This window comes from Curtobacterium sp. L6-1, from assembly GCF_018885305.1.
GTDB classification, from domain to species: domain Bacteria; phylum Actinomycetota; class Actinomycetes; order Actinomycetales; family Microbacteriaceae; genus Curtobacterium; species Curtobacterium aetherium.
Genome location: NZ_CP076544.1, coordinates 3,040,695 through 3,268,552, shown reverse-complemented (window position 1 = coordinate 3,268,552; position 227,858 = coordinate 3,040,695). Strand labels below are relative to the sequence as shown.

215 protein-coding genes, 1 tRNA gene and 1 riboswitch (2 of these 217 cut by a window edge) are annotated in these 227,858 nt (G+C 72.1%); of the genes, 66 read left to right on the top strand and 150 right to left on the bottom strand.

The annotated features are described in order from the left end of the window. Together KM842_RS15165 and KM842_RS15160 are read right to left on the bottom strand one after the other, a co-directional pair. Positions 1–489 carry the 5' portion of a sigma-70 family RNA polymerase sigma factor gene (locus tag KM842_RS15165; protein WP_216259645.1) on the bottom strand. It extends 111 nt beyond the left edge of the window, so only the first 489 of its 600 coding nucleotides appear in the window; it begins with the start codon at positions 487–489; the stop codon falls past the left edge of the window. A gap of 566 nt (positions 490–1,055) precedes the next feature. Continuing rightward, on the bottom strand, positions 1,056–1,685 hold the full coding sequence (locus tag KM842_RS15160) for a DNA-directed RNA polymerase subunit beta (RefSeq protein WP_216259644.1): 630 nt from the start codon (positions 1,683–1,685) through the stop codon (positions 1,056–1,058). Between the two features lie 43 nt (positions 1,686–1,728). Here KM842_RS15160 and KM842_RS15155 point away from each other — a divergent pair. The 3 genes from KM842_RS15155 to KM842_RS15145 all read left to right on the top strand — a co-directional run bounded on the left by KM842_RS15155 (position 1,729) and on the right by KM842_RS15145 (position 3,099). After that, positions 1,729–1,801 (top strand) — tRNA-Lys (locus KM842_RS15155). Between the two features lie 177 nt (positions 1,802–1,978). Then, a complete protein-coding gene (locus tag KM842_RS15150; protein WP_216259643.1) occupies positions 1,979–2,617 on the top strand; it encodes a TetR/AcrR family transcriptional regulator in 639 nt (212 codons plus the stop codon). Between the two features lie 161 nt (positions 2,618–2,778). After that, positions 2,779–3,099, top strand: coding sequence for a hypothetical protein (locus tag KM842_RS15145; protein ID WP_216259642.1), 321 nt, complete (start codon positions 2,779–2,781; stop codon positions 3,097–3,099). 186 nt (positions 3,100–3,285) lie between these two features. Here the strand turns inward: KM842_RS15145 and KM842_RS15140 are convergent, their stop codons facing one another. Together KM842_RS15140 and KM842_RS15135 are read right to left on the bottom strand one after the other, a co-directional pair. Beyond that, positions 3,286–4,221 (bottom strand): aldose 1-epimerase family protein, encoded by a 936-nt coding sequence (locus tag KM842_RS15140; RefSeq protein WP_216259641.1) that lies wholly within the window; start codon positions 4,219–4,221, stop codon positions 3,286–3,288. Then, positions 4,218–5,063, bottom strand: a complete 846-nt coding sequence (locus tag KM842_RS15135; RefSeq protein WP_216259640.1) for a DeoR/GlpR family DNA-binding transcription regulator — start codon at positions 5,061–5,063, stop codon at positions 4,218–4,220. The genes KM842_RS15140 and KM842_RS15135 overlap by 4 nt, the downstream gene beginning before the upstream one ends. Positions 5,064–5,126: 63 nt before the next feature. Between KM842_RS15135 and galT the strand changes: the two genes are divergently transcribed. Both galT and galK read left to right on the top strand, forming a co-directional pair. Continuing rightward, a complete protein-coding gene (gene galT, locus KM842_RS15130; protein ID WP_216259638.1) occupies positions 5,127–6,224 on the top strand; it encodes a galactose-1-phosphate uridylyltransferase in 1,098 nt (365 codons plus the stop codon). Continuing rightward, positions 6,221–7,357, top strand: a complete 1,137-nt coding sequence (galK, locus tag KM842_RS15125; RefSeq protein WP_216259636.1) for a galactokinase — start codon at positions 6,221–6,223, stop codon at positions 7,355–7,357. Before galT ends, galK begins: the two co-directional genes overlap by 4 nt. A 240-nt stretch (positions 7,358–7,597) precedes the next feature. Here galK and KM842_RS15120 read toward each other — a convergent pair whose 3' ends face one another. Then, on the bottom strand, positions 7,598–8,509 hold the full coding sequence (locus KM842_RS15120) for a tetrahydrofolate dehydrogenase/cyclohydrolase catalytic domain-containing protein (protein ID WP_253206389.1): 912 nt from the start codon (positions 8,507–8,509) through the stop codon (positions 7,598–7,600). Between the two features lie 17 nt (positions 8,510–8,526). Next, positions 8,527–9,831: a serine hydroxymethyltransferase gene (gene glyA / locus KM842_RS15115; protein ID WP_301183806.1), complete on the bottom strand. Its 1,305-nt coding sequence runs from the start codon at positions 9,829–9,831 to the stop codon at positions 8,527–8,529. A gap of 54 nt (positions 9,832–9,885) precedes the next feature. Further along, positions 9,886–9,971: riboswitch (ZMP/ZTP riboswitch) on the bottom strand. 38 nt (positions 9,972–10,009) lie between these two features. On the opposite strand from glyA, the gene clpS reads away from it, so the two are divergent. Then, positions 10,010–10,297, top strand: coding sequence for an ATP-dependent Clp protease adapter ClpS (gene clpS / locus KM842_RS15110; protein WP_216259632.1), 288 nt, complete (start codon positions 10,010–10,012; stop codon positions 10,295–10,297). A 13-nt stretch (positions 10,298–10,310) separates the two neighbouring features. After that, positions 10,311–10,787, top strand: a complete 477-nt coding sequence (locus KM842_RS15105; RefSeq protein ID WP_216259630.1) for a DUF2017 family protein — start codon at positions 10,311–10,313, stop codon at positions 10,785–10,787. A 95-nt stretch (positions 10,788–10,882) separates the two neighbouring features. Here the strand turns inward: KM842_RS15105 and KM842_RS15100 are convergent, their stop codons facing one another. Beyond that, positions 10,883–11,758, bottom strand: a complete 876-nt coding sequence (locus KM842_RS15100) for an NmrA family NAD(P)-binding protein (protein WP_216259629.1) — start codon at positions 11,756–11,758, stop codon at positions 10,883–10,885. A gap of 78 nt (positions 11,759–11,836) precedes the next feature. Between KM842_RS15100 and KM842_RS15095 the strand changes: the two genes are divergently transcribed. The 4 genes from KM842_RS15095 to nagA all read left to right on the top strand — a co-directional run bounded on the left by KM842_RS15095 (position 11,837) and on the right by nagA (position 14,869). After that, positions 11,837–12,298: a MarR family winged helix-turn-helix transcriptional regulator gene (locus KM842_RS15095; RefSeq protein ID WP_216259627.1), complete on the top strand. Its 462-nt coding sequence runs from the start codon at positions 11,837–11,839 to the stop codon at positions 12,296–12,298. Positions 12,299–12,393: 95 nt separating this feature from the next. Continuing rightward, the gene (gene purU / locus KM842_RS15090) at positions 12,394–13,293 is read left to right on the top strand and encodes a formyltetrahydrofolate deformylase (RefSeq protein ID WP_253206157.1); all 900 of its coding nucleotides are present in this window, start codon (positions 12,394–12,396) and stop codon (positions 13,291–13,293) included. A gap of 8 nt (positions 13,294–13,301) precedes the next feature. Further along, positions 13,302–13,709 carry a YrdB family protein gene (locus tag KM842_RS15085; protein WP_216259624.1) on the top strand — a complete coding sequence of 136 codons (408 nt, stop codon included), beginning with the start codon at positions 13,302–13,304 and terminating at the stop codon, positions 13,707–13,709. Continuing rightward, complete coding sequence (nagA, locus tag KM842_RS15080; protein WP_216259622.1) at positions 13,706–14,869, top strand: N-acetylglucosamine-6-phosphate deacetylase; 1,164 nt, start codon at positions 13,706–13,708, stop codon at positions 14,867–14,869. The genes KM842_RS15085 and nagA overlap by 4 nt, the downstream gene beginning before the upstream one ends. A 14-nt stretch (positions 14,870–14,883) precedes the next feature. Here the strand turns inward: nagA and KM842_RS15075 are convergent, their stop codons facing one another. Beyond that, positions 14,884–15,729, bottom strand: coding sequence for a helix-turn-helix transcriptional regulator (locus tag KM842_RS15075; protein WP_216259620.1), 846 nt, complete (start codon positions 15,727–15,729; stop codon positions 14,884–14,886). Between the two features lie 101 nt (positions 15,730–15,830). On the opposite strand from KM842_RS15075, the gene KM842_RS15070 reads away from it, so the two are divergent. Together KM842_RS15070 and KM842_RS15065 are read left to right on the top strand one after the other, a co-directional pair. Then, positions 15,831–16,799 (top strand): SDR family NAD(P)-dependent oxidoreductase, encoded by a 969-nt coding sequence (locus KM842_RS15070; protein ID WP_216259618.1) that lies wholly within the window; start codon positions 15,831–15,833, stop codon positions 16,797–16,799. A gap of 131 nt (positions 16,800–16,930) precedes the next feature. Then, complete coding sequence (locus tag KM842_RS15065; protein WP_216259616.1) at positions 16,931–17,593, top strand: peroxiredoxin-like family protein; 663 nt, start codon at positions 16,931–16,933, stop codon at positions 17,591–17,593. Positions 17,594–17,639: 46 nt separating this feature from the next. On the opposite strand, the gene KM842_RS15060 is transcribed toward KM842_RS15065, so the two are convergent. After that, entirely contained in the window at positions 17,640–20,096 is a 2,457-nt protein-coding gene (locus KM842_RS15060; protein ID WP_253206156.1) for a GH92 family glycosyl hydrolase, read from the bottom strand. A 157-nt stretch (positions 20,097–20,253) separates the two neighbouring features. Between KM842_RS15060 and KM842_RS15055 the strand changes: the two genes are divergently transcribed. Beyond that, on the top strand, positions 20,254–21,423 hold the full coding sequence (locus tag KM842_RS15055) for a MalY/PatB family protein (RefSeq protein WP_216259614.1): 1,170 nt from the start codon (positions 20,254–20,256) through the stop codon (positions 21,421–21,423). Between the two features lie 184 nt (positions 21,424–21,607). Here the strand turns inward: KM842_RS15055 and nagB are convergent, their stop codons facing one another. Further along, a complete protein-coding gene (gene nagB / locus KM842_RS15050; RefSeq protein ID WP_216259610.1) occupies positions 21,608–22,393 on the bottom strand; it encodes a glucosamine-6-phosphate deaminase in 786 nt (261 codons plus the stop codon). A 75-nt stretch (positions 22,394–22,468) separates the two neighbouring features. Between nagB and KM842_RS15045 the strand changes: the two genes are divergently transcribed. Continuing rightward, positions 22,469–22,948, top strand: a complete 480-nt coding sequence (locus KM842_RS15045) for an NUDIX hydrolase (RefSeq protein WP_216259608.1) — start codon at positions 22,469–22,471, stop codon at positions 22,946–22,948. A 15-nt stretch (positions 22,949–22,963) separates the two neighbouring features. On the opposite strand, the gene KM842_RS15040 is transcribed toward KM842_RS15045, so the two are convergent. The 13 genes from KM842_RS15040 to KM842_RS14980 all read right to left on the bottom strand — a co-directional run bounded on the left by KM842_RS15040 (position 22,964) and on the right by KM842_RS14980 (position 39,514). Further along, positions 22,964–24,034: an ABC transporter ATP-binding protein gene (locus KM842_RS15040; RefSeq protein WP_216259606.1), complete on the bottom strand. Its 1,071-nt coding sequence runs from the start codon at positions 24,032–24,034 to the stop codon at positions 22,964–22,966. After that, the gene (locus KM842_RS15035) at positions 24,031–24,906 is read right to left on the bottom strand and encodes an ABC transporter permease (RefSeq protein WP_367397697.1); all 876 of its coding nucleotides are present in this window, start codon (positions 24,904–24,906) and stop codon (positions 24,031–24,033) included. Before KM842_RS15035 ends, KM842_RS15040 begins: the two co-directional genes overlap by 4 nt. Further along, on the bottom strand, positions 24,903–25,799 hold the full coding sequence (locus KM842_RS15030) for an ABC transporter permease (protein ID WP_216262477.1): 897 nt from the start codon (positions 25,797–25,799) through the stop codon (positions 24,903–24,905). Before KM842_RS15030 ends, KM842_RS15035 begins: the two co-directional genes overlap by 4 nt. Before the next feature lie 121 nt (positions 25,800–25,920). Further along, positions 25,921–27,063 (bottom strand): ABC transporter substrate-binding protein, encoded by a 1,143-nt coding sequence (locus KM842_RS15025; protein WP_216259604.1) that lies wholly within the window; start codon positions 27,061–27,063, stop codon positions 25,921–25,923. 211 nt (positions 27,064–27,274) lie between these two features. Then, the gene (locus KM842_RS15020; RefSeq protein ID WP_216259602.1) at positions 27,275–28,138 is read right to left on the bottom strand and encodes an NAD(P)H-hydrate dehydratase; all 864 of its coding nucleotides are present in this window, start codon (positions 28,136–28,138) and stop codon (positions 27,275–27,277) included. Next, positions 28,131–28,877 carry a histidine phosphatase family protein gene (locus tag KM842_RS15015; protein WP_216259600.1) on the bottom strand — a complete coding sequence of 249 codons (747 nt, stop codon included), beginning with the start codon at positions 28,875–28,877 and terminating at the stop codon, positions 28,131–28,133. The genes KM842_RS15020 and KM842_RS15015 overlap by 8 nt, the downstream gene beginning before the upstream one ends. 166 nt (positions 28,878–29,043) lie before the next feature. Then, positions 29,044–30,384 (bottom strand): ice-binding family protein, encoded by a 1,341-nt coding sequence (locus KM842_RS15010; RefSeq protein WP_216259598.1) that lies wholly within the window; start codon positions 30,382–30,384, stop codon positions 29,044–29,046. 236 nt (positions 30,385–30,620) lie between these two features. After that, on the bottom strand, positions 30,621–33,665 hold the full coding sequence (locus KM842_RS15005; RefSeq protein WP_216259596.1) for an alpha-mannosidase: 3,045 nt from the start codon (positions 33,663–33,665) through the stop codon (positions 30,621–30,623). Between the two features lie 38 nt (positions 33,666–33,703). Further along, positions 33,704–34,603: a carbohydrate ABC transporter permease gene (locus KM842_RS15000; RefSeq protein WP_420363040.1), complete on the bottom strand. Its 900-nt coding sequence runs from the start codon at positions 34,601–34,603 to the stop codon at positions 33,704–33,706. 1 nt (position 34,604) lies between these two features. Further along, the gene (locus KM842_RS14995) at positions 34,605–35,555 is read right to left on the bottom strand and encodes a carbohydrate ABC transporter permease (RefSeq protein ID WP_216259594.1); all 951 of its coding nucleotides are present in this window, start codon (positions 35,553–35,555) and stop codon (positions 34,605–34,607) included. A gap of 132 nt (positions 35,556–35,687) precedes the next feature. Continuing rightward, positions 35,688–37,046 (bottom strand): extracellular solute-binding protein, encoded by a 1,359-nt coding sequence (locus KM842_RS14990; RefSeq protein ID WP_216259592.1) that lies wholly within the window; start codon positions 37,044–37,046, stop codon positions 35,688–35,690. A 306-nt stretch (positions 37,047–37,352) separates the two neighbouring features. Then, positions 37,353–38,201, bottom strand: a complete 849-nt coding sequence (locus KM842_RS14985) for a PhzF family phenazine biosynthesis protein (protein WP_216259590.1) — start codon at positions 38,199–38,201, stop codon at positions 37,353–37,355. A 41-nt stretch (positions 38,202–38,242) separates the two neighbouring features. Then, complete coding sequence (locus tag KM842_RS14980) at positions 38,243–39,514, bottom strand: ROK family transcriptional regulator (protein ID WP_216259588.1); 1,272 nt, start codon at positions 39,512–39,514, stop codon at positions 38,243–38,245. A gap of 81 nt (positions 39,515–39,595) precedes the next feature. On the opposite strand from KM842_RS14980, the gene KM842_RS14975 reads away from it, so the two are divergent. Further along, a complete protein-coding gene (locus KM842_RS14975) occupies positions 39,596–40,048 on the top strand; it encodes a GNAT family N-acetyltransferase (protein WP_216259587.1) in 453 nt (150 codons plus the stop codon). Between the two features lie 8 nt (positions 40,049–40,056). Further along, complete coding sequence (locus KM842_RS14970) at positions 40,057–40,416, top strand: MGMT family protein (RefSeq protein ID WP_216259585.1); 360 nt, start codon at positions 40,057–40,059, stop codon at positions 40,414–40,416. Here KM842_RS14970 and KM842_RS14965 read toward each other — a convergent pair. From KM842_RS14965 to sucC, 8 genes are all read right to left on the bottom strand, one after another. Continuing rightward, positions 40,413–40,883, bottom strand: a complete 471-nt coding sequence (locus KM842_RS14965) for a DUF805 domain-containing protein (RefSeq protein WP_216259581.1) — start codon at positions 40,881–40,883, stop codon at positions 40,413–40,415. The two genes, KM842_RS14970 and KM842_RS14965, sit on opposite strands and share 4 nt — an antisense overlap. A 131-nt stretch (positions 40,884–41,014) precedes the next feature. Then, positions 41,015–42,823: an ABC transporter ATP-binding protein gene (locus KM842_RS14960; protein ID WP_253206386.1), complete on the bottom strand. Its 1,809-nt coding sequence runs from the start codon at positions 42,821–42,823 to the stop codon at positions 41,015–41,017. A gap of 119 nt (positions 42,824–42,942) precedes the next feature. Then, positions 42,943–44,769 carry an ABC transporter ATP-binding protein gene (locus KM842_RS14955; RefSeq protein ID WP_216259578.1) on the bottom strand — a complete coding sequence of 609 codons (1,827 nt, stop codon included), beginning with the start codon at positions 44,767–44,769 and terminating at the stop codon, positions 42,943–42,945. A 584-nt stretch (positions 44,770–45,353) separates the two neighbouring features. Continuing rightward, positions 45,354–46,991 carry a bifunctional phosphoribosylaminoimidazolecarboxamide formyltransferase/IMP cyclohydrolase gene (gene purH, locus KM842_RS14950; protein ID WP_216259576.1) on the bottom strand — a complete coding sequence of 546 codons (1,638 nt, stop codon included), beginning with the start codon at positions 46,989–46,991 and terminating at the stop codon, positions 45,354–45,356. Continuing rightward, positions 46,988–47,581: a phosphoribosylglycinamide formyltransferase gene (purN, locus tag KM842_RS14945; protein WP_216259574.1), complete on the bottom strand. Its 594-nt coding sequence runs from the start codon at positions 47,579–47,581 to the stop codon at positions 46,988–46,990. The genes purH and purN overlap by 4 nt, the downstream gene beginning before the upstream one ends. A 29-nt stretch (positions 47,582–47,610) precedes the next feature. Beyond that, the gene (locus tag KM842_RS14940; RefSeq protein WP_216259572.1) at positions 47,611–49,650 is read right to left on the bottom strand and encodes a cell division protein PerM; all 2,040 of its coding nucleotides are present in this window, start codon (positions 49,648–49,650) and stop codon (positions 47,611–47,613) included. A 208-nt stretch (positions 49,651–49,858) separates the two neighbouring features. Then, the gene (gene sucD, locus KM842_RS14935) at positions 49,859–50,746 is read right to left on the bottom strand and encodes a succinate--CoA ligase subunit alpha (RefSeq protein ID WP_216259570.1); all 888 of its coding nucleotides are present in this window, start codon (positions 50,744–50,746) and stop codon (positions 49,859–49,861) included. Positions 50,747–50,757: 11 nt separating this feature from the next. After that, positions 50,758–51,927: an ADP-forming succinate--CoA ligase subunit beta gene (gene sucC, locus KM842_RS14930; RefSeq protein ID WP_216259568.1), complete on the bottom strand. Its 1,170-nt coding sequence runs from the start codon at positions 51,925–51,927 to the stop codon at positions 50,758–50,760. Positions 51,928–52,158: 231 nt separating this feature from the next. Here sucC and KM842_RS14925 point away from each other — a divergent pair, with 231 nt between their 5' ends. From KM842_RS14925 to KM842_RS14890, 8 genes are all read left to right on the top strand, one after another. After that, positions 52,159–53,790: a RecQ family ATP-dependent DNA helicase gene (locus tag KM842_RS14925; protein ID WP_216259567.1), complete on the top strand. Its 1,632-nt coding sequence runs from the start codon at positions 52,159–52,161 to the stop codon at positions 53,788–53,790. 295 nt (positions 53,791–54,085) lie between these two features. After that, entirely contained in the window at positions 54,086–54,511 is a 426-nt protein-coding gene (locus KM842_RS14920; protein ID WP_216259566.1) for an ester cyclase, read from the top strand. A 35-nt stretch (positions 54,512–54,546) separates the two neighbouring features. Then, positions 54,547–54,846 carry a hypothetical protein gene (locus KM842_RS14915; RefSeq protein ID WP_216259565.1) on the top strand — a complete coding sequence of 100 codons (300 nt, stop codon included), beginning with the start codon at positions 54,547–54,549 and terminating at the stop codon, positions 54,844–54,846. A 5-nt stretch (positions 54,847–54,851) separates the two neighbouring features. Then, a complete protein-coding gene (locus tag KM842_RS14910; RefSeq protein ID WP_216259564.1) occupies positions 54,852–55,697 on the top strand; it encodes an oxygenase MpaB family protein in 846 nt (281 codons plus the stop codon). Positions 55,698–55,771: 74 nt separating this feature from the next. Then, positions 55,772–56,632: a ribose-phosphate pyrophosphokinase gene (locus KM842_RS14905; protein WP_216259563.1), complete on the top strand. Its 861-nt coding sequence runs from the start codon at positions 55,772–55,774 to the stop codon at positions 56,630–56,632. Further along, on the top strand, positions 56,629–58,200 hold the full coding sequence (locus KM842_RS14900; protein ID WP_216259562.1) for a nicotinate phosphoribosyltransferase: 1,572 nt from the start codon (positions 56,629–56,631) through the stop codon (positions 58,198–58,200). Before KM842_RS14905 ends, KM842_RS14900 begins: the two co-directional genes overlap by 4 nt. Then, entirely contained in the window at positions 58,197–58,889 is a 693-nt protein-coding gene (locus KM842_RS14895; protein WP_216259560.1) for an NUDIX hydrolase, read from the top strand. Before KM842_RS14900 ends, KM842_RS14895 begins: the two co-directional genes overlap by 4 nt. Positions 58,890–58,907: 18 nt before the next feature. Continuing rightward, positions 58,908–59,543 carry a pyridoxal 5'-phosphate synthase gene (locus tag KM842_RS14890; RefSeq protein ID WP_216259558.1) on the top strand — a complete coding sequence of 212 codons (636 nt, stop codon included), beginning with the start codon at positions 58,908–58,910 and terminating at the stop codon, positions 59,541–59,543. On the opposite strand, the gene KM842_RS14885 is transcribed toward KM842_RS14890, so the two are convergent. Genes KM842_RS14885 through KM842_RS14875 form a run of 3 tightly spaced genes read right to left on the bottom strand, consistent with a single transcriptional unit; the run spans position 59,540 to position 65,210 of the window. Beyond that, complete coding sequence (locus tag KM842_RS14885; RefSeq protein WP_253206154.1) at positions 59,540–62,107, bottom strand: GNAT family N-acetyltransferase; 2,568 nt, start codon at positions 62,105–62,107, stop codon at positions 59,540–59,542. The two genes, KM842_RS14890 and KM842_RS14885, sit on opposite strands and share 4 nt — an antisense overlap. After that, positions 62,104–63,477, bottom strand: coding sequence for a lysine N(6)-hydroxylase/L-ornithine N(5)-oxygenase family protein (locus KM842_RS14880; protein ID WP_216259557.1), 1,374 nt, complete (start codon positions 63,475–63,477; stop codon positions 62,104–62,106). Before KM842_RS14880 ends, KM842_RS14885 begins: the two co-directional genes overlap by 4 nt. Continuing rightward, positions 63,474–65,210, bottom strand: a complete 1,737-nt coding sequence (locus KM842_RS14875) for a pyridoxal phosphate-dependent decarboxylase family protein (RefSeq protein WP_253206153.1) — start codon at positions 65,208–65,210, stop codon at positions 63,474–63,476. The genes KM842_RS14880 and KM842_RS14875 overlap by 4 nt, the downstream gene beginning before the upstream one ends. 128 nt (positions 65,211–65,338) lie before the next feature. On the opposite strand from KM842_RS14875, the gene KM842_RS14870 reads away from it, so the two are divergent. Further along, the gene (locus KM842_RS14870; RefSeq protein ID WP_216259556.1) at positions 65,339–65,833 is read left to right on the top strand and encodes a GNAT family N-acetyltransferase; all 495 of its coding nucleotides are present in this window, start codon (positions 65,339–65,341) and stop codon (positions 65,831–65,833) included. A 9-nt stretch (positions 65,834–65,842) separates the two neighbouring features. Here KM842_RS14870 and KM842_RS14865 read toward each other — a convergent pair whose 3' ends face one another. Both KM842_RS14865 and KM842_RS14860 read right to left on the bottom strand, forming a co-directional pair. Next, a complete protein-coding gene (locus KM842_RS14865) occupies positions 65,843–68,302 on the bottom strand; it encodes an ATP-dependent helicase (protein WP_216259555.1) in 2,460 nt (819 codons plus the stop codon). Between the two features lie 35 nt (positions 68,303–68,337). After that, positions 68,338–69,360 carry a glycerophosphodiester phosphodiesterase family protein gene (locus KM842_RS14860; RefSeq protein ID WP_216259554.1) on the bottom strand — a complete coding sequence of 341 codons (1,023 nt, stop codon included), beginning with the start codon at positions 69,358–69,360 and terminating at the stop codon, positions 68,338–68,340. A gap of 274 nt (positions 69,361–69,634) precedes the next feature. On the opposite strand from KM842_RS14860, the gene KM842_RS14855 reads away from it, so the two are divergent. Continuing rightward, positions 69,635–70,552 (top strand): Bax inhibitor-1/YccA family protein, encoded by a 918-nt coding sequence (locus tag KM842_RS14855; RefSeq protein WP_216259553.1) that lies wholly within the window; start codon positions 69,635–69,637, stop codon positions 70,550–70,552. Between the two features lie 504 nt (positions 70,553–71,056). On the opposite strand, the gene guaA is transcribed toward KM842_RS14855, so the two are convergent. From guaA to KM842_RS14830, 5 genes are read right to left on the bottom strand one after another with little or no spacing between them, the layout of a single operon-like run. Beyond that, positions 71,057–72,637, bottom strand: coding sequence for a glutamine-hydrolyzing GMP synthase (gene guaA / locus KM842_RS14850; RefSeq protein WP_216259552.1), 1,581 nt, complete (start codon positions 72,635–72,637; stop codon positions 71,057–71,059). Then, positions 72,634–73,080 carry a DUF3817 domain-containing protein gene (locus KM842_RS14845; protein ID WP_111052383.1) on the bottom strand — a complete coding sequence of 149 codons (447 nt, stop codon included), beginning with the start codon at positions 73,078–73,080 and terminating at the stop codon, positions 72,634–72,636. Before KM842_RS14845 ends, guaA begins: the two co-directional genes overlap by 4 nt. 10 nt (positions 73,081–73,090) lie before the next feature. Next, positions 73,091–73,957 (bottom strand): SURF1 family cytochrome oxidase biogenesis protein, encoded by an 867-nt coding sequence (locus KM842_RS14840; protein WP_216259550.1) that lies wholly within the window; start codon positions 73,955–73,957, stop codon positions 73,091–73,093. Positions 73,958–73,962: 5 nt separating this feature from the next. Next, a complete protein-coding gene (locus KM842_RS14835; protein ID WP_216259548.1) occupies positions 73,963–75,390 on the bottom strand; it encodes a cation:proton antiporter in 1,428 nt (475 codons plus the stop codon). Positions 75,391–75,393: 3 nt separating this feature from the next. Beyond that, complete coding sequence (locus KM842_RS14830; protein WP_216259546.1) at positions 75,394–75,924, bottom strand: cation:proton antiporter regulatory subunit; 531 nt, start codon at positions 75,922–75,924, stop codon at positions 75,394–75,396. Positions 75,925–76,043: 119 nt separating this feature from the next. Between KM842_RS14830 and KM842_RS14825 the strand changes: the two genes are divergently transcribed. Then, positions 76,044–76,547, top strand: a complete 504-nt coding sequence (locus KM842_RS14825) for a hypothetical protein (protein WP_216259544.1) — start codon at positions 76,044–76,046, stop codon at positions 76,545–76,547. A gap of 91 nt (positions 76,548–76,638) precedes the next feature. Continuing rightward, positions 76,639–77,154: a hypothetical protein gene (locus KM842_RS14820; protein WP_216259541.1), complete on the top strand. Its 516-nt coding sequence runs from the start codon at positions 76,639–76,641 to the stop codon at positions 77,152–77,154. A 19-nt stretch (positions 77,155–77,173) separates the two neighbouring features. Here the strand turns inward: KM842_RS14820 and KM842_RS14815 are convergent, their stop codons facing one another. From KM842_RS14815 to KM842_RS14785, 7 genes are all read right to left on the bottom strand, one after another. Then, positions 77,174–79,030, bottom strand: coding sequence for a glycerol-3-phosphate dehydrogenase/oxidase (locus KM842_RS14815; RefSeq protein ID WP_216259539.1), 1,857 nt, complete (start codon positions 79,028–79,030; stop codon positions 77,174–77,176). Positions 79,031–79,093: 63 nt separating this feature from the next. Next, a complete protein-coding gene (locus KM842_RS14810) occupies positions 79,094–80,212 on the bottom strand; it encodes a GuaB3 family IMP dehydrogenase-related protein (RefSeq protein ID WP_216259536.1) in 1,119 nt (372 codons plus the stop codon). Between the two features lie 80 nt (positions 80,213–80,292). Beyond that, the gene (locus tag KM842_RS14805) at positions 80,293–80,487 is read right to left on the bottom strand and encodes a hypothetical protein (protein ID WP_216259534.1); all 195 of its coding nucleotides are present in this window, start codon (positions 80,485–80,487) and stop codon (positions 80,293–80,295) included. Positions 80,488–80,934: 447 nt separating this feature from the next. Then, on the bottom strand, positions 80,935–81,660 hold the full coding sequence (locus KM842_RS14800; RefSeq protein WP_253206385.1) for an ABC transporter ATP-binding protein: 726 nt from the start codon (positions 81,658–81,660) through the stop codon (positions 80,935–80,937). A 134-nt stretch (positions 81,661–81,794) separates the two neighbouring features. Further along, the gene (locus KM842_RS14795; RefSeq protein WP_216259529.1) at positions 81,795–82,763 is read right to left on the bottom strand and encodes an ABC transporter ATP-binding protein; all 969 of its coding nucleotides are present in this window, start codon (positions 82,761–82,763) and stop codon (positions 81,795–81,797) included. Next, positions 82,756–83,742, bottom strand: coding sequence for a branched-chain amino acid ABC transporter permease (locus tag KM842_RS14790; RefSeq protein ID WP_216259527.1), 987 nt, complete (start codon positions 83,740–83,742; stop codon positions 82,756–82,758). The genes KM842_RS14795 and KM842_RS14790 overlap by 8 nt, the downstream gene beginning before the upstream one ends. Positions 83,743–83,753: 11 nt before the next feature. Then, the gene (locus tag KM842_RS14785; protein WP_216262472.1) at positions 83,754–85,082 is read right to left on the bottom strand and encodes a branched-chain amino acid ABC transporter permease; all 1,329 of its coding nucleotides are present in this window, start codon (positions 85,080–85,082) and stop codon (positions 83,754–83,756) included. A 405-nt stretch (positions 85,083–85,487) separates the two neighbouring features. On the opposite strand from KM842_RS14785, the gene guaB reads away from it, so the two are divergent. Next, positions 85,488–86,990: an IMP dehydrogenase gene (guaB, locus tag KM842_RS14780; RefSeq protein ID WP_216259526.1), complete on the top strand. Its 1,503-nt coding sequence runs from the start codon at positions 85,488–85,490 to the stop codon at positions 86,988–86,990. Positions 86,991–87,200: 210 nt separating this feature from the next. Next, a complete protein-coding gene (locus KM842_RS14775) occupies positions 87,201–88,076 on the top strand; it encodes a hypothetical protein (RefSeq protein ID WP_216259524.1) in 876 nt (291 codons plus the stop codon). Between the two features lie 184 nt (positions 88,077–88,260). Here the strand turns inward: KM842_RS14775 and KM842_RS14770 are convergent, their stop codons facing one another. Next, a complete protein-coding gene (locus tag KM842_RS14770) occupies positions 88,261–89,079 on the bottom strand; it encodes an SDR family oxidoreductase (protein WP_216259522.1) in 819 nt (272 codons plus the stop codon). Between the two features lie 249 nt (positions 89,080–89,328). On the opposite strand from KM842_RS14770, the gene KM842_RS14765 reads away from it, so the two are divergent. After that, a complete protein-coding gene (locus tag KM842_RS14765) occupies positions 89,329–90,666 on the top strand; it encodes an ABC transporter substrate-binding protein (RefSeq protein ID WP_216259520.1) in 1,338 nt (445 codons plus the stop codon). Between the two features lie 353 nt (positions 90,667–91,019). Here the strand turns inward: KM842_RS14765 and rarD are convergent, their stop codons facing one another. Both rarD and groES read right to left on the bottom strand, forming a co-directional pair. Then, the gene (rarD, locus tag KM842_RS14760) at positions 91,020–91,973 is read right to left on the bottom strand and encodes an EamA family transporter RarD (protein ID WP_216259518.1); all 954 of its coding nucleotides are present in this window, start codon (positions 91,971–91,973) and stop codon (positions 91,020–91,022) included. 214 nt (positions 91,974–92,187) lie between these two features. After that, complete coding sequence (groES, locus tag KM842_RS14755) at positions 92,188–92,484, bottom strand: co-chaperone GroES (RefSeq protein ID WP_071292506.1); 297 nt, start codon at positions 92,482–92,484, stop codon at positions 92,188–92,190. Between the two features lie 159 nt (positions 92,485–92,643). Between groES and KM842_RS14750 the strand changes: the two genes are divergently transcribed. Then, positions 92,644–93,846, top strand: coding sequence for a class I SAM-dependent methyltransferase (locus tag KM842_RS14750; protein WP_216259517.1), 1,203 nt, complete (start codon positions 92,644–92,646; stop codon positions 93,844–93,846). Positions 93,847–93,942: 96 nt separating this feature from the next. Here the strand turns inward: KM842_RS14750 and KM842_RS14745 are convergent, their stop codons facing one another. The 4 genes from KM842_RS14745 to tsaB form a co-directional block, all read right to left on the bottom strand. Beyond that, positions 93,943–94,899: a DUF4190 domain-containing protein gene (locus tag KM842_RS14745; protein WP_216259515.1), complete on the bottom strand. Its 957-nt coding sequence runs from the start codon at positions 94,897–94,899 to the stop codon at positions 93,943–93,945. Positions 94,900–95,197: 298 nt separating this feature from the next. Next, a complete protein-coding gene (tsaD, locus tag KM842_RS14740) occupies positions 95,198–96,253 on the bottom strand; it encodes a tRNA (adenosine(37)-N6)-threonylcarbamoyltransferase complex transferase subunit TsaD (protein ID WP_216259513.1) in 1,056 nt (351 codons plus the stop codon). Further along, on the bottom strand, positions 96,240–96,812 hold the full coding sequence (rimI, locus tag KM842_RS14735; RefSeq protein WP_253206151.1) for a ribosomal protein S18-alanine N-acetyltransferase: 573 nt from the start codon (positions 96,810–96,812) through the stop codon (positions 96,240–96,242). The genes tsaD and rimI overlap by 14 nt, the downstream gene beginning before the upstream one ends. Beyond that, positions 96,809–97,429, bottom strand: coding sequence for a tRNA (adenosine(37)-N6)-threonylcarbamoyltransferase complex dimerization subunit type 1 TsaB (gene tsaB, locus KM842_RS14730; RefSeq protein WP_216259510.1), 621 nt, complete (start codon positions 97,427–97,429; stop codon positions 96,809–96,811). The genes rimI and tsaB overlap by 4 nt, the downstream gene beginning before the upstream one ends. 109 nt (positions 97,430–97,538) lie before the next feature. Between tsaB and KM842_RS14725 the strand changes: the two genes are divergently transcribed. Next, positions 97,539–98,084, top strand: coding sequence for an RNA polymerase sigma factor (locus KM842_RS14725; protein WP_216259508.1), 546 nt, complete (start codon positions 97,539–97,541; stop codon positions 98,082–98,084). Then, positions 98,077–99,132, top strand: a complete 1,056-nt coding sequence (locus tag KM842_RS14720) for a CU044_5270 family protein (protein WP_216259507.1) — start codon at positions 98,077–98,079, stop codon at positions 99,130–99,132. Before KM842_RS14725 ends, KM842_RS14720 begins: the two co-directional genes overlap by 8 nt. Positions 99,133–99,162: 30 nt before the next feature. Here KM842_RS14720 and KM842_RS14715 read toward each other — a convergent pair whose 3' ends face one another. Both KM842_RS14715 and KM842_RS14710 read right to left on the bottom strand, forming a co-directional pair. Beyond that, positions 99,163–101,781, bottom strand: a complete 2,619-nt coding sequence (locus KM842_RS14715; RefSeq protein WP_216259506.1) for a polynucleotide kinase-phosphatase — start codon at positions 101,779–101,781, stop codon at positions 99,163–99,165. Then, complete coding sequence (locus tag KM842_RS14710; protein ID WP_216259505.1) at positions 101,778–103,286, bottom strand: 3' terminal RNA ribose 2'-O-methyltransferase Hen1; 1,509 nt, start codon at positions 103,284–103,286, stop codon at positions 101,778–101,780. The genes KM842_RS14715 and KM842_RS14710 overlap by 4 nt, the downstream gene beginning before the upstream one ends. A 162-nt stretch (positions 103,287–103,448) precedes the next feature. Here KM842_RS14710 and KM842_RS14705 point away from each other — a divergent pair, with 162 nt between their 5' ends. Together KM842_RS14705 and KM842_RS14700 are read left to right on the top strand one after the other, a co-directional pair. Further along, a complete protein-coding gene (locus KM842_RS14705; protein WP_216259504.1) occupies positions 103,449–104,057 on the top strand; it encodes a hypothetical protein in 609 nt (202 codons plus the stop codon). Between the two features lie 198 nt (positions 104,058–104,255). Further along, a complete protein-coding gene (locus KM842_RS14700) occupies positions 104,256–104,420 on the top strand; it encodes a hypothetical protein (RefSeq protein ID WP_216259503.1) in 165 nt (54 codons plus the stop codon). A 354-nt stretch (positions 104,421–104,774) separates the two neighbouring features. On the opposite strand, the gene tsaE is transcribed toward KM842_RS14700, so the two are convergent. From tsaE to glmS, 5 genes are read right to left on the bottom strand one after another with little or no spacing between them, the layout of a single operon-like run. Beyond that, the gene (gene tsaE / locus KM842_RS14695; RefSeq protein ID WP_216259502.1) at positions 104,775–105,269 is read right to left on the bottom strand and encodes a tRNA (adenosine(37)-N6)-threonylcarbamoyltransferase complex ATPase subunit type 1 TsaE; all 495 of its coding nucleotides are present in this window, start codon (positions 105,267–105,269) and stop codon (positions 104,775–104,777) included. Then, positions 105,266–106,429 carry an alanine racemase gene (alr, locus tag KM842_RS14690; RefSeq protein WP_216259501.1) on the bottom strand — a complete coding sequence of 388 codons (1,164 nt, stop codon included), beginning with the start codon at positions 106,427–106,429 and terminating at the stop codon, positions 105,266–105,268. Before alr (KM842_RS14690) ends, tsaE begins: the two co-directional genes overlap by 4 nt. Further along, positions 106,426–107,529 carry an alanine racemase gene (gene alr / locus KM842_RS14685; RefSeq protein ID WP_216259500.1) on the bottom strand — a complete coding sequence of 368 codons (1,104 nt, stop codon included), beginning with the start codon at positions 107,527–107,529 and terminating at the stop codon, positions 106,426–106,428. Before alr (KM842_RS14685) ends, alr (KM842_RS14690) begins: the two co-directional genes overlap by 4 nt. Next, the gene (locus tag KM842_RS14680; RefSeq protein WP_216259499.1) at positions 107,526–107,906 is read right to left on the bottom strand and encodes a holo-ACP synthase; all 381 of its coding nucleotides are present in this window, start codon (positions 107,904–107,906) and stop codon (positions 107,526–107,528) included. The genes alr (KM842_RS14685) and KM842_RS14680 overlap by 4 nt, the downstream gene beginning before the upstream one ends. Before the next feature lie 6 nt (positions 107,907–107,912). Beyond that, a complete protein-coding gene (gene glmS, locus KM842_RS14675; RefSeq protein ID WP_216259498.1) occupies positions 107,913–109,760 on the bottom strand; it encodes a glutamine--fructose-6-phosphate transaminase (isomerizing) in 1,848 nt (615 codons plus the stop codon). Between the two features lie 104 nt (positions 109,761–109,864). Here glmS and KM842_RS14670 point away from each other — a divergent pair, with 104 nt between their 5' ends. Further along, positions 109,865–110,359 (top strand): glutathione peroxidase, encoded by a 495-nt coding sequence (locus KM842_RS14670; RefSeq protein ID WP_216259497.1) that lies wholly within the window; start codon positions 109,865–109,867, stop codon positions 110,357–110,359. 97 nt (positions 110,360–110,456) lie between these two features. Further along, entirely contained in the window at positions 110,457–111,401 is a 945-nt protein-coding gene (gene coaA / locus KM842_RS14665; protein ID WP_216259496.1) for a type I pantothenate kinase, read from the top strand. Positions 111,402–111,590: 189 nt separating this feature from the next. On the opposite strand, the gene glmM is transcribed toward coaA, so the two are convergent. From glmM to truA, 6 genes are all read right to left on the bottom strand, one after another. After that, positions 111,591–112,964 carry a phosphoglucosamine mutase gene (gene glmM, locus KM842_RS14660; protein ID WP_216259495.1) on the bottom strand — a complete coding sequence of 458 codons (1,374 nt, stop codon included), beginning with the start codon at positions 112,962–112,964 and terminating at the stop codon, positions 111,591–111,593. A gap of 22 nt (positions 112,965–112,986) precedes the next feature. Continuing rightward, positions 112,987–113,472 carry a 30S ribosomal protein S9 gene (gene rpsI / locus KM842_RS14655; protein WP_216259494.1) on the bottom strand — a complete coding sequence of 162 codons (486 nt, stop codon included), beginning with the start codon at positions 113,470–113,472 and terminating at the stop codon, positions 112,987–112,989. A 38-nt stretch (positions 113,473–113,510) separates the two neighbouring features. Continuing rightward, positions 113,511–113,957 carry a 50S ribosomal protein L13 gene (gene rplM / locus KM842_RS14650; protein WP_110824221.1) on the bottom strand — a complete coding sequence of 149 codons (447 nt, stop codon included), beginning with the start codon at positions 113,955–113,957 and terminating at the stop codon, positions 113,511–113,513. Between the two features lie 273 nt (positions 113,958–114,230). After that, positions 114,231–116,924 (bottom strand): ExeM/NucH family extracellular endonuclease, encoded by a 2,694-nt coding sequence (locus KM842_RS14645; protein ID WP_216259493.1) that lies wholly within the window; start codon positions 116,922–116,924, stop codon positions 114,231–114,233. A gap of 92 nt (positions 116,925–117,016) precedes the next feature. Beyond that, positions 117,017–117,763, bottom strand: coding sequence for an MBL fold metallo-hydrolase (locus KM842_RS14640; protein WP_216259492.1), 747 nt, complete (start codon positions 117,761–117,763; stop codon positions 117,017–117,019). A 35-nt stretch (positions 117,764–117,798) separates the two neighbouring features. Then, positions 117,799–118,770, bottom strand: a complete 972-nt coding sequence (truA, locus tag KM842_RS14635; protein WP_253206150.1) for a tRNA pseudouridine(38-40) synthase TruA — start codon at positions 118,768–118,770, stop codon at positions 117,799–117,801. A 96-nt stretch (positions 118,771–118,866) separates the two neighbouring features. Here truA and KM842_RS14630 point away from each other — a divergent pair, with 96 nt between their 5' ends. Next, entirely contained in the window at positions 118,867–119,862 is a 996-nt protein-coding gene (locus tag KM842_RS14630; protein WP_216259490.1) for an ATP-binding cassette domain-containing protein, read from the top strand. After that, on the top strand, positions 119,859–120,692 hold the full coding sequence (locus tag KM842_RS14625) for an ABC transporter permease (RefSeq protein ID WP_216259488.1): 834 nt from the start codon (positions 119,859–119,861) through the stop codon (positions 120,690–120,692). Before KM842_RS14630 ends, KM842_RS14625 begins: the two co-directional genes overlap by 4 nt. On the opposite strand, the gene KM842_RS14620 is transcribed toward KM842_RS14625, so the two are convergent. Then, positions 120,661–124,017 carry an AfsR/SARP family transcriptional regulator gene (locus tag KM842_RS14620; protein ID WP_216259486.1) on the bottom strand — a complete coding sequence of 1,119 codons (3,357 nt, stop codon included), beginning with the start codon at positions 124,015–124,017 and terminating at the stop codon, positions 120,661–120,663. The genes KM842_RS14625 and KM842_RS14620 overlap by 32 nt on opposite strands. 82 nt (positions 124,018–124,099) lie before the next feature. Here KM842_RS14620 and KM842_RS14615 point away from each other — a divergent pair, with 82 nt between their 5' ends. Continuing rightward, entirely contained in the window at positions 124,100–125,269 is a 1,170-nt protein-coding gene (locus KM842_RS14615; RefSeq protein ID WP_216259484.1) for a hypothetical protein, read from the top strand. Between the two features lie 133 nt (positions 125,270–125,402). Here the strand turns inward: KM842_RS14615 and KM842_RS14610 are convergent, their stop codons facing one another. From KM842_RS14610 to infA, 7 genes are all read right to left on the bottom strand, one after another. Beyond that, entirely contained in the window at positions 125,403–126,560 is a 1,158-nt protein-coding gene (locus KM842_RS14610) for an aromatic acid exporter family protein (RefSeq protein WP_216259483.1), read from the bottom strand. A 198-nt stretch (positions 126,561–126,758) separates the two neighbouring features. Continuing rightward, positions 126,759–127,331, bottom strand: a complete 573-nt coding sequence (rplQ, locus tag KM842_RS14605; RefSeq protein WP_216259481.1) for a 50S ribosomal protein L17 — start codon at positions 127,329–127,331, stop codon at positions 126,759–126,761. A 64-nt stretch (positions 127,332–127,395) separates the two neighbouring features. Then, the gene (locus tag KM842_RS14600) at positions 127,396–128,391 is read right to left on the bottom strand and encodes a DNA-directed RNA polymerase subunit alpha (RefSeq protein WP_110824226.1); all 996 of its coding nucleotides are present in this window, start codon (positions 128,389–128,391) and stop codon (positions 127,396–127,398) included. A 188-nt stretch (positions 128,392–128,579) separates the two neighbouring features. Next, the gene (gene rpsK, locus KM842_RS14595) at positions 128,580–128,978 is read right to left on the bottom strand and encodes a 30S ribosomal protein S11 (RefSeq protein ID WP_110824227.1); all 399 of its coding nucleotides are present in this window, start codon (positions 128,976–128,978) and stop codon (positions 128,580–128,582) included. A gap of 9 nt (positions 128,979–128,987) precedes the next feature. Continuing rightward, on the bottom strand, positions 128,988–129,362 hold the full coding sequence (gene rpsM / locus KM842_RS14590) for a 30S ribosomal protein S13 (RefSeq protein ID WP_110824228.1): 375 nt from the start codon (positions 129,360–129,362) through the stop codon (positions 128,988–128,990). 200 nt (positions 129,363–129,562) lie between these two features. Continuing rightward, on the bottom strand, positions 129,563–129,679 hold the full coding sequence (gene rpmJ, locus KM842_RS14585; RefSeq protein WP_022903266.1) for a 50S ribosomal protein L36: 117 nt from the start codon (positions 129,677–129,679) through the stop codon (positions 129,563–129,565). A gap of 70 nt (positions 129,680–129,749) precedes the next feature. Continuing rightward, positions 129,750–129,971 carry a translation initiation factor IF-1 gene (gene infA / locus KM842_RS14580; RefSeq protein ID WP_017885509.1) on the bottom strand — a complete coding sequence of 74 codons (222 nt, stop codon included), beginning with the start codon at positions 129,969–129,971 and terminating at the stop codon, positions 129,750–129,752. Between the two features lie 286 nt (positions 129,972–130,257). Between infA and KM842_RS14575 the strand changes: the two genes are divergently transcribed. Next, positions 130,258–131,580 (top strand): LCP family protein, encoded by a 1,323-nt coding sequence (locus tag KM842_RS14575; protein WP_216259479.1) that lies wholly within the window; start codon positions 130,258–130,260, stop codon positions 131,578–131,580. A gap of 351 nt (positions 131,581–131,931) precedes the next feature. On the opposite strand, the gene map is transcribed toward KM842_RS14575, so the two are convergent. From map to rpsJ, 23 genes are all read right to left on the bottom strand, one after another. Beyond that, positions 131,932–132,711: a type I methionyl aminopeptidase gene (map, locus tag KM842_RS14570; protein WP_216262461.1), complete on the bottom strand. Its 780-nt coding sequence runs from the start codon at positions 132,709–132,711 to the stop codon at positions 131,932–131,934. A 65-nt stretch (positions 132,712–132,776) separates the two neighbouring features. After that, positions 132,777–133,367 carry an adenylate kinase gene (locus KM842_RS14565; RefSeq protein ID WP_216259478.1) on the bottom strand — a complete coding sequence of 197 codons (591 nt, stop codon included), beginning with the start codon at positions 133,365–133,367 and terminating at the stop codon, positions 132,777–132,779. Continuing rightward, positions 133,364–134,686, bottom strand: coding sequence for a preprotein translocase subunit SecY (gene secY / locus KM842_RS14560; protein WP_110824231.1), 1,323 nt, complete (start codon positions 134,684–134,686; stop codon positions 133,364–133,366). Before secY ends, KM842_RS14565 begins: the two co-directional genes overlap by 4 nt. 179 nt (positions 134,687–134,865) lie before the next feature. After that, positions 134,866–135,330 (bottom strand): 50S ribosomal protein L15, encoded by a 465-nt coding sequence (gene rplO, locus KM842_RS14555; protein ID WP_110903556.1) that lies wholly within the window; start codon positions 135,328–135,330, stop codon positions 134,866–134,868. Beyond that, entirely contained in the window at positions 135,327–135,512 is a 186-nt protein-coding gene (rpmD, locus tag KM842_RS14550) for a 50S ribosomal protein L30 (protein ID WP_022906355.1), read from the bottom strand. The genes rplO and rpmD overlap by 4 nt, the downstream gene beginning before the upstream one ends. Then, a complete protein-coding gene (rpsE, locus tag KM842_RS14545; RefSeq protein WP_216262459.1) occupies positions 135,512–136,198 on the bottom strand; it encodes a 30S ribosomal protein S5 in 687 nt (228 codons plus the stop codon). Before rpsE ends, rpmD begins: the two co-directional genes overlap by 1 nt. A 143-nt stretch (positions 136,199–136,341) precedes the next feature. Next, positions 136,342–136,719 (bottom strand): 50S ribosomal protein L18, encoded by a 378-nt coding sequence (gene rplR, locus KM842_RS14540; RefSeq protein WP_110824233.1) that lies wholly within the window; start codon positions 136,717–136,719, stop codon positions 136,342–136,344. Between the two features lie 2 nt (positions 136,720–136,721). Continuing rightward, positions 136,722–137,258, bottom strand: a complete 537-nt coding sequence (gene rplF / locus KM842_RS14535) for a 50S ribosomal protein L6 (protein WP_111050814.1) — start codon at positions 137,256–137,258, stop codon at positions 136,722–136,724. Positions 137,259–137,264: 6 nt separating this feature from the next. Further along, positions 137,265–137,663, bottom strand: a complete 399-nt coding sequence (rpsH, locus tag KM842_RS14530) for a 30S ribosomal protein S8 (protein ID WP_216259476.1) — start codon at positions 137,661–137,663, stop codon at positions 137,265–137,267. A 158-nt stretch (positions 137,664–137,821) separates the two neighbouring features. Further along, positions 137,822–138,412 (bottom strand): 50S ribosomal protein L5, encoded by a 591-nt coding sequence (gene rplE, locus KM842_RS14525; protein ID WP_216259474.1) that lies wholly within the window; start codon positions 138,410–138,412, stop codon positions 137,822–137,824. After that, positions 138,412–138,765, bottom strand: coding sequence for a 50S ribosomal protein L24 (gene rplX / locus KM842_RS14520; RefSeq protein WP_216259472.1), 354 nt, complete (start codon positions 138,763–138,765; stop codon positions 138,412–138,414). The genes rplE and rplX overlap by 1 nt, the downstream gene beginning before the upstream one ends. A 3-nt stretch (positions 138,766–138,768) precedes the next feature. After that, complete coding sequence (gene rplN / locus KM842_RS14515) at positions 138,769–139,137, bottom strand: 50S ribosomal protein L14 (RefSeq protein ID WP_110824238.1); 369 nt, start codon at positions 139,135–139,137, stop codon at positions 138,769–138,771. A 31-nt stretch (positions 139,138–139,168) separates the two neighbouring features. Continuing rightward, positions 139,169–139,453 carry a 30S ribosomal protein S17 gene (gene rpsQ, locus KM842_RS14510; RefSeq protein ID WP_216259469.1) on the bottom strand — a complete coding sequence of 95 codons (285 nt, stop codon included), beginning with the start codon at positions 139,451–139,453 and terminating at the stop codon, positions 139,169–139,171. Then, positions 139,453–139,773: a 50S ribosomal protein L29 gene (gene rpmC / locus KM842_RS15995; protein ID WP_110903564.1), complete on the bottom strand. Its 321-nt coding sequence runs from the start codon at positions 139,771–139,773 to the stop codon at positions 139,453–139,455. Before rpmC ends, rpsQ begins: the two co-directional genes overlap by 1 nt. Next, positions 139,773–140,192, bottom strand: coding sequence for a 50S ribosomal protein L16 (gene rplP / locus KM842_RS14500; RefSeq protein WP_216259467.1), 420 nt, complete (start codon positions 140,190–140,192; stop codon positions 139,773–139,775). Before rplP ends, rpmC begins: the two co-directional genes overlap by 1 nt. A gap of 2 nt (positions 140,193–140,194) precedes the next feature. Further along, entirely contained in the window at positions 140,195–141,001 is an 807-nt protein-coding gene (gene rpsC / locus KM842_RS14495; protein ID WP_110824242.1) for a 30S ribosomal protein S3, read from the bottom strand. Then, on the bottom strand, positions 141,001–141,393 hold the full coding sequence (gene rplV, locus KM842_RS14490) for a 50S ribosomal protein L22 (RefSeq protein ID WP_110903567.1): 393 nt from the start codon (positions 141,391–141,393) through the stop codon (positions 141,001–141,003). The genes rpsC and rplV overlap by 1 nt, the downstream gene beginning before the upstream one ends. Positions 141,394–141,418: 25 nt before the next feature. Beyond that, the gene (gene rpsS, locus KM842_RS14485; RefSeq protein ID WP_017885529.1) at positions 141,419–141,700 is read right to left on the bottom strand and encodes a 30S ribosomal protein S19; all 282 of its coding nucleotides are present in this window, start codon (positions 141,698–141,700) and stop codon (positions 141,419–141,421) included. 11 nt (positions 141,701–141,711) lie between these two features. After that, a complete protein-coding gene (gene rplB / locus KM842_RS14480) occupies positions 141,712–142,551 on the bottom strand; it encodes a 50S ribosomal protein L2 (protein WP_216259465.1) in 840 nt (279 codons plus the stop codon). 18 nt (positions 142,552–142,569) lie between these two features. Further along, positions 142,570–142,869, bottom strand: coding sequence for a 50S ribosomal protein L23 (gene rplW / locus KM842_RS14475; RefSeq protein ID WP_216259463.1), 300 nt, complete (start codon positions 142,867–142,869; stop codon positions 142,570–142,572). Further along, the gene (gene rplD, locus KM842_RS14470; protein WP_216259461.1) at positions 142,866–143,525 is read right to left on the bottom strand and encodes a 50S ribosomal protein L4; all 660 of its coding nucleotides are present in this window, start codon (positions 143,523–143,525) and stop codon (positions 142,866–142,868) included. The genes rplW and rplD overlap by 4 nt, the downstream gene beginning before the upstream one ends. Before the next feature lie 2 nt (positions 143,526–143,527). After that, on the bottom strand, positions 143,528–144,181 hold the full coding sequence (rplC, locus tag KM842_RS14465) for a 50S ribosomal protein L3 (RefSeq protein WP_216259459.1): 654 nt from the start codon (positions 144,179–144,181) through the stop codon (positions 143,528–143,530). 14 nt (positions 144,182–144,195) lie between these two features. Continuing rightward, positions 144,196–144,504, bottom strand: a complete 309-nt coding sequence (rpsJ, locus tag KM842_RS14460) for a 30S ribosomal protein S10 (RefSeq protein WP_110824248.1) — start codon at positions 144,502–144,504, stop codon at positions 144,196–144,198. 586 nt (positions 144,505–145,090) lie between these two features. Here rpsJ and KM842_RS14455 point away from each other — a divergent pair. Further along, positions 145,091–145,888, top strand: a complete 798-nt coding sequence (locus KM842_RS14455; RefSeq protein ID WP_216259457.1) for a TrmH family RNA methyltransferase — start codon at positions 145,091–145,093, stop codon at positions 145,886–145,888. Between the two features lie 67 nt (positions 145,889–145,955). On the opposite strand, the gene KM842_RS14450 is transcribed toward KM842_RS14455, so the two are convergent. The 21 genes from KM842_RS14450 to KM842_RS14350 all read right to left on the bottom strand — a co-directional run bounded on the left by KM842_RS14450 (position 145,956) and on the right by KM842_RS14350 (position 169,392). Further along, positions 145,956–146,753, bottom strand: a complete 798-nt coding sequence (locus KM842_RS14450) for a DarT ssDNA thymidine ADP-ribosyltransferase family protein (protein ID WP_216259455.1) — start codon at positions 146,751–146,753, stop codon at positions 145,956–145,958. An 87-nt stretch (positions 146,754–146,840) separates the two neighbouring features. Beyond that, positions 146,841–147,818 carry a DNA topoisomerase IB gene (locus KM842_RS14445; RefSeq protein WP_216259453.1) on the bottom strand — a complete coding sequence of 326 codons (978 nt, stop codon included), beginning with the start codon at positions 147,816–147,818 and terminating at the stop codon, positions 146,841–146,843. A gap of 124 nt (positions 147,819–147,942) precedes the next feature. Then, a complete protein-coding gene (tuf, locus tag KM842_RS14440; protein ID WP_216259451.1) occupies positions 147,943–149,130 on the bottom strand; it encodes an elongation factor Tu in 1,188 nt (395 codons plus the stop codon). A gap of 149 nt (positions 149,131–149,279) precedes the next feature. Then, the gene (fusA, locus tag KM842_RS14435) at positions 149,280–151,394 is read right to left on the bottom strand and encodes an elongation factor G (protein ID WP_216259449.1); all 2,115 of its coding nucleotides are present in this window, start codon (positions 151,392–151,394) and stop codon (positions 149,280–149,282) included. An 87-nt stretch (positions 151,395–151,481) separates the two neighbouring features. Further along, positions 151,482–151,952 carry a 30S ribosomal protein S7 gene (rpsG, locus tag KM842_RS14430; protein ID WP_110824254.1) on the bottom strand — a complete coding sequence of 157 codons (471 nt, stop codon included), beginning with the start codon at positions 151,950–151,952 and terminating at the stop codon, positions 151,482–151,484. Between the two features lie 5 nt (positions 151,953–151,957). Further along, the gene (gene rpsL, locus KM842_RS14425) at positions 151,958–152,326 is read right to left on the bottom strand and encodes a 30S ribosomal protein S12 (RefSeq protein WP_058728453.1); all 369 of its coding nucleotides are present in this window, start codon (positions 152,324–152,326) and stop codon (positions 151,958–151,960) included. 261 nt (positions 152,327–152,587) lie between these two features. Next, positions 152,588–153,925 carry a hypothetical protein gene (locus KM842_RS14420; protein ID WP_216259447.1) on the bottom strand — a complete coding sequence of 446 codons (1,338 nt, stop codon included), beginning with the start codon at positions 153,923–153,925 and terminating at the stop codon, positions 152,588–152,590. Positions 153,926–154,184: 259 nt separating this feature from the next. Next, a complete protein-coding gene (locus tag KM842_RS14415; protein ID WP_216259445.1) occupies positions 154,185–154,640 on the bottom strand; it encodes a DUF6121 family protein in 456 nt (151 codons plus the stop codon). Positions 154,641–154,682: 42 nt separating this feature from the next. Beyond that, on the bottom strand, positions 154,683–155,255 hold the full coding sequence (locus tag KM842_RS14410) for a CBU_0592 family membrane protein (protein WP_216259443.1): 573 nt from the start codon (positions 155,253–155,255) through the stop codon (positions 154,683–154,685). 206 nt (positions 155,256–155,461) lie between these two features. Next, positions 155,462–156,214: a hypothetical protein gene (locus tag KM842_RS14405; protein ID WP_216259441.1), complete on the bottom strand. Its 753-nt coding sequence runs from the start codon at positions 156,212–156,214 to the stop codon at positions 155,462–155,464. After that, the gene (locus KM842_RS14400) at positions 156,211–156,975 is read right to left on the bottom strand and encodes a hypothetical protein (RefSeq protein ID WP_216259439.1); all 765 of its coding nucleotides are present in this window, start codon (positions 156,973–156,975) and stop codon (positions 156,211–156,213) included. Before KM842_RS14400 ends, KM842_RS14405 begins: the two co-directional genes overlap by 4 nt. Beyond that, the gene (gene pilM, locus KM842_RS14395) at positions 156,972–158,024 is read right to left on the bottom strand and encodes a type IV pilus assembly protein PilM (RefSeq protein WP_216259437.1); all 1,053 of its coding nucleotides are present in this window, start codon (positions 158,022–158,024) and stop codon (positions 156,972–156,974) included. The genes KM842_RS14400 and pilM overlap by 4 nt, the downstream gene beginning before the upstream one ends. Before the next feature lie 15 nt (positions 158,025–158,039). Continuing rightward, entirely contained in the window at positions 158,040–158,867 is an 828-nt protein-coding gene (locus KM842_RS14390) for a prepilin peptidase (RefSeq protein WP_216259435.1), read from the bottom strand. After that, a complete protein-coding gene (locus KM842_RS14385; RefSeq protein WP_216259433.1) occupies positions 158,864–160,693 on the bottom strand; it encodes a hypothetical protein in 1,830 nt (609 codons plus the stop codon). Before KM842_RS14385 ends, KM842_RS14390 begins: the two co-directional genes overlap by 4 nt. 1 nt (position 160,694) lies before the next feature. After that, positions 160,695–161,387, bottom strand: coding sequence for a hypothetical protein (locus KM842_RS14380; RefSeq protein WP_216259431.1), 693 nt, complete (start codon positions 161,385–161,387; stop codon positions 160,695–160,697). Between the two features lie 5 nt (positions 161,388–161,392). Beyond that, positions 161,393–162,778 (bottom strand): type IV pilus modification PilV family protein, encoded by a 1,386-nt coding sequence (locus KM842_RS14375; protein ID WP_216259428.1) that lies wholly within the window; start codon positions 162,776–162,778, stop codon positions 161,393–161,395. An 82-nt stretch (positions 162,779–162,860) separates the two neighbouring features. Then, entirely contained in the window at positions 162,861–163,286 is a 426-nt protein-coding gene (locus KM842_RS16090; RefSeq protein ID WP_367397696.1) for a type IV pilin protein, read from the bottom strand. 185 nt (positions 163,287–163,471) lie between these two features. Then, entirely contained in the window at positions 163,472–164,695 is a 1,224-nt protein-coding gene (locus tag KM842_RS14365) for a type II secretion system F family protein (protein ID WP_216259426.1), read from the bottom strand. After that, entirely contained in the window at positions 164,695–166,485 is a 1,791-nt protein-coding gene (locus KM842_RS15990) for a type IV pilus twitching motility protein PilT (protein WP_216259424.1), read from the bottom strand. Before KM842_RS15990 ends, KM842_RS14365 begins: the two co-directional genes overlap by 1 nt. 17 nt (positions 166,486–166,502) lie before the next feature. Continuing rightward, a complete protein-coding gene (locus tag KM842_RS14355; RefSeq protein WP_216259422.1) occupies positions 166,503–168,173 on the bottom strand; it encodes a GspE/PulE family protein in 1,671 nt (556 codons plus the stop codon). Between the two features lie 193 nt (positions 168,174–168,366). After that, a complete protein-coding gene (locus KM842_RS14350; protein ID WP_216259420.1) occupies positions 168,367–169,392 on the bottom strand; it encodes a GNAT family N-acetyltransferase in 1,026 nt (341 codons plus the stop codon). A 55-nt stretch (positions 169,393–169,447) separates the two neighbouring features. Here KM842_RS14350 and KM842_RS14345 point away from each other — a divergent pair, with 55 nt between their 5' ends. After that, on the top strand, positions 169,448–169,846 hold the full coding sequence (locus KM842_RS14345) for a VOC family protein (RefSeq protein WP_216259418.1): 399 nt from the start codon (positions 169,448–169,450) through the stop codon (positions 169,844–169,846). Positions 169,847–170,008: 162 nt separating this feature from the next. Here KM842_RS14345 and KM842_RS14340 read toward each other — a convergent pair whose 3' ends face one another. The 3 genes from KM842_RS14340 to KM842_RS14330 all read right to left on the bottom strand — a co-directional run bounded on the left by KM842_RS14340 (position 170,009) and on the right by KM842_RS14330 (position 178,373). Beyond that, on the bottom strand, positions 170,009–173,890 hold the full coding sequence (locus KM842_RS14340) for a DNA-directed RNA polymerase subunit beta' (protein ID WP_216259416.1): 3,882 nt from the start codon (positions 173,888–173,890) through the stop codon (positions 170,009–170,011). A gap of 46 nt (positions 173,891–173,936) precedes the next feature. After that, positions 173,937–177,425 carry a DNA-directed RNA polymerase subunit beta gene (rpoB, locus tag KM842_RS14335; protein WP_216259413.1) on the bottom strand — a complete coding sequence of 1,163 codons (3,489 nt, stop codon included), beginning with the start codon at positions 177,423–177,425 and terminating at the stop codon, positions 173,937–173,939. Positions 177,426–177,785: 360 nt separating this feature from the next. Continuing rightward, positions 177,786–178,373 (bottom strand): hypothetical protein, encoded by a 588-nt coding sequence (locus KM842_RS14330; protein WP_216259411.1) that lies wholly within the window; start codon positions 178,371–178,373, stop codon positions 177,786–177,788. Positions 178,374–178,757: 384 nt separating this feature from the next. Here KM842_RS14330 and KM842_RS14325 point away from each other — a divergent pair, with 384 nt between their 5' ends. From KM842_RS14325 to KM842_RS14300, 6 genes are all read left to right on the top strand, one after another. Continuing rightward, positions 178,758–179,600: a spermidine synthase gene (locus tag KM842_RS14325; protein WP_216259409.1), complete on the top strand. Its 843-nt coding sequence runs from the start codon at positions 178,758–178,760 to the stop codon at positions 179,598–179,600. Positions 179,601–179,705: 105 nt separating this feature from the next. After that, positions 179,706–180,455: a DUF4064 domain-containing protein gene (locus KM842_RS14320; RefSeq protein ID WP_216259407.1), complete on the top strand. Its 750-nt coding sequence runs from the start codon at positions 179,706–179,708 to the stop codon at positions 180,453–180,455. Positions 180,456–180,639: 184 nt separating this feature from the next. Further along, on the top strand, positions 180,640–181,488 hold the full coding sequence (locus KM842_RS14315; protein ID WP_216259405.1) for a hypothetical protein: 849 nt from the start codon (positions 180,640–180,642) through the stop codon (positions 181,486–181,488). After that, positions 181,485–182,003: a SprT-like domain-containing protein gene (locus KM842_RS14310; protein ID WP_216259403.1), complete on the top strand. Its 519-nt coding sequence runs from the start codon at positions 181,485–181,487 to the stop codon at positions 182,001–182,003. Before KM842_RS14315 ends, KM842_RS14310 begins: the two co-directional genes overlap by 4 nt. A gap of 9 nt (positions 182,004–182,012) precedes the next feature. Further along, the gene (locus KM842_RS14305) at positions 182,013–182,708 is read left to right on the top strand and encodes a CGNR zinc finger domain-containing protein (RefSeq protein WP_216259401.1); all 696 of its coding nucleotides are present in this window, start codon (positions 182,013–182,015) and stop codon (positions 182,706–182,708) included. A gap of 97 nt (positions 182,709–182,805) precedes the next feature. Then, entirely contained in the window at positions 182,806–184,056 is a 1,251-nt protein-coding gene (locus tag KM842_RS14300) for an Nramp family divalent metal transporter (RefSeq protein WP_216259399.1), read from the top strand. 12 nt (positions 184,057–184,068) lie between these two features. Here KM842_RS14300 and KM842_RS14295 read toward each other — a convergent pair whose 3' ends face one another. Together KM842_RS14295 and KM842_RS14290 are read right to left on the bottom strand one after the other, a co-directional pair. After that, complete coding sequence (locus KM842_RS14295) at positions 184,069–184,368, bottom strand: DUF427 domain-containing protein (RefSeq protein ID WP_216259397.1); 300 nt, start codon at positions 184,366–184,368, stop codon at positions 184,069–184,071. 49 nt (positions 184,369–184,417) lie between these two features. Further along, on the bottom strand, positions 184,418–185,011 hold the full coding sequence (locus tag KM842_RS14290; protein WP_216259395.1) for a hypothetical protein: 594 nt from the start codon (positions 185,009–185,011) through the stop codon (positions 184,418–184,420). Positions 185,012–185,129: 118 nt separating this feature from the next. Between KM842_RS14290 and KM842_RS14285 the strand changes: the two genes are divergently transcribed. The 4 genes from KM842_RS14285 (at position 185,130) to KM842_RS14270 (ending at position 187,356) form a co-directional block, all read left to right on the top strand. Next, complete coding sequence (locus KM842_RS14285) at positions 185,130–185,762, top strand: GNAT family N-acetyltransferase (protein ID WP_216259393.1); 633 nt, start codon at positions 185,130–185,132, stop codon at positions 185,760–185,762. Positions 185,763–186,097: 335 nt separating this feature from the next. Then, the gene (locus tag KM842_RS14280) at positions 186,098–186,280 is read left to right on the top strand and encodes a hypothetical protein (protein ID WP_216259392.1); all 183 of its coding nucleotides are present in this window, start codon (positions 186,098–186,100) and stop codon (positions 186,278–186,280) included. A 73-nt stretch (positions 186,281–186,353) separates the two neighbouring features. After that, positions 186,354–186,986: a DUF1684 domain-containing protein gene (locus tag KM842_RS14275; protein ID WP_216259391.1), complete on the top strand. Its 633-nt coding sequence runs from the start codon at positions 186,354–186,356 to the stop codon at positions 186,984–186,986. Positions 186,987–186,996: 10 nt separating this feature from the next. Then, positions 186,997–187,356, top strand: a complete 360-nt coding sequence (locus tag KM842_RS14270) for a GntR family transcriptional regulator (RefSeq protein ID WP_253206149.1) — start codon at positions 186,997–186,999, stop codon at positions 187,354–187,356. A 154-nt stretch (positions 187,357–187,510) separates the two neighbouring features. Here KM842_RS14270 and KM842_RS14265 read toward each other — a convergent pair whose 3' ends face one another. Further along, positions 187,511–188,416: an endo alpha-1,4 polygalactosaminidase gene (locus tag KM842_RS14265; protein ID WP_253206148.1), complete on the bottom strand. Its 906-nt coding sequence runs from the start codon at positions 188,414–188,416 to the stop codon at positions 187,511–187,513. A gap of 374 nt (positions 188,417–188,790) precedes the next feature. Between KM842_RS14265 and KM842_RS14260 the strand changes: the two genes are divergently transcribed. Continuing rightward, positions 188,791–190,443: a DEAD/DEAH box helicase gene (locus KM842_RS14260; protein WP_216259388.1), complete on the top strand. Its 1,653-nt coding sequence runs from the start codon at positions 188,791–188,793 to the stop codon at positions 190,441–190,443. Between the two features lie 149 nt (positions 190,444–190,592). Further along, positions 190,593–190,793, top strand: coding sequence for a CsbD family protein (locus KM842_RS14255; protein WP_110824283.1), 201 nt, complete (start codon positions 190,593–190,595; stop codon positions 190,791–190,793). Between the two features lie 78 nt (positions 190,794–190,871). Here the strand turns inward: KM842_RS14255 and KM842_RS14250 are convergent, their stop codons facing one another. Then, positions 190,872–191,426 (bottom strand): NUDIX hydrolase family protein, encoded by a 555-nt coding sequence (locus tag KM842_RS14250; protein WP_216259386.1) that lies wholly within the window; start codon positions 191,424–191,426, stop codon positions 190,872–190,874. 74 nt (positions 191,427–191,500) lie between these two features. Between KM842_RS14250 and KM842_RS14245 the strand changes: the two genes are divergently transcribed. Then, the gene (locus tag KM842_RS14245; protein ID WP_216259384.1) at positions 191,501–192,118 is read left to right on the top strand and encodes an alpha/beta hydrolase; all 618 of its coding nucleotides are present in this window, start codon (positions 191,501–191,503) and stop codon (positions 192,116–192,118) included. A 15-nt stretch (positions 192,119–192,133) separates the two neighbouring features. Here KM842_RS14245 and KM842_RS14240 read toward each other — a convergent pair whose 3' ends face one another. Further along, a complete protein-coding gene (locus KM842_RS14240) occupies positions 192,134–192,829 on the bottom strand; it encodes a PadR family transcriptional regulator (protein ID WP_216259382.1) in 696 nt (231 codons plus the stop codon). 143 nt (positions 192,830–192,972) lie between these two features. Between KM842_RS14240 and KM842_RS14235 the strand changes: the two genes are divergently transcribed. Together KM842_RS14235 and KM842_RS14230 are read left to right on the top strand one after the other, a co-directional pair. Further along, a complete protein-coding gene (locus KM842_RS14235) occupies positions 192,973–197,706 on the top strand; it encodes an ATP-dependent helicase (RefSeq protein WP_216259381.1) in 4,734 nt (1,577 codons plus the stop codon). Next, complete coding sequence (locus tag KM842_RS14230) at positions 197,699–198,478, top strand: DNA-formamidopyrimidine glycosylase family protein (protein ID WP_216259379.1); 780 nt, start codon at positions 197,699–197,701, stop codon at positions 198,476–198,478. Before KM842_RS14235 ends, KM842_RS14230 begins: the two co-directional genes overlap by 8 nt. Positions 198,479–198,524: 46 nt before the next feature. Here KM842_RS14230 and KM842_RS14225 read toward each other — a convergent pair whose 3' ends face one another. The 5 genes from KM842_RS14225 to KM842_RS14205 form a co-directional block, all read right to left on the bottom strand. Continuing rightward, positions 198,525–199,046: a hypothetical protein gene (locus tag KM842_RS14225; protein ID WP_216259377.1), complete on the bottom strand. Its 522-nt coding sequence runs from the start codon at positions 199,044–199,046 to the stop codon at positions 198,525–198,527. A 95-nt stretch (positions 199,047–199,141) separates the two neighbouring features. Beyond that, positions 199,142–201,214 (bottom strand): glycosyl hydrolase, encoded by a 2,073-nt coding sequence (locus tag KM842_RS14220; RefSeq protein ID WP_216259375.1) that lies wholly within the window; start codon positions 201,212–201,214, stop codon positions 199,142–199,144. Beyond that, positions 201,211–201,951 carry an efflux RND transporter periplasmic adaptor subunit gene (locus KM842_RS14215; protein ID WP_216259373.1) on the bottom strand — a complete coding sequence of 247 codons (741 nt, stop codon included), beginning with the start codon at positions 201,949–201,951 and terminating at the stop codon, positions 201,211–201,213. Before KM842_RS14215 ends, KM842_RS14220 begins: the two co-directional genes overlap by 4 nt. Next, positions 201,948–203,927 carry a glycosyltransferase family 2 protein gene (locus KM842_RS14210; protein ID WP_253206147.1) on the bottom strand — a complete coding sequence of 660 codons (1,980 nt, stop codon included), beginning with the start codon at positions 203,925–203,927 and terminating at the stop codon, positions 201,948–201,950. The genes KM842_RS14215 and KM842_RS14210 overlap by 4 nt, the downstream gene beginning before the upstream one ends. Before the next feature lie 388 nt (positions 203,928–204,315). Continuing rightward, on the bottom strand, positions 204,316–205,236 hold the full coding sequence (locus tag KM842_RS14205) for a LysR family transcriptional regulator ArgP (RefSeq protein ID WP_216259371.1): 921 nt from the start codon (positions 205,234–205,236) through the stop codon (positions 204,316–204,318). Between the two features lie 68 nt (positions 205,237–205,304). Here KM842_RS14205 and KM842_RS14200 point away from each other — a divergent pair, with 68 nt between their 5' ends. Then, positions 205,305–206,171 carry a LysE/ArgO family amino acid transporter gene (locus KM842_RS14200; RefSeq protein WP_216259370.1) on the top strand — a complete coding sequence of 289 codons (867 nt, stop codon included), beginning with the start codon at positions 205,305–205,307 and terminating at the stop codon, positions 206,169–206,171. A gap of 27 nt (positions 206,172–206,198) precedes the next feature. Here KM842_RS14200 and KM842_RS14195 read toward each other — a convergent pair whose 3' ends face one another. The 5 genes from KM842_RS14195 to KM842_RS14175 form a co-directional block, all read right to left on the bottom strand. Then, positions 206,199–207,671: an APC family permease gene (locus tag KM842_RS14195; protein WP_216259367.1), complete on the bottom strand. Its 1,473-nt coding sequence runs from the start codon at positions 207,669–207,671 to the stop codon at positions 206,199–206,201. A 73-nt stretch (positions 207,672–207,744) separates the two neighbouring features. Next, positions 207,745–208,623 carry an HAD family hydrolase gene (locus KM842_RS14190; RefSeq protein ID WP_216259365.1) on the bottom strand — a complete coding sequence of 293 codons (879 nt, stop codon included), beginning with the start codon at positions 208,621–208,623 and terminating at the stop codon, positions 207,745–207,747. A gap of 19 nt (positions 208,624–208,642) precedes the next feature. Beyond that, entirely contained in the window at positions 208,643–209,467 is an 825-nt protein-coding gene (locus KM842_RS14185) for an alpha/beta fold hydrolase (protein ID WP_216259363.1), read from the bottom strand. A 219-nt stretch (positions 209,468–209,686) separates the two neighbouring features. Further along, entirely contained in the window at positions 209,687–210,199 is a 513-nt protein-coding gene (locus KM842_RS14180) for a methylated-DNA--[protein]-cysteine S-methyltransferase (protein ID WP_216259362.1), read from the bottom strand. Continuing rightward, a complete protein-coding gene (locus KM842_RS14175; protein ID WP_216259360.1) occupies positions 210,196–211,806 on the bottom strand; it encodes a DNA-3-methyladenine glycosylase 2 family protein in 1,611 nt (536 codons plus the stop codon). Before KM842_RS14175 ends, KM842_RS14180 begins: the two co-directional genes overlap by 4 nt. A gap of 107 nt (positions 211,807–211,913) precedes the next feature. Between KM842_RS14175 and KM842_RS14170 the strand changes: the two genes are divergently transcribed. After that, the gene (locus KM842_RS14170) at positions 211,914–212,474 is read left to right on the top strand and encodes a molybdenum cofactor biosysynthesis protein (RefSeq protein ID WP_216259358.1); all 561 of its coding nucleotides are present in this window, start codon (positions 211,914–211,916) and stop codon (positions 212,472–212,474) included. 88 nt (positions 212,475–212,562) lie between these two features. Here the strand turns inward: KM842_RS14170 and KM842_RS14165 are convergent, their stop codons facing one another. The 5 genes from KM842_RS14165 to folE all read right to left on the bottom strand — a co-directional run bounded on the left by KM842_RS14165 (position 212,563) and on the right by folE (position 216,264). Next, positions 212,563–213,111, bottom strand: a complete 549-nt coding sequence (locus tag KM842_RS14165) for a type 1 glutamine amidotransferase domain-containing protein (protein WP_216259357.1) — start codon at positions 213,109–213,111, stop codon at positions 212,563–212,565. Between the two features lie 121 nt (positions 213,112–213,232). Further along, positions 213,233–213,886 (bottom strand): HAD-IA family hydrolase, encoded by a 654-nt coding sequence (locus tag KM842_RS14160; RefSeq protein WP_253206146.1) that lies wholly within the window; start codon positions 213,884–213,886, stop codon positions 213,233–213,235. A 46-nt stretch (positions 213,887–213,932) separates the two neighbouring features. Further along, positions 213,933–214,679 carry a pyrimidine reductase family protein gene (locus tag KM842_RS14155; protein WP_216259355.1) on the bottom strand — a complete coding sequence of 249 codons (747 nt, stop codon included), beginning with the start codon at positions 214,677–214,679 and terminating at the stop codon, positions 213,933–213,935. After that, entirely contained in the window at positions 214,676–215,602 is a 927-nt protein-coding gene (gene folP / locus KM842_RS14150; RefSeq protein ID WP_216259353.1) for a dihydropteroate synthase, read from the bottom strand. The genes KM842_RS14155 and folP overlap by 4 nt, the downstream gene beginning before the upstream one ends. After that, positions 215,602–216,264: a GTP cyclohydrolase I gene (gene folE / locus KM842_RS14145; protein ID WP_216262451.1), complete on the bottom strand. Its 663-nt coding sequence runs from the start codon at positions 216,262–216,264 to the stop codon at positions 215,602–215,604. The genes folP and folE overlap by 1 nt, the downstream gene beginning before the upstream one ends. 156 nt (positions 216,265–216,420) lie before the next feature. Between folE and KM842_RS14140 the strand changes: the two genes are divergently transcribed. Beyond that, positions 216,421–217,890 carry an NCS2 family permease gene (locus KM842_RS14140; RefSeq protein ID WP_216259351.1) on the top strand — a complete coding sequence of 490 codons (1,470 nt, stop codon included), beginning with the start codon at positions 216,421–216,423 and terminating at the stop codon, positions 217,888–217,890. A gap of 133 nt (positions 217,891–218,023) precedes the next feature. Here KM842_RS14140 and KM842_RS14135 read toward each other — a convergent pair whose 3' ends face one another. After that, complete coding sequence (locus KM842_RS14135; protein ID WP_216259348.1) at positions 218,024–218,479, bottom strand: hypothetical protein; 456 nt, start codon at positions 218,477–218,479, stop codon at positions 218,024–218,026. A 136-nt stretch (positions 218,480–218,615) separates the two neighbouring features. Here KM842_RS14135 and KM842_RS14130 point away from each other — a divergent pair, with 136 nt between their 5' ends. Together KM842_RS14130 and KM842_RS14125 are read left to right on the top strand one after the other, a co-directional pair. Then, positions 218,616–218,879: a hypothetical protein gene (locus tag KM842_RS14130; protein WP_216259346.1), complete on the top strand. Its 264-nt coding sequence runs from the start codon at positions 218,616–218,618 to the stop codon at positions 218,877–218,879. 41 nt (positions 218,880–218,920) lie between these two features. Continuing rightward, complete coding sequence (locus tag KM842_RS14125) at positions 218,921–219,448, top strand: DUF1697 domain-containing protein (protein ID WP_216259344.1); 528 nt, start codon at positions 218,921–218,923, stop codon at positions 219,446–219,448. Between the two features lie 56 nt (positions 219,449–219,504). On the opposite strand, the gene KM842_RS14120 is transcribed toward KM842_RS14125, so the two are convergent. The 5 genes from KM842_RS14120 to KM842_RS14100 all read right to left on the bottom strand — a co-directional run bounded on the left by KM842_RS14120 (position 219,505) and on the right by KM842_RS14100 (position 225,725). Next, on the bottom strand, positions 219,505–220,779 hold the full coding sequence (locus KM842_RS14120) for an MFS transporter (RefSeq protein ID WP_253206145.1): 1,275 nt from the start codon (positions 220,777–220,779) through the stop codon (positions 219,505–219,507). Then, a complete protein-coding gene (locus tag KM842_RS14115; protein WP_216259342.1) occupies positions 220,776–221,420 on the bottom strand; it encodes a winged helix-turn-helix domain-containing protein in 645 nt (214 codons plus the stop codon). Before KM842_RS14115 ends, KM842_RS14120 begins: the two co-directional genes overlap by 4 nt. Before the next feature lie 61 nt (positions 221,421–221,481). Then, positions 221,482–222,249: a meso-2,3-butanediol dehydrogenase gene (budC, locus tag KM842_RS14110; protein WP_216259340.1), complete on the bottom strand. Its 768-nt coding sequence runs from the start codon at positions 222,247–222,249 to the stop codon at positions 221,482–221,484. Positions 222,250–222,414: 165 nt separating this feature from the next. Next, on the bottom strand, positions 222,415–224,922 hold the full coding sequence (locus KM842_RS14105; protein ID WP_216259338.1) for a glycoside hydrolase family 65 protein: 2,508 nt from the start codon (positions 224,920–224,922) through the stop codon (positions 222,415–222,417). Further along, positions 224,919–225,725: an HAD family hydrolase gene (locus KM842_RS14100; protein WP_216259336.1), complete on the bottom strand. Its 807-nt coding sequence runs from the start codon at positions 225,723–225,725 to the stop codon at positions 224,919–224,921. The genes KM842_RS14105 and KM842_RS14100 overlap by 4 nt, the downstream gene beginning before the upstream one ends. Positions 225,726–225,885: 160 nt before the next feature. On the opposite strand from KM842_RS14100, the gene KM842_RS14095 reads away from it, so the two are divergent. Continuing rightward, positions 225,886–227,238 carry an APC family permease gene (locus tag KM842_RS14095; RefSeq protein WP_216259334.1) on the top strand — a complete coding sequence of 451 codons (1,353 nt, stop codon included), beginning with the start codon at positions 225,886–225,888 and terminating at the stop codon, positions 227,236–227,238. Between the two features lie 173 nt (positions 227,239–227,411). Here KM842_RS14095 and KM842_RS14090 read toward each other — a convergent pair whose 3' ends face one another. Next, positions 227,412–227,858, bottom strand: the 3' portion of a protein-coding gene (locus KM842_RS14090; protein WP_253206144.1) for an alpha/beta hydrolase. It continues 312 nt past the right edge of the window; only the last 447 of its 759 coding nucleotides appear in the window; its start codon lies off the right edge, out of view; it ends in the stop codon at positions 227,412–227,414.

The following is a 227,858-nucleotide window of genomic DNA, read 5'->3' as shown; positions in this document are numbered from 1 at the left end:
GCCGCCGTAGTAGGCGAGCTGCACAGCCTGGCGCTGGAACTCGGTGAGACGGGACAGTGCCCGGCTGACGCGTTCGTGTTCGAGTCGGATCTCGACCGACTCGGAGACGGAGTCGAAGTCCGTCTCGAAGTCGCGGATGCCGATCTTCGTGTCGCGGTCGCGGGAGGACTGCGATGCCCGCACCCGGTCGACGGCCCGGCGGTGTGCCATGGTCAGCACCCAGCTGGCGGCGCTGCCGCGGGCCTGGTCGAAGCGGGCGGCCTGCTGCCAGACCTCGAGGAACACCTCTTGTGTGACCTCTTCCGACTGCGCCCGGTCCTTGAGGAGCCGCGTCACGAGTCCGAGGACCCGGCCGGAGAGCTCGTCGTACAGGTCGGAGAACGCAGCCTGGTCGCCGTTCGCGACCCGGGTGAGCAGGTCGTCCGCCGACACCGGTTCCGGGGCGGCGGGAGTCCAACCATCCATGTCGCCTTCCACGAGAGTGAGCATTGCAGGTTTTCCTCCTTCCCGTGTGTACGGCGTCCTCCGCGCGCTGTGGACAGCGCGCTCGGCGACGGCGGTCGCGGTGGTCATCAGGGTGTCCCGTTCAGGTCGGGCCGCAGCGACGGTCGCTGCGCTGGTGGTGCAGAAGTACTGGTGACGAGGCCCCGTGCGACCCGCAGGGAATTGACCCGGGAGCGGGCCCGGGTCGTCCGGGGCCTCGTGTGACCGCCTCGCGACGGCCACAGTGATGATTCGGCACCCTCGCCCGGACGGATTGGGTGAGGATCGCTCCTGCTTCTCGACCGCGGTCACCGGGCCACGCCCGGTCACGGATCTGTCCACCGAGAGTGAACACCTGGGTACGAGCACGGATGCGTCTCGTACACTTGATCGTGCCGGGCCGCAGCAAGCCCCGGGCTCCAATATTCGCCGCTCCGAGCGGCCTCGCGCCGAGAGGCGCTTCTGCGGCCCGGTCTTTTCGTGTCCGGACGCGGCGCACGTCCCGCCGTGGGACATCCCGTGGCGGACGGCCTGGGATCAGTCCAGGCTCTCGTGGCGGGCAGTCCGCGGGATCAGTCCAGGCTCTCGCGGCGCCAGAGCGCCGCAGCGGCCGACAGGTCCTCCGCCAACTCCGCCAACCGGTAGGCACGGGTCGTCAGGGCGGAGGCCCGCTCCGCCGCCGTCAGGTCGGCGTCGTCCGCCACCGAGGTCGCGCCCGCAGCCGTGAGGCGCGCGAACGCGGCACCACGCTCGAGCGCCACCGCGAAGTCACCCGTGTACAAGCCGTGCAGGATCCGGTCGGACAGCGTGAGGATCTCTGCCGGTCCGGTCGGCTCCTCGGCACCCGCGACCGCCTGGTCGATCGTCCCGATGAGCGCCGTCCCGCGCTCGAACAGGTACGCGATCTCCTCCGGGTTCTGCCGGATGACCGTGCGAACCAGGTAGATGCGCCAGAGCGCTCCCGGCAGGGTGTGCGGACCGACCCGCGCCCAGAGCTCGGCGATCGCCTCGATGCCGTGCACGTCCGTGTAGGTGACCAGACGCTCGACGACCTGAGGGTCCGGGTCCTGGCGCACGCGGTGGAGCAGGGCGTTCGCGGTGTCGTGCGCGACGCGGTTCACCAGGGCCGGGTCCTCACCGCCCTGGAGCGCGGCGAACTCGGCATCGGTGAACTGGACGGGACGGTGGTGTTCGCGAGGCACCGCGACAGTGTAGGCGCTGCTCTCCCGATACCCTTGGTCGCGAGGGCCTCTAGCTCAGTTGGTAGAGCACCGGACTTTTAATCCGAGGGTCGTGGGTTCGAGCCCCACGGGGCCCACCCCGGTCACACCACCCACCCGACTCGTCATCCGAGGGCCGCGGGTTCGAGCCCCACGGGCCCCTACTCCCGTCAGCCCCCGTCACGCCCCACGTCCGGGGCACACCGCTGCGCGCACCGGACACCAGGCTCGGAGTGGGGGTACCCCGCGCATCCACCGTGTGATGTGGTGCTGACATGCCCAGCGCCACCATGGACTCCGCACAGCACGACGACGTCTCCACCCGCCTGCAGATCGTCGATGCGATGATCCGCGTGCTCCACGAACTGCCCCTGCACGAAGTCACGCCAGCCCGCGTCGCCGAGGAGGCGAACCTGGACCTCGGCACGATGACGTCCTCGTTCCCGAGCTGGGACGGTCTGCTCCTCGCCAGCATCGACCGCTGGAACGACGAGCGAACGACGCCCCTCATGCCGATCGCCCCCGAGCAGGGCACGATCCGCTTCCTCCGCGCCATCGTCATGAAGAACATCGAGAACCCGTCGCTGATGCGGTTCCTCACGGCGACGCTGAACATCGCCGCTTCGCCGAACCACCCCCTCGCGCCGATGCTGCACAGCCGCTGGCGTCGGTTCCAGGGCTTCGTGCAGCAGTCGCTCGCGCAGGACGTCGCCGTCGGCCGTGAACCGCACACGATGGAGCCGGCCCGCGGCGCCGAGCAGCTGATCGCCACGTACGAGGGCCTGCAGTTGCAGTCGATGGTCCGACCGGAGATGGACCTGCTCGAGTCGTTCGACCGCGCCGTCACCCGCCTGCGCGAGGGCTGGTCCCGCGCGTACGTGCCGCCGGTGTGGGACCTGTCGCACGCGAGCTAGCGCGCGGGGTACAAGTCCTCCCCACCTGATCCTCGGCCGCCGCACTGTCCACATGAGCACTTCGTTCAGCGGTCTGTTGGATTCACCTCGATATGGTCGTTCCTGGTTCCGCCCCCTGCGGGGCCACAGCACTGAACGCACCACACCGAACGGGGTACATCGTGATCGAGCCCATCGACGCCACGCAGACCAGCTCCACCGGTGACGCGCGCCGCCTCGTCGAGCTCGCCGCCGCCACCGGGACGACCATGAGCGACGAGCTCCTGCTCGACACGCTCCGCCGGAACGCGGCGGTCACCACGCGGCACATCCGCAACGACTTCGCCGAGGTCGCCACCGGCACCGCCGTGCTCGGGTACGTCGTCCGTCAGCGCAAGGACTTCCTCGCGCTGCGCGGTGACGACCCGGCGTGGGCGCAGGAGATCGGGCGCTACCCGAGTGAGTCGCTCGCGGTCGAGGCGCTGCGCATGCGCCGCGGCTGACACCCGTCACGCCCCGAGGCGCGACGGACGACGCGCACGGCACGACGACCCGCGGGGCACGACGCACGAGGCCCGACCCGAGGAACGCGACGCACGACGCAGCGTCACCCGCCCGGAGTGCGACTCCGGGTGGCCCTCACGGGACTCGACCCAGCGCTCCGGTGAGGCGCCTCCCGCGGCAGCTGGTCACGACCAGACGCGGCGGATCCCCCACGAGCCGGTCCAGGTCTCGTCGGCCTCGAGCCAGCGCAGACCCTCCCCGGAGTTGAGCGCGTCCGCCGGAGCGGTCATCGGCTCGACGGCGACCGCCAGCCCCTTGCCGTCCCCGCGGGGGAACTCGCGTGACGTGAAGACCTGCACGTACGGGAACGACTCGTCCTGCCACAGCTCGACCCCGTCGCCCTCCGGCCCGTGCAGCGTCGTGCGGCGGATGCCCTCGGCGTCCGGCGCGACGTCCGTGTAGGCCGTGTCGAGGTCCGCGTCGCCGGCCCGCCGTCCCTGGCGCAGGTCGACGTCGGTGCCCTCGACCGGCCGCGTGCCGTCGGGGATCTTCCGGTCGTCGACGGTGAACGCGGTGGCGGCGTCGAGCCGGATCGTCAGGTCCTCGGCCGGGGTGTCGCCGGCCCGCAGGTACGGGTGCGCCCCGACGGCGAACGGTGCCGGTCGGCCCGAGCGGTTCGTGATGGTGTGGGTGATCCGGATGCCGTCGTCGACGAGCTCGTGGTGCACCCGCGTCTCGAGGGTGAACGGCCAGCCGTGCTGCGGGTGGATCGTCGCCTGCTGCTCGACCGCTGACTCCGTCTGGCCGACGACACGGTAGGGCGCGAACCGCAGCAGCCCGTGCGAGGCGTTGCCGTACTTCGGCTCCGAGACGTCGAGCTGCTGCGTCTTCCCGTCGAGCTGCCAGGCACCTCCGGCGACGCGGTTCGGCCACGGCGCGAGCACGATGCCGTTCGCCCCAGCGGGTGCCTCGCTGGCCGGGAAGGGCTCGGTGAGGTCGAAGCCCGCGACCCGGAGCTCCCGGATGCCGGCCGCCACCTCGGTGACGACGGCCTCGACGACGCCGTCGGGTCCCGCGTGCCGCAGGTGGTACTGGCCGCCGGTGGGTGCCGCTGTGCTCATGGGTGCTGGTTCCTCTCCGATGTGCGGGTCGTGCCCGCTGGTCCGTCCGCGACGACGACCTGGACCCCGGCGGCCCGGATCGGGTCGACCGCGTCCGGGCTGACGCCCGCGGTGACGACGACGTCGACGTCCTGCAGCGTGCTCACCACGCCGATGTCGGCCCGGCCGAACTTCGACCCGTCCGCGACCACGACGGTACGCCTGCCCGCCGCCGCGAGGACCCGCTTGGCCTCGGTCTCGGGCAGGTTCACGTTCGTCAGTCCGTGGTCGACGTCCAGGCCGGTGCCGCCGAGGAACACCAGGTCGGCGGAGAGCATCGGCAGCACAGTGGCGTTGAACGGCGCCACGAGCGAGTGCTGCAGCGGCCGGAGCGTGCCCCCGGTGACGACGACCGTGAAGCGCGGGACGGCGCGTTCGAGGGCGAGCGCGGTCGTCAGGGAGTTCGTGACGACGGTGACGTCGACCAGGTCCTCGCGGGCGACGAGCGCCTCGGCGACGGCGGCAGGGGTGGTCCCGACGTCGAGCACGATGCACTGGCCGGAGCGCACGAGGTCGGCCGCGGCCCGGCCGATCGCAGCCTTGGCGGTGCTGTTCTCGACGGCGGTCTCCTCGAGCGGACGTTCGCGCGACCCGACCCCGAGGCGGACCGCGCCGCCGTGCACCCGACGGATGCGGGCCTCCCGGTCGAGGGCGGCGAGGTCCTGACGGACCGTCACCTCGCTCGTGCCGACGGCGGCGGCCAGGGCCGCCGTGCGGACCATGCCGGGCGCCCCGTCGACGAGCGCGACGATGCGGTCCTGCCGCAGCAGGGCCGGCAGGACGGGAGGCTCGTCATCGGTCACAGCCCGAGTTTCGTCTGCTTCCACTTGCTTTCGCAACCCTTCGTACCGGAGTACAGTGAGCCGGTGATCACGAAACGTGCGACGACGCTCGCGGACGGCCGCGACCTCTTCTACTTCGACGACGCGGACTCCACGCTCCCCGCCGAGCGGAGCATCGACGAGCGGGTGCTCGACCCCCGGCCGGAGACGGCGCGGATGCGGCAGGACGTCCTGACCGGTGAGTGGGTGTCCATCGCCAGCTCGCGGCAGAACCGTGTGTTCCTGCCGCCCGCCGACCAGGACCCGCTCGCGCCGCAGACGGCCGCGAACCCCTCTGAGATCCCGAGCCGCTACGACGTCGCCGTGTTCGAGAACCGGTCCCCGTCGTTCGGCCCGGTGCTCGAGGCCGACGACGCCCCCGAGTCGCTCGCGTCCCTGTCCGACGTCGGGCTGAACCGCCAGCTCCGGAGCGTCGGCCGCTGCGAGGTCGTGTGCTTCTCCCCCGAGACGAGCGGCTCCTTCGCGTCGATCTCCGAGTCGCGCGCCCGCACCGTCGTCGAGGCGTGGGCCGACCGGACCGCCGCGCTCTCCGCGATGCCCGGCATCCAGCAGGTGTTCCCCTTCGAGAACCGCGGCGAGGCCATCGGCGTCACGCTGCACCACCCACACGGGCAGATCTACGCCTACCCGTACGTCACGCCCCGGACGCAGCGCCTGCTCGCGTCGATCGAGCGCTTCGGCCCGGACCTGTTCGAGCAGCACCTCGCGAACGAGCGCGCGTCGGAGCGGGTCGTCCTCGCCGGCGAGCACTTCACCGCCTTCGTGCCGTTCGCCGCGCGCTGGCCGATCGAGGTCCACATGCTGCCGCACCGCCACGTACCGGACTTCGCGGGCCTGACCGACGCCGAGAAGGACGAACTCGCGCACATGCACCTGCGGCTGACGCGTGGCCTCGACGCGCTCTACGGCGACCCGACGCCCTACATCGCGGCGTGGCACCAGGCCCCCGTGCACACCGCGCGGGACACCGTGCGGCTGATGCTGCAGATCACCTCGCCGCGTCGTGCGGCGGACAAGTTGAAGTTCCTGGCCGGCAGTGAGGCCGCGATGGGCGCGTGGATCGGGGACCTGGTCCCCGAGAAGGCGGCCGAGTTCATCCGAGGAGGGATCGAACGAGCATGACGTTCCAGCAGGTCTACGGGTACGAGCCGGCGGTGCGGTACTCCGCCCCCGGTCGCGTCAACCTGATCGGCGAGCACACCGACTACAACGACGGGTACGTGCTGCCCTTCGCGATCGACCGGCGCACGACGGCCTCGATCGCTCCGCGCGAGGACCGCCTCCTCCGGGTCGCGTCCGCCTTCGAGCCGGACGCCGTCCACGAGCTCTCGCTCGACGCGCTGTCGCCCGAGGGCATGGACGGCTGGTCGTCGTACGTCTTCGGCATCGCCTGGGCACTCCGCGAGCAAGCCGGCGTCTCGCTCGACGGCCGGACCGGGTTCGACGTGTTCATCGACTCCGACGTCCCCGTCGGTGCCGGGCTCTCCTCGAGCGCGGCGATCGAGTGCGGCATCGCGCTCGCGCTGAGCGACCTGTGGGACCTCGGACTCGACCGCAAGGCGCTGGCCCGGGTCGGCCAGTACTCCGAGAACCACGCCGTCGGCGCACCGACCGGGATCATGGACCAGTCCGCCTCACTGCTCGGCGAGCAGGACGCGGTCGTGTTCCTCGACTGCCGCACGCTCGACACCGCCGTCGTCGACCTGGCGCTCGAGGCGAACGGCCTCGAGGTCCTCGTCATCGACACCCGCGTCGAACACGCCCACGCGACCGGCGGGTACAAGGCCCGCCGTGACTCGTGCGAGCGCGGCGCGCAGGTGCTGGGCGTCTCCGCCCTCCGCGACGTCACGGTCGAGGACCTGCCCCGCGCCCAGGAGCTGCTCGACGACGAGACCTTCCGTCGCGTCCGGCACATCGTGACCGAGGACCAGCGCGTCCTCGACACCGTCCGCACGCTCCGCGAACAGGGACCGCGCGCGATCGGCGACCTGCTCGTCGCCTCCCACGCGTCGATGCGCGACGACTTCGAGATCTCGGTGCCGGAGCTCGACCTCGCCGTCGAGACCGCGATGCAGCACGGCGCCGTGGGCGCCCGCATGACCGGTGGCGGCTTCGGCGGTGCCGCGATCGCGCTGGTCGACCTGGAGGCACGTGACACGATCGCCGCGGCCGTCACCGCCGCCTTCGCCGAGGCCGGGTACCGCGAGCCCACCGTGTTCACGGTGCACGCGGCGCAGGGCGCCCGGCGCGACTGACGCGCTGCGCGGTGCCCGGGGCCGGAGCCGATCCGTGCCTCCGGTCCGGGTGGACGGCGAGTGGCGTGCGAAAGCGACAGATCACCGTGCGCCGTCCACGGTGATCTGTCGCTTCCGCGCGGATGACAGGCGGCCAGCCCGCCAGCGGCTGCCGGCCGGGCGGCGGCCAGCCCGCCAGCGGTTGCCGACCGGGCGGCGGCCGGCCCGCTGGCATCCAGCCGGCTGCACCCGGCGCGACCGCTACCGCAGGTGCCGCTCGGCGGCCTCGACGACGTTCTTCATGAGCATCGCCCGGGTCATGGGCCCGACGCCTCCGGGCGTGGGCGACAGGAACCCGGCGACGGACGCGACCGCGGGGTCGACGTCCCCGCGGAGCTTCGCCTTGCCGGTCGACTCGTCGACGATGCGGCTGATGCCCACGTCGATGACCGCGGCACCCGGCTTGACCCAGTCCGGCTGCACGAGCCCGGCGACCCCCGCGGCAGCGACGATGATGTCGGCGCGACGGCACTCGGCCGCGACGTCCTCGGTCAGGGAGTGCGTCAGGGTGGCGGTGGCCTCGAGGCGGGTGAGCAGCAGGCCGAGCGGACGCCCGACCGTCAGACCCTGCCCGATGATCGTGACGTGCTGGCCCCGGATCGGGACGTCGTACGCCTCGAGCATCGCGACGATGCCGCGCGGGGTGCACGGCAGCGGGGCGTCGATCGTGCCGGCTCCACCGGGCACGGCGAGCACGAGCTCCCCGAGGTTCGTCGGGTGCAGACCGTCGGCGTCCTTCGCGGGGTTCATCAGCTCGAGCATCGGGATGGGGTCGATGCCCTGCGGCAGCGGGAGCTGCACGATGAACGCGGTAACCCGGGGGTCGTCGTTCATCTGCAGGATCGCGCCCCGGATGTCCGCGGCGCTGGCGGTCTCGGGCAGGTCGATGCGGACCGAGTCGAGCCCGATCTGCGCCGAGTCCTTGTGCTTGCCGGCGACGTACGACACGGAGCCCGCGTTCTGCCCGACCATGATCGTGCCGAGCCCGGGGCGGAACCCGTGGTCGTGCAGGCGGTCGATGCGGACCTTCAGGTCGTCGAGCGTGCGGGCGGCGAGGGCGGTGCCGTCGATGCGGACGGCACTGCCCTCACCCGCCCAGCGCGCGCGCGGCAGATCAGCCACGGCGCCGCTCACGCGTAGAGCGGGAACGCGTCGGTCAGGGCCTTCACCCGGGCCGAGAGCGCTGCGATGTCGGGGTTCGGCATGAGCGCCAGCGCGATGACGTCCGCCACCTCGGTGAACTCGGCGTCGCCGAACCCGCGGGTGGCGAGCGCCGACGTACCGATGCGGACACCCGAGGTGACCATCGGCGGCCGCGGGTCGAACGGCACGCTGTTGCGGTTCACGGTGATGCCGACCTCGTGCAGGAGGTCCTCGGCCTGCTTGCCGTCGACCTCGGACTCGCGCAGGTCGACGAGGACCAGGTGCACGTCGGTGCCACCGGTCAGGACGTCGATGCCGGCGGCCTTGGCGTCCGCCTGCGTCAGACGCGACGCGAGGGCCTTCGCGCCGCGGATGGTGCGCTCCTGGCGGTCCTTGAACTCCGGGGTGCCGGCGAGCAGGAACGCGGTGGCCTTCGCCGCGATGACGTGCATGAGCGGGCCGCCCTGCTGCCCCGGGAACACGGCCGAGTTCAGCTTCTTGAACAGCGTCTCGTCGTTGGACAGGATGATGCCCGAGCGGGGACCGGCGAGCGTCTTGTGCACCGTCGACGACACGACGTGCGCGTGCGGGACCGGCGACGGGTGCAGACCCGCGGCGACGAGACCGGCGAAGTGCGCCATGTCGACCCAGAGCTTCGCGCCGACCTCGTCCGCGATCTCGCGGAACTTCGCGAAGTCGAGCTGGCGGGGGTAGGCGGACCAGCCGGCGATGAGGACCTTCGGCTGGTGCTCGATCGCCTTGGCGCGGATGTCGTCGTAGTCGACCTCGAAGGTCTCCGGGTCGACGCCGTAGGAGACCGCGTTGTAGATGCGGCCGGAGAAGTTGAGCTTCATGCCGTGGGTCAGGTGCCCGCCGTGCGCGAGCTCGAGGCCGAGGATCGTGTCCCCGGCGGAGGCGATGGCGTGCAGGACCGCGGCGTTCGCCGTGGCGCCGGAGTGCGGCTGGACGTTCGCGTAGGCGGCACCGAACAGGGCCTTGGCGCGGTCGATGGCGAGCTGCTCGGCGACGTCGACGTACTCGCAGCCGCCGTAGTAGCGCTTGCCCGGGTAGCCCTCGGCGTACTTGTTCGTCAGGACGGAGCCCTGCGACTCGAGCACGGCACGCGGGACGAAGTTCTCGGACGCGATCATCTCGAGGTAGTCGCGCTGCCGTCCGAGCTCCTGCTGCAGGACGGCGGCGATCTCCGGGTCGACCTCGGAGAGCGGGGCGTTGAAGGTGTTCCGGGCGGTGTCGGACTGGACCGCGGCGGGGCTGAGATCGGTGATGGACACGGGACTCCTCGTTGTCTGGCCGCCGCGCACGCGAGCACGACGGGGTGGACGGGTGGGCGCGGCCCAGGCGTACGGCTGCGCTCCGTGTCAGGTGTCGCTCCCCGATGGTGACCCATCCAACGCCAGTCGCGACCCGTCGATCGTACCGAGGCCGCCGGTTCGTGTCACCCTTGTGTGCATGACCATGCTGAGTCCGGACGTCGACGAGCGGACCTCGGTGCGCGCCGACGTGCCGTGGACCACCGTGGTGTGGGACGACCCGGTCAACCTGATGTCGTACGTCACCTACGTCTTCGAGTCGTACTTCGGCTTCCCGCGTGCGAAGGCCGAGCGTCTCATGCACCAGGTCGACGCGGACGGTCGGGCGGTCGTCGCCACCGGCCACCGAGAGGAGATGGAGCGCCACGTCGAGGCGATGCACGGCTACGGCCTGCAGGCCACCGTCGACCGGGCGCCGGCAGCATGACCGGCGGCGTCGCGTGATCCCGTTCGTCCGCCGCGCGGACGGCGTGCACCTCGGGCTGGCCTCCGGCGAGCGCGCGGTCCTGACGTCCCTGGTCGAGCAGCTGCGCCAGGTCCTCGACCACGACCTGGCGACCGACCCGGTGGCGGTCCGCATGTTCCCGGACGCCTACCCCGAGGACGACGCGGCGAGCGCCGAGTTCCGCCGCTACACGCAGGACGACCTGCGCACGGCGAAGTCCGCGAACGCGACGGTCGTGCACGAGTGGCTCACCGGCACCCGCGAGGGTGCCCTGGCGGCGTCGGACCAGCAGGCGTGGCTCCGCAGCCTGACGGACCTGCGGCTCACGATCGCCGACCGCCTGGGGATCGTCGACCGCGAGACGGCCGACAACGGGCTGGACGGCGACGACGGCAGCGTCGGCCTGCGCGACGTCTACGACTGGCTCGGGTACGTGCAGGAGCACCTGGTCGTCACGATCTCGTCGCGCTGACGGCCGGGAGGCACGCCCCGCGTCCGCCCCGCGGCCCCGGCCCGCCGACTCCCCGTCCAGCCGGTGCCCCGTCCGCCGGTCCTCGGCCCGCCCGCTCAGCGCCCGAGCAGCTCCCGCCGGTGGGCCCGCGCCCAGTCGGCAAGCGACGTCGCCGGCGTACCGGCGATCCGCTCGACCTCGTCGGTGTGCTGGTCCACGCCGTCGAGGCCCCGCCGGGCGACGCGGCCGAACTGCTGCCGGAGCCCCTCGGCCTGCCACGCGGACATCCCGGTGAGCCGGAGCGCGCCGCCGAACACCCGGCTCGGCAGGTGCAGGTACCGCACGGTCCGCCCGAGACCGGTCGTGAGCTCCCGGGCCACCCCGCGGCCGTCGAGCAGCTCGGGCCCGGTCAGCACGGGCTCCGCGCCGTGGTGGACGCCGTCCCGCAGCACGGCGCTCGCGACCCGGGCGATGTCGGCGGTGTCGATCCACCCGATCACCCCGTCGCCCATCGTCTGCGGGAACACCCCGCGGCGGATCGCCGGGCCGGAGGACACCAGGTTCGTCATGAACCCGGACGGGTGCAGGATCGTCCACTCGAGGCCGCTGGCACGGACGGCGCGGTCGATGCGCCAGACGGCGGCGGCCCAGGGCATCGGCGAGTGCTCGGCCGCGTCCCCGCCGGACAGGTGCACGACCGCGCGGACACCGGCGGCCCGTGCGGCGTGGACCGCGACGATGCCGTGCTCGGCCTGGCGTTCGGTGGCGGCGGTCACGACGAACAGCTGGTCGACGCCGTCGAGCGCGGCGGTGAGCGCTGCCCCGTCGCCCAGGTCGGCGAGGCGGGCGTCGATGCCCCGGTCGCGGAACGCCCGGACCTGGTCGGGGCGGCGGACGACCGCGCGGACGTCCGCTCCCGCCGCGTGCAGCATCTCGACGGTCTTGCCGCCGACGTCGCCGGTCGCACCGGTCACGGCGATGGTGTCGGTCATGGTTCCTCCTGCTCGTCTCCGACCACCGGTCGGAGTATCAGTCTCCTGATACTCGACCGTACGCCCTACGATCGGACCGTGCCCCGGGAGTTCGCAGCGACGCGAGACGACGTCGACGCCATCGCCGCGTGGACCGTCATCCGGGCGGCCCGTGCACTCGCCCGACGCCTGGCGACGGAACTGGAACCCCTCGACCTCACCCCGGTGGAGTTCGGGGTCCTCGTGCAGCTCGCCGCGGCGGACGGCCTGAGCCAGGCGGAGCTCGCGCGCGCGGTCGGCGTCCGCCCCCAGAGCATGACGTCCCTCGTGACCGGGCTGCACGACCGCGGGCTCCTCGACCGCGGGACGGAACGCGGGCGCGGCCGTCAGTCGCGGATCCACCTCACCGGTGCCGGTCGCGACCTGCTCGGCCGCGCGTACCCGCTCGTCCACGCGAGCAACCGGTGGTTCGGCGACGACCCGGCGCAGAGCGACGCCCTCGTCGCGACCCTCCGGCCCCTGCTCGGCGACACCGCGGGGTCGGCGGACACCGTCCCCTGACCCGGCGGACCGGAGCGGACCGCGGATCGGACCACCTGCGTGATGCGCGGCGACCCGCCGGAACCGCACCGTGCCTCCCGTCCGGCCACGCGCGGATGCGCGCACGCCCCCGGTACCCTGATCCGGTGACCGACCCGACGCCCGAGAACCCCACGCACTGGACCCTCACGCTGGTCTGCGACGACCAGCCCGGGATCGTGCACGCCGTGTCCGGAGCGGTCGTCGCGGCCGAGGGGAACATCACCGAGTCGCAGCAGTTCTCGAGCGACGACACGAACACCTTCTTCATGCGCCTGCAGGTGATGGCGCCGGTCGACCGACAGACCTTCCAGGAGGCACTGGCCCCCGTCGTCGAGCGCTACCGGATGCGCGTGCAGCTCGACGTCGTCGGCCGCCCGATGCGCACGCTCGTGCTCGTGTCGAAGGCCGGGCACTGCCTCAACGACCTGCTCTACCGGCAGCGCGGCGGACAGCTGCCGATCGACGTGCCGCTCGTCCTCGCGAACCACCCCGACCTGGCCGAGCTGGCGTCGTTCTACTCGGTGCCGTTCGAACACCGACCGGTGTCCGACGCAGGGTCGAAGGCCGCGATGGAGCGCCGGATCCTCGAGGCCGTCGAGGAGCACGACATCGAGCTCGTCGTCCTCGCCCGGTACATGCAGATCCTCTCCCCCGAGCTCTGCGCGGCCCTCGCCGGTCGTGCCGTGAACATCCACCACTCGTTCCTGCCCGGCTTCAAGGGCGCGAACCCGTACCGGCAGGCGCACGCCCGCGGGGTGAAGCTCATCGGTGCGACGGCGCACTTCGTCACGAGCGACCTCGACGAGGGCCCGATCATCGAGCAGAACGTCGTCCGCGTCGACCACACGAAGGGCCCCGCCGAGCTGGTGTCGATCGGGCAGGACGAGGAGTCCCGCACCCTGACCCAGGCCGTCCGCTGGATCGCCGAGGACCGCGTGCTCCTCGACGGCGCCCGCACGATCATCTTCAAGTAGGCCCGGCGATGCGCGACGCTCCCCGCAGCCCGGTCGACCCGGGCGACGACCCCGTGCCCGCGTCGGCGTCCACGCCCCGTCGTCCAGCGGACGTCTGGACGGTCATCCGCTTCCTGGTGTGCGCGTTCGGCCTGCTGTCCCTGGCGTACTGGGGCTACCTGGCGTGGCCGTACCCGTTCCCGGCGGTGTTCTTCATCGTCGGCGCCCCGCTCTTCGCGGCCGTCGTCTGGTACCTCTTCCGGTCACCGCGCTCCCCGATCGAGACCGACGTCGTCGGGAAGACCGTCGTCGAGACCGCCCTCGTCGTCGCCGCTGGTGCCACCTGGATCTCGCTCGGCCACCCCGTCGTCGGGCTCGTCTTCGTCGTGGTCGCGGCGGTCAGCGGCGTGGTCGCGTTCCGGCGGGAGACCGCATGACCGACACGGGCCACGGGGCCGGTCGGGAGGCCCGGACCACGCTGGTGCGCGCCGCCCACCTGGTCGACGCGGCCGGGTCCGTCGAGGACGGGTGGGTGCTCGTCGGAGGCGACACGATCCTCCAGGTCGGGTCCGGAGCCGCACCCGCGGCGGAGGAGGTCGTCGACCTCGGCGACGCGATCCTGACGCCCGGGTTCGTCGACCTGCACGGGCACGGCGGCGCGACCGAGGCGTACGAGGACGCGTCCTTCGCCCGCGCCCTGGCCGTGCACCGCGCGCACGGCACCACCCGGTCGGTGCTGTCGCTCGTCGCGAACCCCGTCCCCGCACTCGTCGCGTCGCTGGCGCAGGTGCGGGCCGTCATGGCGACGGACCCGCTCGTGCTCGGCGTCCACCTAGAGGGGCCGTTCCTGTCCCCGCACAACAAGGGCGCCCACAACGAGGACCACCTCCTCGCGCCGACCCCGGCGGACGTCGACACCCTGCTCGAAGCCGGCGGGGGTGTCCTCCGGCAGATCACCATCGCGCCCGAGCTGCCGGGAGCGATCGACGCCGTCCGCCGGTTCGTCGCCGCCGGCGTCACGGTCGCGGTCGGGCACACCGTCGGGACCCTCGACCAGGCGCGTGCCGCGTTCGACGCCGGCGCCGCCGTCCTGACGCACGCGTTCAACGCGATGCCCGGGCTGCACCACCGTGCTCCGGGTCCGATCGGAGCGGCGGTCGGGGACGACCGGGTCACGCTCGAGCTCATCCTCGACGCCGTGCACGTGCACCCCCTCGTCGCCGAGACGCTGTTCCGCGCCGCCCCGGGTCGGGTCGCGCTCATCACCGACGCGATGGGTGCAGCGGGAGCAGCCGACGGCGAGTACCGCCTCGGCTCGCTCGACGTCACCGTGACCGACGGGGTAGCGCGCGTCGCCGGGACGGACACCATCGCGGGATCGACCCTGACGCAGGACGTCGCACTCCGGAACGCCGTGGCCCTCGCCGGGCGGACGCTGCCCGAGGCCGTGGCGGCGCTCACGAGCATCCCGGCTGCGGCGCTCGGGCTCGGGGACCGGCTCGGCCGACTCGCGCCGGGGTACGCGGCGGACCTCGTGGCGCTGTCGCTGGCGCTCGAGGTGCGGCGGGTGTGGGGCGGCGGGCGCGAGCTGCGCTGACGGCCGGCGGGACGCTACCGCCCTGCCGGGGTCCTCGCCGTCATGCCCACGGAGAGCAGCGGGACGACCCGTGCCGTCGCCGACCCCGGTTCGACCCCGTAGACGACGAGCTGCAGACCCGGCGCACCCTGGACGGCGAAGGAGTGTGCGTCGAACTCCAACCGTCCGACCTCGTCGTGCAGGAACTGCTTGAGGGTCGCGGTCTTCCGCTGGACGCGCTGTGCTCGCCACCGCTCCTCGAACTCCGGACTCCGCTCGCGCACCGACTCCACCACGCTCAACAGCCGGGGGTCGGCCTCGAACCCCGTCGTCGCCGCCCGGAGACTCGCCACGGTCGAGTCGGCGGTCCGTGCCCAGTCGACGTGGAAGCGCCGGGCCGCCGGCTCGAGGAAGGTCATCCGCACGAGGTTGTCGAGCTCACCGAACGGCGCGTACACCGCGCGGGCGAGCGCGTTCGCGGCGAGGACGTCGTGCGCCGGGTTGATGACGAACGCGGGCTGCGCGGACCAGGAGTCGAGGAGTTGCGCGAGCGCCGGTGTCACGGACGTCGCCGCAGCGTGCACCCGTGGCGGCGCGGTCAACCCGGCCAGGGTGAACAGGTGGTCGCGCTCGTCCCCCTCGAGCTCCAGCCCGGCTGCGATGCCCTCGAGCACCGCCGCACCCGGGCTGACCTCCCGTCCCTGCTCGAGACGCGTGTAGTAGTCGACGCTGAGGCCACCGAGCACGGCCACCTCCTCGCGCCGGAGCCCCGCCACGCGGCGGACGCCGCCAGCGGGCAACCCGAGCGCCTCCGGGGAGCAGCGCGCACGGACAGCACGGAGGTAGGCGGCGAGGCTGCGGTCGTGATCGGGCGGGGACACACGTCCACGGTAGGCGCAGATCGCCGCGTCTCCCTGGCCCTCGCGCACCCCGGGAGGACGCAGCCTGGGTCGGGGTCCGCGACGGCTCCAGGGTGGTGGACATGGACGAGGACACGACCACCACCACACATCCGTACGTCGGGCTCTGGGTCACGGCGGACGGCCGGATCCGCCACGAACTCCGTGCCGACGGGCGGTACGTCGAGGCCCGCGGCGACCGCGAAGCGGCGTACGTCGGGCGCTACGAGGTGTCCGGCGACCACGTCGATTACGTCGACGACACCGGTTTCACCGCGGACGGCGACTTCCGTGACGACGTCCTGCACCACGCCGGCATGGTGCTGCGCCGCCGCCGGGTCGTCCTGGTCACCGGTGCCTCGAGCGGGATCGGGCGGGCCACGGCGCTCCGCCTCGCCGCCGCCGGGCACCCCGTCGTGCTGGGCGCCCGACGGATCGACCGCCTCGACACCCTCGTGGCCGAGGTCGAGGCAGGCGGAGGGCAGGCGCTCGCGGTCCCCCTCGACGTGACCGACGCCGCCTCGGCCCGCCACTTCGCCGATGCCGCACTCGCGCGGTTCGGACGCATCGACGTGCTGGTCGCCAACGCCGGCGTCATGCCCCTGTCGCCCTTGGCAGCCGGCCTGGTCGACGAATGGGACCGGATGATCGACGTCAACGTGCGCGGTCTCCTGCACAGCATCGCCGCGACCCTGCCCACCATGCTCGCCCAGGGCACCGGTCACGTCGTGACCATCGCGTCCGTCGGCGCGTTCGAGGTCTCGCCGACGGCAGCCGTCTACTGCGGCACGAAGTACGCTGCCCGGGCCATCACGGAGGGCCTCCGGCAGGAGTCCCCGCGCTCCGTCCGCGTGACCACCGTGTCCCCCGGGGTGACGGACTCGGAACTCGCTTCGACGATCACCGACGCATCTGCCGCCGCCGCGATGGTGGCGTACCGCGCCGAGTCCGTCCCGGCCGACGCGATCGCCCGTGCGGTCGCCTACGCGGTGGACGAGCGGCCCGACGTCGACGTGAACGAGATCGTCGTACGTCCGGTGGGGCAGCGCTGAGCCTCCCGTCCCGGCGGGTGGTCGGTGCGCGGTTCCGTGACGGTTCGTGACGCGCGACCACGACGTGGCCGATGGCGGTGCATAGGCTCCCTGCACCGGCGGACCCACCGCCGCCACCCGGAGGAGCCCCGATGCCCGAGCAGTCCATCGCCGAACAGGTCGACACGTTCAACGAGGGGTTCACCGCCCAGATCGGTCCGGAGTTGAGCGCGGTGTTCGACCGGGAGCAGGCGGCCCTCCGTGCAGCGGGTGTGCCGAGCACCGCCGCCGGCGTGGGCGACACCGTCCCCGACACCGCGCTGCTGACGGCGACCGGCACCGACACGTCACTGGCCGCCGCGCTCGACGGCTCCCCCGCCGTCGTGGTGTTCTACCGCGGCACCTGGTGCCCGTACTGCAACCTGACGCTCCGCACCTACCAGCAGGACCTCCTGCCGGGGCTCACCGCCCGCGGGGTGCGACTCATCGCGATCTCACCGCAGACGCCCGAGGGCTCGGAGCAGGCGATCGCGAACGGCGAGCTGGCGTTCCCCGTCCTGTCGGACCCGGCGAACGCGCTTGCCGCACAGCTCGGCATCGTCACCGAGCCGGACGGGCCCGCACGGGAGGCCCACACGCAACTCGGCTTCGACGTCGCCGACAGCAACGCCGACCACACGGCGCAGATCCCGTTCCCGTCGGTGTTCGTCGTCGACGGCGACCGGGTGATCCGGTTCGCCGACGTGCACGTCGACTACACGACCCGCACCGAGGTCACGACGGTCCTCGACGCCGTCGACCGCGCGGCGCAGTAGCGGGGCGCACCGTCGGCGTCGACGGCGGACCCGCGGTCAGCCGACCTCAGCGGTCGATGGGGCGCCCGCGCTCGCCCGCGGCCCACGAGGTGTCCGCCGTGTCCCCGACCCGCAGCGAGAGCGTCCCGCCCCGGTTCACGAACGAGGCCGGCACCCACGAGCGGTCGAGCGCCCGCCCGTCGAGCCGGGCACCCTGCACGTACGGGTCGGTGCCCGAGGACCGGATGACGATCCGCTCCCCGCTCGCCCGACGGATGTCGACCGTGCGGAAGGTCGGGCTCCCGACGAGCATCTCGGCCCGTCCGGGCGTCTGCGGGAACAGCCCGACGGACGCGAAGACGTACCAGGCGCTCATCGTGCCGAGGTCGTCGTTGCCCGGCAGCCCGTCCGGACCGGTGCCGTACGCGTCGTCGACGACCCGGCGCACGGTCTCCTGCGTCTTCCACGGCTGCCCGAGCGCGTTGTACATCCACGGCGTGTGGATGTCGGGCTCGTTCGTCGGGTCGAACTTCGTCGCGTCGCCGCCGGTCACCGCCCAGTCCCCGGCGGCGTCGTGGAAGAACGCGTCGAGCCGGGCGACCGCCGCCGCGTCGCCACCGAGGGCGTCGGACAGTCCGTGCACGTCCTGCGGCACGAGCCACGTGTACTGCGCGCTGGTCCCCTGGGCGAAGCCGGTGCCGGTCGACGGCGTCCATCCGGGCGTCCACGACCCGTCGGCCTGCCGTGCGGCCTGGTACCCGACGGCAGCGTTGAACGTGTTCTTCCAGTACGCACCGCGGGCGGCGAACATCCGGGCGTCGGAGCGCAGGCCCATCGCACCGGCCCAGTACCCGAGGGCGCTGTCCGAGATCGAGTCCTCGAGGGTCTCCGCGGCACCGCCCCAGCACGAGCAGTCGTCGTTCGCCGCGAAGTGCCGCTGCAGGTACTCGTCGAGCGCCGGTCGCTGCGCCAGGCACTGCCCCGGGCAGCCGATGTCGCTCTCGGCGTCGGCGTTCTCGACCGTCGCCTGCTTCCGCAGCGACTGGTACGCGGCCCGCACGTCGAAGTTCCGGACCCCCATGGCGTACCAGGTGGCGAGGGTCGCGGCCGAGGGGTCGCCGGTCATCACGTGGGTGGGTGCGCCGAGGTGCAGCCACCGGTCCCACACGCCGCCGTTCTGCTCGGCGAACCGCAGCATCGACTGGGCCATGTCCCCGGCGACGTCCGGCCGGAGCAGTGCGAGCAACTGGATCTGCGCCCGGTACTGGTCCCATCCCGAGTACGTGCCGTAGACCGCCCGGTGCCCGCGGTCCATCCGGTGCACGCGCAGGTCCGGCCCGAGGTAGCGGCCGTCGCGGTCGTTCAGCGTGTTCGGCTGCATGAGCGCGTGGTACACCGACGTGTACAGCTGCGTGGTCCGGTCGGCGGTGCCGCCACCCACGCGGATCCGCGAGAGCTCGCGGTTCCAGGAGGCCCGTGTCGCCGCCGCCACGCTGGCGACGGTCGCGCGCTTCGTCACCTCCGCGTCGCGGTTCGCGACGGCGCCCGCGGCGCTGACGTACGAGATGCCGATCTTCGCGTGGACGGTCGCACCGCGACGCGCGTCGAACCCGATCCACGCGCCGGAGCCGCGTCCGGCACGGTCGGCGCCGGTCAGGTACCCCTCCCCACCAGAGGCGCGCGTGCCTCCCGGCTGGACGGTCCCGTCCTTCCAGGTGCCGGTGCTCGTGAACGGCTTGTCGAAGGTGGCCGTGAAGAACAGGCGGTAGTAGCTGCGGCGGTCGGGGTTCGTGGCGCCGCCGCCGTTGGCGCGGCGGCTGCAGAAACCACCGGTCAGCACGCTGCCGCTGACGGTGCGGGTGCGGGCGTCGACACGGGTGTCGGCGGCCTCGCTGCCGTTGATCGAGTTCGACGTGCGGAACAGCAGGTTCGCGTCCGCGCCCGCCGGGAAGGCGAAGGACCCGATGCCGGCGCGGGTGGTGACGGCGAGGTCGGTGCGGACGCCGTTGTCGAGCGTGACGCCGTAGCGGCCGGGGCTCGCGGACTCCTGGTCGTGCGAGTAGCCGGCAGCGTAGACGGCGTCGGTGCTGTCCGCCGACGGCGAGGTCGTGACCGGCGTCGTGACCGGCATGATCGGCACGTCGCCGGCGGCCCCGGGAGCACAGCCGGCGCCGTTGAGGTGCGTCAGGCTGAACCCGCGCAACCGGTCCACGTCGTACGAGTAGCCGTTCGCGACCGGGGTCGAGGTCTGGTCGCCCTTCGTCCCGGTGGGGCTCCACTGCAGCATCCCGAACGGGGCCGTGGCGCCGGGCCACGTGTTGCCGTCGCCGCTCGTGCCGATGAACGGGTCGACGGAGGCCGCCGGGTCCGACACGGTGCGGGAGGCCCGGGTCGCGCTGGCCTCGACGGCTGCGGACGCGGGGGTGGTCACCGCCACCGAGCCGAGCAGCGCGGCGATCGTGGCCACCGCGGCGAGCGGGACCGGACGGAGGAGCGGGCGACGGTGCACGCGAGATCGGTTCACGTTCGTGACGCTAGCCCCCTCGGACGGGGGACGTGCGGTCGGCCACCGAGCGGTCGGGCGCTGTTCACCGCTCGGTCGTCCCGCGGGTGGCCGGGGACCGCCGTCGGGCCGGTCCGGGGCCCTGGCCGCCCGGGCGTCCTCCTGCGAGGATGACGGCATGAGCGTCATGGTCTCCGTGTTCGATGCCCGCCGGACCCGCACGAGCGAGAAGTACACCGCGTTCCCCGCGGACGTGCTGCCGATGTTCGTCGCGGAGATGGACTGCGCGCTCGCCGAACCGGTGCGCGAGGCCCTGGTCCGGGCGGTGACCGACGGCGACACCGGCTACGTCGGGCACGGCCGGGCGCTGCCCGAGGCCTTCGCCGACTTCGCGGCCGGTCGGTGGGCCTGGGCGGTCGACCCCGACCTCGTCCGGACCACCACGGACGTGTCGGTGGCCGCGGTCGAGACGCTCCGCCGGGTGATCGAGCCCGGGGACCAGGTGGTCGTCATGCCGCCGGTCTACCCGCCGTTCTGGGAGTACGTGACCGAGGCCGGCGGCTCCGTGACCGAGGTGCCGCTGCTCGCACCCGAGGGCCCCGCCGACCCGTACGACACGACGAGCGGGTGGCGGATGGACCTGGACGGCGTCCGGCGGGCCTTCGCCGAGGGCGCGCGCACGGTGCTGCTCTGCAACCCGCACAACCCCCTCGGGCTCGTGCACGACCGCGAGGCCCTGGCTGCCCTCGCCCGGCTCGCCGCCGAGTGGGACGCGGTCGTGGTGTCGGACGAGATCCACGCACCGCTCGTGCACGCCGACGCGGTGTTCACGCCGTTCCTCGACTCCTGCCCGGAGGCCGCGGCCCTCGGTGTCGCCCTCACCAGCGCGAGCAAGGCGTGGAACCTGGCCGGGACGAAGTGCGCGCTCATGGTCGGGGCGTCCGACCGCGCCCGGGCGTGGTTCGACGGGATGCCGACCGAGGTCGTCGAGCGCACCGGCATCCTCGGGTACACCGCGAGCGTCGCCGCGTTCGCCGAGGGCGGCCCGTGGCTGGCGTCCCTGCTCGCCGAGCTCGCCGCCAACCGGCGGATCCTGGCCGAGGAGCTCGGGACCGCGCTGCCCGGGGCGGGCTACCGGCAGCCGCAGGCCTCGTACCTGGCGTGGCTCGACCTGCGCGCGCTGCCGTGGGGCGACGACCCGGCACCGCTCCTGGTCGACCGGGCGAAGGTGGCCCTGTCGAACGGGCGGGACTTCGGCCGGCAGGGCGTCGGGCACGCCCGGCTCAACTTCGGCTGCTCCGAGGAGACGTTGCGCGAGGGGCTCGCGCGCCTGGCCGCCGCCCGCTGACCGGACTCCGCGCGCCGGGGCCGGGCCGGGCCTCCCGTCAGTGTGAGACGTCCTGCGCTCGGCGAGACGGCCCCGTGAGTGCGAGACGCCCTGCGCTCGGCGAGACGCCGCCGTATCCGGCGGCGTCTCGGGCACATGGCGGCGTCTCGGGCAACGGGGGCGTCCCGCGGGAACGGGCGGGCCGCTACTCGAACCGCTGCCAGGACGGCTTGTTCGCGTACGTGTAGCGGTAGTAGTCGGCCAGTCGGAGACCGGCGGCCGCCTCCTCGTCGACGACGACCGTCGCGTGTTCGTGCAGCTGCAGCGCGGAGCCGGGGACGAAGGAGCTGAGCGGCCCCTCGACGGCGGCGGCGATCGCGTCGGCCTTCGCGGACCCCTGGGCGACGAGGACGAGCTCGCGGGCCTCGAGGATGGTGCCGAGCCCCTGGGTCATGCAGTGCGTCGGCACCTGGTCGGGCGAGTCGAAGAACCGGGCGTTCGCCTCGCGCGTCGACGGCGCGAGGGTCTTGATCCGGGTGCGGGACGCGAACGAGGACGTCGGCTCGTTGAACCCGATGTGCCCGTTCGCCCCGATGCCGAGGATCTGCACGTCGACCCCGCCGGCTGCCCGGATCGCGGCGTCGTACTCCTTGGCGGCGAACGCCAGGTCGCCCGCACGGCCGTCCGGCACTCTGACCCGCGAGGGGTCGAACCCGAGCGGCCCGACGACGTCGCGGGCGATGACGCTCGCGTACGACTCCGGGTGCTCGAGCGGGATGCCGACGTACTCGTCGAGGGCGAAGCCGCGCGCCTGCGCGAACGACAGCTCGCCGGCCTCGACGCGGCGGCGCAGGTCGGCGTAGATGCCCTCGGGGCTGGACCCCGTGGCGAGTCCGACCACCGCGGCGGGCTTCGTGGTGACGACCGACGCGATCTTGGCCGCGGCGACGCGACCGACCTCCGCCGGCGTGGGCAGGATGATGATCTCCACGTCGCCAGCCTACTGGTCATGACCAGTCGTGGACAGGGGTGCTCCCCCGCTGGTCGGGGCCGGTAGCGTGGCGGCATGCCCACCCCCGACTTCGTCCTGTCCCTGCGCGAGAAGGTCGGCACCGAACTGCTCTGGCTCACCGGTGTCACCGCGGTCGTCACGCGCGGCGAGGGTGACGACCGCGAGCTCCTCGTCGTCCGTCGCGCCGACAACGGTGCCCTGACCCCGGTCACCGGCATCGTCGACCCGGGCGAGGAACCGGCCGTCGCCGCCGAGCGCGAGGTCCTCGAGGAGGCCGACGTCGTCGCCGTCGCCGAGCGCCTGGCCTGGGTGCAGACGCTCGAGCCGATGACCTACCCGAACGGCGACCGCGCCCAGTACATGGACCTCGTCTTCGCCTGCCGCTGGGTGTCGGGCGACCCGTACCCGGCCGACGGCGAGAACACGGAGGCGTTCTGGGCCCCGGTCACGGACCTCCCGGACATGCCCGAGAACATGCGCCGACGGGTCGACGCGGCACTCGCCGACGAGGTCGCCGCGCGCTTCGAGCGCTGACCGACCGCCGCCGAATCAGGCCAGCGGAGCGGTCGCGACCGGGGCGCCGAGCAGGCGGAGCGCGACCGGTTCGCCCGCGGTCCGGCGGTCCCCGACCTCGTGCTGGACGGTCACGACGGTGTCGTCGTCGAGCCGGACCGTCGTGCGGCGGATCGACCCGAGGAAGCTCGACGCGACGACGGCACCGGTGACGCCCTCGGCGGCGAAGGCGACGTCCTCCGGGCGGACGTACGCGAGCACCGGGCCGTCCGCGGTGTCGGGGTCCAGCGCCGGGATCCGGAACCCGTAGACGAAGACGTCCCCGCCGCGGAGGTCCCCACGGAGCTTGTTCGACTGGCCGACGAAGTCCGCGGCGAAGGCGGACACCGGGTGCCGGTAGAGCTCCTCGGGCGTGCCGACCTGCTCGACGTCGCCGGCGTGCATCACGGCGATGCGGTCCGAGACGGCCAGCGCTTCCTCCTGGTCGTGGGTGACGAACACGGTCGTGATGCCGAGGTCGCTCTGGATCCGGCGGATCTCGTCGCGCAGGGACACCCGCACCTTGGCGTCGAGCGCCGACAGCGGCTCGTCGAGCAGCAGCACCCGGGGGCGGGTGACGAGCGCGCGGGCGAGGGCGACCCGCTGCTGCTGGCCGCCGGAGAGCTGGTGCGGCCAGCGGTCGGCGAACTCGGCGAGGTGCACCATGTCGAGCGCCTCGATGACCCGCTCCCGGCGCGCGGCAGCGAGCACCTTGCGCATCTCGAGGCCGAAGGCGACGTTCTGCCGCACGGTCATGTGCGGGAACAGCGAGTACTGCTGGAACACCATGCCGATGTCCCGCTTCTCGACGGGCACCGCGGCGACGTCGGCGCCGTCGATGCGGATCGAGCCGGAGTCGACGGCCTCGAGCCCGGCGAGCGCCCGGAGCGCGGTGGTCTTGCCGCAGCCGGACGGACCGAGCAGCGAGACGAACTCCCCCGGCTCGACGCGGAGCGACAGCCCGGCGAGCGCGCGGTGCGTGCCGTAGCGCTTCTCGACGGCCTCGAGCTCGACGGTCGCGCCCGCGGTGGACAGCGACGCGGGGGCAGCGGGAGCGGTGACGGTCATGCGGACTCCTCCGGGGTGCGCCGGCGGGAGGCCCCGACCCGGCCGATGACGACGAGCAGCAGGAACCCGAACAGGAGCGCGGCGAGCGAGAAGATCGCCGCCACGTACGGGTCGGTCTGCTGCACGAGCACGAGCGCGGTCTGGAACGTCGTGCGGGACAGGAACGCGGCGAGCGTGTACTCACCGAGGACGACCGTGACCGTCAGGAAGCACGCTGCGGTGATGCCGCGACGGAGGTTCGGAAGCAGGATCCGCCACGTGACCGTCCACCACGAGGCGCCGAGGGACCGGGCGGCCTCGGCCAGCACCGTGACGTCGACCGCGGTGAGAGCGGTGGCGATCGGCCGGAAGGCGAAGGGCAGGGACACGATGCCGATCGCGAACGCCAGGGTCCAGGCGTCCGAGCCGAGGACCTGCGCCACGACCTGGTACACGGGGACGAACCCGACGACGAGCACCACCACGGGGACGGTGATCGGGACGAGGCAGACGAACTCGAGCACGCGGCGCAGGCGGCGGTGGCGGAGCGCGGTGACGATCTGTGCGGGCAGCAGCACGAGCAGCACGATCGCCACGGTGATGACGGCGATGAGCAGGGACGCGCCCAGCCCGTCGAACACGGGCTGGTACGTGGCGGCGTTCGCGGGGTCGACGATCGCCGCGTAGTGGTCGAGGGTGAGCCCGCCGTCGGGGCCCTGCCGGAAGGTGAACTGCGCCAGGGCGACCAGCGGCACGGCGAAGACGAGCCCGACCACGGTGAGCACGACGACGGCGGTGGGCCGTGACGGGGCGACGCCGAAGCGGCCGACGCGGGTCGGGCCTCCCGGCCGGGGTGCCGCGGCCACGGGCCGCACCGACGTCACGGCGGTCACCGCTGCCACCGGGCGGCGCGACGCTGGAGCAGCGAGTAGGCGCCCATCACGACCGCCATGACCACGACCATGCCGAGGGCGAGGACCCCGGCGACGTGCTGCAGGCCGATGATCGTCTCGCTCGTGAGCTGCGTGCGGATCGTGAGCGGGACGATGCCGCCCTGCGCGATGAGGGCCGCGGCGGTCGCGAACGACGAGAACGCGTTCGCGAACAGGAGGAGCAGCGAGCCCCAGAACGCCGGCGCGAGCACGGGGAGGGCGATGCGCCGCCAGTAGGTCGCGCGTGAGGCACCGAGGGTCGCGGCGGCCTCACCCCACTGGGCCTTGACGCCCTCGAGGGCCGGCATGAAGGTGAGGACCATCAGGGGCACCTGGAAGGAGACGTACGGGATGACGAGTCCGGGCACGGTGTACAGGAACGCGCCCTCCGCGTTGAGGTCGAGGCCGAAGGCGGACACCAGCCAGGTGGTGACGAGGCCCTGGGCACCGATCGTGGCGATGAACGCGAACGCGAGCATCACGCCGCCGAACTGGGCGAGCACACCGGCTGCCGCGTCGACCCCCGAGCGGACGAGGCCGTCCGGGCGGAGCGCCGCGAGCGCCCAGCAGACCAGCGCCCCGAGCACGGCGCCGACGACGGCCGAGACCGCGGACAGCCCGAACGAGCCACCGAAGGCCCGGAGCACGGACGGGTCGGTGAACGCGGCGAGGTTCGCGAGGGTGAACGCCCCGTCACCGGTCGTGAACCCGCTGCCGACCGCGATCACGGCCGGCACCGCCAGGAACAGCAGGACGTAGGCGGCGAACGGGGTGAGGCCGAGCCAGGCCAGGTCCGGACGGCGTCGGGCGCGGGGTCCGGGGGTGCGGTCGGTGGTCGCACCGGCACCCGCCATGGCGACGGTGGGCGCCACCGCCACCGGTGCGGGTGCCGGCCCGGGTGCCGGTACGGGTGCCGGCCCGGGTGCCGGTACGGGCGCCGGTGCGGGGGCGGGTGCCGGTGCGGTGGTCACGTGCTCAGGACCCCATCGTGGCGGACCACTTCGCCGCGAGCACCTTCGCGGCGGCGGTCACCTGCTCGTCGGTGAGCTCGACCGCGTCCTTCGGGGCGCCGCCGGCCGCGTCGAGTGCCTTCTCGTCGACCGTGCCCGCCTGCTGCATGGCGTCGAGGGTCGCGGGGAAGGCGCCGGCCTGCAGGTACAGGTTCTGCGCCTCCGGGCTGGCGATGTACTCCTGCCACAGCCGGGCGGCGGCGGGGTGCGGGGCGTCCTTGCTGATCGCCTGCGCGTAGTACGAGGCGAGGGCCTGCCCCTCCGGCACGACCGTCTTCCAGTGCTGGTTCCCGCTCGCTCCCGCGGCCGGCCCCCAGGCGAGGTTGTTGTACGACCACTGGATGACGACGGGCGTCTCACCCGAGGCGACCGTGGCCTGCGTCGGCAGCACGTTCTGGAAGTTGCCGGCCTGCTTCAGCTCGCCGAAGTAGTCGACGCCCTTGGTGACGTCGTCCGCCGAGCCGCCGTTCTCCAGCGCCGCGAGGTAGACGGCGCTCGCGGCCTGGTTCGCCTGCGTCGGGTCGCCTGCGATCGAGACCTTGCCCTTGTAGGCCGAGCCGAGCAGGTCGTCCAGGTCCTCCGGGGCGGTGGAGACCCTCGTCGAGTCGTAGCCGATCGACATCAGCCCGGTGTAGTCGCGGGTCCAGAGCCCGTCGGCGTCCTTGAGGTGGTCCGGGATGTCCTGCCAGTTCGCGACCTTGTAGTCCGTGAACAGGTCGGTGTTCGCCTGCAGGACCGCGTTGCCGAGGTCGAGGACGTCGGGTGCCGTCGCCTGCCCCTCCTGCGACTTCACCGCGGCCACCTCGTCGGCGCTCGAACCGTTCGGGTTCGCCGAGCTCACCGTGATGCCGGGGTACTTCGCCTTGAAGCCGTCGATGATCTTGCCGTAGTTCGCCCACGTCGGCGGGAGCGCGATGACGTTGAGCTTGCCCTCCGCCTCCGCCGCCTTCACCAGCGCGTCCATGCCGCCGCCGCGCTCCGCACTCGTGGCGGTCCTCCAGGCGGTGTCGTCGGCGGTCGAGGCGGAGCTCGTCGCCGAGCAGCCGGCCAGGGTGACGATCGCGGTGGCGGCGAGCGCCAGTCCGGTGAGGGGACGCTTGCGCTGCACGGGGAGGCCTTCCGTCGTCGGGTGCGGCCCTGTCGGGCCGGTCCGGCGGGGAGCGCCGGTCGGGACGATCGTGGACGCGGCCGGTATCCGGGTCGTGCTGGGTCGGTGAACGGAGGCGGAACAGCGCGTGCGCCTGTACGGTTCCGCGGGTGCCGTGGCGGATGGGCTCAGGAGCGCGTCGGCCCGGTACCGCAGGCCTCCCCGGGCGGTCCTACGCGCCGAACTCGACCAGGACGCGCGGGATCTCGCCGAGCAGCTCGCTCGCCAGGTAGCCCATCGGCCCGACCTGCACGGCCAGCCGGTCCCCCGCGGCGGCGTGCACCTGGGTCGCCCACACCGTCGCCTGCGCCACGTCGGCACCGCGGGCGAGCAGTCCGGTGATCGCGCCCGAGAGCACGTCGCCGCTGCCGCTGGTGCCGAGCCCGCCGGCGCCGGTGCCCTTCGCCCAGGACCGTCCGTCCGGCGCCGCGACGACGCCACCGAGGGACACGACGGCACCGAAGCGCTCGGCGATCTCGGCCGCGTCCGTGTGGTCGTCGGTGGTGTCGTGACCGAGGAGCCGTTCGGCCTCGCCGCTGTTCGGTGTCATCACGAGTCGTCCGCGCAGGGGTGCGAGTTCCTCGACCAGGTCGGCTGCGACGCCGAGCGCGAAGGCGTCGAGCACGACGACGGTCTCGTCGCCCACGCGGCTGGCGAGGCCGGCGACGAGCGAGCGGCTGCCCTCGGGTTCGTCGAGGCCGGGGCCGACGAGCACCGCGTCCGCGCTGCCGAGGTCGTCCGTGAGGCCCTCGACCGCACCGACGGCGACGTGGCCGTCCTCGTCCTCGTCGAGCGGCTGCACGCCGGACTCGGGCAGGGCGACCGCGACGTGCAGGGCGACGCTCTCGGCCACCGCCAGGGTCAGGCGTCCGCCCCCGACGCGCAGGGCGGCGATCGCGGCGAGCATCGCGGCTCCTGGGGTCTTCGCGGCACCGCCCACGACGAGCACCTGGCCCCGGCCGTACTTGCTGCCGCCGGCGTCGGGGAGCGCCCACTCGCGGAGCAGGTTCGGGGTGACGGGGACTGGTTCAGACACGGGCGTCGTCCTTCCGGCCTTCGTGTTCGGTGACGTCGGCGTCCGGGTCCTCGTCGAGGTGTCCGGTGCCGGAGAACTCCTCGAGCGTCCACGGTCCGCCGGCGCGCTCGCGGCGGAGGCGGGTCAGCGAGGCGTTCGCGACGGTGTGGGTCGCGGCGAAGTCCATCAGCGCGGGTTCGTCGAGGTCGAGGCAGACGGCGATGACGAGCATGACGACGGCGTCGTGCGCGGCCACGAGCAGGCGGTCGGCGTCCTCGATGCGGTCCACGTCGGCGAGCAGGGAGCGGAGGCGCAACATGACGTCGACCCATGACTCGCCGCCCGCGGGCCGGTGGTAGTACTTGCCGAGCCACTGTCGGCGCTGCTCCTCGTCGGGGTGCAGGTTCGCCGAGCCGGTGCGGGTCAGGCGGTCGAGGACGCCGAGCTCCCGGTCGCGCAGCCGTTCGTCGACGCGGCGCGGTGGTTCGGCGAGCCCGCCCGCCTCGAGTGCGAGGCCGATCGTCTGCTGCGCGCGGCGGTACGGCGACACCCACAACGCGACGGGGACGTCGTCCACCCCGCGGTCGGCGAGCTCGGTGCCGAGCGCCCGCGACTGCTCCTCGCCCAGGGGGCTGAGCGGGACGTCGGCGTCGCGGTGGTCGACCTCGACCACGTCGGCCCCCTCGGCCTCGGCCCGGGCTGCTGCGACGTTCGCGGTGGACTCGCCGTGGCGGACGAGCCAGATCTCGGTGACGGACATGGGGGCGAGGCTAGCCGGGAGGCGCTGCACCGGTTCACGGGCGGGTGCGGCTCCGGCGGGCGGGACGCCGGTGCAGTGCGCAGACGCACAGACGCACAGACGCACAGACGCACAGCGCAGAGGCACCGCCCGTCCGAGGACGAGCGGTGCCCGGTGCGGTGACGGCTCAGCCGCGTGCTGCCCGACGACGACGGGCGACGACCGTCGTGCCGATGCCCGCGGCCAGCAGCACGCCGGCGATCCCGAGCGGGAGCGCCGGGTCGGTACCGGTGAACGCCAGCGTCCCGGGGGTGCGCCCACCGCCCACCACGGCGCCCGCGGTCGGGCTGTCGGACGGGGTCGGGCTGTCGGACGGGGTCGGGCCGGCCGGCGTCGTGCTCGGACCGGAGGGGGTGTCGGACGGCACGCCGGGCGTCGGGGTGTCGGTCGGGGCCGGCGGCGTCGGGGTGTCGGTGGGCGTCGGGGTCGGCGTCGGTGTCGGCGTGGGCGTCGGGGCGACGACGCGGATCGTGACCTCCGTGGTGTCGGCCGGACCGGTGCCGTTCGACGCGGTGATCGTCACCGTCGAGGTGCCCGGCGTGGTCGGGGTGCCCGAGACGACACCGGTCGTGCCGTCCAGCGTCAGGCCGTCCGGCAGCCCGCTCGCGGTGAAGGTCGGCGTGGGCGACCCGGTCGCGGTCACGGTGTAGCGGTAGGGCTCACCGGCGGTCGCCTCCGTCGGCGTCCCGGACGTGATGCTCGGTGCGACCTCCGGTGCGGGGGTCGGCGCCGGCGGGCACTCCTGGGCGGGGGTGATCGTGTTCGTGTCGAGCGTGACCGCTCCGGTGCGTGCGAGCAGGCGACCGGCGACCGTGGCGCTCGTGGTCGCGGTGACGGAGGCCTGGGCGAGGACCGTGCCCTGGAACTGTGCGCCGGTGCCGATGGTGGCGGAGCTGCCGACCTGCCAGAACACGTTGCACGAGCTCGCTCCACCGGTGATCGTGATCCGGGTACCGGACCCGATCGTCAGCGTCGAGGCCGCCTGGAACACCCACGTCGAGTCCGCGTCACCGGCGAGGGTCAGTGCGCCGTTGTCCGCGAGCTGGAGTGCGCCACCGCGGTAGACGCCGGGGCTGAGCGACAGCCCGTCCAGCTCGGTGTACCGGGTGGTCGTCGTCGGGGTGAGTGCCGCCGCCACGTCGTAGGCCGTCGTGGTGTCGCGTTGCGCCTGCGCGGCGTCGGCCGGCGTCCGGACACTGCCGGTGACCGACCCGTTCGGCGCTCCGCCGAAGCCGGTGATCGAGGTGCCGGGCGCGACGCCGAGGTCCCCGCGGACGACCGTGGGCCCGGTGTTCGTGACCGCGCTGGCACCGAGCACACCGTAGGTCGCGGCGGTGCCGAGCTTGACCGGACCGTCGATCTCGGTGGCGGCGGAGGCACCGGAGGACGACACGAGCAGGAGCGACGCGGCGAGCCCGAGTCCGACGCCTCCCGTCAGGACGGAACGGAGGAGCGGGGACGTGGCCATGGCGGCACCTGTCTGCGAGGGAGAGGCACTGGCGCTCGTCGACGACGTCCGCATGATCTCCGGTCTTCGGAGTATGCGCCACCTGAGGGCGGCTCAGTGGAATGTGCGCGAAACGCAGTGCCGCACCGACGGACTCCCAGCCGGAACGCCACAGGACGGGGGACAGACGCACGGGAGCGGCGCCGGACGGGTGCACCCAGAGCCCCGTCCGGCGCCGCGGTCAGCGCCCTCCCCCGCTACGCCCGACGGACCCGCAGGGTGGTGAGCTCGAACGGCCGCAGGGTCAGGACGACGGGCTCGCCGTCCTCCCACGAACCGTCGTCGAGCGGACGTTCGAGCAGGTCGACCCGGGTCACGCCGGCGACGTCGAACCCGAAGTCGACGCCGACGTCGGTGGCCCGCCCGCCGAGTGCCTCGTACAACCGCACGACCACGTCGCCGGACCGGTCCTCGGCGAGCTTGACGGCCTCGACGAACACCTGCGGCGACGACACCGTCACGAGCGGCTCGACGGCGGTGTCGCCCGGCACGGCCCGCACCGGCAGGTTGAGCCGGTACCCGGAGTCCGCCGCGTCGAGCACCGTGGCGCCGACCCGCAGCACCGTGCGGAAGACGTGGTGCCCCTGGTCGGCCGCGGGGTCGGGGAACATCGGCCCGCGCACGAGCGACTCGCGCACCTGCGTGGTCGTGCCGCCGTCGGCTCGGGTGCTCCGGGTGACGTCGTGCCCGTAGGTGGAGTCGTTGGCGATCGCGACCCCGAAGCCCGGCTCGGCGACGTGCACCCACCGGTGCGCGCTCGTCTCGAAGCGCGCGAAGTCCCACGAGGTGTTCTGGTGCGTCGGCCGGTCGATGTGCCCGAACTGGATCTCGCTCGAGGCCTGGTCGGCCTTGAGGTCGAGCGGGAACGCCAGCTTGAGGAGCTTCTGCTGTTCGTGCCAGTCCGCCTCGGTCTCGACGACGAGCTCCGGCTGGCCCGCGGTCGCCGTGTACCGGGTCGTGACGGTCGAGCTGCCGAAGGGGCGGACGACGACGAGCGCGTCCCCCTCGACCGTGACGCTCGTCGCGGCGAGCACCGACCCGTGCCGCTGGTAGGCGCGGTCGATGTCCCACGCCTCCCACTGGTTCGGGGTGTCGCGGAACACCGTGTACTCGGCCGCCGCAGCGCCCGGGGCGATCGCGTCGCGCCCGCTCGCGCGGTCGACGAACGAGACGACGTGCCCGGCCGCGTCGATCGTGGCGACGACCACGCCGGTGTCGATGACGAACCGGTCGCCGTCCCGGACGGGAGGCACGGCCCGCGCCGCGTCGACCGGCTCGGCCCCCAGCGCGGTGACGCCGTCGGCTGCCACCGGGGACGCGTTGAACCGCACCAGCGAGGCGGGGGCGGCCGGGCCTCCCGGACCGTCGGTCGGCTGCTGCGCGCCGGCGGCGAGCGCCGTCGTCGCGGTGCCGATGAGGTCCTCGAGGACCCCGGCGACGCGAGCGTACTCGGCCTCGGCGTTCTCGTAGACCCACGCGATGGACGACCCGGGCAGGATGTCGTGGAACTGCTGGAGCAGGACCGTGTGCCAGGCGGACTCGAGTGCGTCGTACGGGTACGCCTGCCCGAGCCGGACCGCTGCCGTGGACGCCCAGAGCTCGGCCTCGCGGAGCAGGTGCTCGGAGCGGCGGTTGCCCTGCTTCGTGCGGATCTGCGACGTGTACGTGCCGCGGTGGAACTCGAGGTACATCTCGCCGGACCACACACCGGGCGTGGGCAGGGCGCGCTCGAGCTCCTCGAAGACCTGCGCCGGGGTGCCGAGCTCGACGCGGGGCGAGCCGTCGAGGTCGTGCTGGCGTCGGGCGGCCGCGACCATCTCGCGGGTGGGACCGCCGCCGCCGTCACCGAAGCCGTAGAGCAGCATCGAGGTGTTCGCGACGCCGCGCTCCTTGTTGTTCCGCTCGCCGCGGTGCAGGTCGGCGGGTGAGACGTCGGAGTTGTAGGTGTCCGCCGGGGGCAGGTGGGTGAGGACCCGGGAGCCGTCGATCCCCTCCCACAGGAACGAGGTGTGCGGGATGACGTTCGTCTCGTTCCACGACGGCTTCTGCGTGACGAACCACTTCGAGCCCGCGGCACGGACGATCTGCGGCAGGGCGCCGGTGTAGCCGAACGAGTCGGGGAGCCAGGCCTCGGGGGTGTCGACGCCGAACTCCTCGAGGAAGAAGCGCTTGCCGGCGACGAACTGGCGGGCCAGGGCTTCGCCGCCGGGCAGGTTCGTGTCGGACTCGACCCACATGCCGCCGACCGGGATCCACCGGCCCTCGGCGACGCGCTCGGTGATGCGGGCGAACACCTTCGGGTACTCGTCCCGCATCCACGCGTACTGCTGCGCCGACGAGCACGCGAAGGTGAAGTCGGGGTCGCGGTCCATCAGGTCGAGCACGTTCGAGAACGTCCGGGCGCACTTGCGCTTCGTCTCGCGCACCGGCCAGAGCCACGCCGAGTCGATGTGCGCGTGCCCGACGGCGATCGCCCGGTGTGCCGAGCCGCTGGCGGGGACGCTGAGCGCCTCGGCCAGGACCGCGCGGGCGTCGGCGGCGGTCCCGGCGACGTCGTCGGGGTCGAGCGCGTCGGCGGCCCGTTCGAGCACGCGCAGGACGTCGGCGCCGCGGGTGCCGTCGGTGGGCAGCTCGGCCATGAGCCCGCGGAGCACCCAGAGGTCCTGCTGCAGCTCCCACACGGTGTCGTCGCGTTCGACGACCTCGAGCGCCCGGAGCCGGTAGATCGGGGTGTCGCCGGCGGTGTGCTTCGAGCCGAGCGGGGTGGCGCCCTGGAAGTCGTCGCCGCCGATGTCCGGGTTCGCGCCCGCCTCGACGTAGAGCTCGAACGACTCCCCCGGTCCGACCTGCAGCGGCACGCTGTCGTTGAGCGGCTCGATGGCCTTGATGGTGGAGCCGTCCGGACGCCAGGCGAGCCCCTCCGCCTGGAACCCGGCCTGGCGCTTGCTGAAGCCGAGGTCGACGTGGAGCTCGGCGGTCGTGCCGTCCGCGGTGCCGAAGTCGGCGGGGACGGTGCCGGTGACCCGGAACCAGGTCGTGCCCCACGGCCGGGCGCCCCACGGGTCGCCGACGGTGAACGGGGTGTAGGTCTGCTGCACGGCCTCGGCGAAGGGGACGGGTTCGTCGGGGACCTGCCAGGCCTCGATCGTCACCGGCGACGCCCGGCGGTGGACGTTCGGGTCGACGCGGTCCCGGACGAGTCGTGCGATCCGGGCCTCGACGAGCGGTTCGTCCTGGTGCATGTGGTGGTTCCTTTCGAGTGGCGTGCGGAGGTGCGGTGTCAGCCCTTGATGCCGCCGGCGAGGGCGTTGCCGCCGCCCAACCCGCGGGACACGATGACGTAGAGGGCGATGACGGGCACGGAGTAGATGATCGAGAACGCGGCGAGCTGCCCGTAGGCCACGGCCCCGTACTGCCCGAAGAAGTTGAAGATGCTCACCGCGGCGGGCACCTTGTCGGGCGAGAGGAGCAGGACGAAGGGGACGAAGAAGTTCCCCCAGGCCTGGATGAACACGAAGATGAACACGACCGCGATGCCGGGGCGCATGAGCGGGATGACGATCCGGGTCAGCGTGGTGAACATCGAGGCGCCGTCGGTCCAGGCTGCTTCCTCGAGCGAGATCGGCACCGAGTCCATGAAGTTCTTCGCCATCCAGATCGCCATCGGCAGGCTCGTGGCGGCGAGGAAGAAGATGCAGCCCCAGACGTTGTCGATGATGTTCAGCGACACGAACAGGCTGTAGACGGGCACCATCATCGCGGTGATCGGCAGGCCGGTGCCGAACAGCACGCTGTACAGGAACGGCTTGTTGACCCGCATCTTGTAGCGGGACAGCGGGTACGCGGCGAGGATCGCGACGACGACGGTCAGGACCGCGGTGCCGCCGGACAGCAGCAGGCTGTTGCCGAGCGGGATGAACGACAGTTCGGGCGTCAGCACGGTCGTGAAGTTGTCGAGCGTGAACCGCGACGGCAGCTTCACCGACAGGGACGCCTGCGGGTCGAGCGAGGCGAACACGAGCCAGAGCAGCGGCACGGCGAAGCACAGCGCGATCACGAGCAGCACGGTGTTCGAGACCCAGCGCATCACCCGGCCGCGGGGCGACGTCATGTGCATCGATCCGGGCGCGGTGAGCGTGCGGGTCGAGGTCGTGTCGGGGCGAGCGGTCGTCGTGGCCATCTCAGTCCACCTCCGGCTTGAGTGCCCGGATGTAGATGATCGAGAAGACCGCCCCCACCACGAGCAGGATGGTCGCGATCGCGGTGCCGAACCCGAGCTGCGAGAACTTGAACGCCTCCTGGTACGCCAGGATCGGCAGGGTCGACGAGTTCGTGCCGGGGCCGCCGGCCGTCATCACGTAGATGAGCGTGAAGACCGACAGGGTCTGCAGCGTCGTCAGCATGAGGTTCGTCGAGATGCTCCGTCGGATGACGGGGAGCGTGATGTAGACGAGGCGCTGCCACCCGGTCGCGCCGTCGACCTCGGCGGACTCGGTGATCTCCTCGGGGACCTCCTGCACGGCGGCGGAGTACACGAGCATCGAGAACGCGGTGCCGCGCCAGATGTTCGCGAGGATGACGGCGAGCATCGGGTACGCGTACAGCCAGTTCGGTCCGCTGATCCCCACCGCGGCGAGGATCGTGTTGAGCGTCCCCTCGTCGTTGAAGAAGGCGTAGGCGGCGAACGAGGCCACGATCTCGGGCAGGACCCACGCGGCGACGACGAACGTGCCGACGACCGCCCGGACCGCCTTGTTCGCGCTGCGCATGAGGAGCGCCAGCCCGAGCCCGAGCACGTTCTGCCCGACGACGGCCGAGGCCAGCAGGAAGACGATGGTCAGGACGACGGACTTCGGGAAGTCCTTGTCCTGGAACAGGTCGACGTAGTTCTGCAGGCCGATGAACTGCTGGTCGGCAGCGCCGGCGCCGGTCAGGGCCGAGTTCGTGAACGACCCGTAGAACGACGAGATGACGGGGCCGAGCAGGAACACCACGAGGAGGACGACGGCCGGCAGGAGCGGGGCGGCCCGGCCGACGTTCCGCAGCGGCTTCCGCTTGCGGGGGACGGGTGGGTCGGTGCGCTTCGGCGCACCGGGCGCCGGGACCACCGGCGCGAGGGGAGTGCTGGTCATGCTGGGTGCCTTCCAGAGCAGCTCACGGGTGACGTGCGGGTGGACGGGAGGCGCGGTGCGGTCCGGCACCGCGCCTCCCGTCCGTCAGCGGGACCCGTCGACGGGCCCCGCCGGCGGGGACGGGGAGACCCGTCAGCCGACGTCGACCGTCTTGTCCTCGCCGACGATGCCGACCACGGCGTCGTCGTAGGTGGCGGCCGCCTCCTCCGGCGTCTGCTGCCCGGTCATCACCGACTCCATGGCGACCTGGATCGCGTTCGAGATCTGCGAGTAGTCGCTCGTCGCGGGGCGGAAGTGGGTGTTCTCGACCAGGCCGGAGAAGAACTCGAACGTCGGGTTCGCGCCGGTGTACTCCGGGTCCTCGGCGACGTCCTTGCGCACGGCGATCTGGCTGTTCTCCGAGTCGTACTTCAGCGAGCCCTCCTTGTCGAGGAACATCGAGATGAAGTCGAACGCGGCCTGCGGGTTCTTCGACTTCGACCCGACCGCGAGCGTCCAACCGCCCGACATGCTGTTGTAGCCCGGCGCCTGCCCGTTCTGGGTCGGCATGGGTGCCTGGCCCATCACGTCGTTCCACTCGGCCCACGGCGCGGTGCCGGTCTCGAGCCAGGTGCCGGACTGCCACGACCCGTCGAGGTCGATGGCGAGCTTGCCCTCCGGCAGCCACGTCTGCGTGATCGTGGTGCCGATGTTCGTGTCGAGTGCCTGCTGCGGGGTCGGGCCGAGGTCACCCTGGTACACGTCCTGCACGAACTGCAGCGAGTCCCGGAACTGCTCCGACCCGGTGACCCACTTCTTGTCCTTGTAGAGCGTGTTGCCCTCGCCGTCGGCGCCGTACAGGAGCATCTCGAAGCCCTGCATGGTCGCGGCCTCGCCCTGCGGCTTGCCGGAGTAGATGTTGAACGGGATGACGTCGGGCTTCTCGGCCTTGATCGTCTTCGCCGCGTCGAGCACGTCGTCCCAGGTCTTCGGCTTCCACGGGACCGGGAGGCCGACCTCCTCGAAGAGGTCCTTGTTGTACCAGAGGGCGCGGGTGTCGGTGCCCATCGGGATGCCGTAGACCTTGCCGTCCTCGCCCTGGCCCGCCTGCTTGGCGTTGTCGAAGAACTGGTCCCACTCGTCCCACTTCGCCGTGTACTCGTCGAGGGGCAGCAGGTACCCGGCCTGGGCGTCGGCCTTCACGAGGAACGTGTCCTCGTACATGACGTCGGGGGCGGTGGCGGGCGCCTTGTTCATGAGCGCGAGCTTGGTGGCGTAGTCGTTCTCCTGCGCCTGGATCGGGACGAGCTCGACCGTCTTGCCCGGGTTGGCCTTCTCGTACTCCTTCTTGACGACCTTCATCTGGGCGTCGAGCTGCTGGAAGGCGCCGAACTTCTGGTAGGCGATCTTGATCGTGTCGCTCGAGGCGGACCCCGAGCTCGAGCAGCCGGCGAGTCCGACCGCGGCGACGGCCACGGCGGCGAGTCCGGCGATGATGCGGGTGCGTTTCATCGGTGCTCCTTTGCACGGGTGAAGGTCGCGGACTCCGTTGCCCGCGTTGCGTGATTAGTCCATCGTGTGGACTTAACAGTTGTCAAGCGGCTGGCGCGAAGCGCACCCGGTTCCTGACCTGCGGGCGCGGCGGCGCGGGCGGGCGCGGGCGGGAGCGGGCGGGCGCGGGCGCGCGCGGGCGCGCTGGCATTCGCGCTGATCGACACCGTTCGGCCGCGCGGGCGCGAACGTCGTCGCGCAGCGCGAACGGTCGCCCCGGTCGGCTGCGACGAGCCGGCCCGACAGCCGCGACTCGGCCGCGGTCGGCTACCGGATCGGCGTGGCGCCGCCGGTCACCGTGACGCCGCCCGCGGCGGGCACGTCGACGAGCAGCAGGCTCGGCCGCCCGACGTGCCGCCCCTGTCGGATCACGACCCGGTCGCCCGCGGAGGCCCGCCCCACCGCCCGCAGGTAGGCCCCGACCGACGCCGCAGCCGATCCGGTGGCCGGGTCCTCGGTGATCCGTCCGACCGGGAACAGGTTGCGCGCCTCGTACTCCCCCGCCCCGGTCCGGTGCAGGACGGTCACCGTCGCCGGCCACCCGCTCCGCCGCATGCGGTCCGCGAGCACGTCCGGCGCGAAGCGGAACTGGTGGAACAGGTCCGCCTCGGCGAGGACGAGCACGGGGTGCCAGTTGCCGGCGAACGACTCCAGCGGCGGGTGCTCCGGGTCGAGGTCGGCGGGCACGAGTCCGAGCACCTCGAGCAGCGGGAGGAGCCGCTCCGCCGGGATCGGCCTGGCCGCCGGCTCGACGCTCGTCATCGCGACCTGCACCCCGGCGTCGGTCGTCGTCGCGGTCAGGGCCACGTCGCCCGCGGCCGTCACGAACACCCGCGCGCCGACGCCCTGCCGTTCCGCGATGGCCACCGCGAGGGCGACGGTCGCGTGGCCGCAGAAGGGCACCTCGGCGGCCGGCGAGAAGTACCGCACGTGCACCCGGCCGCTGTCGGCAGCCGTGACGAAGGCGGTCTCGGAGTAGCCGACCCGTGCGGCGATCGCGAGCATGTCGGTGTCCGTCAGGCCCGCCGCCTCGAGGACGACGCCCGCGGGGTTCCCGCCGCCGGGCGCCTGCGGGTCGGCGAACGCGGTGTACCGGAGGACCTCGACGGACTGCACCGCCCGAGCGTACCGAGCAGGCGCGGCCACCGCGGCCGCGCTCAGTGCGCGATGAGCATCGTGCTCGCCCGCGGGGACAGCGCCGCGTCGAGGACCAGGCACGCGGCCCCGACCGCGGCCACGTCGGCACCGCGCGGGCTCTCGACCACCGTCACCGGGTGCTTCGGCACCAGGATCGGCGACCCGGCGATCGCCGCCGTCGCCGCCGGGAGGGCCGCCGCTGCGATCCGGGCCCAGAACGGCCCGCCGAAGACCACCCGGTCGACGTCGAGCAGGTTCACGATGACGACCACTGCGCGCCCCATGACGGCACCGACCTCGGCGGCGAACGCCGTCGCGAGCGGATCCCCCGCGTCGACCGCTGCGCCGAGCCCGTCCCACGCCCGGTCGACCGCGGCGAGGTCCACGTCGCCGTCCGCCCCGACGCCGGCACCACCGCCGTCGCCGAGTGGCACGCCCCGCTCCGCCGCGATCCGCACGAGCCGGTCGGGTGTCACGGTCGCCCCGACCTCGCCCCGACCGCCGCTCCCGTCGGGGGTCCCGGCGAGCGACCCCTGGTCGACCATGATGTGTCCGGCGTCCCCGGCGTTCGACCCCGAGCCGCGCACGGGTTCGTGGTCGAGGACGAGCCCGACGCCGAACCCCGTGCCGAAGTACACGAACGCGAAGTCCCGCGCCGCCGTCTCCCGCGCCAGGAACACCTCGCCGACCGCGGCCGCGGTCACGTCCTTCTCGAGGAGCACCGGGTAGCCGGTGGCGTCGCCGAGCGCGTCGCGGAGCGGCACGTCGCGCCACCGCGGCAGGAACGGCGGGTCGAGCACGATGCCGGCCGCCGCGTCGATCGGTCCGGGCGAGGCGATGCCCACGCCGAGCACGCTGTCGGGGGCGACGCCGGCCCCGCCGACGAGTCCGTCGACGGCGGCCGCCATCGTCCGGACCACCTGGTCCGGGTCCTCGGCGCTCGGCGTCGAGGTGGTCGACTCGGCGACCACGGACCCGGCGAGGTCGAGCAGGACGTACGTGACGACCGCGGGGTCGACGTGGACCCCGATGGCGAACCGGCTGCGCGCCTCCAGTCGGAGGATCGTGCGCGGCTTGCCGCGCCCGGACACGACCGTGCCGGACTCGACGATCATGCCGGCGTCGATGAGGAACCGGGTGACGTTCGAGACGGTCTGCGGGCTCAAGCCGGTGCCGGCGGCGAGCTCGACGCGGCTCAGGCCGCCCGGGGACCGGCGGATCGCGTCGAGCACGACCGTGCGGTTGAATCCACCCAACGACGGCAGGTTCGCCCCACGCCGATGCTCCGCCACCCGAGTGACGATACCGCCGGAGCGCGGATCCGCCGTCGCACCGCTGGCATCACCCCCGCTCGCACCGTTAGCCTGACCGACATGACGGACCTCCGCCTCGAAGAACTCTCCGCAGCGACCGCCGCAGCGGCCAACTCGCTGACGCTGAAGCCCGGGCAGGAGCAGTTCGTCCAGCCGACCTCGTACGCGCAGGCCGAGTCGGACGTGAAGCCGACCGCCTCGTGGCCCCGCGTCGTGCTCGACGGGGACGAGGTCGTCGGCCTCATCATCGGCAGCTTCGACGCCGAGAACGTACAGGAGGAGCTCCGCAGCTGCATCTGGCGCGTCAACGTCGCCGCGAACGCGCAGGGCCGTGGTGTCGGTCGCTTCGCGGTGCACGGTCTGGCGGACGAGGCCCGCAAGCGCGGGTTCGAGCGCCTGACCGTGGTCTACGAGCCCGGTGCCGGCAGCCCGGCGGCGTTCTTCGAGGCGCTCGGCTTCCAGGTCGTCGGCGAGACGCAGTACGGCGACCACTTCGCGACGCTGACGCTCTAGGCGTCGTCGTGTCGGCACCGCCGTCCGACGGGGACCCCGACGACTTCGGTGCCGCCGTCGCGGAGGTCGTCCGCGCCATCCCGCCGGGCCGCGTGATGACGTACGGCGACGTCGCCGCCGTACTCGGCTCCCGCGCGTCCCGTGCCGTCGGGAAGGTGATGGCCCACGAGGGTGCGCACCTGCCCTGGTGGCGGGTCGTCCGGGCCGGCGGGCTGCCCCCGGTCCACCACGAAGCGCGTGCCCTCGAGCACTACCGCGCGGAGGGCACCCCGCTGCGACCGACCCGTGCGGTCGACGACGCGACGGCCTGGAGGCTCGACATGCGCCGTGCGCGCTGGTCGCCGACCGCGCCCGGCCGGCCGGACTAGCGCCGCGTGGACGTCCCCGGGCCGGGTGTGACCGGGCCGGGCTGCAGGTCGAACCGCGTGCCCTTCGAGTTCGACGGCAGCAGGAAGAACACGGACAGCACGAGCGACCCGATGCCCGGGAGCACGTGCAGGAACTGCCAGAAGCCGGACAGGTTCACGTCGTGCAGCCGCCGGGCGCCGAGGGCCAGTCCGCCGACGAGCGTCACGAGGGCCCAGAGCACGAACAGGTAGGACCCGACGGGGTTCTCGAGCAGCGGGGCGTCCGGGGTGAACGCCTGCGGCACGAGTTGCAGCACCAGGCCGATCGCGAACGACGTCAGCCACCACCACCAGAACTCGGAGCGGGACGCCCGACCGGTGAACACCGTGTACTTCCGCCAGAACCGCCGGACGGCCTCGGCGAAGGGGGCACCGACGAAGGGGTCGCGCAGGGCGACGCCTCCCGGCTGGACGTCGTTGCTGCTCATCCCCCCAGCCAACCACGGTCACCCGCCCCGGCCCGGGCGGGACGCACCCCCGGACGCACATCGCGCCCCGTCGGGACGGGGCGCGATGTGCGTGGCGGGGCGCAAGAGGGCCGTCGGGGCGATGGACGCGGTCAGACCAGCGAGTCCCGCCAGGCCGCGTGCAGCTGGGCGAAGCGTCCCGTGCCCGCGATGAGGTCGGCGGGCGTGCCGTCCTCGACGATCCGGCCGTACTCCATCACGAGCACCCGGTGGGCGATCGCGACGGTCGACAGCCGGTGGGCGATGATGACCGCGGTCCGGTCGGCGAGCAGGGTCTCGAGACCCTCCTGCACCAGTCGCTCCGACGGGATGTCCAGCGACGCCGTGGCCTCGTCGAGGATGAGCACCTTCGGGTCCGCCAGGAACGCCCGGGCGAAGGACAGCAGCTGGCGCTGCCCCGCCGACACACGGCCGCCGCGCTTGTTCACGTCGGTGTCGTACCCGTCGGGCAGCGCCGTGATGAACTCGTGGGCACCGACCGCCTTCGCCGCAGCCTCGATCTCGCGCCGCGAGGCACCCGGGCGTCCGAGCTCGATGTTGTCCGCCACCGAGCCGGAGAACAGGTACGCCTCCTGCGTCACCATGACGACCGCACGCCGCATGTCCTTCGGGTCCAGGTCGCGCAGGTCCACGCCGTCCAGGGTCACGCTGCCCGCGGTCGGGTCGTAGAACCGCGCCATGAGCTTCGCGAGCGTCGACTTGCCGGCACCGGTCGACCCGACGAGCGCGATGGTCTGCCCCGCCGGGATGTGCAGGTCGAACTCCGGCAGCACGACCCGGTCCTCCTTGTAGGCGAACTCGACGTGCTCGAAGTCGACCCGGCCCACGGCGTTCGGCAGCGTGACCGGCTTCGCGGGGTCGGGGACGCTCGGCTGTTCCTCGAGGACGCCGGAGATCTTCTCCATCGCCGCCGAGGCCGACTGGTAGCTGTTGTAGAACATCGCGAGCTCCTGCGCCGGGTCGAAGAACCGCTTGGCGTAGAGCGCGACGGCCAGCAGCGCGCCGATCTCGAGCGACCCGCCGACGACCCGGAAGCCGCCGATGATGACGACCGCCGCGAGCGTGGCGTTCCCGATGAGCACCAGGCCCGGGTCGAAGATCCCGAACAGGTTGAACACACGCGCGTTCGCCTGCCGGTTCTGCTCGACCTGGTCCCCGTACTCGGTCTCGTTGCGGGACTCCTTGCGGAAGGCCTGCACCGCCCGGATGCCGGTCATCGTCTCGACGAAGTGCACGATCACGCGCGCGCTCGTCGTGCGGGTCGACCGGAACAGCTGCTGCGAGCGCTGCTGGAACCACCGGGTCAGGAACCACAGCGGCACGAGGGCGATCGCGAGCACCAGGCCCGAGGTCGGATCGAGCAGCACGAGCGCCACCGCGGTGAACAGCATGTACAGCACACCCTGGATGAGCTGGTTCAACCCGGAGTCGAGCAGTTCGCGGATCGAGTCGAGGTCGCTCGTCTGGCGCGAGATGATCCGGCCCGACGTGTACGTCTCGTGGAACTCGAGCGACAACCGCTGCGTGTGCAGGAACACCCGCTTCCGCAGGTCGAACAGGATCGCCTGGCTGATGCGCGCGGAGAGCACGGTGTACCAGGCGGTGAGGACCGCGCCGACGACCGCGATCGTGACGTACGACCCGACGACGAGGAAGGCCGGGGCCCAGTCCTCGCGGTCGAGCACGGCGGGGAGCGCGTGGTCGATGCCCCACGCGATGAGGGACGGCCCCGCGACCTGGCCGGCGGTCGCGAGCACGACGACGACCGCGATCCCCCACAGCCGCGCCCGGAGCGGTGCCGCGAGGGAGCCGAGCAGGGACAGCGACCGGCGCCGCAGGCGACGGCTCTCGGACTTCGTGAAGTCCTCGCGCTCCTCGCCGCGGACACCGCGCACCGTGATCGACGCGGTGACCGGGGCTGCTCCCTCGGCCGCCTGCGTGCCGGTGCCGACCTGCGCGACCGGCTCCGCGCCTGACTGCGGTCCCTGGTCGACGGTCACCCGTGCGTCCTGGTCGTCGCTCATGCCATCGCCTCCTGTCGGTCCTTCGCGTCGTCGTCGTCGAGCGACGAGATGACGGATCGGTAGTGCTCGTTGGTGGCCATCAGCTCGGCGTGCGTGCCGACGGCGGTGACGCGCCCGTCCTCCATGAGCGCCACCCGGTCGGCGAGCGTCACGGTCGACGGACGGTGGGCGACGATGAGCGACGTCGTCTCCGCGAGGACCCGACGCAGGCCGGCCTCGACCCGCGCCTCGGTGTCGACGTCGAGCGCCGACAGCGGGTCGTCGAGGACGAGCACGCTCGGCCGGGCCGCGATCGCCCGCGCCAGGGCGAGTCGCTGCCGCTGCCCGCCGGAGAGGGACAGGCCCTCCTCGCCGACCATGGTGTCGACGCCCTCGGGCAGGTCGTCGACGAACGACGCCTGCGCGATGTCGAGCGCCTCGCGCATGACCCGCTCGGCCTCGTCCCCGGACAGGTCCGGACGCCCGAGCAGCACGTTGTCGCGGACGCTCGACGAGAACAGCGTGGCGTCCTCGAACGCGACCGCCACGTGCCGACGCAGGTCCGCCCGTGTCAGGTCGCGGACGTCGACGCCGTCGATCGTGACCGAGCCGCCGGTGACGTCGTACAGCCGCGGCACGAGCGCCAGCAGCGTGGTCTTGCCGGAGCCGGTGAGCCCGACCAGGGCCATCGTCTCGCCCGGCTGCAGGTGCAGCTCGACGCCGTCCACCAGGTCGGGGAACTGCGCCGGGGAGTCCTGGTAGCGGAAGTGCGTGGCGTTGAACGACAGCGCACCGTGCGGTTCGGCGATCGTCCTGGGCTCCGCGGGGTCGGTGATGGTGTTCTCGGAGTCCATCACCTCGAAGTAGCGGTCGACGGCGGTCCGGGTGTCGAAGGTCATCGACAGGAAGAAGCCGATCGACTCGATCGGGAAGCGCAGCACCGTGGCGGTCGCGAAGAACGCGAACAGCTGGCCGACGCTGAGGTCCCCTTGGCTGGCGAGCCAGATGCCCGCGAGCAGGCAGAGCGCGAACGCCACGTCCGGCACGAGCAGGAGCCACAGCCAGATCGCCGCGATGGCCTTGGCCTTCTCGATCTCGGTGCCCCGCAGCTGTTCGGCCTGCTCGGCGAACTCGTCGAGCTTGTACCGACCGCGCCCGAACGCCTTGAGCACGCGGATGCCGTGCACCGACTGCTCGACGCTCGTCGCGAGGTCGCCGACCTGGTCCTGGCTGCGGCGGGCGACGATCGAGTACTTCCGCTCGAACAGCACGCTGTTCACCCACACCGGGATCGACGCGAGGAGGAAGATCAGGCCGAGCTGCCACCCGAAGGTGAAGAGCACCGCGAACCCGATGACGATCGTCACGACGTTCACGACGAGCAGCACGATGCCGAAGGCCAACCAGCGGCGGATGAGCGACAGGTCGGACACCGAGCGGGACAGCAGCTGCCCGGACTCCCAGCGGTCGTGGAACGCGACCGGCAGGTCCTGCAGCTTGGCGTACAGGGCGTTCCGCATGCTCGCCTCGATGCGGGTCGACGGCCGCATGACCATCTTCCGGCGGGAGGCGATGAAGAACGCCTCGAGCACGCCGAGTGCGAGGACGCCGAGGCCGGCGGGCCAGATGAGGCCGCCGTCGCCGGACGCGAGCGGTCCGTCGACGAGCGCCTGCAGGACGTAGGGGATGGCGAGCGCGACGACGGAGGCGCCGAGCGCCGCCAGCATCCCGCCGAGCAGCCGCCATCGGTAGGGCCTGACGTAGGGCCACAGCCGCGCGAGTGCGCGGGCGGTGGAGGGGCGCGCCGGTGTCGGCGCCGGTTCCCGGTGGGGTACCTGGGACATGCTTCTGCGTCCTCGTGCTTCGTGCCGGGTCACGCCGGTCGGTCGGGTCTCGTCCTGACCGGCCGGGAGGCCCGGGGTGCGTTGCGTGGTCTGGTCGCCCAGGCGTCCACCCGCGTCGGCGACCGCCGCCGCTGGTCCGGCGTCGGTCGGTGGACGGGTGGTCCCCTGGTCGGGAGCGACAGGGACACGTGTCCCTCGCGCTCGGTCCTGCTGGGCCCGCTGCGGCCCGGTGGCTGCGGGGGCAGCCCTACGCGGTGTGCGGCGCCGGGACGACGGGCGTCCCCGCGGACGGGTACGGCGCGGCGGCCCGCAGGGCGGGCCGGGCGTCGGGAGTGGTCCCGCCGGTGGACGTCCGTTCCGTCCGGGCAGCCGTTGCCGTGGTGCCGGTCGTCGTGTCCATCGTCACTCCAGTCGTCGTCTTCGTCACCGTCGTGTCCGTGGTGCCGCCGACCCGTGGAGCGGTCGTCGGCGAAGGCCGCGGAGCCTTGCAGACTATCGGCCGAGACTCTCAGCGCGCAACCAGCACCTCGTGCTGGCTGCTCGCTCGTCGACGCACGCCGAACGGCGTGCCGGTCGGACCGGACTCAGTGGAAGAAGTGGCGCTCGCCCGTGAAGTACATCGTCACGCCGGCTGCCGTCGCGGCCGCGATGACCTCCTCGTCGCGGACGCTGCCGCCGGGCTGGGCGACGGCACGGACACCGGCGTCGAGCAGCACCTGCAGGCCGTCGGCGAACGGGAAGAACGCGTCGGAGGCGGCGACCGATCCGGCAGCGCGGTCCCCGGCGCGGTTCACCGCGAGGTGGCACGAGTCGACCCGGTTGACCTGGCCCATGCCGACCCCGACGCTCGCGCCCTGGTCCGCCAGGAGGATCGCGTTCGACTTCACCGCACGGCACGCCTTCCACGCGAAGGCCAGGTCGGCGAGGGTCTGCTCGTCGGCGGGCTCGCCGGAGACGAGGGTCCACGTGGACTGGTCGAAGCCGGTGAAGCGGTCGGCGTCCTGCACGAGGAAGCCACCGGAGACCTGCTTGACCTCACGGTCGTCGAGTGCGAAGTCCGACGGCAGGGTGAGCAGCCGGATGTTCTTCTTCCGCGAGAGCACCTCGAGCGCCTCGGGGTCGAACGCGGGCGCGACGACGACCTCGGTGAAGATGTCCGCCACGGTCTCGGCCATCGCGAGCGTGACCGGACGGTTCGCCGCGATGACCCCGCCGAACGCCGAGAGTGGGTCGCAGGCGTGGGCGGCGGCGTGCGCGGAGGCGATCGGGTCGACCGCGTCCGGGGCACCCACCGCGATGCCGCACGGGTTGGCGTGCTTGATGATCGCGACGGCCGGCTCGCTGAAGTCGTACGCGGCACGGACTGCGGCGTCGGCGTCGACGTAGTTGTTGTACGACATCGCCTTGCCGTGCAGCAGCGTCGCCTGGGCGATGCCGGTGCCGGCCGTGCTCGTGTACAGCGCCGCCGCCTGGTGCGCGTTCTCGCCGTAGCGGAGCGTGTCGGCGAGCTCGGCGGACAGCGTGAGCGACGTCGGGAACGCGGCACGGGCCTCCTGGCCGGCGGCGTCCACCGCAGCGGACCCGTCGGCCGCGACGACGTCGGAGGCGAAGTACGCCGCGACCGCGGTGTCGTAGGCGGCGGTGTGCCCGAAGGCGTGCGCGGCGAGGCGCTTCCGGAGCTCGAGCGTGGTGCCGCCGGCGCGGACGGCCTCGACGACCTCGGCGTACGAGGACGGGGAGACGACGATCGCGACGTTCGGGTGGTTCTTCGCCGAGGCGCGGACCATGGCCGGGCCGCCGATGTCGACGTTCTCGACGACGGTCGCGGTGTCGGCGCCCGAGGCCACGGTCTCGACGAACGGGTACAGGTTGACGACCACCAGCTCGAACGGCGCGATGCCGAGGTCGGCGAGCTGCTGCTCGTGCGACGCCAGGCGCAGGTCCGCGAGGAGCCCGGCGTGCACGGCCGGGTGCAGGGTCTTCACGCGGCCGTCGAGCGACTCCGGGAAGCCCGTGACGCTCGCCACGTCGGTGACGGCGTACCCGGCGTCACGGATGGTCTGCGCGGTGGACCCCGTCGACACGAGCTCGACCCCGGCGTCGGCGAGGGCACCGGCCAGCTCGAGGAGACCGGACTTGTCGCTCACCGAGATGAGGGCGCGGCGCACGGGCACGACGTCCCGGTCGCGGTACAGGCTGGGGTCGGCGGCGTGCACGCTCATGCGGGGGTGGTGCCCTTCAGGTCGATGTGTCCGGTGGCGATGTCGAGGACGGTCTGGATGAGCAGCCGGCGCTCGACGGGCTTGATGCGGTCGTGCAGGGTCGACTCGGTGTCGTGCGGCAGGACGGGGACCCGCTCCTGCGCCAGGACCGGTCCGCTGTCGACGCCGTCGTCCACCGCGATGACGCTCGCCCCGGTCTCGGTCACGCCGGCGGCCAGGGCGTCGCGCACCCCGTGGGCTCCGGGGAACTCGGGGAGGTACGCGGGGTGCGTGTTGATGACCGAGGGCCCGAACTCGGCCACGACCGCGGGCGGCAGCAGGCGCATGAGGCCGGAGAGCACCAGGAGGTCGGGCGTCCACGGGCGGATCTGCTCGGCGAGCGCTTCGCCCCACTCGGCGCGGGTCGCGTAGCGGGTGAAGGGGACCGTGAAGGTCGGGATCGAGTACTCCTCGCCGAGCTGCAGGCCCTCGGCGTCACGGTCCGCCCCGATCGCGACGACGCGGGCGGGGTACTCGGCATCACGGGTCGCCTCGAGCAGGGCTCGGAGGTTCGACCCGGTACCGGAGATCAGGACGACCAGTTCGAGCACGGCACAACCCTAGCGGGAGCGCGTCGGGCTCACGCGTCCGGGTCGTCCTTCGGGCGCCGCCACCACGGCAGCTCGTCGTCCGGGATCTGGTCCGTGGTGTCCCAGCCCGCCGGGCGTGCGCTGCCCGACCAGGCGGTGGGGCCGGGCGACGCGGCGGGGCGCGCGGGAGCCGGGTCGTCGATGCCGTCCAGGTCGGCGTCGTCACGGCCGGCGACGAACTCCTCGGTGCTCCACGGGAAGGCGGGCTGCTCGTCGGAGTGCGTCGGGACCGGCGGCGTGGGCGTCCCACCGGAGCCCGCGTCCGCCGTGCCGGCGGCAGCGCCGTCGCCGCGATCACCATCGGTGGGCCGGCCGTCCGCCCCGCCGTGGTGGCGCAGGTCGCCGACGCGGTCGCGCAGGCTGCCGGCCCGGTCGCGGAGGCTGCCGGCCCGGTCGCGGACGTCGGCTGCCCGGTCGCGCGCTCCGGACGCAGCCGACCGCAGCTTGTCGCGGAGGCCGCTCGCGGGGGCGCCGTCGGCCGGAGGCGCGGTGAGGCGGTCACCGGCGACGGCGTCGGTCCGTGCCCAGTCGGGCAGCGGGACGTCGGTCGTCGGCTCGATCACGTGGTCGGCGTCGCGCTCGGTCGCGCGTGCGGTCTCGGTCGGACGAGCAGCGTCGGCCGCCGCGGGCTCGGACGCGTGGGTCACCGGCTCGTGCACCTCGTCCACGACGAAGCGGTGCACGTCCGTGGTCCGCCCGGCGCCGGCTGCGTCGAGCGCGGCGATGAGGGAGCCGTGCTCCGGGGTGGCGTCCGCGGTGGCGGCGTCGTCCTCGGCCTCGTGCCAGCGCTCGCCGATCCAGGACCGCTCGGGCAACCGGACGAGGTCGCTGCCGATCGCGAGGGCGACCACCGCGGGGACCCCGACCTCGAGCGCCGCGAGGGCCCCGACGACGAGGGCGTGCGGACCGACCTCGGCCAGGCGTCCGGGTCCGATCGAGCCGGAGGACATCCCGGCGAGCAGGCCCGTCAGCAGCCCGGCGACCAGCCCCGTGGCGACACCGCCGAGCGCCCGGTGCAGGGCCGAGTCGGCCGCTCCGAGTGCCCGAACGAGCCGCGGCCGCAGGAGACCACCGGCAGCGAAGCCCGCCACGACGGGGACGAGTATCCAGACCAGGCCGAAGGTGTGCCCGGACGTGGGCAGTGCCCCGAGCACCGGGAGTGCCGGCAGCGGTCCGAGCGTCGTGCCGATCGGGGACACGGACGACCCCGACCCGATCGCGAAGCCCGGCCCGACGAGCCACGACGTCGCCCAGCCGATGAAGTCCGGTACGAACGCGAGCTGGCCGACCGTCAGGGCGATGCCCCCGACGAGGCCCGCGTGCGAGCGTTCGTAGAGCGTGATGACCTCGGCGAAGGAGCCGAGGAACAGGAGCCCGACCAGCACGGCGGCGACCGCCACGACGCAGGCGGTCGCGACCGTCCCGGCGCGCAGCCCGAAGCCGACCACCGCTCGCCACACCGCGGGGATGCGTCCGACCAGGTCCACCACGCGGGCGGTCACCGGGTCGGCGGCCATCCCGCGGCGACGTCGGCAGACCTCGGCCGTGACGACCGCGGGCACACCGAACCACAGCGCGGGCAGGACGACCGCCTGCCAGACGGCGGGGTGGGTGGCGGTCGTCGTCGAGGTGAGCGCCACCAGCAGTCCGAGGGCGGCGACGGACGCCGTGCCCACCAGGACGCCCGTGACGCGGTGCTCTGTCTCGGCCAGCCGACGCCCGGCACGGCCGCCGAGCCACGCGGTGACGACGGCGAACCCGAGGGCGGCGAGGGTGACGACGATCGGTGCGGACGCGCCGGAGAGCCCCGTGGCCTCCGCTGCAGCGGCACCGAGCGAGAACGTGACGTCGACCCCGTGCCCGATCAGCCAGACGTTGCCGGCGGCGGTCCAGAAGACGTCCCAGTCGACCTGGAGCCCGTACTCGAACGCCCACAGCAGGGTGAGCGGGACGAGCGCGATGCCCACGCCGACGCCCACCGTCACGATCGCTTCGATCACGGCGAGCAGAGCGGTTCCCAGGCGGTTCATCGCAGCGAGGATACGGCCGCGGCCTGCTCGCTCGCCGGTGCCGCGCGGCTCCGGCGGAAGACCGGTGCTCGTCGGGAGCACCCCGTCCGGAGGCGGTGCGTCCCACGGGACCGGTGCCACGCACCGGTCCCGTCGCGTGCACGACCGGCCACGGACGGACGGGAGGCCCGGTGCCAGCCGGCACCGGGCCTCCCGTCCGAGCGCACCGCTACTTCGCGGCGACGACCTCGCGCAGCAGCGCGGCCGTCTCGGACGGCGTCTTGCCGACCTTGACTCCCGCGGCCTCGAGCGCCTGCTTCTTCGCCTCGGCCGTCCCGGCGGAGCCGGAGACGATCGCGCCGGCGTGGCCCATCGTCTTGCCCTCGGGCGCGGTGAAGCCGGCGACGTAGCCGACGACCGGCTTCGTGACGTGCGCCTTGATGTATTCCGCGGCACGCTCCTCGGCGTCACCACCGATCTCGCCGATCATGACGATGGCCTCGGTCTCGGGGTCGGCCTCGAACGCGGCGAGCGCGTCGATGTGCGTCGTCCCGATGACCGGGTCGCCGCCGATGCCGATGGCGGTCGAGAAGCCCAGGTCACGGAGCTCGTACATCATCTGGTAGGTCAGGGTGCCGGACTTCGACACCAGGCCGATCGGGCCCTTGCCGGTGATCGTCGCCGGGGTGATGCCGACGAGCGACTCTCCGGGCGTGATGATGCCCGGGCAGTTCGGCCCGATGATCCGGGTCTTCCCGCCGAGGGCCTTCGCGTGCGCCCAGAAGGCGGCGGAGTCCTGCACGGGGATGCCCTCGGTGATGACGACGACGAGCGGGATCTCGGCGTCGATGGCCTCCATGACGGCGTCCTTCGCGAACGCCGGCGGGACGAAGACGATCGAGACGTCGGCACCCGTGGTGTCGATGGCCTCGCGCACCGAGCCGAACACGGGGAGCTCGACGTCGCCGTGCGTGACGGTCGTCCCGGCCTTGCGGGCGTTCACGCCGCCGACGACCTGGGTGCCGGCCTTCAGCATGAGCGCGGTGTGCTTGGTGCCCTCGCCGCCGGTGATGCCCTGGACGATGACCTTGGAGTCCTTGGTGAGGAAGATCGACATGGTCAGTCCCTTCAGGCCGCTGCTGCGGCGAGTTCGGCGGCCTTCTCGGCCGCGTCGTCCATGGTCGCGGCGACGGTGACGAGCGGGTGTGCCGCCTCCGCCAGGATCCGGCGACCCTCGTCCACGTTGTTGCCGTCGAGGCGCACGACGAGCGGCTTGGTGGCCGCGTCGCCGAGGATGCCGAGCGCGGCGACGATGCCGTTCGCGACCGCGTCGCAGGCGGTGATGCCGCCGAACACGTTCACGAAGACGCTCTTGACCTGCGGGTCACCCAGGATGACGTCGAGGCCGTTCGCCATGACCTCGGCCGAGGCGCCACCGCCGATGTCGAGGAAGTTCGCGGGCTTGACGCCGCCGTGGCGCTCCCCGGCGTAGGCGACGACGTCGAGGGTCGACATGACGAGCCCGGCGCCGTTGCCGATGACGCCGACCTGGCCGTCGAGCTTGACGTAGTTGAGACCGTGGGCCTTCGCCTTCGCCTCGAGCGGGTCCTCGCTGGCGGTGTCCTCGAGCTGCGCGTGCCCCTCGTGGCGGAAGTCGGCGTTCTCGTCGAGCGTGACCTTGCCGTCGAGGGCCAGGATCTGCCCGTCGCCCGTGCGGACGAGGGGGTTCACCTCGACCAGGGTGGCGTCCTCACCGGCGAAGACGTCGTAGAGCTTGACGAACACACCGGCGACCTGCTCGACGAGCTCGCCGGGGAACCCGGCCTGGCGCGCGATGGCCTCGCCGGCTTCCTGGTTGATGCCGGTCAGCGGGTTCACCTCGACGCGCGCGAGCGCCTCGGGCTTCTCGACCGCGAGCTGCTCGATCTCCATGCCGCCCTCGACGCTGACGAGCGACAGGTACGAGCGGTTGGCCCGGTCGAGGAGCACCGAGAAGTAGAACTCCTCGGCGATGTCCGCACCCTGGGCGACCATGACGCGCTGCACGGTGTGGCCCTTGATGTCGAGGCCGAGGATCGCCTGCGCGTGCGCGAAGGCCTCGTCCGGGGTCTTCGCGACCTTGACGCCGCCGGCCTTGCCACGGCCGCCGACCTTGACCTGCGCCTTGACGACCACGACGCCGCCGATCTGCTCGGCCGCCGCCTTCGCCTGTTCGGGGGTGTCGGCGATGATCCCCTGGAGGACGGGGACGCCGTAGGACTCGAAGAGGTCCCTGGCCTGGTACTCGAAAAGATCCACGCTGTTCTTCTTCCCGCACGGTTCGTGCGATCGGCATCGGTGTCCGGTCGCGCCTCCACATCGAGGGTCGCTCGATGTCGAGACAACGGCCGCGACCGAGCCTAGCGCTGGCAGGTGGACGCGCGGTGCCCCGGTGGAGAACGCGCTGCCCCGCGCCGCCGCCGACCCCTGTCGTCCGGGGTACGCCGTCTCCGGGCGACCGACCAGGCCGGATCGTGCACCGTCGATCGGGTGCAGAACGAACTCCGTACCCGTACCGCCGAGGTCTTCGGTTGGGAACTCCGCGACGCGCAGGAGACCGTGGTCGACGCCGTCCTCGAGGGCCGCGACGCCCTCGCCCTCATGCCGACCGGCTCGGGCAAGTCCGCGATCTACCAGGTCGCCGCCCTCGCACTGGACGGCCCCGTCGTCGTGGTCTCGCCCCTCGTGGCCCTGCAGGAGGACCAGGTCGTGGGGATCGAGGACCACCCGGACGCACCCCGCGCGGTGACGATCAACGCGACCCGGGCGCACCGCGAGCTCGAGGACGCGTGGGACGCCGTCGCCTCCGGGGAGGCCCGCTACGTCTTCCTCGCGCCGGAGCAGCTCGCCAAGGACGAGGTCGTCGACAGGCTCCGGGACGCCGGCGTCGCGCTCGTCACCGTCGACGAAGCACACTGCGTGTCGAGCTGGGGCCACGACTTCCGCCCGGACTACCTCGTGCTCGGCGAGGTCGTCGAGCGCCTGGGCTGCCCGCCGGTGCTCGCCATGACCGCGACCGGTTCGACGCCGGTGCGCGCCGAGATCGTCGAGCGGCTCGGCATGCGCGACCCGCTCGTGGTCGCCACGGGCTTCGACCGTCCGAACCTGCGCTTCGAGGTGCAGCGGCACACGGACGAGGACGAGAAGCGTGAAGCCGTCATCGCCCAGGTCGCGGGGCTCGAGGGTGCCGGCATCGTCTACGTCGCCACCCGCGCCGAGACCCTCGTGTACGCCGACGAACTCGTCGAGAGGGGCCGACGGGCGAAGGCCTACCACGCGGGGCTCCGGGTGCGGGACCGCGAGCACGTGCACCACGAGTTCCTCGACGGCGACCTCGACGTCGTCGTCGCCACGAGCGCGTTCGGCATGGGCATCGACAAGCCGGACGTCCGCTTCGTCGTGCACGCCGACGTGCCCGAGTCCGTCGACGCGTACTACCAGGAGGTCGGTCGTGCCGGGCGGGACGGGGACGTGGGCCTCGCGACGCTGCACTACCGCTCCGAGGACCTCGGACTCCGCCGCTTCTTCGCCTCGGGGTCACCCCGACCGGCGTCGCTCCGGGCCGTGTTCGACGCGGTGCCCGCCGACGGCAGCATCGCCCGCTCCGAGGTCGCCGGACGGTCCGGCCTCGCCGCACGCACCACCGGCCGCGTCGTGAACGCCCTGGTCGACGCCGGTGCGCTCGTCGACGACCGGGACGGCCTGCGCCGCACGGCGGACGGGCCGAGGGACGCCGAGGCGGCGGCCGCGCTCGCGAAGGACCACGCGAAGGAGCGGGAGCGCGTCGAGGAGTCCCGCATCGAGATGATGCGGCGCTTCGCCGAGACGTCCGGGTGCCGCCGCCAGTTCCTGCTCGGCTACTTCGGGGACGAGCTGCCCGAGCCCTGCGGCAACTGCGACACGTGCACGGCCGGCACCGCGACCGGGGCCGACGCGCACGGCGCCGACGGGTCGCACGACGCCGAGTGGCCGCCGGACGCCCCCGTCGAGCACGCCGAGTGGGGTCGCGGCACGGTCATGAGCACGGAGGACGACCGCGTGACGGTGTTCTTCGAGTCCGCCGGCTACCGCACGCTCGGCCTGGCCGACGTCACGGAACGACACCTGCTCGAACGGGTCTGAGCACCCGGCGGCTCCGAGCACCCGGCGGCTCCGAGCACCCGGCGGGTCCGGCCGCTCCGGCGGTCCGGCCACCAGGTCGGGGGAAGGCGCGGTCGCTCGACCACCCGTCGGCGACCGCGCTCCACTCCCCCGAGCACAGGCAGTAGACACCGCCCCGATGGCGCGCAGGTGACCTCGGGGTGAACGGTTCGCGAACCGGACGGTCCGCGACCGCCCGTCCCCCGGGCACCACGGGCTCTCCCACCGGACGGGCGTAGGCAGGACCGCGCACGACCTGATCCGAAAGGGGCGCCACGTGAGCGCAGCACAGAACCAGCAGGCACAGGAACGACTCGGCGAACTCCTCGAGCAGCGGGCCTTCGACCGCTTCGGCGAGGTCTGGGCCGAGGACGTCGTCGACCACGACCCGGCACCGGGCCAGGCACCCGGCCTCGCGGGCATCGTCGACTTCTGGACGGAGTTCACGACCGCGTTCCCCGATCTGTCGCTCCAGCCGGACCCGCTCGTCGTCGCGCACGAGCACATCACCGCCGTCTTCACGATCCGCGGGACCCACAGCGGCCCGTTCCAGGGTCACGAGCCGACCGGCCGGACCTTCGAGGTCCGCGGCATCCAGGTCTCGAAGTTCCGCGACGGCAAGATCGCCGAGCGCTGGGGCGCGACCGACGAGAAGGGCCTCGCCGCCCAGCTCGGCCTCGACGGCGACTCCGCCGGCGCCTGACCGACCCCGACCACCCGCGACAGAAGGAGCACGACATGTCCGACCCCGGAACCACACCCGCCGACCAGTCCGGCGACCTCGGCGCCGAGCGCCGCGACGACGACGTCGACCGCGAGCACGTCGGCCCGTACGAGACGGACGACGCCGAGGAGGCGCTCGAGACCGTGACGAACGACGCCGTCGCCGGCGAGACCGTCGAGCCGCAGCTCGGTGACGGCACCGACGACGGCCCCACCGGCGGTGCGCCCCGCGAGGGGTCGCCCGACCTCTGGGAGCACGACGGCGACGAGGACCGCCCCGACCTGGGCGGCGACCTCGGCACGAAGCCGCTCTGAACGACGTGACCGACCGACGGACGGGAGGCGCCGCGCACGACGCGCGGACCGCCTCCCGTCCGTCGCGTGGTCGCGACGCGCGCCGGGACCGTGCCCTGCACCGGTTCCTCACCGACAGCACGCCGGTCGTGTCGGGCGGCCGGGCGATCCTGCTGCAGATCGCCGACCCGGTGGTCGCCACCGGTGTCCGGCGGCACTCCGACTTCGCCCGGCGACCCCAGCAACGCCTGGTGCACACCCTGATGTACGTGTACGCGGTGGTGGTCGGCACCCCCGAGGACGCCGCCCTCGCCGCCTCGTTCGTGGACCGCGCGCACCGACCGGTCGCCGGCGCCGACGAGGTCGACCGGCAGCTCTGGGTCGCGGCGACCCTCTACGACTCGGCGATCCGCACGCACCGGCTCCTCGGGACGACGATCGACGACGACCGTGCCGAGGCCGTGCTCCGTGCGTACGCGCCGCTCGCCACCGCCCTCCGGGTGCCGGAGGAGCGCTGGCCCACCTCGGTCGCGGCCTTCGAGACGTACTGGGCGACCGCCCTCGCCGGCCTGCGCGTCACCGACGACGCCCGCGGCGTGGTCCGCGACCTGCTGCACCCGCGGCTCGCCCCGCTCTGGGTGCGCTCGGCGATGCCGCTCGTGCGGATCGTGACCGTCGGACTGCTCCCCGCTCCCCTGCGGGCGCAGTACGGCTTCGCCTGGGGTCCTCGGGAGCAGCGACGGTTCCGTCGCGCCGTGGCCGCCCTGCGGACGGTCCGTGCGGTGCTGCCAGCGCCCCTCCTGCGGCTGCCGAGCCCGCTGCTGCTCCGGGCGATGCGGAGGACCGCCGAGCGGCACCGCTCCCGGCGCTGACCGTTCCGGCGCGACCGGGTCGTTCTCGACACAAGTTATTGTCAACCTGACAAGAACCGTGTTACGGTCGGGTCATGGCAGTCGAACTCAGCACCCGGACCCGCTCCGGCCACGCGGCACCCACGACGTTCTCCACCATGCGGTTCCCCGCCGGTGAAGCCCACGTCAAGGTCGCGGCTCCGTCCAGCGAGCAGCACGACGCCGACCCGGGCGAGCTCGTCGAGATCGCGACCCTGCGCGGCACGAGCGGCGACGACCTCCTCGTGCTCGGCATGTGGGCCGACGCCGTCCGGCAGCGCGGGTCCCGCTCCGTCGCCCTCGTCCCCTACCTGCCCGGCGCGCGTCAGGACCGCGGCATCCCGTTCGGCGCGAAGGTGTACGCCGACGTGCTCAACGGGTTCCACATCGACCAGGTCGTCGCCTTCGACCCGCACTCGCCGGTCATCGTCGGCCTGGTCGACAACCTCACCGTCGTCGCGAGCGACCGCATCGTCCGTGACGAGGTCGTCGGCGCTCCCGGCACCGAGCAGCGGTACCAGGGCATCATCGCCCCGGACGCGGGTGCCGTCGCCCGGGCCACCGCCGCGGCCGACGCCTGCGGCCTCCCGGTGTTCCGCGCCGAGAAGCACCGCAACCCCGACACCGGCAAGCTCGACGGCTTCAGCTGCGAGCCGCTGCCCGAGACCGGCCGGTTCCTCGTCGTCGACGACATCTGCGACGGCGGCGGCACGTTCATGGGCCTCGCCGGCAGCACCGGCCTCCCGAAGGAGCGCCTCGGCCTCTGGGTGTCACACGGCGTCTTCTCCGGCCGGGCGCCCCAGCTCGCCGAGCACTTCGGGGAGATCGTCACGAGCGACTCCTACCCCGCGCAGAACCCCGTCGAGGGTCTGCGCACCGTCCCCCTGACCCCGTACCTCACCGAGGAGATCCGATGACCGCCACCGACACCACCGGCACGACCGGCCTCGAGCCCCGCACCACCACCGCGAGCCCGATCGCCGCGCTCCTCGCCGTCGACGGGTACAAGCACTCGCACCGGCAGCTCTACCCCGAGGGCACGACCCGCATCCTCATCAACTGGACGAACCGATCGAACGGGCACATGCCGGACTCGACGCACGCGGTCGTGTTCGGACTGCAGGCCTTCGTCCAGCGGTACCTCGTCGAGGCCTGGGCGCCCTTCTTCGCCGCCGACGAGGACCTGGTCTGCGACCTCTTCCAGCAGGCGCTCGAGGGCTACTTCGGCCCGAACCACATCGGCGTCGACCACGTCCGCGCCCTGCACCGCCTCGGGTACCTGCCGCTCGAGATCCGCGCGCTCCCCGAGGGCACCCTCGCCCCGATCGGCGTCGCGACCCTGACCGTCGAGAACACCGTCGACGCGTTCTCGTGGCTGCCGAACTACATCGAGACGGCGCTGTCGGCGTCGATCTGGCACCCGTCCACCGTCGCGACGAAGGCCCTCGAGTACCGCGACCTCATGGAGGACTGGGCCGAGCGCACCGGGGCGGACCCGGCGAGCATCGACTTCGCCGCGCACGACTTCTCGTTCCGCGGGCAGACGAGCATCGAGTCCGCGGCCTCGTCCGGCGCCGGACACCTGCTCTCGTTCCTCGGCACCGACTCGATGCCGACGCTCGACCACATCGCCCGCTACTACCCCGGCGACAACGGCTGGGTCGCGGCGAGCGTCCCCGCGACCGAGCACAGCGTCATGTGCGTCCGCGGTGCCGACGGCGAGCTCGAGACCTTCCAGCAGATCCTCGACGTGTACCCGACGGGCATCGTCTCGGCGGTGAGCGACGGCTTCGACCTGTTCAAGGTCGTCACCGAGGTGCTCCCGCAGCTGCACGACCGCATCACCGGCCGCGACGGCAAGCTCGTCATCCGCCCCGACTCCGGCGACCCGGTCGACATCGTCACCGGCACCGTGCACGGCGTCGACCAGGCGGCGCTCACCGACCCGGCCCGCAGCCACGAGGAGAAGGGCGTCGTCGAACTGCTCGACGAGCTGTTCGGCCACACCGTGAACGAGCGCGGGTACAAGGTCCTCGACCGGCACGTCGGCGTGATCTACGGCGACAGCATCACCCTCGACCGCGCCCGCCGGATCTACGAGCGCCTCGCGGCGAAGGGCTACGCGAGCGACAACATCGTGCTCGGCATCGGGTCGTACACCTACCAGTACATGACCCGCGACAACCTCGGCAGCGCGGTCAAGGCCACGTGGGCCCTGGTCGACGGCCGGCCCGTGGACATCCAGAAGGACCCGAAGACCGGCAGCGGCAAGAAGAGCGCGAAGGGTCGCATCGCCCTGCACCGCGACGAGACCGGCGAGATCCGGCAGACCGACCAGGCGACGCCGGAGGACGAGGCGACCAGCCTGCTCCAGCCGGTGTGGGTCGACGGACGCTTCACGGTCCTCCAGTCCTTCGCCGACGTCCGCGAGACGCTCCGCCGGGAGCGCGCCGACCGGGCTGCCCGCCGGGCGGCGACGGCGTGACCGCGGCCGGCCCGGCGGCGGTCCGCGACCAGCCGCTCATCGCGGTGGACGTCGTCCTGGTGTCCGCCGCCGGCGCAGCGGTCGCCGGCCGCGACGACGCACCGACGGGACTGCGGGTCGCGACCGCCCGGCGTCGGTACGAACCGTTCGCCGGACGGGAGGCCCTGCCCGGCGTCCTCCTGGACGGTGCGGAGCTCCTCGCCGACGGTGCGCGGCGCGCGCTGCGGACCAAGACCGCGGTGGACGCGGCGGCGGTCCGCCACCTCGCGCAGGTCGGTGCGTTCGACGGGCCGGACCGCGACCCGCGGAGCACGGCCATCAGCGTCGCGTTCCTCGCCGTGGCCGGGTCCGACACCGCCGGCGACGGGACCACCTGGCACGACGTGGTCGGCCTGCCCCTGGGGCTGCCGTTCGACCACGACCGGATCATCGCGGCGGCACTCGACCACGCGCGGACCCGGCTCTGGTCGGACGTGCCGCTCACGCGGGCGCTGCTCGGTGAGCGCTTCACGACGCCGGACGCCGCCCGCCTCGTCGTCGCGCTGACCGGTACGAGCCCCGACCCGGGCAACCTGAACCGTGCCCTCCGCACGAACCCGGCGCTGACCCGGGTCGACCCGACCGCCGCGGCCGCCACCCGCGCCGGTCGGGGCGGCCGTCCCCCGGCAGCCTGGACGTGGGTCGGCTGAGCACGGTTGAGTGGACCCATGTCTGCTTCGCTGTCCGGTGACGACTCCCTGCACCTGCCCGAGTTCGACGCACCGCCCGCGTCCCCGCTCGACCTCGCACGGGTCTGGCTCGACCAGGCCGGCGAGCACGAGGTGTCCGAGCCGCTCTCGATGACCCTCGCGACCGCGGGCACCGACGGCCGGGTCAGCGCCCGCACGGTCGACGTCAAGCGGATCGAGGACCGCGGCCTCGTGTTCGGCACCTCCGCCCTCAGCCCGAAGGGACGGCAGCTGGCGGACAACCCGCACGCGGCCCTGCAGGTCTACTGGCGCGAGACGATGCAGCAGCTCCGGTTCGAGGGGCGCGTCGTGCGGCTCCCGGACGCGGAGTCGGACGCGCTGTTCGCCGACCGCTCGCCGAAGTCCCGCGCCGCCACCGCCGTCGCCGACCAGTCCGCCGTGCTCGAACCGCGGACGCTGCAGGACCTGATCGACGACGCGAACGACCTGCTCGAGCAGTCCGACGACGACGTCCCGCGCCCGGCCGGGTGGGACGCGTGGCGGCTCGAGCCCGACGTGGTGGAGTTCTGGCACGGCAGCCGCGACCGGATGCACCGACGGCTGCAGTACGTGCACGCCGACGGGTCGTGGACGGCCACGCGCCTCCAGCCCTAGTCCACCGCGGTCGACCCGGCCGCACCGGGCGTGGTCGCGACCCGACCGGTGCCCCGGCCGATCGGGTTCGGCATCGCCCCCGCCCGGATGAGCGACGACGACTGGTCGGCCAGGTCCACCATCGTCAGCGTGTTCCGCAGCTGCAGCCGGTTCAGGCAGGAGTGCTCGAACGTCGGTACGCGCAGGTCGAGCGGACGTCGGCGGTCCGGGTGCTCCGCGGCGTGCCGGTCGACGCACTCGCCGACGAGCTCCCAGAACGCGGCCCCCGGCAGGACCCCGTCGTCGTCGAGCACCGCGGCCAGGAACCGCAGCACCCCGTCGAACACGTCGGTGAACACGGCGAGCGCGGCCTCGTCGTCGTCGACCGGGTGCAGGATCCGCGCGATCCCGTCCGGGACGGGGCGGTCGTCGTGGGCACCGAGGACGACCACCTCCTCGCCGATGTCCTTCACGAACGCACCGGTCACGGCTCCGTCGCGCACGACGAGCACGAGGTTCTCGCCGTGCGGCATGAACGCCAGGTCGTGCTCGGTGAGGCAGTGCACGACGGGCCGCAGGTAGGCGTCGAGGTACCCGCGCACCCAGTCCGCCGCGGCCAGGCCGGAGGCGCGCACGAGCTCCGACACCACCGCGTGCCCGTCGGCGTCGCGGTGCAGGAGCGCCGCCATCGTCAGGAGCCGCTCCCCCGGTGCCGTCCGCGGGACGGGGCTCTCCCGCCAGAGCGCGGCGAGCATCTTCCGCTGGGGCGAGGCGACGTCCACCCGGTGGTACGCGTCGCCGGTGTACCCGATGGCCGCGTGCTCGCGGAGCACCCGGAAGCCCGCGTCCCGCAGGGCCGGGTCCCCCGCGACGATCGTGGCCACCCAGTCGTTCACGGCGGGTGTCGTGCGCATGTACGCCGGGGACATGCCTCGGAGGAAGCCCATGTTCTGCACGGCGAGCGCGGTCTTGACGTAGGACCGGTCGGGACGGGACCGGTTCAACGCCGTGCGGATGGACTGCTGCGGCTGGTGCAGGTCCGGCCCCTCGCCGAGGTCGACGAGGTCCTGGCGGCCCAGGTCCGGTGCGAAGGTGACGGCGATCCGGTGCTGCCACTGCCAGGGGTGCACCGGCAACCAGACGAAGTCGTCCGGGTCGAGGCCGCGTCGGCGCAGGGTCCGTCGGAACCGGGCGACGGTGTCGGGGTCGAGCTCGCCCGCCCAGTGCCCGTCCTCGGTGCGGTCCGCGGCGAGCGCCAGGTGCGTGTGCTCCCGACGGGCCGCGAGCCACCGGTACCGGAAGCGGCCGCCGGACTCCGGGGCGTAGGCGCGGTACTCGTCGAGTCCGAACCCGATCCGGCCGTTCGCCGCGACGAACGCCGGGTGGCCCTCGGTCATCGCGGCCTCGACGTCCTGGAACCCCGCGACGAGGTCCCCGTCCCGCCGTCCGCGCGCGAGCTGTCCTGCCGAGGGGCCGCCGCGTCGGTGCTTCGCCGCGGCGCTCGCGAGGGTGGAGGCGACCTCCTCCAGGTACGTGCCGAGCAGGGTGTCCGGGATGCCGAGCACCTCGCGCAGCTCGAGGACGAGGTCCTGCGCGTCGAGCGGGAGCGGACGGCCGTCGACCGCGGTCCGCGCGAGGCTGCCCTCGTCGATCGACCAGTGCTCGAGCGCGTGCCGGCGGGCGTGGAACCGGTACCGCGCGGCACCGGTGTCGAGCAGCCAGCCGTCGCCGTCCGGGCGGGGTGCGACGAGTCGCTCGTGCGTGAACTCCGCGATCGCCTTCGCCACGAGGTGCCGCTGCGCCACGTCGAGGTGCTCCGGCCGCAGGTGGGCGCCCGGTCCGTCCTCCTCGGGCGCGTGGTCACCGTCCGGCCCGCCGTCTGCTGCGGGAGTCCGGGCGGTGTCCAGGACCGACAGCAGCGCCCGCTTGCCGTCGACGTCGACCTCGCGCAGCACCCGGAACCCGACCTCGGCGTTCTTGGCCTGCACAGCGGTGTTCCGGACGTCCGGTTCGACAACGATCCGTCGGGCACCGAGGGCGTCGCGGCAGTGTCCGACGACGGCGCGCATCACGGCGCTCGTCAGGCCGTGCACGCGCCCCGTGGCCGGCGGCGGCGCGACGAGGAGGTGCATGCCGACGTCCCCGGGCTCGGCGGGCCAGACGTCGACGAGCAGCACGACGGCTGGGTCGTACGTCTCGACGTACGCGCACGGTCCGCCGTTCCGCAGGACGAGCCACCCGTCCTGCGCCGGGTCGGCTCGCACCGCGTCGAGGTACCGTCGCGCCGCGTCCTCGTCGAGGTGCTGCATGCCCCACCACGAGGACGCCGGTGCCGCCAGCCAGGACCGCACCAGGGGCGCGTCCCGTGCCGGGTCCACCGGCACCACGGTCAGGAGGCCCGGCCCCGCGTCCGTCGCGTCGGTGTCGGTCCGGCGGGCCGTCGCGGCGGTGTCGGTCCGGCGGCCCGTCGGGGCGGTGGTGGTCCCGACGGCCGTGGCGGCGTCCGCCGGGCCGGCGGCGGTCCCGACGGCCGTGGCGGTCGGTCGGGTGGTCCCGTCCGACGTGGTCCGGCTGGCCGCGCTCATGCGGGGACCCCCGCGCGCTCGGCCCGCACCGAGGCGGGCAGGCCGAACTCCTGGAAGGCGACCCGTGCCTCCAGGCCGTAGGCCTCCCGACCCGTGACGGACCGGATGATCGACGCGTTCCGCCACGCCCCCATGCCCAGGTCGGGCGCGGTCAGCCCGTGCGTGTGCTCCTCGGCGTTCTGCACCCAGATCCGGCCGCCGAGCGTGTCGACGTGGTGGTCGCGGGCGACGGCGAACCGTCCGCGGGAGTCCCGGGCCACCAGGTGCTCGACCGGGTCGAGGAACCGCGGGGGGCGCGGTGTGTAGCCGGTGGCCAGGACCAACCGCTCCACCTCGTGCTCGTACGTCTCGCCGAGCTGCTCGTGCCGGAGCGTCAGCCGGTAGGCCCCGCGGTCGGCGTCCCACGTGGCGGCGGTCACGCTCGTCTCGGTCCGGAGCGTCGTGGGGACGGGGCCGCGCGCGCTGATCCGGTACAGGGCGTCGTGGATCGCGCTGACCAGGTCGGCGCTGATGCCCTTGTACAGGCTGCGCTGCTCGCGGCCGAGCCGGTCGCGGACGGCCTCGGGCAGCGCGTGGAAGTGGTCGGTGTACTCCGGGCTCGTCATCTCGAGCGTGAGCTTGGTGTCCTCCATCGGGAAGAACCGCGGCGACCGGGTGATCCAGTCGAGCCGGTACCCGCCGTCGCGGATGCCCTCGAGCAGGTCGCGGTACACCTCGGCGGCGGACTGCCCGCTGCCGACGACGGCGACGGACCCCGCGCTCCGGAGGGCGTCGCGGTGCGGCAGGTAGTCGGCCGAGTGCACGACCGGGCCGGCCAGGTCGCGCAGCGCCGCGGGCACCGACGGCTCGGTCCCGACGCCGACGACGACGTGGCGTGCCCGGTACGTCTCGGGCCCCGCGGCCGTGTCGGCGTGCACGGTGAACACGTCCTGCGCGGTGTCGTGCTCGACGGCGACGACCCGGCGGCCCCAGCGGAGGGTGTCGAGCCGGTCGGCCGCCCACCGGCAGTAGGCGTCGTACTCGCTGCGGAGGGGGTGGAAGTCCTCGCGGATGAAGAACGGGTAGAGCCGGCCGGTCTCCTTGAGCCAGGCCAGGAACGAGAACGGCGACGTCGGGTCGGCCATCGTCACGAGGTCGGCGAGGAACGGCACCTGGATCGTGGCGTCGTCGAGCATCATGCCGTGGTGCCAGGCGAAGCCGTCGGCGGCGTCGAGGAACACGGCGTCGAGGTCGTCGAGCGGGTCGGTCAGGCACGCGAGACCGAGGTTGAACGGGCCGATGCCGATCCCGATGACGTCGTGCACGCGGGTGGCGCTGGCGCTGGCGCTGGTGCTGGTGCTGGTGCTGGTGCTGGTGCTGGTGCTGGTCATCGTGCTGCTCCGTCCGTCCGCGTCGCGGCGGCCGTCCGCGTCGTGGAGGCCGTCCGCGTCGTGGAGGCCGTCCGCGTCGTGGAGGCCGTCGGCGTCGCGGCGCCTGCCGCGGCCGGGCCGGCGCTCGGGGTGAGCTGCGGCTCCCACGTCGCGGCACGCAGCCGTTCGGCGGTGGCCACGACGTGGTCGAGGGAGGCGCGCATCTGCTCCACCGTCGTCGCCGGGTCGAGGAGGGTCAGCTTGTTGCACGGCCGACCGGCGATCACCGTCTTGGCGACGAGCACCCGCCCCTCCGCCAGCAGTGCGGCCCGCAGCGGCGCGACCATCGCGTCCGCCTCGTCGTCCGTGACGCCCGCGGGCTGCCAGCGGAACAGCACGGTGCTCAGCTGCGTCGGCGCGACGAGCACCAGGTCCGGGTGCGCCTGCACCACGGCGTGGGTCGCCGCCGCCAGGTCGACCACGGCGTCGAAGGCACGTCCGATCGCGTCGGCCCCGGAGGCGCGGAGCGTCGCCCACAGCTTGAGCGCGTCGAACCGGCGGGTGGTCTGCAGCGACTTGTCGACCTGGTTCGGCTCGGCGGCGTCCTCCGGGTTCAGGTAGTCGGCGTGCCAGGAGGCGCGGTGCAGGTCCGCCGGGTCGCGCACCACGAGCACGCTCGAGGACACCGGCTGGAAGAACGACTTGTGCAGGTCGGTCGTGACGCTCCGGGCGCGCTCGATGCCGGCGAGCAGGTGCCGTCGGGTCGGCGAGACGAGCAGCCCGCACCCGTAGGCGGCGTCGACGTGGAGCCAGACGTCCTCGAAGTCGCACACGTCGGCGATCGGGGCGACCGGGTCGATCACGCCGCGGTCAGTCGTGCCGGCGGTCGCGACCACGGCCATCGGGCTGCGGCCGTCGGCGCGGGCGTCCGCGATCGCGAGGGCCAGCGCCGCGGGCAGCATCCGGCCGGCGGCGTCGGTGGCCACGTCGACGACGGCGCTGTCCGGCAGGCCGAGCAGACGGGCGGACTTGCGGACGCTGAAGTGCGTCTCGGCCGTGGCGAAGAGCGCGAGGTCGGCCAGGTCCGAGGTGCGGTCGGCGCGGAACGGGCGGTCGGCGCGGTCGCTCCGGTCGGAGGCTGTGGTCCCGGTTTCGGTTCCGGCCCCGGTTCCGGCCCCGGTCGCGGTCGCGGTCGCGGTCCCGGTCTCGGTCCCGGCCCGGGTCGCGGTCGCGGGGGCGGTCGCGGGGGCGGTCGCGGGGGCTGCCGTCGCGGCTTCGCGGGCCAGCAGGAGCGCCTGCAGGTTCGACTGCGACCCACCCGAGGTGAACACCCCGTCACCCGCGGCGAACCCGATCCGTCGGGCGAGCCAGTCGACGACGTGGCGCTCGATGTCCGTACCGATGCGGGACTGGTCCCAGGTGTCGACCGAGGGGTTCACGGCGGCGAGGACGGCCTCGGCGGCGACCGCGGGCAACGCCACCGGGCAGTTCAGGTGTGCCAGGTAGCCCGGCGTGTGGAACCAGACGGCCTCGCGGACGAAGAGGTCGTCGAGTTCGGCGAGGGCCCGGTCCGTACCGATCGCCGGGGCGTCGAGGTCCACCGCGGCCACGCGCTGGTGCAGCTCGGCGGCCGGGGTGCTCGTCGTCGGCAGGTCGGCGGCCGCGATCCGGTCGGCGAGCCGGTCGACCGTGGTGCCGACGGCCTCCCGGTAGTGCTCGGCGGTCTCGGGCCTGATCAAGTGGAGCGTGTTCATGTTAGGTGAGGCTAACCTCACCTCTCCTGCCTGTCACCCGTTCGGGGCACCGGGCGTGGCGGACGCGAGCGGTACTCGACAGCAGACGTTTCACGAGCAGGGCGTGGCGGCAGCGGTACGGTCGGAGCATGGCGCGAGCGACACCGATCAGCGTCCGGACCGCGGTCGGGACCGATGCCCCGGGCATCGCCGCCGTGCACGTGCAGGCCTGGCGCGAGGCGTACGCGCACCTGCTGCCGGCAGCCTTCCTCGCCTCGCTCGACCCCGTCGCCCGCAGCATGCGCTGGAGCCGGATCATCGCCGACCCGTCGGTCACGGTCTGCGTCGCCGAGCACGAGGGCGTGGTCGTGGGCTGGGCGACCGCGGGCCCGGGGCGCGATGCGGAACCGGTGCGCGACCGTGAACTCGAGGGCATCTACGTCCTCGCGTCGGAGCACGGCACCGGGACCGGTCAGGCGCTCCTCGACGCCGCGGTCGGGGACGCCCCCGCGTTCCTGTGGGTCGCCGACGACAACCCGCGTGCGCAGGCGTTCTACCGACGCAACGGGTTCCGGCGCGACGGGGTCACGAAGACCCAGCGGCTGGGTGACGAGGAGCTGCTCGCCGCCCGGATGGTGCGCTGAGCCGGAGCGCTAGAGCTTCTCGATCGGGGCGATCTTGATGAGGAGCTTCTTGCGACCGGCGCTGTCGAACGCGATCTCGGCGATGCGCTTGGCACCCTGCCCGGAGACCGCCGACACCGTGCCCTCGCCGAAGTCGACGTGCGTGATGCGGTCGCCCGCCGCCAGCTCCATGTCGCCGTTGTCGCGGACCTGCCCGGACACCCGGTTGGCCCACTCGGTCTTCGGCTTCGTCTTCGCCGCCGCGGCCGCGCGGTCGTAGGACCCGCCGCCCCAGCCGCCGCCTCCGCGGTAGCCGCCGCCCCCGCCGCTGCCGCCGAAGCCCCCGTCGCGCTTGGCGTTCAGCGCGCGCGGCTGCGTGCCACCGCGACTGTTCGCCATGCCCGGGGACTGCTTCCACTCGATGAGCCCCTCGGGGATCTCCTGCAGGAAGCGCGACGGCATCGCCACGTTCACGTCACCGAACTGCGCGCGGGTCATCGCGAGCGACAGGAACAGGGACTTCTTGGCGCGGGTGATGCCGACGTAGAACAACCGCCGCTCCTCCGACGGCCCACCGGGCTCGTTCGCGGACATCCGGTGCGGCAGCAGGTCCTCCTCGACGCCGGTCAGGAACACGGCGTCGTACTCCAGGCCCTTCGCGGTGTGCAGCGTCATGAGCGAGACCGTGCCCGAGGAGTCGTCGAGCTCGTCGGCCGCGGCCACGAGGGACACCTCGGTCAGGAAGTCGGCGAGCGTGCCCTCGGGGTTGTTCTTCTGGAACTCCCGCGTCACGGCGACGAGTTCGTCGATGTTGTCAGCACGGGCGGCGTCCTGCGCGTCCGGCGACTTCCGGAGCTGCTCGAGCAACCCGGAGCCGTCGAGGAGCTGCGTCAGGGTGTCGACGACGGGCTGGTCCGCGGCCTTGGCGGCGACCTCGTCGAGGAGCCCGGCGAACGAGGTGATCGCCGTGCGCACCTTCGGCCCGAAGCCGAGCTCGTCGGCGTGCCGCAGGGCCTCCCGCAGCGACACCTCGTGCTCGTCGGCGTACCGCTGCAGCGTGGTCTCGGTCACGGCGCCGATGCCGCGCTTCGGCACGTTGAGCACGCGCCGGAGAGACAGCGGGTCGGCTGGGTTCGCGACGGTGATCAGGTACGCCATCGCGTCCTTGATCTCGGCGCGCTCGTAGAACTTCGTGCCGCCGAGCACCCGGTACGGGATCGCCGCACGGATGAAGATCTCCTCGAGCGCACGCGTCTGCGAGTTCGTCCGGTAGAACACCGCCATGTCGCGGTAGTCGGTGCCGTCCTCGTGCAGCCGCTGGATCTCGTCGGCGACGAACTGGGCCTCGTCGTGGCCGGTGTACCCGGTGAACCCGACGATCTTGTCGCCGGCGCCGACGTCGGTGAACAGGTTCTTCGCCTGACGGTCGAAGTTGTTCGCGATGACGGCGTTCGCCGCGTCGAGGATGTTCTGCGTCGAGCGGTAGTTCTGCTCGAGCAGGATCACCTTCGAGTTCGGGAAGTCCCGCTCGAACTCGACGATGTTGCGGATGTCGGCGCCGCGGAAGGCGTAGATGGACTGGTCGGAGTCACCCACGACCGTCAGGGACGCCGGGGCGATCGACCCGTCGGTCTCGCGCATCCGCTCGACGTGCTGCCCGGCGTCCTCGAGCTTGTCGACCTGGTCGACCGGCACGGGACGGGTCAGCTCGCGGATCAGGGCGTACTGCGCGTGGTTCGTGTCCTGGTACTCGTCGACCAGGACGTAGCGGAACCGACGCTGGTACAACGCGGCGACCTCGGGGAACGCGCGGAACAGGAACACCGTCTGCCCGATGAGGTCGTCGAAGTCGAACGCGTTCGCCCGGCGCAGCTCGTTCGTGTAGCGCCGGAACACCTCGGTGAACATGACCTCTTGCGGGTCGTCGGTGTTGATGTTCCGGGCGTAGGTGTCGATGTCCTGCAGCTCGTTCTTGAGCTTCGAGATCTTCGATGCCGCCGCCCCGACCGTCAGGCCGAGCGAGTCCGCTTCGAGGTCCTTGATGATCCGCTTGAGCAGCGCGCGCGAGTCGGCGGAGTCGTAGATGGTGAACGACTGCGGGAACCCGAACCGCTCGGCTTCGCGGCGCAGGATCCGCACGCACGCCGAGTGGAAGGTCGAGATCCACATGCCCTCGGCCGCCTGCCCGACCAGGGCCTGCACCCGCTCGCGCATCTCGGCCGCGGCCTTGTTGGTGAACGTGATCGCGAGGATCTGCGACGGCCAGGCTTCACGGTTGGCCAACAGCAGCGCGATGCGGCGGGTCAGCACGCTCGTCTTGCCCGACCCCGCACCGGCCACGATGAGCAGGGACTCGCCGCGGTACTCGACGGCTTCCTTCTGCTGGGGGTTCAGCCCCGTGGTGAACGGGTCCTCGTAGGCACGGTCACGCGCGCCGGAGCCGTCGCTGCGGCCGGGCGTCGAGTCGGAGGGGTCGAGCACGATCGTCATGTCCGGGACAGTCTAGGCGCGACCCACGACACGCATCAGGCCCGTCCGGCTCGTTCCGCGACGAGCGATCGGGCCCGGACGGCGAGGTCCGCGTGGTCGGCGAACGCCCCGTCGACCCCCGTCCGCAGGACCGAGGTGAACCACCGCTCCCAGTCGCCGTGCGCAGCCAGGTCGCCGCCGCGCCGGAGCACGGCCGGCAGGAACCGGTTCTCCGGCCGGAGCGTCCACGTGTACATGGCGAGACCGGCCGCGTGTGCCCGGTCGACGACGTCGCTGCGCACCGGTCCGGGATCGTCGACGGCCCTCGTGTCGACGCCGGCCATCAGCGTCGGCAGGTCGACGCTGATGCCGTCGAACTCGGTGGCGAGCGCCGCGAGCGCCGCGTCCGTCCGCTCGGCGGCGTAGGTCGGGGCGGCGGGACCGCCGGCGGCGACCTCGTCCGCGGCCGCACCACGGGCCTCCTGGAGGTACACGAGCCGCCCACCCGTGCCGAGCGCGGCGACCTCGCGGAGGACGCCCTTCTCGAACGACTCAACCGTCAGACGGTCGTCGCCGCGCCACCCGGCGTCGCCGAGGACGCCGTCCAGCAGGGACGCCATCGGGAAGCCGGCGTCGGCGAAGGCGGTGGCGTGCTTGACCTCGGCCACGAGGCCGACCCGCCGCGGGGCGGCGTCCAGGATCGCGAGCAGGTCCTCCAGGCGCAGGACCGTGTCCTCGCCGTCGTGCTGCCGGGAGGCACGGCGCAGCTCCGGCAGGCGCTCACGGGTCCGCAGGGTCCGCAACTCGGCCCAGGTGAAGTCCTCGGTGAACCAGCCGGTGAGGCGCTTCCCCTCGATCGTCTTCGTCGTCCGTCGGTCCCGGAACTCCGGACGGTCGGCGACGTCGGTCGTGCCGGAGACCTCGTTCTCGTGCCGGAGCACCAGGACGCCGTCCTTGGTGGGGACGAGGTCCGGCTCGATCGCGTCGGCACCGAGCTCGACGGCGAGTTCGTAGGCGCTGCGGGAGTGCTCGGGGCGGTACCCGGAGGCCCCGCGGTGGGCGATGACGAGCGGCTGCATGCAGGCGACGATACGGAGCGCGGGTGAACGGCGCCGACGTTCAGCGCGCACGCGGGGACCGCTCGGTGGACCGACAGCGAGCCTCAATAGGCTCACGCGCAGGAGGACCCGGAACCGTTCCGCTTCCCGCGAATCCACAGCCATCGAGCCACCAGGGCCCGTACGCTGTGAGGACACGAAGGAACGGCTCTGCCGAACTCCTTCCCGAGCCCACGAGCCGATGCCATCCGGGTACCGGCTCCACGACTCCACACCAGAGGAATCAGAGGACACCATGGCCTTCAAGCCCGGTTTCGACCAGTCCCCCGCCTTCAACGACGCGGGCCGGAACGCATGGGGCGCCGGCGCGAACGCACAGCAGGGCGGCTACCCGCAGCAGGCGTACCCCCAGCAGGGCGGCTACCCGCAGGCGCCGTACGGCCAGACCGGCTGGGGACAGGCACCGCAGCAGCCCGGCATGTCGCCGGACCAGCTCCGTGACATGTACGACCGCCCGTCGGCGAACAAGGTCGACACGGACCGCATGTCGTACGAGGACACCATCGTCAAGACGCTCCTGGCGTTCGGCGTGCTCATCGTCGGCGCGGTCGCCGGGTGGAACCTGCCGCCGGTCGTCTGGATCGTCGGCGCGCTCGTCGGGTTCGTCCTCGCGCTGGTGAACACCTTCAAGAAGAAGCCGTCGCCGGGTCTCGTGCTCGCCTACGCGTTCTTCGAGGGGCTCTTCGTCGGTGGCATCTCGGGCATGTACAACACCATGTGGGACGGCATCGTCACGCAGGCCGTGTTCGGCACGCTCGGTGTCTTCGCGGTCACGCTCCTGCTGTTCTCGTCGGGCAAGGTCCGTGCGACCCCGAAGGCCACGAAGTTCTTCCTCGTCGCGATCGTCGGCTACATGGCGTTCTCGCTCGTGAACGTGGTGCTCATGTTCACCGGTGTCACGCAGAGCGCGTTCGGGCTCCTCGGCGTGACGGTGTTCGGCATCCCGCTCGGTGTCCTGATCGGCATCTTCGTGGTGCTCATGGCGGCGTACTCGCTGATCCTCGACTTCGACCAGATCAAGACCGGTGTCCAGCGGGGCGCTCCCCGCATCTACGCGTGGACGGCGGCGTTCGGGCTCATCGTGACGCTGGTCTGGCTGTACCTGGAGATCCTGCGCATCCTGGCGATCATCGCCAGCAGCTCGCGCAACTAGCACCCGATCGACCCCGAAGGGCCCCGGCTTCCGCCGGGGCCCTTCTTCGTGCCCAGGGCGCGCGGCGTCCCGGCGCCGCCCGCGCCCCTGCGGCCGCGCCCGCGCGCCCCGCGCGCCCGCGCCCGCACCCGCCGAAGTCGCACGACCCGCCGCCCGCACCCCGCCGAAGTCGCACGGACTGCCGCCCCGCCGGGTGCTCGGCGACCGAACGCGCGACCTCGGCGATAGGTCCGCGGCGAGTCGAGCGACCTCGGCGCTCACGCCGGGACGACGTGGCGGAGGCGCCGAGGTTGCACGAAGTGCCGCGTGCAGACCGGCCAGGTCGCACGAAGTGCCGCCCCGCCTGCCGCCCGGCGGCCGGACGTGCGACCTCGGCAGGGCCTTGGCGGCGGGTCGTGCGACCTCGGCGGGGCCTTCGCGGCAGGGCCTTCGCGGCGGGGACGCGCGGAGACGCCGAGGGCCCGGCACGCAGTGCGTACCGGGCCCTCGGGCGTCAGGGGAGCGTCACTCCCACTCGATCGTCCCCGGCGGCTTCGACGTGACGTCGAGCACGACCCGGTTCACGTCGCGCACCTCGTTCGTGATGCGGTTCGAGATCTTCGCGAGCACGTCGTACGGCAGACGCGTCCAGTCCGCGGTCATGGCGTCCTCGGAGGAGACCGGACGGAGCACGATCGGGTGTCCGTACGTGCGGCCGTCTCCCTGCACGCCGACCGAGCGGACGTCGGCGAGCAGCACGACCGGGCACTGCCAGATCTCGTCGTCCAGGCCGGCCGCGGTGAGCTCGGCACGGGCGATGGCGTCGGCGGCGCGGAGGATCTCGAGCCGCTCGGCCGTGACCTCGCCGACGATGCGGATGCCGAGGCCCGGGCCGGGGAACGGCTGGCGTCCGACGATGACCTCGGGCAGCCCGAGCTCGCGGCCGACCGCCCGGACCTCGTCCTTGAACAGGGTGCGCAGCGGCTCGACGAGCTGGAACGTCATGTCGTCGGGCAGCCCGCCGACGTTGTGGTGCGACTTGATGTTCGCGGTGCCCGATCCGCCGCCGGACTCGACGACGTCCGGGTACAGGGTGCCCTGCACGAGGAACTTGACCTCGGCGTCGCCGTCGGAGGCACGGGCCTCGAGCACGAGCGCCTCGGCCGCGGCTTCGAACGTGCGGATGAACTCACGCCCGATGATCTTGCGCTTCTGCTCGGGGTCGCTCACGCCGGCGAGGGCGTCGAGGAACTGCTCGCGGGCGTCGACCGTGACGAGCCGGACGCCGGTGGAGGCGACGTAGTCCTCTTCCACCTGCTTGCGCTCGTCGGCACGGAGGAGCCCGTGGTCGACGAAGACGCACGTCAGCTGGTCGCCGACGGCCTTGTGCACGAGCGCTGCGGCGACGGCGGAGTCCACCCCGCCGGAGAGCCCGGCGATGACCCGCGAGGAGCCGACCTGGGCGCGGATGCGCTCGACCTGCTCCTCGATGACGTTGGCGGAGTTCCAGTCACCCGGCAGACCGGCGGCACGGTGCAGGAAGTTCTCGAGCACGGCCTGGCCGAACGCGGAGTGCTTGACCTCGGGGTGCCACTGCACGCCGTAGAGCTTGCGCTCGTCGGAGGCGAAGGCCGCGACCGGGGTCGACTCGCTCGACGCGAGGACGTCGAAGCCCTCCGGGGCCTTCGACACGGCGTCACCGTGCGACATCCAGGTGGTCTGGTCGGCCGGCTGTCCGCCGAGCAGGACACTGTCGGTCCCGCTCACCGTGACGGCCGTGGCCCCGTACTCGCGGAGGCCGGTGTTCGCGACCTCGCCACCGAGCGACTTCGCCATGGCCTGGAAGCCGTAGCAGATGCCGAGCACGGGGACGCCGAGGTCGAGGATCTCGCTGTCGAGGGACGGTGCGCCGTCCTCGTAGACCGAGGACGGGCCTCCGGACAGGACGATCGCTGCCGGGTCCTTCGCGCGGATCTCGTCCGCCGTGACGGAGTGCGGGACGATCTCGCTGTAGACGTTGGCCTCGCGCACCCGTCGGGCGATCAACTGCGCGTACTGCGCGCCGAAGTCGACGACGAGGACGGGACGCTGTTCGGTCTCGCTCACCGAGCGCTCTCCTTCTCCCGCGACTGCTGCGCGGTCAGCTCGTGGTAGGTGGTCATGGCGGCCTTCTGCATGCGGTGCTCGACCACGAAGGACATGAACGGGATGATCCCGCCGAGGGCGATGAGCAGGAAGCGCGTCGGGCGCCACCGCATGATGCTCCACAGGCGGAAGTCCGCGAAGAGGTAGACGACGTACAGCCAGCCGTGGGCGATGAGGATCGCGACCGACAGGTTGAACGTGCCGGGTGCTTCACCGGCGGTGCCGTTCGGGACGAAGAACGCTCCGCCGCCGAGCTGCATCTCGCGCTGGATGGGCGTGTACTTGATCACGACCTCGACGATCAGGGCCAGCAGCAGCACACCCGTGATGTACGCGGAGATGCGGTAGAACCGCACGGCCCCGGGGATCTTCGGGATGTCGCGGGTCCGGACGGTCAGAGCCATGCCGACGATCCTACCGGCGACCGGGCTCGGCCCGGGCGTCGTCCACAGGCGCCCCGTCCGCGGTGCCGTCGTCGAGCGCCGGAGCGTCCACGGGCCCGGCGGCGGCATCGACCGGAGCCCCGCCCGCGGCCTCGGCGGCCTCGCGCTCCTCGTCCTGCTCCCGCTCCCACGCGTCCTTCACGAAGCGGTACCAGAGGAAGACGGCGAACCCGGCGAAGACGACCCACTCGACGGCGTAGAAGAGGTTCAACCAGTCGAACTGGACCTCGCGCGTGGGGGCCCGGTCGGCGATGGTGCCGAGGTCGGCGGCGTCCGCGGTCGCCCCACCGGCGACGACGTACCCGCCGTACATCCGGTCGTCGAACGCCTTCCAGGTGTTCACGAACCGGGCCGGCGCGACCGCCGAGTACTCGCCCTGCTCGAAGGAGTCCTGGTCGGGCGACTCCGCCGGGTAGTACCGACCCTGGACCGTCACGGTCGCGCCGTCCGCCAGACGGTCGCCACCGGCGACGGCGTCCGACCGCTGGTCGGCCCACCCGATGACGACCGGGAGGCTCGCCCCCGTCGCGTCGTCGACCAGGTGTCCGACGGCCTGGTACGTCCCACCCCCGCTGCGGCCGGTGAGGACGGTCGTGTCGCCGGCGACGAAGCGACCGGAGACCGTGACCTTCTGCCCGGCGAGCGTCGAGCCGACGGGCTTCTCCGGCGTGGTGACCTCGTCGAGCGTGCGACGGGTCTCGGTGCCGGCGGGCAGGGGCTTGCCGTTCTCGATGCTGCGTTCGAGCTGCCACTTGCCGAGGGCCGCGAACACGCCGGCCAGGACCAGCGCCAACAGCAGCAGTGCGATCCACCTCGGACGTCGTGCAACGGCCCACATGCGTGTCAGTACTCCGGATCGCGTGGTCGGACCGGGCGCTCGGGACGCTCGGCGGGGATCTCGATCGACGACGTGCTCGCGCTCACGGGTTCCGGCAGGACCGGCTGTTCACGGCTGGACGTTGTCTCGGGGTCCCCATTGTCGCGCTCTTCCCTGCCCGCGGCCTCCACGAGGGCGATCTCCTCGGCGAAGCGTCGGTCCCGCTCGGCCTTGCGCTCCGCGGCGGCCTGCGCTGCCGCGAGCTCGCGGCCGCGGAGCTTCCGCACCCGACCGGGTCGGAGCACGAGCCTCCCGATGCGGTCCGAGTTCACGGCCAGCAGCGGACCGAGCACGGCCATCACCAGCACGTACAGGCCCGCGAACGCCGTGATGCGCTCCTCGAGCCCGGCCGCGGCGGACAGCGTCGCCAGGATCAGCGCGAACTCCCCACGGTTGACCAGGATGACGGCGGTGTTGATCCCCTGCTGGACGCTGAAGCCGTTCATCCGGGCGACGAGCTGACCGGCGACGGCGTTGAGCACGACGGTCATGCCGATCGCGGCGGCGACGGGCCAGAGCACCTCGCCGAACGTCGAGACGTCGAGGCCGAGCCCGAAGTTCACGAAGAAGAAGGCCGCGAACACGTCACGCATCGGGAGGGCGAGCTGCTCGATGCGGTCGCGGTAGCGCGTGGCACCGCAGAGCAGCCCGATGACGAACGCACCGATGGCGTCGGTCACGCCGAGCAGGTCGCCGATGCCGCCGAACATCACCGCGAGGCCGAAGAACAGCACCGTGAAGAGCTCGTCGTCGCGCGTGGCGAAGAGCTTCGAGACTTGCTTGCCGCCCCACCGCGCCAGGCTGAACATGACGATGAGGAACCCGAACGCGAGCGCGAGCTTCCCGATCACCGCCCAGGGGTTCGTGTCGCCGGACAGCACGACCGAGACGATCGCCAGGTAGACGGCGATGAAGACGTCCTCGATGACCGTGACGCCCAGGATCATGGGCGTCTCGTCGTTCGCGAGCCGCCGGAGCTCGATGAGCAGCTTCGTGACGATCGCACTCGACGACGTCGCCGTCATGCCCGCGATGATCAGGGCTTCCCGGGTCCCCCAACCGAGCGAGAACCCGAACGCGAACCCGACGCCCATGTTGATGGCGACGTAGGTCCCGCCGGAGACCAGGAGCTTGCCGGCGTTGCCGTAGAACTCCTCCTGGTCGAACTCCAGGCCGAGGTTGAACAGCAGCAGGATGAGCCCGAAGGTCGCGATCAGCTCGATGGTGTGCGACTCGACGCTCAGCCCGAACCAGGGGGTGTGCGGACTCGCGATGAGCCCGACCACCATGTAGACGGGGATCGCCGGCAGACCGATCGTCTTGCCGAGCCGTCCGAGGACGTAGGCGATGAGGAACAGGCCGCCGATGGTCAGCAGCTCACCACCCAGGTGCATCGGCTAGCTCCCGGGCGGTGCCTCGGCAGCAGCTGCTGCCACCTGACCGCTGCGGTAGAAGGAGAACGCCTTCGCCACCTTCTCGGGCGCACCCGCGACGACGATGGTGTCCCCGGGGAACACCACGAAGTCGGACGAGGGCGCCGGGTTGGCGCTGTCGCCTCGGACCACTGCGACGACGGTCAGGCCGATGAAGCCGGAGTCGTGCAGGTCGCCGAGGGGCTTGCCCGCGATCGCGTCGTCGTAGTCGACGCTGAACCAGTCGATGGAGAGGCCGGGGATCTCGTCGAGCTTGTCGAGGCCCTCGGTGATCCGGGTGCCGCCGAGGAGTTCGGCGAGGGTGTGCGCCTCGTCCTCACTGAGGCGGAGCGAGACCTTCTCGGACTTGTCCGCGCCGTCGGCGACGTCCGCGAAGGAGATGAGGTCGGAGTGACCCGACCGGTGCGTGATGACACCGCACTTGCCACCGTCGTCGGTGTAGAAGCTGTGCAGCACGCCGACGCCGGGGAGTTTGACGCGATGGACGTCGACCATGATGGCTCCCTTTCCCAGGACTCCCATGCTAACCACCGGCAGGGCCCGGCCATTCCGTCCGGCACGGGTCATCCCACCGGTGGACGCGGCGGTCCACCCTGCCCGTCGAGGATGGCGGCATGACCTCCCGCACCGTGGTCGCCGTCACCGGCGTCGTCGTCGTCACCGTGTACGCCGCGCTCATGGCGCTCGACGCGCTCGTGCTCGACCCCCTCGCCGCCGTGCCGGGACGGTCGCTCGCCGAGGTCCACGCCGGGGTCGAGGCCGCGGGCGGCTCCGTGGTGCAGGCCGTCGCCGCCGTCCTGGTCGTCGCCGCCGTCGGCGTCGCACTCGCGGTGCTCGTCGCCGTCCTCGCCCTGTGGGACGGCCTGCCCGCTCCGACGATCGCGGTCCTCCACCTCGGACTCGTCGTGCTCGGCGCCTTCGCGACGTTCCTGACCACGTTCTTCCTCGGCCTCGAGGTCGCCGATGCGTTCGGGACCGCGGGCGGCACGCACTCCCCCTGGGTCGCCGTGCTGGCCGGGACGAGTCTCGTCGCCCTCGTCGCGATCCCCATAGTGCTCTTCACCGACATGGTGCGCACGCTCCGTCACGCCCGGGCCGAGGCCCTTGTCCACGGGTGACGTCGGCCGAGCCGAGACGGCGGCCCCGCCGCGTCGTCGGCCCGGTGACGACGTCGGACCCGGGGCCGACGACGTGACGGACGGGAGGCCCGTGGCGGCGCCGTCACGGGCCTCCCGGTCCGTCGTCGCGATCGCCGGCACCCTCGTCGTGACGGCCTACGCCGCACTGCTCGCCCTCGACGCCCTCGTGCTCGACCCGCTCGCCGCCGTGCCGGGCAGGACGCTCGCGCAGGTGTACGCCAAGGTCGACGCGGTCGGTGCGGACAGCCGCCTCGACGTCGCCGGGGTGCTCGTCCTCGCCGGCACCGGTGTCGCCCTCGCCGTCTTCTTCGCGGGCGCCGCCGTCCGCGGGTGGATGCGGCTCCCGGTCGCCGTCGTCTGCCACCTCGCGGTGCTCGCCTGCGGAGCGGGCGCGGTGTTCCAGTCCGGCTTCTTCCTCGCAATGGACGTCGCGGACGCCCACGGGATCCCCGGTGGTCGACACGGGCCGTCCACCGGGGTCCTGTACGGGACGAGTCTCCTGGCCCTGGTCGCGATCCCGGTGGTCGCCGCGGTCACCCTGCTCGGCGACCTCGTCCGCCAGCGACGCCACCGCCGGCCCGCCTGAGCCTGGCGACCGGTGAGGTTCAGCGGGGTTCGGTCGTCTTCTCGCCGACGACCTGCTCGTCGTCTGCCGTGGCGCCCTCGGCACCGCTCGACCGGCCGCCGCCCACGACGACGTCGTCCTCCTCGAACCCGAACGCGATGTCCGGCGCCTCGAGCCGCACGCGGTCCGCCGATTCGTCGTCGGGCTGCAGCTGCGACTCCCGCTCGGCGGCGACCCGCTTCAGGTAGTTCGACACCTCGTTCTCGGTGGTCTCCTGGTCCCACCCGAGCACGTCCGCCATGAGCTTCGCGGCGACGGGGGCTGCGGACTCGCCGCGGTCCCAGGCCTCGATGGAGATGCGGGTGCGGCGGGCCAGGACGTCCTCGAGGTGCAGGGCTCCCTCGTGCGAGGCGGCGTACACGACCTCGGCGCCGATGTAGTCGTCCGCGCCGGGCAGCGCGTCGGCCAGCGACGGGTCGTCCTGCACGAGCTGCAGCACCTCGGACGCGAGGGTGCCGTACCGGTTGAGCAGGTGCTCGATGCGGACCTTGTGCACGCCGGCGGACCTCGCCGTGCGGCCGCGCTTGTTCCAGGCGGCCGGGTACCCCTCGGCGCCGAGCAGCGGGATGTCCTGCGTCGTCGACTCGGGGACCTTGCCGTCCATCGCGGCGACGGCCTCGTCGATGGCGTCCTTGCCCATCACGCGGTAGGTGGTCCACTTGCCGCCGGCGACGACGACCAGGCCCGGGGCGGTGTGCGCGACGACGTGCTCGCGGCTGAGCTTCGACGTCGCCTCGGACTCACCGGCCAGGAGCGGTCGGAGTCCTGCGTAGACGCCCTCGACGTCCTCGCGGGTGAGCGGCACCGCGAGCACCTTGTTGACGTGCTCGAGGATGTAGTCGATGTCCGCCGCGGTGGCAGCCGGGTGGGCCTTGTCGAGGTACCAGTCGGTGTCGGTCGTGCCGATGAGCCAGTGCCGGCCCCACGGGATGACGAACAGCACGCTCTTCTCGGTGCGCAGGATCATGCCCGAGTTCGACTGGAACCGGTCGCGCGGGACGACGAGGTGCACGCCCTTCGACGCCCGGACCTTGAACTGGCCGCGGGTGCCGACCATCGCCTGCGTGTCGTCGGTCCAGACACCGGTCGCGTTGACGACCTGCTTCGCCCGGATGTCGAAGTGCTCGCCCGTCTGGATGTCGTGCGCGTGCGCCCCGACGACCCGTTCGCCGACCTTGATGAAGCCCTCGATCCGCACCCGGGACGCCGCGTGGGCACCGTACGAGGCGGCCGTGCGCACGAGCGCCGCGACGTACCGGGCGTCGTCGACCTGCGCGTCGTAGTAGGTCATCCCGCCGACGAAGGCGTCCTTCTTGAGCGACGGCATCGAGCGGAGCACCTGCGTGCGGGTGAGGTGCCGGTGGTGGGGCACGCCGGGCGGGCGCCCGCCGGACCAGCTGAAGACGTCGTACATCGCCATGCCGATGCCGATGTAGAAGCGCTCCCAGACGCGGTGGTTGAGCGGGTACAGGAAGCGGACCGGCTTCACCAGGTGCGGGGCGATCCGCTGCAGCAGCAGGCCGCGTTCGATGAGGGCCTCGCGCACGAGCGTGAAGTTGAGCTGCTCGAGGTAGCGGATGCCGCCGTGCACGAGCTTCGACGACCGGCTGGACGTGCCCGATCCCCAGTCTCGCGCCTCGACGATGCCGACCGACAGGCCGCGCGTCACGGCGTCGAGCGCGGCACCGCCACCGACGATGCCGCCGCCGACGACGAGCACGTCGAGCTCGGTGTTCTTCAGCGTCTCGATCGCCGCGGCGCGTTCGTCGGGGCCGAGCTTCGTCGTGGGGTCGAACCCCGCCGTGGTGGACGCACCGTCCGTGACCGTCGTTGCCATGCTCGCCTCCGTCGCCGTGCGGCGCCGGGCGTCACCCGGGGAGCGTCCCCGAGCGCACCGCCGTCAGCGGTGGTACGGCGCCACGACCACTTCTACTCGCTGGAACTCCTTGACGTCGGAGTACCCGGTCGTCGCCATCGACCGACGCAGTGCGCCGACCAGGTTGGCGCGACCGTCCCACGACGGGGTCGGGCCGTTCAGGATGCTCTCGAGCGTCCCGATCGTGCCCACCTCGACGCGACGGCCGCGGGGCAGTTCGGGGTGGTGCGCTTCGGCACCCCAGTGGAACCCGCCGCCGGGCGCCTCCTGCGCACGGGCGAACGCGGTGCCGAGCATGACCGCGTCGGCGCCCATCGCGATCGCCTTCACGACGTCGCCGGCGGTGTCGAGGCCGCCGTCCGCGATGACGTGCACGTACCGGCCGCCGGACTCGTCCATGTAGTCGCGGCGGGCACCGGCGACGTCGGCGACCGCGGTCGCCATCGGCGCGTGGATGCCCAGGGCGGCACGGGTCGTCGAGGCCGCGCCACCGCCGAAGCCGACGAGCACGCCCGCGGCACCGGTGCGCATGAGGTGCAGCGCCGCCGTGTAGGTGGAGGCACCGCCGACGATCACGGGGACGTCGAGCTCGTAGATGAACTTCTTGAGGTTGAGCGGCTCCTGGTTCTGGGAGACGTGCTCGGCGCTGACCGTGGTGCCGCGGATGACGAACAGGTCGACCCCGGCGTCGACGACGGTCTGCGAGAACTCCTGCGTGCGCTGCGGGCTGAGCGACCCGGCGACGGGCACCCCGGCCGCACGGATCTCGGCCAGGCGGCGGGTGATCAGCTCGGCCTTGACCGGCTCGGCGTAGATCTCCTGCATGCGCTTCGTGACGTTGCCGTCGGTCAGCGAACGGATCTCAGCGAGGTAGGGCTCCGGGTCCTCGTAGCGGGTCCAGAGGCCTTCGAGGTCGAGGACCCCGAGGACGCCGAGGCGCCCCATCTCGATGATGGTCGCGGGCGAGGCGACGGAGTCCATCGGCGCGGAGAGGATCGGCGAGTCGAACCTGAAGGCGTCGATCGACCACTCGACGCTGACGTCGCGCGGGTCACGCGTCCGTCGCGAGGGGACCACCGCGATGTCGTCGAACGCGTACGCCCGACGTCCGCGCTTGCCTGCACCGATCTCGACTTCGCTCACCCGGCAACCCTACCGGGCGGGGTCCCGCGCTGGCACGGCCGGACGGTCGTTGCCTGCTGCCGGTGCGTGCGGTCCGTGGTTCAGTGCGGCCCGCGGCGCCGCGTGGAGCGGGTGCGGCGGAGCACCCGGAGCGTCAGCCCGAGCAGCAGGGCCAGCACGATCAGCACGACGAGGAGTGCGGCCGCGACCTTCACGACCAGGGCCGCACCGACGAACAGGACGACGAACACCACCCACACGAGGGCGTCCATCGCCCGGTCGGAGAAGCGTTCCACGCTCGAACGGTACCCGACCGGTGGTGGTGGGACGGGCCTCCCGGCCGGACGGAGGCGCGGGAGGCACGGGACGCCGCCCGGTACGCGGGACGCCGCCCGGTACGCGGGACACCGCCCGGTACGCGAGACGCCGCCCGGTACGCGGGACGCCGCACAATGCTTGAGACGCCGCCGGAACCGGCGGCGTCTCGCCGCTTCGGCGGCGTCTCGGGTGAGACACCGGCGTCTCGGCAAGACACCGGCGTCCCTGCAAGCCACCGGTGTCTCGGGCAAGACACCGGCGTCCCAGTGAGACACCGGCGTCCCGGCGAGACACCGGCGTCCCGGCGAGACGCCGGCGTCCGCCCCGGACACGAGAGCGGGGCCGTGCGGCGCGCATCGCGCAGCCTGCACGGCCCCACCGGTCGCGGATGCCGCCCCCACAGCGACACCCGCGGGTCGACGGGCTCAGCGAGCGCCGTCGACGTCCTTGGCGAGCGTCCCGAGGTAGAGCTCGATGACCTTCGGGTCGTCGGCGAGCTCCTTCCCGGTGCCCGAGTAGGCGTTCCGCCCCTGGTCGAGGACGTAGCCGCGGTCACAGATCTGCAGGCAGCGACGGGCGTTCTGCTCGACCATGATCACCGAGACGCCGGCCTTGTTGATCCGACGCGTGCGGATGAACGTCTCGTCCTGTCGGACCGGCGACAGCCCGGCACTCGGCTCGTCGAGCAGCAGCACCTTCGGGTCCATCATGAGCGCCCGCGCCATCGCGACCGACTGCCGCTCACCACCGGAGAGCGATCCGGCACGCTGGCCCTTGCGCTGCCCGAGGACGGGGAACAGGTCGTAGATGACCTCGAGCCGCTCGCTGAACTTCTTCGGCCGCAGGTACAGCCCCATCTGCAGGTTCTCCTCGATGGAGAGCGACGGGAAGACGTTGTTCGTCTGCGGCACGAAGCCGACGCCGGCCTGCACGAGCTTGTTCGCCTTGAGGTTCGTGATGTCCTCGCCCTGCAGCGTCACCGAGCCCTCGCGGATGTTCACCAGGCCGAACAGCGCCTTGAGGAGCGTCGACTTCCCGGCACCGTTCGGGCCGATGATGCCGATGAGCTCGCCCGGGTAGCACTCCAGGTCGCAGCCGTTGAGGATGTTGACGCCCGGCAGGTACCCGGCGACCAGGTTGCTCGCGCGCATCACGGGCTCGCGGTCCTGCACGGCGGTCCCGCCGACCGGCGCACCGCCCGGGGTCGTGCCGCCCGGTGTGACGGCCACGGCCGCCGGCTCCGGACTGGAGGCCCGGCCCGCGCCGGTGCCGTTCGTCGCGTCCGTCATCGGGTCGCCTTCCCTTCGTCGGCGGCGTCCGCCGCGTCCTCTTCTGCGACCTCGTCGGCGAGTTCCTCGTAGGTCTCCTCGGTGAGGAGCGAGTCGTCGCCCAGGTCGGTGTCGTGGTGGGCGCCGAGGTAGGCGTCGATGACGGCCTGGTCGTCCATGACGGTGGCGGCCGGGCCCTCGGCGACGACCTTGCCCTCGGCCATGACGACGACCCAGTCCGAGATGTGCCGGACCATGTGCATGTCGTGCTCGACGAAGAGCACGGTCATGCCGTCGTCGCGCAGGGACTGGATGTGCCCGAGGAGCGACTGGGTCAGCGCGGGGTTCACGCCGGCCATCGGCTCGTCGAGCATGATCATCGTCGGGTCGGACATCAGCGCGCGGGCCATCTCGAGGAGCTTCCGCTGGCCGCCCGAGAGCGAACCGGCGTAGTCGTCCTTCTTCTCGAGGAGCTTGAAGCGGGCGAGGAGGTCCTCGGCCTTCGCCGTGATCTCCTGCTCGCGCTTCTTCCACACCGGGGACACCAGGGCGGCGAAGAAGTTCTCGCCGGGCTGGTCCTTCGCGCCGAGCAGCATGTTCTGCATGACGGTCAGGCGGGACAGCGCCTTCGTCAACTGGAAGGTGCGGACCATACCGGCCCGGGCGACCTTCGCGGCCCCGGTGTTGCCGAGCGTCTTCCCGTTGAACTGCCAGCGGGCCTCCTTGCCGCTCGACGGCTTGTCGAAGCCGGTGAGCAGGTTGAAGAAGGTGGTCTTGCCAGCGCCGTTCGGGCCGATGAGCGCCGTGATGGCGCCGCGCTGGACCTCGAGGTGGTCGACGTCGACCGCGGTCATGCCGCCGAACTTGCGGGTGATGTTGTCGACCGTGAGGATCGCGTCGGGCTTCGCGGCGCCGGGCGTCCTGGCGATGCCCGTCGCGTCGGTGGCGGTGCGGCCGGTGTCGGTCGTGGGGGTTGCGTCAGACACTGAACGTCAGCTCCTTCTTGTTCCCCAGGAGTCCCTGTGGGCGGAAGACGATGAGGAGCATGAGCGCGACGCCGACGAGCACGTACGAGAACTGCTCGGCCTGCTGGGCGCTCATGATCGAGTTCGGGATGAAGTCACCCGCGAGGGTGCGGATGAAGAGCCGGACGACGAAGAACAGGACCGCGCCGAGCACCGGGCCGAACACCGTCGCGGCACCACCGAGGATGAGCGCCGTCCAGATGAAGAACGTCATCGAGCGGCCCATCGCGTCCGGCTGCACCGAACTCGGCAGGACGTAGATGATCCCGGCGAGGGCGCCGAGCGCGCCACCGAACACGAGCGCCTGCATCTTGTAGGAGTAGACGTTCTTGCCGAGGGAGCGGACGGCGTCCTCGTCCTCGCGGATGGCCTTCACGACGCGACCCCAGGGGCTGCGCATGAGGAGGAACAGCACGAGGGTGAACAGGGCGACGAGGCCCCAGCCGACGATGCGGATCCACCAGCCGTTGACGCCGTTGTTCGAGTAGCTGAACCAGAGGATCGTCGTGGTGCCGTCGGGCAGGAAGCTCAGCGCGTTGAACGGTTCGCGGTAGCTCGAGCCGGTGATGCCGTTCGAGCCACCCGTGGTGTCGGTGAGCAGGCTCGAGCGTCCGACCATGCGGATGATCTCGGCGCCGGAGATCGTCACGATCGCCAGGTAGTCCCCCCGCAACCGCAGGGTCGGGATGCCGAGGATGACGGCGAAGACGATCGCGATGGCCAGGGCGACCAGGACCGCCAGGCCGAAGGGCAGGCCGTTCGTGATCGAGATCGCGAAGCCGTACGCGCCGAGCAGCAGGAACGCCGCCTGGCCCATGTTCACCAGACCGGTGAGACCGAAGTGCACGTTGAGGCCGATCGCCGCGAGCGCGAAGGCCGCGGTCGTCGGGGCGAGTGCTTCCTGCGTCAGCGAGCTGAGCAGTTGGAGGATGTAGTCCATGCGGGTGCTCCTTAGCCGATCCGCTCGGCACGGCCGAAGATGCCCTGCGGCCGGAACAGCAGGATGAGGATGAGGATGACGAGGGCGGTGGCGTACTTGAAGTCACCGGGGAGCACCAGGTTCGTGAGCTCCACGACGACGCCGATGATCATCGAGCCGACGAGCGCGCCGTACGCCGTGCCGAGACCACCGAGGGTCACCGAGGCGAACATGAGGAGCAGCAGCTGCAGACCGGTCTGCCAGTTCACGCCGTTCAGCACGAGGCCGAGCATCACACCGGAGAGTCCGGCGAGACCGGCGGCGAGCGTCCACACGAACCGGATGACCCGGTCGACGTCGATGCCCGAGGCCGCGGCGAGCGCCGGGTTGTCGGACACCGCGCGGGTGGCCCGGCCGAAGCGGGTCTTCGCGAGGAAGAGCCCGGTGCCGACGAGCACGACGAGCGCGATGCCCATGGCGACGTAGGACTGCACGGTCAGCGTGATGCCCGCGAACGTCACCGTCTCGGGGTTGCCCTGCTGGATGCGGACGGTCGAGGCGCCGAAGAAGTACTGGAACGCGTACTGGGCGGCGATCGACAGGCCGATCGTCACGATCATGAGCTGGGTCAGGCTGATCCGGCGCTTGCGGAGCGGCTTCCAGATGCCTGCGTCCTGCAGGTACCCGGTCGCGGCGCAGAGCAGCACCGTCACGAGGCCGGCGAGCCAGATGTTCCACCCGAGCTGGTTGGCGAACACGTACGCGAGGAGGCCACCGAGGGTCACCTGCTCACCGTGCGAGAAGCTCGACAGGCCGGTGGTGCCGTAGATGAGCGACAGACCGATCGAGGCGAGGGCGATGAGCAGGCCGAGGCGGATGCCCGACGCGAACTGCTGCCAGAACCGTGCGGCCGTGACGCTCGTGGCCCCGGTGTCGGTCGTCGCGCCCTCCTGGTCGGAGAGCTGGAAGATCGTGCCGGCGTTGGCGTTCAGGTTGCCCTGGACGGTGCGCTCGGCGTCCTTCGCGTCGGTGAGGAACTGCCCCTTCGGCAGGGTGTCCTGGTCGACCTTGACCGTGTACGACCCGGCTGCCGGGATGCTGACCGACCACCGGCCGTCGGCGTTCGTCGTCGAGGACCCCGTGAACGAGCCGGGGCCCGTGACGTCGACGCCGACACTCTCGGCGGGCTTCCGACCGGAGTCGAGGATGGTGCCCTGGATGCAGCCGTTCGTCGGGCTGACGGTGCAGGGCCCGGTGCTCGCGGGCGCGCTGCTGGCGGAGGGGGCGCTGGTCGCCGCACCGGCCGCGGGCGAGAGGGCCCAGTCGACGGCGAAGGTGGCGAGGAAGGCGAGGAAGAGCACGGCGGCGAGGACCAGGCGACGGCGGCCTGGTGCCCCACGGCGGAGTCGGCGCGCCAGCGCTGACCCCGGCGGAGTGATGGAACCCACGGATGAGCCTCTCGTTCGGATAGTCGAGGACCATAGGGATTTTTTGTGTCCCCCGTGTTTCCGGCACGTTCCCTGCACAAATCGTGCTGGAACCGTGATCTTGCACAGGCGCGTCGATTTGCATTCCGGAGGTGAGCCTCCCGTCTGGCCGGTACAGCGCCGTTCCGGGACCGTCGGCGGGTGCCCGCGGAGGCCCTTCGGACCACCGGCGCGACCGCCGGAATGGCGCGCGCACGCCGCGCGTTACCATGTCCTATCCGGAGCCCACCGCAGCGTCCCGGTGCCTCGACCACTTCACCTCGCCCACGAAGGGGACCCATGGACCAGCCGGATCCGTTCGGATTCATCGGACTCACGTACGACGACGTCATGCTCCTGCCGGGGCACACCGACGTCATCCCGAGCGAGGCGTCCACGACGTCCCGGCTCACCAAGCGGATCTCGGTCAACGTGCCGCTGCTCTCCGCCGCGATGGACACCGTCACCGAGTCGCGCATGGCCATCGCCATGGCGCGCCAGGGCGGCATCGGCATCCTGCACCGCAACCTCTCCATCGCGGACCAGGCGGCGTACGTCGACAAGGTCAAGCGCTCCGAGTCGGGCATGATCACGAACCCGGTGACCACCACGCCGGACGCCACCGTGGCCGAGGTCGACGCCCTCTGCGGGCAGTTCCGCGTCTCCGGTCTGCCGGTCGTCGAGGGCGACGGCACGCTCGTCGGCATCATCACGAACCGCGACATGCGCTTCGTCGCCCCCTTCGAGATGGCGACCACGCTCGTCCGCGACGTCATGACGAAGACGCCGCTCATCACCGCGCGCGAGGGCATCGACCCCGAGGAAGCGGTCGCGATCTTCGCCCAGCACAAGATCGAGAAGCTGCCGCTGGTCGACGCCGACGGCAAGCTCCGCGGGCTCATCACCGTCAAGGACTTCGACAAGAGCGAGAAGTACCCCGACGCCACCAAGGACGACGAGGGCCGACTGCGCGTCGGTGCCGCGATCGGATTCTTCGGCGACGCCTGGCAGCGTGCGCAGGCCCTGCTCGAGGCGGGTGTGGACGTGCTCGTCGTCGACACCGCCAACGGCGAGAGCGAGGGCGTGCTCGACATGGTGCGCCGCATCAAGGCCGACCCGGCGTTCGCCGGTGTCGACGTGATCGGCGGGAACGTCGCCACCCGTGCGGGTGCGCAGGCGCTCATCGACGCCGGGGTGGACGCGGTCAAGGTCGGCGTCGGGCCGGGCTCGATCTGCACCACCCGCGTCGTCGCCGGTGTCGGCGTGCCGCAGGTGACCGCGGTCTACGAGGCCTCGCTCGCCGCGCGTGAAGCCGGCGTCCCCATCATCGCCGACGGCGGCCTGCAGTACTCCGGCGACATCGCCAAGGCCCTGGTGGCGGGTGCGGACACCGTCATGCTCGGGTCCCTGCTGGCCGGCACCGACGAGTCCCCGGGCGACCTGGTGTTCGTCGGCGGCAAGCAGTACAAGGCCTACCGCGGGATGGGGTCGCTCGGCGCCCTGCAGACCCGTGGCAAGAAGACCTCGTACTCGAAGGACCGATACTTCCAGGCGGACGTCCCCTCGGACGAGAAGCTCATCCCCGAGGGCATCGAGGGGCAGGTCCCCTACCGCGGGTCGGTGGGCAACGTCGTGTACCAGCTCGTCGGCGGGCTGCGGCAGTCGATGTTCTACGTCGGCGGTCGGACGATCCCGGAGCTCAAGGCTCGTGGCAAGTTCGTGCGCATCACCCCCGCGGGGCTGAAGGAGTCGCACCCGCACGACATCCAGATGGTCGTCGAGGCCCCGAACTACCGCGGCTGACCCCGGGTCGGGCCGGGCCGGGTCGGGCGCCGAGACGCCGCCGAACACGCGAAACGCCGCCGAATTCGGCGGCGTTTCGTCGTTCGCGCGGCGTCTCGTGCTGACGGGGGCGTTCCGTCTGCCCCTGCACAGACGGCCGTGGCCGGGAGGCTCTCCACCGGTCCGCCCCGCGTGCCGGCTCGGCGCGCCTCCCGCTGGCACCGTCGTCGCATGCAGACGCGATCGACGATCCTCACGGCGCTGCCGGCGACGCTGACCGACCCTGTCCGGCTGTTCCACGGTGTGGCGGTCGAGCGCGACGACTGGTCGGCTCTGAGCCCGCTGGAACGCCGACGACTCGTGGTCCGCGCTCGTGTCGCCACGTTGCGCGCCCCCGGGATCGTGTCGCACCGGTCTGCTGCCGCTCTCTGGGGTCTGCCGGAGCACGGTCGGTCGGACTGGCGGCTCCACGTGCTCGACCCCCGCGCGACGAAGACCCACGCTGGTCGCGGCGTCGTCCGGCACGTCGGCTCGATCGGCGACGGGGACGTCGTGGTGCTCGACGGCGTCCGGACCACGTCCCTGCTCCGGACCGTCGTCGACGTCGCCCGGACCTCCTCGTTCGAGCACGCCGTCGTCGTGCTCGACCACGTCCTCCACAGCAGTGCACTCGATCGGGACGCGCTGACGTCGGCGCTGGTCGCCAGCGCGGGGCGGCGCGGCGTGCGGCAGGCGTCCTCTGCGCTGGCGTTCGCTGACGCGGCTGCGGAGTCGCCCGGCGAGTCGATCAGCCGGGTCACCGTCCGGCGGCTCGCTGCCCCCGCTCCCGTCCTGCAACAACCGTTCGTCACGGATCGAGGGACGTTCCGCGTCGACTTCTGGTGGCCGGAGGCAGGCGTCGTCGGCGAGTTCGACGGGCGCGTGAAGTACGACGACCGCGATGCACTCTGGGACGAGAAGCGGCGTGAGGACGCTCTCCGCCGTCACGGTCGGGTGCGTGGATTCGCGCGCTGGGGCATGGCCGAGGCCGGCGACCCGGCACGACTCGGCGCGGTGCTCGTCGACGCCGGTCTGCCGCTCGGGCGCGGATGGACGCATCGCCGATGAGCCGTCCGGTCTGCGTCCGCTCGTGTGCGGCGGCGAGACGCCCCCGTTCCCATGCGGCGGCGAGACGCCGCCGTCCCCGTGCGACGCCGCTGTCCCGTCGAGACGCCGCCGGAACCAGCGGCGTCTCAAGAGGACAGCGGCGTCTCGGGGTGACGGGGGCGTCCCGCGACCCGGCCCGGTGCGCCTACGCGGAACGCCAGTCGTCCGAGGTGATGTGGCTCCCACCGTGGGGGCCCATCTGCAGCATGCCGCCGTCGACGGGCAGTGAGATGCCCGTGATGTACGACGACGCGGGCGACGCCAGGAACGCCACCGCCGCCGCGATCTCCCACGCGTTGCCCGGTCGGCCGAGCGGGATGCCCGGGCGGTCGATCGTGTGCGGGTCCTCGTCCTCGGCGCCGGTCATCCGGGTGGCGATCTCCCCCGGTGCCACGGCGTTCGCGGTGATGCCGTGTTCGGCGAGTTCGATGGCGATCGTCTTGAGCAGACCGCCGAGCCCGTGCTTCGCCGCGTCGTAGGCGCTCGAACCGTAGCGGGGCTGGTGCTCGTGGACGCTCGTGATGCCGATGATGCGCCCGCCGGTACCCTGGGCGACCATGCGTCGAGCGGCGGCCTGGATCGTCACGAAGGCTCCGTCGAGGTCGGTCGCGACCGTGTGCCGCCACTGGTCGAGCGTGAGTTCGAGGAAGGGGGCGTTGTCGCCGGTGCCCGCGTCCGCCACGATGACGTCGACGCCACCGAGCTGCTCCGCCAGGCGGTCCACGACGGCGCCGGCACCCGCCAGGTCGGTGACGTCGATCTGCTCGACGACCGCCGTCCGGCCGAGCCCGCGGATCTCGGCCGCCGTCTCCTCGGCACGGTCGGGTTCGGACAGGTAGGTGATGCCGACGTCCATCCCGGCCGCCGCGAGGGCGACGGCGGTGGCACGGCCGATGCCCGATTCGGCGCCGGTGACGATGGCCCGCGAGGGTCGGAAGACGGTGGTGGAGGATGTGTCGCTCATGCCTGCGGACCGTACGCCGCGCCTCCAGGACGGCTGTTCGGGAGCGTAACTACCGTCCAGACGGACTCCTGATCAGGGGTTCCGGTGAGCCCGTTCAGAAGTGTCACGGGTATGTAACGAAACATCCAGGTGTGTCCTTCCGTCACACGGGCGAAACACATCGACCCTAGTTTTCTCTCCAATCCCACGCGGAGACGCCGCGCTCGACCCGATGCGGTAGGGCCTCCGCGCAGAGAAAGGGTTCCACGGATGATCAGAACCACCCGCGCCACCACGGCGCTGGCACTGGCGGGGGCGGCAGCGGTGCTCCTGGCCGCCTGCTCCACCTCGAGCAACGCCGGTGACGGCGCGTCCGAGTCGGCCAAGGCCGGCGGCGCGAAGAAGGACCCGGCGGCGAGCTGCGAGGCCCCCTCGTCGCCCAGCACCGACCCGCTGAAGATCGGCACGATCCTGCCGCTCACCGGTTCGCTCGCGTACCTCAACCCGCCCGCCGAGTCCGGTGTCGGCCTCGCCGTCGAGGACATCAACTCCGCCGGTGGCGTGCTGGACGAGGACGTCACGATCGACCCCGCCACCGACTCCGGTGACAGCAACGACATGACCGTGTCGAGCTCGGCCGCGACGAAGCTCGTCAACGCGAAGGTGCCGGTCGTCATCGGCGCCGAGTCCTCCTCGGTCACGCTCAACGTGATCGACCAGCTGACGAGCAACTGCATGGTGCAGATCTCGCCGGCCAACACGGCGACGGACCTGTCCGGCTACTCGTCGCACTACTACCGCACCGCTCCGCCGGACTCCGTGCAGGGATCCGCCCTCGGGCAGCTCGTCACCGGTGACGGCAACGCCAAGGTCGCCTTCCTCGTCTTCAACGACACGTACGGCACCGGCCTGCGTAACTCCGTGCAGGAGGCCGTCGAGGCCGCCGGCGGTCAGGTCGTCTACGGCGCGAAGGGCAAGGGCCAGGAGTTCCCGCCCGGACAGACCACGTTCTCGTCCGAGGTGACCGCGGCCCTCGCCGCGAAGCCCGACGCGATCGTCGTGCTGGCCTTCGACGAGACGAAGTCGATCATCCCCGAGCTCGTCTCGCAGGGGAACAAGGCGAAGATCTACATGTCCGACGGCAACACCGCGGACTACTCGAAGGACTTCGACAAGGGCACCCTCGACGGCGCGCAGGGCACCATCCCCGGCGCCAGCCCGAAGGACGACCTGAAGAAGCGTCTCGTCGACTTCTACAAGAAGTCCTCCAACAAGGACCTGGCCGACTTCTCGTACGCGGCCGAGTCCTACGACGCCACCACCCTCGCCGCCCTCGCCGCGGTGAAGGGCAAGGGCACCGACTCCGGCACCATCCAGGCCAACATGGCCGCGGTGTCCGGTGCGGACGGCGGCACCGAGTGCTCCACCTTCAAGGAGTGCAAGACGCTGCTCGACGGTGGGAAGGACATCCACTACACCGGCCCGTCCGGCATCGGTCCGTTCGACGAGAAGAACGACCCGTCGAGCGCCTACATCGGCATCTACAAGTTCGACGCGGACAACAAGCCCGTGTACCAGAGCGCCATCCAGGGCTCGGTCTCGAAGTAGCCACACCAGCACCACCGACGGCCCCCGGGAGCAGCTGCTCCCGGGGGCCGTCCCCGTGCGCGCCGGTTGCACCCGCCGGTCGGGCCGCCGGTGGAGGCGCGGCGAGACACCGGTGTCGGCCCGTCACGCCGCCGAGTGCTCGAGACGCCAGGTTCTCGAGACACCGGTGTCGGCCCGTCACGCCGCCGAGTGCTCGAAACGCCGCGGGAAACCGCACCGTCTCGGCGTCGGAGCGGCGTCCGGGACAGACGGGGGCGTCTCGCAGACCCGCCGGACCCGCCGGACCCGCCGGACCCGCCGGACCCGCCACACCCGCGGCACCCGGACAGGAGGCGCGCCTCCCCGCCGTCAGATCAGGCCGGCTCGACCGCCGGGGCGCGTCGCGCACTCCGCCGCGCAGCGGTGAACGAGTCGACCGTGAGCAGGACGAGCGCGAGCCAGACGATCCCGAAGCCGACCCACCGCGAGGGCGACATCGGCTCGTGCTGGACGAGCACCCCGACGAGCAGCTGCATCACCGGGGCGAGGTACTGCGTCAGCCCGAGCGTCGACAGGCTGACCCGTCGTGCCGAGGACGCGAAGAGCAGCAGCGGCACCGCGGTCGCCGGGCCGGTGAGCACCGTGACGAGCGTGTGCAGCCAGCCCTCGCTCCCGATCGTCAGTCCGCCGCCGACGCCGGTCACCCCGAGGACCACGAGTGCGCCGACCGCCAGGGGCAGCAGCCACACGGTCTCGATCGCCAGGCCGCTCAGCGCGTCGACCGTGCCGCCGACCCGCTTCTTCACGAGGCCGTACGCGCCGAACGAGAACGCCAGCGCGAGGGAGATCCACGGCATCTGCCCGTACCCGACCGCGATGACGACGACGGCCAGGATGCTGATGCCGACGGCGGTCCACTGCAGGGGACGGAGCCGCTCGCGGAGCACCAGGACACCGAGCGCGATCGTGACGAGCGGGTTGATGAAGTAGCCGAGCGCCGCCTCGACAGTGTGGCCCGTGGTGGTCGCGAGGACGTACACGGTCCAGTTCACGAGGATGAGGCCGGCGGCGATGCCCATGACGCCCATCACGCGCGGTTGCACGAGCAGGGACCGGGTGCGGAGCCACGACCGGGTGGCGAGGATCGCGACGGCGCAGAACACCAGGCCGAAGACGATGCGCCACGAGACGATCTCGAACGCGCCGGCGGGGGCCATGGCCGCGAAGAGCAACGGCATGAGTCCCCAGAGCCCGTAGGCCACGAGTGCCTGGACGACCCCGACGGATGCCTCGCTGCGCGCGGGGCGCGTGGGACTCGGTTCACTCACGGAACCATCCTAGGAAGGCGGGCCGACGGCGCAGGTCGAGGCCGCGCCTCCCGGCCGACACGAGGCCCTCGTCGGCGCCGCCCGCCACCCGCCGCTCGCCGGTCGCCGCTCGCCGCACGCCGCTCGCCGCTCGCCGCTCGCCGGCGGATCGTCCGTCGGCGGGACGACGAACGCCCCGTCGGCCAGGCCGACGGGGCGTTCGGTGGAGCAGGTGTCAGTGCTCGATGACCGCGAGGACGTCGCGGGCCGAGAGGACGAGGAGGTCCTCACCGGAGTACTTGACCTCAGTGCCGCCGTACTTGGAGTAGATGACCTTGTCGCCGACGGCGACGTCGAGCGGCACGCGGTTGCCGTTGTCGTCGATGCGACCCGGGCCCACGGCGACGACCTCGCCCTCCTGGGGCTTCTCCTTCGCGGTGTCCGGGATGACCAGACCCGACGCGGTGGTCTGCTCCGCCTCGACCTGGCGGATGACGATGCGATCTTCGAGCGGCTTGATGCTGACGGCCACGGTGACCTCTTCTTTCTCGGTACGTGTTCGGTACTGACGAAAACCGGGTTGGCACACTCCGGGGGAGAGTGCCAACGCCAACTCTAGGACGTCACTGGCACTCGGTCAATCCGAGTGCCAGCACATCCGGTCGGAGTCGACACCTGGGAGGATCGGGGCATGGACGCCGCCGAACTGACCCAGCTGCTGACCCCGGCGGGGATGGACCTGCTCGACCGTACGCCCTCGGTCTCGGACGGCGGCGAGATCGTCCGGGTCGTGTCGCGACTGCGGGCGGAGGGGCACGACCCGGCGCTCGTCGCGGCGGTCCTCACCCAGGCGAAGCTCCGGCAGAAGGCCCGCGGCAAGTTCGGCGACTTCGCCGCGCGGATGCTGTTCACCGAGGCCGGCCTCGAGCAGGCCACCCGCCTCCAGGTCGCCGCGCAGCACGCCGGACGCTTCGCTGCCGCCGGGCTGCACCGGGTGGCGGACCTCGGCTGCGGGATCGGCGGGGACGCCCTCGCGATGGCCGCGCTCGACCTGGACGTGACCGCCGTCGACCGGGACGAGGTGACGGCCGCGGTCGCGACGCACAACCTCGCACCCTGGCCGAACGCGCGGGTCGAACTCGGGGACGCCGCGACCTACGACGTGTCGACCGTCGACGGCGTGTGGATGGACCCCGCCCGCCGGACGAGCGGGCACTCCGACACCCGCCGCCTCGCCGACCCCGACGACTGGTCGCCCTCGCTGGACACCGTCTTCGCCGCCGCGACGACCACGCCGACCGGGGTGAAGCTCGGCCCGGGCATCGACCGCGACCTCATCCCGGACACCGCGGAGGCGCAGTGGACCTCGGTCGACCGCGAGGTCGTCGAACTCGCCCTCTGGTTCGGGCCGCTCGCCCGCCCCGGCATCTGCCGCGCCGCGACCGTCATCGGGCCGCACGGCATCGCCGAGCTGACGGGTGCCGCCGACGCCGAGGACGTCGAGGTCGGGCCGCTCGGCGCCTACCTCTACGAGCCCGACGGCGCCGTGATCCGCGCGCGGCTGATCGGCGACCTGGCCCGCTCGCTCGACGGGCACATGCTCTCCGAGGGCATCGCCTACGTGACGAGCGACCAGGCGGTCCTGACCCCCTTCGCGCAGGGGTTCCGGGTCGTCGACACCATGCCGCTCGACGTCAAGCGCCTGGCCGCCCGCCTGGCCGCGGACGACATCGGCACCGTCGAGATCAAGAAGCGGGGCGTCGACGTCGACCCCGCGGAGTTCCGCAAGCGCCTGCGTCTCCGGGGCCGTGGTCGCGTCACGCTCGTGCTCACCCGCCTGGAGGGTCGCCACACCGCCGTCCTGTGCGAACGGCTCACCGACGTGGCCGGCTGAGCGGTCCCGCTCCGTCCTCCGGACTCGATGCGGCGGGTCGCCGGTCGCGGGTCACAGCCGTGAGGACCTGGCGCGGCGCGCACGGTGTGGCGCCGGTCAGGCGATGAAGGCGCCCGCGCCGTCGGAGCCGTCCCAGCCGCCCGGCGGTGTCTGCACCGACGCGATGCCGAGGGCGATGAACCCGATCACGGCGATGACGTAGAGCGCCGTCATCGCCCATCCGCAGATGATCCCGGCGAGCGCGAGCCCGCGACCCTGCTCGCCGGTGTGCCGGATCCTGCCGAGGGCGATGTGCCCCATGATGGCTCCGGCCGGGCTCGTGAGGATGATCAGCGGCCAGACCACCACTCCGCCGAGGGCGAAGACGAGCGACAGGATCGCGAGCGTGCTCGTCGTGCGGGGCCGTCCGGAGGAGTACGGGCTGCTCGCGGCGTACGGGTTGCTCGCGGCGTACGGGTTGGCCGACTGGCCGTACTGGCCCGCTGCGCCGTACTGGCCCGCTCCGCCGTACTGGCCGGAGCCGGCGTACTGGCCCGCTCCGCCGTACTGGCCCGACTTGCCGTACTGGCCCGTCTGCGGGTGCTGCCCCGCCTGGCCGTACTGGCCCGCTCCACCGTACTGGCCCGCTCCCCCGTACTGGCCGGCTCCGCCGTACTGGCCGGCCTGGGGGTACTGGCCCGCCTGGCCGTACTGGCCCGCCTGGCCGTTTTGGCCCGCTCCGCCGTACTGGCCGGCCTGGGGGTACTGCCCCGACTGCCCGGACTGCGGCGGCTGCCCGTACCGCGCCTGGTCCGCGCCGGACGACGAGGGCCCGGCCCACGGCGCACCGGACGCCGAGGAGCCCGACGCCGCACCGTACGAGGACGACGCGGCCGACCCGCTGCGGTCGCCCGCGGGGTCGGTGACGCCCTGCGCCGCCGAACCCTGTCCGGAGCTCGCGAAGGGGTCACGCGCCACGGGTGACCGCCCGTCCTGCGACGGCTGACCCGACGCGTGGTCCGATGCTTGGTCCGACGCTTCGTCGTGCGTCGATCGGTCGTTCTGGTCGGACACGGTGCACCCCTCCCGGCGGCCGGTCGGTCGCCGGCCCCGATCTTCCCACACGGGTCCCACCCTCGTTCAGGAGTCGGGGTGCACCGGACCCAGGACGATGACCCGCGTGGCGGGACCCTGCGGGACGGCCCGTCCCCGGACAGCCGCCCCGCACAGCGCCCCCGCTCAGCGGGCAGCGCCCCCGCCCCGCACAGCGCCCCCGCTCAGCGGGCAGCGCCCCCGCTCAGCAGGCAGCACCCCCGCTCAGCGGGCCGTGCCCCCGCTCAGCGGGCCGTGCCGCCAACAGACGGACCGGTGGTCAGACCTGGACGGTCGTCACCGGCAGGGTCGAGTCGGCGGCGATGCCGAGGTCGCTCGGTGCGTGCCCCTCGGCCACGAGCCGCGCGCCCACGGCCGCGATCATCGCGCCGTTGTCCGTGCACAGGTCGAACGGCGGGATCCGCAGCGCCACCCCGGCAGCGGCGCAGCGCTCCTCGGCGACCTGGCGGAGCCGGGCGTTCGCCACGACCCCGCCGCCGAGCAACAGCCGGTCGACACCGGTGTCGCGGCAGGCTGCGAGGGCCTTGGTCAGCAGGACGTCGACCACGGCCTCGCGGAAGCTCGCGGCGACGTCGGCGACGGGGACGTCGCGACCGTCGTCACGGCAGCGCTCGACCCAGCGCGCGACGGCGGTCTTCAGCCCGGAGAACGAGAAGTCGTACCGGTGTGCGGCCATGTCCTTCGGCAGGGTCAGTCCGCGGGGGAACCGGATCGCTGTGGGATCGCCGTCCGCCGCTGCCCGGTCGATCTGCGGGCCGCCCGGGTACGGCAGACCCAGCAGGCGCGCGACCTTGTCGAACGCCTCTCCCGCGGCGTCGTCGATGGTCTCGCCGAGGAGTTCGACGTCGCCGACCAGGTCGCGCACGAGCAGCAGCGACGTGTGCCCGCCGGACACCAGCAACGCCACCGTCGGCAGGTCGATCTCCGAGCCGTCTGACCGCAGCACGTCCGCGCCGACGTGGCCGACCAGGTGGTTCACGCCGTACAGGGGTTTGCCCGTGGCGACGGCGAGCGCCTTCGCGGCCCCGACACCGACCATGAGGGCGCCCGCGAGCCCGGGACCGGCGGTCACGGCGACGGCGTCGAGCTCGTCGAGCGTGACGCCGGCCTGCTCGAGGGCCTGCTCGAGCGTCGGGGTCATCGCCTCGAGGTGCGCGCGCGCGGCGACCTCGGGCACGACGCCGCCGTAGCGGGCGTGCTCGTCCATGCTCGAGGCGATGACGTTCGCGAGCAGGGTGGTCCCCCGCACGATGCCGACGCCGGTCTCGTCGCACGAGGTCTCGATGCCGAGCACCAGTGGTTCAACCGCGGTCATCGAGGATCTCCTGTCCGATCGGTCCGACACCGCTCGGGCGGTCCCCGGTCCCGGCCCCGGCCACGTCGGGCTGCGCCGGCAGTTCCGCCCGCATCACCCACGCGTCGACGCCGTCGGGCTGGTAGTACCGCGGCCGGGTGGCGATGTGCTCGAAGCCGAACGCGGTGTACATCGTCTGCGCCACGGGGTTGTCGGCACGGACCTCGAGGAACACCTCGTGCACGTCGCGGCGTCGTGCCTCGTCGAGCAGCTCGGTGAACAGCACCCGGCCGAGGCCCTTGCCCCGCTGGTTCGCGGCGACCGCGATCGTCTGCACGTCCGCCACCGGGTTGCCCGGCAGCGACGACAGCCCGGCGTACCCGACGACCGTCGGCGCCGAGCCCTCGTCGGTCGTCTCGACCACGACGTAGTACCCGTGCGGGGAGTGCAGTTCGCCGGACATCTGCGAGGCCGACCAGGCGTCCGTCGGGAACGAGACGTGCTCGAGCCACATGACGTCGTCGAGGTCCTGCGGGTGCGCCCGCCGCAGGCGCAGCCCGTCCGGCAGCACGGCGGTCACCGCGCCACCCGCTTCGGCGCCCCGGGCACGGTCACGTCCGGCTCGCGCAGGTAGACGGGGGTGTCGGCGGCCAGGGGCGCGCCGGAGGCGAGCCGGTCCGCGACGAGCACCCCGAGCCTCCCGGCCGGGATGGTGGCGGCCGTCACGCGGCGCCAGTCGACGGTGTCCGCACGGGAGGCCCGCAGCGCGTCGTCCAGGTCCGCCGGCCTGGCCAGACCGGGACCGGCGACGCGGACGCCGTCGGCGTCGTAGGCGCTCCAGGCGACCTCGCGACGGCGGGCGTCGGTGAGGACGACGAGGCGGCCGTCCTGTCCGGCGGCGACCGCGTCGTGGCTGACGACGGGGAGGACGGGGACGCCGCGGGCGGCGGCGAACGTCCGCGCGGCGGCGATGCCGACTCGCAGGCCGGTGAACGGACCGGGGCCCATGCCGGCGGCCACGCCGGTGACGTCGGCGGGGGTGATCCCGGCGTCGCGGAGGACCTCGTCGAGGAAGGGGCCGACGACCTCGGCGTGCCGGCGCGTGTCGTCGGTCTCGCGGACGGCGAGGACCTGACGCGTCGTCGGGTCGACGACGGCGACGGAGGTCCCGGCGGAGGTGTCGATCGCGAGCAGCACCCGTCCATCGTAGGTGCGGGCGAGCGCCTCGATCCGCGGCGCCCGGTCGCGGTGGGACCCGGACCGGACGAAGATGGAACTCCCGCACCAGGATCGGGCAACACCTATCGTGCCCAGCAACCACCCACCACCAGACGCCGCCGCCGCGCTCGGTCGACAGTTCGACCTGCACGCCCGCCGCATCCTGCTGTACCTCGCCCGCCGGACCGACCTGCAGACCGCCGAGGACATCCTCGGCGAGACGTTCGTGACGGCCCTCGTCCGCTGGCCGTCGTTCGACCTGTCCCGGCAGGAACCGCTGCCGTGGCTGTTCGGCATCGCCACGAACCTGCTCCGTCGGCACTGGCGCTCGGAACGGCGGGCCGTCCGGGCGATGTCCCGCACCGCCGTCCCCGACCTGTTCGAGGACGAGCCGGGCGACCGCCTCGACGTCGAGCGTGCCGTCCAGGTGGTCGTCCGCGAGCTCGACCGGATGCGGCCCGCCGTCCGGGACACCGTCCTGCTGCACGCCTGGGCCGAGCTGACCTACGACCAGATCGCGGAGGCGACCGGCGTGCCCGTCGGTACCGTCCGCTCACGACTCAACCGCGCCCGCACGGCCCTCCGCGCCGTCCCCGGTGCCACCGACCCCCTGAACGGACCACTCCATGTCTGACGACGACCTCTCCGCCCTCCGCCGGCTGCGCAGCGACGAGGACCTCCCACCCGAGGTGGTCGACGCCTCGCTCGACCGTGCACGCCTCCGGTTCGAGACGGCGGTCAGGACGACGGGAGGCGCGCGTCGGGGCCGGCCGGCGCCTCCCGTCCGGACCCGGCGACGGCTCCGACCGGCCCTGGTCGCCGGTGCCGCCGTCGTCGCAGCTGGTGCGCTCGTCGCCTCCGGCGTCGGGATCATCCACTGGTCGTCCCCCGAGCCCGCCGCGGCCGCCACCCTCCACGAAGCCGCACGTGCCGCGGTCGCCGAACGGGCGCCGGTCGGGGCGTACACGCGGGTCATCGAGACGGAGCGGGCGCTCGCGTACGTCACCTCGGACGGCGAGCACTACGACGGGGGCTACCTCGCACCGACGACGAGCACCACCTGGGTGCCCGCCGACGTCTCCGGCACCTGGGTCCGTGCGACCTGGTCGGGACCGGCGACCACGTTCTACGGCGGCCCGGCCGTGCGGAAGGCGGCGGCCGAGGACTACGCGACCGCGGCGCACCGGGACGACCCCCAGTGGGAGCGTGGCCAGGGCGGCGACTTCACGGTCGGCGAACTCGGGGGGAAGCAGGAGGGCCGCATCGGTCCGACGGACATCGCGGGGCTCCCCCGGGATCCGGCTGCACTCGTCCGACGGATCGAGGCCGCGCCCCGGTCGGTGGGTGCGTCGGACGCGGAGCACGTCTTCGACACGATCAAGGAACTGCTGCGGACCGGGCTCGTCCCCGCCGACCTCCGGGCGGGGATGTACGAGGCGCTGGCGACCCTGCCGGGCATCGTCGTCACCGAGGAGCAGGCCTCGCTCGACGGACGCGTGGGAACGGCCGTCGGACTCCCGGCGGGCACTGGGTCCGACCGGCAGGAGGTCATCGTCGACCGCACGGACGGCGCCTACCTCGGCGAGCGGACCGTCCAGGTGCGGCCGATGGGCAGCATCCCGACCGGTGCCGTCATCGACTCGGTCGCCGTCCGGGTGGCCCCGGCGGACGACCAGCCCTGACCAGGCGGCGGTCCCGCGGACGTGGCGCCGTCACAACCGCGGGTCCACCGCCTCCGACTCCATCGCCAGCACGCCGAACACCGCCTGGTGCACCCGCCACAGGGGCTCCCGCTCGACGAAGCGCGCGAGCGATTCCAGCCCGAGGGCGTACTCGCGCAGCGCCATCGACCGCTTGTGCCCGAGGTCCCGGTCCTTGAGACGGGCCAGGTTCGGGGCCTCCGTGTACTCGGGGCCGTAGATGATCCGCAGGTACTCCCGCCCGCGGACCTTCACGCCCGGCTGGAGGAGCCCCTTCGGTCCGCGGGTCAGGTTCGCCTCGGGCTTCACGACGGCACCCTCACCGCCGGCGCCGGTCGATTCCTGCCACCAGTCGACCCCGGCCGCGCAGGACGCCTCGTCGCGCACGTCCACGACCACCGAGCGCGTGGCCCGGACGACGCCCGGCGCCGCGTCGGCGAGCCGGTCGGCGATGCCGAGGTGCCACCCGTGCGGCCGGTCCTCGAACGTCCGACCCTCGGCGGCGAGCACCTGGAACGGCGCGAACCGCACGTCGTCGATGCCCGTCGACGGCGCCGCGTACCGGCGGTAGGAGGCGGTGTAGGCCGCAGCGTCGGCCGCCCGGCGCTCCGTCCGTGCCAGCAGGTCGGCGACGTCCACGCCCGCGTCCCGCGCCGCGGCGAGCGCCGTCAGCGCGGCCGGGAACGCCCCGGCCGCAGCGGCGCCGACCTCGGCGTACCAGTCGCGGATCATGCCCTCGGCCTTCACCGCCCAGGGCAGCACCTCGCCGTCGAGCAGCACCCAGTCCGAGTCGAGCTCGGCCCAGAGCCCGGCAGCGTCGAGGGCACCGTCGAGACGGGACAGGAACGTCGCCGTGTCGGCCTGGTCGAGGAATGACCGACCGGTCCGTGTGGTCACGACGCCCCGCCAGCCGGCCGGCGCGTCGAACCGTGCCGGGTCGCGGGTGAGCAGCACCGTGGCCCGCGAGCCCATGTGCTTCTCCTCCGCGCGGACCTGGTCGACGCCCTGGCCCCGGTAGTACGCGAACGCCTCGTCCGGGTGCTCCAGGTGGTCGGGTCGCCCCGAGGTCGCGACGGGACTCATCGTCGGCGGCAGGTACGGCAGCCAGCGCGGGTCGACCGCGAACCGGCTCACCACCTCGAGCGCACCGGCCGCGTTCTCGGCGCGGATGCCGATCCGGCCGTGGTGGCGGGTCTCCACGATCTGCTTGCCCGTGACGTCCTCGATCGCGAGCAGGCCGGGGACGCGACGGGGCGTGGCGGGCGCGGCCACGGGTCTCCCGGCCGGACGGGAGGCTCCCCCCACGTCCGGCGCGTCGGCTCCGGACGCGGACGCGGCCGCACCGCGCAGCGGTTCGAGCGGCTTGGCGGCCTGGTAGTGGGCGCGCTCGGCGGCCACTTGGACGACCTCGCGCTCGGGGTACCGGAGCGCGGAGAGCTTCCCGCCGAACACGCACCCGGTGTCGAGGCACATCGTGCCGTTGATCCACTCCGTGTCGACGGTCGGGGTGTGCCCGTACAGGACCGTGGCCGTCCCGCGGTAGGCGTCCGCCCACGGCAGCCGGACCGGCAGGCCGTACTCGTCGCTCTCGCCGGTCGTGTCGCCGTACAGGGCGAACGACCGCACCCGTCCGGACGCCCGGCCGTGGTACTGCTCCTTGAGCCCGGCGTGCGCGACGACGAGCTGCCCGCCGTCGAGCACGAGGTGGCCGACGAGGGCGCGGCAGAAGTCGCGGACCTCGTCGCGGAACGCGTCCGGTTCGGCGGCGAGCTGCGCCAGGGTCTCGGCCAGGCCGTGCGAGGTCTGCACCTTCCGGCCGTCCAGGGCACGGACGAGCTTGTCCTCGTGGTTGCCGGGGACGGCGAGGGCGTGGCCGTTGCGCACCATGCCCATCACGAGGCGCAGGACACCGGGGCTGTCGGGGCCGCGGTCGACGAGGTCGCCGAGGAACACCGCGCGGCGACCCTCTGGGTGGAGGGCGTCCACCGGGCGGCCGAGGTCGTCGCGCACGAGGGTCCACCCGAGGCGGCCGAGGAGGGACTCGAGCTCGGACCGGCAGCCGTGCACGTCACCGATGACGTCGAAGGGGCCGTGTTGGTCGGTCCGGTCGTTGAGCAGGGGCTCGCGGACGATCTCCGCGGCGGCGACCTCGTCCTCGCCGTGCAGGACGTGCACGCGGCGGAACCCCTCCTTCCCGAGGGCCTTGAGACCACGGCGGAGCTGCCCCTGCTGGCGGCGGATGACGTCCGCGCCGAACACGCGGTCGGTGCGGGTGGCGTTGCGGGCGATGCAGACCGCCTCCGGGAGGTCGAGGACGATCGCGACGGGGAGGACGTCGTGGTCGCGGGCGAGCTGCACGAAGTCCCGCCGGGCCTCGGGTTGCACGTTCGTGGCGTCGACGACGGTGAGCAGCCCGGCGCGGAGGCGCTGCGCGGCGACGTGCTTCAGGGCGTCGAAGGCGGCGGCGGTCGCGGACTGGTCGTTCTCGTCGTTCGACACGAGGCCGCGGAAGACGTCGCTCGAGAGGGTCTCGTAGCGGCCGAAGTGCCGGGCGGCGAAGGTGGACTTGCCGGAGCCGCTCGTCCCGACGAGCAGCACGAGGGACATCGTGGGGATCGGCAGGGCGGTCATGCGGTGCCTCCGGTGCTGGTCGTCGCGGTCGGGGTCGTGGTCGTGGTCGTGGTCGCGGTCGCGGTCGTACGGCGGAACAGGGCGAGCTGCGTGGGTGGTCCGACCGCGGGGTCGTCGTCGCCGACCGGCCGGAACTCGACCGTGTAGCCGTGCCGGTCGCCCACCGCCGTGGCCCACGTCCGGAACTCCGCGCGCGTCCACTCGAACCGGTGGTCCGGGTGCCGGAACCGCCCTGTGGCGAGGTGCTCGAACCGGACGTTGTGCTCGGCGTTCGGGGTCGTGACGATGACCGCACCCGGCCGTGCCGCCCCGAACACGGACGCCTCGAGGGCCGGCAGCCGGTCCGGGTCGACGTGCTCGACGACCTCCATGAGGACGACCGCGTCCAGCCCGGCGATCCGGTCGTCGGAGTACGTCACCGAGGACTGCAGCAGTCGCACGCGGGCGCGCTGCTCGTCGCTGACGTCGTCGAGCCGCAACCGCCGCTCGGCCCGGGCCAGTTCCCGGGGCGCCACGTCGGTGCCGATCACCGTCGTGAACGACCGGTCGGCGAACAGGTGGCGCAGCAGGGCGCCCTCGCCGCAGCCGACGTCCGCCACGGTGTGGGCCCGCACGTCGGCGAGCGCCGTGAGCACCGCCTCTGCGCGCCGGCGGTAGAGCGGCGTCTCGACGGGGACGTCGTCCGACGTGGACACCTCGTCGGCGGCGCCGTCGTCGTCGACACCGGCGCCCGCGGGGACGGCGCCGGTGGCGCTGCCGTCGTCGAGCCCGAGGAGGCGCGTGGTGGCGTCGTCGACGAGCGCGCGCTGGTGTGCGAGGGACCGGCTGGTGATCAGTCCGCGGAGCGGGTGCGCGGCGAGCCACCCCTCGCCGCGGCGGAGGAGGGTGCCCACCTCGTCGTCACCGACCCAGTAGTGCTTGGCGTCGTCGAGGACCGGCAGCAGGACGGTCAGCTGCCGCAGGGCGTCCGACAGCCGCACCCGTCCGCGGAGGCGGAGTCCCACGGTGCCGGCGTCGCCCCACTCCGGGCGGGTGGGGTCGAGCGGGGCCCGCGCTTCGTCGACGTCCCAGCCGAGGGGCGCGAACAAGCGGGTGGCCATCCCGGTGCCGTGCGCGTCGACCTCGCTCGGCACGCTCGTGAGCGCGATCTCCAGGTCGAGCGGTGCGGCGGCACGCTCGGGGCGGGAGGCGCTGTGCCCGCCCATCGCGCTGCGGAACACCTGCGCGATGGCGAGCGCGAGCATCGAGGTGGCGGCGTACGGGCGGTCGTTGACGTAGCGGGAGAGGGCCTGTGCGTCGGCGCCGTACCGCTTGCTCCGGGCGAGTGCGATCGGGTCGACCTCGAGCAGGAGCGCCGCGGTGCACACGTCGGCGGTGTCGGCGGGGTAGAACACGTGCGCGGTCCCGACGCTGAGGTCGAACGCCTGCGCACGGCCCGGGTGCTTGTGCAGCAGGTGGGACAGGTCCGGCGCGGCCTCGCCACGCGTGGTGATGGTCACGAGCATGCGCGGCCTCCGATCGTCGTCGTCCGGCGCAGGGGCCGGCCGGCGGTCCGAGGCCGGAGAGCGAGCCTAGTACGGCGGGACCGCGCCCAGGGAAGCTGAGCAGGATGACGGTCGGCCGTCGCATCCCCACGCCGACGGTCCACCCCGGACTGGAGGCCCCCGATGGTCGTGTACGACACCCGCCCGACCCGACGAGCACGGCAGGTGCTCGGCGACGTCCTGGTCGTCGTCGGCTGCGTCCTCGCGGTGCTCGTCGGCCGCGACGTCGCGGGCTCGATCGCACGGCTCGCGTCGATCGGCACCCGCGTGCAGGACGAGGGCTCGGCGTTCCAGCAGCAGCTGGCCGCCACGGCCCGGGCGCTCGCGGGCATCCCGCTCGCCGGCGACGCCGTCAGCGCACCGCTCCGTCGGGCGAGCGAGCACGCCGGTGCGATCGCGGACGCCGGCGCCCAGCAGCACGACACGGCCGTGCACGTGGCGCAGCTGGTCGGTGGCGGCCTGACGGTCGTGGTCGTCGCGCTCCTCGTCCTGGTCTGGCTCCGGACCCGGGGTCGGTTCGTCCGTACCGCCACCGCGACGAGCCGCGTCGACCGCTCCCCGGACGGTGAGGAGCTGCTGGCGCTCCGGGCGCTGGTCGGGCGGGACACCGCGACCGCGCTCGGGCCGGGTGTGGTCGACCGGTGGCGCGACCGGGACCCGGCGACGGTGTCCGCCCTGGCCGACCTCGAACGCCGGAGCTGCGGGCTGCCGGCGCGGGCTGCCCGGCGCTGACCTCCGTCCGACGCTGACCCCGTCCGGCGCTGACTCTGCCCGGCGCTGACCCCCGTCCGGCGCTGACCCCCGTCCGGACCCTTGCCCGCTCCGACACCCGGCGCTACCGTCGGAGCCACCGACGGAGGAGTCGCCCGTGTCCACCGGTCCCCTGACCCGCACCTCCGTCCCGCTCGGCCACCTCGGCGGAGCGGCCTCGTGACGGCGCTGCTCGCGGCGGCGTCCTGCGTCTCGCCCGCCGTCCCCTGCGACGACGGCGGTGGCGGCCCCCTGGACACGACGGCGGTGGTCGTCCTCGTCACGGTGGTCGTGGCCGTCGTGCTGCTGTTCGGTGTGCTGCTCATGGGTCGCCGCCGCCGCTGACCCCGCCCGGCCGCCCCGGCCCCGTCGGCGTCCGGCCCGAGGTCGAGGGCGCCTGTCCCGAGTTCGGGTCACGCGGCAGGCGCCCTCGCGCTACGACGCCGTCGGGTGCGACGCACGATCACGACGAGGCCAGCCCGGTAACAGGGGGACGGGCATCCGCGGCTAGGGACGCGGTGTAGCGCGGGCGACGCTACGGGGTCGGGTCCCGATACCCAAGCGTTCCGAGACCACGGGACCCACTCCGCGGGAACCGGACGGGAGGCCCGCCCAGCGGAGGCGGCGTCGGTCCGGTGATCCGCGCCTCCCGTCGGGAGCGGACCGGAGCGGACCGGCGCGGCGGACCGCTGCGCCGGATCAGAGCGTGGCGCCGTCCCAGCGCGGGCCGCTGCCCGTGACGACCACCCGGCGCGGTTCGTCCGGCACGTCGTCCGGGTCGTCGTCCCCGCCCGACGGGTCACCACCGGTCGGACGCGTGATCTCCACGTCGAGGACGCTGTCGCCCACACCGTCGACCATGCCCCGTCCCCACTCGACGACGACGATCGACCCGTCCCAGTCGAGGTCCAGGTCGTCGAGCTCGACCGGGTCGGACAGCCGGTAGGCGTCGACGTGCACCAGGTCCGGGCCGCTGGTCGTCGGGTGCGTCCGGGCGAGCACGAAGGTCGGGCTCGACACCTGCCCACGCGCACCCAGCGCGGTGCCGAGGCCCCGGGTCATGGTGGTCTTGCCCGCGCCGAGCGGCCCCGTCAGCACGACGAGGTCCCCGGCACGGAGCACCCGGGCCAGCCGTGCGCCGAGTGCGCCCATCTCCTCGGTCGTGCCGACGACGGTGTCGAGCAGGACGGTCATGCCCGTTCCCCGCGCAGGTACGCGCCGACGCGGCCCTCGCCGGAGTGTCCCTCGTACGTCCGCTGGACCCGCCCGCCGATCCGGCAGACGATCTCCTCGCCGATCGTGTCGAGCGCACGGCCCCACTCGAGCACCGACTGCTCGCCGTCCTCGCCGGGGCCGAACAGCGTCACGGGGTCGCCGACCCGGACGTCGTCGTCGCCGACGTCGACCAGGAACTGGTCCATCGCCACGCGGCCCGCGATCGGGTACCGCGTGCCGTTGATCGTCACCTCGACCCGGCCCTGCGCCGCCCGGGGCACACCGTCCGCGTACCCGACCGGCACGAGCGCCAGGGTCGTCTCGGCGTCCGTGCGGTACGTGTAGTCGTACGAGACGCCCGTGCCGACCGGCACGCGCTTCGTCTTCGCGACCGAGGCCGTCAGGGTCATCACCTGGGTCAGCCCGAGGTCGGCGGCGGACACCCCGTCCGCGCCCGGGATGCCGAACAGGTTCGCCCCCATCCGGACCATGTCCTTGCGGAACTCCTTGCGCTCGAGGCCGGCGAGCGACGCGGCGACGTGCTCCCACCGGATGTCGAGCCCGAGGTCCTCGGCCTGCTCGACCATCGCGTCGAAGTGCGCGACCGCGGCGGCGTCGTCGGCGTCGGAGGACTCGGCGAGGTGTGTGTAGGCGGCGACGACCTCGATGCGGCCCGCGCGCTGGGCGTCACGGGCTGCCTCGACGAGCGCCGGCCACTCCCCGACGGTCGCGCCGTCCCGGTGCAGGCCGCTGTCGACGCCCAGGTGCACGCGTGCGGGGCGGTGGTCGACGGCGTCCACGACGCGCTGCAGCTCGGCGACGTTCGACACCCCGAGGTCGACGGCGGAGTCGATCGCGTCGCGGAAGTCCAGGCCGGGGTCGTGCTGCCACGTGAAGAGCCGCACGTCCTCGCCCACGCCGATCGACCGGAGCCGCAGGGCCGCGGGGACCGTCAGCACACCGATCCACCGGATGCCCGCGTCGACCGCGGTCAGGGCGATGGCGTCGAGGCCGTGCCCGTACGCGTCGGCCTTCATGATCGCCATGAGCTCGACGGGCTCCATCCAGGAGCGGACCAGGTCGAGGTTGGCGCGGTAGGCGTCGAGATCGACGACCGCCCGGCGCAGCGGTGCACTCACGTCGTCCTCCGTTCCACGCTGCGGCCGACCCGGGCGACCACCTCGTAGTTGATGGTGCCGATCGCGTCGGCCCACTCCTCCACCGCCGGGTCGCCGTTCGCCGGGTCGCCCCAGAGCACGACCTCGTCCCCGACCGCGACGTCCGCGTCACCGATGTCGACGTGCATCGCGTTCATCGCCACGCGCCCGACGACCGGGAAGCGTCGATCGCCGATCCGCACCGAGACGTGGTTGCCGTACGCCCGGTCGAAGCCGTCCGCGTACCCGAGCCCGATCACCGCGAGCCGCGTGTCCTGCTCGGCACGCCAGGTGTAGCCGTACGAGACGCCGTCGCCCGCCGGCACCGCGATCGTCCGGAGCACGGCGGCCGTGACCCGCATCGCCGGACGGAGCCCGAGGTCGGCCGAGGTGCGGTCCGGGAACGGGCTCAGCCCGTACAGCGCCAGGCCCACGCGGGCGAGGTCGCGGCGGGTCTCCGGCAGCGCCAGGCTGCCCGCGCTCGCGGCGAGGTGCACCACGTCGGGCCGGATGCCGACGGCGGCGAGCCCGTCGAGCGCCCGCTGCAGGGCGGCGTCCTGGTCGAGGTCGTCGGACCGCGAGGCGTTCGACAGGTGCGACATCACGCCCTCGATCCGGGTGCGGTCGCCACCACGGGTCAGCGCCGCCGCGGTCGCGAACAACTCCGGCCACTCCGACTCGACCGCGCCGTTGCGGCTCAGGCCGGTGTCGACGACGAGGTGCACCGCGGGGACGTCGGCGTCGGCCGCGGTCGAGAGCTGCTCGACGCTCGAGACCGCGGGGGTGATGCCGTACTGCGCGGCCCGGCGGAAGTCCTCGTCGGGGCTGTGCAGCCAAGCGAGGATCCGGACGCCCTCGTCGATGCCGGCCTGCCGGAGCGCGACCGCCTCGTCGAGGTCGGCGACGCCCAGCCAGTCCGCGCCGGCGTCCGCCAGGGCCCGGGCGACCTCGACGGCGCCGTGGCCGTACCCGTCGGCCTTCACCACCGCGACGACACCGGACGGGGCCACCTGCTCGGCGACCGTCGCGTAGTTGGCGATGAGCGCCTCCCGGTCGACGGTCACCCCCGTGAACGCACTCACTCCGTGTCCCCTGTCCCTTCCAGCACGACGAACGCCGTCGCGATCCCACCATCATGCGAGAGCGACAGGTGCACGCTCGTCACGCCACGCTCGTCGGCGACCCGTCGCGCACCCTCGTGGAGGGTGAGCGACGGGTTCCGCTGGTCGTCGGCGACGACCTCGAGGTCCCGCCAGCGCAGTCCGGCGCTCGACCCGAAGGCCTTGACGAGCGCCTCCTTCGCCGCGAACCGGGCCGCGAGCGACGCGACCGGGCGGGGTGCACCGTCCCGCAGCTGCTCGGCGTCGGTGAACAGCCGCGCCCGCATCGCGGGCGTCCGCTCGAGCACCCGCTCGAACCGTCCCAGGTCGACGACGTCGACCCCGATGCCGATGATCACGTCCGACTACTCGACGGTGACCGACTTCGCGAGGTTGCGCGGCTGGTCGACGTCGAGACCCTTGGCTGCTGCGAGCTCCATCCCGAACATGTGCAGCGGCGCCACGGCGAGCAGCGGCTCGAACAGCGGCGTCGCGAGCGGGATCCGCAGGACCTCGTCGGCGAAGGGCAGCACCGCGGCGTCGCCCTCCTCGGCGATGGCGATGACCCGGGCACCGCGGGCGCGGATCTCCTGGATGTTCGACACGACCTTCGGGTGCAGCGAGCGGGCGTCACGCGGGCTCGGCACGATGACGAAGACGATCTGGCCGGGCTCGATGAGCGCGATCGGACCGTGCTTGAGCTCACCGGCGGCGAAGCCCTCGGCGTGGATGTACGCGAGCTCCTTGAGCTTGAGCGCACCCTCGAGCGCGATCGGGTACCCGACGTGGCGGCCGAGGAACAGCACGCTGCGGGTGTCCGCCATCCACTTCGCCAGCTCGGCGACCCCGGAGGCGTCCTCGATCGTCTGCTGGAGCTTCTCGGGCAGGCCCTCGAGCTCGGCGACCTGGGCGGCGATCTGCTCGGCCGTCAGCGTGCCGCGGAGCGTTGCGAGGTGCAGCCCGAGCAGGTACAGGGCGACGCCCTGCGCCAGGAAGGCCTTCGTCGACGCCACGGCGACCTCGGGGCCGGCGTGCGTGTAGATGACCGCGTCGGACTCGCGCGGGATCGTCGCGCCCTGGGTGTTGCAGATCGAGAGCACCTGGGCGCCCTGCTCGCGGGCGTACTTCACGGCCATGAGCGTGTCCATGGTCTCGCCCGACTGGCTGATCGAGACGACCAGGGTGCGGTCGTCGAGCACCGGGTCGCGGTAGCGGAACTCGTGGGCGAGCTCGACCTCGACGGGGACCCGGGCCCACTGCTCGATCGCGTACTTGCCGAGCATGCCGGCGTAGGCCGCGGTGCCGCAGGCGATGACGATGACGCGGTCGACCTGCTGCAGGCGCTCGGCGATCGGGTCGAGGTCGGACAGCGTGATCGCGCCCTCGTGCACGCGGCCGAGGATCGTCTTCGCGACGGCCTCGGGCTCCTCGCTGATCTCCTTCGCCATGAACGAGGACCAGCCGCCCTTGTCGGCGGCGGAGGCGTCCCAGTTGACCTCGAACTCGCTCGGTTCGGCCGGGGTGCCGTCGAAGTGGATGACGTCCACGCCGTCGGGGCGGATCGTCGCGATCTCGTCCTGCCCGATGGCCAGGGCCCGCTGCGTGTGGGCGACGAACGCGGCGACGTCCGAGCCCATGAAGTTCTCGCCGTCGCCGAGCCCGACCACGAGGGGCGAGTTGCGACGAGCACCGACGACGACGCCCGGCTGGTCGGCGTGCACGACGAGGAGCGTGAAGGCGCCCTCGAGTCGGGCCACCGTGCGGCGCATCGCCTCGGTCAGGTCGTGGGTGTCGCGGAACTCGCGCGCGACGAGGTGCGCGGCGACCTCGGAGTCGGTCTCGCTGTCGAACGTGACGCCCTCGGCCAGGAGCTCGTCCTTCAGCGGGGCGAAGTTCTCGATGATGCCGTTGTGGATGAGGGCGAGCTTGCCGCCGTCGGCCAGGTGCGGGTGCGCGTTCTCGTCCGTGGGTCCGCCGTGGGTGGCCCAGCGGGTGTGACCGATGCCGGTGCCGCCGTCCGCGATGGGGTTGGCGTCCAGCTCGTCCACGAGCATCTGGAGCTTGCCGGCCTTCTTGGCCGAGGTCAGGTCTCCCGCGGGGTCGACGACGGCGATGCCGGCCGAGTCGTAGCCGCGGTACTCGAGGCGGCGGAGCCCCCCGAGGAGGACGTCCGTGCTGCTGTTGCTGCCGACGTAACCGACGATTCCACACATGGGTCCGATCCTACGGGAGCGCGGGCACGCCCCCCTGTGCGGGCGTCGCGGGGACATCGGCGACGGTCGGGTGACCTGCGGCGACGAGGGCTACCGTCACGCACATGGGACGCTTCGACGACATCGAGATCACCACCATCACCGGCGAGACCACCACCTTCGGCGACTTCGGCGACAAGGCGGTGCTCGTGGTGAACGTCGCCTCGCGCTGCGGCCTCGCCACGCAGTACGAGCAGCTCGAGGAACTGCAGCGCACGTACGGGCCCCGGGGCTTCACGGTCCTCGGCTTCCCGAGCAACCAGTTCCTGCAGGAGCTCGGCTCGTCCGAGGCGATCGAGGAGTACTGCTCCACCACCTGGGGCGTCAGCTTCCCGATGTCCGAGAAGGTCAAGGTGAACGGCCGCTCCGCGCACCCGCTGTACCGCGAGCTCACGCAGGCGCCCGACGCCTCGGGCAAGGCCGGACGGGTCATCTGGAACTTCGAGAAGTTCCTCGTCGCCCCGGACGGCTCGGTCACGCGCTTCCGGCCGACGACGAAGCCGGACGCCCCCGAGGTCGTCGCCGCCATCGAGGCCGCGCTGCCCGCCGCGTCGGCCTGACCGTCGCGTCGCGTCGCGTCGCCGGACGGGAGGCCCACCCCACGTCGGCGACGTCGCGAACGGTGTGCGCGCCTCCCGGCTGGGTACGCTCGATCCCATGCCGATCCCGGAGCCGACCGTCGCGCACCCCACCCCCTTCGTGGAGATCCAGCGGGACGAGTGGTCGCAGCTCGCACCCAAGGAGCACCTGTCCCTCACCGAGACCGAGGTCGTGCAGCTGCGCGGCCTGGGGGACCGGCTGGACCTGACCGAGGTGCAGGACGTCTACCTGCCCCTGTCCCGCCTGCTGACGCTGTACGCGGCCGGTGCGCGGGACCTGCACGCGGAGACGAGCCGCTTCCTCGGCGAACGCGCCGGCCGGACCCCGTTCGTGATCGGCGTCGCCGGGTCCGTGGCCGTCGGCAAGAGCACGGTCGCCCGACTGCTGCGCGAGCTGACGAAGCGCTGGCCGGACACCCCGCGGGTCGAGCTCGTGACGACGGACGGGTTCCTCCACCCGAACGCCGAACTCGAGCGCCGCGGGATCATGGACCGCAAGGGCTTCCCGGAGTCCTACGACCGCCGCTCCCTGCTGCGCTTCGTCAGCCAGGTGAAGAGCGGTGCGACCGAGGTCCGGGCGCCGTACTACTCGCACCTGGTCTACGACATCGTGCCGGACGCCGAGGTCGTGGTCCGGCAGCCGGACATCCTCATCGTCGAGGGGCTGAACGTGCTCGCGCCGCCGGTGCACGGACGGCTCGCCCTGTCGGACCTGTTCGACTTCACGATCTACGTCGACGCGAAGACGAAGGACATCGAGTCCTGGTACGTCGACCGGTTCCTGGCCCTGCAGGAGGAGGCGTTCTCCAGCCCGGACTCGTTCTTCCACCGCTTCGCCGACCTGTCCCGCGAGGACGCCGTCCGCACCGCGACCGAGGTCTGGAAGGCGATCAACGAGCCGAACCTCGTCGAGAACGTGCTGCCGACCCGGGCGCGGGCGACCCTCGTGCTGAAGAAGGCCGCGGACCACAAGGTGACGAGCGTCCTGCTCCGCAAGATCTGACCGGGCCCGGGCGGGCGCCCGCGCCGTCGTACCGTCGTACCGTCGTACCGTCGTGCCATCGCGCTGTCGCGCTGTCGTACGACGAGAGCCCGTCCGGACCACGCTTGTGCGCGGTCCGGACGGGCTCTCGTCGTGTGGTGGCGGCCGGAGCCGCAGCAGCGTCGGCGGGAGCCACCGCAGCGGTGGTGCCTACGCGGCCTCGAGCGTCAGCCGGTCGCGGACGACGTCGGCCAGCTCCTCGGCGACGCGCTGCGCGTCCTCGAGGCTCGCGGCCTCGACCATCACGCGGACGACGGGCTCGGTGCCCGACGGACGCAGCAGCACCCGCCCCGAGTCGCCGAGCGCCTCGGTCGCCGCGGCGATCGCGTCCTGCACGCCCCTGTCGTCCAGCCCGTGCCGGTCGACCCCCCGGACGTTGAGGAGCACCTGCGGGAACACCGTCATGCACGCGGCGAGCTCGCCGAGGGACTTGCCCGTGCGCGCCATCTCGGCCACCAGGTGGAGGCCCGTCAGGACCCCGTCGCCGGTCGTCGCGTAGTCGTTGAAGATGATGTGGCCGGACTGCTCGCCACCGAGCGAGAACCCGCCCTCGGTCATCTTCTCGAGGACGTAGCGGTCACCCACACCGGTCTCGAGGACCGTGATGCCGGCGTCGGCCATGGCGCGCTTGAGTCCGAGGTTCGACATCACCGTGGCGACGAGGGTGTCGTCGACCAGACGGCCGCGCTCCTTGAGCGACAGCGCGAGGATCGCCATGATCTGGTCGCCGTCCACGGCGTTGCCCGCGGCGTCGACGGCCAGGCAGCGGTCGGCGTCGCCGTCGTGTGCGATGCCGACGTCGGCACCGGCCTCGAGGACGGCCCGGGCCAGGTTGTCGATGTGGGTCGACCCGACACCGTCGTTGATGTTGGTGCCGTCCGGGTCGGCGCCGATGAGCGTGACCTTCGCCCCGGCGTTCACGAACACCTCGGGCGAGACACCCGAGGCCGCCCCGTTGGCGCAGTCGAGCACGACGTGGATGCCGTCGAGCCGGTGCGGCAGCGTGCCGAGCAGGTGCACGACGTAGCGGTCCTCGGCGTCGGCGAAGCGCGTGATGCGCCCGACGTCGGCACCGGTGGGGGTCGGCGCGGACTGGTCGTGCATGGCCGCTTCGATGCGGTCCTCGACCTCGTCCGGCAGCTTCCGGCCGCCGGCTGCGAAGAACTTGATCCCGTTGTCCGGGGCGGGGTTGTGCGAGGCGGAGATCATGACACCGAAGTCGGCGTCGATGTCCGCGACGAGGTAGGCCGCAGCGGGGGTGGGGATGACCCCGGCGTCGAGCACGTCGACGCCGGCGGAGGCGAGACCGGCTGCCACGGCAGCGCCCAGGAACTCGCCGGAGACGCGCGGGTCGCGCGCGAGCACGGCCCGAGGGCGCGTGCGACCGGACGCTCGACGAGCGTCCGCGTGGTGTCCGTGCGTGAGCACGGCCGCGCTGGCCTGGGCAAGACCCAGGGCCAGCGCGGCCGTCAACTCGCCGTTGGCGAGGCCACGAACGCCGTCGGTACCGAACAGACGCGGCATGCGATCTCCCGCCGTCAGGCGATCAGCGCTTCGAGAACTGCGACGCCTTGCGGGCCTTCTTGAGACCGGCCTTCTTGCGCTCGATGACGCGGGCGTCACGGGTGAGGAAGCCGGCCTTCTTGAGGGTCGCGCGGTTGTTCTCGCGGTCGATCTCGTTCAGGGTGCGGGCGATGGCGAGACGCAGCGCGCCGGCCTGACCCGAGGGGCCGCCACCCGTGATGCGGGCGGTGACGTCGTACGAGCCGAGCAGCTCGAGCACCTTGAACGGGTCGTTGATGAGCTGCTGGTGCAGCTTGTTCGGGAAGTAGTCCTCGAGCGAGCGGCCGTTCACGACGAACGTGCCGGAGCCCGGGACGAGACGCACGCGGGCGATGGCCTCCTTGCGGCGACCGACGGCACCGCCCGAGACGTTGAGGATCTGACGGGGAGCCGCCTCCGACGCGACGGGCGCGCTCTCGGTGGTGAAGGTCTCCGGGGTCTGGTCGATGGAGTCAGCGATCTGAGCCATGAGTGTTTTCTCGTTCCTGGAAGTCGTCGTGGCCGCTGTTACTGCGAGACCTGGTCGAAGGTGTACGGCTTGGGCTGCTGCGCCGCGTGGGGGTGCTCAGCGCCTGCGTAGACCTTGAGCTTCTTGAGCTGCTCGCGACCGAGGGTGTTCTTCGGCAGCATGCCGCGGATCGCCTTCTCGACGGCGCGAGTCGGGTGCTTCTCGAGCATCTCCGGGTAGGTGGTGGCCGTGAGGCCGCCCGGGTAACCGGAGTGGCGGTAGTACACCTTCTTGGCGAGCTTCGACCCGGTCAGGGCGACCTTGTCGGCGTTCACGATGATGACGTAGTCACCCATGTCCATGTGCTGGGCGAAGGTGGCCTTGTGCTTGCCGCGGAGGAGGGCGGCGACGTGCGAAGCGAGGCGGCCGAGCACGACGTCGGTCGCGTCGATGACGATCCAGTCGTGCTGGACGTCTGCCGGCTTCGGGGAGAACGTACGAGTCACAGGAGTGCTGCTTTCGTGTCGAGGTGAGGAGTCCGTGAATCCCGCTCCGGTGGGCGTTCCCGCGGGCAGATGCCCGGCGAACGACCCGGTGGAGGGCCCATCTGACTGTCTGGCGCAACATAGCGCGCAGACCAAGGTGAGAGCCTAGCGGACGGGTCTCGCCGCGGTCAAACCCCCTCGACGACGGACGGGAGGCCCGTGGTCACCGCCGCCCCGCTGCGGACGCAACGGGGCGGGACGGGTGACCCGGGCCTCCCGGGTGCGGCCGTCGCGTCAGCCGAGGAGGCTCCGCAGCCAGGCGACCAGGGCCGCGAGCGCGGCCAGCGCGTGCGTCACGATCCCGCCGCCGTGTCCCGGGGCCTCCCCGTGCCCGTGTCCACCGCCGTGGCCGGGGCCGCCGTCACCCGGGGTCGTCACGCCCGGCAGGTCGATGCCGACCAGGATCGGGTCGTGGTCGCTCGCCCGGCGGACGTCCTCGCGGTACAGGTCCGTGACGTTGTAGTCGTACCGGCTGTACTCGAGGCCGACCGACTCGACCGAGTTGATGTTCCAGACGTCCACGCCGGTGACCGTCCGGAGCGCGGCGGGCGAGGCGAACACGTGGTCGAGCGAGCCGCTCAGGCCGTCGAACACGTACGACCACTCCGAGGCGTCCTGCGCCGGGCCGAGGTCCGTGTAGCCGGCCCGGTCGAGGACCGCCACCGGGTCCTCCTGGCTGTAGGCGTTGAAGTCGCCGAGCATGAACACCTCGTCGGTGCCGGCGCGACGCTGCATCGCCGTCGAGAACGCGACGAGCGCCTCCGACTGCCGCACGCGCGAGGCGTTGGACGCACCCTGGCCGTCGCCCTGGTCGGCGTCGGCCCCGGTGCCGGACCCCTTCGACTTGAAGTGGTTCGCGATCACCAGGAACGTGTCCTTCGCGGACGGCTTCGGGGCCTTCCCCTTGCCGGGCTTCGTGGTCACCGGCGCGAAGGCCTGCGCGAGCGGCTGTCGGGCGTTCGCGAACGCCGTCGAGTCGGTCAGGATCGTCGAGCCGCCGACCGGCTGCACGCGGTCCTTCTTGTAGATGAGCGCGAGCCGGATGACGTCCTCGCTGGCGGGCAGCTGGGCGGGGGACCCGGCGTAGGCCCAGGTGTCCTTCCCGGTGGCCCGGTTCAGGGCGGCCACGAGGGTCGCCACCGCGGCGTCACGGTCCTTCCCGAAGCGGGCCGAGTTCTCGATCTCCTCGAGGGAGACGACGTCGGCACCGAGGCCGTTGATCGCCGCGACGATCTTCACCTGCTGGCGGGCCAGGTCGTCGGCGTTCGCGGCCCCGCGGGCGTCGCACCCGCCACGGACCGTCACGGGGTCGCCGTCGCGGTCGGTGTAGTAGGTGCAGCCGGTCAGCTGGTCACCGGTGGTCGGGAAGTAGTTGAGCACGTTGAACCCGGCGAGGCGGAGGTCGCCACCGACGTCCTCGGGCGCCGCGGTGCGCACGTCCGAGAACGACGCGGGCAGGTCGGCCGCCGGGGTGGCACCCGTGACCGGCGTCGTCGGCTGGAACTTCCACGCGTCGTTGCGGCGGTCGAGGACGACCGGCGCCCTGAAGGTCGCTGCCGCGCCGACGGTGACCGGACCCTGCGTGAGCCACGAGACCGGGATCGACTGGTTCGCCGCCGACAGGAAGTTCGTGCTCGCACCGTCGTCGAGCGTGACCGCGCGTGCCGCGTTGTCCGCCGCGACGGCCGCCGCCTCGGGGCTGCCGGGACGGGCGACCTCGGTCGGCTGCACGAGGCGCTGCGTCCCCGTCGCGAGCACGATCTCGCCGTACTGGTTGGTCGTGTGGTTGTCGGCGACGGTGTAGTCGCCCTGCGGAGCGAGGAGCATGCTCTCGAGCGTCTCCCGCTGGGCGTCCGCACGCGGGAAGGCGAGCGTCGCCGGGACCGGCTGCACGACCCCCGCTGCCGGGAGCCGGGTCAGGCCGGCCGCGGACGGCACGGTGAGCTCGGTCAGGCCGGCGAACTCCGACACGGTGCCGGTCAGCCGGACCGCGTCGCCGATCGCGACGCTGCCCGCGGTCGCCGCCGAGTACACGAAGACGGCGTCCGAGGCGGTGTGCGTGGTGAGGTCGACCGCGCCGCCGGTGCCGGCGGTCTGGACCGTGTACCCGGCGAAGCCGCCGGTGGCGTAGACCGCGGTGACGACGCCGTCGGTGGTGACGGTCCTGCCGACGTACGGCGAGGTGTCGCCGGTGCCCTGCAGCTGCGCGATCGTGACCCGCTCGGCCGGGGTGGCGGGCTCAGTCGGCTCGGTCGTCTCGGTCGGCTCCGTCGGCTGGCCGGCCCCGCCCGCCGCGTTCTCGGGCGTGATCGTCGCCGAGCGCGTGAAGTCCGCCGCGTTCGAGTCGGTGTCCGTCGTGCCCGCACGGGTCAGGCCGTCCGGCACCGTGTTCGCCGTGCCGGTCGTCGCGACCGCGGTCTCGAAGGTGTTCGACGTGCCGTAGCCGAGCAGGTCGACGACGCCCGGGGTCCCGGCCGTGACCGGACCGGCCGGCAGCGACAACGCCGTCGCCTGGTCGGCGAGCACGAGCGTGCCCGTCGAGCCGGAGGGGTTCAGGCCGGTGACGGCGTCGGGCTCGGGCAGCGCCTGGCCGGTCGTGCCGTTCGAGCCCATCTGCACCAGGTAGGTGCCGTGCGCGGGGACGGACCCGGCGAGCTTCCCGACCGACGGGGCGCCGGTGCCGGTCGCCGAGCGGTACTGGACCGACCAGCCGTCGACGCTGACGGGGCGGTCGGTGGGGTTGCCGAGCTCGACGAACTTGTTCGTGAACGGCTGGTTCGCGCTGCCGCCCTTGAGGTAGGCCTCCGCGATGACGAGGCCCGTCCCAGCGCGGTCGGCGGACGCCGCGGTGACGGAGACGAGCGGTGCCGCGAGGAGCGCTGCGGCAGCGGTGACGCACAGCACGGTGCGCCCGACGGTTCTCTGCATGGCTGCACGCTAACGACCTGCGGCACCGCTCAGGTTTCCGGTTGGTGAACGATCCGTTCCACCCCTGATCGGGGTGCAGGGCGACCCCGCGCTCAGGCGGTGATCGGCACCCACTCCGAGCCCACCCGGTGCACCGCGGGGCCGTGCCCCGGCAGGACGATCGCCGGGTAGGGCAGCACCCCGGCCGACTCCACGGCGAGCGCCTGGTCGGCCGTGAAGAACGGCGTGATCATCCGCGGCCGCGGCGCCCACGACGCCGGCTGGGTGTCGTGGTGCGTGACGACGGCGTCCCCGGTGACGATCGCGTCGGCCGCGGGCAGCAGGTACGCGGTCGACCCGTCGGTGTGCCCGGGCGCGGGCAGCGGCGTCATCGCGCGGCCGTCGAAGTCGCGGGCCGTGAACGCCCGGGCGCTCGGCACGGTGGTCGGTCGGAGCGCGTCCGAGGCGATCGCGCGCCCCAGCCACCGGAGCACCCGCGGGGCCGCCAGCCGTCCGCCGATCTCCGCCGGGGTGACCTGCTGCCGCGCCGGCCCCCGCACGTTGTCGACCTCGTCGGCGTGGGCGAGGACCTCGACGTGCGGGAAGCGGTCGAGGATGCCCGGCAGGCCGCCGACGTGGTCGACGTGTCCGTGGGTCACGTAGACGCGTCGGAGCTCCTCGAGGTCGTGCCCGGCCAGCAGCACGCTGTCGAGCACCAGGTCGGTGTCCGCCGGGTAGCCCGCGTCGATGAGGGCGACGCCGTCCTCCTCGGCGAGGACCACCCAGTTCGAGACCGGCCCCTCGACGAAGACCACACCGGGTGCGACGGAGACGACGGAGCGTGGGGTGCGGGGAGCCATCCCCCGACGCTAGCGCCCGCCACCGGGGACCGCGCCTACCGACCGCCGTCCGCGGTCGCGGTCGGCGTCGCGGCGACGTCCTCCGGCGACACGTCGCCGGGCCGGTGCCCCTCGGCGTCGCGACGGGCGCGTGTCTGCGCGGCACGGGCCTCCAGGGCGTCGTCGGCGGGGTACCCGACCTCGGTCAGCGTGAGGCCGCGGGCGGGCGCGACCGTGAAGGCGCTGGTGCGCTCGGCCGCGACCCGCAGGTCGTCGAGCCGGTCCGGCGTGAGCCGGCCCTCGCCGACGGCGAGGCACCCACCCACCATCGCGCGCACCATCGAGTGGCAGAAGGCGTCGGCCTGGAGGCTCGCCACCAGCACGCCGTCCGGCTCACGGTCCCAGCGGAACTCCTGCAGCGTACGGATGGTGGTCGCGCCCTCGCGCGGCTTGCAGAAGGCCGCGAAGTCGTGCAGCCCCAGCAACCGCAGCGCCCCGCGCCCCATCGCGTCCTGGTCGAGACGCCCCGGGTACCAGGTCGTGTGACCGCGGCGGAGCGGGTCGCGGGGGGCGTCGAGGTCGGCGACCCGGTACCGGTACCGGCGCCAGACCGGTGAGAACCGCGCGTCGAAGCCGGCGGGCGCGACGGACGCCCGTCGGACGACGACGTCCCCGTCGGGACCGGCGAGCCCGTTCAGGCGGCGGACGAGCCCGGCGAACGGGTCCCGCGTGGTGCCGGCGGCGGTGGGGCGGCGTGGTCGGGCCAGGGCGGCCCACTGCTCGGCGGTGAGGTCGAGGTGCGCGACCTGCCCGGTCGCATGGACACCCGCGTCGGTGCGCCCGGCGACGGTGAGCTGCGGCGGCGCGCCCCAGCGGGTGAAGACGGTGGCCAGGGCGGTCTCGAGCGCGCCCTGCACGGTGCGGAGCCCGGGTTGCCGGGCCCACCCGGAGAACGCGGCGCCGTCGTAGGCGATGTCGAGCCGCAGGCGCACGCCGCCGTCGTCCTCGGTCCGGCCGGTGTCGCTCACACCTCCACGGTAGCGACGTCAGCGCCGTGTCAGTGCCGCGTGAGTGCGGGTCGGCAGTGTCGTCCCCGACCACGACGTCGACGGAAGGACACGACGATGACCACGACACCACTCGCGGTGGAGGCCACGGGCCTCGTGAAGACGTTCGGCAGCAACCGGGCGGTGGACGGGGTGGACCTGCGCGTCGAGGCGGGCACGGTCTACGGCGTGCTCGGCCCGAACGGTGCGGGCAAGACCACCACGATCAGCATGCTCGCGACCCTGCTCCGGATGGACGGCGGCGAGGCGCGGGTGTTCGGACACGACGTCCGCCGCGAGCCGCAGGTCGTCCGCCGGCTCATCGGCGTGACCGGGCAGTACGCCAGCGTCGACGAGACCCTGAGCGCGACCGAGAACCTCGTCGTCTTCGCCCGGCTGCTCGGGCTGTCCCGGGCCGAGGCGAAGCGCCGGTCCACCGAGCTGCTCGAGCGGTTCGGGTTGACCGAGGCCGCACGCCGGCCGCTCCGGGCGTTCTCGGGCGGCATGCGCCGGCGCCTGGACCTGGCGGCGAGCCTCATCGCGCAGCCGCCGCTCATCTTCCTCGACGAGCCGACGACCGGGCTCGACCCGCGGACCCGGGCGCAGATGTGGGACACGATCCGGGAGCTCGTCGCGACCGGGTCGACCGTCCTGCTGACGACGCAGTACCTCGACGAGGCCGACCAGCTGGCGGACCGGATTGCCGTGATCGACCGCGGCCGGGTCGTCGCCGAGGGCACGAGCGACGAGCTGAAGGCGTCGATCGGCACCGCGTCGCTGCAGCTCCGGCTGGCGGACGCCACCCCGGCGCGCACCGCCGCGGCGTCGGACCTGGTCCTCCGGGTCCTCGGCGCCCCCGCGGTCGCGAGTCCCGAGGGCTCCCGGCTGACGGCACCGATGGCGGATCCGGACCGCGTCACCGACCTGCTGGTGTCCTTCCGCGACGCCGGCATCTCCCTCGCCGAGATGAGCGTACAGAAGCCGACGCTCGACGAGGTCTTCCTCACCATCACCGGGACGCCGACCGCCGACGCGGCCGACACCGACCGCGCGCTCGAAGGGAGCACCGCATGACCACGCTCACCACCCCCGACCTGTCCACCTCCCCCCGGGTCACCCCGCGGGCGGGCGTCGGCGCGTCCGGCCTCGTCGCGACCGTCCGGCAGTCGCTCACGATGGCGTACCGCGGCCTCGTCAAGGTCCGCCGCACGCCCGAGCAGCTGTTCGACGTGACGCTCATGCCGATCGTCTTCACCGTGATGTTCACGTACATCTTCGGCGGCGCGATCGCCGGGGACGTCGCCAGCTACCTGCCGATCATCGTCCCGGGCATCCTCGTGCAGACGAACATCACCTCGTCGATCGTCACGGGCGTCCAGCTCCGCGAGGACATGGACAAGGGCGTGTTCGACCGCTTCCGGTCGCTGCCCATCGCCCGGATCGCCCCGCTCGCCGGCGCGCTGCTCGCCGACACCGTCCGCTACGCCATCGCGACGACCATCACGTTCGTCACCGGGTTCGCGATGGGGCTGCGTCCCGCCGGCGGGTTCGGTGCCGTCGTCCTGGCGGGACTGCTCGTCGTCGTGGTCGCGTGGGCGATCAGCTGGGTCTTCGCCTACTTCGGCGTGGTCGCCCGCACGGCGTCGAGCGTGTCCGGCATCTCGAACCTGGTCCTCTTCCCGCTGACCTTCCTGTCGAACGCGTTCGTGCCGGCGGACACCCTGCCGGACTGGCTGCACTGGTTCTCCGACGTCAACCCGATCTCGCACCTCATCACCGCGGTGCGCGACCTCGTGAACCACGGTCAGGTGGGCGGGGACCTCTGGCTCTCGCTCCTCGGTGCCGCGGTCGTCGTCGCGGTGTTCGCCCCGCTCACGGTGCGGGCGTACATGCGGAAGGCCTGAACGCCTCCGTCACCGTCCGTGCCGCTGCGACGGCCTCGGTCCGGCTCAGTCCGGCCGAGGCCGTCTCGGCGTCCGCCAGCAGCGTCTCCCCGGTGACGGCCGCCACGAGCGGCCGCACGCGTCCGCGGTTCAGGACCGCGAAGTCCTGCCGGGCGCCGAGTCGCACCGCGACGCCCCAGGCCCGTGCCACGAGGGCCGGCTCCGCGCCGGTCCCGGCGGCGTGCAGGGTCACGCCGAGCAGGGCCACCCCGACGACAGGCAGGTCCGTCCACAGGCCGGGCAGGCGGAGGGCGACCAGCGCGCTGACCCGGAGGCGTCGCGCCACTTCGGCACGCGCCTCCCGGTCGGCCGGACCGCGTCGGGCCCCCGCGGTGTCGGCGGTGTCGGCGGTGTCGGCGTTGTCGGCGTCGTCGGCGGTGTCGGCCGGGAGGCCTGGCTCGGCGCCGTCGGACCGGCTCGCCGCCGCCTCGTCCCCCGCGGCGACCATGGCGGCACCGATCACCATGACCCACTGGGCGGCCTCGCGCCGGTGCGGCAGGATCGCGTCCCACGCGCGTCGGTACTCCGCCGCTGCCGCGACGGGGTCCCCCTCGGCCCGGGCGACCTCGGCGCGGACCGCCGCGGCGAGCACCCCCATCTGCGCACGCTCCCCGTCCGGACCGCCGACGCCGGGTCCGCCACCACCGGGGGCTCCGCCGGGGGTACCGCGACCGCGGCCGTCCAGCACGGGCCGGGCCGCGAGCTCGGCCGCGACGGCGCGGGCCCGCACGGTGTCGCCGACCGCCGCGGCGCTCAGGCCGACGGTCCACCCGAGCTCGTACAGGTCGTCCTCGGCACCGAAGTGCTCCAGCCGGGTGCGCGCGACCTCCGCCGCGGCGAGCGCCTCGGGGTAGCGGCCGGTCTGCGCCGACAGCTGCGCCATCGACACCGCCGAGGTCCCCGTCGTCCAGGCGTCGTCGACCCGCTCGGCGAGCTGCTCGGCCCGGGCGGCGTACCGCAGGGCGCGTGTGGTCTCGCCGGCGTTCTCGGCCAGGGGCACGCTGAGCAGGTTGGCCAGGCACGCCACGTCGACGTCGGGGTCCTCGCGGAACCGGGCGAGCACCGCCTCCCCCGCAGCGGGGCGGCCGAGGGTGAGGAGCATCTGGACCTGTGCGTCGACGATGGGCACCCCGGTCGGGCCCTCCCGCCACAGCCGACGGAGCGTGGACCGGGCGCGGACGGCGGTGCGCCGGTCCGAGAACGACGCCGTCGCACAGGCGATGACGAGCCCCAACAGCGCGGCCGTGCGGTCGGTCGAGCCGGCCGGCGCTGCCCGGAGGACCGTGACGACGTCCGGGGCGATCGCGACCACCTCGCCGTGGGCGCCGCGGATCGACCAGTACCCGCTGAGCGTCGAGGCGAGCCGGGCCACCGCGGCCGGGTCCTCGGCGCGGAGGGCCCAGCGCAGGAGGGTGACCAGGTTGTCGGCCTCGCGCTCGACCTCCCGGAAGCGGTCGAGCTGTCCCGGGCCGCGGACGGCGAACAGGTCGTGCGCCGCGGCGAAGGCACTTCCCCAGCGGGTCATCGCGGCGCGCACGGCACCCGTGTCGCCCGACTCCGCCAGGCGGGCGGCGCCGAACTCGCGCACGGTCTCGAGCAGGCGGTAGCGGACCGGCTCGCCCTCGCGCTCGACCAGCTGGACGAGCGACTGCTCGACGAGCTCGGCCAGGTCGTCGAGCGCGTCGTCGGTCCGGTCCGGTGCGGCGACGGCCTCGACGGCGCCGACCGCGACGCCGTCGGGGAACAGTGCCAGACGGGTGAGGAGGTCGCGGGCGCCGTCGTCGAGCAGGCGCCAGCTCCACTCGATGACGGCCAGCAGGGTGCGGTGCCGCTCGGGTGCCGACCGGTCCCCACCGCGGAGCAGCGCGAACCGGTCGTCGAGCCGCCGTTCGATCTCGTCGACGCTCATCCCGCGGATCCGTGCGGCCGCGAGCTCGATGGCGAGCGGGGAGCCGTCGAGCCGGGTGCAGATCCGTCGCACGGCGTCGACGGGCAGGACGGCGCCCGGACGTGCCGCACGGGCCCGGTCGGTGAACAGGCGCACCGCCGCGCCGTCGGCCTCGACCGGCAGCGGCGCGAGCGGCGCGACGGTCTCGCCGGAGACCGCGAGCGGGGCGCGGGACGTCGTGAGGACCCGGAGGTCGGGCAGGGCGGCGAGCAGGTCGGCGGTGAGCGCGGCGACGGGCTCGAGGACGTGCTCGCAGTTGTCGAGTACGAGGAGCGTGGGTTCCTCGGCGAGGGCGCGGGTGACCCGGGTGCGGAGGTCGGCGACGACCGTCTCCCGGAGGCTGCGTGCCGTGCGGACCTCGGCGATCCCGAGCAGCGCACCGATCGCGGGCAGCAGGTCGTCGCCGGTGCTGAGCGGGGCGAGCTCGACGACCACGACGCCGCACGAGGACGGCACCGTCGCGGCCGCGGCCTGCGCGAGCCGGGTCTTGCCGAGGCCGCCCGCGCCGAGGATCGTGACGAGCCGACCCGAGGACAGCAGCCGTTCGACGGTGGTGAGGTCGGCCTCCCGCCCGATGAGCGCGTTCGGGGCGGCCCGCAGCCCGACCCGTCGGGCGGTCCCACCGACCGGGCCGGCGCTGCGGAGCACCTCGGCGTTGAGCCGTACCAGGTCGGCGGACGGGTCGGCGCCGAGCTCGTCGGCGAGGCGGTCGCGGTGCGCGGCGAAGACGGCGAGCGCCTCGGGCGTGTGCCCGCCGTCGGCGAGGGCCCGGACGAGGCCGGCGACGGCGGTCTCGTCGAAGGTGTCGGCGGCGGCCTCCGCACGCCACACGGCCGCGGCGGCGTCGACGTCGCCCGTGCGCTGCAGCACGGCACCGAGTCGGCGGCGGAGGTCCCGTCGGACGGCTGCCGCACGCGCGGCGAGCGCCCCCGCCGTCTCCCCCTCGACGTCCCCGCCGGGCTCGCCCCGCCAGCGGTCCAGTGCCGTCCGCAGGGCGGACTCGTCCGGGTCGCCGGCCAGGACGTCCTCGGCGGCACCGAGGTCGGAGGCGGCCGGGTCGACCCCGAGTGCGTAGCCGCCGGCGGTGGAGACCACGAGGCCCTCCGCGGTCGCACGGCGGAGGCGCGAGACGAGCGTCTGCAGCGCGGCCCGGGCACCCCGCGGCGGGTCGTCCCCCCACAGGTCGTCGATGAGCGCCTCCGTCGTGACGGCTCGGCCACGGGCCAGGACGAGGGCCGCGAGGAACGTCCGCGCCAGTGCGCCGGCGACCGGGACGAGCGCACCGGAGGCGTCCTCGGCACGGACGGGTCCGAGCACGGCGACTCGGGGCTCGGACACGTGGGGAGTCTAGGCGCGCAGTGTCACCGGATCGTGATTCGGGCGGGCTCCTCGGGAGGGTTCCGGCCCCTAACCTGAGCATGTGTTCACCGTGATGCGACGCGCCGCCGTCGTCACCGCTGCCGCCGCCACCCTCGTCCTCGGACTCACCGCCTGCTCCGGCTCCGGCGCCCCGTCGGACAGCGGTGCCGGTGGCGGGAGTGCCAGCCCGACGCCCGCCGCCCAGACCACCCCCGCCGCCTCGCCCGACGAGGAGACGATCTCCTTCGGTCGCGCTCCTGCCTCGGCCGGTCTGCCCGGGTGCGCCCTGCTCCTCCCCGAGGACCTCGTCGACGCACTCGTCCCCGGAGCCCGCGCCGAGGACCCGCTCACCGGGCAGGTGCACGCCACCGGCTCGTGGGCGTTCCCCCGCGCGACGGGCGGCACGTCCTGCTGGAGCACCACCGGGGTGTCGGCGCTCGACGACGTCGCCGAGGCCGACCGCGACGCCGCCGTGTACCAGGGCGTGCGCGTCTCGGTGCTGCCCGACGCGCGCCCGGACTTCGCGGCTGCGGGCGGGAACGACCCGGAGAGCGCCGGCATGTCGATGATCGAGGTCCGCTGTGACGCGACCGACGCCGCGCGGGTCCAGTGCCAGGGCGGGGTCCTCGCCGGGGACGCCTGGGTCGACCTCGCCGTCGTCCGCGGCCAGGACACCCCCGACGCCACCCCCGAGGCCGTGCTCCCCGCGTTCCGGGCACTGCTCGACCGCGTGCAGCAGACCGTGGCGGCTTCCGCCAGCGCCGCCGCGTCCACCGAGCACCAGGCGGCGAGCAGCCGGCTGACGACGTGCGACAGCGACCGCGTCGACGCCGTGAGCGACGTCGACCTGTCCACCGTGCAGGAGCAGGCCACGGACCTCGCGGTCGAGCTCGGCCACTTCGCCATGGACCGGGTCGGCGGCGCGGAGTGTGTCTTCCAGTACGACGGCGAGGGACGGTACCCGCACACCGGGGCCGTCTACTCCGAACTCCCCGAGGGCGGGTGGGTCCTCGAGCAGCGACTCGGCAACGGCGTCGTCGACCGCTCGGGACGGCTGGAGCTCGACGGGCTCGAGGCCGGCGACGGTGCGTGGCGGACCTGCGACGAGACGGTCTGCTCCGTCGACGTCCTGCGCGACGGCACGTGGGAGCACTTCGTGCTGTGGCGTGCGATCGCCCCGGACACGGCGTCGGCGATCGTCCACTGGGTCGAGGCGTCCCTGGCCGCCTAGCCGCCCAGGTGCCCGGTTCCGACCACGGGCCGGCGCCGGCCCCTGGCTCGGTGCCGGTTCCGGTGCCTGACTCGGTGCCGGTGCCGGTGCCGGACGTCCTCGGCCGCCCGGTTCGGGGACGGCCGTCCGACGGTCAGTGCCCGCGCTTGCGTCCGCGCAGTTCCCACCGTGCCCGGAGACCGCGCCGCGGAGCGTCGGCCGGACCGGTCTCGGTGTCGGCGTCCTGCGTCGCCCGGCGCTCCGATTCGACGATGCCCCGCAGGGACACCAGGGCCGTCGAGGTGACCGCGACGTCGGACGGCTGCTCGTGGGACGCGTCGAGGGCGTCCTCGAGCTCCGCGATCGCCCGGTCGCCCTCCTCCGGCGGGTGCTCGCCGCGGATCATCGCGGCGACCTGCCGGATCGCCAGCACCAGCGGCGTGGTGAAGGCCTCGTCCGGCCGTCCGAGGTTCGCCGACACCGGCCCCGACCGCGCGACCAGCTCGGTGAGGTCGGTCGTGTACCAGGCGACCCGTTCGAGGGCGCGGAAGCGTGACCCGTCCCGCTGCAGCCGGGCCCGTGACCCGCGGAGTGCGCCACGCGGGTTGATCCGGCGGCTCTCCTGCGCGATCGAGACCCGTCCGCGGACGTCGGCGATCGCCCGGTCCAGGCGGTCCTGTGCCTGGTCCCACGCCCGCTCGTCCCGCTTGCCCTGCTCGAGCACGTCGGCCAGGCCGTCCAGGTGCGTCGCGAGCACGCTGTTCACCTGGTCGATCCGTCGCTCCGCGTCCCAGAAGTGCAGCGGCGGGAACACCAGGAAGTTCACGAGGAGGCCGACCACCACGCCGACGGCCATCTGCACGAGGTAGCCGAGCGAGTACCCCTCGGCGTGGGCACCGCCGACGAGCAGGACGAACAGTGCCGCGGTCGACACCCACGAACTGCCCTCGCCGAGGATCCGGAACCCACCCACGAGGACGCCCACGCCGACCGCGAGTGCGACGGCGAGGATGCCGGCGTCCCCCACCCACATCGTGAAGGCCGCCACCGCGATGCCCAGGGCGATCCCGACCAGCGTCTGCAGGCCGCTGCGGAGGCCGGCGAACACCGTCGTCTGCATCGCGACGACGGCGCCGAGCGGGGCGTAGTACGGGTACTCGGCGGCGACCCCGGGAACATGTCGCGCGACCAGCCAGGCGAGCGCCGCCGCGGCAGCGGCCTTCGCAGCGTGGAGCAGGCGGGGCTGCGTGCCGGAGTTCCGGCTCCACCGCCAGAGGCGCGTGCCGACGCCGGCGATGTGCTGGAACTGCATGGGTCTCCCGTCGGGTCGTCCGCCACCGTACGTGGCGGACGCTGGTCGAGCCTCCCGGCTCACGTCGCCCGGCGCTCGCCCCCGGCGACCGGTCGTCACGGCGGCCACGTGCTCGTCCCCGTGCCCGTGCCTGCCCGCCGGGAAGCAGGAGGGCCCCCGCAGCAGGTGCTGCGGGGGCCCTCCGGTGGTGCGGTGCGACTACTTGGACTCGTCCGCGGCGTCGTCCGACTTGGCTGCGGCGTCGGCCTCGACCTCGGCGGCGGCGTCGGTCGTGGTCTCGTCGGCGACCGGGGTCGACTCCTCGGTGGTCTCGGTCTCCTCGACCGGGGCCTCCGTGGTGTCGGCCTCGGCGGCGACCGGCGCGGCGGCAGCCGGAGCGGCCGAACGCGAGACGGGTGCCGGCGAGCTCGAGACGGGCTCGAGGACGAGCTCGATCGAGGCGAGCGGCGCGTTGTCACCCTTGCGGAAGCCGAGCTTCGTGATGCGGGTGTAGCCGCCCTGGCGGTCGGCCACCTGCGGCGCGATCTCCGTGAACAGCGTGTGCACGACGGTCTTGTCGCGCAGCGCGGCGATCACGCGACGACGCGCGTGCAGGTCGCCACGCTTCGCGAACGTGATGAGCCGCTCGGCGACCGGACGGAGGCGCTTGGCCTTCGTCTCGGTCGTCGTGATGCGACCGTGCGTGAAGAGGGCGTTGGCGAGGTTGCTCAGGAGCAGGCGCTCGTGGGCGGGACCGCCACCGAGGCGGGGGCCCTTGGTGGGCTTCGGCATGTCAGTTCTCCAGTGGTGATGGTGGTGCGCGCCGTGTCAGGAGCGCGTGCGCGTCAGCGCGAGGTCAGTTGCTGGACTCGTCCTCGTCGTACCCGCTGTAGAAGTGGGCACCGTCGAATCCGGGGACGGTGTCCTTGAGGGACAGGCCGAGCTCGGTGAGCTTGTCCTTGACCTCGTCCACCGACTTCTGACCGAAGTTGCGGATGTTCATGAGCTGCGTCTCCGAGAGGGCGACGAGCTCGGACACCGTGTTGATGCCCTCGCGCTTCAGGCAGTTGTAGCTACGGACCGACAGGTCGAGGTCCTCGATCGGCGTCTGCAGCTCGTTCGAGAGCACGGCGTCGACCGGCGCGGGGCCGATCTCGATGCCCTCGGCCGCCGTGTTGAGCTCACGGGCGAGCCCGAACAGCTCGACCAGCGTGCGACCGGCCGACGCGATGGCGTCGCGCGGCGTGATCGCAGGCTTCGACTCGACGTCGACGACCAGACGGTCGAAGTCCGTGCGCTCACCGGCACGCGTCGCCTCGACGCGGTAGGTGACCTTGAGCACGGGCGAGTAGATCGAGTCGATCGGGATCTGACCGGCCTCGCTGAACTCCGAGCGGTTCTGGGTCGCCGAGACGTAGCCGCGGCCACGCTCGATCGTCAGCTCCAGCTCGAAGCGCGCCGAGTCGTTCAGGGTCGCGATGACGAGGTCCGGGTTGTGGATCTCGACACCGGCCGGGGCGGAGATGTCCGCCGCGGTGACCTGACCGGCACCCTGCTTGCGCAGGTAGGCGGTGATCGGCTCGTCGTGCTCGCTGGAGACGACCAGGCTCTTGATGTTCAGGATGATCTCGGTGACGTCCTCCTTGACACCGGGAACGGTGCTGAACTCGTGGAGGACACCGTCGATGCGGATGCTCGTGACGGCAGCACCCGGGATGGACGAGAGGAGCGTGCGGCGCAGCGAGTTGCCGAGGGTGTACCCGAAGCCCGGCTCGAGCGGTTCGATGACGAAGCGCGAGCGGAATTCGGAGATGGACTCCTCGTTCAGGGTGGGGCGCTGTGCAATGAGCACTGTGGAATTCCTTTCGGCGAAGTGTCCGCTATATGACACTTGGCGGTACGACGGGGCCGGCCGGGCCCCGACGGGTCTGTTTCAGTTGTGATCACGCGCACTGGAGTGCGCGATCGAACGACCAGGAATGGCCGCCCCCGCTCGTCCCGGTCAGGGAACGAGCGGGGAACGGCCGGTTGCTCCTCGCGTCAGACGCGGCGGCGCTTCGGCGGGCGGCACCCGTTGTGCGCCTGCGGCGTGACGTCGTTGATCGAGCCGACCTCGAGGCCAGCGGCCTGGAGAGAACGGATCGCCGTCTCGCGACCCGAGCCCGGGCCCTTGACGAAGACGTCGACCTTCTTGACGCCGTGCTCGGCGGCCTGACGGGCTGCCGACTCGGCGGCCAGCTGCGCCGCGAACGGCGTCGACTTGCGCGAGCCCTTGAAGCCGACGGCGCCCGAGGACGCCCAGCTCAGGACGGCACCCGACGGGTCGGTGATGCTGACGATGGTGTTGTTGAACGTGCTCTTGATGTGGGCCTGGCCCACGGCGACGTTCTTCTTCTCCTTGCGGCGCGGCTTGCGCGCGGCGGTCTTGGGGGTAGCCATCGTGATCTCCTATCGAGCCTTCTTCTTGCCTGCCACGGTGCGCTTCGGGCCCTTGCGGGTACGAGCGTTGGTCTTGGTGCGCTGACCACGCACCGGGAGACCACGACGGTGGCGGAGACCCTCGTAGCTACCGATCTCGACCTTGCGGCGGATGTCGGCGGCGACCTCACGGCGGAGGTCACCCTCCACCTTGAAGGTGCCCTCGATGTAGTCGCGGAGGGCGACGAGCTGGTCGTCGGTGAGGTCCTTGACGCGGATGTCGCCGGAGATGCCGGTCTCCGCGAGCGTCTGGACGGCGCGGGTGCGGCCGACCCCGTAGATGTAGGTGAGTGCGATCTCCACGCGCTTCTCGCGCGGGATGTCGACGCCTGCTAGACGTGCCATTGTGCTGGCTGCTCCTGTTGTCGATGGAGGTGTGGCGCAGTACCGGTGCCCGGGCCTCCGCCCCGAGGTGTCCCCCACACACCGAGGTGTGCGGGTTCTGGCACTGCGTTGTCGATCTTCAGTTGTGGTTCGTGCTCGAGCCGCTGGCAGCCTGTCGACTGGCGGCCCCGGTCACGCAGCCGGGACGAGTCCCGGAGGGACTAGCCCTGGCGCTGCTTGTGACGCGGGTTGCTCTTGCAGATCACCATGACGCGGCCCTTCCGGCGGATCACTCGGCAGTGCTCGCAGATGGGCTTGACGCTGGGGTTGACCTTCATTGTTCGTTCCTCGTGCTCGCTGGCTTCGTGCTCGGCGGGTTCGCCGGGCCGTTCCTTTCCAGCTCGCGGATCACTTGTAGCGGTAGACGATCCGGCCGCGGGTCAGGTCGTACGGGCTCAGCTCCACGATCACGCGGTCCTCGGGGAGGATGCGGATGTAGTGCTGGCGCATCTTCCCGGAGATGTGCGCGAGTACCTTGTGTCCGTTGGTCAGCTCAACGCGGAACATCGCGTTGGGCAGAGCTTCGAGCACCGAGCCCTCGATCTCGATGACGCCGTCTTTCTTGGCCATAGCCTCACTGTCGCTTGGTTGGATTACTGGTGTGATCCCCGAGCCGGTCTGCGGGTCGGGCGCCACGCCAGAGGGCATGGCACACCAAAGATCGATCTTATGTGGTAGTCGGCCGATTGCCAAGTGCTGGCCCCGATCCGGTGCGGCGCGGCACCCCAGTGCAGGGGGCGGTCGGGCGCGTGATCCCCGCGGGCACGCGGATCCACAGCGGTCCCGAGGAGAGCGCACTGTCGCGACCGAGTACGGGGCCGTACGGTGACGAGAGCAGTCACCGAAGGAGACCCCCGTGCCCGACGCCCCAGGCCGCGAGCGCCCCGTCGCACGCCACGGCCGCCTCCCCCGCCGTCGCGGGTGGACGACGGCGCTGTCCGTCGTCGCCTCCGCCGCGGCCGTCGTCCTCGTGAGCGGGACCTGCGTCTCCGCCATCGGCGTCGCCCAGCTCGCGGCCGCGCCGCGGACCGTGGCGCTCAGCACGGACGACCAGAGCACCGCGCAGACCGCAGACATCACGGCGATCGAGGGCGGGGCGAACATCCTGCTCATCGGGAGCGACACCCGCGTCGGCCAGTTCGACTCCGACGAGGACGTCGAGGGTGCCCGGAACGACGTCACCATGCTCGTGCACGTCTCCGAGGACCACGAGCAGCTCACCGCCGTCAGCTTCCCGCGCGACCTCATGGTGCCGATACCGGCGTGCACGAACCCGGAGACCGGCACCACCTACCCCGCTGCCGACTCCGCCCAGTTCAACACCGCGCTCGGCAACGGCGGCGTCTCCTGCGTGGTCGACACGGTCGAGAACCTCACCGGCTTGACCGTGCCGTACGCTGGCCTCATCACGTTCAACGGCGTCATCGAGATGTCGAACGCGCTCGGCGGCGTCGACGTCTGCGTGGCGACGCCCATCGACGACTCCTTCACCGGCCTGCACCTCAGCGCCGGCGCCCACTCGCTCCAGGGCTCCGACGCCCTCGCCTTCCTGCGCTCCCGGCACGGCGTCGGCGACGGCAGCGACCTCGCACGGATCAGCTCGCAGCAGGTGTTCCTCTCCGCCCTGCTGCGCCAGGTCACCGCGGACGGCACGCTGTCGAAGCCCGTCACGCTCTACAAGCTCGCCGGGGCCGCCCTGTCGAACATGACCCTGTCCGACGGGCTGGCGCGGCCCCGGACCCTGGTCGGACTCGCTTCCACGCTCCGGGGCATGAGCACCTCGAGCATGCTCTTCGTGCAGTACCCGGTCGTGGACGACCCGGCGGACTCCGCCCGTGTGGTCGTCGACGAGGCGAACGCCCACACGCTCAACGTCGCCCTGCAGACCGACGAGCGCACCTCGCTCGCCGACTCCTCCACGGGTCGTGCGTCCCGGGGGTCGTCGGACGCCGCCACGAGCTCGCCCTCCGCGACCCCGCCGCAGTCCGCCGGGTCCGGGTCGGGGTCCGAGTCCGGGGCCGGGTCCGGAGCGACGCCGTCCGACACCGCCAGCCCGTCCGGTGACGGCGCGACGCCCGGTGCGCGGACGACCACCACCAGCAGCCCGTCCGCCACGCCGCTGCCGTCCTCGATCACCGGGCAGAGCGCCGCCGAGGAGACCTGCTCCGTCGGGAACTGACCCCGCCACGCCGCGCCGCTCGTCGACGCCGTGCGACGCAGCGACGACGGGTGCGAGGAGCGCTCACGATCGCCGGTCGCCGGTCACCGCGGCCGCCCGCCTCGGTGCGGCTCCAACGCAGCACCGTCCGCCGGCCGGTCGGACACCGCCCGACGCACCCACGATCCTCGCCGCCGGTCGCGCGCAGCACCACCAGTCGGACGGACGGTCGGTCACCACCCGACCCGGCCACGCGCCTCCGCGGCGGAGCACCGGACGACCAGGGACCGGTCGGTCCCCGGTCGACCCGATCACGGGCCTCCGGGTCGGTCGACCGCCCGGGAGCGGCCCCCAGCGGCCTGGAGGCGCGACCTACGGGACCGGGACCGGCGTCACACCCAGCGGGGCCAGGCCCGCCGCGCCGCCGTCGGCGGCCGTGAGCACCCAGATGCCGTCCGCGTGCACCGCGACGCTGTGCTCCCAGTGCGCGGCGTCCGAGCCGTCGAGCGTGCGGACGGTCCACCCGTCGGCATCGGTCGAGCTGTCGATCGTGCCCGCCGTCACCATCGGCTCGATCGCTACGGCGAGGCCGGCCTGCACGGCGGGACCGGCGCCGCGGACGCGGTAGTTGAAGACGGGCGGCTCCTCGTGCATCGACCGGCCGATGCCGTGCCCCGTGAAGTCCTCGACGATGCCCCACTCGCCGGTCTCGTCGATCGCGTCCTCGACCGCCGCGCCGACCTCGTGCAGGGCCTTCGCGTGCGCGAGTGCGGCGATGCCGTACCACAACGACCGCTCGGTCGTGTCGCACAGCGCCTGGCGCGCCGCGCTCGTCGCTGCGTCGCCACCGGGGACGACGACGGTGAACGCGCTGTCGCCGTTCCACCCGTCGACCTCGGCACCGGCGTCCACCGACACGATGTCGCCGGCCTGCAGGACGCGATCGCCGGGGATCCCGTGCACGATCTCGTCGTTCACCGACACGCAGAGAGTGTGGCGGTAGCCGGGCACCAGCTGGAAGTTCGGCACGCCGCCGCCGTCGCGGATCGTCCGCTCGGCGATCGCGTCGAGCTCACCCGTCGTGGCACCGGGACGGACCGCCGCACGGACCGCGTCGAGCGCCTGCGCCGTCAGCAGCCCCGGGCGCACCATGGCGCGGAGCTCGTCGGGCGTCTTGTAGATCGAGGGCTTGCGGCGGCGCACCGGTCGGACCCGGGTCAGACCGCGGCCGTCAGGCCGCGCGACGAGAGGACGTCGGCGATCCGGTCGCCGACCTCGTCCACGCCACCGAGCGCGTCGACGTCGACGACGAGCCCGCGCTCCTGGTAGACCGCGACGAGCGGAGCGGTCTGCTCCTGGTACACCTGCTGGCGGCGACGGATGGTCTCCTCGGTGTCGTCGGCGCGACCCTGCTCCTGCGCGCGCTTGAGCAGGCGCCCGACCAGGGCCTCCTGGTCGGCGACGAGCTGGACCACCGCGTCGATCCCGGCGCCCTGCTCGGCCAGGAGCGCGTCGAGGTACTCGACCTGCGCCGGCGTGCGGGGGTAGCCGTCGAGCAGGAACCCGCCCGCTGCGTCGGCTTCGGCGAGACGGTCGCGGACGAGCTCGTTCGTCAGGTCGTCCGGAACGTACTCACCGGCGTCCATCAGGGCCTTCGCGCGCTGCCCGAGGGGCGTGCCCTCGGCGACGTTCTTCCGGAAGATGTCGCCGGTCGAGATGGCGGGGACCCCGAAGGTCGACGCGATGCGCCCGGCCTGCGTGCCCTTGCCCGCCCCGGGAGGTCCGACGATGACGAGACGTGCGCTCAACGGAGAAGCCCTTCGTAGTGACGTTGCTGCAGCTGCGAGTCGATCTGCTTCACGGTCTCGAGGCCGACACCCACGATGATCAGGATGCTGGCACCGCCGAACGGGAAGTTCTGGTTCGCCCCGAACAGCGCCAGTGCTGCGAGCGGGATGAGTGCGATGAGACCGAGGTAGAGCGCACCGGGCAGCGTCACCCGGGTGAGGACGTAGTCGAGGTACTCGGCAGTGGGACGGCCGGCACGGATGCCCGGGATGAACCCGCCGTACTTCTTCATGTTGTCGGCGACCTCTTCGGGGTTGAAGGTGATCGCGACGTAGAAGTACGTGAAGCCGACGATGAGCAGGAAGTACAGGACCATGTAGAACCAGTTGTCACCCGAGGTCAGGTTGCTCTGGATCCAGGTCACCCACGGGGCCGGCGCGCTGCCGTCCGAGGGCTGGTTGAACTGGGCGATCAGGGCCGGCAGGTACAGCAGCGACGACGCGAAGATGACGGGCACGACGCCAGCCATGTTCACCTTGATCGGGATGTACGTGTTGTTGCCGCCGTAGGTCCGACGTCCGACCATGCGCTTGGCGTACTGGACCGGGATCCGCCGCTGCGACTGCTCGACGAAGACGACGGCCATCATGATGACGAGGCCGACCAGGATGACGAACAGGAAGAGTTCGAAGGACTGCGACTGCTCGATGGCCCACAGCGCCGACGGGAACTGCGCGGCGATGGACGTGAAGATGAGCAGCGACATGCCGTTGCCGATGCCGCGCTCGGTGACGAGTTCGCCCATCCACATGATGAGGCCGGTGCCGGCGGTCAGCGTGATGACCATCAGCAGGATGGCGTACCAGCTGTCGTTCGAGATGATCGAGGTGCAGGACGCCGAGGCGCTCGTGCCGAAGAGGGCACCGGAGCGGGCGACCGTGATCAGGGTGGTGGACTGCAGCACGCCCAGCGCGATGGTGAGGTAGCGCGTGTACTGCGTCAGCTTGGCCTGACCGGACTGACCCTCCTTGTAGAGGGAGTCGAAGTGCGGGATGACCACACGCAGGAGCTGCACGATGATCGACGACGTGATGTACGGCATGATCCCGAGCGCGAAGACCGAGAGCTTCAGGAGCGCGCCGCCGGAGAACAGGTTGATCAGGTCGTAGAGGCCGCCCGAGGAGGACGCGGACGCCAGGCACGCCTGGACGCTGGCGTAGTCCACGAAGGGTGCGGGGATGTACGACCCGAGGCGGAACAGCGCGATGATCGCGAGGGTGAAGCCGATCTTCTTCCGAAGATCTGGGGTGCGCATGATGCGCGCGACCGCTCTGAACACGAGTTACTCCGAACTTCTGTGACCGGTCTGCCGGTCGAGCCGGGCGTGGACGCCCGTGGCCGGATGCGCCGACCCCGTGGCCCGGGAACGCACGTCGAACGACGCCGTGTTCCGGACCTGCCATCAAGGAAACCGTAACGGCGGCCCGCGCGCAATGCGCGGGCCGCCGCCGACGGGGACTACTTGGTGACGGTGCCGCCCGCCGCCACGATCTTCTCCTCGGCCGAAGCCGAGACCTTGTCGACCGTGACCGTGAGCTTCACGCTGATGTCACCCTGACCGAGAACCTTGACCTTCTCGTTCTTGCGGACGGCGCCCTTGGCGACCAGGTCCGCGACGGTGACGTCGCCACCGTTCGGGTAGAGCTCCGCGATCTTGTCCAGGTTCACGGGCTGGTACTCGACGCGGAACGGGTTCTTGAACCCGCGGAGCTTCGGGGTGCGCATGTGCAGCGGCATCTGCCCACCCTCGAAGCCGACCTTGACCTGGTACCGGGCCTTCTGGCCCTTGGTGCCACGGCCAGCGGTCTTGCCCTTTGAGCCCTCACCACGACCGACGCGGGTGCGGTCCTTCTTGGACCCCGCTGCCGGACGAAGGTGGTGGACCTTCAGGATCTGGACGCGCTCGTTCTTCTCGTCGCTCATGCGTCGACCTCCTCGACCTTCACGAGGTGCGCCACCGTGGCGACGTACCCGCGGTTCTGGGCGTTGTCCTCACGCAGGACCGTACGGCCGATGCGCTTGAGGCCCAGGCTGCGGAGCGTGTCGCGCTGGTACTGCTTCTCGCTGATGACGGACTTCGTCTGCGTGATCTTCAGCATCGCCATCACGCACCTGCCTTCTCGTTCGCGGCGGCACGGGCGGCCGCCTCGGCGTGCAGCAGGCGAGCCGGCACGACGTGGTCGACGGGCAGGCCACGACGGCTGGCGACGGCGCGCGGCTCTTCGAGCTGCTTGAGCGCCGTGACGGTCGCGTGCACGATGTTGATGGTGTTCGACGAGCCGAGCGACTTGCTCAGGACGTCGTGGATGCCGGCGCACTCGAGCACGGCGCGGACCGGACCACCGGCGATGACACCGGTACCGGCAGCGGCCGGACGCAGGAGGACGACACCGGCGGCGGCTTCACCCTGCACCGGGTGCGGGATGGTGTTGCCGACGCGCGGGACGCGGAAGAAGTTCTTCTTCGCCTCCTCGACGCCCTTCGAGATGGCGGTCGGGACCTCGCGGGCCTTGCCGTAGCCGACGCCCACGAGACCGTTGCCGTCACCGACGACGACGAGCGCGGTGAAGCTGAAGCGACGACCACCCTTGACGACCTTGGAGACGCGGTTGATGGTCACGACGCGCTCGAGGAACTGGCTGTCGCCACCGCGGCTGTTGCGGTCGTTGCCACGGCCGCCCTGCTGACGGTCACGACCGCCGCCGCTGCCGCCACCACGGCGGCCACGGTTGTCGACGGAGTCGCGGTTGTTCGAAGCCGAGCCCGCAGCGGTCTCGACGGGACGCTCCACGACGGGGACGTCCGGCTCCTTGGCCGCGGGGGCCTTGGCGTCGGTGGTCTCCTCGGCAGCGGCCTCGGTCGGCGCCTCGGCGGTCGTGTCGACCTCGGCCGGGGTCGTGGCCTCGGCGTCGTCGTTGGTGTTCGCGATGTCGCTCACAGGTTCAGCCCTCCTTCACGGGCACCATCGGCGATCGCGGCGACGCGACCGGCGTACTTGCTACCGCCGCGGTCGAAGACCACGGCCTCGACGCCAGCCGACTTCGCGCGCTCGGCGACGAGCTCGCCGACGCGACGGGCCTTGGCGGTCTTGTCGCCGTCGAACGAGCGGAGGTCGGCCTCCATCGTCGATGCGCTGGCGAGGGTGTGACCCTTCGCGTCGTCGATGACCTGGACGAACACGTGACGTGACGAACGGGTGACGGCGAGACGCGGACGGGTCTCGGTCCCGGTGATCTTCTTCCGGAGACGGTTGTGGCGGCGAGCCTTGGCAGCCGCCTTGCTCTTGCCTCGAGTACGAGTTCCGATGGCCATGATCACTTACCTGACTTTCCGGCCTTGCGGCGCACGATCTCGCCGGCGTAGCGGACACCCTTGCCCTTGTAGGGCTCGGGCTTGCGCAGCTTGCGGATGTTGGCCGCGACCTCACCGACGAGCTGCTTGTCGATGCCGTTCACGGTGACCTTGTTGTTGCCCTCGACGGCGAAGCTGATGCCCGCCGGCGGGTTGACCGTGATCGGGTGGGAGTACCCGAGCGCGAACTCGAGGTCGCTGCCCTTGGCTGCCACGCGGTAACCGGTACCGACGACCTCGAGGCCCTTGGAGTAGCCCTGGGTGACGCCGATGATCTGGTTCGCGATGAGCGAGCGCGTCAGGCCGTGCAGCGCGCGGGAGGAACGCTCGTCGTCCGGGCGGCTGACGAGGACCTGGTTGTCCTCGACCTTGGCCTGGATGGGCTCAGCGATGACGAGCGTGAGCTCGCCCTTCGGGCCCTTGACGGCGACGTTCTGGCCGTCGACCGAGACGGTCGCTCCGGCCGGGATGTCGATGGGGAGACGTCCGATACGAGACATGATCGATCACCAAACGTAGGCGAGGACTTCCCCACCCACGCCCTTCTGCTCGGCTTCGCGGTCGGTCAGGAGCCCCGAGGAGGTCGACAGGATCGCCACGCCGAGGCCACCGAGGACCCGGGGGATCTCCGTCGACTTCGCGTAGACCCGGAGGCCCGGCTTCGAGACGCGCTTGATGCCGGCGATCGAACGCTCGCGATCGGGGCCGTACTTGAGTTCGATGGTGAGGGTCTGCCCGACGCGGGCGTCCTCGACCTTCCACTCGCTGATGTAACCCTCGCGCTTGAGGATGTCCGCGATGGTGGTCTTGAGCTTGGAGCTCGGAAGCGAGACGGCGTCGTGGTGAGCCGAGTTCGCGTTCCGCAATCTGGTCAGCATGTCTGCGACCGGATCGGTCATCGTCATGATGCGTTTCCGTTCTTCGTCCGGTTTCGACACCCGTTCCACGAGTGCCGACCTCGACGATCGAGGTGATCCCAGGGCGGTTCCCCGGGATCGGTGTGACTTCGTGCGAGCGGGCCGGAGGAGAGAAACCTCCTCCGGCCCGCACCGCCCGGAGTAGCTTAGACCGTCTGGTCGCCCGAACGGAACGGGAAGCCGAGCTGGCGGAGCAGCGCGCGGCCTTCGTCGTCCGTCTTCGCGGTGGTCACGACGGTGATGTCGAACCCACGCACGCGGTCGATGCGGTCCTGGTCGATCTCGTGGAACACGCTCTGCTCCGAGAGACCGAAGGTGTAGTTGCCGTTGCCGTCGAACTGGCGGTCGCTGAGACCACGGAAGTCGCGGATGCGCGGGAGCGCCAGCGACAGCAGACGGTCCAGGAACTCCCACGCGCGGTCACCACGGAGGGTGACGTGCGCGCCGATGGCCTGGCCCTCGCGCAGCTTGAACTGCGCGATGGACTTGCGGGCCAGCGTGACCTGCGGCTTCTGACCCGTGATCGCGGTGAGGTCCTTGATGGCCCCCTCGATGATCTTCGAGTCGCGCGCGGCCTCACCGACACCGGTGTTGACGACGACCTTGACCAGGCCGGGGACCTGGTTGACGTTCGCGTAACCGAACTGCTCGGTCAGCGCCGCCTTGATCTCGTTGCGGTACTTCTGCTTGAGGCGCGGCTGAACTTTCTCAGCAGTCGCGGCAGTCGTGTCGGTCATCAGAGCTTCTCACCAGACTTCTTGGCGTAGCGGACGCGGACGGTCTTGGTGACGCCGTCCTTCTCCACCTCTTCGGTGCGGAAGCCGACGCGGGTCGGCTTCTTGGTCTTCGGGTCGACGATCGCGACGTTCGACACGTGGATCGGGGCTTCGTGCTGCTCGATGCCACCGGTCTTCGACCCGCGCTGGGTCTGACCGACGCGGACGTGCTTGGTCACGAAGTTGATGCCCTCGACGACCAGACGGTCGCCGCGGACCTCGATGACCTTGCCCTGCTTGCCGCGGTCGCCGCCACGCTCCTGCGTGGCTCCCGTGATGACCTGGACCAGGTCACCCTTCTTGATGTTCGCCATGGCTTACAGCACCTCCGGCGCGAGCGAGATGATCTTCATGAACTTCTTGTCACGGAGCTCGCGACCGATCGGCCCGAAGATGCGCGTGCCGCGCGGGTCGCCGTCAGCCTTGAGGATCACTGCCGCGTTCTCGTCGAACTTGATGTAGGAGCCGTCCGGACGACGGGTCTCCTTCTTGGTGCGAACGATGACCGCCTTGACGACGTCACCCTTCTTCACGTTGCCGCCGGGGATGGCGTCCTTCACCGTGGCGACGATGACGTCACCGAGGCCGGCGTAGCGACGACCCGAGCCACCGAGCACGCGGATGGTCAAGATCTCCTTGGCACCCGTGTTGTCGGCGACCTTCAGGCGGGATTCCTGCTGAATCACTGCTGTCTCCTATTCCGAAGCGGGCCGAGGCCTACTTGGCCTTCTCGAGGATCTCGACCAGGCGCCAGCGCTTGGTGGCGCTGAGGGGACGGGTCTCGCTGATGACGACCAGGTCGCCGATGCCGGCCGTGCCCTGCTCGTCGTGGGCCTTGACCTTCGACGTGCGACGGATGACCTTGCCGTAGAGGGGGTGCTTCACGCGGTCCTCGACCTCGACGACGATCGTCTTGTCCATCTTGTCGCTCGTGACGTAGCCACGACGGGTCTTGCGGTAGCCGCGGGTGACGGCGGTGGAGTCCTTCTCTTCGGTGGCCATCAGTTCTCCTCGGCGGTCGCGGCCTCGGTCGACTCAGCCGGCTTCTCGGCCTTCTTCGACGACTTCTTGGCCTTCGGGGCGGTCTCGACGGGCGCGGGCGTGGCACGGATGCCGAGCTCGCGCTCGCGGAGCACGGTGTAGATGCGGGCGATGTCGCGCTTGACGGCACGGAGACGGCCGTGGCTCTCCAGCTGGCCGGTGGCCGACTGGAAGCGGAGGTTGAACAGCTCCTCCTTGGCCTTCTTCAGCTCGTCAGCGAGACGCTCGTTCTCGAACGTGTCGAGCTCAGTGGGACGGAGCTCCTTGGAACCGATCGCCATTATGCGTCGCCCTCCTCGCGCTTGATGATGCGTGCCTTGAGGGGCAGCTTGTGGATTGCACGGGTCAGTGCCTCGCGGGCGATCTCGTCGCTGACGCCGGCGAGCTCGAAGAGCACACGACCCGGCTTGACGTTCGCGACCCACCACTCGGGCGAACCCTTACCGGAACCCATTCGGGTCTCTGCCGGCTTCTTGGTCAGCGGGCGGTCCGGGTAGATGTTGATCCACACCTTGCCGCCACGCTTGATGTGACGCGTCATCGCGATACGAGCGGACTCGATCTGACGGTTGGTCACGTAGGCCGGGGTGAGCGCCTGGATTCCGTAGTCACCGAAGGAGACCTTGGTGCCACCGGTCGCCTGACCCGAACGCTTCGGGTGGTGCTGCTTGCGGTGCTTGACTCGACGGGGGATAAGCATGGTTACGCCTCAACTCCTGCGCCGGCCGGCGCGTCCTGCGGGGCCTGCTGCTCGCGACGGTCGCCACCGCGCTCGTTGCGGTCGCCACGGGGGCCGCCGCCACGACGGTCGCCGCCACGACGCTCGGGGCGCGACGAACGCTGGTTCGCCTGCTCGCGAGCGAGCTCCTTGTTCGTGATGTCGCCCTTGTAGATCCAGACCTTCACGCCGATGCGGCCGAACGTCGTCCGGGCCTCGTAGAAGCCGTAGTCGATGTTCGCGCGGAGCGTGTGCAGGGGCACGCGGCCCTCGCGGTAGAACTCCGAGCGCGACATCTCGGCGCCGCCGAGACGACCCGACACCTGGATGCGGACACCCTTGGCGCCGGCGCGCTGTGCACCCTGCAGGCCCTTGCGCATGGCGCGACGGAACGCGACACGAGCGGAGAGCTGCTCGGCGATGCCCTGCGCGACGAGCTGGGCCTCGGTCTCGGGGTTCTTGACCTCGAGGATGTTGAGCTGGATCTGCTTCTTGGTGAGCTTCTCGAGCTCGCTCCGGATGCGCTCGGCCTCGGCGCCGCGGCGACCGATGACGATGCCCGGACGCGCCGTGTGGATGTCCACGCGGACGCGGTCACGGGTGCGCTCCAGCTCGATGCGGGCGACGCCCGCGCGGTCGAGGGTCTTCGTCAGGAACTGACGGATCTTGACGTCCTCGGCCACGAAGTCGGCGTAGCGCTGACCCTTCTTCGTGCTGTCGGCGAACCAGTGGGAGATGTGGTCCGTCGTGATCCCGAGACGGAAGCCGTACGGGTTGACCTTCTGGCCCATTACTTGCTCGCCTTCTTGCTCGTCGCGGCGGCCTCGGCCTCATCCGGCGTCGCGAGGACGACCGTGATGTGGCTCGTGCGCTTGTTGATGCGGAAGGCGCGGCCCTGTGCACGCGGCTGGAACCGCTTCAGGGTCGTGCCCTCGTCGACGAAGACGCTGCTCACGTAGAGGTCGCGCTCGTCGAGGAAGCTGTTCGTCGAGTCCGCCTTGACACGTGCGTTGGCGATCGCCGAGGCGACCAGCTTGTACACGGGCTCCGAAGCGCCCTGGGGGGCGAACTTCAGGATGGCGAGCGCCTCGTGGGCCTGCTTGCCGCGGATCAGCTGGATGACGCGACGGGCCTTCTGAGGCGTGACGCGGATGTGTCGCACGCGTGCGATCGACTCCACCATTTCGTTCCTCCTCTTCGTCGCCGCCTTAGCGGCGACGGCCCTTCTTGTCGTCCTTCACGTGGCCGCGGAAGGTGCGGGTCGGCGCGAACTCGCCGAGCTTGTGACCGACCATCGACTCGGTGACGAACACCGGGATGTGCTTGCGGCCGTCGTGCACCGCGATGGTGTGACCGAGCATGTTCGGGACGATCATCGACCGCCGCGACCAGGTACGGATCACGTTCTTGGTGTTGGCCTCGTTCTGCGTGACGACCTTGCGGAGCAGGTGCTCGTCGACGAAGGGGCCCTTCTTCAGACTGCGTGGCATCTTCGGAACTCCTACTTGCGCTTCTTGCCGGCGTTACGGCGACGGACGATGAGCTTGTCGCTCGGCTTGTTCGGCTTGCGCGTACGACCCTCGGCCTGGCCCCACGGGCTGACCGGGTGACGGCCACCGGAGGTCTTGCCTTCACCACCACCGTGCGGGTGGTCGACCGGGTTCATCGCGACACCACGCACGGTCGGGCGGACGCCCTTCCAGCGCATGCGGCCGGCCTTGCCCCAGTTGATGTTCGACTGCTCGGCGTTGCCGACCTCGCCGATCGTGGCGCGGCAGCGGGCGTCGACGTTGCGGACCTCACCCGACGGCAGACGGAGCTGCGCGTAGGGGCCGTCCTTGGCGACGAGACGCACCGAGGCGCCGGCCGAGCGGGCGAGCTTGGCGCCGCCACCGGGGCGGAGCTCGATCGCGTGCACGACCGTACCCACCGGGATGTTGCGGAGCGGCAGGTTGTTGCCGGGCTTGATGTCAGCGCCGGCACCGGTCTCGACGACGTCGCCCTGCTTGAGCTTGTTCGGCGCGATGATGTAGCGCTTGGTGCCGTCCACGAAGTGCAGGAGCGCGATGCGCGCCGTGCGGTTCGGGTCGTACTCGATGTGCGCGACCTTGGCGTCGACACCGTCCTTGTCGGCACGACGGAAGTCGATCACGCGGTACTGGCGCTTGTGGCCACCACCGATGTGACGCGTCGTGATGCGACCCGAGCTGTTCCGGCCACCGGTCTTCGGCAGCGGACGGAGCAGGGACTTCTCCGGGGTCGAACGGGTGATCTCGGCGAAGTCGGCGACCGAGGAGCCGCGACGACCGGGAGTCGTGGGCTTGTAGTTACGAATAGCCATGATTTATCCCTCTGGTCCTCAGCCGACAGCCGTGAAGATGTCGATCGAACCGGACTTGAGCGTCACGATGGCGCGCTTGGTGTCCTTGCGCTTGCCGATCCCGAACTTGGTCCGGCGGGTCTTGCCCGGACGGTTCAGCGTGTTGATGCCGGCGACCTTGACGTCGAAGATCTTCTCGATCGCGAGCTTGATCTCGGTCTTGTTCGCACGGGGGTCCACGAGGAACGTGTACTTGCCCTGGTCGATGAGGCCGTAGCTCTTCTCCGACACGACCGGCGCGATGATGATGTCGCGCGGGTCCTTGTTGAAGCCGCTCATGCGGAGATCTCCTTCGCGGTCTTCGACGCGATGAAGGCGTCGAGGGCGCTCTTGCTGAAGACGACGGCGTCCGCACGGAGGACGTCGTAGGCGTTCAGCTGGCCGTACGAGAGCGCGTGGACGTTCGGCAGGTTGCGGACGCTCTTCAGCGTCAGCTCGTCGCCCGACTCGAGCACGACGAGCACGTGCTTGACGGGCGCGACCTTCCCGAGGAGCGTGCGGGCGGTCTTGGTCGAGGGCAGTTCCGCCTCGACGAAGGCCTCCACAGCGGAGATGCGGCCACCGCGGGCGCGGTCCGAGAGCGAGCCGAGCAGGGCTGCGGCGATCATCTTCTTCGGGGTGCGCTGCGAGTAGTCGCGCGGGGTCGGTCCGTGGACGACGCCACCGCCGGTGTGCTCCGGAGCGCGGACCGAACCCTGACGGGCGCGGCCGGTGCCCTTCTGCTTGAACGGCTTGCGACCGGCACCGCGGACTTCGCCACGGTTCTTGGTCTTGTGGGTGCCCTGACGCGCGGCGGCGAGCTGCGCGGTGACGACCTGGTGGATCAGCGGGACGTTGGTCTCGACGTCGAAGATCGCTGCGGGGAGCTCGACGGAGCCGGACTTCTCACCCGAGGCGTTCAGGACGTCGATCGAGGTTGCGGTCGTGGTGGCCATGATCACTTACCCTTCACGGCGGTGCGGACGAAGACGGAACGGCCACGAGCACCGGGGACGGCGCCCTTGACGAGCAGCAGACCCTTCTCGGCGTCGACGGCGTGGACCGTGAGGTTGAGGACGGTCACGCGGTCGCCACCCAAACGACCGGCCATGCGCATGCCCTTGAAGACACGCGACGGGGTCGAGGAGGCGCCGATCGAACCGGGCTTGCGGTGGTTGCGGTGCGAACCGTGCGAGGCGGAGACACCGGCGAAGTTGTGACGCTTCATGACACCGGCGAAGCCCTTGCCCTTGCTGGTGCCGACGACGTCGACCTTCTGGCCCGCTTCGAACGTGTCGACGGTGAGCTCCTGGCCGAGCGTGTACTCGGCGGAGTCGTTCGTCCGGATCTCGGTGAGCGTGCGGCGCGGGGTGACCCCGGCGGCCTCGAAGTGGCCGGCGGCCGGCTTGTTCACCTTGCGGGGGTCGATCTGGCCCGCGGCGATCTGGATCGCCTCGTAGCCGTCGCGCTCGACGTTGCGGATCTGGGTGACCACGTTGGGGCCGACCTCGATCACGGTGACGGGGATGAACTTGTTGTTCTCGTCCCACACCTGGGTCATCCCGAGCTTCTTGCCGAGGAGGCCCTTGACGGTCTTGGTTGAGTTCGCCATGAGTTCCAGCCCCCTTACAGCTTGATCTCGATGTTGACGTCCGCCGGGAGGTCGAGTCGCATGAGCGAGTCGACGGCCTTCGGCGTCGGGTCGACGATGTCGATGACCCGCTTGTGCGTGCGCTTCTCGAAGTGCTCGCGCGAGTCCTTGTACTTGTGAGGGGAACGGATCACGGGGATCACGTTCTTCTCGGTGGGGAGCGGCACCGGGCCGACCACGGTCGCACCGGCACGGGTCACCGTGTCGACGATCTTCCGGGCCGACGTGTCGATGACCTCGTGGTCGTACGACTTGAGCCGGATGCGGATCTTCTGTCCCGCCATGTGTTTTCCTGTCCTCTCTGCGCCGCGCACCCGCAGGCCGCCTGACGCCGCCGGGGCTCCGCTGTCGCGTGCCCGGCTGTTTACGTGAACCACCGGCTCCGCCCGTGGGGGATGACCGCTGTTCTCCTGTCAACCGCGCGATGACCTGGGCCACTCGCGCGGACATGTCGCCACCCGCACCTGGCACAGCTGCGCCGGGGTGCTCGAGGATGTCGATCGTGTTCTGCTGCCTGCGGCCCAACCCAGCCCTGCTGAACAGAGGGGTTGTGCACTGCCAGAGCAGTGACCCTGCGGGCGCGAACGCCCGCGGAATTTCGGAACCGGACAAGTCTCCCATAGGCCCCGCGTCCGTGCAACCCGGGCGTGTCGCGATCCGCGCGGCGTGTCGGGTCCGCTCCCACGGGCCTCCAGGAGACGGCCCCGCGCCGCCTGCCTCCAGGCCGGTGGACCGGCCTGGAGGCCCTGGACGGCCTGGTGTGCGGACCGGCCCGGAGGCCCGTCACGGCCGGTCCTGTCGGCCCACCTCCGACGGCACCCCCGACCGCCGTCGGCCCGGTGCGGAGGAGGCCGCTGCTAGCCTTCGCGCATGCCGGAACCCGCCCTGTTGTCCGACCCGTCCGACCCCGCGGTCCAGCGCCTCGCCGACCTCGCCAAGCCCTCGCGCGGCAGCGTCCGCACCGCGATCGTCGAGGACCAGGAGCCGCTCGTGCAGGCCCTCCGCGCCGGCGTCCGGTTCGTCGAGGTCTACGGCGAGTCCACCCGGGAGCTCCCCGCCGACGTCGCCGCCCTGTGCGCCGAGCACGGTGTCCCCGTGCGACTGGTGGAGCCGGCCGTCCTGACGAAGGTGTTCCGGAGCGAGAAGCGCCCGAAGGTCTTCGGCGTCGCCAACGTCCCCGCGCCGGCACGCTTCTCCGCGCTGGCCGACGGCACCGGTGACGTGCTCGTCCTCGACGGCGTGAAGATCGTCGGCAACATCGGGGCGATCGTCCGTACCGCCGTCGGGCTCGGCGCACGCGGCGTCGTCCTGGTCGACAGCGACCTGCCCACCATCGTCGACCGTCGCCTGGTGCGCGCCAGCCGCGGCCACGTGTTCTCGGTACCGGTCCTGCTCGAGACGCGGGAGCGCGTCACCCGGTGGCTGACCGACGCCGGCCTGCGGGTCGTCGACGTCGACATGGACGGCTCCCTCTCCCCCGAGTCCCTCGGGGCGCTCGACGAGGACGTTGCCCTGCTGCTCGGCGCCGAGAAGACCGGGGCATCGGACGCGCTGCAGGGCCTAGCCACCGACACCGTGTCCGTGCCGATCGACAGCCGCGTCGAGTCGCTGAACGTCTCCGTCGTCGCCGGCATCGTGCTCTACGCGCGCACCCGTCGCGGCCGCTGACCCACGGACGACGGAACGCCCCGGCTCCACTTCGGTGGGGCCGGGGCGTCCTGGTTCCGGTGCTGGTTCAGTCCTCCGGCAGCGGCGGGACGAACCACGGCGGGAAGACCGCGACGCGGGGCGCCGGTCCGTCGAGCTCGGCGAACACCGTCTTGACCTGCTGGCGGACACGCTCGTTCGGCACGCCGACGAGCGCGACCGACGACAGCGCGACCCGCGGGCCGGCGAGCAGCTCCACGCCGTGCATCGACGGGTCGGTGATGTCGGTGCGGCGGAGCAGGTTCGTCGCGGCCTCGGGCCCGACGGCGAAGCGCACGTCCGGGTCCTCGGCGTCGGTGTCCGCCAGGATCACGGACGCACCGAACGCGGTGGTCGGGACGACCAGGACGACGTACTCGGTCGCGCGGGTGCGCCGGGCGGCGTCCGACCAGCGGTCCTCCTCGGCGCCCGAGCGGAGCTCGTCCCACCGCCGGGCGTCCGGCGACAGGGTGAAGGGCACGTGGCCGGCCACGCTGGAACCGTCGGGGGCGGTGGCCGCACCACGGGCCTCCCGGACGGCGGCGGAACTGACGTCGACGACGGGGGCCGCCTGGTCGGAGGCGAGGATCGCGCCGTCCGCGACGATCGAGGCGAGGTTGTCGATGTGGGTGACGTGGTGGGCGCGCAGCGCACCGAAGTCACGCGTGGCGGGGAGCACCTGCTCGGGGACCTTGCCGCCGACCACGGCGGGCGTCGATCGCAGCGACGTCGTCACGCGGGTGCGCCGCGGCGTCGGGGTCTTGGTGATGGTCTCCGGATCACGCTGCCGTGGGGAGCAGATGTCGCAGAGTTCGATGGGGAAACCGTGGATGCACTCGTCGGTCACGACTGATGGGTCCTTCCGTGCCTCGTGGGGTGGGCGGGCACGACGACCAACGCTACGTCATCCCGGAACCACCAGCGACCGATCACATCACTGCCGGTACAGGAGCGCCCGGACCTCGGACTCGGCTGCGTGCAGGCGAGCGGGGTCGATGGTCTCGCCGTGCTCGTAGGCGTCGAGCAGACGTGGGTCGATGTAGCTCTGTCGTGCGACCGTGGGGGTGTTGCCGAGCACCTCGCTCGCGGCCTTCACCGCGTGGGAGACCGCCTTCTTCCGCTTCACCTGGCTCGACAGCACGCCGGTCTGCGCGAGGTCGATCGCCGCGGCGACGGTGCCGTGCAGCGTGCGGAAGTCCTTCGCCGTGAAGTCCTCCCCCGCACGCTCCTTGACGTAGGCGTTGATGTCCTCGGCGGTCACCGGCTGCCAGTCGTCGCCGCGCCGCTCGCGAAAGGACAGCAGGCGGGCGTTTGCGCCGCGACGCTTCATGCCGGCGAGCACCCGCGCGAGGTCGGCGTCGTGGATCGTCGACGACCACGCCTGGTGGCTCTTGCCGGGGAACTCGAGCTCGATGTCGTCGCCGGAGATGTGCGCGTGCGCGCAGAGCAGCGTCGACAGGCCGTGGCTGCCGTGCTCGGTGGCGTAGCGCTCCGAGCCGACGCGGAGCGAGCCCTGGTCGAGCATCCGGAAGGCCGCTCCGAGCGCACGCTGGCGGTCCGGCTCCGGACGGCGGAGGTCCTGCGTCACCATCCGGCGGGCGGAGGGGAGCGACTCCGCGAGGGCGAGCGCCCGGTCGTACTTGATCTTGTCCATCCGCTCGCGCCACGAGGGGTGGTACATGTACTGCCGTCGACCGGCGCCGTCGATCCCCGTCGCGAGGATGTGCCCGTTCTCGTACGGCGAGATCCAGACGTCGTCCCACGCAGGCGGGATGACGAGGTTCTCGAGGCGCTGGCGCACCTCCGGATCGGTCACCGTCGTGCCGTGCGGGTCGCGGTACGAGAAGCCCTTGCCGCTGCGGACGCGGTGGTAGCCACGACCCTTGGTCGAGGAGCGGCGGAGACGTGTCACGTCCTCGATGCAACACCCTCGGCGCTGCCGGGGGCAGCAGGAACGTACCCCGGCGTCACGCGCCGGACACACGGAAGCGGGGCCGTACCCGAAGGCCCGACCCCGCTCTCGCAAGTGACCGGAGTTACTTGATGATCTTCTCGACCGTGCCGGCGCCGACCGTACGACCACCCTCACGGATGGCGAAGCGGAGGCCCTCCTCCATGGCGATCGGCTGGATCAGCTCGACGGTCATGGCGACGGTGTCACCGGGCATGACCATCTCGGTGCCCTCGGGCAGCGTGATGACGCCGGTGACGTCCGTGGTGCGGAAGTAGAACTGCGGACGGTAGTTCGCGTAGAACGGGTTGTGACGACCGCCCTCTTCCTTGTTCAGGATGTACGCGTTCGCGGTGAACTCGGTGTGCGGCGTGACCGAACCCGGCTTCACGACGACCTGGCCGCGCTCGACGTCCTCGCGCTTGAGGCCACGGATCAGCAGACCGGTGTTGTCACCGGCGACTGCCTTGTCCAGCAGCTTGCGGAACATCTCGATGCCCGTGACCGTGGTCTTCTGGGTCGCCTTGATGCCGACGATCTCGACCTCGGAGTTGAGGTCCAGCTCGCCACGCTCGACGCGGCCGGTGACGACCGTGCCACGACCGGTGATCGTGAAGACGTCCTCGATCGGCATGAGGAACGGCTGGTCGGTGGCGCGCACCGGGTCCGGCACGTTCTCGTCGACGGCGGCCATCAGGTCCTGGACGGACTTGACCCACTTGTCGTCGCCCTCGAGCGCCTTGAGCGCCGAGACCTGCACGACGGGGGCGTCCTCGTCGAACTCCTGCGAGCCGAGGAGCTCGCGGACCTCGAGCTCGACGAGCTCCAGGATCTCCTCGTCGTCCACCATGTCGGCCTTGTTCAGCGCGACGACGATGTACGGGACGCCGACCTGGCGGGCGAGCAGCACGTGCTCACGCGTCTGGGGCATCGGGCCGTCGGTGGCGGCGACCACGAGGATCGCGCCGTCCATCTGGGCCGCACCGGTGATCATGTTCTTCACGTAGTCGGCGTGACCAGGAGCGTCGACGTGCGCGTAGTGGCGCTTGTCGGTCTGGTACTCGACGTGCGAGATGTTGATCGTGATGCCGCGCTGGCGCTCCTCGGGAGCGTTGTCGATCTGCGCGAAGTCGCGGGCCTCGTTGAGGTCCGGGTACTGGTCGTGCAGAACCTTGGTGATCGCCGCCGTGAGCGTGGTCTTGCCGTGGTCGACGTGACCGATGGTTCCGATGTTGACGTGCGGCTTGGTCCGCTCGAACTTGGCCTTGGCCACTGTGGGTCCTCCTCAGGACTCGGATGCGTCGCCCCCGGCAGGACCATGGTCGGCCCTGCGCTGTTGGCGCGCGGTGTGTGTGTCTCTACTTTACTTGGTGACGAGGGGCCCGTCGCCGGGCACCCTCGCCTGGGGATGACGCGGGAGCGTCAGGCCCCGGTGCTCTTCTGGATGATCTCGTCCGCCACGTTGCGCGGGACCTCGTTGTAGGTCTCGAACACCATGGAGAAGACAGCACGACCAGAGGTCTTGGAACGCAGGTCGCCCACGTAGCCGAACATCTCGGAGAGCGGGACGCTCGCACGGACCACCTTGACGCCCGACGCGTCGGTCATCTCGGAGATCTGACCACGACGGGAGTTCAGGTCGCCGATGACGTCGCCCATGTACTCCTCGGGCGTACGGACCTCGACGGCCATGATCGGCTCGAGCAGCACGGGACCGGCCTTGCGGGCCGCTTCCTTGTACGCGATCGAGCCGGCGATCTTGAACGCCATCTCGGACGAGTCGACGTCGTGCGCCGCGCCGTCCTTGAGGATGGCCTTGACACCGACGGTCGGGAAGCCGGCGAGCACGCCCACCTGCATCGCGTCCTGGATGCCCGCGTCGACCGAGGGGATGTACTCGCGAGGAACGCGACCACCGGTGACGGCGTTCACGAACTCGTAGACCTTCTCGGCCGTGACGGGCATCGGCTCGAGCGCGATCTGCACCTTCGCGAACTGACCGGAGCCACCGGTCTGCTTCTTGTGGGTGTAGTCGTAGCGCTCGACGACCTTGGTGAGGGTCTCGCGGTAGGCCACCTGCGGCTTGCCGACGTTGGCCTCGACCTTGAACTCGCGCTTCATGCGGTCGACGAGGATGTCGAGGTGGAGCTCGCCCATGCCCTTGATCGTCGTCTGACCGGTCTCGGCGTTGAGCTCGACGCGGAACGTCGGGTCCTCTTCGGCGAGCTTCTGGATCGCGGTGGAGAGCTTCTCCTGGTCGGCCTTGGTGTTCGGCTCGATCGCGACCTCGATGACCGGCTCCGGGAACGTCATCGACTCGAGGACGACCTGGTTGGACGGGTCGCACAGGGTGTCACCCGTGGTCGTGTCCTTGAGGCCGATGACCGCGTAGATGTGGCCCGCGGTGACCGAGTCGACCGGGTTCTCCTTGTTGGAGTGCATCTGGAAAATCTTGCCGATGCGCTCCTTCTTGCCCTTGGTCGAGTTGATGACCTGGGCACCGGAGTCGATCTGACCGGAGTACACGCGGACGTAGGTGAGGCGACCGAAGAACGGGTGCACCGCGACCTTGAACGCGAGGGCCGAGAAGGGCTCGGAGGACTCCGGCTTGCGGATGATCTCGACCTCTTCGTCCTTGACGTCGTGGCCGATCATCGGCGGGACGTCGAGGGGCGACGGGAGGTAGTCGATGACCGCGTCGAGCATCGGCTGGACGCCGCGGTTCTTGAACGCGGAGCCGCAGAGGATCGGGTAGACCTCGGAGTTGATCGTCAGCTTGCGGATCGCAGCCTTGATCTCGTCCTTGGTGAGCTCCTCGCCACCGAAGTACTTCTCGAGCAGCGCGTCGTCGGTCTCCGCGACACGCTCGACGAGCTTGGCGCGGTACTCGTCCGCACGGTCCTTGAGGTCCGCGGGGATCTCCTGGACCTCGTACTGGGCGCCCATGGTGACGTCACCCTTGGCATCGCCCGGCCAGACCTTGGCGTGCATCTCGATGAGGTCGATGATGCCGACGAAGTCGTTCTCGGCACCGATCGGGAGCTGGAGCACGAGCGGCTCCGCACCGAGGCGGTTGATGATCGTGTCGACGGTGAAGTAGAAGTCGGCGCCGAGCTTGTCCATCTTGTTGACGAAGCAGATGCGCGGGACGTTGTACTTGTCCGCCTGACGCCAGACGGTCTCGGACTGGGGCTCCACGCCCTCCTTGCCGTCGAAGACCGCGACCGCGCCGTCGAGGACGCGGAGCGAACGCTCCACCTCGACCGTGAAGTCGACGTGACCCGGGGTGTCGATGATGTTGATCTGGTTGTTGTCCCAGAAGCAGGTCGTCGCGGCCGACGTGATCGTGATGCCGCGCTCCTGCTCCTGCGCCATCCAGTCCATCGTGGCAGCGCCGTCGTGGACCTCACCGATCTTGTGCGTGATGCCCGTGTAGAACAGGATGCGCTCGGTCGTCGTGGTCTTGCCGGCATCGATGTGCGCCATGATGCCGATGTTGCGGACCTTGTTCAGGTCGGTGAGCACGTCCTGTGCCACAGGTTCCTCCGGAAGAGTTGTAGGAGAGGGTGGCGTCCGTCCGGGTGCCGCGCCTGTTGGGCACGGCACCCGGACGGTGCCGGATGACTACCAGCGGTAGTGCGCGAAGGCCTTGTTCGACTCGGCCATCTTGTGGGTGTCCTCGCGGCGCTTGACCGCGGCACCGAGACCGTTCGACGCGTCGAGGATCTCGTTCATGAGACGCTCGGTCATCGTCTTCTCGCGACGGGCCTTGGCGTACGAGGTGAGCCAGCGCAGCGCGAGGGTGTTCGCGCGGTGCGGCTTGACCTCGACCGGCACCTGGTAGGTCGAGCCACCGACGCGGCGGCTGCGGACCTCGAGGGTCGGGCGGACGTTGTCGAGCGCCTTCTTCAGCGTCGTGACGGCGTCCTGGCCGTTCTTGGACGAGACCCCTTCGAGTGCGTCGTAGACGATGCGCTCGGCGAGGCCCTTCTTGCCGTCCAGGAGGATCTTGTTGACGAGCTGGCTGACGACGGGGGCGCCGTAGACCGGATCGGCGACGACGGGGCGCTTCGGGGCGGGACCCTTACGAGGCATCTAACTCAACCCTTCTTCGCACCGTAGCGGCTACGAGCCTGCTTACGGTTCTTGACGGCCTGGGTGTCCAGGGCACCGCGGATGATCTTGTAGCGCACACCCGGGAGGTCCTTCACACGACCGCCGCGGACGAGCACCATCGAGTGCTCCTGGAGGTTGTGGCCCTCACCGGGGATGTAGGCCGTGACCTCGGTGCCGTTCGAGAGCTTGACACGAGCGACCTTGCGCAGTGCCGAGTTCGGCTTCTTCGGGGTGGTGGTGTAGACGCGGGTGCACACGCCACGCTGCTGGGGGTTCGCCTTGAGGGCCGGCGCCTTGGTCTTGACGACCTTCGGCGTGCGCCCCTTGCGAACGAGCTGCTGGATGGTAGGCAACTGTTCTCCTGGTTCTTCGCTCGTGCTCTCTGGCCGACGCGGTCCGTCGGCTTCCTCATCCCACACGGACCGACGCCTGACGGCGAGGAGGAGGGGGATGGACGATCAGGAGGCCGGAGGCCTGCAGGATCTGGGCGCGCCCGAAGGCGCACACCCAGAAGAGCCTAGCCGTCAGCACCGCCGAAATCAATCCGCGGTACCCTCCCCACTCGCCCGTCCGCCGAGGGCGAGACCCGCTCGGCCGCGACGTGCCGCCGGTGCTCAGGAGCCCGAGTCGCCCTGCCCGTTGCCGACCGCCGGGACGAAGGTGGCGCCGTCGTCCGAGAACGCGGTGATCCACCCCGAGGCGTTGATGTCGATCGGTCCCGCGGTCGCCCGCCCCCGGCCGGCCGGACCGGTGAAGTCCGCCGTGAAGGTCGCGGACCCGGCCGACTCCGTCCGGACGAGCCACCCCTGCACCGACCAGGCACCGACGTCGACCGAGGGGCGCGAGCCGAGCGTCCACCGCTGGTTCGTGTAGGTGTTCGCCGGGTTCTCGCCGTACGTGTAGAAGCTGCAGCCGTCCGGCGCGGTCGACGTCGACGCGACGCAGCCGTCCACCCACGCGTCGACGGCCTTCGACGCGGCCTGCTTCCCGGCGTCGGTCAGTTCCGTCGCGAGCGTGACGGGCTCGGACGGGGCGCCGAACCCCCGGACCGCGGCAGTCGCGTCCTCCGCGGTGAACCACTTCCCGCCGTCGACCCGGACCCCGTAGGACCCCGGGAGGGCACGGAGCGACACGGCCCCGAGCCTGCTGGTCGTCACGTCCGCCCCGGCGACGGTGACGGCGCTCCGGGCCGGCCCCTGCACCACGACGCTCACCGTCCCGAGCGACGGGGGCTGGAGCTCCCACACCGGGAAGACGCCCCAGTCGGTCCCGGTCCGCTCGAGTTCGAACGTGGCCGGCACGCTCCGGCCGGCCTGGGTCAGGAGCGCGCGCACCGTGGCCCGGTCGTCGCGCTGCTCCACCGAGGTGATGCGGTGCGCGGTGATCTTGTCGCCGGCCTCGGCGTAGGCGGCGTCGGTGAGCAGCACGTCGTCACGGTCGCGGTCGATCCCGGCGGCCTCGAGCGCGTCCGACAGGTGCCCGTCCTCGACGTCCTGCAGGAAGGCCTGCACCGGCCGGTCGGCGGAGTGGTCGGCCGACCCGACCGAGTAGGCGACACCGCCCGCGACCACGAGGAGGACGAGCGCCGCGGCACCGGCGACGATCGCGGCCACGACGCCCTTCCGCATCCGGCGTCGGGGCGTGGGCGCACCGGGCGTCCCGGGGAGGTACGGCTGCTGGCCGGGCGCGGTCGGACCGACCGACCCCGCGGCGACCCCGGCGGTCATCGACGTCGGCAGCGCGCCGTCACCGTGGAGCGAGTCGGACGCCGGGACCGCGTCCCACCCGGGCACTGCGGCGGGTGCATGGCCGGCCCCCTCGGCAGGGGCACCGGCAGCGCCCTCGGCGGGGGCGTGCTGCCCGCTCCGCGTCGGGTGCGCGTCGGCGCCGCCCAGGCCGTCGCGCTCCCCCGACGGCTCGTGTTCCGGCTGGTGGTCAGGTCGCTCGGTCATCGGTCCCCCGTGGTGCGTTCGGACAGCGCGTCCCCGGAATGGTACCGGGCGGGGCGGAGGCGGGGCGGGCCTCCAGACCGTCGCGTCGTTCCGTGCGGGACCGGGGGACGCTGCGGAGGACCGCCCGCCGTACCGCACCGCTGGGGCGGCGCTGGCGGCGCTGGCGGCGCTGGCGGCGCTGGCGGCGCTGGCGGCGCTGGCCACGCTGGCCACGCACGGATCGGAGGCCCGTCCACCTGTGGACGGATCCCCGGGCTGGTCAGTCCTGTGGACGGATGGGCGAGGACTGCTGACCCTGTGGACGAGGCGCCTGCCATCGGGCCGCTGAGACGCCGCCGACCACCGTCACCAGCGCGACCACCACGGCACCCACCACGAACGGACTGAGGGCGTAGCCGGCCGGGAACACGAGCAGCTCAGCCGCGTCACCGTGGACGAGCGCGTAGCCGACCCCGCCGACGCCGAGCATCACCAGGTACGTCATCGCTGCGGCGACCAGGCCGGTGATGCCGGGGTTGCCCTCGCGTGCGCCCATGGCGGTGGCGAGGAACACGACGACCGCGGAACCGACGACCATCGCCGGGCCGAGGTAGGGCGTCGCGTCGGGCTGCCGGATGGCCTCGACGTCGGCGAGCAGCGCCTCGAAGCCCGTCACGGCGATGACGAGCGCGATGAAGAGGACGGACGCCATCGTCGCCACCAACCACCGGGACATGCGCCGATCGTAGCGCCCACCCACCGACGGACCGGTGCCGACCTACGGGGCGTCGGCGCGTTCCGGCTGAACGGGGGTCGGGTCGGCGGCCTGCTGCTGCGCCGCGTGCTGCTGACGGGCCGCCTGGACCAGGGCGAGGGCGATGGCCGCGGTGATGACCGGGACGGACTCGGTCATCGGGGCCGGGGCGTCGGCGACCCCGGCGGGCACGGCCGGCGAGGCGGGCACGGCCGGGAGGCCCGGCGACGGTTCCGGCGCGGCCGTCGCGTCCGCCTCGTGGTCGCGGAGCGCGGGCCCGACGACCGGCAGGACCGCGGTCGTCGTCGGGGGCTCGACGAGGAGCACGGGTGCCTGCTCCGAGGCCGGGGCACGACGTCGGCGCAACACCATCCGGACGAGCACGACGGCTGCCACGACGGCCCAGATGCCGTTGACGATCGTCGACGGCACCGCGTGGTGGGCCGCGACGTTGACCGCCACCGCCAGACCGCCGACCAGGTTGATGACCTGGTAGAGCGGCCCGTTCGGGATCTTCCCGAGGGAGAACAAGATGTAACCACCGAGGACGGCTACGGCTCCGAACCAGCCGAGGAACTCCACGATTCCGACCAACACGCGCGACTCCGGGCACGACGAGGGACGCCCGTTTCGAAAGGGCGTCCGCGAGGGAGATGAGCTGCCGCGAGCGCGGGCTCGAGCAGCATCGTAGACGGACGGGAGGCCCCGGCGGAAGCGGGATCGGCGTGGCGGACCGGCCCCGTTCCGGGGGTCGTGCCAGCCCGTTCCCGGGGGCGTGCGGCGGCGCCCTGGACGGGCCCGGGTCAGCCGGCCGCCGACGCCGTGGGGGTCGCCGTGGGCGCCCCCGTGGCGGATGCGCCCGCCTCGTCGGACAGCACGTAGACGGACCCGCTGAACGACCAGGTCGGCGCGTCCGCGGCGGCTGCGTCGGCGGCGCCCGGCGACTCCAACGACGACGAGATCGAGTTGATCAGGAAGAGACGGTCGCTCGTCTGCGCACCCTTGACGAAGGCCAGCGCCTGCGCGAAGTCACCGGTGACGGAGACGGTCACCGGGATCACGGAGAAGTTCGCCGCGGTGATGCTGCTGTCGGTCATTGGCGCGACCGGGACGGGTACGGACGCGGTGCCGGCGGGGGCCGGCGTCGCCGACGGAGCCGGGGTGGCCGTGGAGTCGCCCCCGTCGGTCGGCGTCGCGGCGACGACCGGCGGCGTGTAGGCCTGGGCGTCGCCGACCGTGATCGAGGACACCTTCACCCCGGCCGCGTCCGCCGTCGCGTTCAGCGCGCTGATGAACGCCGACGTGTTGCTCGAGTCCGGCACCGAGGCGCGCAGGGTCTCGAGCGTCGCTCGCTGCTGGTTCAGCGTCTTCGCCTGCTCGCGGAGGCGCTCGAGCTCGGTCCGCGTCACCGTGTTGGTCGACTCGATGCTCTCGGCGTCGGTGCGGGCGGCCGCAGCGCTGTCGAGCTGCGGGCGCACGCCGAGGAAGAAGCCCCCGGCGAGCACGACGACCGCGGCGAGCGCCGCCAGGAGGAGCATCATGCGGTTGCGGCTCACGACTTGCCCTTCAGCGCGTACTTGCCGTCGAAGACGGTCTCGTCGAGGTGGATCGTCATGTCGACCGTGTAGACGCCGGTCGAGGTGTCGAGGGTGACCGAGTTCGCGTTCGCGTCGACGTACCCGGGGAGCTTCCGGACCGCGTCGAGCCACGAGGGCACGGACGGGAGCGTCGGGCTGGCGGCGTCCACCGTGAGCGTCGCGACCCGCTGGCCCTGGAGGGGGCCGGTCGCCTGCGTGTACGCCTCGAGCGGGGTCGCCGAGTCGATCTGGACGCCGGTGATCGCGACGCCCGCGGGCAGCGAGTCCTGGACGCCCTGGAGCGTGGACTGCCAGTCGATCTCCGTGGACCCGCCGACGGCCTGGGCCGCACGGAGCAGGTCGGACTGGGTCTCGACGGTCCGCACGTCGCGGTACTGCTGCTGTTGCAGCAGGAGCGTGTCGGTCTCCCGGCGGACGTCCGCCAGGTGTGCCTGTTCCTGCATCGCGCTCGCCGACGCCAGCAGCACGACGCCCGCGGTCGCGACGACGAGCACGACCACGCCGAGCCAGACGCGACGGACGACGCCCCGCTGACGGCGGTCGACGAGGACCTCGGTCGGGAGCAGGTCGACGCGCGGTGCGCCGCCCACGACGATCGTCTGCGCGGCACCCCGCCCCTGTCGCTTGGTGCGCTGGGCGACATCGGCTGCGATGCGGACCTCGTGCGACGGACCGCCGCGACGGCGCGCCGTCTTCGGTGACTCCAGGATCTTGGTCATGCGGCGGTGCTCCCGATCGCGAGTCCCCAGGCGACGGCGGCGGACGTCCCCCGTGCGGTCACGTCCTCACGGCGCAGCGCACGCGCCGTCGCCGCGTCGGCGAAGGGGTCGCCGAGCACCACCGGGATGCGGGTCTGCGTCTGCAGCGCCTCGGCGAAGCCGGGCAGCTGAGCGCCGCCTCCGGCGAGCACGATGCTGCCGACGGTGACGTCCGGCCGGGTGCTCGCGAAGTAGCTGACGGTGTTCCGGAGGCTCGTCAACAGTTCCCCGCTCCTCTCACGGATGGAGGCGGCGGCCCGGAGGTCGTCGGGCGTCTGGACGTTGGCGCCCATGCCGATCCAGCGCTTGACCGCCTCGGCCTGGTCGACCGGGATCTCGAGCGACGTCGAGAGCGCGGTTGTGAGGTCGCCGCCGCCGGTCGGGATGATGCGGACGAACTGCGGGACACCGTCCGAGGCGATGATGACGGTCGTCGTGTTCCCGCCGATCTCGACGAGCGCGTGCGTCCCCGCGGACCGTGCCGCCGGCAGGTACACCCGGGTGAGGGCGAACGGGATGAGGTCGACCCCCACCGGCTTGAGCCCGGCGAGCTGCACCGCGCGGACGTTCGCGAGGACCGCGTCCTTGATCGCGGCGACGAGCAGGCCGTGGACGACCGGCCCGTCCGGACCGGTGCTCTCGGAGACCGGGTAGAAGTCGAGGATCGCGTCGCCGACCGGCACGGGCAGCATGTCCTGCACCTGGAAGGGCAGCGACTCGCGGATCTGGGCGAGGGAGGCCTTCGGCACGGTCAGGTCGCGGGAGAGCACGCGCTGGTTGCCCACGCCGAGCATGACGTTCTTCGATCGGAACCGGCCGACCTGCCACAGCTCACGCAGGGTGGCGGCGATGGTGTTCGGCTCGAGGACCTCGCCGCGCTTCGTCGCGCCGAGGGGCAGCGGCACCTCGGCGACGCGCTGGATCACGGGTTCCGGTCGGTGCGGGTGCAGGACCTCGACCCCTCGGATCGATTCGCCGCCGATGTCGACGCCGACGATGCTCTTCGCCATGTGCACGGTCCTTCCTCAGGCCAGTCCGATGATCCGCAGGTACCCGTCGAGGAGCGGCTGCCCCGCGAACACGCCGAGCCACGCTCCTCCGAGCATCCAAGGGCCGAACGGGACGCCGGAACCGCGTCGAGCGCGTCCGGACACCATGAGGCCGATGGCGAACGTACCGCCCAGGACGAAGGCGCCGAAAGCTCCCACTGTGAGGGGTCCCCATCCGAGGTACGCGAGCACCATGCCGAGGACGCCGGCGAGCTTCACGTCGCCCAGACCCATGCCGCCCGGGACCGCGAGCGCGAGCAGCAGGTAGGCGCCGCCGAGCACGACGAGACCGGTACCGGCCCGTCCGAGCGCCGCCCAGTCGCCGCTCAGCGCGCTGCTGGTCACGAGCAGCACGGCGAGGACCGGGTACGCGGGGAGGACGATGGCGTTCGGGAGACGGTGCACCTCGGCGTCGATGAGCGCGAGCGCGATCGAGATCGCCATGAGGTACAGGAGCGCGACGAGGGCGACGACGGTGGTGGCGGCGGCGCGGCCGTCCGGCACCGGGCCGAGCCCGGGCACGGTCACACCCGCGACGACGGCGAACAGTGCGGCGGTGGCCAGTTCGACGAGCGGGTACCGCGCCGAGATGGGAGCGGCACAGTCCCGGCACCGCCCGCGCAGGACCAGCCAGGACACCACGGGGACGTTGTCCCGCGGGCGGATGCCGTGGCCGCAGCCCGGGCAGGCGCTCGCGGGGGCGACCACGGAGAGCCCGTTCGGCACACGGTGCACGACGACGTTGAGGAAGGACCCGACGGCGAGTCCGAGGACCGCGGCGAGGAGGACGACGGCGAGGGTCACCGCGGAGCGCCCTTCGCGTCGTAGGCGGCCTTGACCTCGATCTGGGACGTCACCTTGTACGTCGTGATCACGGGCTGCGGGAAGAAGGGCGGCGTGTAGCTGCCGAGGCTCGTGTCGTACCCGTAGCCCTTGAGGTACCCGTTGCTCCCCTTGCCGACCGCACCGCGGTAGCGCTGGGCGATGGAGCCGTTGAGCGTGAGGGTGCCCCGCTCGCCGCCGTACGCGTAGTTCTGCACGGTGAAGGTGCCCTGGTTCGAGAGGATCGCGCCGGAAACCGTGCGGTTGTCGGCCAGGAACGGCGTGACCGTGGCGGAGCCGAAGAGGGACGTGACGCGGTCGAACATCGGGTTCCAGACCAGCACGGCTTCCTGCCCGACGATGCCGAGCACCGTGGACGCAGCCCGGGTCGCGGTGTACTGCAGGTCACCGGTGACGTAGACGTAGTTCTCGGCGACGAGCGTGATCGAGGCGTCGACCTTGCCCGAGACGAACAGGTCGCCGTTGCTGCAGCCGTACGCCTTGCTGAAGGGGACGGAGTCGCCCTGGGCGTTCCGCGGGTTGGCCTCCGTGTAGGTCCCGCTGTACCCGGCGGCACGGCCGGTGTAGGGGAACCCGAGGCCGTTGTCCGTGACGGAGGAGCTCCGCATGCAGGCCGACGGCGCGGTCCTCGCGGTGTACTTCGACCAGTAGTAGTTCGGGTTCGTCGAGCTGCCGCTGCCCGCCGTCGCCGGCTCGTCCTGCACGTAGATCAGGTTGTTCGCCAGCAGGCTCGTGCTGACGGTCGCACCGGCACCCTGCAGGTCGGAGATCGCTCCGCACTTCGCGGGCGCCGAGCCGTACGGGCTCGTCTTCTGGAGGTTCGTGGCGAGCGTCAGGGGCGAGCGCACCTTCATCGTCCCGTTCCCGGTGAACGTGATCTGGGTCGGGCCGGTGTACAGGCACCCGGTGCCAGGGGTCGTCCCGCTCACGGTCGGGTCGTCCGAGTACATCCGGTCGCGTCCGGCGCTGATCGTCGACGGCGGGGTGTACGACCCGACGACCTCGGGCTGGTACCCGTCGTAGTACTGGTACGACGGCGTCCGCTTGGGGGAGCAGCCGGAGTCGGTCGTCCCGACGGCCGACTGGACGGTCTTCATGAACGTCCCGCCACAGACGAGCATGACGTCGTTCGACCGGATCGGCCCGTTCAGGACGTCACCGTCCTGGAACTGGATGCGTCCGCACACCGGCTTGCCACCGATCGGCGGCGCCGAGAAGTTCGCGTTCTGGTACACGTTGTTGCAGTTCTCGCCGGTGATGTCCGGGTCGCCGGACTCGTAGTCGGTCCAGTACAGGTAGTTCGAGAACCCGTCCGGCTTGACGTTGGCGACGAGCGTGCGGGTGGTCGCGCCGGCCCGGCCGGTGACCTGGACGCGGACGATGCCCTGCTGCCCGTAGATGCTGTTGTCCACCGCGTACCGGTAGGACGTCGACCCGCTCGCCCCGTTCGAGTCCGGGACCGTGACCCAGCTCGTGAAGGCGGGGTTGCCCCCGGTCTTGTTCGCGAAGGTGTCACCGGAGCTGAACGGCTGCGTGGAGTCGCCGTACTTCGTCGCGTAGGTGTTGTCGGCGTTCACGCGGGACTGGTAGTCGGCGAGCCCGGCGTAGGCCGCTGCCATGGCGTTGGCGTAGTCCCGGTCCGAGGTCGTCTTCACGGCGCCGGACGTCGAGATGCCGACCATGGTCGCCGCGAGGATCATCACGACCATGCCGATGCCGAGCACGGCGGCGAGCGCGACACCGCGGTCGTCGTCGTGGCGGCGGAGGAGGGCGAGGAGACGGCGCATGTCAGATCCGGAGGTTGGGCATGCCCACGGTGCTCGTGAGCGTGACGTTGTCGTCGGCGGCGGGGCGGGAGGCGTCCGGGTCCCCGACGGTCAGCGTCACGGTGACGGTCCGGACGGCCTGCAGCTGGGCGGCGGTGAGTCCCGCTGCCCCGGGGACCAGCGGCGCACCGCCGGCGTCGGCGTAGGTGAAGAGTGCGCCGGGAACGACCGAGGACGCGAGTGTCAGGCGGGACGTCGGGACGTTCGGCAGCGTGGGCGTCGTCGCGCGCGGGAAGTCGAAGTAGGTGCGCGCCGCATCGGTCGCGGTCCCGTTCCACTTCGTCTCGACGATCGTCCGCCTCGTCGGGTCGAGGGTGAACTGCACCTCGACGGGCTGCACCTCGGCGGTCGAGTTGAGGTTGACGTAGGCGAAGAACCGGACCGAGGTCGCCGAGGCGTACTGGAACGCGAACTGGGTGTCGACGCCGCTCGCGACCGGGTTGTTCGACGCCACGCGGAGCATGCGCTGCACCTCGAGCATCGCCGTCGACGCGACGCGGGTGTTGCCGTCGACGCCGGTCGTCGTGCTGGACGCCCGCGAGACCGACACGAAGAAGGCCCCGGCCATCGCGAGCACCAGGATGCTCACGCTCATCGCGACGATGAGCTCGGCCAGTGAGATGCCCCGGTCGTCCCGACGGAGCCGGGCGAGCACGCGCATCACGGTGTCCGCCGTGGGTCGAGCAGGACCTTGCCGGCGGTCACGGTGATCCCCGTGCCGGAGGTGACCGAGGGCGTCGTGCTCGAGAACGTGATGTTCACGAGGCCGTTGAGGACCGACACGACCGTCCCCGACTGCAGGGACCACGTGCCGTAGGGCAGCGCGATGGTCACGTTCCCGTTGGTCGGCAGGTTCGTGAAGGTGTAGGTCGTCGTGGTGGCGCACCCCGGATCACCGGACCCCGCGGTCGGTGCCACCGACGTCGCACGGAGGGAGTTGTCCGCCTTGCCGTTGAGCTTCACCGTGACCGTCTGGACCGGCGCCTTGACGGCGTTCGTCCCGGAGGCCGGCTGCGGCTGGTTGCGCGGGGCGACGGCGGTGCCGTTCGCGGTGGTCCAGTTCTCCGGGTCCACGCTGAGGCACTTCGCCGGCTCGCCGGCCACCGCCTTGTAGCCGTCCGTGTAGGGGAACACCTGCGTCGTGGCTCCGGTCGGGAATGGCCCGTAGTCGGCGGACTTCCGTCGGAGCGAGACCGTGGTGCTCGTCGGCGTCGTGAAGGGGCGTGCGCTGGCGTTCGGGTCGGCCCACTGCGGCACGACGTCGAGGGCGGTGTCGAAGTTGAAGTTCGCGGCCGAGGTCTGGTTGGCCTGCACGGTCACGGTCGTCGACGGCGTCGTGGTCTGGGCGCCGAGGGATCCGGAGGACGTGCCGTCGTCGATGTTGTCGGCCTTCGTGAGCTTGACGTCGTAACGGCCCGGCTTGACGTTCAGTGCGTAGGAGCACCCGGTCGCATCGGTCCTCGGGATGGTCGAGGTGATGGCGGCCGCGGTGCCGGGGTTGCTCGCCGCCGGACCGATGGCCACCGACGCCCCGGCGTTCCCGGAGCCGTCGACGAGGCTGGCGGACACGATGATCGTGCCGAGGTTCGCCGCCGTGACGGACGAGGTCGGCGCCACCATGCTGTTCATCGACACGGACTGGCCGCCGCCGGCCGACCAGGACACCGTCAGCGCGACGCGCTTGTAGGCGAGGGGGCCGCCGTTGCCACCGGTTGCGCCGCAGGCGTTCGGGGAGCCGGACCGCGGGACCCACCGCGCGGTCTGCTTCACGGTGTAGCGGAGGCCGCCGACCGTCTGCGTGCTCGTGTCGTCGACGACCGAGAACAGGTTCGTGCTCGTCCGCGCGCGGTCGATGGCGTCCTGGGCGAGGTTGATCGCGACCTCGCGGGAGCGGGAGGTCTGGGCGAGGTAGAGGGAGCTGGCGATGCCCATGGCGACACCGGCGGCGATCATGGCGAAGACCGTCATGGCGACCAGGACCTCGACGATCGAGAGGCCCTCGTCCTGCTCGCGCGCACGGCGGAGCAGGGTCGTGATGCGCAGCATGGCCACCTCCCTCTGGATCGTGTCCTACAGATGGAACAAGCGGGCCCTGACGTCGTCAGGGCCCGCTTCCCTAGCCGATCGATCAGGCCGGGCAACCGCCGTCCTTCGCGCCACCGTCCTGGTCGATGTGGAACACCTTCTTGGAGTTGCTGGTCGCGACGATGCAGAACTTCTCAGCAGTGGGTGTGCCGGTCAAAGCGGGTGCGGCGCCGACGTCCTTCGTGTATTCGCTCGCGTTGTACCCGGCGAGGCCAGTCAGCGTCGTCGGGAAGATGTTCTTCGACGTGTACTCGGCGATGAGCGCGGTCTTCGCGTTGGTCAGGTCCGACTTCGCCGCCGAGTCCTTCGCGTTGTTCTGCACCCCGATGTACACCGGGATGGCGATCGCGGCGAGGATGCCGATGATGATGACGACGACGAGGAGTTCGATGAGCGTGAAGCCCTTCTCCTTGTCCTCGAGGAGACCCTTGCGGCGAGCGTCGAGCTTGCCCATGAGAGCGAAGTACATTGTGGTTTCCGTTTCGTGGGAATGCATTTGGGGGATGTGCCGGGGACTGCTCCGCCGCAGTGACAAAACTAATCGGCGCCCGAAGACCGCATAATCCCGAGAACGGGGGCAGATCGGAATGAAATGCCCCCACTACCGGGGTCAGGACCGCAGTGTTCTGCCCCCGAGGAGGGGCCGCGCCGCCGCTACTTGACGAGCGTCGTGATCTGGAAGATCGGCAGGTAGAGGGCGACGATCATGCCACCGACGACGACGCCGAGGAACGCGATGAGCAGCGGTTCGATGAGCGAGGTCAGCGCTTCTGTGGTCGTTTCGACCTCGTTGTCGTAGAACTCGGCGATCTTCTCGAGCATGATCTCGAGCGAACCGGCGTCTTCACCCACGGCGATCATCTGCGAGACCATTGCCGGGAACACGGTTTCCTTCTCCAACGGAGCAGCGATCGATTCGCCTTTCCGGACCGATTCTGCAATGCGCCCGAGCGCTTTGTCGACGACGTAGTTGTTGGAGACCTGCCCGGCGATCTGCAGCGCCTGCAGGATCGGGACACCGGCCCCGATCATGTTCGAGAGATTCCGCGAGAAGCGGGCGATGACGATCTTCTGGTTGAGCTGCCCGAACACCGGGAGCTTCAACTTGATCGGGTCGACGACGGCGCGGACCCGATCGGTGTTCTTGTTCGCGCGCCACCACAGCCACGACACGATGCCGACGACGAGCAGCGCCGGGCCGACGTAGACCATCGCGTGCGACGCGTAGACGAGCAGCATCGTCGGCAACGGCAGCTGGCCGCCCAGCGACGAGAACATCTTCTGGAAGATCGGCACGATGAAGACGAGCATGATCACCACGGCGGCGAGCGACATGAACAGCACGACGACCGGGTAGGTCATCGCCGACTTGATCGTCGACCGGAGCTTGTGCTCCTTCTCGAAGTTCGTCGCGATCGAGTCCATCGCCTGGTCGAGGAACCCGCCGGTCTCCCCCGCCCGGATCATGTTGATCATGATCGGCGGGAAGTCGACCGGGTACTTCGCGACCGCGTCGGAGAACGAGACACCCTGCTCGACCTCGTCGCGCACCTTGCCCAGGATCTCCTTGAGCTTCTTGCTCTCGGTCTGGTCGGCCAGGATCGTCAGCGCCCGGAGCAGCGAGAGCCCGGACGAGAGCATGGTGGAGGCCTGCCGCGACATGATCGCGAGGTCCTTCAGGCTGACGCCCTTCTCGAAGCCCGGGATCTTGATCTCGGTCTGCAGCCCGGTGCCGGCCTTCGCCTCGGTGATGGCGATCGGCGAGACACCCATGCCGCGCAGACGCTGGACGACGGCCCCCTCGGAGGAGGCGTCGAGGCGCCCCTTGACGAGCTTGCCGGCACCGTCGCGCCCGCGGTAGTCGAATGCGAGGGACATCAGTAGCCTCCGGAGAACTTGTCGCCGAAGTCGATCCCGCTCGCGGCGATGGCGTCGGCCGAGGCGTCGGACGGCGACTCGACGCGCTGGACGAGGCGGTCGAAGCCCTCGAGGTCGTGGACCTTCTCGAGCGCGGCCTTGCGGGTGATGGTGCCGACGTTGACCAGCTCGGCGAGGTCCTGGTCCATCGTGTGCATGCCCGCGTCACGCCCGGCCTGCATGGCCGAGGTGATCTGGTACGTCTTGCCCTCGCGGATGAGGTTGCCGATCGCGGGCGTGGTCTTCATGATCTCGGTCGAGACGATGCGGCCGGCCCCGTTGGCCTTCGGCACGAGCGTCTGACAGACGACCCCCTCGAGCGTGGCCGCCAGCTGCGTGCGGATCTGTCCCTGCTGGTGCGGCGGGAACACGTCGATCACGCGGTCGATGGTGCCGGGGGCGCTCTGCGTGTGCAGGGTCGCGAAGACGAGGTGCCCGGTCTCGGCGGCGGTCAGCGCGACGGAGATCGTCTCGAGGTCGCGGAGCTCGCCGATGAGGATGACGTCGGGGTCCTGCCGCAGCACGTGCTTGAGCGCCCGGGCGAACGAGTGCGTGTCCGCCCCGACCTCGCGCTGGTTGATGATCGCCTTCTTGTGCTCGTGCATGAACTCGATCGGGTCCTCGACCGTCACGATGTGGTCGGCCCGGGTCTCGTTGACGAGGTCGATGAGGGCGGCGAGCGTGGTCGACTTGCCGGAGCCCGTGGGGCCGGTGACGAGCACGAGACCGCGGGAGAGCTTCGCGAACTCCCCGACGTGGCGGGGGATGCCCAGCTGCTTGAGCGTCTTGATCTTCGTCGGGATGATGCGGAAGGCCGCGCCCCAGTTGCCGCGCTGCTGGTAGTAGTTCACGCGGAAGCGGTACTCCGGCGACAGCGAGTACGCGAAGTCGAGTTCCTGCTCCTGGTCGAACTGCGCCGCCTGGTCGACGGACAGCAGCGTCTTGAGGGCCGCGATCACCTTGTTGCGTGCCCACGGGCCTCCCGGCACGGCGGGTCGGAGTGAGCCGTCGACCCGCACCGTCGGCGGGGCGTCGGCGGTGACGTGCAGGTCGGAGGCGCCCTGGTACACGACCTGGGCGAGGGCGGTCACGAGATCGGCGTCGGCGTCCTCACGCGCGTGGCGCGTGAACGCGATCTCCGGGCTGCCGGGCGGGACCACCGGCTGGGCCGGCGGGTGCGTGGCGATGGTCTGGAGGCTCGTGGTCACGGCTGCGGGCACCACCGGCAGGTGCTCGGTCGCCGGGGCCACGTCGTAGCCGTAGCTCGCCGTCGACGGCGGCACCGCGGCCGGCGGTGTCGCGGGGACGGTGTGCGGCTGGGCCACGGGGACGGCCACCGGGGCGTCGGCCGGAGCGGCCCAGTTCGCGAGGTCGTCGTTGAGGTCATAGACGGGCACGGCCGGGGCGGGGATCGAGGTCGTCGACGGTGCGGCGGCGGACGACCCGACCGCCCATCCGTCGAGCCCGTGCGCGTCGACGGTGTAGGCACCGGTCGCGGACGGGTCGGCGACGTACGGATCGGCGGCGTACGGGCCGGCGGCGTACGGGTCAGCGGCGTACGGGTCAGCGGCGTACGGGTCAGTCGGGACCTGGCCGGCCGGGGTCGACGACGCCGACTGCTGCGCGGCCTGGGCGAGGCGCGCGGCACGGCGGCCTCCCACCTCGAGGCCCGGGGTGCCGGGCGTCCCGGGGTGCCAGCCGGCGACGGGCTCGTCACCCGCCGGGCTGAGGTCGTACACGGAGTCGGTCATCTGCTCGTCCCCCACGCCTACGCGACCACGCGCAGGATCTCGTCGACGCTCGTCAGCCCGAGCTTGACCTTCTCCCACCCGTCCATGCGGAGGGTGAGCATGCCCTGCTCCTGGGCGACGCGGCCGATCTCGGCGCTCGAGGCGCGGGCGACGGCGAGCCGCTCGATCTCCTCGGTCACGGTCATGACCTCGTGCAGCGCGATGCGGCCGCGGTAGCCGGTGTTCGAGCAGACCGAGCAGCCGAGCGGAGCCGAGAACGCCGGCACCGGGGCGTCGGGGCTGGCGAGGAACCCGAGGGCGTGCAGCTGCTCGGCCTCGTAGACCGCCGGCACCTTGCAGCGGTCGCAGAGCTTGCGCGCGAGACGCTGGGCGACGACGCAGTCGAGCGCCGACCCGACCAGGAACGGCTCGATGTCCATCTCGGTGAGCCGGGTGATGGCCGAGGGGGCGTCGTTCGTGTGCAGGGTGGAGAGCACGAGGTGCCCGGTGAGCGAGGCCTCGATGGCGATCTGGGCGGTCTCGTGGTCGCGGATCTCTCCGAGGAGCACCACGTCGGGGTCGGACCGGAGGATGCTCCGCAGGGCTGACGCGAACGTGAGTCCGGCCTTCGGGTTCACCTGCACCTGGTTGACGCCGGCCATCCGGTACTCGACCGGGTCCTCGACGGTGATGACGTTGATCTCGGGCTTCGCGACGGCGTTCAGCGTGGTGTACAGCGTCGTCGACTTGCCCGAACCGGTCGGACCGGTGACCAGGATCATGCCGTAGGGCTTCGAGTAGGACTTCTGGTACGCCGCCGCGTTGCGGTCGAGCAGGTTGAGGTCCTTGAGGGTCAGCGACGTGTTCGTGTTGTCGAGGATCCGCATGACGACCTTCTCGCCCCACACGGTCGGCAGCGTGGCGACGCGGAGGTCGATCTGACGGCCACCGTGGCGGACCGACATGCGACCGTCCTGCGGCTTCCGACGCTCGGCGATGTCGATGTCGCTCATGATCTTCAGACGGCTGATGACGCCGTTCTGGATGTTCTTCGGCGCCGGGCTCATCTCGTGGAGCACACCGTCGATGCGGTAGCGGACGCGGACCTCGTGCTCACCGGGCTCGATGTGGATGTCGGAGGCGTGGTCCTGGATGGCCTGCGAGACGAGCAGGTTCACGAAGCGCACGATCGGCACGTCGTCGAGGGCCCCGTCCCCGATGTCGGCCTGCTGCTCGGTGGTGCGCGCGGCTTCCTCCTCGAGCGACGACGTCAGGTCGTTCAGCTCGTCGTCGGCGCGCAGGTACCGCTCGAAGGCGGCGACCAGGTCCCGCTCGTCGACCTGCAGCGGCTTGATCGGCCGACCGGAGGCCGCACGGGCGTCGTCGATCGCGAGCACGTTGGCCGGGTTCACCATCGCCAGCACGAGGGTCTCCCCCTCGAACCCGATGCCGAGCACCGAGTGCCGACGGCACAGCGGAGCGGGCAGGACCGACACGGCCGTGCCGTCGACCGGGTAGTCGGTCAGCGGCACGGTCTTCGAGTTGTGCGACGCGGCGCGCGCGGTGATGTACTGCGCCTCGCTCACGACGCCCTGCTCGACGAGGGACCGGATCGCTTGCTCGTCGACGTCCTCGTGGCCGGTCATCGCGTCGAGGTACTCGATCGGGAGGGCACCGTTGAGGATGAGGATCTCGGACAGGGTTGCCATGCGCCCTGTACCTCCTTGCTTCCGCGCGCGACGAAGCGACGTGGTTCGGGTGTGCGTCGCCAGGGGTACGACGCTCGACCACGGTACGTCCGGGTGGACGCCCACGAGCAGTCCCAGAAGGAGGGGAGAGCGGGCTTTCGTCTGGACCCAGAACAGGGGTACCCGCGGGTATCGAGTCCGGCGGGAGGCGTCCCTAGAGCGCGGTGGACGCGGTGACGCTGACCGTGCCGGCGACGAACCCGAGGCGCTCGTAGAGTCCGACCGCGCAGCTCGGGTTCTCCGAGTCGACGTCGAGCACCGCCGCCGACAGTCCGGCGTCCCGCACGGCGTCGAGGGTCGCCGCGAGCACGAGGGGCGCCAGGCCGCGACCACGAGCACGCCGGACGACGCCCACCCAGTGCAGGTACGCGAAGGACCGGCCACGCGCGGAGAACGCGCCGGGGTCCGACTCCACCACGGTGAAGGCGAGGACGTCCCCCTGCTCGTCGACCACCACACGGGACAGGTCGAGCCGGCTCTTCTCGGCCGTGAGGTACCCGTGCCAGTCCGCCGCGAGCATCGGCTGGGATCCCCAGTGGTCACGGAAGGCGTCGTTCTTGGCCTGGCGCATGCCCTCAACGTCGTCCGCCGTCGCCGCGCGCAGGACCAGACCGTCGGGCAACGCCGGCAGCGGCTGCCGCTCCGAGGCGTCGTCGAACACGACCTGCATGTCGACCCAGTACCGCACAGGGCGCAGACCGGCGCGGGCACCGAGTGCGAGCGCAGACGACCCCTGCGGCGCCGTGAGGTCGATCGCGCCCGGCAGGTCTTCGTCCACCGCGGCCAGGTGCTGCCGGGCACGTGCGGTCTGCCACGCGAGCAGACGTCGGCCGATCCCGCGTCCGCGGTGGCCGGGCCGGACGGAGCCCGCGACGAGCACACGGGCGGCGGTGTCCCGGGACGGGACGGCGATGACGACGGCGTAGGCGTGGACACGTTCGTCAGCATCGACGCCCACCGCGGTGTCCCGGGCTGGATCGAGGCCCTCTGTGGACAGACGGTGCGCGAAGTCCTCTGTGGAGGGATGGGCGTGCGGCTCGTCGACCGCGGCCGACTCCACGGCGATGTCGTGCACCGCGGGGAGGTCCGCCATCGTCGCCGGCCGGAAGGTCAGGTCGCCGACCGGGGTGGGGAGCTCGAGGTGGGCCGGGGCCGTGACCCGTTCGCGCAGCGTCGCCATGGACCCAGCATGCCCTACCCCTCGACGCACCAGCAGAGGCGGACCATGATGAGTCATGGACATCACGAGTGTGACCGTGGGGTTGCCCGTCACCGACCTCGAGGCGTCGTGCCTCTGGTACGGCGCGGTGTTCGAGCGGGTCGAGCCGGACCTCGAACCCGACGAGGGCGTCGCGGAGTACGAGGTCGGCGGCATCTGGATCCAGCTCCTCGAGGACCCGCACGCCGACGAGAACCCGGTGACGATCCGGTTCGGCGTGGACGACGTCGCCGCGCAGCACTCCCGGATCGCCGCCCTCGGGATCGACGTCGGTCCGATCGAACGTGTCGACGGTGCCGTGGACTGGTTCGACGTCCGTGACCCGGACGGCAACGTCCTCAGCCTCTACTCGCTCGCCGACGAGAGCGGCCGCGGTTCCGGCGGTCGCGACAGCGACGCCGGTCGCTCGTTCTAGCCACCGGACGGGAGGCGCGTGGCGGCCCCGCCACGCGCCTCCCGTCCGACTCGTCCGCCCATCCGGCGCGAGCGCGCCTCCGACGACGGAACGACCGCCCCCGACATGGGAAGGGCCCCGCATCCTGGTGGATGCGGGGCCCTCCTCAGTTGATCACTCGGCTCAGTTGTACGTGCCCGGCGTGAAGTCGTCCGACGAGAAGCTGTCGAAGTCGACGAAGCTCAGGTCGGCGTCCGAGAACGACGAGTCGTCCGCGAAGATGCGGTTCGGGTACCGCTCCGCCTTCGCTTCCTCGGTCGCGTTCACGTCCACGTCGCGGTACCGGCTGAGGCCCGTCCCGGCGGGGATGAGCTTACCGATGATGACGTTCTCCTTGAGGCCGACGAGCTGGTCCTGCTTGCCCTCCATGGCCGCCTGCGTCAGGACGCGGGTGGTCTCCTGGAAGGACGCGGCGGACAGCCACGACTCGGTCGCGAGGGACGCCTTCGTGATGCCCATGACCTCCTGGCGAGCCGAGGCGGTCTTGCGACCCTCCTGCAGCGCCGCACGGTTGATCGCGTTGTAGCGCGACCGGTCGACGAGCTCACCCGGCAGCAGGTCGGTGTCGGCGTGGTCGACGACGGTGACCTTGCGGAGCATCTGGCGGACGATGACCTCGATGTGCTTGTCGTGGATCGGCACACCCTGCGAGCCGTACACGTCCTGCACACCGTTGACCAGGTGCTTCTGGACCTCACGGACGCCCTTGACCCGGAGGACTTCCTTCGGGTCGACGGTGCCGGCGATGAACTGCTCGCCGAGCTCGACGTGCTGCCCGTCCTCGATGAGGAGGGTCGCACGCTTGAGCACCGGGTAGATGAACGGCTCGTCGCCGTTGTCCGGCGTGAGGATGATCCGACGGCCCTTGTCCGTGTCCTCGATCGTGGCGCGGCCGGGGGCCTCGGCGATCGGGGACGCGCCCTTCGGGGTGCGGGCCTCGAAGAGCTCGGTCACGCGGGGCAGACCCTGCGTGATGTCGTCGGCCGAGGCCGAACCACCCGTGTGGAAGGTACGCATCGTCAGCTGGGTACCGGGCTCACCGATGGACTGGGCGGCGATGATGCCGACCGCCTCACCGATGTCGACCAGGTTGCCCGTGGCGAGCGACCGGCCGTAGCACTGCGCGCAGACACCGACGGCCGACTCGCAGGTCAGGACCGAGCGCACCTTGATGCTCTCGACACCGGCTGCCAGCAGCTTGTCGAGGAGGACGTCACCGACGTCCTCGCCGCCCTCGGCCACCACGGTGCCCGAGGCGTCGACGGCCTCGGTCGCGAGGGTGCGCGAGTAGACGGTGTTCTCGACACGCGGGTCGCGGACGAGGCCGCCGTCGGCGCCCACCGTCGCGATCGGCAGCTCGAGGCCACGGGTCGTCCCGCAGTCGTCCTCACGGATGATGACGTCCTGCGACACGTCCACGAGACGACGGGTCAGGTACCCCGAGTCGGCGGTACGGAGCGCCGTGTCCGCCAGGCCCTTGCGCGCACCGTGCGTGGCGATGAAGTACTCCGCCACGGTCAGGCCCTCGCGGTACGAGTTGATGATCGGGCGGGCGATGATCTCACCCTTCGGGTTGTTCACCAGACCACGCATACCGGCGATGTTGCGCACCTGCAGCCAGTTACCACGAGCACCCGACGACACCATGCGGTTGATGGTGTTGTCCACGGGGAAGTTGTCGCGCATCTCCTGCGCGATCTCGTTCGTGGCCTCGGTCCAGATCTTGATCAGGTCGGCGCGACGTTCCGCGTCGGTGATCAGACCCTTGTCGAACTCACCCTGGACCTTGGCGGCCTGGATCTCGTAGCCCGCGATGATCTCCTTCTTGCGAGGAGGCGTCACGACGTCCGAGAGGGCGACGGTCACACCGGAGCGGGTGCCCCAGTAGAAGCCGGCGTCCTTGATCCGGTCGAGTGCAGCGGCCGTCTCGGTCTTCGAGTAGCGCTCGGCGAGGTCGTTGACGATCGCGGAGAGCGTGCCCTTGTCGGTGACCTTCTGGACGAACGGGTAGTCCGCCGGGAGGGTCTCGTTGAAGAGCGCACGACCGAGGGTGGTCTCGAGGAGGATCGGCTGACCGACCTCGTAGCCCTCCGGCGCCTCGCCCTCGGCGAAGTGGACACCCGACATGCGGATCTTCACCATCGCGTTGAGGTGCAGCGAGTTTTGGTCCTTGGCGAGGATCGCCTCGGCCACGGAGGAGAACGCCCGGCCCTCACCGACGGCGCCCTCGCGGACGGTCGTCAGGTGGTGCAGACCGATGATCATGTCCTGCGCGGGCAGGGTCACCGGACGGCCGTCGGACGGCTTGAGGATGTTGTTCGAGGCGAGCATCAGGATGCGGGCCTCGGCCTGGGCCTCGACCGACAGCGGCAGGTGCACGGCCATCTGGTCACCGTCGAAGTCCGCGTTGAACGCAGCACACACGAGCGGGTGGAGCTGGATGGCCTTGCCCTCGACGAGCTGCGGCTCGAACGCCTGGATGCCGAGACGGTGCAGCGTGGGCGCACGGTTCAGCAGCACGGGGCGCTCGCGGATGATCTCCTCGAGCACGTCCCAGACCTGGGCACGCGAACGCTCGACCATGCGCTTGGCCGACTTGATGTTCTGCGCGTGCGACAGGTCGATCAGGCGCTTGATGACGAACGGCTTGAACAGCTCGAGCGCCATCTGCTTGGGCAGACCGCACTGGTGGAGCTTGAGCTGCGGGCCGACGATGATGACCGAACGCCCCGAGTAGTCGACGCGCTTGCCGAGCAGGTTCTGGCGGAAACGACCCTGCTTGCCCTTGAGCATGTCGCTCAGGGACTTGAGGGCGCGGTTGCCGGTACCCGTGACCGGACGACCACGACGGCCGTTGTCGAACAGCGCGTCGACCGCTTCCTGCAGCATGCGCTTCTCGTTGTTCACGATGATCTCGGGGGCACCGAGGTCGAGCAGGCGGCGGAGACGGTTGTTGCGGTTGATCACACGACGGTAGAGGTCGTTGAGGTCCGACGTGGCGAAGCGGCCACCGTCGAGCTGCACCATCGGGCGCAGCTCCGGCGGGATGACCGGCACGACGTCGAGCACCATCGCTGCCGGCGAGTTGCCGGTGGCGAGGAAGGAGCTGACGACGCGCAGACGCTTGATCGCACGGATCTTCTTCTGGCCCTTGCCCTCGGCGATCTGCAGACGCAGTGCCTCGGCCTCGGCGGCCAGGTCGAAGGCCTCCAGGCGCAGCTTGATCGCCTCGGCGCCCATGTAGGCGTCGAAGTAGATCCCGAAGCGGTCCTGGAGCTCGTGGAAGACGGCGTCCTCGGGCTTGAGGTCGCCCACCTTGAGGTTGCGGAAGTCCTCCCACACGCGCTCGAGGCGGGTGATGTCCTCGTCGAAGGACTTGCGGACCTGGGACATCTCCTTCTCGGCGGTGTCCTTGGTCCGACGCTTCACGTCGGCCTTGGCGCCTTCCTCCTCGAGCGCTGCGAGGTCGTCCTCGAGCTTCTTGAGGCGGTCGGCGATGATCGAGTCGCGCTGGTTCTCGAGGTTCTTGATCTCGAGGCGCATCTCGTTCTCGAGGCCGGGCATGTCGGCGTGACGGCCCTCCTCGTCGATGCTGATGATCATGTAGGCCGCGAAGTAGATGACCTTCTCGAGGTCCTTCGGAGCCATGTCCAGCAGGTAGCCCAGGCGCGACGGGACGCCCTTGAAGTACCAGATGTGCGTGACGGGTGCGGCGAGCTCGATGTGGCCCATGCGCTCACGACGGACCGAGGACTTGGTGACCTCGACGCCGCAGCGCTCGCAGACGATGCCCTTGAACCGGACTCGCTTGTACTTGCCGCAGGCGCACTCCCAGTCGCGGGACGGACCGAAGATCTGCTCGCCGAACAGACCGTCCTTCTCGGGCTTCAGGGTGCGGTAGTTGATCGTCTCCGGCTTCTTGACCTCGCCGTACGACCACTGGCGGATGTCCTCGGCGGTAGCGAGGCCGATCCGAATGGCGTCAAAGGAAGTTGCTTCGAGCAATGTTCTTCTCTCTTGCTGAGTTCGAAACGTGTTCGGACGGGCGGGATCAGATGTCGTCGACGGACGACGACTCGAACCGCGAGGAGATGTTGATGCCGAGCTCTTCAGCGGCACGGAAGACCTCGTCGTCCGTGTCGCGGAGGCTGACCGCCTGGCCGTCGGCCGAGAGGACCTCGACGTTCAGGCAGAGCGACTGCATCTCCTTCATGAGGACCTTGAACGACTCCGGGATGCCGGGCTCCTGGATGTTCTCGCCCTTGACGATCGCCTCGTAGACCTTCACGCGGCCGAGGATGTCGTCGGACTTGATCGTCAGGAGCTCCTGGAGGGCGTAGGCGGCACCGTATGCCTCGAGTGCCCACACCTCCATCTCACCGAAGCGCTGTCCACCGAACTGCGCCTTACCACCCAGCGGCTGCTGCGTGATCATCGAGTACGGGCCGGTCGAACGGGCGTGGATCTTGTCGTCGACCAGGTGGTGCAGCTTCAGGATGTACATGTAGCCGACCGACACGGGCTCCGGGAACGGCTCGCCGGAGCGGCCGTCGAAGAGCTGTGCCTTGCCCGAGGAACCGATCAGGCGCTCGCCGTCACGGTTCGGGAGCGTGGAGTCGAGGAGGCCCTCGATCTCGCGCTCGTACGCACCGTCGAACACCGGGGTGGCGACCTTCGTGCCGGGGGCTGCGCTGTGCGCGGCTTCCGGCAGGGCCGAGGCCCACTCCTGGATGCCCTCGACGTTCCAGCCCTGCTTGGCGAGCCACCCGAGGTGGATCTCGAGCACCTGGCCGAAGTTCATGCGGCCGGGGACGCCGAGCGGGTTGAGGACGATGTCGACCGGGGTGCCGTCCGCGAGGAACGGCATGTCCTCGACGGGCAGGATCGTCGAGATGACGCCCTTGTTGCCGTGACGACCGGCGAGCTTGTCACCCGCGGTGATCTTGCGCTTCTGGGCGATGTAGACGACCACGCGCTGGTTGACGCCGGAGCCGAGCTCGTCGTCGCCGTCCTGCGCGTCGAACACCTTGACGCCGATGATCGTGCCCTCTTCACCGTGGGGCACCTTGAGCGAGGTGTCGCGGACTTCGCGCGACTTCTCGTTGAAGATGGCCCGGAGCAGACGCTCCTCGGCGCTGAGCTCGGTCTCGCCCTTCGGCGTGACCTTGCCGACGAGGATGTCGCCGGGGCGGACCTCGGCACCGATCCGGATGATGCCGCGCTCGTCGAGGTCGGCCAGGAGGTCCGGGCTGACGTTCGGGAGGTCGCGGGTGATCTCCTCCTTGCCGAGCTTGGTGTCGCGGGCGTCGACCTCGTACTCCTCGATGTGGATCGAGGAGAGCGTGTCGTCCTTCACGAGGTTCTGCGACAGGATCATCGCGTCCTCGTAGTTGTAGCCCTCCCACGGCATGAACGCGACGAGGAGGTTCTTGCCGAGCGCGAGCTCGCCGTTCTCCGTCGCGGGGCCGTCGGCGATGACCTCGCCCTGCTCCACACGCTCACCGGCGCTGACGATCACGCGGTGGTTGTAGCTGGTGCCCTGGTTCGAGCGGTCGAACTTGCGCAGGTAGAAGGTCTGCGTGCCGCCCTCGTCGAGCTGCAGGGTCACGGCGTCGGCGGAGACCTCGGAGACGACACCGGCCTTGTCGGCGGTGATGACGTCGCCGGCGTCGATGGCGGTGTAGCCCTCCATGCCGGTGCCGACGAGCGGCGACTCGGAGCGGAGGAGCGGCACGGCCTGGCGCTGCATGTTCGCACCCATGAGGGCGCGGTTCGCGTCGTCGTGCTCGAGGAACGGGATGAGCGAGGTCGCGACCGACACCATCTGGCGCGGCGAGACGTCCATGTAGTCGACCTCGTCCTTGCCGACGAGCTCGACCTCCCCGCCCTTCTTCCGGACCAGCACCTTGTCGTCCGCGAAGTGGAACGTGTCGGTCAGCGGGGCGTTGGCCTGCGCGACGACGAACTCGTCCTCTTCCGAGGCGGTCAGGTAGTCGATCGTCTTCGTGACCTCGCCGTTGACGACGCGACGGTACGGGGTCTCGATGAAGCCGAAGGAGTTGATCCGACCGAACGACGCGAGCGAACCGATCAGACCGATGTTCGGGCCTTCCGGGGTCTCGATCGGGCACATGCGGCCGTAGTGCGACGGGTGGACGTCACGGACCTCGACGCCGGCACGCTCACGGGACAGACCACCCGGGCCGAGGGCCGACAGACGCCGCTTGTGCGTCAGGCCCGCGAGCGGGTTGTTCTGGTCCATGAACTGCGACAGCTGCGAGGTGCCGAAGAACTCCTTGATCGCGGCGACGACGGGGCGCACGTTGATCAGGGTCTGCGGGGTGATCGCCTCGATGTCCTGCGTGGTCATGCGCTCGCGGACGACGCGCTCCATGCGGGACAGACCGGTGCGGACCTGGTTCTGGATGAGCTCGCCGACCGCGCGGATGCGACGGTTGCCGAAGTGGTCGATGTCGTCCACGTCGAGGCGGAGCTGGACCGGCTCACCGTCACGGACTCCGTCCATGGTGGTGCGCTCGGCGTGCAGCGACACGAGGTACTTGATCGTCGCGACGATGTCCTTGACGGTGAGCACCGAGTCGGACAGCGGGGCGTCGATGCCGAGCTTGCGGTCGAGCTTGTAGCGACCGACCTTGGCCAGGTCGTACCGCTTGGAGTTGAAGTAGAAGTTGTCGAGGAGCGCACGCGCGGCCTCGGCAGCGACCTGCTCGCCCGGACGGAGCTTGCGGTAGATGTCCTTGAGCGCCTCTTCCTTCGTAAGGACGGCGTCCTTCTCGAGGGTCGACTCCATGGACGCGAAGCCCTGGAACTCCTCCATGATCTCTTCGCTCGTGAGGCCGAGGGCCTTGAGGAAGACGGTCACGGACTGCTTGCGCTTGCGGTCGATGCGCACGCCCACCTGGTCGCGCTTGTCGATCTCGAACTCGAGCCACGCACCGCGGGACGGGATGATGCGAGCGGAGTAGATGTCCTTGTCGGACGTCTTCTCCTGCGCACGCTCGAAGTACACGCCCGGCGAGCGGACGAGCTGCGAGACGACGACACGCTCGGTGCCGTTGATGATGAACGTGCCGCGCTCGGTCATGAGCGGGAAGTCGCCCATGAAGACCGTCTGCGTCTTGATCTCACCCGTCATGTGGTTCATGAACTCGGCGTTGACGTACAGCGGAGCGGCGTAGGTCTTGCCGCGCTCCTTGCAGTCGTCGATCGAGTACTTCGGGTCCTCGAGCTCCGGGGACGTGAACGAGAGCTGCATGGTCTCGCCGAGGTCCTCGATCGGGGAGATCTCCTCGAAGATCTCCTCGAGGCCGGAGTGCAGCGCGAGGTCGGTACGACCCTGCTCCTGCCCCTCGGCGAGGCGGGCCTTCCATGCGTCGTTGCCGACGAGCCAGTCGAAGCTCTCCGTCTGGAGGGCGAGCAGATCAGGAACCGTGAGGGTGTCCGTGATCTTGGCGAACGAGAGTCGCGAGTGGTTGCGACCGTTCTTGGGGTTGGTGGATGCGTTGGGCGCAGCAGCCAAGGGTTTGACCTCCGGTAGGCCCCGTCGGGCCGACACTGACGAGCAGTGTGTAGGTGAGTGGATTGATCGCTCGGCGCAACCCGATGATCACGACACGAGTACGGTGAGGCTCCGGGTCCGGAGCCGCCTGTGGGATGATCGGTGAGCGGGCCCCGCCGCCATATACGGGACCGGCATCACCAGGGCGTGTTCTGCGAAGCACCTGCTGAGAGGCGTCTTCGAGGAACTCGGTCGACCGCAATATGACGACACGGATGCCAGGGAGCGCGAACTGTCATCATAGGTCGGTTGCGCGGGCGCTGTCCAGTCCTGGCTTGACCGAGATCGAGTTCGGCGTGTATAAGCCCCGGACGACCGGTCTCATTCCCCGCGGTCGCTGCGCTCCGCCTCCAGGACGCGGACCGCGTCGACCGGTCGGTCGCTCCGCACGAAGGTCGTCCGCCCCGCGTCGTCGGTGATCTCGAGGCCCGGCCCGGGCGTCAGCACGAGTGCCCGCCGACGGCGTCCGATCCGCAGGCCCACGCCGCCGTAGGTGCCGGCGTCCGCCTCGGTCACGCGGACGGCCGCGATGCGCCGGCGGGCGATGCGCCGCGGCGGGAGCGGCCGGAAGTGCAGGACCACGGCGTCCTCGGTCACGGTGAACCCGGCACGGGCGACGAGCAGCAGGACGCCGACCACCACGCCGGTGAGCCCGGGCACCAGGAGCGCCGTCTCGGGTGCGTCCCCCGGCCACGCCAGGACCGCCGTGGTGAGGGCGGCCCCGGCGACGAGGACGACCACCCCGACCACGCGCATCCAGACCGGCGCGGTCTCGCGGTCCTCGACGAGCGGCCGGGAGGCGCGCCCCGCCCCCGCCCCGCCGCGCACCCGGTCCCGTGGGTGCGTCGTGGACCACCCCGAGCGGGTCGGGCGGACGGGGACGGGGACGGACAGCGTGTCGGCGGTCATGGTGGTGCTCCTTCGGGCGGGCGGGCCCGGACGTGGTGCGACGGTGCGGGGCGGACGCGAGCACGCCGAGGAGACCCGCGACGGGAGCGGGGCTCGTCGTCGGGCGGCGTCCGGGTCGATCGCCGAGCCGGACACCGCGTGACCACTGCGGCGGTGGCCGGGGCAGTGGTCGACGTGGTCCGGGCGGGACCGGGACGACGGGCACGACCGCCCGGGGAGGGAGCGGTCGCGGCGCACGTCGTCGCGAGGACACGTCGACGGTACGTCGCGTCCCTTGGCGTCTCCTGGCTGTCCATGCGCGAGCATGGACCTGCGGTGGGCACGGCGTCCGTCGTCGGACGCGGGTGGGACCGGGCGAGGGTCCGGGTGGTGTTCCATGGACGCATGGCTGATGCGTTCGACGGGTTCCGGGTGGGTGCTGGGTACGCGGTCGTCGAGCCGGACAAGCACCGGCCGGGGTCGTTCACGCTCGTGGTCGACGGGACGCCGCAGTCGCACGTCGACCTCGAGGACCCGACGCACCTGGCGTTCGAGTACATCCGGCGCATCGGGCACGCCATCGACCTGCTGCCCGACGGCCCCCTCACGGCGCTGCACCTCGGCGCCGGGGCGCTCACCCTCCCCCGCTACGTCGCCGCGACCCGACCGGGCTCCCGCCAGCAGGTCGTCGAGCTCGAGCGCGACCTGGTGGACCACGTGCGGGACGCCCTGCCCTTCCCCCGCGGCGCCTCGATCCGCGTGCGGTACGGCGACGCCCGCGAGGTGCTCGAGAAGCTGCCCGCCGGCCTCCGCGGCACCGTCGACCTGGCCGTCGTCGACGTGTTCAGCGGCTCGCGGACGCCCGCCCACGTGACGAGCGTCGAGTTCTACCGCTCCGTCGCCTCGCTCCTGTCACCGCAGGGCATGGTCGCGGTGAACGTCGCCGACGGGGCCGGGCTCGCGTTCGCCCGGGGCCAGGCGGCGACGCTGCAGTCGGTACTGCCCTCGGTCGCCGCGGTGGCCGACACCGGGATGCTGAAGGGCCGACGGTTCGGGAACATCGTGCTGCTCGGGTCCCCCGGTGCCCTGCCGATCGCCGACATGCCGCGGCGGTACTCCTCCGACCCGCTGCCGAGCAAGGTCGTGCACGGCGACGAGCTCCGGTCGTTCATCGCCGGCGCACCGATCGTCACCGACACCACCGCGGTCGGGTCGCCCGAGCCGAACCGGTCCGTCTTCGGCGCCTGAGCACCGGCTGCGGATGCCCGACCAGGCGTCCCCCGCGCAGGGGACGCTGCCAGGATGGGGTCACGCCGCACCAGCGCGCGACCGCACACCACGAGGAGGCCGCCGATGCCCAACGACGATCGCAACCACGACCAGCCGCGCGGCGGCGAGCACGACCAGCCGCGGTACGGCGAGCGCATCACGCCCGAGCACGGGTCGGCTCCGCGGTACGAGGACCAGCCGACGCAGCAGTACGGGCAGCAGGCGGCTCCGCAGTGGGGACAGCAGCACGGCGACCAGCACGGCCAGCAGCCGTACGGCGACCAGTACGGGCAGCAGCACCAGCAGCACGGTGACCAGTACGGGCAGCAGCAGCACGGTGACCAGTACGGGCAGCAGCAGTACGGGCAGCCGCAGCAGTACGGCGGGCAGCAGCACGGTGGCGCCCCCGCCTGGCAGTCGTACGACGAGCCGAAGAAGCGTGCGAAGACCGTCGGTGTGATCGCGTTCCTCGCGGCCGTCGTCGCCCTGGTCATCGGCGTGGTCGGCGGGGTGATGCTCGGCAACGCCCTCGCGAGCAGCCAACTTCTGCAGGACTTCGCGCAGAACGGTGGTTCGGGCACGACCGACACGCAGGAGCTCCAGCGCCAGCTGATGGACGACCCGGCGGCGATGAGCGCGCTCGGCACCGGGTCGGTCCTGCTGGTGGTGGGGTCCGTGTTCGGCCTCTGGGCCATCGTGCAGGGCATCGTCGCGATCGTCACGAAGCGCGGACGACTCTGGGGCGTCCTGGCGATCATCCTCGCCGTGGTGGCGGCGTTCGTCGCCGGGATCGCCTACATCGCCGTCGCGGCGAGTTCCGTCAGCGGCATGTGACCCTGCCGCACGCCGTCACGGCCCGTCCCGGTTCCCGGGGCGGGCCGTCCGCGTCCCGGGAGGTCGCCCCGGGCAGGGGAGCTCCGCAGCGGACCGGGTGCCGACCGAGCCGGTGTCCACCGGAGCACGATCCGTGCGCGTGGCACGGAGACCTCCAGGGATCACGCGGATACCCTCGACCCTGATGTCCCTCCCGCCCGACGAACGCCGAGACCCCGACCGGACCGACCAGGCCCGGGAGGCGCGTCATGCCGCCCCCGTGACCGCCGGCGTCAGTCCGGGCAGCACCTTCGCGCCGATCAGCCTCCGCCCGGCCGTCGACGTCCAGGTCGTGCAGGACCGCCTGCGCGACCTCGGGCAGAGCCGCAGCACCGACGCCCTCGCCGAGCGCGCCGAGCTCCTGCGCCTGCTCGGCCGCCTGGACGAGGCCCTCACCGTCGCGGAGGAGGTCTTCCGGCTGACGATGTTCACGGGCGAACGCCAGGACAAGGTCGCCGCGCGGATCCGCCGCGCGCACATCCTGCACGACCTGGGGCGCTACGAACGTGCCGCGACCGAGTCCTCGATGGCGCGGGACACCGCCGCGACCGAGGAGTGGCCGGAGCTCGAGGGCGCCGCCGCCGAGCTCGAGGGCTGGTCGCTGTACGAGCTCTCCCGCTTCGAGGAGGCCCGCGCCGTCCTCAGCCGGGCGTACGACGCCTTCCGCGCCGCCGGTGCGCCGTCGGAGCGCACCGAAGCGCTCCGGACGGCCGTCGAGGCCGCACTCCGGGCCTCCATGACGCAGCCAGCGGCGGAGCCCGCGGCCGAGCGTCCCCGCACCGCCCGCGAGGTCGCCGTGCGCACCGAGTCTGAACCGCAGACCCGGGTGGCCGAGCCGCAGAAGCAGGTCCCGCCGATCCGCCGTCGCGTGCTCGGCGCACCGGACGCCGCGCGGACCGAGGGCGACTCGCTCTGGAGCCGGCTGTCCGCCCGCGGGGACCGGTCCGACCGTGCCCGCACCGACGGGGACCAGGGTCCGCGCGGGGAGCAGTGACCGTCCTCGACGACGTCCGCGTGCGCGCGGCGGAGTTGCTGGACCGCCACCTGCCCGACGGGTCGTGGGCGTTCGGGTTCGACAACGCGAAGACCCGCGCGGGGCAGTGCGACTTCGCCCGACGCCGGATCACGGTGAGCCGACACCTCGCGGCACGGTTCACGCCCGAGGACGTCGACCAGGTGCTCCTGCACGAGATCGCGCACGCCCTCAGCGGCCCCCGCGCCGGACACGGCCCCGCCTGGCGCCGCACGGCCCGGTCGCTCGGGTACACCGGCTCGCGGTTGCACGACGGACCGATCGCGAGCGAACTCGCACCGTGGGTCGGTCACTGCCCCGCGGGACACGAGCACTTCCGCTACCGCACGCCCACGCGCCCGCTCGCGTGCGCCCGGTGCTCCCGCCGCTTCGACGAGCGCAACGTCATCGCCTGGGTCCGCCGCTCCACGACCGCGGGCGGGTCGACTAGCCCAGCAGTGGCAGATCGTGTCGGAGGCGCGCCGCTCACCCGTTAGCCTGGGCGGATGCGAACAGGGCAGGACATCCGGACGGACGCCGGGTCCTCGTGGTTCTTCGACGCGGGACGGATCGCCCTGGACTTCACCCACACCGGTGGCTTCGCCGACGACCCGGACCGGCGCCGGCCACGCGGGCACCTCGGCGAGCTGCTCGCCACCCCGGCCGACCTCGACGAGTGGCTCGGCCTGCACACCGAACCGATCGACGTCGGGGCGACGGCCCGCGAACTGCAGGACGCCCGCGCGCTCCGGGCCGCGATCGCCCGGCTCGCCGTCGCCGCGGCCCCGGCACCCGCCGACTCCGCCGCGGAGCGGACGGCCGTCGCCGCCGGTCTCCGCGCCGGGACGGGCCGGACCCGGCCCCTGCCGGACGACATCGACACCGTGAACCTGTTCGCCGCCCTGCCGGACGTGCCCCCGAGCCTCCCGGGTGGCCGCCGTCGGGCCGGGGCGAACCGCGTGCGCCTGGCACAGGCGCTCTCGAGCGTCGCCCGCGACGCCGTCGCCCTGCTCACCGAGGTCGGCTTCGACGACGTCGAGGCGGACGGCCGGTCGGCTCGTCTCAGCCGCTGCTCGGCACCGGACTGCGGCCTCGTCTTCTACGACTCGTCGCGCGGCGGCACGCGCCGCTGGTGCTCGATGCAGCGGTGCGGGAACCGGGCCAAGGTCCGGGCGCACCGCGCCCGCCGCGCCGCGGTCTGACCCGGGCGCCGCACTCCGCACCCCGTCGTCCGCGCAGATCGGACGACATGGCGAATCCCTGGATTCGGTGCGCCGAAACCCCTGGCATGCTGGCTCCATGACGGACACCGCCGCCCCGCCCGTGGGCCAGCGCCCGACCGGTCGCCGTGCCGCCGGGCTCGGGCTGCTCGGACCCGCCTTCGTCGCCGCGATCGCCTACGTGGACCCGGGCAACGTCGCCGCCAACCTCACCGCGGGCGCCCGCTACGGGTACCTGCTGCTGTGGGTGCTCGTCGCCGCCAACGCGAGCGCGGTCGTCGTGCAGTACCTCTCCGCCAAGCTCGGCATCGTGACCGGCAGGTCGCTGCCGGAGCTGCTCGGCCTGCGGATGCGTCGGGCGCCCCGCCTGCTGTTCTGGGCGCAGGCCGAGGTGGTGGCCGCCGCGACCGACGTGGCCGAGGTCATCGGCGGTGCCCTGGCCCTGCACCTGCTGTTCGGGGTCCCGCTCGTCGCCGGCGGACTCATCACGGGCGCGGTGTCGATGGGCATCCTGCTGCTGCAGAACCGGCGCGGCGCCCGCACGTTCGAGGCGGTCGTGACCGCGATGCTCGCCGTCCTGACCGTCGGGTTCTGCGCCGGGCTGCTGTTCGCGCAGGTGTCGCCCGGGGCGCTCGTGGCCGGCATCGCGCCGCGGTTCGCCGACTCCGGGTCGGTGCTGCTCGCCGCGTCGATGCTCGGCGCGACGGTCATGCCGCACGCCGTCTACCTGCACTCGGCACTCGCCCGCGACCGGCACGGCGACGTCCCGGCCGGCGCGGAGCGACGCCGGGTGCTCGCCGCCACCCGGTGGGACGTCGGGCTGGCGCTCGTCGTGGCCGGCGGCGTGAACATCAGCATGCTCGTGCTGGCGGCAGCGACCCTGCAGGGCGTCGACGGCACCGACTCGATCCCGGGAGCGCAGCGCGCCATCGCCGAGAACGTCGGACCGGTCGTCGGGGTGCTCTTCGCGATCGGGCTGCTGGCGTCCGGCCTCGCCTCGACCTCGGTCGGCTGCATGGCCGGCGCCGAGATCATGCACGGGCTGCTGCGGGTGCGCGTGCCGCTCGTCGTGCGCCGCCTGGTCACCCTGGTGCCGGCGGTCGTGCTGCTCGCGCTCGAGGCCGACGCGACGCAGCTGCTCGTCATCAGCCAGGTCGTGCTGAGCTTCGGCATCGCCTTCGCGATCGTCCCGCTCGTCACCTACACGTCCCGCCGCAGCGTGATGGGTGCCGACGTCAACGCCGTCGGCACCCGTGTCGTCGCCTGGCTCATCGCCGCGGTGATCGTCGCCCTCAACGTGGCGCTCATCGTGCTCACCGTCGGCGGCTGAGCCGCGTCCCGCCTACGAGACGCGCACGTCCTTCCAGAAGGCGACGTACCCGCTGTAGTCCTTGCCCACGCGCTCGAACGACGTCGGGATCGGCTCCGGGTAGGACCAGGCGTTGTCCACGTGCTCCTGGCCGTCGACGGTCACGGTCCAGTACTGCGTGTCGCCCTTCCACGGGCAGTGGTACTGGGTCGGGCTCTCGCTGAACAGCTCGGTCCTCACGCTCGCCGGCGGGAAGTACCAGTTGCCCTCGATCTGGATGAGGTCCGTCTCCGGGGCCTCCGCGATGACGGTGTCGCCGATCACTGCCTGCATGACTCACTCCTCGTTCTGGCCGTCGGTCGGACGGCGGTCGACGGGGACGTTACGCCCGCTCGGTGGACGGGCGCAGCGTGACGAGCTCCGGGCCCACGGCGAGCGCCGCGTGCACCCGCTCCGCCCCGAGCACGGCCGCCGACTCGGACGCGGTCACGAGGTGCCGCGCCGCCCGACGGAGGCCCGTCCACGCCGCGCAGGCCGCCGCCGCCTCGGGCGAGGTGTGGTCGATCCCGCTCGTCACGAGGGCGTCGACGACCGCACCGGCGGCGAGCAGGTCCTCGACGGTGAACTCCGGCACCGGCGACGGCGTCCCCTCCGGCCGGTCGGCGGCGTCAGCGCCGGACGGGTCCGCGACGTGGCCGGCCGCGACCACGGCGACGACGCAGCGGTCGCCCCGGTCGGCCTGGAGGCGCGCCACCCGTCCCGCGACCGCCCCCGCGTTGCCGAGGTGGCCGAGCACGACCTCCGGCCCGTCGGGCAGCAGTCCCAGCGGAACGGTCGGCACCCCGCGGCCGTCGTCGTGCGCCGCGGGCAGCACGTCGACCCACACGAGCAGGTGCGCCCCGACGGCGACCCGCGCCGCGCCCGACGCTCCCCACCCGAACCGCACCTGGTACCGCTGCTGCCCTCGTTCCTGCACCCCGACAGGGTAGTCGCGAGCTCCCGCGGGAGCTGTGTCGTCCACGGCCCGGCCGGACCCGTCCGCGGCGGGGTCCGTGCAGGTGCCGTGTCCTCGGCGGCCGGTACGATCCGGTGCCATGGAGACCGACCCCGCGCCCACCCTCACCGGCGACCGCGTCACGCTCGAGCCCCTGTCGGCCGAGCACGCGGACGACCTGCGGGCAGCCGTGGCGGACGGGGACCTCTGGCGTGCCTGGTACACCTCCGTCCCCGCCCCGGCGCAGGTCGACGCCGAGATCGCCCGTCGGCTCGACGAGCAGGCCGCGGGTCGGCTGGTGCCGTTCGCCGTGCGGGACCGCCCCACCGGCCGCGTCGTGGGCGCCACCACCTTCCTCAACCTGGACCACGACAACCGTCGGGTCGAGGTCGGGGGCACGTTCCTCGGGGCCTCCGCGCAGCGCACCGGTATCAACACCGAGTCGAAGCTGCTCCTGCTCTCGCACGCCTTCGACACCTGGCAGTGCATCGCGGTGGAGTTCCGCACCCACTGGCACAACACCCGGTCCCGTGCGGCCATCGCCGGCCTCGGCGCGAAGCAGGACGGGGTGCTCCGGAACCACGCGATCGGGCGCGACGGCAGCCTCCGCGACACGGTGGTCTTCTCGGTCGTGCAGTCCGAGTGGTCCACGGTCCGGCTCTCGCTCGCTGAACGTCTGCGCAGCCACGACCGGGCGGAAGGGTCGCGCCGCCGGTCGGCCCGGCACGCCTGACCGCGCCGGCCCGCTCGCCCAGGGCCCGCGGGTAGCGTCCGCGGCATGCACGTCGGACTCCGCATCGAACTCGACGCCCCCGTCGACGCCGTCCGGGACGCCCTCCTCCGGCCGTCCGTCATGGTCGCCGTCACGAAGCCGTTCCTGGTCTACCGCTCGCTCGACCCCGAGGGGTTCCCGAGCACTGGACGCCCCACGACCCGCACCCGATCAGCGCGTCGGCCTTCGGGCTGGTCCCGAGCGGGTCGAGCCACGTCGACATCGACCTGCACCAGGTCGACGGCGTCCCCGTCCAGGTCGACCGCGGCGGCGGCACGAGCGGACTGTTCGCCCGGATGGACATGCGGCACCGGATGGCGGTGTCCGCGCTGCCCGACGGACGGACGCTCTTCCGCGACCGGCTGACCTACCGGACGCGCCCGGCCCTCCTCGGCGTCCTGCTCTGGCCGGGCATGTGGGTCATCTGGCAGTGGCGGGCGTTCCGGATGCGCGCCCTCGCGCCCACCTGGCGGGCGTGAGCCGGACGTCGGAGGAGGACGAGCCTCCCGGCCGACTGACGGGGTGTCGCGGGCCGGGCGTACGCTCGGCGGCGTGACCCAGACGGAGACCGCCGACCGCGTCCGCACGACCCTCGCCACCGTCGACTGGCGTCGGCGGACGTTCGACCTGTACCGGCGGGTGCGGGCCACCCCCGACCCCGCGACGGCACACGCGCTCTGGCGTGAGACCCGTGACGCGATGTTCACCGACCACCCCGCCAGCGCCCTCCTGCCCGAGGACGCCGCCGGCTTCACCGGACTGCCGGTGCCCGCGTACGACCCGGCGTGGCGCTTCCACCTGCCGATCGAGGAGGCGGAGCCGACGGTCCTCGACGTCGAGACCGGCACCGACGGCGTCGTGCACTTCGACCGCCTCGGCGTGGTGCAGGTCCCCGGTGTGGGCAGCCTCGACGTGTGGGCGCACGGCGGCTACGCGGGCGGGCTGTTCGTCCCCGTGAAGGACGCCAGCGCCGGCCGAGCCGGAGGGACCTACGGCGGCGGCCGCTACCTCCTCGACACGATCAAGGGCTCCGACCTGGGCGCGGACGACGACGGCATCGTGCTCGACTTCAACTTCGCGTACAACCCCTCGTGCGCGTACGACCCGGCGTGGGCGTGCCCGCTGGCTCCCCCGGGCAACACCGTGCCCGTGGCGATCCCCGTCGGCGAGCAGTACGGCTCCTAGGCTGGACCGCATGTCGGGATTCGTCGCCATCGACGCCGGTGGCCGCGTGCCGCCCTTCGAACAGGTCCGCTCGCAGCTCGCCGCGCAGATCGCCGCCGGGTACCTGGTCGACGGGGAGCGGCTGCCGAGCGTCCGCGGACTCGCCGCCGAGCTCGGCCTGGCCGCGGGGACCGTCGCGAAGGCCTACCAGCTGCTCGAGGAGGCCGGGCTCGTGCACACCGCGCGGGGCGCCGGCACCCGGGTGGTCCGGCCGGCCGAGGTGCCGGAGTCGGTGACGCAGGCGGCGTCGGTGCTCGTCGCCGCGGCACGGGAGGCGGGCCTGTCCGCCGACCAGACGGCTGCGGCACTCCGGGACGCCTGGCCCGCGTAGGGCGCTGCCGCGCCGCCGCGCCGCCGCGCCGCCGCGCGCGAGACTCGCGCTGGGCGACACGGCTCGCGGCCGGAGGCCCGCGACGTGTCGCTGATCGCGCGTCTCGCCGTGCCGCGCCGCGCCGCGCGGCCGCGTGGCGCGGTCGCGCCGCGCGTCAGCAGCGCCGGAAGACGTGCCCCTTCGCACCGGCCGGCACGAGGTCCCGGTCGCGGAGGATCGTCATGCGCGGCCGGTCGGTCATCGCGCACACGTCCGACCACCGCTGCTCGAGCGTGTCCGCGTACTCGACGTCCAGCACGCGGGCGCCGTACACGTCCGTGTAGGCGGCGCACTCGTCGTACTGCACGCACTCCTCGGCGACGGCGAAGTCGAACCCGGTCCGCTGCTTGCCCTGCGCCCCGAGCTGCGGCGTGTTCTTCTGGGCGGCGGCGAGGCCGTGCTGGTGGGCGACCCGCACGAGCGAGGCCGCGAGCGCGAGGTTGCCCGACCGCGTCAGGCGTCCGCCGGACCGCGTCCACGAGTCGAGGTTGTCGAACTCGACGGCGTCGAACCCGCGGTCGGCGCACCGGGCGATCGAACGGGACAGCACGCCGGTGATCGTGGCCCGTGCCGAGGCGGACCTCGTGTCGAGGAGCACCTCGTCCGGCCACCCCGGGTCGCTGACCGGCTTCCCGGACGCGGTGCGCAGGACGGCCCGAGGGTGGTCGGACAACCACGCGGCGCGCTCGTCGGGCTGCGTCTGGAAGCCGTTGACGTAGCAGATGCCGTACGTGCGGGCGGCGGGCCGCTCGGTGCTGTCGCGCTCGACGACGGTGACGCCCGCGGGCGGGGTGTACGCGCCGCCGAGCTGGTAGTCGGGGATGCCGCCGGTCGGCAGCGCCCGGTGGGCGACCCGGGTGCCGGCGGTCGCGCCTCCGGTGCCGGCGTCGCCGACGGCCGTGCTCCGCGAGGTGCCGCCGGTGGCGGAGCCGATCGTCGCGGGGGCCGTCGAACAGCCGGACACGGCGAGGAGGGCGACGGATGCCAGGACGACGACTGTGGAGGACCGACGGGAGCGCACGAGGCATCCTCGCATGCCAGGGTGTCGGGTCGGATCCCGGGGACCCCCTCCCGCTCCCGGCCCCGAGCCCGCTATGCTGGGACCACTCGAGGCGCCGATCGCCTCGTGCGTCGTACGGACGCCCCCGAAACCTCCCGGTGTCCCGCGCCGAGCCCATCGGCTCACACGCGGAACCGACATCGATGTGTATCGCGCACCACCCGCCTCCCGGAACCCGTCCGGGCAGGCGATCCCGGTGCCAGGCTCTCTGCTGCGGCGACAGCACCCGTTCACCAGCGCCGTCTCCTCCGGGACACGGACGCCCACGGATGCGCTCCCGCCCGCGCCGGCCTCGACCGCGCGCCTTCCGGCCGGCAACGGCCCGAGAGATCACCATGACCACCCAGATCCCCAGCACCACGCAGGTCCCGAACTCAACCGAGGTCCGGTTCGCCGACCTCGGCGTCCCCGCCCCGATGGTCGACGTCCTCGTCGCCCAGGGCAAGGAGAACGCGTTCCCGATCCAGGTCGACACGCTCCCCGACTCCCTGCAGGGCAAGGACGTGCTCGGCCGCGGTCGCACCGGCTCCGGCAAGACGATCGCCTTCGCGATCCCGCTCGCCGCCCGCCTGGCCGCCTCCCCCCGGTCCCGTCGCGCCGGGCGCCCTCGTGCGCTCGTGCTCGCCCCGACCCGTGAGCTCGCGACGCAGATCGACGCGACGCTCGCTCCCCTCGCCAAGGCGATGGGCCTCAACACGACGACGATCTTCGGCGGTGTCGGCCAGGGCCGGCAGGTCGAGGCGCTGAACCGCGGCGTCGACGTCGTCGTGGCGTGCCCCGGTCGTCTCGCCGACCTCATGCAGCAGGGCCACGTGCACCTCGACGGCATCGAGGTCACCGTCCTCGACGAGGCCGACCACATGGCCGACATGGGCTTCCTGCCCGGCGTGACGAAGATCATGCAGGCGACGCCGGTCAAGGGCCAGCGTCTGCTGTTCTCGGCCACGCTCGACAACGGCGTGGACAAGCTCGTCAAGAAGTTCCTGCACGACCCGGTGATGCACTCGGTCGACGACGAGACCAGCCCGGTCGAGGCGATGACGCACCACCTGTTCGAGGTCGCCGACGCCGACGCGAAGAAGGACCTGGTCAAGACCCTCGCCTCGGGCACCGGTCGCCGCATCCTCTTCATGCGCACGAAGCACCACGCGAAGCGTCTCGCCAAGCAGCTGTCGAGCCAGGGCATCCCGGCCGTCGACCTGCAGGGCAACCTGTCGCAGGGCGCCCGTGAGCGCAACCTCGCCCGCTTCTCCTCCGGGGACGCCCTGGTGCTCGTCGCCACCGACGTCGCCGCCCGTGGTGTGCACGTCGACGCGGTCGAGCTCGTCGTGCACGTCGACCCGCCGACCGAGCACAAGGCGTACCTGCACCGTTCGGGCCGCACCGCGCGCGCCGGTTCGTCGGGCGACGTCGTCACCGTGACGATGCCCGCCGAGCGTCGCGACGTCGCGCAGATGATGCGCGCCGCCGCGATCAAGGTCACGCCGCAGCAGGTCACCGCGACCTCGCCGGCCGTCACCGAGCTCGTGGGCGAGATCGCCCCCTACCGCGAGGACACCACCCCGGTGGTCCAGCAGCAGCAGCCGCGCCGACAGTCGTCCGGTGACGCCGGCGGCCAGGGCCGCGGCCGCTCGCGTGGTCGTGGCGCCCCCGCCGGTGGCACCGGTGGTCGCTCGGGAGGCTCGGCCTCCGTCGGGCGCTCCACCGCGGGCACCGACTCGGCTGGTTCGGGCGCACGCCGTGGCGGCCGGTCCGACGCCGCCGGTCGCGACGACCGCCGCGGTGCCTCCGCCGGTGGTGCCGCTTCCGGGCAGCGCCGTGGTGCGCCCCGCCGTGCCGGTTCCGACACCACCCGTGGCGGTTCCGCGTCGGTGTGGTCGTCGGACGGCGGCTACGCCGCTGGTCGCGCCCCGCGTGACGACGCTGCGCCCGCAGCCCGTCGTGGTGGGTCGCGCCGTGCCTCCCGTCCGGCCGGCAGCGGCCGCTGACCCGGTCCTGACGGACCCGGTCCTGACGGACCCGGTCCGCCAACCTCAACGTCACCTCCGAGTGGCTCGGTGCCGCGGCGTACGGTACTGGTCACCGGCGGATGCGCGAGCGTCCACCGGGGAATCGTCCGTCGTCGGAAGGAGCACGTATGGCTGGGATCGAAGACATCAAGAACGCCGCTGAGAAGGCGGCCGGCAAGGCCAAGGAAGGCTTCGGCAACGCCACCGACAACGACCGCCTGAAGGCCGAAGGTCAGACCGACCAGGGCAAGGCCTCGGCCAAGCAGGGCGTCACCGACGTGAAGGACGCTGCACACGGCGTCGCCGACTCCTTCAAGAACGACAAGTAACCAAGCCGGTCTCGTACCGCGCTGCGAAGCCCCCGGATCCGATCGGATCCGGGGGCTTCGTCGTGGGCGGTGGTGGCCTCAGTGCAAGGCGCCGACCGATGCGAGTCCAGCGCGGAGGAGGGCTCCGCGGCCGCCCTCCATCTCGTCGGCGACGGCGTCCGAGGCGGCCTCCATCGGGCTCATCCACGTGAGCTCGAGGGCGTCCTGCCGCGGCTCGCACGTGCCGGTGACGGGGACGACGTAGGCGAGCGAGATCGCGTGCTGCCGTTCGTCGGTGAACACCGAGGCGCCAGGCAGCGGGAAGTACTCCGCGACCGTGAACGGGTTCGGGCTCGGCGGGAGCTGCGGGAACGCCATCGGCCCGAGGTCCTTCTCGAGGTGGCGGAACAGTGCGGTGCGGATCGACTCGCCGTACATCACGCGGCCGGAGACGAGCGTGCGCGCGATCGACCCGCTCGGTGAGACCCGCAGCAGGACCCCCACCTCGGTGACGACCCCGAGGCCGTCGGTGCGCACCGGGACCGCCTCGACGTAGGCGATGGGCATGCGACGGCGGACGGTCGCGAGTTCCTCGTCCGACAGCCAGCCGGAGCCGGAGTCGGGGTCGGGGTCGGGGGTGCGGAGCGAAGCCATGCACCGTTCCTACCAGGCCCGGCGGCGAATCCGGTGCCGGAGGAGCACGGCGGTGGACGGATACCGTTGTCCACATGGTGGATACGGACGTCGTGCAGTGGACCCGGTCGGCAGCGGACCGCGTCGGGACCCCGCTCCTCGTCGCCCTGCACGGCGTCGGGTCGCACGAGCACGACCTGCTCGGGCTGGCGCCGGCGCTGCCCGCGACGTGGACCGTCGCAGCGCTCCGGGCGCCGGACCCGTGGGGTCCCGGCTTCAGCTGGTACCCGCTCGCGGTGCCCGGGTCGCCGGACCCCGCCGCCGTCGACGCGTCCGCGGCTGCCGTGCTCGGCTGGATCGACGCCGTCGCAGCCGACCACCCGCGGATCGGTCTGCTCGGGTTCTCGCAGGGCGGGTCGATGGCCCTGCAGCTCCTCCGCGCCCGACCGGAGGCCTTCGCGTTCGGTGTCTCGCTCTCCGGGTTCGTGGTCCCCGGCGTCGACGACGGTCGAGACGACCGGCTGGCCTCCGTCCGACCGCGGGTGTTCCTCGGACACGGGGACGCCGACACGGTCATCCCCGCCGAGGCCACCGCCAGGACCAGCGCGTGGGCGGCCGCGCACACCCGGGTGACCGACCGGAGCTACCCAGGCCTGCCGCACGCGGTCTCCGCGGCGGAGCTCGCGGACGTCGCGGCGTTCATCGGCGACTGAACCGGGGACGGACGGTCAGTCCGCGAGGATCTGCAGGAGGTCCCGGCGCAGTTGGTCGACCTTCGCGGTGGCGGCGGTGAGTTGCGCCTCCGTGGCGGTGGTCCGGTACATGTGCAGCACGCCCATCGCCTTCCGGAGGGACTCGACGAACTCGCGCTGCGAGTCGGGCACGCCGGGGGTGGACTCCCACGCCGCGGCGATCTCGTCCGCCTTGGCGTCGACCTCGGCGCGCCCCGCGTCGGTCAGCTCGAAGAGCGTCTTGCGGCCGTCACCGGTCGAGACGACGAGGTCCTCGTCGACGAGCTGCTGGAGCGTCGGGTAGACCGATCCTGGGCTCGGCTTCCAGGCGCCACCGGTGCGCTCGGCGATGGTCTTGATGACGGCGTACCCGTTCTGCGGCCCCTCGGCGAGGAGGCCGAGGACCGCGAGGCGGACGTCACCGCGACGGCGGCGCTCGCGACCGGTGCCGAAACCCCCGCCGCCGAAGCCGCCGCCGAAGTCTGGACCGAACCCGGGCCCGCCGAAGCCGCCGCCGAAGCCGGGACCACCGGTCCCGCGTCCGCGGCCGCCGCGCCCGTGGTCGCCGTGCTGGCGACCGGGGAACCCGGCGCCGTGGTGCTGGCGGGCGCCGCCGAAGCGGGGCCCGCGGGGACCGCGACCGAAGGGGTCGCGGCGAGGAGTGGAACCGTGCTGGTCGTCCGTGGAGTACATGACGACTCCTTTCGTGGAAGACGGTTCGCGACTGCTCGTGTGCCATTCGCGATGCAGTAACGATAGATCGGTACTGGTCTCGTTGTCAAGCAGTGCCGGAGATCAGGACGCTGTCGGTGGTGGAGAGCAGGATGGGCGGGACCATGACGGACGTCTTCGAGCGCTTCTCCCCCGCCACCGCCGAGTGGTTCCGGGGTGCCTTCCGCGAACCGACCGCCGCACAGGCCGGCGCGTGGGACGCGATCTCGACCGGGCAGCACGCACTCGTCATCGCCCCGACCGGTTCCGGCAAGACCCTCGCGTCGTTCCTCTGGTCGATCGACCGCCTCATCTCGGCGACGGACACCCCGCCGGCGAAGCAGCGCACCCGGGTCCTCTACGTCTCCCCGCTCAAGGCCCTGGGTGTCGACGTCGAGCGCAACCTGCGCAGCCCGCTCGTCGGCATCACGCAGACGGCCAAGCGCCTGGGACTCGAGCCGCCGGACGTCACCGTGGGGGTCCGGAGCGGTGACACCCCCTCGTCCGACCGGCAGCGGCTCCTGCGGCTGCCGCCGGACATCCTCATCACGACGCCCGAGTCGCTCTACCTCATGCTGACGTCGAAGGCCCGCGAGACGCTGGTCAACGTCGACACCGTCATCGTGGACGAGGTGCACGCCGTCGCGTCGTCCAAGCGCGGCGCCCACCTGGCCGTGTCGCTGGAACGCCTCGACGACCTGCTCGAGCGGCCCGTGCAGCGCATCGGTCTGTCCGCGACGGTCCGTCCGGCGGAGGAGGTCGCGCGGTTCCTCGGCGGTCGGGCACCGGTCCAGATCATCGCCCCGCCCGCGCAGAAGACGTTCGACCTGCGGGTCGTCGTGCCGGTCGACGACATGACCGAGCTCGGAGCCCCGCCGGTCGGCGCGGACGCGACCTCGGCACCCACGAACGGGTCGATCTGGCCGCACGTCGAGGAGTCCGTGGTGGACCTCGTCGAGCAGCACCGGTCGACGATCGTCTTCGCGAACTCCCGACGGCTGGCCGAACGCCTGACCGCCCGCCTCAACGAGATCCACGAGGAGCGGATGCTCGCGACGGCGGAGGTCGCCGAGCCGGTCGCCGTCGGCGCGGCAGCGGTCACCCAGTCACCGGGGCGCGCCTCCGCGCACGCGCCGGTGGCCCAGCCGACCCGTCCGCCGGCGCAGCTCGTCGGCGCCTCGGGGCAGACCGAGGGCGGCGGGTCGGAGCGGAGCATCCCGGCGCTCGCCCGCGCACACCACGGCTCGGTATCGAAGGACCAGCGCGCGATCATCGAGGACGACCTGAAGTCCGGCCGGCTCCGCTGCGTCGTGGCCACCAGCTCGCTCGAGCTCGGCATCGACATGGGCGAGGTCGACCTTGTCATCCAGGTCGAGGCACCGCCGTCCGTCGCGAGCGGCCTGCAGCGCGTCGGTCGCGCCGGACACCAGGTCGGCGAGATCTCCCGCGGCGTGCTGTTCCCCAAGCACCGTGCGGACCTGGTCAACAGCGCGGTGACGGTCGAGCGCATGGTCTCCGGCCAGATCGAGTCGATCTCGGTGCCCGCCAACCCGCTCGACGTCCTCGCCCAGCACACCGTCGCCGCCGGGGCCATCGACACCGTGGACGTCGAGCACTGGTTCGAACTGGTCCGCCGCAGTGCCCCGTTCAGCGGGTTGCCGCGCTCCGCGTTCGAGGCGACGCTCGACCTCGTCACCGGGCGCTACCCGAGCGACGAGTTCGCCGAGCTCCGGCCGCGCCTGGTCTGGGACCGCGTGCACGGCACCCTGACCGGGCGACCCGGTGCGCAGCGCCTGGCCGTCACGAGCGGCGGGACCATCCCGGACCGCGGCATGTTCGGCGTCTTCATGGTCGGCGAACGGGCCTCGCGCGTCGGTGAGCTCGACGAGGAGATGGTCTACGAGTCCCGCGTCGGCGACGTCTTCGCCCTCGGTGCCACCAGCTGGCGGATCGAGGAGATCACGCACGACCGGGTCCTGGTCAGTCCGGCGTTCGGGCAACCCGGTCGGGTGCCGTTCTGGAAGGGCGACGGGCTGGGACGACCCGCCGAGCTCGGCCGGGCGACCGGCGCCTTCATCCGGGAGGTCGAGTCCGCGTCCGACGAGGACGCCCGCGCCCGGGTGGCGGCCGGCGGGCTCGACGAGCGCGCGGTCACGAACCTCGTCACATTCCTCCGCGACCAGCGCGCGGCCACCGGGCACGTCCCGAACGACACGACGCTCGTCGTCGAGCGCTTCCGCGACGAGCTCGGCGACTGGCGCCTCATCCTGCACTCCCCGTACGGCATGACCGTGCACGCACCCTGGGCCCTCGCCGTCGCCGCCCGCCTGCGCGAGCGGCACGGCATCGACGGCGGTGCGATGGCGGCCGACGACGGGATCGTGGTGCGGATCCCCGAGACCGACGCCGAGCCTCCCGGCGCCGACCTGTTCGTCTTCGAACGCGACGACCTCGAGGCGATCGTGACCGACGAGGTCGGTGGCTCCGCCCTGTTCGCGGCGCGGTTCCGGGAGTGCGCGGCCCGCGCGCTCCTGCTCCCCCGCCGTGACCCGGGCCGCCGTTCCCCGCTCTGGCAGCAGCGGCAGCGGGCCTCCCAGCTGCTCGAGGTCGCGCAGAAGTACCCGACCTTCCCGATCCTGCTCGAGACGGTGCGCGAGGTGCTGCAGGACGTGTACGACGTCCCCGCCCTGCTCGGCATCGCCGACGAAATCGCCCGGCGTCGCATCCGCCTGGTCGAGAGCGAGACCGAGCAGCCGTCGCCGTTCGCCCGCACGCTGCTGTTCGGCTACGTCGCCGCCTTCATGTACGAGGGCGACTCCCCGCTGGCCGAACGCCGTGCCGCGGCGCTGTCCCTCGACTCGACGCTGCTCGGCGAACTCCTCGGCCGGGCGGAACTGCGCGAGCTGCTCGACCCCGCGGTCATCGACGGCGTCGAGCGCGACCTGCAGCGCCTGTCCCCGGACCGCCGCGCGCGCGACGTCGAGGGCACGGTCGACGTCCTCCGACTCGTCGGCGCACTCGACCTCGATGAACTGCTCGACCGCAGCTGGCTCGCCGAGGCGACCGACCGGACCGAGGCCGGCGCGACCATGCGCACGGCCCTCGAAGGACTCGAGCGCGACCGCCGGGTGCTCGCCTTCTCGCACGCGGGGGCCACCCGCTGGGCGGTCATCGAGGACGCCTCCCGGCTGCGCGACGCGCTCGGCGTGCCGCTGCCGATCGGCGTGCCCACCGCCTTCGTCGAGCCGGTCGCCGATCCGCTCGGGGACCTGGTCGGCCGGTACGCCCGCAGTCACGGTCCGTTCAGCACGCAGGAGGCCGCGGCACGGCTGGGCCTCGGCGTCGCCGTCGTGCAGGACACGCTCCGACGCCTCGCGGCCGACCGCCGTCTGGTGGAGGGCGAGTTCCGCCCGGACCGGCAGGGCGCCGAGTGGTGCGACTCCGAGGTGCTCCGGCGCATCCGCACGAAGTCGCTCGCCGCGCTCCGACACGAGGTCGAACCGGTCTCCCCGGACACCCTGGCCCGGTTCATGCCGGCGTGGCAGCACGTCCGCGTCCCCGGCACCCGCGGTGGTCTGCGCGGGATCGACGGCGTGCTGCAGGTCGTCGACCAGCTCTCCGGGGTCGCCCTGCCCGCGAGCTCGTGGGAGTCCCTCGTCCTGCCGGCACGCGTGTCCGACTACGCGCCGAGCATGCTCGACGAACTGACCGCGACGGGCGAGGTCCTCTGGTCCGGCGGCGGCACCCTGCCGGGCAACGACGGCTGGGTGCGGCTGCACCTGGCGGACACCGCGGCCACGACCCTGGCCGAGGCCGCCGGCGACGAGACGACCGAGCTGCAGCGCGACGTGCTCGGTGCCCTGGCCGGTGGCGGTGCCTACTTCTTCCGGCAGCTCGGCCAGGCCGTCGGGAGCACCGACGACAAGGCGCTGACGACCGCCCTCTGGGACCTCGTCTGGGCCGGCCAGATCACGAACGACACCTTCGCGCCGCTCCGGGCGATGCTCGGCGGCGCGGCCCGGACGACGAGTGCGCCGCGGACCCGTGCGTACCGCGGCCGTCGTCGCCCGACGCTGCCGACCCAGTCCGGACCGCCGAACGTCGGCGGCCGCTGGTCGCTCCTGCCGCTCGCCGAACCGGACGCCACCGTCCGTGCTGCGGCGACCGCCGAGCTCCTGCTCGAGCGGTACGGCGTCGTCACCCGCGGTGCCGTGCAGGTCGAGGGTGTGCGCGGTGGGTTCGCCGGTGTGTACCGGGTCCTCGCGAAGTTCGAGGAGTCCGGTCGCGCTCGACGCGGGTACTTCGTGGAGGGACTGGGTGCGGCGCAGTTCGCCACCGGCCCGACGGTCGACCGGCTGCGCACCTACGCGAAGGACCTCGACGACGAGGAACGCGCCGACCCGGAGCGCGTGTGCGAAGCGCTGACGCTGGCGGCCACCGACCCCGCGAACCCGTACGGCGCCGCGCTGCCCTGGCCGCACGACGCCGGCGACGCCGGCGACGCCGAGGGTGCGGACGCCCCGGACGCCGCCGCCGCACCGGCCACGTCGACCACCACCACGGCGAAGTCCGGACGCGGTCACCGTCCCGGGCGGAAGGCCGGCGCGCTCGTCGTCCTGGTGGACGGGCAGCTCGCCGTCTACGTCGAACGCGGCGGCAAGAGCGTGCTGACCTTCACCGAGGACCCCGCCGACCTGGCCGCGGCCGCGACGTCGATCGCCGCGACCGTGCGCTCCGGCCTCGGCAAGCTGTCGGTCGAACGGGTGAACGGGGTGTTCGTCCTCGAGTCGGCACTCGGCGCGGCCCTGCGCACCGCCGGCTTCACCGCCACCCCGCAGGGACTGCGTCTCCGTGCCTGAGGGCGACACCGTCTTCCGCGCCGCCGCGCGCCTGCACGCCGCGCTGGCGGGGAAGGTCCTGACGCGCAGCGACTTCCGGGTGCCCGCGTTCGCGACGCTCGACCTGGTCGGCCGCACCGTCGACGAGGTCGTGCCGCGCGGCAAGCACCTGCTGCACCGGATCGGCGACCTCACGGTGCACTCGCACCTCAAGATGGAGGGCCGGTGGGACGTCTACCGCCCGGGTGAGCGCTGGCGCCGTCCGGCGTTCCAGGCCCGGGCCGTGCTCGACGCCGAGGACGTCTCGACCGTGGGCTTCACGCTCGGGGTGCTCGAGGTCGTGCCCCGCGACCAGGAGTCCACCGTCGTCGGGCACCTCGGCCCGGACCTGCTCGGCTCGGACTGGGACGCCGACCTGGCACTCGCGAACCTCACCGCGGACCCGGCGCGACCGGTGGGGCTCGCCCTCCTCGACCAGCGGGTGATGGCGGGGCTCGGGAACGTCTACCGCAACGAGCTCTGCTTCCTGCGGGGTGTCCTGCCGACGCGCCCCGTCGCCGAGGTGCGCGATCCCGCTCGGATGGTGACCATGGCCTCCCGGCTCATCGTCGCGAACCGCGACCGGAGCAACCGCGTGACCACGGGGGTCGACCGCCCGGGGCAGCGCTTCTGGGTCTACAACCGGGCCGGCAAGCCGTGCCTGCGCTGCGGCACCCGCGTGCGGTCCGGGGACCTCGGCGAGTCCGAGCTCACGCTGCGGGACACCTACTGGTGCCCGCGCTGCCAGACCTGACGGCGGTCGGCGCGGGTGCGGCCCGCGCCGCCACGCTGTGGGCGGCTCAGTGGTCGACGGCCTCGACGATGCAGCTCTGGACCTGCTTCGCGGCCTCCGAGGTCTCGGAGAACGCGGACGGCGCCGCCGTCGCGGATCCCTGCTCGTCGCCGACAACGTCCTCGGCGACCTTGTTGACGGGGAAGACCATGCCGTCGAAGTCCTCGGCGGTCGGGTCCTCCTCGGTGCCCCAGATGCCGACCTCGTCGTCGTTCGGGTCGTCGCTCGTGTTCGGTGCCACCGAGACGCCGAGGTACCAGCCCTCGTCGCTCTTCGTGACGCTCACCACGTCGGTGTCGTCGTGCGGGCCGACGGCCTCGTCGATGACGTCGACCGCGGCGCTCGAGGCGACCCCGCACGGAGCGGCGTTGCGCTGACCGGGGTCGGAGCGGGTGGCGGACTCCTCGGAGCCGGGCACCTTCCCGACCGGGTTGCCGTTCTGGGCGCCGGCGTTCGAGCAACCGCCGAGCAGCAGGCCGACGGTGGCGAGGCCGACGAGGGTGGCGGTGGTCTTCGCGCGCAAGGTCATGCTGTGGACGGTAGGCCGCCGGAGGTGTGCCGGAGCCCAGGAGCGCGTCCCCCGATCCGCGCTCCCAGGCCCCGGTCCGCCGTTCCCGGCCCGGACTACCCGCGGGACATGATCCACGCGAGGAGGTACGAGCGGGTGTTGCCGGTGTCGATGTGCTCGGCCGGCAGCTCCTCGGCCGCCGCCAGGGCCGCCTTCGCCTCGGCACCCGACGCGAGCGCCCGGTACATGAGCAGGTAGTCGCCGAACTGCACCGCGTAGTCGCCCTCCGGCACCGCCTCGGCCAGGACCCGGGCGATCTGCCGCTTCCCGCCCGCGGCGACGTAGCCGGTCGCGACCGCCGGCATCGGGATGAGCTCGATGCCCGCCGGTGCCGCCGGGTCCGCGCTGAACCACGTGGCGTGGTCCCGCTTGCCGCCCCAGTTCAGCGACACGATCGTGTGCTCGAACCCGGGGAACGCCCGGAGGTCGGGGTCGAGGACGTCACGCTGGGCGGACACGGCCTCGTTCGCGAGCAGCCAGTCGCCGAGCTGCTCGGTGGCACGCGACCCGGAGACGGCGCCCCATCGGGCGAGTCCGTTCCAGGCCGACACGGCCTCCGACGAGGACTCCTGGTTGTTCCCGTCGGCGAACGGCGAGTACCCCGACGCCCACGAGTGCTGCGCGTACGGGTCGTACACGCGGAGCTCCGGGAACACCGCGGTGGCCTCGGGCGACGCGATGTCCGCGGCGACCAGGTCGAGCACGGGCCGCCACTTCGCCACCAGCTCGTCCGAGCCGTCGGCCACGATCGCCGCCGCCGACAGCAGGTAGCCGTAGTGGAAGTGGTGGTCGTTGAACTCGTCCGACCCGTACGAGGGCGCCTGGCCGACCAGGCCCTTCACGGTGTCGTCGTACCGGAAGCACCGCGTGCCGCTGACACCGCACCCGTCCGGGTCGGTCCACTGGTCGATCTGCGCCACGAGCTGCCCGCGCAGCCCCGTGGCGACGTCGTCCAGGTCGAGCTGGGTGGCGAGCCGGTACAGGTTCGCGACGCGGTACAGGTCCTTCCCGCCGCCGTAGCTGTCGGCGCCGAAGGACGCCTCGGAGACGTCTCCGGCGTCGGCGCGCACCTGGGCGGTCAGGCGCTCCCGCTCGGTCGACGACAGGTCGGACAGGTCCAACCGGTCGTCGGCCTGGAGGCTCGGGGCCGCGAACCGAAGCACGTCACCGGTGCAGACGGGCGCCGCCCCGGTGATGGTCGCGTAGTGCAGACCGGTGCAGTCCAGGCCGGTCGCGCCCTGGCCGGGCTGCGGCACGACGACCGTGTCGCCACGGGCCGCGGTGCGGTAGCCGAGCGCGGTGCGCTGCTCGCCGTCGGTCGCGGACCCGGTCGACGACCGGGCGAGCGTGACCCGCTGCAGCGGGGACGCCGCCGCGGCGGACAGCGCCCGCACCTGCTGAGAGGTCGCGTCGTCGGGCACGGGGAACAGCACGACGGTGCCGCCACGCGGGAGGGCGATCCTGCTGCCGTCGAGGTCGCCGCTCGTGACGACGCCCCACGTCCGGCCGTCGGCGGCGACGGTGCCCGTCGTCGTGCCGTCGGGACCGTCGCCGGTCGCGGTGACCGGCCCGGTGGCGGTGGTGGTCTGCGCACGCTCGGCCGTGTACGACACGAGCGGCGAACCCTGCGCGAGGACCGTGTGCCCGAGCACGGTCGACCCCTTCCGGTGCTCGACCGTCACCGAGACCTGGTCGTACGCGGAGACCAGTGTGCGGTCGGCACCGAGGTCGAGACCGACCTGCTGCACCGCTCCGCCGGCGATCGTCTTCTCGGTCGCGCTCACGACCGGGAGCCCGGCGGCGAACCCGTCGTCGGTCACCTGCCACGAGATCGGCGTCGGGAAGACCGGCTGCGGGGCGGCGCCGTAGACGAGGCCGGAGAACCACCGGTTCGTCGGCGGGACCAGTCCGTCGGCGAGCCGCATGCTGCCCGCGGTGGTCTTCGTCACCGCACCGAGCGCGGCGACGCCGCGCTGCTGGGCTGCACCGTCCACCGAGGGCGAGGCGCTCCCGGTGGTCCGGTCCGCGCCTCCCGTCCGGGTCTCGGGGGCGGTGCCGGTGCAGGCGGTGAGCACGAGTGCGGACGCGGCCACGAGGGCGACGGCGCCGGCACGGAGCCGCACGCTCACAGTCCGATCTGACGGAGGAAGTCGCGGAACCCGTCGGCGACGCCGGCCAGGCGGCCGTCGTCCCGCAGGTGCAGCGTCGCGTCCACCGGGGTGCCGGGGCTCGTGACGCCCGACGACGGCGAGGATGAGAGCTCGGGGCTCTCGACCGCGACGGTCGTCTTCGCCTGACCGTCGGCGTCGGTGACGACGCTGACGTTCTTCACGGTGCCCTGGATGGAGCGGTCGTTGGGCAGGAGCAGGTCGACGGTCGCGCCGTCGGAGATCCGGCCGTAGTCGCGCGGGCTGACGAGGAACTCGCTCGTCACGAACAGGCTCTTCGCCTTGTGGATCGTGCCGAGTTCGGAGCCGGCCTGCACGTAGCCGCCGGCCTTCACGTCGAGCTTCGCGACGGTGCCGGAGACCTCGGCCTTGAAGGTGATGAGGCCGTCGCGCTCGATCTCGTACGCGCTCGTGGTGGTATCCGACCCGACGACGCCCTTCCGGATGTCCTGGGCGAGCTGGAGGCTCTGGACCTGCATGAGCTCCTGGCCCTCGCGGACGGTGTCGCCCTCCTCCACGTACTCCTCGGTGACCGTTCCGCCGTAGTCGGTGCCGACGGCGTACTCCTGCGCGCTGATCGCGGCGGAGGCACTCGTCACGGCGCTCCGGCGCTGGTTGAAGACGAGCGTGCAGGCCGCGACGACGACGAGCACGACCAGGATGCCGCCGTACAGGCGGAGTCGGTTGGTCCAGGTCATGATGCGACCTCCACGGGGGTCGGGGTTCCGGATGCGGCACTGGCGGCGATGACGTCACGCGCGGGCTGCAGCGAGTCGGGGTGGACCACCTGGGTCCGGAGTGCGGGAGCCGGTTCGAGACCGGCGGTGAGCACGAGCACCGGGGCGGTGTCGGCGTCGCGCTCCTGCCGTGCGGCGCGGCGGTTCGCCGACTGCTCGCGGAGCGCGGTGACGATGAACGCGCCGAAGATGATCGAGTTCGTGATGTTCCACGCCGTCGCCAGGGTCAGCTGCCCGTTCGACACGTCACGCCAGATCGCGACGACGCTCGTCAGGGTCAGGAACACGAAGACGAGCACCTGGGGCACGATGAAGTTGAACGGCGACGGTGCCCGTCCCCGGCCGGCTCCGGTGACGTGCCAGGCCTGCTCCTTCCCGCACAGCACGTTCCAGAGCGCACGGGCGTAGATCGGGAACGACACCGCGGCGAGCAGCAGCGTCTCGTACCGGAACGACCCGAGGGCGTAGAACGCCAGGACGACCTGCATGAGGTAGAAGCCGAGGTAGAAGAGCACCCACTCGCCGACGCCGATCGACATGTTCATCGGGCGGAGGTCGAAGAAGATCTCCAGCGGCGGCACGAGGAGCAGCAGCCCGGGCACGATGCCGGTGAGGTAGAAGCTCGCGGTCACGAAGTACTGCAGGCGCTGGTCCATCGTCAGCTTGCGCTTCGGGTTGAACGGGAAGTGGGTCAGCAGGATCTCGAACCCGCCGGTCGCCCAGCGGAGCTGCTGCTTGCTGTACGCCTCGATGGTCTCGGGGGCGTCACCGACGGCGAGGGTCATCGGGATGAAGACCGACTTCCAGCCGCGCTCGTGCAGGTGCAGGCTCGTCCAGACGTCCTCGGACTTCGAGTCGGTGTGGATGCCACCGATGTCGTCGATCGCGGCACGGCGGAAGATGACGTTCGTCCCGACGCAGAAGGCCGCGTTGAAGCGGTTCCGACCGGGCTGGATGAAGCGGTAGAACACCGTCTGCATGTAGCCGGCGCCGCGGGAGACGAGGTTGTGCAGGTTGCCGTACGTCTGCGGGGTCTGCACGAAGGCGATCGACCCGTCCGCGAAGAACGGCACCGTCTCGAACAGGAAGTCCCGCGACGGCACGAAGTCCGCGTCGAAGACCGCGAAGTAGTCGCCCTTCGCCAGGGTCAGGGCGTGGTTGATGTTGCCCGCCTTCGCCCCGTTCGACGACAGGCGGCGGACGTAGCGGGCCCCGAGCCGGTCGGCGAGGGCGCGCACGTCGTCGCTCCGACCGTCGTCGAGGATCCACGTGCGGTGCTCGCCGCGCATCGCGACGGCCGCGGCGACGGTGGCCGCGATCTTGGTCAGCTCCTCGCCGTAGACGGTGATGAACACGTCGACCGTGACCCGCTGGCCGCGCATGCGCATCGGCCAGAGGTGGCTGCGCCCGGTGAGGTCGCGACGGTCGATCTCGTCGAGGTCGAACAGCGTGTCCTGCGTGTTGTGGAACGCGAAGTCACGCGGGTCGGTGCCGCCGGACAGGATGGTCCACATCGACAGCAGGGACTGTCCGACGAGGACGCTCTCGGCGACGATGACGAGGCCGTACGGCAGGAAGTCGCCGCGGTTCGCCGGGTTGAGCAGGAACACCGCGTACGTGACGACACCGAGCGTCGCCAGCAGGACGATGAGCACCATGACCGGGCTGTGTGCCCGGGTGTCGGCTCGTCCACGACCGGACGGGAGCATGCCCGTGCGGCGGCCGGTGACCTCGGCCTGCGGTGCGGTCGCCGTGCCGGCGCGGTCACCGGCCGGGGTGCCGGCGGGGCCTCCGGCGGGGCTGCCGGTGGAGGCTCGACGACCGGAGCGGCGGCGGGGCTGCTCGTCGGCCGGGACCTCGACCACGGCGCGGTCGTCGGGTTCGGTCAGGGGTGCGGAGGTCGTCCGGGGTCGCCGGACGTCCGTGGGTGCGGACATGCGCGTTCTCCTGTCGGGTGTCGGAGATGTCGGTCCGTCCTGCCCGCGGGGGCACGACGGATGACGGGTGTCGGCGACGATGGCGACAGGTCCCGGACCAGGGAGGGTCCGGCGCGGACGGAGGCTAGGGTTCCTCGTCCGTGGCACGGTGCACGCCGTGGGTGCGGCAGGCACCGGAGGATCCGCCCTCGGGAGGCGGATCGGGTTCGGTGTGTTCGGGTGGTGCTCACGACGGCCCGCGCCGTCGGTGGTGCCGATCGTACGACACGGTGCGCCGCCGGTTCGTGACGATCGTGTGAACAGGCCCCTGATCGGTGGTCGTCCGCGCGATCCGACGCCGGACGCGCGTTCCGCGGACAACCGGGCGGAGCGGACGGCGTCGGGCGTGTCAGCCGGGCTGGTGCAGGCGCGCCCCCGCGACCGACCGGACCGCGTCCGTCACGCGGTCGAGCAGCGGTGACGACGTGGTCCAGCGCTGCCACCACAGCACCACGTCCGCTCGTCGCCCCGGCGTCAGCTCGACGAGGGCTCCCCGCTCGAGCGCCCCGAGGCACTGCGCCTCGGGCAACATCCCCCAGCCGAAGCCGAGCTCGACCGCCCGGGCGAAGTCCGCCGAGGTCGGGACGAAGTGCCGCGGTCCTCGGGGTGCGTGCCCGAGGACCCGGCGCAGGAAGCCCTGCTGCAGGTCGTCGTCGCGGTCGTAGTCGACGAGCGGCACCCGGTCGAGGCGGGTCGTCATGCGGCGTTCGGTGTCCGCGCCCTCGAGGTACCGCCGGACGAACGACGGCGCCGCGACGGCCCGGTAGCGGTCCACCCCGAGCGGGACGGACGAGCACCCCTGCACCGGCTCGGCCTCGGCCGTCACCGCCGCCGTGACGGTGCCGGCCCGGAGCAGCTCGGCGGTGCGGTCCTGGTCCGCGCGGTGCAGGTCGAACACCACGTCGGTGTCGCGGCGGACGAGGTCGAGCGCGTCGAGGAACCACGTGGCGAGGGAGTCCGCGTTGACGGCCAGGGCGATCGAGGGCGTCCGGCCCGGGCCGTCCGCGTCCGACACCGCGAGTGCCCGCGAGGTCTCGGCGTCGAGCAGCCGCACCTGCCGCGCGTGCCGGAGGACGACCTCGCCGTCGGGCGTCGGTCGGATCGGGGTGGTCCGCTGGAGGAGCACCCGACCGACGAGCTGCTCCATCGCCTTGACCCGCTGCGAGACGGCCGACGGTGTGATCGCCAGCTCGCGGGCGGCGGCGTCGAAGGTGCCCGTGTCGACGGCGGCGAGCAGGGTCTCGAGGTGGTCACGCTGGAACTGCACCATCAGCGCAGCTTACGGTGCGACAGGAACATGAGCTGGCCTGTGGACAGCGCGGGCCGTACCGTTCGGGTGTGACCGCGCTCCTGCCCCTCCTCTCCGGCCTCGGGACCGGCCTGGCCCTGATCGTCGCCATCGGGGTGCAGAACACGTACCTGCTGCGCCTCGCCGTCAGCGCCCGGCTGGCCGTCGTCGCGGTCGCGGTGGCGGTCTGCGCGCTGTCGGACGCGGCGCTCATCGTCGCGGGGGTCCTCGGGGTGGGGGCGGTCGTCGAGCGGGTGCCCGCCGCGCTGCTGGTCGTCCGCTTCGTCGGCGCCGCCTTCCTGCTCACCTACGGGGTGCTCGCGGCCCGGCGTGCCCTGCGTCCGTCCGGCGATGCCGTGCGCCTCGACGACCGGGCCGCGGAGGACGGGGTGCCCGTCGCCGCCCCGACGACGATGGACGCGACGACGGCGCTCGCGACGACGGCGGCGGATGCGGCGGCCGGACCGGCGGCCGACGTCGGCTCCGGCACGGCGGGCCCGGCGTCCGACGTCAGCCCCGGCACGGCGGGCCCGGCGTCCGGACCGGCCGCCCTGGAGGCGCGACCCGCGTCGACGAGCCGCACCGCGCCTCCCGGCCGGGTCGGTCCCGGCACCACGGCGGCACCGACCATGCGGGCCGCGGTCCTGACGATGCTCGTCTTCACGTGGGCGAACCCGCACGTGTACCTCGACACGCTGGTGTTCCTCGGCTCCGTCGCGAACCAGCAGGGCGTCGACGAGCGCTGGTGGTGGACGGTCGGCGCGGTCGCGGCGAGCTGCCTGTGGTTCGGGGCGCTCGGCTTCGGCGGGCGACTGCTCCGGCCGCTGTTCGCGAGGCCGGTGACCTGGCGGGTGTTCGACGCCCTCGTGGCCGTCGTGATGCTCGCCTTCGGGGTGATCCTGCTCGTCGGTGCCTGACAGCCGGCGCCGGCCGACGCGGGACCGCTACTCGCGCATCGACCTGCCGACGCGGCTGTGGCGGCGGCTGTAGCCGAAGTAGATCGCGAAGCCGATGGCGAGCCACACGACGAAGCGCAGCCAGGTCTCGACCTCGAGGTTGAGCATCAGCCAGAAGCAGAGCACCGCGGACAGGATCGGGATGACGGGCGACCACGGCACCCGGAAGGAGCGCGGTGCGTCGGGGCGGGACTTCCGGAGCACGATGATGCCGATCGACACGAGCACGAAGGCCGACAGCGTGCCGATGTTGATGAGGCCCTCGAGCTTCTCGACCGGCGTGAACCCGGCGAGGACCGCCACGACGATGCCGGCGATGACCTGGACACGGACCGGGGTCTGCGTCTTCGGGTTCGTCACCGAGAACCAGCGGGGCAGCAGGCCGTCCCGGCTCATCGAGAAGACGATGCGGGACAGGCCGAGGAGCAGCACCATGACGACCGTGGTCAGGCCGATGAGCGACCCGATCGCGATGATGCCGGCGGCCCAGGGCAGGCCGACGATGTCGAACGCCGAGGCGAGGGACGGGGTGTCCTCCTGCGCGAGCCGCTGGTACGACACCATCCCGGTGATCACGATGCTGACGCCGACGTAGAGCAGCGTGACGATGCCGAGGCCGATGAAGATGCCGCGCGGGAGCGTCTTCTGCGGGTTCTCGGTCTCCTCGGCACTGGTCGCGACGACGTCGAAGCCGATGAACGCGAAGAACACCAGGGACGCGGCGGCGAGCAGGCCGAAGACGCCGTACTGCGCGGGCGCCGAACCGGTGGCGAAGGACACCAGGGACTGGGTGAGGAAGCTGCCCTCGGCGCCCTTGGTCGGCTCGGCTGCGGGGATGAAGGGCGTGAAGTTCGCGGCCTTGACGAAGAAGGCACCGACCACGATGACGAACAGGACGATCGCGACCTTGATGATCGTGATGACGGCCGAGACGCGGCTGGACAGCCGGGTGCCGAACGCCAGCAGCGCGGTGAACACCGCGACGATGAGCACCGGGCCCCAGGCGAACCCGACCGGGCCGAGCGCGATGGTGTCCGGCAGCGTGACCCCGAACACGTCGAACGCGGTGCTGAGGTAGATGCCCCAGTACTTCGCGATCACGGCGCTGGCGGTCAGGGTCTCGAGGATGAGGTCCCACCCGACGATCCACGCGAGCAGCTCGCCCATGGTGGCGTACGTGAACGTGTAGGCCGAGCCGGCGACCGGGATCGTCGAGGCGAACTCGGCGTAGCACATGATCGCGAGACCGCAGGTGACGGCGGCGAGGATGAACGACACGATGACGCCCGGGCCGGCGAAGTTCGCGGCGGCGTTCGCCCCGACCGAGAAGATGCCGGCGCCGACCGCGACCGCGATCCCCATCGCGGCGATGTCGAACGTCTTCAGGGAGCGCTTGAGCGAGCGCCCCTTCTCGTCGGCGTCGGCGAGCGACGCCTCGATGGACTTGGTGCGGAGGGCCATGGGACGTTCCCGTCATCGGAGCAGGCGGACCCGGGAAGGGTAGTGGTATACCGCACGCTCCCGCAAATGGGAGTCAGCCCTCGCGGCCCGCACGCCAGGCGCGGAGGAAGCGCGCGCCGGCCTCGTCGTGGATGATCCCGTCCGGCGCGGTGAGGACCGGGTACGGCGTCTCGGGCACCCCTTCGGCCGGACGCACGTCGACGTGGGCGACCTCGTGGCCGTTCGCGTGCAGCCAGTCCGCCATCGCGTAGTCGCTCCGGGAGTCGCCGACGGTGCGCCAGGCGACGGGCAGGGCACCGTCCTGGGCGAGCAGTCCGAGCGCCCGCTCCGCGCCGAGGTCCTTGCCGCTGCGGTCGGACTCGACGTCCGTCGAGATGATGGTCGGGTCGACGCGCCACGCGACCGCACCCTGTCCGTCGGGCCGGACGTCGTCGAGGCGGCGGACGCCGAGCCCGCGTCGCTCGAGGGCGGCCATCGCCTGCGCGTCGAACGCGGGCTGCCGCGCCAGGTAGTCGGCGTTGTCGACCGTGACGAGCTGTTCGATGGAGACCATCGCGTGCTTCGTCTCGTCGAAGAAGACCAGGTCGGCGTACTCGTCGCGCACGAGCTCCCGCATCTCGTCGGCGAAGTCCCGCGGCAGCGCGAGGTCCTCGGCGACGGTGAGCTCCCCCGTGCCGCCCGGGAACTGCGGGCCGATCGAGCACCAGACCGCGCCCTTCTCGCAGACCGCGTGCACCCGGCCGCCGGCGGCGAGTCCACCGTCGAGCAGTGGTCCGACGACCTGTTCGCGGATGAAGGCGTCGCTGCGGCCGGTGTTGAACACGACCGGGATGCCCTCGGCGGCGAGCGCGACGAGGTCCTCGACGATGCTCGGGATCGCGATGGTGCGCGAGAGGGGACTGGCGATCGGGCCGTCGACGTCGAGCAGGAGTCCGAGGCGGGGTGCGTTCACCCGTCCATCCTGGCCCACGTCAGCGCGGGTCGGGACTGCGTTCCCCGAGCAGGAAGGTGTCGACGGCACCGCGCAGGACACCCGGGTCCGGCACGTGCCCCTGGCCCTCGAGCACGACGGCGGTCGACCCGGGCACCGTCTCGACCACGGCGTCGGCGGCCCCGCGGGCCCAGACGGCGCCGGTGGTGCCCGCGGCGACGAGCACCGGGACGCCGACCGCTGCGAGCACCCGCTCCGGGACGACCAGGCCGCCGAGGACCCGGACGTCGCGTGCGAGGACCCCGGCGTCGGCGAGCAGCGCCTTCCAGAGCTTCGGCTTGAGCGGCACGGCGGACACCTGCAGCATCGGCACCCCGAGCACGCGGGTGAGGTAGGCGCGGACCGCGGCGGCACGACGACCGCCCGCGATCATCTCGTCGAGCCGGTCGGCGAACAGGACGTCGTCGGCGCGGGCGTCGACGCTCGCTCGGTACGGCGGTTCGTAGAGGACGGCCCGGCCCACGGGGACGCCCGCGGCCACGGCGTGCAGGACGACGCCCGCGCCGACGCAGAGGCCGAGCATGTCGACCGGGGCGTCGACGTCGGCGACGACCGCCGCGAGGTCCTCGACCTCGCGCTCGACGGACCAGGGTCGGGTGTCCCCGCTCTCGCCGCGCCCACGACGGTCGTAGGTGACGATGCGGTAGCGGTCCGAGAACGCCGCGACGATGCCGTCGACGTACGGGGTGCCGCGGTGGTCGAAGGCGCCACCGACGAGGACGAGCGCGGGGCCGTCCCCGCTCGACGAGACCGCGATGCGCGTGCCGTCCGCGGACAGCACCGATCGCTCGGCGGTGGTCGTCATGGGGTCCTCGTCCAGTCCTGACGGCGTGCGGGTCGTCCCCGGTCGTGCGGCACCGGTGTGTGCCACACGCATCTCGGGCGACGCTGATCTCGGCTCACGGTGATCGTGGGCCACGTCGTCGATGGCGAGTCTGACAGGCGGAGGGGCCCGCGTCACCACCCGCGTCCTGGGGGAGCCCTCTGCGCCTGCTGTGAACGAGCGCCCCGCCCGAGCGTCCGTTCAGACGAGGGCGTCCACGCCGACGGACTCGCGTTCGAGCAGTGCCCGCTTGACGTCGAGTCCCCAGGCGAAGCCGCCGAGCGAGCCGTCGGACCGGAGCACGCGGTGGCACGGCACGAAGAGCGCGGGCGCGTTCCGTGCGCACACGCTCGCGGCGGCCCGGACCGCGTCGGGGCGGCCCATGGCGCTCGCGAACGCGGTGTACGTCAGGGTCGAGCCGGCCGGGACGTCCCGCAGTCGCCGCCACCCCTCGACGAAGAGCTCGGTGCCGACCTGGTGGACCGGCACCTGCGCGACGTGGTCGGGTTCACCCGCGTAGTAGGCGTCGACCGCGGCCGCGGCGGCGACCTGGCCGGTGCGCACCCGCGTGGGTCGGTGCCGCTCGGCGATCCGCGCGAGGATGCGGTCGGTGTCGGCGGTCCAGCCCGAGGCGAGGACCCGGCCCCGGTCGTCCTCGAGCACGGTGAAGGGCCCGTCGGGGGTGGTCAGGGTGGTCAGGACGGCGTCGGTCATCGGGGTTCCTTCCCGGGGTTCGTGGAGGTCGCTGCGGTCCGTTCCGTCGCGCGATCGACGATCGGCCGCCAGCAGTGCATCGTGAGGTAGCTCCGCCAGGGCGCCACCCGTTCCGACCATAGGGAGAGCTCTCGCGCCGTCCCGGGCAGCCCGAGCTCCTGTGCACCGTTCCGCACGGCGAGGTCGCTGTGGAGGAAGAGATCGGGGTGGTGCCGGACCCGCAGGGCGACGTAGTCCGCCGTCCACGGTCCGATGCCCTTCACGGCGAGCAGCCCGGCGCGCAGGTCGTCGAGCGACTGGCCGCCGTCGACGACGAGCGACCCGTCGGCGAGCGCCGTCGCCACGCGCACGATCGTCTCGACCCGGGCAGCCGGCCCGCGGAGGACCTCGCGCCCGCGCCCGGCGACGACCGCGGCGCGGGGGAACAGCCGCACCTCGGCGCCGTCGTCGCCCGACCACGGCACCAGGCCGTCGGGGACCCGCTCCCCGAGCGCGGCGACGAGCCGGGTCTGCGCCGTCCGGGCGGCCGCCACGGAGACCTGCTGGCCGATCAGGGTGCGGAACACCACCTCGTGCGGGTCCACCGCCCCGGGCAGCCGCATCCCCGGGATCCGCTCGACCACGGGGGCGAGCTCGGGCACGGCGGCCAGGGCGGTGTCGACGGCGACCGGGTCGGCGTCGAGGTCGAAGAGGGCCCGGACCCGCGCCACCAGGGTCGGCAGGTCGGACAGGTCGGTGAGCCGCACGAGCAGGTCGAGGCCGGTCCGCCCCGCACCATCGGCGACGCCGACGCCGACGCCGGCGACCGAGCCGGCCCCGTCGTCCCCCGCGGCCGACGCGCGGAACCAGCCCGGGCCTCCCGGCAGGTCCAGCACCCGCCCGTAGGACGCGACCCGCCCCGTCGCGGTGGTCGTGACCTGCTCCGTGCCCGCCAGGGCGTGCAGCGCGTGCCACTCGAGCAGCCCCTGCACGTCGAACGGCGGACGCGCCGGCAGGTGCACCCGCAGCGCGCCGTCCGTGCTCGGGGTGACCGGCCGTCGGTCGCGCAGTGCCGTGGGGGTGAGCGCGAAGACCTCGCGGACGGTGTCGTTGAACTGTCGGATGCTCGTGAACCCGGCGGCGAACGCCACGTCGGCGATCGGCAGGTCGGACGAGGTGAGCAGGGTGCGGGCGGTCTGCGCCCGGTGCGCGCGGCTGAGCGCCTTCGGGCCGGCTCCGAGCTCCTCGGTCATGATCCGGTTGAGCTGCCGCTCCGAGTAGCCGACGCGCTCGGCGAGGCCGGGGACGCCCTCGCGCTCGACGACGCCGTCGAGGACGAGGCGCATCGCCCGGCCGGCGACGTCCTCGCGCAGGTCCCACTCCGGGCTGCCGGGGGTCGCCTCGGGCAGGCAGCGCTTGCACGCGCGGAAGCCGGCGAGGTGCGCGGCGGCGCTCGTCCGGTAGAAGGTGACCCCGGCCGCCCGCGGGGTGCGGGCGGGGCAGCTCGGCCGGCAGTAGATGCCGGTCGAGTGGACGGCCGTGACGAACTGGCCGTCGAACCGGGCGTCGCGCGAGGCCGCGATGCGGTACCGCTCCTGGTGCAGCGCGTCGGCTCCGGTGGTGCTCATGCGGTCAGCCTGACACGGGCCCACGACACCGGACTGGCGGGAATCGGACACGGCAGTCCGGCATGCGGTGGCGACGACGGCCGGGAGGCGCGACTACCGTCGTCCGCATGGCCCCCGCTCCGGACGCGGTCACCCCGGTCCCGCTGCCGTACGCCCGCGAGGTCGAGGTGGCGATGCTCCTCGTCTCCCGCCGCCACCGCTACGAGGGGCGCCCCGCGGACGGCGCCACCCCCGCCGACGAGGAGGAGCTGCGCGACCGCGTCGAGCTGCGGGCCGGGCTCGGGATCGTCGGCGACCGGTACTTCGCCGCCCGGGCGCACGTGCACGCCTCGGTGACGGTGATCGGGCTCGCGGGGCTCGACGAGGTCGCCCGACGGCTCGGGGTGCCGGTCGACCCGGTGGCGACCCGCCGCAACGTGTACCTGCGCGGCGTCGACGTCGAGGCGCTGCGCGGGGAGCCGTTCTCGCTCGACACCGGCGACGGTCCCGTGCTGTTCCGCGGGTACCGGCCGGCGAACCCGTGCGCGTGGATGGAAACCGAGGTCGCCCCGGGTGCGTTCCGGGCGATGCGCGGTCGGGGCGGTGTGCGCTGCGACCCGGAGTCCGACGGCGTCCTCGCGCTCGGCCGTGCCGTGCTGCGCACCGCCCACCCGGTCCCCTCCGACTGAGGTCCGCCCCGGACGACGCACCGTGGGCGGCGACGCGCGACGGGGGTCCGTCCCGCGTGGCCGCCCACGGTGGGTGTCGCCTGGCGGGTCAGACGAGCGACGCCTGGATCGCGTCGACGAAGGCGGGCAGGTCGTCCGGGTTGCGCGAGGTGATGATCGTGCTGCCGGTCTCGTCGACGCGGACCTCCTGGTCGACCCACTCGGCGCCGGCGTTGCGGACGTCGGTCTGCAGCGACGGGAACGAGGTGATCGTGCGCCCGGTCAGGACACCGGCCTCGATGAGGGTCCACGGGCCGTGGCAGATCGCCGCGACGGGCTTGCCGGCCTCGACGAACGCCTTCACGAGGTCGATCGCGACGGACTCCTGGCGGATGGTGTCGGCGTTGATCGTGCCGCCGGGGACGACCAGGGCGTCGTAGTCGCCGGCCGTGACACCGTCGAGGGTGGTGTCCGAGTCGACGCTCTTGCCCGGGTCCTTGTCGCCGACGAGGGTCTCGATCGGGCCGGACTCCTTCGCGGCGACGGTCACGGTGGCGCCGCGCTCACGGAGCTGGTCGGTGGGGACGACGATCTCGTCCTGTTCCACGCCGTAGTTCGTCGCGATGACGAGGATCTTCTTGCCGTCGAGGGCTGCCATGGTCACTCCTTCCGCTGGCCGGGGTCTCCGGCTGCGGACACCACGGTCGTCGCGCGACGCTGGGCGTGCTCGCAGTCCGCAGCGCACGTCCAGCGGGCGGTGCGCACAACGGACTGGTGGCTCACCCGCGGATGCGGAACCCGTCGCCCTCGGCCGTGACGGTGATCCCGTCGTACCCCGACACCCGCGCGAGACCGGCGGGCACGTCGGTGGCGAGCGCCCCGACGGCGACCGTCGTCGCACCGGAGGCGACCGCCGCCTCCAGTCCGGCTGGGGCGTCCTCGAACGCGAGGCAGTCGGCGGCGGCGACCCCGAGCAGGGCTGCGCCGCGCAGGTAGCCGTCCGGGTGGGGCTTGCCGTGCTCGACGTCGTCGGCGGCGACCACCGCGTCCGGGACGGGCACGTCGGCGGCCCGCATCCGGTTGACGGCGAGGTCGCGGGGCGCACTCGTGACGAGCGCGACCGGGACGCCCGCGGCCTGCAGGCGGCGGACGAACGCCCCCGCACCGGGGACCTCGACGATGCCGTCGGTGTTCTCGACCTCGTCGGTGACGAGCTCGAGCGCGACGCGGCGCTGCTCGTCCGGGGCGAGGTCGGGCAGGAAGTGCCGGATCGTGTCGATCGTCTGCCGGCCGTGCGAGAAGCCGAGGATCGTCCGCGGGTCGAGGTCGTGGTCGGCGCCGAAGCGTCCCCACGCCCCCTCGACGATCGCGGCCGAGTCGACGAGCGTCCCGTCCATGTCGAACAGGACCCCGGACACCACGACGTCGATCACGCGCCCGACCCTACCGGCCGCGGGCGGACGGCAGGGAGGCCCGTCGTCAGCGGGCGCGGACGTACCGGGTGAGCAGGACGTCGCCGTCGCCGTGCAGCACGTGCGCCAGGCGCATCCGCCGCAGCTCGGGCGAGGACCCGTGCACGATGCGGCCGCCGTCGCCGCCCTCGAGCGACGGGTCGATCGACAGGCAGAGCTCGTCGACCAGGTCCGCGGCCACCAGGGCCCCGAGGAACGACGGACCGCCCTCGCAGTGGATCCGCCCGAGGCCGCGCTCGACCAGGGCGGCACGGACGCGCTCCGGGTCGACGGTGTCCTCGCCGCAGGTCACGACGTCGGCGACGGCCTCGAGGGCACGACGGCGCCCGGGGTCCGCGGCGGCCGAGGTGAGCACGACCGGACGGACCGGGGCCTCGGTGAACACCCGCGACGCCGGATCGAGGTCGAGGGACCCCGTCACGATCGCGAACACCGGGTGGTCGGCCGTGCCGTGCGCCCGACGCCAGGCCACGTCGGCGTCGTGCAGGACCATCGGCCCGTACCCCTCGTCCCGGACGGTGCCGGCGGCCACCAGCACGACGTCGGCGACGCGGCGGAGCAGGTCGAACACGCGCAGGTCGTCGTCGCCGCCCAGGGAACCGGACTTCCCGGCGGCGGTGGCGGAGCCGTCGAGCGAGCTGACGAAGTTCACGCGCAACCAGGCGCCGTCGGCCGTGCCGTCCGCACCCTCGGTGTAGGCGGCGAGCAGGTCGTCGTCGGACAGGTCCGCGATCGGGTCGGGCAGGTGCGTCACGTGTTGTGCCTCGCTTCCAGGGGTTCCCGCCAGCCGAGGACCGCCTCGACCATGCGCATCGCGTCGACGGCCTCGGCGACGTCGTGCATCCGGACGATCCGCGCCCCGAGCATCGCGCTCACCGTCGCGGCGGCCAGGGTCCCGGACAGCCGTTCGCCACGGGGTCGGCCCAGGCTCTCGCCCACGAAGTCCTTGTTCGACACCGCGGCCAGCACCGGGTACCCGAGGGCCACGATCTCCGGCAGCCGACGGGTGAGCTCGAGCGTGTGCACCGTCGTCTTGTTGAGGTCGTGCCCGGGGTCGACGACGATCCGCTCCTCCGGGATGCCCGCGGCGAGCGCCCGGTCGACCCGGAGCCGGAGGAACGCGGCCACCTCGCCGGCGACGTCGGCGTACTGCGGCCGCGGGTACTCCTGCCGGGGTGCGGCGAGCGAGTGGGTGATGACGATGGTCGCGTCGGAGTCCGCTACGACCTCGGCCATCCGTGGGTCCGTCAACCCGGTGGTGTCGTTGACGACGCTGGCTCCGGCGGCGATCGCGGCCGCGGCCACCTCCGGCCGGAAGGTGTCGACGCTGATCGTCACGTCGGACTGCTGGGCGACCTGCTCGACGACGGGGAGGACGCGCTCGATCTCGTCGGCGGCGGACAGCTCCGGCCCGGGCGCGAACTTCACCCCGCCGATGTCGACCCAGTCGGCACCCTGCTCGGCGGCCGTCACGGCGGCCTCGACCGCGCGGTCCAGGGCGAACGTCCGCCCCACGTCGTGGAACGAGTCCGGCGTGCGGTTCACGATCGCCATCACCGCGATGCGGTGGTCGAGGTCGAGGGTGCGGCGGCCGATGGTGCGGACCGGGTGCCGCAGGTCCGGGACGACCCAGCCGGGTCCACCGGCGGGGAGGCCCGACCCGGCCCCGCCCCGCATCAGACGTCCGTCCCGTGGTCGCGACCGCCGAGGACCGTGGCGTCCGAGCCCCCGGCCGCGCTCGTGGTGTCCGCTCCCGCGACTGCACCGGTGCTCGCGCCCGCGCCGATGAGGGTGATCGCCTCGGCTCGACCGGCGGCCTCGGCGAGGACGCCGCTCGCCGCGACCGTGACGGTGGTGGAGCTGGTCTGTCGCTCGCCGCGGGTGGTCACGCACTGGTGCTGGGCGTCGAGCACGACGAGCACCCCGCGCGCTTCGAGGCCGTCCTGCACCGCGGCGACGACCTGCTCGCCGAGCCGCTCCTGCAGCTGCGGGCGGGAGGCGAGCGCCTCGACCACGCGGGCGAGGGTCCCGAGACCGATGAGCCGCTCCCCCGGCGCGTAGGCCAGGTGCGCGGTACCGAGGAACGGCAGCAGGTGGTGCTCGCACACCGACCGGAAGAGGATGTCGCGGACGACGACCAGGTCCCCCCGCTCCCCGTCGCCGGCGGGCACGGTGCCCTCCCGGGCGATCCGCGTCGCGTCGAGGTCGAGTCCGTGGAAGAACTCGGTGTACGCGTCCGCGACCCGCTGCGGGGTGCGTTCGAGTCCGGGTCGGTCGGGGTCCTCGCCGATGCCCGCCAGCAACTCACGCACGGCGGCCTCGACGCGGGCACGGTCCATGCGCTGCGTCACCCGCTCATCCAACACCGCCCACGCGGTGCGGTCCTGACCGGAGAGCGCGGTGCCGTACCCCGACCACCAGGAACGCGCCTCCCGGGCCGACTACCCTGCCGCCCCGGCGTGCCGGTGGCGGCGCGCTTCCTCTAAACTCCACCGGTGAGCGCCCCGCAGACATCCAGCCCGCCCCGGAACAGCGTCGCATCCGGCCTCGACCGCTTCTTCTCCATCAGCAAGCGCGGATCGACGATCCCCCGCGAGATCCGTGGTGGTCTCGTCTCCTTCGTGACGATGGCCTACATCGTCATCCTCAACCCGCTCATCCTCGGCGGGTTCAGTGCCGACCAGGCCGCCAAGGACGTCAGCGGCGGATGGCTCGAGAACGCTCAGGTGGCCGCCGCCACCGGGCTCGTCGCCGGGCTCATGACGATCGCGATGGGCGTCGTCGCGAACCTGCCGTTCGGCATCGCCGCGGGGCTCGGGATCAACTCGTTCCTGGCCGTCAGCGTCGTGCAGCAGGTGACCTGGGCCGAGGCGATGGGCCTCGTCGTCATCAACGGCATCATCATCGTGCTGCTCGCGCTGACCGGCATCCGGACGATGATCTTCACCGCGGTGCCGGCGCAGCTCAAGGCCGCGATCACCGTGGGCATCGGCCTGTTCATCGCGTTCATCGGCCTCGTCGACTCCGGGTTCGTCCGGTCCTCAGGGCTCGCGTCCCCGCCGCTGCAGCTCGGCGAGGACGGCTCCGTCGGGGCCCTGCCGACCATCGTGTTCCTCATCGGCCTGGTCATCATCGGCACGCTCATGGCCCGCCGCGTCAAGGGTGCGCTGCTCATCGGCATCGTCGCCACGACGGTCATCGCGGTGGTCCTGCAGGCCGTGTTCCAGGTGCCGACCTCGGTCGACTCGAAGACCGGCTGGAACCTCAACGCCCCGGGGCTGCCCAGCGCGCTCTTCGCCCTGCCGGACCTGTCGCTCGTCGGCCAGTTCGACTTCGGCGCCTTCGCCCGCATCGGGCCGCTCGCAGCGTCGATGCTCGTCTTCACGCTGGTCTTCACGAACTTCTTCGACGCGATGGGCACGATGACCGGACTGGCGAAGGCCGCCGGGGTCGCCGAGAAGGACGGCACGTTCCCGCGCCTCCGCGCCGCGCTCGTCGTCGAGGGTGCGGGTGCGATCGCCGGCGGTGGCGCCTCGGTGTCGTCGAACACGGTGTTCATCGACTCGGCCTCGGGCATCGGCGAGGGCGCCCGCACCGGGTTCGCCTCGGTCGTGACCGGTCTGCTCTTCCTGGCGTCGATGTTCCTCACGCCGCTGACGCAGGTCGTCCCGCTCGAGGTCGCCGCCGCAGGGCTCGTCGTGGTCGGCGCGCTCATGGTCGCGCAGGTCGCGGACATCGACTGGTCGGACTTCGGGTCGGCCCTGCCGGCGTTCCTGACGATCGTCGTCATGCCGCTGACGTACTCGATCGCGAACGGCATCGGCGCCGGCTTCATCAGCTGGGTCCTCATCAAGGCCCTGTCCGGCAAGGGTCGGCAGGTGTCGTGGCTGCTCTACGTCGTCGCCGCGGGCTTCCTGCTCTACTTCGCCCGCGGTCCGCTGGAGACGCTGCTCGGCGTCGGCTGACCCCGCCGGCCGGCCCGCGCCTCCCGGCACGGTGTCGACCGCACGACCGGACGTGGGCGGCTGCCCGCAGTGGTGTCCCGCTGCGGCAGCCGCCCACGTCCCGTTCTCCCCGGGGTCGGCCGGGAGGCCCGGGTCAGTCCGGCAGGTCGGCCGGCGTGGCCTCGTGGTGCGCCCGGGCCGGCGTCCGCCGGTCCTCCTTCATGCCCGCCTCGTACAGGTGGCGCCGGCCACCGACGAGCTGCTCGCGGGCCGTCCGCTCGAGTTCCTTCGCGGTGGCGTAGTAGCCGTCGTCGTAGTCCTCCATGATCTGGAACGTCCACCGCCCCGCGATCACGTTCCGTCCCACGAGCTCGGTGTCGATCCGTTCGGCGAGTTCGGTGTGCCCGGCCTTCCGCAGCTGCTCGACCGCCTCGCCGATGTTGAGGTCCGCCGTGCCGGTCAACCGGTGGAAGCCGTAGAGCAGCCCGCGGGCGTGCTCGATGACCTCGATCGCCGCGGAGAGGCTGCCGAGGGCCTCGACGGTCGCCTCGGACACCCCCTCGGGGACCTGGTGAGCGGAGTCGGGACCCTGGCCGTCGTCGTTCGTCATGATGCTCGTCTACACGACCGGACCCCGGCCCGTCCTCGGTGTCCTCCGGAGGACGAACGCGCCGCGCCGGGGCGCTTGCAGGTGTCGGAGGGCCGACCTAGCATTCGAACACACGTTCGAACAAGGAGGCTCCCTGATGATGATCGTCGACACCGCTGCGACGGTGTGGTGGACCGGCGGCACACCCGTCCGGCTCGTCTGGCTCGGCCGCCGCTGGCGCGTCAGCGACGTCCCGACACGGCTGACCACCACGCCCTCCGACCTGCCCACCGCGATCACCCACGCCCCGGAGCGGACGGCCGGGTGGCGCTTCCAGGCCACCGCCGAGGACGGCGAGACGCTGGTGCTGGACATCGTGCCGGACGGCGGCGGGTGGAGCGTCGCCCGCACCTGGACGTGACCGGCGTGGACCCGGCCGCCGCACCGCGCTACCGTCACGCCATGACGAGGTGGATCGCACTGCTGCGCGGGGTCAACGTGAACGGCATCACCATCCGCAGTGCCGACCTGGCCGAGCTCTTCCGCGGCCTCGGGTGCACCGACGTCCGGACCGTCCTGGCCTCGGGCAACGTCGTCTTCACCGCGGACGACGACCGCGACCCCGACGACGACGCCCTCCGTGCCGCGGTCGAACGGGCACTCCGCGACCGGTTCGGGTACGACGCCTGGATCGTGTTGGTGCCGCACGACTCCCTGGCCGCCGTGCTGGCCGGGTTCCCGTTCGCGTCGGCGGCGGACCGGCACGACTACGTGGTGTTCGCCTCGACCGACGCCGCCCTCGACGACCTGCTCGACGGTCTCGAGCCCGACCCGGCCGTCGAACAGGTGGCCCGCGGCGACGGCGTCGTCTACTGGTCGTGCCCGAAGGGGTCGAGCACCTCGACGATCGTCGCGAAGCGTGCCGGAGCAGCCCGGTTCCGGCAGACCACCACGACGCGGAACACGAACACGCTCCGCAAGCTCCTCTGACCGCCGCGGTCGGGCCTCGTCCCGCAGCGCGTGTCGACCACCCTGCTCGGCTGCGCTCAGGCCGCGGCGTCGGGGACGCTCCGCTCCGGACCGGAGGGTGGAGCGCCGCCGGATCGGCGCTCCATCAGCCGCCACGAGCCTCCGGCCAGCGGAGCCAGGGTGACCACGGTGTAGCAGGCCGCCACCACGGCGAAGGTCGGCGCGATCCCCACCCCGTCCGCGGCGACGCCGGCGAGCAGACCACCGACGGGGATGCCCGCCCACGCTCCCGCCCCGAGGAGTCCGAAGACCCGGGCACGCATGTGCTCCGGGATCCGCTCGAGTTCGACGGCACCGAGGATCGGGTTGAGTGCCCCCGCGGCGAACCCGGACACCACCGACGCCGCGAGCACCCAGGGCAGACCGAGTCCCAGTGCCGGCACGACGAGGGACGGCCCGCCGGTGACGACGAAGCAGACGACGAAGGGGATCCGACGCGGGAGCCGGTGCGCGACGTAGCCGAACAAGACCGACCCCAGGAAGGCAGCCCCACCGAAGGCACCCGTCACGAAGCCGAGCGACTGCGCACCGCCGAGGCGCTCCGCTGCGTAGAGCGGGACGAGGGTCGAGCGTGCGGCGTCGAGCAGGTTCGTCACGAGGACGAGCGACACCACGAGGCGGAACAGGGGATCCCGGACGCAGAACCGGAACCCCTCGACGATGTCCCGCCAGTACCCGCTCGGAGCCGTGCCCGCTTCGTCGGCCCGCGTGCTCGTGACCCCGACGCCGCGCAGCGTCGTGCCGGCGACGACGGCGGCCACGCCGAACGCGCCCGCCGTGCACGCGAGGGCCGGCAGCGGCCCGACGGCCGCCACGAGCAGGCCACCGAGCGGGGCGCCGAGGAGCACCGAGAGTCGTGCGGACGCCTCGAAGTGCCCGACGGCGCGTTCGATCGGGATGCCCGCCGCCTCCGCGAGCCCCGGCAGCAGCACCCGTCGCGCGGACTCTCCCGGAGCGTCGAACAGCCCACCGGCGAAGACGAGCGCGAGGAGCACCCACGTCGGCAGCCCGACGGTCCAGGCGAGCACCGGGATCGCGAGCAGGGTCGCACCGCTCACGACGTCCGACGTCACGCTCGAGCGGACGAAGCCGATGCGCTCGACCAGGACGCCGCCGAAGGGGCCGCCGAGCACGATCGGCACCGTCGCGACGAACGCGGCGATGCCGACGTCGGTGGCCGACCCGCCACGCGCGAGCACCAGGAACGGCACGGCCACCGTCGTCACCACGTTCCCGACACGGGAGAGGACCTGGACGACCAGCAACGCCCGGAGTCGGGCGGCCGCGCTCATGCGCCCGGCCAGCGGTACGCCTGGTTGAGCACGAACACCTGCTCGGAGCCGTCGCCCGACCCGTGCTCGGTGCTGACCGCCCGCCACCGGTCGACGACGTCCTGCAGTTCCGCCCCGAGGGACGCGAGCTCCGTCGGTGTCAGCCGCAGCACGGTGTCGGTGCTCGTCGAGGACGAGACCCACGCCGGGTCGAACGTCGCCGCACGCTCGACGAAGGTCTCCCACCGCTCGGCGTAGACGGCGGCGATCGTCCGGTTCAACGCGGTCGCGGCGAGCATCCGCTCGGGGTCGTCGAGCGCCTCGCCGAGGTCCCACGAGGACGACTCGTGGGACGCTCGCCACCACCGCTCCCGCCGGTCGGAGCCGGCTTCGGGCGCGGGTTCGATCATCCCGACCCGGGCCAGCCGCGTGCAGTGGTAGCTGATCGTCCCGGGCGCCTCGTCGATCTGGTCCCCGAGCATCGCGACGGTGTGCGGACCTGCCGTCCGGAGCAGTCCCAGGATCCGCAGCCGGGTCGGGTGTGCGAGTGCACGCATCCGCGCGGGGTCGTCCAGTCGACCGATGCGTCGCGGTGCGGCGGGGCCGGCACCGGTGTGCTCCGCTCCGCCGTCACCGCTGGTCCCGGGTCGTGTCTCGTCCACGGCCTGACGCTACATCCACAAGGGATGTTGTGCAATGGCTCTTGTGGAACTGGTCGGCGGGTCAGGCCTGCGGCGGCTGCCCGTTGCTCGCGGTGGTCCCGCCGTCGACGGGCAGGACCGCACCCGTGATGAACGACGCCTCGTCACTGGCCAGGAAGAGCACCGCGGCGGCGACCTCGTCCGCACGACCTCCGCGACCGAGGGCGATCCGCTCCGCGAACTTCGCCTTGAGTTCCTCGTCCTCCGCCTGCGACTGCGTCAGGTCCGTCCAGATGAGCCCCGGTGCGACGGCGTTCACCCGGACGCCGGACGCACCGTTGTCGAGTGCGGCGGCCTTCGTGAAGTTCGTCACGCCACCCTTGGCCGCGTTGTAGGGGCTCATCCGCCAGTCGGCCGCCATGCCGGACACCGACGAGGTGTTGACGACGGAGCCCTTCGTGGCACGGAGCGCCGGCAGGGCGGCACGCGTCCCGTAGAACACGCTCGACAGGTCCGTCTCGACGACCCGGCGCCACTCCTCGGGCGTGATCTCGGTGATGTCCCCCGAGGTGAACGTGCCGGCGTTGTTGACCAGGACGTCCACGCGGTCCCACCGGTCGACGGCCGCGGCGACGACGGTCTCCCACGCGTCCGGGTCGGCGACGTCCGCCTGCAGCCAGATCGCCTGCTCGGTCGGCAGCGAGTCGGCGACGTCGCGGACCTTCTCCTCGACGCTGTCGACCAGGACGACCCCGGCTCCCTCGGCGACGAACGCCCGTGCGGTGGCCTCGCCGATGCCGGACCCGGCACCCGTGACGATCGCGACCTTGCCCTCGAACCGCTTGCCCATGATGTGTTCCTCTCGCGTCGGTCGTGACCCGGGAGAGACGTCATCGGCCCGCGGGGCACGGGAGACCACGCTGCCCGCCGGCGGCTGGACGGTGGTCCAGACGGAGGCGGGCAGCGGGGCGGACGGAGGGCGGGCCTCCCGGCCGGGTCGGGGCGGAGCCCCGCCCTAGGCGGTGGTGTCCTCGTCCTCGCGGTCGTGCTCCAGCGAGATCGTCGGGATGGAGGCGGTGATCACCGATCCGTCGGCACGGAGCGTCCCCTGGATGTCGCTGGTGGTCGGCGCGTGCCCGCTCATCCGTGGGCCCTGGTGCGGCAACGGTACGACCGTCGGCTCACCGGGCCGGACCTGGACCGGCTGGTTGTGCACCCAGGCGTCGAGGCCGTCACCGGTCTCGACGGTGAAGGTCAGCGAGTCCTGCGCCAGGTCGACGCGGACCCGCGAGCCGTGCACCGTGATCCGGTACGTCAGTCGGTCCCAGTCCACCGGCAGCCGCGGGTTGAAGCTCAGCCGGCCACCGTGGTCGCGCATGCCGCCGAAGCCGTTGACGAGCGCCCCCCAGATGCCGCCGGTCGACGCGATGTGCACGCCGTCGGTGGTGTTGCCGTGCAGGTCCGCCAGGTCGACGTACAGCGCGGTCTGGAAGTACTGGTCGGCGAGCTCGTGGTACCCGACCTCGGCGGCCATGATCGACTGCACCACGGCGGACAGCGTCGAGTCACCCGTGGTGAGCGCGTCGTAGTAGTCGAAGTCACGGCGCTTCTCGGCCGGCGTGAACTCGTGCCCCTGCAGGAACAGCGCGAGCACGACGTCGGCCTGCTTGAGCACTTGGAAGCGGTAGATGACGAGCGGGTGGTAGTGCAGGAGCAGCGGGCGTTTCGACTCCGGCGTCCGCTCGAGGTCCCACAGTTCCTTGTCGAGGAACTGCGCGTCCTGCGGGTGGATGCCGCGGTGCGGGTCGAAGGGGATCTCCATCGACTCGGCCGCGCGCTCCCAGTTCTCGACCTCCTCGTGGTCGAGACCCGTGCGTCGGACCATGCGGGCGTACTCGTCGGCGTCGTCGACCGCGAGCTGGCGGCACGCGTTGACGGCGGACCAGAGGTTCGCCCGCGCCATCACGTTCGTGTACATGTTGTCGTCGACGACCGTCGTGTACTCGTCCGGCCCGGTGACGCCGTCGATGTGGAACTTCTGGTCGCCGTTCGACCGCCAGAAGCCCAGGTCCTCCCACAGCCGCGCCGTCTCGACGAGGACGTCGATCGCGCCGCGCTTGAGGAAGTCGGTGTCGCCGGAGGCCCGCACGTACTGCATGAGGGCATGCGCGATGTCCGCGTCGATGTGGTACTGCGCGGTGCCGGCCGCGTAGTAGGCGCTGGACTCCTCGCCGTTGATGGTCCGCCAGGGGAACAGGGCGCCGCGCTGGTTCAGCTCACGCGCGCGCGACCGGGCGGCGTCGAGCATGTTGTAGCGGAAGCGGAGCGCGTTCCGGGCGACGATCGGCGCCGTGTACGACAGGAACGGCAGGACGTAGATCTCCATGTCCCAGAAGTAGTGGCCGCCGTAGCCGGAGCCAGTGACGCCCTTCGCCGCGATGCCGTGGCCGTCCGTCCGCGCGGTGGCCTGCGCGAGCTGGAACAGGTTCCACCGGACGGCCTGCTGCACCTCGGGCTGCCCGGCGACCTCGACGTCGGACCGCGCCCAGTAGTCGTCGAGCCAGGCGCGCTGCTGGCCGAAGACCTCCTCGACGGTCTCGTACTTCGCCCGGTCGAGCGTGCGGTCGCAGCGGTCGGCCAGTTCGCGGGCCGGGACGCCACGGGAGGTGTGGTAGACGATGCTCTTCACGAGGCGGATCGGCTGGCCGGCCTTGGCCTGCACGCGGTACACGTGCTTGGCGAGGTCGTCCTCGATGCTCGAGGTCTCGTCCCAGTTGTTCTCGGTCTCGATCCGGTGCTCGACGCCGACGCAGATCGTCATGCCGGAGCTCGTCGCCTGGTACCCGAGCAGCGAGCGCGACCCGGCGTTCCGCTTCAGTCGCGGCTGGAGCACGCGGTCCGTGAAGGACTCGGCCTTGCGCGGGTCGAACGCGGCGGCGGCGGCCTTCATGCCGGCGTGGTACTCGTCGGCGACGTCCTGGCGGTTGAGCACCTGGCTCGACAGCAGCACCGAGGCGTCGTGGTCGAGCATCGTGACCTCGTAGTCGATGACGGCGAGGTGCCGCTCGACGAAGGACACCAGGCGTCGCGAGCGGATGAGGACCCGCTTGCCGGAGGGCGTCGACCACTCGGTCTCGCGCAGCAGGTACCCGCCGCGGAAGTCGAGCCGCCGGGTGTGTCGCAGGATGTCCGCCTCGGACAGGACGAGCGGCTCGTCGTCGACGTACAGGCGGATGACCTTGGCGTCGGGGACGTTGATGATCGTCTGCCCGGTCTTCGCGAAGCCGAACGCGGTCTCGGCGTGCCGGATCGGCCACGTCTCGTGGAAGCCGTTGACGTACGTGCCGTACTGCACGCCACCACGGCCCTCGTCGAAGTTGCCGCGCAGGCCGAGGTAGCCGTTGCCGACGGCGAAGTTCGTCTCGTCGACGCCCTGCTCGTCCGCGTACTCGGTCTCGATCAGGGCCCACTCGTCGACCGGGTACCGGACACGGTCGAGGGGGTCTGCGGTGATGGGGTTCATGCGGTCTTCCGGGGGTTGACGGGAGGCTGGTCGGCGCCGGACGCACCGGCGACCGTGGTGGCGAGGTCGGGCAGCAGGTCGGCGAGGTCGGACACGACGAGGTCGGCCCCGTGCGCGCGGAGGGCGTCGGCCCCGGCGCCGCGGTCGACCCCGACGACGAGCCCGAAGGCGCCGTTGCGGCCGGCCTCGACCCCGCTCGTGGCGTCCTCGACGACGACGCACTGCGCGGCGGTGAGGCCGAAGCGGGTCGCGGCGTCGAGGTAGGTGTCGGGCGCGGGCTTGCCGGCGAGGCCGTCCTGGCGGGCGACCGCGCCGTCGACGACGACGTCGAAGCGGTCGAGGATGCCGGCGGTCTCGAGGACCGACCGGGCGTTCGCGGAGCTCGACACGACGGCGACCTCGTACCCGGCGTCGATCGCCGCGGTGAGGAAGCGCAGCGAGCCCGGGTACGGCGCCACGCCGTGCTCCTCGAGCTCGGCGGTGAACTCGGCGTTCTTCCGGTTGCCGAGCCCGCAGACGGTGTCCAGGGCGGGGTCGTCCGCCGGGGTGCCCTCGGGCAGGTCGATGCCGCGGGCGTGCAGCAGCGAGCGGACACCGTCGTAGCGGGGCTTGCCGTCGACGTACGCGAAGTAGTCCTGCTCGGTGTACGGAGCGGCACCGTGCGCGGCGAGGTACGGGGTGAACAGACGGCTCCAGGCGCGCATGTGCACCTCGGCCGTCGGCGTGAGGACACCGTCCAGGTCGAAGAGGAGCGCGCGCTGGTCAGCGAGACGTGCAGGGGTTCGCCGATCCGACGACGTCATGGGGAGGGCCTTCCAGGGTGGCGGTGTCGAACAGGGTTGCTGCGCGTCCCACTCTAGGACCGGGGCGGGCGGCTGTCCCGCTCGGGCGGGAGGGTCGTACGCGGTCCGTCGAACGCGGATCTGGACGCCTCCCCAGCCCCGAGCAGGGATGCTCGCGCTCATGACCACCGACACCACCGCTCCGCCGCAGGACGGGACCGGCTCCAAGCTGAAGCAGGCGATCACCGGCCCGCTGCTGTTCCTCTTCATCCTCGGCGACGTGCTCGGGGCGGGCATCTACGCCCTGATGGGGACGCTGTCGAAGGACGTCGGCGGCGCGCTCTGGGCCCCGCTCGTCCTCGCCCTGCTCCTCGCCCTGCTGACCGCCGGCTCCTACGCCGAACTCGTCACGAAGTACCCGAAGGCCGGTGGTGCCGCGGTCTTCGCCGAACGCGCCTACAAGGTGCCGCTCGTGTCGTTCCTGGTCGGCTTCTCGATGCTCGCCGCCGGTGTGACCAGCGCCGCCGGGCTGTCCCTCGCCTTCGCCGGCGACTACCTCGGCACGTTCATCGACGTCCCGCCGGTGCCGGCCGCGATCGTGTTCCTGGCGCTCGTCGCCTGCCTGAACGCCCGCGGCATCTCGGACTCGCTCCGCAGCAACGTCGTGATGACGGTCATCGAGCTGTCCGGTCTGGTCATCGTCATCGTCGCGGTCGCCGTCATGATGGGCGGCGGCGGGGGTGACGTCTCGCGCGTGGGTGCGTTCCCGACCGGGGCGAACCCGGGCCTCGCCACCCTCAGCGCCGCGATCGTCGCCTACTACTCGTTCGTCGGCTTCGAGACCTCGGCCAACGTCGCCGAGGAGGTCCGCGAACCCGCCAAGGTCTACCCCCGCGCGCTGTTCGGGTCCCTCGCCACCGCGGGCGTCGTCTACGTGCTCGTCGCCCTCGCCAGCTCGATCGCCCTGCCCGCGTCGGAGCTCTCCGACTCGAGCGGTCCGCTGCTCGCCGTCGTCGGGGCGACCGGTGTCCCGATCCCGGACTGGGTCTTCAGCATCATCGCCCTGGTCGCCGTCGCGAACGGCGCCCTGCTCACGATGATCATGGCGAGCCGGGTGACCTACGGCATGGCCGAGCAGCGCCTGCTGCCGAGCCTGCTCGGGAAGGTCCTGCCGAAGCGGAAGACCCCGTGGGTCGCCATCGTCGCAACCACGATCGTCGCGATGGCACTGACCCTGGTCGGCGACGTCGGCACGCTCGCCGAGACGGTCGTGCTCCTGCTGCTCTTCGTGTTCATCAGCACGAACGTCGCAGTCCTCGTGCTCCGCAGGGACAAGGTGGAGCACGAGCACTTCCGGGTGTGGACGTTCGTGCCCGTTCTCGGCGTCGCCTCGTGCATCCTGCTGCTGACGCAGCAGAGCGGGCAGGTCTGGCTGTACGCGGCGGTCCTGCTGGCGGTCGGCGTCGTGCTGTACTTCGTCGCCCGTGCGACGCGGGGTCGCGGGGGCGACGCCGCAGGGACGCAGGCCGACTGACGGAGGCGGGTCGCGCCTCCCGGCTGCCGGCCTGGAGGCCCGCCCCGCGTCCGCCACGCACCGCGCGTCCGCCCGAGACGCCACCGAACGGCCGAGACGCCGCCGAATCCGGCGGCGTCTCGAGTTCTCAGCGGCGCCGTCTGCAGACGGGGGCGTCTCGCGGAGTGTCCCCCTCAGCGGAGGTCGCGGACCCAGCGCTCGACGGCGGCGGTGATCGCCTGCCCGGACTCGCGCCGGGAGACCGTCGCCGGCTGGTCGCCGGGCTGCGCGCCGTAGGCACCGAAGGCGGCGTGGTTCGCTCCCGGCACCTCGACCGACGTCGCGGAGGCAGGGAGTTCGTCGCGGGCCGCGGCGACCTTCGCGGGCGTCGACAGGCCGTCCCGCGAGCCCGAGACGCTGAGCACGTCGAGGTCGGTGTCGGCGAGGTCGTTCGCGCAGTAGCTGCCGAGGAGGAGCAGCCCCGCGACGTCGGGCCCCGCCGCGAGCTGGCAGGCCCGCACCCCGCCGAGCGAGTGCCCCCCGACCGTCCACGTCCGGACGCCGGGGGCGTGCGCCTCGAAGCGGGAGAGCGGTCGGGTGTCGAAGAACGCGAGGTTGAGCGTCGGCTTCGTGATGACGAC

What these genes read in the sequence shown, in the direction of transcription:
- KM842_RS15150 (WP_216259643.1), top strand. Translation starts at nt 1,979, where the DNA reads ATGCCCAGCGCCACCATGGACTCCGCACAGCACGACGACGTCTCCACC.
- KM842_RS15140 (WP_216259641.1), bottom strand. Translation starts at nt 4,221, where the DNA reads ATGAGCACAGCGGCACCCACCGGCGGCCAGTACCACCTGCGGCACGCG.
- galK (WP_216259636.1), top strand. Translation starts at nt 6,221, where the DNA reads ATGACGTTCCAGCAGGTCTACGGGTACGAGCCGGCGGTGCGGTACTCC.
- clpS (WP_216259632.1), top strand. Translation starts at nt 10,010, where the DNA reads ATGACCATGCTGAGTCCGGACGTCGACGAGCGGACCTCGGTGCGCGCC.
- KM842_RS15100 (WP_216259629.1), bottom strand. Translation starts at nt 11,758, where the DNA reads ATGACCGACACCATCGCCGTGACCGGTGCGACCGGCGACGTCGGCGGC.
- purU (WP_253206157.1), top strand. Translation starts at nt 12,394, where the DNA reads ATGCGCGCACGCCCCCGGTACCCTGATCCGGTGACCGACCCGACGCCC.
- KM842_RS15085 (WP_216259624.1), top strand. Translation starts at nt 13,302, where the DNA reads ATGCGCGACGCTCCCCGCAGCCCGGTCGACCCGGGCGACGACCCCGTG.
- nagA (WP_216259622.1), top strand. Translation starts at nt 13,706, where the DNA reads ATGACCGACACGGGCCACGGGGCCGGTCGGGAGGCCCGGACCACGCTG.
- KM842_RS15070 (WP_216259618.1), top strand. Translation starts at nt 15,831, where the DNA reads ATGGACGAGGACACGACCACCACCACACATCCGTACGTCGGGCTCTGG.
- KM842_RS15065 (WP_216259616.1), top strand. Translation starts at nt 16,931, where the DNA reads ATGCCCGAGCAGTCCATCGCCGAACAGGTCGACACGTTCAACGAGGGG.
- KM842_RS15055 (WP_216259614.1), top strand. Translation starts at nt 20,254, where the DNA reads ATGAGCGTCATGGTCTCCGTGTTCGATGCCCGCCGGACCCGCACGAGC.
- KM842_RS15045 (WP_216259608.1), top strand. Translation starts at nt 22,469, where the DNA reads ATGCCCACCCCCGACTTCGTCCTGTCCCTGCGCGAGAAGGTCGGCACC.
- KM842_RS15040 (WP_216259606.1), bottom strand. Translation starts at nt 24,034, where the DNA reads ATGACCGTCACCGCTCCCGCTGCCCCCGCGTCGCTGTCCACCGCGGGC.
- KM842_RS15030 (WP_216262477.1), bottom strand. Translation starts at nt 25,799, where the DNA reads ATGGCGGGTGCCGGTGCGACCACCGACCGCACCCCCGGACCCCGCGCC.
- KM842_RS15015 (WP_216259600.1), bottom strand. Translation starts at nt 28,877, where the DNA reads ATGTCCGTCACCGAGATCTGGCTCGTCCGCCACGGCGAGTCCACCGCG.
- KM842_RS15010 (WP_216259598.1), bottom strand. Translation starts at nt 30,384, where the DNA reads ATGGCCACGTCCCCGCTCCTCCGTTCCGTCCTGACGGGAGGCGTCGGA.
- KM842_RS15005 (WP_216259596.1), bottom strand. Translation starts at nt 33,665, where the DNA reads ATGCACCAGGACGAACCGCTCGTCGAGGCCCGGATCGCACGACTCGTC.
- KM842_RS15000 (WP_420363040.1), bottom strand. Translation starts at nt 34,603, where the DNA reads ATGGCCACGACGACCGCTCGCCCCGACACGACCTCGACCCGCACGCTC.
- KM842_RS14995 (WP_216259594.1), bottom strand. Translation starts at nt 35,555, where the DNA reads ATGACCAGCACTCCCCTCGCGCCGGTGGTCCCGGCGCCCGGTGCGCCG.
- KM842_RS14990 (WP_216259592.1), bottom strand. Translation starts at nt 37,046, where the DNA reads ATGAAACGCACCCGCATCATCGCCGGACTCGCCGCCGTGGCCGTCGCC.
- KM842_RS14975 (WP_216259587.1), top strand. Translation starts at nt 39,596, where the DNA reads ATGACGGACCTCCGCCTCGAAGAACTCTCCGCAGCGACCGCCGCAGCG.
- KM842_RS14965 (WP_216259581.1), bottom strand. Translation starts at nt 40,883, where the DNA reads ATGAGCAGCAACGACGTCCAGCCGGGAGGCGTCGCCCTGCGCGACCCC.
- KM842_RS14955 (WP_216259578.1), bottom strand. Translation starts at nt 44,769, where the DNA reads ATGTCCCAGGTACCCCACCGGGAACCGGCGCCGACACCGGCGCGCCCC.
- purH (WP_216259576.1), bottom strand. Translation starts at nt 46,991, where the DNA reads ATGAGCGTGCACGCCGCCGACCCCAGCCTGTACCGCGACCGGGACGTC.
- KM842_RS14940 (WP_216259572.1), bottom strand. Translation starts at nt 49,650, where the DNA reads ATGAACCGCCTGGGAACCGCTCTGCTCGCCGTGATCGAAGCGATCGTG.
- sucD (WP_216259570.1), bottom strand. Translation starts at nt 50,746, where the DNA reads ATGTCGATCTTCCTCACCAAGGACTCCAAGGTCATCGTCCAGGGCATC.
- KM842_RS14915 (WP_216259565.1), top strand. Translation starts at nt 54,547, where the DNA reads ATGTCCGACCCCGGAACCACACCCGCCGACCAGTCCGGCGACCTCGGC.
- KM842_RS14905 (WP_216259563.1), top strand. Translation starts at nt 55,772, where the DNA reads ATGGCAGTCGAACTCAGCACCCGGACCCGCTCCGGCCACGCGGCACCC.
- KM842_RS14900 (WP_216259562.1), top strand. Translation starts at nt 56,629, where the DNA reads ATGACCGCCACCGACACCACCGGCACGACCGGCCTCGAGCCCCGCACC.
- KM842_RS14890 (WP_216259558.1), top strand. Translation starts at nt 58,908, where the DNA reads ATGTCTGCTTCGCTGTCCGGTGACGACTCCCTGCACCTGCCCGAGTTC.
- KM842_RS14885 (WP_253206154.1), bottom strand. Translation starts at nt 62,107, where the DNA reads ATGAGCGCGGCCAGCCGGACCACGTCGGACGGGACCACCCGACCGACC.
- KM842_RS14880 (WP_216259557.1), bottom strand. Translation starts at nt 63,477, where the DNA reads ATGACCAGCACCAGCACCAGCACCAGCACCAGCACCAGCACCAGCGCC.
- KM842_RS14875 (WP_253206153.1), bottom strand. Translation starts at nt 65,210, where the DNA reads ATGAACACGCTCCACTTGATCAGGCCCGAGACCGCCGAGCACTACCGG.
- KM842_RS14870 (WP_216259556.1), top strand. Translation starts at nt 65,339, where the DNA reads ATGGCGCGAGCGACACCGATCAGCGTCCGGACCGCGGTCGGGACCGAT.
- KM842_RS14865 (WP_216259555.1), bottom strand. Translation starts at nt 68,302, where the DNA reads ATGACGATCGTGCTCGACCCCTCCGACTCGACGCCCGGCCGCAGCGAC.
- KM842_RS14860 (WP_216259554.1), bottom strand. Translation starts at nt 69,360, where the DNA reads ATGCAGCCGCTCGTCATCGCCCACCGCGGGGCCTCCGGGTACCGCCCC.
- KM842_RS14855 (WP_216259553.1), top strand. Translation starts at nt 69,635, where the DNA reads ATGGCCTTCAAGCCCGGTTTCGACCAGTCCCCCGCCTTCAACGACGCG.
- KM842_RS14845 (WP_111052383.1), bottom strand. Translation starts at nt 73,080, where the DNA reads ATGGCTCTGACCGTCCGGACCCGCGACATCCCGAAGATCCCCGGGGCC.
- KM842_RS14840 (WP_216259550.1), bottom strand. Translation starts at nt 73,957, where the DNA reads ATGTGGGCCGTTGCACGACGTCCGAGGTGGATCGCACTGCTGCTGTTG.
- KM842_RS14835 (WP_216259548.1), bottom strand. Translation starts at nt 75,390, where the DNA reads ATGCACCTGGGTGGTGAGCTGCTGACCATCGGCGGCCTGTTCCTCATC.
- KM842_RS14830 (WP_216259546.1), bottom strand. Translation starts at nt 75,924, where the DNA reads ATGGTCGACGTCCATCGCGTCAAACTCCCCGGCGTCGGCGTGCTGCAC.
- KM842_RS14825 (WP_216259544.1), top strand. Translation starts at nt 76,044, where the DNA reads ATGACCTCCCGCACCGTGGTCGCCGTCACCGGCGTCGTCGTCGTCACC.
- KM842_RS14815 (WP_216259539.1), bottom strand. Translation starts at nt 79,030, where the DNA reads ATGGCAACGACGGTCACGGACGGTGCGTCCACCACGGCGGGGTTCGAC.
- KM842_RS14800 (WP_253206385.1), bottom strand. Translation starts at nt 81,660, where the DNA reads ATGCGCGCGAGCAACCTGGTCGCCGGGTACCTGCCGGGCGTCAACATC.
- KM842_RS14790 (WP_216259527.1), bottom strand. Translation starts at nt 83,742, where the DNA reads ATGGACTACATCCTCCAACTGCTCAGCTCGCTGACGCAGGAAGCACTC.
- guaB (WP_216259526.1), top strand. Translation starts at nt 85,488, where the DNA reads ATGGACCAGCCGGATCCGTTCGGATTCATCGGACTCACGTACGACGAC.
- KM842_RS14775 (WP_216259524.1), top strand. Translation starts at nt 87,201, where the DNA reads ATGCAGACGCGATCGACGATCCTCACGGCGCTGCCGGCGACGCTGACC.
- KM842_RS14770 (WP_216259522.1), bottom strand. Translation starts at nt 89,079, where the DNA reads ATGAGCGACACATCCTCCACCACCGTCTTCCGACCCTCGCGGGCCATC.
- KM842_RS14765 (WP_216259520.1), top strand. Translation starts at nt 89,329, where the DNA reads ATGATCAGAACCACCCGCGCCACCACGGCGCTGGCACTGGCGGGGGCG.
- KM842_RS14750 (WP_216259517.1), top strand. Translation starts at nt 92,644, where the DNA reads ATGGACGCCGCCGAACTGACCCAGCTGCTGACCCCGGCGGGGATGGAC.
- tsaD (WP_216259513.1), bottom strand. Translation starts at nt 96,253, where the DNA reads ATGACCGCGGTTGAACCACTGGTGCTCGGCATCGAGACCTCGTGCGAC.
- KM842_RS14720 (WP_216259507.1), top strand. Translation starts at nt 98,077, where the DNA reads ATGTCTGACGACGACCTCTCCGCCCTCCGCCGGCTGCGCAGCGACGAG.
- KM842_RS14715 (WP_216259506.1), bottom strand. Translation starts at nt 101,781, where the DNA reads ATGACCGCCCTGCCGATCCCCACGATGTCCCTCGTGCTGCTCGTCGGG.
- KM842_RS14710 (WP_216259505.1), bottom strand. Translation starts at nt 103,286, where the DNA reads ATGCTCGTGACCATCACCACGCGTGGCGAGGCCGCGCCGGACCTGTCC.
- KM842_RS14705 (WP_216259504.1), top strand. Translation starts at nt 103,449, where the DNA reads ATGGTCGTGTACGACACCCGCCCGACCCGACGAGCACGGCAGGTGCTC.
- tsaE (WP_216259502.1), bottom strand. Translation starts at nt 105,269, where the DNA reads ATGACCGTCCTGCTCGACACCGTCGTCGGCACGACCGAGGAGATGGGC.
- glmS (WP_216259498.1), bottom strand. Translation starts at nt 109,760, where the DNA reads ATGTGTGGAATCGTCGGTTACGTCGGCAGCAACAGCAGCACGGACGTC.
- KM842_RS14670 (WP_216259497.1), top strand. Translation starts at nt 109,865, where the DNA reads ATGGGACGCTTCGACGACATCGAGATCACCACCATCACCGGCGAGACC.
- coaA (WP_216259496.1), top strand. Translation starts at nt 110,457, where the DNA reads ATGCCGATCCCGGAGCCGACCGTCGCGCACCCCACCCCCTTCGTGGAG.
- glmM (WP_216259495.1), bottom strand. Translation starts at nt 112,964, where the DNA reads ATGCCGCGTCTGTTCGGTACCGACGGCGTTCGTGGCCTCGCCAACGGC.
- rpsI (WP_216259494.1), bottom strand. Translation starts at nt 113,472, where the DNA reads ATGGCTCAGATCGCTGACTCCATCGACCAGACCCCGGAGACCTTCACC.
- KM842_RS14645 (WP_216259493.1), bottom strand. Translation starts at nt 116,924, where the DNA reads ATGCAGAGAACCGTCGGGCGCACCGTGCTGTGCGTCACCGCTGCCGCA.
- KM842_RS14640 (WP_216259492.1), bottom strand. Translation starts at nt 117,763, where the DNA reads ATGGCTCCCCGCACCCCACGCTCCGTCGTCTCCGTCGCACCCGGTGTG.
- KM842_RS14630 (WP_216259490.1), top strand. Translation starts at nt 118,867, where the DNA reads ATGACCACGACACCACTCGCGGTGGAGGCCACGGGCCTCGTGAAGACG.
- KM842_RS14625 (WP_216259488.1), top strand. Translation starts at nt 119,859, where the DNA reads ATGACCACGCTCACCACCCCCGACCTGTCCACCTCCCCCCGGGTCACC.
- KM842_RS14610 (WP_216259483.1), bottom strand. Translation starts at nt 126,560, where the DNA reads ATGCAGTTCCAGCACATCGCCGGCGTCGGCACGCGCCTCTGGCGGTGG.
- rplQ (WP_216259481.1), bottom strand. Translation starts at nt 127,331, where the DNA reads ATGCCGAAGCCCACCAAGGGCCCCCGCCTCGGTGGCGGTCCCGCCCAC.
- rpsK (WP_110824227.1), bottom strand. Translation starts at nt 128,978, where the DNA reads ATGGCTACCCCCAAGACCGCCGCGCGCAAGCCGCGCCGCAAGGAGAAG.
- rpsM (WP_110824228.1), bottom strand. Translation starts at nt 129,362, where the DNA reads ATGGCACGTCTAGCAGGCGTCGACATCCCGCGCGAGAAGCGCGTGGAG.
- rpmJ (WP_022903266.1), bottom strand. Translation starts at nt 129,679, where the DNA reads ATGAAGGTCAACCCCAGCGTCAAGCCCATCTGCGAGCACTGCCGAGTG.
- infA (WP_017885509.1), bottom strand. Translation starts at nt 129,971, where the DNA reads ATGGCCAAGAAAGACGGCGTCATCGAGATCGAGGGCTCGGTGCTCGAA.
- map (WP_216262461.1), bottom strand. Translation starts at nt 132,711, where the DNA reads ATGGTGCGCCCGGGGCTGCTGACGGCGCAGGCGCTCGACGCGGTCCGT.
- rplO (WP_110903556.1), bottom strand. Translation starts at nt 135,330, where the DNA reads ATGAGCGACGAGAAGAACGAGCGCGTCCAGATCCTGAAGGTCCACCAC.
- rpmD (WP_022906355.1), bottom strand. Translation starts at nt 135,512, where the DNA reads ATGGCGATGCTGAAGATCACGCAGACGAAGTCCGTCATCAGCGAGAAG.
- rplR (WP_110824233.1), bottom strand. Translation starts at nt 136,719, where the DNA reads ATGGCCATCGGAACTCGTACTCGAGGCAAGAGCAAGGCGGCTGCCAAG.
- rplF (WP_111050814.1), bottom strand. Translation starts at nt 137,258, where the DNA reads ATGTCTCGTATCGGACGTCTCCCCATCGACATCCCGGCCGGAGCGACC.
- rpsH (WP_216259476.1), bottom strand. Translation starts at nt 137,663, where the DNA reads ATGACGATGACCGATCCGGTCGCAGACATGCTGACCAGATTGCGGAAC.
- rplE (WP_216259474.1), bottom strand. Translation starts at nt 138,412, where the DNA reads ATGACCGACACGACTGCCGCGACTGCTGAGAAAGTTCAGCCGCGCCTC.
- rplX (WP_216259472.1), bottom strand. Translation starts at nt 138,765, where the DNA reads ATGGCGAACATCAAGAAGGGTGACCTGGTCCAGGTCATCACGGGAGCC.
- rpsQ (WP_216259469.1), bottom strand. Translation starts at nt 139,453, where the DNA reads ATGGCCACCGAAGAGAAGGACTCCACCGCCGTCACCCGCGGCTACCGC.
- rpmC (WP_110903564.1), bottom strand. Translation starts at nt 139,773, where the DNA reads ATGGCGATCGGTTCCAAGGAGCTCCGTCCCACTGAGCTCGACACGTTC.
- rplP (WP_216259467.1), bottom strand. Translation starts at nt 140,192, where the DNA reads ATGCTTATCCCCCGTCGAGTCAAGCACCGCAAGCAGCACCACCCGAAG.
- rpsC (WP_110824242.1), bottom strand. Translation starts at nt 141,001, where the DNA reads ATGGGCCAGAAGGTCAACCCGTACGGCTTCCGTCTCGGGATCACGACG.
- rplV (WP_110903567.1), bottom strand. Translation starts at nt 141,393, where the DNA reads ATGGTGGAGTCGATCGCACGCGTGCGACACATCCGCGTCACGCCTCAG.
- rpsS (WP_017885529.1), bottom strand. Translation starts at nt 141,700, where the DNA reads ATGCCACGCAGTCTGAAGAAGGGCCCCTTCGTCGACGAGCACCTGCTC.
- rplB (WP_216259465.1), bottom strand. Translation starts at nt 142,551, where the DNA reads ATGGCTATTCGTAACTACAAGCCCACGACTCCCGGTCGTCGCGGCTCC.
- rplW (WP_216259463.1), bottom strand. Translation starts at nt 142,869, where the DNA reads ATGAGCGGCTTCAACAAGGACCCGCGCGACATCATCATCGCGCCGGTC.
- rplD (WP_216259461.1), bottom strand. Translation starts at nt 143,525, where the DNA reads ATGGCCACCACGACCGCAACCTCGATCGACGTCCTGAACGCCTCGGGT.
- rplC (WP_216259459.1), bottom strand. Translation starts at nt 144,181, where the DNA reads ATGGCGAACTCAACCAAGACCGTCAAGGGCCTCCTCGGCAAGAAGCTC.
- rpsJ (WP_110824248.1), bottom strand. Translation starts at nt 144,504, where the DNA reads ATGGCGGGACAGAAGATCCGCATCCGGCTCAAGTCGTACGACCACGAG.
- KM842_RS14455 (WP_216259457.1), top strand. Translation starts at nt 145,091, where the DNA reads ATGCCGGAACCCGCCCTGTTGTCCGACCCGTCCGACCCCGCGGTCCAG.
- rpsG (WP_110824254.1), bottom strand. Translation starts at nt 151,952, where the DNA reads ATGCCTCGTAAGGGTCCCGCCCCGAAGCGCCCCGTCGTCGCCGATCCG.
- KM842_RS14420 (WP_216259447.1), bottom strand. Translation starts at nt 153,925, where the DNA reads ATGACCGAGCGACCTGACCACCAGCCGGAACACGAGCCGTCGGGGGAG.
- KM842_RS14415 (WP_216259445.1), bottom strand. Translation starts at nt 154,640, where the DNA reads ATGTCCCGGTGGTTGGTGGCGACGATGGCGTCCGTCCTCTTCATCGCG.
- KM842_RS14400 (WP_216259439.1), bottom strand. Translation starts at nt 156,975, where the DNA reads ATGACCAAGATCCTGGAGTCACCGAAGACGGCGCGCCGTCGCGGCGGT.
- pilM (WP_216259437.1), bottom strand. Translation starts at nt 158,024, where the DNA reads ATGGCGAAGAGCATCGTCGGCGTCGACATCGGCGGCGAATCGATCCGA.
- KM842_RS14385 (WP_216259433.1), bottom strand. Translation starts at nt 160,693, where the DNA reads ATGCGCCGTCTCCTCGCCCTCCTCCGCCGCCACGACGACGACCGCGGT.
- KM842_RS14375 (WP_216259428.1), bottom strand. Translation starts at nt 162,778, where the DNA reads ATGCTGCGCATCACGACCCTGCTCCGCCGTGCGCGCGAGCAGGACGAG.
- KM842_RS16090 (WP_367397696.1), bottom strand. Translation starts at nt 163,286, where the DNA reads ATGTACTTCGCTCTCATGGGCAAGCTCGACGCTCGCCGCAAGGGTCTC.
- KM842_RS14365 (WP_216259426.1), bottom strand. Translation starts at nt 164,695, where the DNA reads ATGTCCCTCGCATTCGACTACCGCGGGCGCGACGGTGCCGGCAAGCTC.
- KM842_RS15990 (WP_216259424.1), bottom strand. Translation starts at nt 166,485, where the DNA reads ATGACCGACTCCGTGTACGACCTCAGCCCGGCGGGTGACGAGCCCGTC.
- KM842_RS14355 (WP_216259422.1), bottom strand. Translation starts at nt 168,173, where the DNA reads ATGGCAACCCTGTCCGAGATCCTCATCCTCAACGGTGCCCTCCCGATC.
- KM842_RS14350 (WP_216259420.1), bottom strand. Translation starts at nt 169,392, where the DNA reads ATGGCGACGCTGCGCGAACGGGTCACGGCCCCGGCCCACCTCGAGCTC.
- KM842_RS14345 (WP_216259418.1), top strand. Translation starts at nt 169,448, where the DNA reads ATGGACATCACGAGTGTGACCGTGGGGTTGCCCGTCACCGACCTCGAG.
- KM842_RS14330 (WP_216259411.1), bottom strand. Translation starts at nt 178,373, where the DNA reads ATGACCGCCGACACGCTGTCCGTCCCCGTCCCCGTCCGCCCGACCCGC.
- KM842_RS14325 (WP_216259409.1), top strand. Translation starts at nt 178,758, where the DNA reads ATGGCTGATGCGTTCGACGGGTTCCGGGTGGGTGCTGGGTACGCGGTC.
- KM842_RS14320 (WP_216259407.1), top strand. Translation starts at nt 179,706, where the DNA reads ATGCCCAACGACGATCGCAACCACGACCAGCCGCGCGGCGGCGAGCAC.
- KM842_RS14315 (WP_216259405.1), top strand. Translation starts at nt 180,640, where the DNA reads ATGTCCCTCCCGCCCGACGAACGCCGAGACCCCGACCGGACCGACCAG.
- KM842_RS14305 (WP_216259401.1), top strand. Translation starts at nt 182,013, where the DNA reads ATGCGAACAGGGCAGGACATCCGGACGGACGCCGGGTCCTCGTGGTTC.
- KM842_RS14300 (WP_216259399.1), top strand. Translation starts at nt 182,806, where the DNA reads ATGACGGACACCGCCGCCCCGCCCGTGGGCCAGCGCCCGACCGGTCGC.
- KM842_RS14295 (WP_216259397.1), bottom strand. Translation starts at nt 184,368, where the DNA reads ATGCAGGCAGTGATCGGCGACACCGTCATCGCGGAGGCCCCGGAGACG.
- KM842_RS14285 (WP_216259393.1), top strand. Translation starts at nt 185,130, where the DNA reads ATGGAGACCGACCCCGCGCCCACCCTCACCGGCGACCGCGTCACGCTC.
- KM842_RS14280 (WP_216259392.1), top strand. Translation starts at nt 186,098, where the DNA reads ATGGACATGCGGCACCGGATGGCGGTGTCCGCGCTGCCCGACGGACGG.
- KM842_RS14270 (WP_253206149.1), top strand. Translation starts at nt 186,997, where the DNA reads ATGTCGGGATTCGTCGCCATCGACGCCGGTGGCCGCGTGCCGCCCTTC.
- KM842_RS14260 (WP_216259388.1), top strand. Translation starts at nt 188,791, where the DNA reads ATGACCACCCAGATCCCCAGCACCACGCAGGTCCCGAACTCAACCGAG.
- KM842_RS14255 (WP_110824283.1), top strand. Translation starts at nt 190,593, where the DNA reads ATGGCTGGGATCGAAGACATCAAGAACGCCGCTGAGAAGGCGGCCGGC.
- KM842_RS14250 (WP_216259386.1), bottom strand. Translation starts at nt 191,426, where the DNA reads ATGGCTTCGCTCCGCACCCCCGACCCCGACCCCGACTCCGGCTCCGGC.
- KM842_RS14245 (WP_216259384.1), top strand. Translation starts at nt 191,501, where the DNA reads ATGGTGGATACGGACGTCGTGCAGTGGACCCGGTCGGCAGCGGACCGC.
- KM842_RS14240 (WP_216259382.1), bottom strand. Translation starts at nt 192,829, where the DNA reads ATGTACTCCACGGACGACCAGCACGGTTCCACTCCTCGCCGCGACCCC.
- KM842_RS14235 (WP_216259381.1), top strand. Translation starts at nt 192,973, where the DNA reads ATGACGGACGTCTTCGAGCGCTTCTCCCCCGCCACCGCCGAGTGGTTC.
- KM842_RS14225 (WP_216259377.1), bottom strand. Translation starts at nt 199,046, where the DNA reads ATGACCTTGCGCGCGAAGACCACCGCCACCCTCGTCGGCCTCGCCACC.
- KM842_RS14215 (WP_216259373.1), bottom strand. Translation starts at nt 201,951, where the DNA reads ATGACCTGGACCAACCGACTCCGCCTGTACGGCGGCATCCTGGTCGTG.
- KM842_RS14210 (WP_253206147.1), bottom strand. Translation starts at nt 203,927, where the DNA reads ATGTCCGCACCCACGGACGTCCGGCGACCCCGGACGACCTCCGCACCC.
- KM842_RS14205 (WP_216259371.1), bottom strand. Translation starts at nt 205,236, where the DNA reads ATGGTGCAGTTCCAGCGTGACCACCTCGAGACCCTGCTCGCCGCCGTC.
- KM842_RS14195 (WP_216259367.1), bottom strand. Translation starts at nt 207,671, where the DNA reads ATGGCCCTCCGCACCAAGTCCATCGAGGCGTCGCTCGCCGACGCCGAC.
- KM842_RS14185 (WP_216259363.1), bottom strand. Translation starts at nt 209,467, where the DNA reads ATGACGACCACCGCCGAGCGATCGGTGCTGTCCGCGGACGGCACGCGC.
- KM842_RS14180 (WP_216259362.1), bottom strand. Translation starts at nt 210,199, where the DNA reads ATGACCGACGCCGTCCTGACCACCCTGACCACCCCCGACGGGCCCTTC.
- KM842_RS14175 (WP_216259360.1), bottom strand. Translation starts at nt 211,806, where the DNA reads ATGAGCACCACCGGAGCCGACGCGCTGCACCAGGAGCGGTACCGCATC.
- KM842_RS14170 (WP_216259358.1), top strand. Translation starts at nt 211,914, where the DNA reads ATGGCCCCCGCTCCGGACGCGGTCACCCCGGTCCCGCTGCCGTACGCC.
- KM842_RS14165 (WP_216259357.1), bottom strand. Translation starts at nt 213,111, where the DNA reads ATGGCAGCCCTCGACGGCAAGAAGATCCTCGTCATCGCGACGAACTAC.
- folP (WP_216259353.1), bottom strand. Translation starts at nt 215,602, where the DNA reads ATGCGGGGCGGGGCCGGGTCGGGCCTCCCCGCCGGTGGACCCGGCTGG.
- folE (WP_216262451.1), bottom strand. Translation starts at nt 216,264, where the DNA reads ATGGACCGTGCCCGCGTCGAGGCCGCCGTGCGTGAGTTGCTGGCGGGC.
- KM842_RS14135 (WP_216259348.1), bottom strand. Translation starts at nt 218,479, where the DNA reads ATGACGAACGACGACGGCCAGGGTCCCGACTCCGCTCACCAGGTCCCC.
- KM842_RS14130 (WP_216259346.1), top strand. Translation starts at nt 218,616, where the DNA reads ATGATGATCGTCGACACCGCTGCGACGGTGTGGTGGACCGGCGGCACA.
- KM842_RS14125 (WP_216259344.1), top strand. Translation starts at nt 218,921, where the DNA reads ATGACGAGGTGGATCGCACTGCTGCGCGGGGTCAACGTGAACGGCATC.
- KM842_RS14120 (WP_253206145.1), bottom strand. Translation starts at nt 220,779, where the DNA reads ATGAGCGCGGCCGCCCGACTCCGGGCGTTGCTGGTCGTCCAGGTCCTC.
- budC (WP_216259340.1), bottom strand. Translation starts at nt 222,249, where the DNA reads ATGGGCAAGCGGTTCGAGGGCAAGGTCGCGATCGTCACGGGTGCCGGG.
- KM842_RS14105 (WP_216259338.1), bottom strand. Translation starts at nt 224,922, where the DNA reads ATGAACCCCATCACCGCAGACCCCCTCGACCGTGTCCGGTACCCGGTC.
- KM842_RS14100 (WP_216259336.1), bottom strand. Translation starts at nt 225,725, where the DNA reads ATGACGTCGTCGGATCGGCGAACCCCTGCACGTCTCGCTGACCAGCGC.
- KM842_RS14095 (WP_216259334.1), top strand. Translation starts at nt 225,886, where the DNA reads ATGACCACCGACACCACCGCTCCGCCGCAGGACGGGACCGGCTCCAAG.